210 protein-coding genes (2 of these 210 cut by a window edge) are annotated in these 228,449 nt (G+C 61.3%); 128 read left to right on the plus strand and 82 right to left on the minus strand.

The genetic code is table 11. The features are described from left to right. The 6 genes from J2Y41_RS00260 to proC form a co-directional block, all read left to right on the plus strand. Positions 1 to 210, plus strand: the 3' end of a protein-coding gene (locus J2Y41_RS00260; RefSeq protein ID WP_224165300.1) for a helix-turn-helix transcriptional regulator. Its footprint begins 501 nt before the window's first position; only the last 210 of its 711 coding nucleotides appear in the window; the start codon falls outside the window, past its left edge; its stop codon occupies positions 208 to 210. A 113-nt stretch (positions 211 to 323) separates the two neighbouring features. Further along, positions 324 to 3,047 (plus strand): type I DNA topoisomerase, encoded by a 2,724-nt coding sequence (gene topA, locus J2Y41_RS00265; RefSeq protein ID WP_309925102.1) that lies wholly within the window; start codon positions 324 to 326, stop codon positions 3,045 to 3,047. 181 nt (positions 3,048 to 3,228) lie between these two features. Further along, entirely contained in the window at positions 3,229 to 3,663 is a 435-nt protein-coding gene (locus tag J2Y41_RS00270) for an SseB family protein (RefSeq protein WP_309925104.1), read from the plus strand. An 89-nt stretch (positions 3,664 to 3,752) separates the two neighbouring features. Next, positions 3,753 to 4,874, plus strand: coding sequence for a Ppx/GppA phosphatase family protein (locus J2Y41_RS00275; RefSeq protein ID WP_224088825.1), 1,122 nt, complete (start codon positions 3,753 to 3,755; stop codon positions 4,872 to 4,874). Between the two features lies 1 nt (position 4,875). Beyond that, positions 4,876 to 5,709 carry a sugar phosphate isomerase/epimerase gene (locus J2Y41_RS00280; protein WP_216927041.1) on the plus strand — a complete coding sequence of 278 codons (834 nt, stop codon included), beginning with the start codon at positions 4,876 to 4,878 and terminating at the stop codon, positions 5,707 to 5,709. Between the two features lie 258 nt (positions 5,710 to 5,967). Next, positions 5,968 to 6,798, plus strand: a complete 831-nt coding sequence (gene proC / locus J2Y41_RS00285) for a pyrroline-5-carboxylate reductase (RefSeq protein ID WP_224088823.1) — start codon at positions 5,968 to 5,970, stop codon at positions 6,796 to 6,798. A 7-nt stretch (positions 6,799 to 6,805) separates the two neighbouring features. Here the strand turns inward: proC and J2Y41_RS00290 are convergent, their stop codons facing one another. The 3 genes from J2Y41_RS00290 to J2Y41_RS00300 are packed head-to-tail and all read right to left on the minus strand — an operon-like array spanning position 6,806 to position 9,099. Next, positions 6,806 to 7,444, minus strand: coding sequence for a potassium channel family protein (locus tag J2Y41_RS00290; protein ID WP_377652913.1), 639 nt, complete (start codon positions 7,442 to 7,444; stop codon positions 6,806 to 6,808). 40 nt (positions 7,445 to 7,484) lie between these two features. After that, entirely contained in the window at positions 7,485 to 8,918 is a 1,434-nt protein-coding gene (locus tag J2Y41_RS00295) for a TrkH family potassium uptake protein (protein ID WP_224088821.1), read from the minus strand. A gap of 43 nt (positions 8,919 to 8,961) precedes the next feature. Next, positions 8,962 to 9,099: a hypothetical protein gene (locus tag J2Y41_RS00300; RefSeq protein ID WP_224088820.1), complete on the minus strand. Its 138-nt coding sequence runs from the start codon at positions 9,097 to 9,099 to the stop codon at positions 8,962 to 8,964. Between J2Y41_RS00300 and J2Y41_RS00305 the strand changes: the two genes are divergently transcribed. After that, complete coding sequence (locus J2Y41_RS00305; protein WP_309925115.1) at positions 9,098 to 10,246, plus strand: acetoin utilization protein AcuC; 1,149 nt, start codon at positions 9,098 to 9,100, stop codon at positions 10,244 to 10,246. The two genes, J2Y41_RS00300 and J2Y41_RS00305, sit on opposite strands and share 2 nt — an antisense overlap. A 13-nt stretch (positions 10,247 to 10,259) precedes the next feature. Here J2Y41_RS00305 and J2Y41_RS00310 read toward each other — a convergent pair whose 3' ends face one another. Beyond that, the gene (locus J2Y41_RS00310; protein WP_224088818.1) at positions 10,260 to 10,736 is read right to left on the minus strand and encodes a hypothetical protein; all 477 of its coding nucleotides are present in this window, start codon (positions 10,734 to 10,736) and stop codon (positions 10,260 to 10,262) included. Positions 10,737 to 10,892: 156 nt separating this feature from the next. Between J2Y41_RS00310 and J2Y41_RS00315 the strand changes: the two genes are divergently transcribed. Together J2Y41_RS00315 and gdhA are read left to right on the plus strand one after the other, a co-directional pair. Then, on the plus strand, positions 10,893 to 11,465 hold the full coding sequence (locus tag J2Y41_RS00315) for a metalloregulator ArsR/SmtB family transcription factor (protein WP_309925118.1): 573 nt from the start codon (positions 10,893 to 10,895) through the stop codon (positions 11,463 to 11,465). Between the two features lie 214 nt (positions 11,466 to 11,679). Next, complete coding sequence (gdhA, locus tag J2Y41_RS00320; protein WP_309925120.1) at positions 11,680 to 13,017, plus strand: NADP-specific glutamate dehydrogenase; 1,338 nt, start codon at positions 11,680 to 11,682, stop codon at positions 13,015 to 13,017. Between the two features lie 80 nt (positions 13,018 to 13,097). Here the strand turns inward: gdhA and J2Y41_RS00325 are convergent, their stop codons facing one another. Continuing rightward, positions 13,098 to 14,429, minus strand: coding sequence for an alpha-hydroxy acid oxidase (locus J2Y41_RS00325; RefSeq protein ID WP_309925122.1), 1,332 nt, complete (start codon positions 14,427 to 14,429; stop codon positions 13,098 to 13,100). Between the two features lie 91 nt (positions 14,430 to 14,520). On the opposite strand from J2Y41_RS00325, the gene J2Y41_RS00330 reads away from it, so the two are divergent. Beyond that, complete coding sequence (locus tag J2Y41_RS00330; RefSeq protein WP_309925124.1) at positions 14,521 to 15,219, plus strand: FCD domain-containing protein; 699 nt, start codon at positions 14,521 to 14,523, stop codon at positions 15,217 to 15,219. Between the two features lie 70 nt (positions 15,220 to 15,289). Here J2Y41_RS00330 and J2Y41_RS00335 read toward each other — a convergent pair whose 3' ends face one another. Continuing rightward, entirely contained in the window at positions 15,290 to 16,318 is a 1,029-nt protein-coding gene (locus J2Y41_RS00335) for a LacI family DNA-binding transcriptional regulator (protein WP_224088814.1), read from the minus strand. A 179-nt stretch (positions 16,319 to 16,497) separates the two neighbouring features. Here J2Y41_RS00335 and J2Y41_RS00340 point away from each other — a divergent pair, with 179 nt between their 5' ends. Genes J2Y41_RS00340 through J2Y41_RS00360 form a run of 5 tightly spaced genes read left to right on the plus strand, consistent with a single transcriptional unit; the run spans position 16,498 to position 22,413 of the window. Then, positions 16,498 to 17,919, plus strand: coding sequence for a Gfo/Idh/MocA family oxidoreductase (locus J2Y41_RS00340; RefSeq protein WP_309925127.1), 1,422 nt, complete (start codon positions 16,498 to 16,500; stop codon positions 17,917 to 17,919). Between the two features lie 28 nt (positions 17,920 to 17,947). Continuing rightward, complete coding sequence (locus tag J2Y41_RS00345) at positions 17,948 to 18,946, plus strand: NAD(P)-dependent oxidoreductase (protein WP_309925129.1); 999 nt, start codon at positions 17,948 to 17,950, stop codon at positions 18,944 to 18,946. Further along, on the plus strand, positions 18,943 to 19,848 hold the full coding sequence (locus J2Y41_RS00350) for a 5-dehydro-4-deoxyglucarate dehydratase (RefSeq protein WP_309925132.1): 906 nt from the start codon (positions 18,943 to 18,945) through the stop codon (positions 19,846 to 19,848). The genes J2Y41_RS00345 and J2Y41_RS00350 overlap by 4 nt, the downstream gene beginning before the upstream one ends. Next, the gene (locus J2Y41_RS00355; protein ID WP_309925133.1) at positions 19,848 to 20,981 is read left to right on the plus strand and encodes a mandelate racemase/muconate lactonizing enzyme family protein; all 1,134 of its coding nucleotides are present in this window, start codon (positions 19,848 to 19,850) and stop codon (positions 20,979 to 20,981) included. Before J2Y41_RS00350 ends, J2Y41_RS00355 begins: the two co-directional genes overlap by 1 nt. After that, a complete protein-coding gene (locus J2Y41_RS00360; protein ID WP_224165287.1) occupies positions 20,962 to 22,413 on the plus strand; it encodes an aldehyde dehydrogenase (NADP(+)) in 1,452 nt (483 codons plus the stop codon). Before J2Y41_RS00355 ends, J2Y41_RS00360 begins: the two co-directional genes overlap by 20 nt. Before the next feature lie 159 nt (positions 22,414 to 22,572). Here J2Y41_RS00360 and J2Y41_RS00365 read toward each other — a convergent pair whose 3' ends face one another. The 3 genes from J2Y41_RS00365 to J2Y41_RS00375 are packed head-to-tail and all read right to left on the minus strand — an operon-like array spanning position 22,573 to position 26,998. Continuing rightward, positions 22,573 to 23,703: a M24 family metallopeptidase gene (locus tag J2Y41_RS00365; RefSeq protein ID WP_309925135.1), complete on the minus strand. Its 1,131-nt coding sequence runs from the start codon at positions 23,701 to 23,703 to the stop codon at positions 22,573 to 22,575. Continuing rightward, positions 23,700 to 25,781 carry a DUF6807 family protein gene (locus tag J2Y41_RS00370; protein WP_309925136.1) on the minus strand — a complete coding sequence of 694 codons (2,082 nt, stop codon included), beginning with the start codon at positions 25,779 to 25,781 and terminating at the stop codon, positions 23,700 to 23,702. Before J2Y41_RS00370 ends, J2Y41_RS00365 begins: the two co-directional genes overlap by 4 nt. Next, entirely contained in the window at positions 25,778 to 26,998 is a 1,221-nt protein-coding gene (locus J2Y41_RS00375; protein ID WP_309925137.1) for an acetylxylan esterase, read from the minus strand. The genes J2Y41_RS00370 and J2Y41_RS00375 overlap by 4 nt, the downstream gene beginning before the upstream one ends. Before the next feature lie 374 nt (positions 26,999 to 27,372). On the opposite strand from J2Y41_RS00375, the gene J2Y41_RS00380 reads away from it, so the two are divergent. The 3 genes from J2Y41_RS00380 to J2Y41_RS00390 all read left to right on the plus strand — a co-directional run bounded on the left by J2Y41_RS00380 (position 27,373) and on the right by J2Y41_RS00390 (position 30,774). Further along, positions 27,373 to 28,317 carry a carbohydrate ABC transporter permease gene (locus J2Y41_RS00380; RefSeq protein WP_223934407.1) on the plus strand — a complete coding sequence of 315 codons (945 nt, stop codon included), beginning with the start codon at positions 27,373 to 27,375 and terminating at the stop codon, positions 28,315 to 28,317. Continuing rightward, a complete protein-coding gene (locus J2Y41_RS00385; protein WP_224088802.1) occupies positions 28,310 to 29,242 on the plus strand; it encodes a carbohydrate ABC transporter permease in 933 nt (310 codons plus the stop codon). The genes J2Y41_RS00380 and J2Y41_RS00385 overlap by 8 nt, the downstream gene beginning before the upstream one ends. Positions 29,243 to 29,397: 155 nt before the next feature. Continuing rightward, complete coding sequence (locus J2Y41_RS00390) at positions 29,398 to 30,774, plus strand: extracellular solute-binding protein (RefSeq protein WP_309925140.1); 1,377 nt, start codon at positions 29,398 to 29,400, stop codon at positions 30,772 to 30,774. A 235-nt stretch (positions 30,775 to 31,009) separates the two neighbouring features. Here J2Y41_RS00390 and J2Y41_RS00395 read toward each other — a convergent pair whose 3' ends face one another. Further along, complete coding sequence (locus J2Y41_RS00395; protein WP_309925143.1) at positions 31,010 to 33,064, minus strand: beta-galactosidase; 2,055 nt, start codon at positions 33,062 to 33,064, stop codon at positions 31,010 to 31,012. 197 nt (positions 33,065 to 33,261) lie between these two features. Between J2Y41_RS00395 and J2Y41_RS00400 the strand changes: the two genes are divergently transcribed. The 5 genes from J2Y41_RS00400 to J2Y41_RS00420 are packed head-to-tail and all read left to right on the plus strand — an operon-like array spanning position 33,262 to position 38,510. Next, on the plus strand, positions 33,262 to 34,548 hold the full coding sequence (locus J2Y41_RS00400) for an ABC transporter substrate-binding protein (protein ID WP_309925145.1): 1,287 nt from the start codon (positions 33,262 to 33,264) through the stop codon (positions 34,546 to 34,548). Between the two features lie 48 nt (positions 34,549 to 34,596). Next, positions 34,597 to 35,550, plus strand: coding sequence for a sugar ABC transporter permease (locus tag J2Y41_RS00405; RefSeq protein ID WP_309925147.1), 954 nt, complete (start codon positions 34,597 to 34,599; stop codon positions 35,548 to 35,550). Then, positions 35,547 to 36,464 (plus strand): carbohydrate ABC transporter permease, encoded by a 918-nt coding sequence (locus J2Y41_RS00410; RefSeq protein WP_309925148.1) that lies wholly within the window; start codon positions 35,547 to 35,549, stop codon positions 36,462 to 36,464. Before J2Y41_RS00405 ends, J2Y41_RS00410 begins: the two co-directional genes overlap by 4 nt. A gap of 25 nt (positions 36,465 to 36,489) precedes the next feature. After that, positions 36,490 to 37,134, plus strand: a complete 645-nt coding sequence (locus J2Y41_RS00415) for a Poxvirus protein I5 (protein ID WP_309925150.1) — start codon at positions 36,490 to 36,492, stop codon at positions 37,132 to 37,134. A gap of 47 nt (positions 37,135 to 37,181) precedes the next feature. Next, positions 37,182 to 38,510 (plus strand): MFS transporter, encoded by a 1,329-nt coding sequence (locus J2Y41_RS00420; protein WP_396133422.1) that lies wholly within the window; start codon positions 37,182 to 37,184, stop codon positions 38,508 to 38,510. A gap of 161 nt (positions 38,511 to 38,671) precedes the next feature. Here J2Y41_RS00420 and J2Y41_RS00425 read toward each other — a convergent pair whose 3' ends face one another. Both J2Y41_RS00425 and J2Y41_RS00430 read right to left on the minus strand, forming a co-directional pair. After that, entirely contained in the window at positions 38,672 to 40,126 is a 1,455-nt protein-coding gene (locus tag J2Y41_RS00425; RefSeq protein ID WP_309925152.1) for an NCS1 family nucleobase:cation symporter-1, read from the minus strand. Between the two features lie 244 nt (positions 40,127 to 40,370). Continuing rightward, on the minus strand, positions 40,371 to 42,398 hold the full coding sequence (locus J2Y41_RS00430; RefSeq protein WP_309925155.1) for a DUF6807 family protein: 2,028 nt from the start codon (positions 42,396 to 42,398) through the stop codon (positions 40,371 to 40,373). 334 nt (positions 42,399 to 42,732) lie between these two features. Here J2Y41_RS00430 and J2Y41_RS00435 point away from each other — a divergent pair, with 334 nt between their 5' ends. From J2Y41_RS00435 to J2Y41_RS00480, 10 genes are all read left to right on the plus strand, one after another. Next, on the plus strand, positions 42,733 to 43,446 hold the full coding sequence (locus tag J2Y41_RS00435; RefSeq protein ID WP_309925157.1) for a DUF624 domain-containing protein: 714 nt from the start codon (positions 42,733 to 42,735) through the stop codon (positions 43,444 to 43,446). Positions 43,447 to 43,635: 189 nt separating this feature from the next. After that, positions 43,636 to 45,180 carry an extracellular solute-binding protein gene (locus tag J2Y41_RS00440; protein ID WP_309925159.1) on the plus strand — a complete coding sequence of 515 codons (1,545 nt, stop codon included), beginning with the start codon at positions 43,636 to 43,638 and terminating at the stop codon, positions 45,178 to 45,180. Then, entirely contained in the window at positions 45,159 to 46,151 is a 993-nt protein-coding gene (locus J2Y41_RS00445; protein WP_224165277.1) for a sugar ABC transporter permease, read from the plus strand. Before J2Y41_RS00440 ends, J2Y41_RS00445 begins: the two co-directional genes overlap by 22 nt. Continuing rightward, on the plus strand, positions 46,151 to 47,023 hold the full coding sequence (locus tag J2Y41_RS00450) for a carbohydrate ABC transporter permease (protein WP_224088785.1): 873 nt from the start codon (positions 46,151 to 46,153) through the stop codon (positions 47,021 to 47,023). Before J2Y41_RS00445 ends, J2Y41_RS00450 begins: the two co-directional genes overlap by 1 nt. 24 nt (positions 47,024 to 47,047) lie before the next feature. Continuing rightward, positions 47,048 to 47,719: a rhamnogalacturonan acetylesterase gene (locus tag J2Y41_RS00455; protein ID WP_309925162.1), complete on the plus strand. Its 672-nt coding sequence runs from the start codon at positions 47,048 to 47,050 to the stop codon at positions 47,717 to 47,719. Continuing rightward, positions 47,716 to 48,393 (plus strand): DUF1961 family protein, encoded by a 678-nt coding sequence (locus tag J2Y41_RS00460; protein ID WP_309925164.1) that lies wholly within the window; start codon positions 47,716 to 47,718, stop codon positions 48,391 to 48,393. The genes J2Y41_RS00455 and J2Y41_RS00460 overlap by 4 nt, the downstream gene beginning before the upstream one ends. Positions 48,394 to 48,443: 50 nt before the next feature. Then, positions 48,444 to 49,466 carry an acetylxylan esterase gene (locus tag J2Y41_RS00465; protein ID WP_309925169.1) on the plus strand — a complete coding sequence of 341 codons (1,023 nt, stop codon included), beginning with the start codon at positions 48,444 to 48,446 and terminating at the stop codon, positions 49,464 to 49,466. A 219-nt stretch (positions 49,467 to 49,685) separates the two neighbouring features. After that, positions 49,686 to 50,843, plus strand: a complete 1,158-nt coding sequence (locus J2Y41_RS00470) for a 3-deoxy-7-phosphoheptulonate synthase (RefSeq protein ID WP_309925171.1) — start codon at positions 49,686 to 49,688, stop codon at positions 50,841 to 50,843. Positions 50,844 to 50,994: 151 nt separating this feature from the next. After that, positions 50,995 to 51,207, plus strand: a complete 213-nt coding sequence (locus J2Y41_RS00475; RefSeq protein ID WP_017199160.1) for a helix-turn-helix domain-containing protein — start codon at positions 50,995 to 50,997, stop codon at positions 51,205 to 51,207. A 171-nt stretch (positions 51,208 to 51,378) separates the two neighbouring features. Further along, positions 51,379 to 51,477 carry a 30S ribosomal protein bS22 gene (locus tag J2Y41_RS00480; protein WP_003792170.1) on the plus strand — a complete coding sequence of 33 codons (99 nt, stop codon included), beginning with the start codon at positions 51,379 to 51,381 and terminating at the stop codon, positions 51,475 to 51,477. A 315-nt stretch (positions 51,478 to 51,792) separates the two neighbouring features. Here the strand turns inward: J2Y41_RS00480 and J2Y41_RS00485 are convergent, their stop codons facing one another. Beyond that, positions 51,793 to 52,758 carry a DUF559 domain-containing protein gene (locus tag J2Y41_RS00485; protein WP_309925174.1) on the minus strand — a complete coding sequence of 322 codons (966 nt, stop codon included), beginning with the start codon at positions 52,756 to 52,758 and terminating at the stop codon, positions 51,793 to 51,795. A gap of 119 nt (positions 52,759 to 52,877) precedes the next feature. Beyond that, a complete protein-coding gene (locus J2Y41_RS00490) occupies positions 52,878 to 53,693 on the minus strand; it encodes an HAD family phosphatase (protein WP_224088781.1) in 816 nt (271 codons plus the stop codon). A 229-nt stretch (positions 53,694 to 53,922) separates the two neighbouring features. On the opposite strand from J2Y41_RS00490, the gene J2Y41_RS00495 reads away from it, so the two are divergent. Both J2Y41_RS00495 and J2Y41_RS00500 read left to right on the plus strand, forming a co-directional pair. After that, the gene (locus tag J2Y41_RS00495; RefSeq protein WP_224088780.1) at positions 53,923 to 54,177 is read left to right on the plus strand and encodes a glutaredoxin family protein; all 255 of its coding nucleotides are present in this window, start codon (positions 53,923 to 53,925) and stop codon (positions 54,175 to 54,177) included. Positions 54,178 to 54,260: 83 nt separating this feature from the next. After that, on the plus strand, positions 54,261 to 54,968 hold the full coding sequence (locus tag J2Y41_RS00500; protein WP_224088779.1) for a redox-sensing transcriptional repressor Rex: 708 nt from the start codon (positions 54,261 to 54,263) through the stop codon (positions 54,966 to 54,968). Between the two features lie 42 nt (positions 54,969 to 55,010). On the opposite strand, the gene J2Y41_RS00505 is transcribed toward J2Y41_RS00500, so the two are convergent. The 3 genes from J2Y41_RS00505 to J2Y41_RS00515 form a co-directional block, all read right to left on the minus strand. After that, positions 55,011 to 55,865 carry a hypothetical protein gene (locus J2Y41_RS00505; RefSeq protein ID WP_309925181.1) on the minus strand — a complete coding sequence of 285 codons (855 nt, stop codon included), beginning with the start codon at positions 55,863 to 55,865 and terminating at the stop codon, positions 55,011 to 55,013. Positions 55,866 to 56,128: 263 nt separating this feature from the next. Then, a complete protein-coding gene (locus tag J2Y41_RS00510) occupies positions 56,129 to 56,827 on the minus strand; it encodes a hypothetical protein (protein ID WP_309925184.1) in 699 nt (232 codons plus the stop codon). 205 nt (positions 56,828 to 57,032) lie between these two features. Beyond that, positions 57,033 to 57,584 (minus strand): YceI family protein, encoded by a 552-nt coding sequence (locus J2Y41_RS00515; protein ID WP_224091146.1) that lies wholly within the window; start codon positions 57,582 to 57,584, stop codon positions 57,033 to 57,035. Between the two features lie 215 nt (positions 57,585 to 57,799). Here J2Y41_RS00515 and J2Y41_RS00520 point away from each other — a divergent pair, with 215 nt between their 5' ends. Genes J2Y41_RS00520 through ccsB form a run of 5 tightly spaced genes read left to right on the plus strand, consistent with a single transcriptional unit; the run spans position 57,800 to position 62,621 of the window. Next, positions 57,800 to 58,465 carry a histidine phosphatase family protein gene (locus J2Y41_RS00520; RefSeq protein ID WP_224088776.1) on the plus strand — a complete coding sequence of 222 codons (666 nt, stop codon included), beginning with the start codon at positions 57,800 to 57,802 and terminating at the stop codon, positions 58,463 to 58,465. A 4-nt stretch (positions 58,466 to 58,469) separates the two neighbouring features. Continuing rightward, positions 58,470 to 59,075: a TlpA disulfide reductase family protein gene (locus J2Y41_RS00525; RefSeq protein WP_309925187.1), complete on the plus strand. Its 606-nt coding sequence runs from the start codon at positions 58,470 to 58,472 to the stop codon at positions 59,073 to 59,075. Between the two features lie 5 nt (positions 59,076 to 59,080). After that, positions 59,081 to 59,836, plus strand: coding sequence for a cytochrome c biogenesis protein CcdA (locus J2Y41_RS00530; RefSeq protein ID WP_309925189.1), 756 nt, complete (start codon positions 59,081 to 59,083; stop codon positions 59,834 to 59,836). Next, complete coding sequence (locus tag J2Y41_RS00535; RefSeq protein WP_309925191.1) at positions 59,836 to 61,554, plus strand: cytochrome c biogenesis protein ResB; 1,719 nt, start codon at positions 59,836 to 59,838, stop codon at positions 61,552 to 61,554. Before J2Y41_RS00530 ends, J2Y41_RS00535 begins: the two co-directional genes overlap by 1 nt. Further along, positions 61,554 to 62,621: a c-type cytochrome biogenesis protein CcsB gene (ccsB, locus tag J2Y41_RS00540; protein ID WP_309925194.1), complete on the plus strand. Its 1,068-nt coding sequence runs from the start codon at positions 61,554 to 61,556 to the stop codon at positions 62,619 to 62,621. The genes J2Y41_RS00535 and ccsB overlap by 1 nt, the downstream gene beginning before the upstream one ends. Before the next feature lie 31 nt (positions 62,622 to 62,652). On the opposite strand, the gene J2Y41_RS00545 is transcribed toward ccsB, so the two are convergent. Continuing rightward, complete coding sequence (locus J2Y41_RS00545) at positions 62,653 to 63,315, minus strand: hypothetical protein (RefSeq protein ID WP_309925196.1); 663 nt, start codon at positions 63,313 to 63,315, stop codon at positions 62,653 to 62,655. A gap of 5 nt (positions 63,316 to 63,320) precedes the next feature. After that, the gene (locus J2Y41_RS00550) at positions 63,321 to 63,764 is read right to left on the minus strand and encodes a PLD nuclease N-terminal domain-containing protein (protein ID WP_224165264.1); all 444 of its coding nucleotides are present in this window, start codon (positions 63,762 to 63,764) and stop codon (positions 63,321 to 63,323) included. An 87-nt stretch (positions 63,765 to 63,851) separates the two neighbouring features. Here J2Y41_RS00550 and J2Y41_RS00555 point away from each other — a divergent pair, with 87 nt between their 5' ends. Further along, entirely contained in the window at positions 63,852 to 64,163 is a 312-nt protein-coding gene (locus J2Y41_RS00555) for a DUF4229 domain-containing protein (protein ID WP_224091145.1), read from the plus strand. A 24-nt stretch (positions 64,164 to 64,187) separates the two neighbouring features. Here the strand turns inward: J2Y41_RS00555 and J2Y41_RS00560 are convergent, their stop codons facing one another. The 4 genes from J2Y41_RS00560 to J2Y41_RS00575 form a co-directional block, all read right to left on the minus strand. Then, positions 64,188 to 65,069 carry a 1,4-dihydroxy-2-naphthoate polyprenyltransferase gene (locus J2Y41_RS00560; RefSeq protein ID WP_224088765.1) on the minus strand — a complete coding sequence of 294 codons (882 nt, stop codon included), beginning with the start codon at positions 65,067 to 65,069 and terminating at the stop codon, positions 64,188 to 64,190. Positions 65,070 to 65,129: 60 nt separating this feature from the next. After that, complete coding sequence (locus J2Y41_RS00565; protein WP_309925199.1) at positions 65,130 to 66,269, minus strand: AMP-binding protein; 1,140 nt, start codon at positions 66,267 to 66,269, stop codon at positions 65,130 to 65,132. A 9-nt stretch (positions 66,270 to 66,278) separates the two neighbouring features. Continuing rightward, positions 66,279 to 67,229, minus strand: coding sequence for a 1,4-dihydroxy-2-naphthoyl-CoA synthase (locus J2Y41_RS00570; RefSeq protein WP_309925201.1), 951 nt, complete (start codon positions 67,227 to 67,229; stop codon positions 66,279 to 66,281). A 70-nt stretch (positions 67,230 to 67,299) separates the two neighbouring features. Then, a complete protein-coding gene (locus tag J2Y41_RS00575; protein WP_309925203.1) occupies positions 67,300 to 68,031 on the minus strand; it encodes a CPBP family intramembrane glutamic endopeptidase in 732 nt (243 codons plus the stop codon). A 51-nt stretch (positions 68,032 to 68,082) separates the two neighbouring features. On the opposite strand from J2Y41_RS00575, the gene J2Y41_RS00580 reads away from it, so the two are divergent. The 8 genes from J2Y41_RS00580 (at position 68,083) to J2Y41_RS00615 (ending at position 77,444) form a co-directional block, all read left to right on the plus strand. Then, positions 68,083 to 69,027 carry a metal ABC transporter substrate-binding protein gene (locus J2Y41_RS00580; protein WP_309925205.1) on the plus strand — a complete coding sequence of 315 codons (945 nt, stop codon included), beginning with the start codon at positions 68,083 to 68,085 and terminating at the stop codon, positions 69,025 to 69,027. Beyond that, positions 69,024 to 69,758, plus strand: coding sequence for a metal ABC transporter ATP-binding protein (locus tag J2Y41_RS00585; RefSeq protein WP_309925207.1), 735 nt, complete (start codon positions 69,024 to 69,026; stop codon positions 69,756 to 69,758). The genes J2Y41_RS00580 and J2Y41_RS00585 overlap by 4 nt, the downstream gene beginning before the upstream one ends. Positions 69,759 to 69,761: 3 nt before the next feature. After that, positions 69,762 to 70,625 (plus strand): metal ABC transporter permease, encoded by an 864-nt coding sequence (locus J2Y41_RS00590; protein WP_309925209.1) that lies wholly within the window; start codon positions 69,762 to 69,764, stop codon positions 70,623 to 70,625. Positions 70,626 to 70,770: 145 nt separating this feature from the next. Further along, entirely contained in the window at positions 70,771 to 72,420 is a 1,650-nt protein-coding gene (locus J2Y41_RS00595; protein ID WP_309925212.1) for an ABC-F family ATP-binding cassette domain-containing protein, read from the plus strand. 161 nt (positions 72,421 to 72,581) lie between these two features. Next, a complete protein-coding gene (locus J2Y41_RS00600; RefSeq protein ID WP_309925213.1) occupies positions 72,582 to 72,929 on the plus strand; it encodes a molybdopterin oxidoreductase in 348 nt (115 codons plus the stop codon). After that, positions 72,929 to 75,397, plus strand: coding sequence for a nitrite reductase large subunit NirB (gene nirB / locus J2Y41_RS00605; RefSeq protein ID WP_309925215.1), 2,469 nt, complete (start codon positions 72,929 to 72,931; stop codon positions 75,395 to 75,397). The genes J2Y41_RS00600 and nirB overlap by 1 nt, the downstream gene beginning before the upstream one ends. Beyond that, entirely contained in the window at positions 75,394 to 75,702 is a 309-nt protein-coding gene (locus J2Y41_RS00610) for a Rieske 2Fe-2S domain-containing protein (RefSeq protein ID WP_224165259.1), read from the plus strand. Before nirB ends, J2Y41_RS00610 begins: the two co-directional genes overlap by 4 nt. A gap of 278 nt (positions 75,703 to 75,980) precedes the next feature. Continuing rightward, on the plus strand, positions 75,981 to 77,444 hold the full coding sequence (locus J2Y41_RS00615) for an amino acid permease (protein ID WP_309925219.1): 1,464 nt from the start codon (positions 75,981 to 75,983) through the stop codon (positions 77,442 to 77,444). Positions 77,445 to 77,512: 68 nt separating this feature from the next. Here the strand turns inward: J2Y41_RS00615 and J2Y41_RS00620 are convergent, their stop codons facing one another. After that, positions 77,513 to 78,448, minus strand: a complete 936-nt coding sequence (locus J2Y41_RS00620) for a hypothetical protein (RefSeq protein ID WP_309925222.1) — start codon at positions 78,446 to 78,448, stop codon at positions 77,513 to 77,515. A gap of 159 nt (positions 78,449 to 78,607) precedes the next feature. Between J2Y41_RS00620 and J2Y41_RS00625 the strand changes: the two genes are divergently transcribed. The 8 genes from J2Y41_RS00625 to J2Y41_RS00660 all read left to right on the plus strand — a co-directional run bounded on the left by J2Y41_RS00625 (position 78,608) and on the right by J2Y41_RS00660 (position 84,897). Beyond that, on the plus strand, positions 78,608 to 79,066 hold the full coding sequence (locus tag J2Y41_RS00625) for an SRPBCC family protein (protein ID WP_309925224.1): 459 nt from the start codon (positions 78,608 to 78,610) through the stop codon (positions 79,064 to 79,066). After that, positions 79,066 to 79,722, plus strand: a complete 657-nt coding sequence (locus J2Y41_RS00630; RefSeq protein ID WP_309925226.1) for a pentapeptide repeat-containing protein — start codon at positions 79,066 to 79,068, stop codon at positions 79,720 to 79,722. The genes J2Y41_RS00625 and J2Y41_RS00630 overlap by 1 nt, the downstream gene beginning before the upstream one ends. Before the next feature lie 132 nt (positions 79,723 to 79,854). Beyond that, on the plus strand, positions 79,855 to 81,081 hold the full coding sequence (locus J2Y41_RS00635; RefSeq protein ID WP_309925227.1) for an acetyl-CoA C-acyltransferase: 1,227 nt from the start codon (positions 79,855 to 79,857) through the stop codon (positions 81,079 to 81,081). Beyond that, a complete protein-coding gene (locus tag J2Y41_RS00640; protein ID WP_309925229.1) occupies positions 81,082 to 81,891 on the plus strand; it encodes an enoyl-CoA hydratase/isomerase family protein in 810 nt (269 codons plus the stop codon). Then, positions 81,888 to 82,751 (plus strand): 3-hydroxyacyl-CoA dehydrogenase family protein, encoded by an 864-nt coding sequence (locus tag J2Y41_RS00645; RefSeq protein WP_309925231.1) that lies wholly within the window; start codon positions 81,888 to 81,890, stop codon positions 82,749 to 82,751. The genes J2Y41_RS00640 and J2Y41_RS00645 overlap by 4 nt, the downstream gene beginning before the upstream one ends. 27 nt (positions 82,752 to 82,778) lie before the next feature. Then, entirely contained in the window at positions 82,779 to 83,375 is a 597-nt protein-coding gene (locus tag J2Y41_RS00650) for a GNAT family protein (protein WP_309925233.1), read from the plus strand. Between the two features lie 12 nt (positions 83,376 to 83,387). Next, positions 83,388 to 83,843 carry a hypothetical protein gene (locus J2Y41_RS00655; RefSeq protein WP_309925234.1) on the plus strand — a complete coding sequence of 152 codons (456 nt, stop codon included), beginning with the start codon at positions 83,388 to 83,390 and terminating at the stop codon, positions 83,841 to 83,843. Between the two features lie 148 nt (positions 83,844 to 83,991). Then, entirely contained in the window at positions 83,992 to 84,897 is a 906-nt protein-coding gene (locus tag J2Y41_RS00660; protein ID WP_309925236.1) for an SGNH/GDSL hydrolase family protein, read from the plus strand. Positions 84,898 to 85,004: 107 nt separating this feature from the next. On the opposite strand, the gene J2Y41_RS00665 is transcribed toward J2Y41_RS00660, so the two are convergent. The 7 genes from J2Y41_RS00665 to J2Y41_RS00695 all read right to left on the minus strand — a co-directional run bounded on the left by J2Y41_RS00665 (position 85,005) and on the right by J2Y41_RS00695 (position 92,399). Next, positions 85,005 to 86,177: a Gfo/Idh/MocA family oxidoreductase gene (locus J2Y41_RS00665; protein ID WP_309925979.1), complete on the minus strand. Its 1,173-nt coding sequence runs from the start codon at positions 86,175 to 86,177 to the stop codon at positions 85,005 to 85,007. Positions 86,178 to 86,197: 20 nt separating this feature from the next. After that, the gene (locus tag J2Y41_RS00670) at positions 86,198 to 87,364 is read right to left on the minus strand and encodes a Gfo/Idh/MocA family oxidoreductase (RefSeq protein WP_309925238.1); all 1,167 of its coding nucleotides are present in this window, start codon (positions 87,362 to 87,364) and stop codon (positions 86,198 to 86,200) included. After that, positions 87,361 to 88,137 carry a ThuA domain-containing protein gene (locus J2Y41_RS00675; RefSeq protein WP_224165249.1) on the minus strand — a complete coding sequence of 259 codons (777 nt, stop codon included), beginning with the start codon at positions 88,135 to 88,137 and terminating at the stop codon, positions 87,361 to 87,363. Before J2Y41_RS00675 ends, J2Y41_RS00670 begins: the two co-directional genes overlap by 4 nt. A gap of 27 nt (positions 88,138 to 88,164) precedes the next feature. Next, complete coding sequence (locus J2Y41_RS00680; protein ID WP_309925241.1) at positions 88,165 to 89,022, minus strand: carbohydrate ABC transporter permease; 858 nt, start codon at positions 89,020 to 89,022, stop codon at positions 88,165 to 88,167. Positions 89,023 to 89,029: 7 nt separating this feature from the next. Further along, positions 89,030 to 90,031 (minus strand): sugar ABC transporter permease, encoded by a 1,002-nt coding sequence (locus J2Y41_RS00685; RefSeq protein WP_309925243.1) that lies wholly within the window; start codon positions 90,029 to 90,031, stop codon positions 89,030 to 89,032. A 10-nt stretch (positions 90,032 to 90,041) separates the two neighbouring features. After that, positions 90,042 to 91,280, minus strand: a complete 1,239-nt coding sequence (locus J2Y41_RS00690) for an extracellular solute-binding protein (protein WP_309925245.1) — start codon at positions 91,278 to 91,280, stop codon at positions 90,042 to 90,044. Between the two features lie 96 nt (positions 91,281 to 91,376). After that, positions 91,377 to 92,399 carry a LacI family DNA-binding transcriptional regulator gene (locus J2Y41_RS00695; protein ID WP_224165245.1) on the minus strand — a complete coding sequence of 341 codons (1,023 nt, stop codon included), beginning with the start codon at positions 92,397 to 92,399 and terminating at the stop codon, positions 91,377 to 91,379. Positions 92,400 to 92,674: 275 nt separating this feature from the next. Here J2Y41_RS00695 and J2Y41_RS00700 point away from each other — a divergent pair, with 275 nt between their 5' ends. Together J2Y41_RS00700 and paaZ are read left to right on the plus strand one after the other, a co-directional pair. Next, positions 92,675 to 93,379 (plus strand): tyrosine-protein phosphatase, encoded by a 705-nt coding sequence (locus J2Y41_RS00700; RefSeq protein WP_309925248.1) that lies wholly within the window; start codon positions 92,675 to 92,677, stop codon positions 93,377 to 93,379. A gap of 211 nt (positions 93,380 to 93,590) precedes the next feature. Next, positions 93,591 to 95,690, plus strand: a complete 2,100-nt coding sequence (paaZ, locus tag J2Y41_RS00705; protein ID WP_309925250.1) for a phenylacetic acid degradation bifunctional protein PaaZ — start codon at positions 93,591 to 93,593, stop codon at positions 95,688 to 95,690. Positions 95,691 to 95,771: 81 nt separating this feature from the next. Here paaZ and J2Y41_RS00710 read toward each other — a convergent pair whose 3' ends face one another. The 5 genes from J2Y41_RS00710 to J2Y41_RS00730 all read right to left on the minus strand — a co-directional run bounded on the left by J2Y41_RS00710 (position 95,772) and on the right by J2Y41_RS00730 (position 102,091). Next, positions 95,772 to 96,797, minus strand: a complete 1,026-nt coding sequence (locus tag J2Y41_RS00710; protein WP_309925252.1) for a LacI family DNA-binding transcriptional regulator — start codon at positions 96,795 to 96,797, stop codon at positions 95,772 to 95,774. After that, the gene (locus J2Y41_RS00715) at positions 96,784 to 97,755 is read right to left on the minus strand and encodes a nucleoside hydrolase (protein ID WP_309925254.1); all 972 of its coding nucleotides are present in this window, start codon (positions 97,753 to 97,755) and stop codon (positions 96,784 to 96,786) included. Before J2Y41_RS00715 ends, J2Y41_RS00710 begins: the two co-directional genes overlap by 14 nt. A 4-nt stretch (positions 97,756 to 97,759) precedes the next feature. Continuing rightward, the gene (locus tag J2Y41_RS00720) at positions 97,760 to 99,976 is read right to left on the minus strand and encodes an arylsulfatase (protein WP_309925256.1); all 2,217 of its coding nucleotides are present in this window, start codon (positions 99,974 to 99,976) and stop codon (positions 97,760 to 97,762) included. A 40-nt stretch (positions 99,977 to 100,016) separates the two neighbouring features. Further along, complete coding sequence (locus tag J2Y41_RS00725) at positions 100,017 to 101,372, minus strand: MFS transporter (RefSeq protein WP_309925258.1); 1,356 nt, start codon at positions 101,370 to 101,372, stop codon at positions 100,017 to 100,019. A gap of 311 nt (positions 101,373 to 101,683) precedes the next feature. Beyond that, the gene (locus J2Y41_RS00730) at positions 101,684 to 102,091 is read right to left on the minus strand and encodes a VOC family protein (RefSeq protein ID WP_224088722.1); all 408 of its coding nucleotides are present in this window, start codon (positions 102,089 to 102,091) and stop codon (positions 101,684 to 101,686) included. A gap of 78 nt (positions 102,092 to 102,169) precedes the next feature. Here J2Y41_RS00730 and J2Y41_RS00735 point away from each other — a divergent pair, with 78 nt between their 5' ends. Beyond that, positions 102,170 to 102,751, plus strand: a complete 582-nt coding sequence (locus J2Y41_RS00735) for a mismatch-specific DNA-glycosylase (protein WP_309925260.1) — start codon at positions 102,170 to 102,172, stop codon at positions 102,749 to 102,751. A gap of 261 nt (positions 102,752 to 103,012) precedes the next feature. Here J2Y41_RS00735 and J2Y41_RS00740 read toward each other — a convergent pair whose 3' ends face one another. Genes J2Y41_RS00740 through J2Y41_RS00750 form a run of 3 tightly spaced genes read right to left on the minus strand, consistent with a single transcriptional unit; the run spans position 103,013 to position 105,495 of the window. Beyond that, positions 103,013 to 103,615 carry a TetR/AcrR family transcriptional regulator gene (locus J2Y41_RS00740; protein WP_224088720.1) on the minus strand — a complete coding sequence of 201 codons (603 nt, stop codon included), beginning with the start codon at positions 103,613 to 103,615 and terminating at the stop codon, positions 103,013 to 103,015. 53 nt (positions 103,616 to 103,668) lie between these two features. After that, complete coding sequence (gene paaK, locus J2Y41_RS00745; protein ID WP_224088719.1) at positions 103,669 to 105,018, minus strand: phenylacetate--CoA ligase PaaK; 1,350 nt, start codon at positions 105,016 to 105,018, stop codon at positions 103,669 to 103,671. A 9-nt stretch (positions 105,019 to 105,027) separates the two neighbouring features. Further along, positions 105,028 to 105,495: a hotdog fold thioesterase gene (locus tag J2Y41_RS00750; protein ID WP_224088717.1), complete on the minus strand. Its 468-nt coding sequence runs from the start codon at positions 105,493 to 105,495 to the stop codon at positions 105,028 to 105,030. A gap of 119 nt (positions 105,496 to 105,614) precedes the next feature. Here J2Y41_RS00750 and J2Y41_RS00755 point away from each other — a divergent pair, with 119 nt between their 5' ends. Next, the gene (locus J2Y41_RS00755) at positions 105,615 to 106,178 is read left to right on the plus strand and encodes a GNAT family N-acetyltransferase (protein ID WP_224088715.1); all 564 of its coding nucleotides are present in this window, start codon (positions 105,615 to 105,617) and stop codon (positions 106,176 to 106,178) included. A gap of 105 nt (positions 106,179 to 106,283) precedes the next feature. Here the strand turns inward: J2Y41_RS00755 and J2Y41_RS00760 are convergent, their stop codons facing one another. Continuing rightward, positions 106,284 to 107,840, minus strand: a complete 1,557-nt coding sequence (locus J2Y41_RS00760; RefSeq protein WP_309925268.1) for an EAL domain-containing protein — start codon at positions 107,838 to 107,840, stop codon at positions 106,284 to 106,286. Between the two features lie 2 nt (positions 107,841 to 107,842). Beyond that, positions 107,843 to 108,895, minus strand: coding sequence for a hypothetical protein (locus tag J2Y41_RS00765; RefSeq protein WP_309925270.1), 1,053 nt, complete (start codon positions 108,893 to 108,895; stop codon positions 107,843 to 107,845). A gap of 105 nt (positions 108,896 to 109,000) precedes the next feature. Here J2Y41_RS00765 and J2Y41_RS00770 point away from each other — a divergent pair, with 105 nt between their 5' ends. Continuing rightward, on the plus strand, positions 109,001 to 109,174 hold the full coding sequence (locus J2Y41_RS00770; protein ID WP_224088709.1) for a hypothetical protein: 174 nt from the start codon (positions 109,001 to 109,003) through the stop codon (positions 109,172 to 109,174). A 224-nt stretch (positions 109,175 to 109,398) separates the two neighbouring features. On the opposite strand, the gene J2Y41_RS00775 is transcribed toward J2Y41_RS00770, so the two are convergent. Further along, positions 109,399 to 111,042: an ATP-binding protein gene (locus J2Y41_RS00775; RefSeq protein WP_224088707.1), complete on the minus strand. Its 1,644-nt coding sequence runs from the start codon at positions 111,040 to 111,042 to the stop codon at positions 109,399 to 109,401. A 239-nt stretch (positions 111,043 to 111,281) separates the two neighbouring features. Here J2Y41_RS00775 and J2Y41_RS00780 point away from each other — a divergent pair, with 239 nt between their 5' ends. Both J2Y41_RS00780 and J2Y41_RS00785 read left to right on the plus strand, forming a co-directional pair. Next, a complete protein-coding gene (locus tag J2Y41_RS00780; protein ID WP_224088706.1) occupies positions 111,282 to 111,665 on the plus strand; it encodes an STAS/SEC14 domain-containing protein in 384 nt (127 codons plus the stop codon). Positions 111,666 to 111,684: 19 nt separating this feature from the next. Further along, positions 111,685 to 112,488: a class I SAM-dependent methyltransferase gene (locus J2Y41_RS00785; protein ID WP_309925275.1), complete on the plus strand. Its 804-nt coding sequence runs from the start codon at positions 111,685 to 111,687 to the stop codon at positions 112,486 to 112,488. Positions 112,489 to 112,555: 67 nt separating this feature from the next. Here J2Y41_RS00785 and J2Y41_RS00790 read toward each other — a convergent pair whose 3' ends face one another. Then, positions 112,556 to 113,428, minus strand: a complete 873-nt coding sequence (locus J2Y41_RS00790) for a nuclear transport factor 2 family protein (protein WP_309925277.1) — start codon at positions 113,426 to 113,428, stop codon at positions 112,556 to 112,558. 51 nt (positions 113,429 to 113,479) lie between these two features. Between J2Y41_RS00790 and J2Y41_RS00795 the strand changes: the two genes are divergently transcribed. Then, positions 113,480 to 114,118, plus strand: coding sequence for a TetR/AcrR family transcriptional regulator (locus tag J2Y41_RS00795; RefSeq protein WP_224088703.1), 639 nt, complete (start codon positions 113,480 to 113,482; stop codon positions 114,116 to 114,118). Between the two features lie 10 nt (positions 114,119 to 114,128). Here the strand turns inward: J2Y41_RS00795 and J2Y41_RS00800 are convergent, their stop codons facing one another. Continuing rightward, the gene (locus J2Y41_RS00800; protein WP_309925279.1) at positions 114,129 to 116,354 is read right to left on the minus strand and encodes a S9 family peptidase; all 2,226 of its coding nucleotides are present in this window, start codon (positions 116,352 to 116,354) and stop codon (positions 114,129 to 114,131) included. 189 nt (positions 116,355 to 116,543) lie between these two features. Here J2Y41_RS00800 and J2Y41_RS00805 point away from each other — a divergent pair, with 189 nt between their 5' ends. The 7 genes from J2Y41_RS00805 (at position 116,544) to J2Y41_RS00835 (ending at position 124,640) form a co-directional block, all read left to right on the plus strand. Beyond that, on the plus strand, positions 116,544 to 116,696 hold the full coding sequence (locus tag J2Y41_RS00805; protein ID WP_309925281.1) for a hypothetical protein: 153 nt from the start codon (positions 116,544 to 116,546) through the stop codon (positions 116,694 to 116,696). A gap of 46 nt (positions 116,697 to 116,742) precedes the next feature. After that, the gene (locus J2Y41_RS00810) at positions 116,743 to 118,266 is read left to right on the plus strand and encodes an oligosaccharide flippase family protein (protein WP_309925284.1); all 1,524 of its coding nucleotides are present in this window, start codon (positions 116,743 to 116,745) and stop codon (positions 118,264 to 118,266) included. 119 nt (positions 118,267 to 118,385) lie between these two features. Then, complete coding sequence (locus J2Y41_RS00815) at positions 118,386 to 119,471, plus strand: glycosyltransferase family 4 protein (protein WP_396133423.1); 1,086 nt, start codon at positions 118,386 to 118,388, stop codon at positions 119,469 to 119,471. Continuing rightward, positions 119,472 to 120,278 carry a PIG-L family deacetylase gene (locus tag J2Y41_RS00820; RefSeq protein WP_309925288.1) on the plus strand — a complete coding sequence of 269 codons (807 nt, stop codon included), beginning with the start codon at positions 119,472 to 119,474 and terminating at the stop codon, positions 120,276 to 120,278. A 63-nt stretch (positions 120,279 to 120,341) separates the two neighbouring features. Beyond that, positions 120,342 to 121,925, plus strand: a complete 1,584-nt coding sequence (locus J2Y41_RS00825; RefSeq protein WP_309925290.1) for a glycosyltransferase family 39 protein — start codon at positions 120,342 to 120,344, stop codon at positions 121,923 to 121,925. A gap of 14 nt (positions 121,926 to 121,939) precedes the next feature. Continuing rightward, complete coding sequence (locus tag J2Y41_RS00830) at positions 121,940 to 123,247, plus strand: hypothetical protein (RefSeq protein ID WP_309925292.1); 1,308 nt, start codon at positions 121,940 to 121,942, stop codon at positions 123,245 to 123,247. A 355-nt stretch (positions 123,248 to 123,602) separates the two neighbouring features. Beyond that, entirely contained in the window at positions 123,603 to 124,640 is a 1,038-nt protein-coding gene (locus J2Y41_RS00835; protein WP_309925294.1) for a glycosyl hydrolase family 28-related protein, read from the plus strand. A 57-nt stretch (positions 124,641 to 124,697) separates the two neighbouring features. On the opposite strand, the gene J2Y41_RS00840 is transcribed toward J2Y41_RS00835, so the two are convergent. The 3 genes from J2Y41_RS00840 to J2Y41_RS00850 form a co-directional block, all read right to left on the minus strand. Further along, on the minus strand, positions 124,698 to 125,621 hold the full coding sequence (locus J2Y41_RS00840) for a diguanylate cyclase (RefSeq protein WP_309925297.1): 924 nt from the start codon (positions 125,619 to 125,621) through the stop codon (positions 124,698 to 124,700). Beyond that, on the minus strand, positions 125,618 to 129,052 hold the full coding sequence (locus J2Y41_RS00845; protein WP_309925300.1) for a response regulator: 3,435 nt from the start codon (positions 129,050 to 129,052) through the stop codon (positions 125,618 to 125,620). The genes J2Y41_RS00840 and J2Y41_RS00845 overlap by 4 nt, the downstream gene beginning before the upstream one ends. 160 nt (positions 129,053 to 129,212) lie before the next feature. Beyond that, positions 129,213 to 130,862 carry an alkaline phosphatase D family protein gene (locus tag J2Y41_RS00850; protein ID WP_309925303.1) on the minus strand — a complete coding sequence of 550 codons (1,650 nt, stop codon included), beginning with the start codon at positions 130,860 to 130,862 and terminating at the stop codon, positions 129,213 to 129,215. A gap of 355 nt (positions 130,863 to 131,217) precedes the next feature. Here J2Y41_RS00850 and J2Y41_RS00855 point away from each other — a divergent pair, with 355 nt between their 5' ends. Further along, entirely contained in the window at positions 131,218 to 132,171 is a 954-nt protein-coding gene (locus J2Y41_RS00855; protein ID WP_309925305.1) for a LysM domain-containing protein, read from the plus strand. 13 nt (positions 132,172 to 132,184) lie between these two features. Here the strand turns inward: J2Y41_RS00855 and J2Y41_RS00860 are convergent, their stop codons facing one another. Next, positions 132,185 to 132,781 carry a low molecular weight phosphatase family protein gene (locus J2Y41_RS00860; protein WP_224165220.1) on the minus strand — a complete coding sequence of 199 codons (597 nt, stop codon included), beginning with the start codon at positions 132,779 to 132,781 and terminating at the stop codon, positions 132,185 to 132,187. Positions 132,782 to 132,980: 199 nt separating this feature from the next. Here J2Y41_RS00860 and paaA point away from each other — a divergent pair, with 199 nt between their 5' ends. The 6 genes from paaA to J2Y41_RS00890 are packed head-to-tail and all read left to right on the plus strand — an operon-like array spanning position 132,981 to position 137,878. Further along, the gene (gene paaA / locus J2Y41_RS00865; RefSeq protein ID WP_224088685.1) at positions 132,981 to 133,976 is read left to right on the plus strand and encodes a 1,2-phenylacetyl-CoA epoxidase subunit PaaA; all 996 of its coding nucleotides are present in this window, start codon (positions 132,981 to 132,983) and stop codon (positions 133,974 to 133,976) included. Continuing rightward, complete coding sequence (gene paaB, locus J2Y41_RS00870) at positions 133,976 to 134,362, plus strand: 1,2-phenylacetyl-CoA epoxidase subunit PaaB (RefSeq protein ID WP_224088683.1); 387 nt, start codon at positions 133,976 to 133,978, stop codon at positions 134,360 to 134,362. Before paaA ends, paaB begins: the two co-directional genes overlap by 1 nt. Further along, on the plus strand, positions 134,362 to 135,279 hold the full coding sequence (gene paaC / locus J2Y41_RS00875) for a 1,2-phenylacetyl-CoA epoxidase subunit PaaC (protein WP_309925311.1): 918 nt from the start codon (positions 134,362 to 134,364) through the stop codon (positions 135,277 to 135,279). The genes paaB and paaC overlap by 1 nt, the downstream gene beginning before the upstream one ends. A gap of 5 nt (positions 135,280 to 135,284) precedes the next feature. Beyond that, positions 135,285 to 135,875 carry a 1,2-phenylacetyl-CoA epoxidase subunit PaaD gene (gene paaD / locus J2Y41_RS00880; protein WP_309925314.1) on the plus strand — a complete coding sequence of 197 codons (591 nt, stop codon included), beginning with the start codon at positions 135,285 to 135,287 and terminating at the stop codon, positions 135,873 to 135,875. Positions 135,876 to 135,883: 8 nt separating this feature from the next. Then, positions 135,884 to 137,089, plus strand: a complete 1,206-nt coding sequence (gene paaE / locus J2Y41_RS00885; protein WP_309925316.1) for a 1,2-phenylacetyl-CoA epoxidase subunit PaaE — start codon at positions 135,884 to 135,886, stop codon at positions 137,087 to 137,089. A 9-nt stretch (positions 137,090 to 137,098) separates the two neighbouring features. Then, on the plus strand, positions 137,099 to 137,878 hold the full coding sequence (locus J2Y41_RS00890) for an enoyl-CoA hydratase-related protein (protein ID WP_309925318.1): 780 nt from the start codon (positions 137,099 to 137,101) through the stop codon (positions 137,876 to 137,878). A gap of 31 nt (positions 137,879 to 137,909) precedes the next feature. Here J2Y41_RS00890 and J2Y41_RS00895 read toward each other — a convergent pair whose 3' ends face one another. Genes J2Y41_RS00895 through J2Y41_RS00920 form a run of 6 tightly spaced genes read right to left on the minus strand, consistent with a single transcriptional unit; the run spans position 137,910 to position 146,645 of the window. Continuing rightward, entirely contained in the window at positions 137,910 to 140,261 is a 2,352-nt protein-coding gene (locus tag J2Y41_RS00895; RefSeq protein WP_309925321.1) for a transketolase-like TK C-terminal-containing protein, read from the minus strand. A gap of 57 nt (positions 140,262 to 140,318) precedes the next feature. Further along, positions 140,319 to 141,599 carry an amidohydrolase family protein gene (locus J2Y41_RS00900; protein WP_224088673.1) on the minus strand — a complete coding sequence of 427 codons (1,281 nt, stop codon included), beginning with the start codon at positions 141,597 to 141,599 and terminating at the stop codon, positions 140,319 to 140,321. 1 nt (position 141,600) lies between these two features. Beyond that, positions 141,601 to 142,695, minus strand: a complete 1,095-nt coding sequence (locus J2Y41_RS00905) for a threonine aldolase family protein (protein ID WP_309925325.1) — start codon at positions 142,693 to 142,695, stop codon at positions 141,601 to 141,603. Beyond that, complete coding sequence (locus J2Y41_RS00910; protein ID WP_309925329.1) at positions 142,692 to 143,795, minus strand: ABC transporter ATP-binding protein; 1,104 nt, start codon at positions 143,793 to 143,795, stop codon at positions 142,692 to 142,694. The genes J2Y41_RS00905 and J2Y41_RS00910 overlap by 4 nt, the downstream gene beginning before the upstream one ends. Next, positions 143,788 to 145,542 carry an iron ABC transporter permease gene (locus tag J2Y41_RS00915; RefSeq protein ID WP_309925331.1) on the minus strand — a complete coding sequence of 585 codons (1,755 nt, stop codon included), beginning with the start codon at positions 145,540 to 145,542 and terminating at the stop codon, positions 143,788 to 143,790. The genes J2Y41_RS00910 and J2Y41_RS00915 overlap by 8 nt, the downstream gene beginning before the upstream one ends. Continuing rightward, on the minus strand, positions 145,539 to 146,645 hold the full coding sequence (locus J2Y41_RS00920; protein ID WP_309925333.1) for an extracellular solute-binding protein: 1,107 nt from the start codon (positions 146,643 to 146,645) through the stop codon (positions 145,539 to 145,541). Before J2Y41_RS00920 ends, J2Y41_RS00915 begins: the two co-directional genes overlap by 4 nt. Positions 146,646 to 147,008: 363 nt before the next feature. Here J2Y41_RS00920 and J2Y41_RS00925 point away from each other — a divergent pair, with 363 nt between their 5' ends. From J2Y41_RS00925 to J2Y41_RS01010, 18 genes are all read left to right on the plus strand, one after another. After that, positions 147,009 to 148,199 (plus strand): helix-turn-helix domain-containing protein, encoded by a 1,191-nt coding sequence (locus J2Y41_RS00925; RefSeq protein WP_309925335.1) that lies wholly within the window; start codon positions 147,009 to 147,011, stop codon positions 148,197 to 148,199. Positions 148,200 to 148,443: 244 nt separating this feature from the next. Next, positions 148,444 to 149,799, plus strand: a complete 1,356-nt coding sequence (locus J2Y41_RS00930) for an MFS transporter (protein WP_309925338.1) — start codon at positions 148,444 to 148,446, stop codon at positions 149,797 to 149,799. Between the two features lie 37 nt (positions 149,800 to 149,836). Further along, positions 149,837 to 150,691: a TauD/TfdA family dioxygenase gene (locus J2Y41_RS00935; protein ID WP_224165205.1), complete on the plus strand. Its 855-nt coding sequence runs from the start codon at positions 149,837 to 149,839 to the stop codon at positions 150,689 to 150,691. Positions 150,692 to 150,783: 92 nt separating this feature from the next. Next, complete coding sequence (locus J2Y41_RS00940; RefSeq protein WP_309925341.1) at positions 150,784 to 151,653, plus strand: FAD binding domain-containing protein; 870 nt, start codon at positions 150,784 to 150,786, stop codon at positions 151,651 to 151,653. 6 nt (positions 151,654 to 151,659) lie between these two features. Next, positions 151,660 to 152,193 carry a 2Fe-2S iron-sulfur cluster-binding protein gene (locus J2Y41_RS00945; RefSeq protein ID WP_309925343.1) on the plus strand — a complete coding sequence of 178 codons (534 nt, stop codon included), beginning with the start codon at positions 151,660 to 151,662 and terminating at the stop codon, positions 152,191 to 152,193. Then, entirely contained in the window at positions 152,190 to 154,529 is a 2,340-nt protein-coding gene (locus J2Y41_RS00950) for a xanthine dehydrogenase family protein molybdopterin-binding subunit (RefSeq protein WP_309925345.1), read from the plus strand. Before J2Y41_RS00945 ends, J2Y41_RS00950 begins: the two co-directional genes overlap by 4 nt. Continuing rightward, on the plus strand, positions 154,522 to 155,706 hold the full coding sequence (locus J2Y41_RS00955; RefSeq protein WP_309925347.1) for an XdhC family protein: 1,185 nt from the start codon (positions 154,522 to 154,524) through the stop codon (positions 155,704 to 155,706). Before J2Y41_RS00950 ends, J2Y41_RS00955 begins: the two co-directional genes overlap by 8 nt. A 148-nt stretch (positions 155,707 to 155,854) precedes the next feature. After that, positions 155,855 to 157,342 carry an aldehyde dehydrogenase gene (locus J2Y41_RS00960; protein WP_309925350.1) on the plus strand — a complete coding sequence of 496 codons (1,488 nt, stop codon included), beginning with the start codon at positions 155,855 to 155,857 and terminating at the stop codon, positions 157,340 to 157,342. 41 nt (positions 157,343 to 157,383) lie between these two features. Beyond that, complete coding sequence (locus tag J2Y41_RS00965) at positions 157,384 to 157,728, plus strand: RidA family protein (RefSeq protein ID WP_309925352.1); 345 nt, start codon at positions 157,384 to 157,386, stop codon at positions 157,726 to 157,728. A gap of 6 nt (positions 157,729 to 157,734) precedes the next feature. Then, entirely contained in the window at positions 157,735 to 158,736 is a 1,002-nt protein-coding gene (locus tag J2Y41_RS00970; RefSeq protein ID WP_309925353.1) for a PDR/VanB family oxidoreductase, read from the plus strand. Between the two features lie 33 nt (positions 158,737 to 158,769). Then, positions 158,770 to 159,762, plus strand: coding sequence for a VOC family protein (locus tag J2Y41_RS00975; RefSeq protein WP_309925354.1), 993 nt, complete (start codon positions 158,770 to 158,772; stop codon positions 159,760 to 159,762). Beyond that, positions 159,755 to 160,585, plus strand: a complete 831-nt coding sequence (locus J2Y41_RS00980) for an alpha/beta hydrolase (protein WP_309925355.1) — start codon at positions 159,755 to 159,757, stop codon at positions 160,583 to 160,585. Before J2Y41_RS00975 ends, J2Y41_RS00980 begins: the two co-directional genes overlap by 8 nt. Next, positions 160,582 to 161,325, plus strand: a complete 744-nt coding sequence (locus J2Y41_RS00985) for a 3-oxoacyl-ACP reductase family protein (RefSeq protein WP_224165195.1) — start codon at positions 160,582 to 160,584, stop codon at positions 161,323 to 161,325. Before J2Y41_RS00980 ends, J2Y41_RS00985 begins: the two co-directional genes overlap by 4 nt. Before the next feature lie 73 nt (positions 161,326 to 161,398). Then, the gene (locus J2Y41_RS00990; protein ID WP_309925356.1) at positions 161,399 to 162,187 is read left to right on the plus strand and encodes an SDR family oxidoreductase; all 789 of its coding nucleotides are present in this window, start codon (positions 161,399 to 161,401) and stop codon (positions 162,185 to 162,187) included. Between the two features lie 33 nt (positions 162,188 to 162,220). Next, the gene (locus J2Y41_RS00995; RefSeq protein WP_309925357.1) at positions 162,221 to 163,891 is read left to right on the plus strand and encodes a thiamine pyrophosphate-binding protein; all 1,671 of its coding nucleotides are present in this window, start codon (positions 162,221 to 162,223) and stop codon (positions 163,889 to 163,891) included. Positions 163,892 to 163,907: 16 nt separating this feature from the next. Further along, positions 163,908 to 164,552 carry an alpha/beta hydrolase gene (locus J2Y41_RS01000; protein ID WP_309925358.1) on the plus strand — a complete coding sequence of 215 codons (645 nt, stop codon included), beginning with the start codon at positions 163,908 to 163,910 and terminating at the stop codon, positions 164,550 to 164,552. Further along, positions 164,545 to 164,763, plus strand: coding sequence for a recombinase-like helix-turn-helix domain-containing protein (locus J2Y41_RS01005; protein ID WP_309925359.1), 219 nt, complete (start codon positions 164,545 to 164,547; stop codon positions 164,761 to 164,763). The genes J2Y41_RS01000 and J2Y41_RS01005 overlap by 8 nt, the downstream gene beginning before the upstream one ends. Positions 164,764 to 164,766: 3 nt before the next feature. Beyond that, complete coding sequence (locus tag J2Y41_RS01010; RefSeq protein ID WP_309925360.1) at positions 164,767 to 165,867, plus strand: Rieske 2Fe-2S domain-containing protein; 1,101 nt, start codon at positions 164,767 to 164,769, stop codon at positions 165,865 to 165,867. A 185-nt stretch (positions 165,868 to 166,052) separates the two neighbouring features. Here J2Y41_RS01010 and J2Y41_RS01015 read toward each other — a convergent pair whose 3' ends face one another. Beyond that, the gene (locus J2Y41_RS01015) at positions 166,053 to 166,571 is read right to left on the minus strand and encodes a cupin domain-containing protein (protein WP_224088646.1); all 519 of its coding nucleotides are present in this window, start codon (positions 166,569 to 166,571) and stop codon (positions 166,053 to 166,055) included. Positions 166,572 to 166,770: 199 nt separating this feature from the next. Here J2Y41_RS01015 and J2Y41_RS01020 point away from each other — a divergent pair, with 199 nt between their 5' ends. The 3 genes from J2Y41_RS01020 (at position 166,771) to J2Y41_RS01030 (ending at position 169,703) form a co-directional block, all read left to right on the plus strand. Then, positions 166,771 to 167,328 carry a MarR family winged helix-turn-helix transcriptional regulator gene (locus J2Y41_RS01020; protein WP_224088645.1) on the plus strand — a complete coding sequence of 186 codons (558 nt, stop codon included), beginning with the start codon at positions 166,771 to 166,773 and terminating at the stop codon, positions 167,326 to 167,328. Positions 167,329 to 167,377: 49 nt separating this feature from the next. Further along, on the plus strand, positions 167,378 to 168,175 hold the full coding sequence (locus J2Y41_RS01025) for an aspartate dehydrogenase domain-containing protein (RefSeq protein WP_224088643.1): 798 nt from the start codon (positions 167,378 to 167,380) through the stop codon (positions 168,173 to 168,175). Positions 168,176 to 168,239: 64 nt separating this feature from the next. Then, positions 168,240 to 169,703, plus strand: coding sequence for a protein adenylyltransferase SelO family protein (locus J2Y41_RS01030; RefSeq protein WP_309925363.1), 1,464 nt, complete (start codon positions 168,240 to 168,242; stop codon positions 169,701 to 169,703). 105 nt (positions 169,704 to 169,808) lie between these two features. On the opposite strand, the gene J2Y41_RS01035 is transcribed toward J2Y41_RS01030, so the two are convergent. After that, on the minus strand, positions 169,809 to 170,117 hold the full coding sequence (locus J2Y41_RS01035; protein WP_224088639.1) for a hypothetical protein: 309 nt from the start codon (positions 170,115 to 170,117) through the stop codon (positions 169,809 to 169,811). A gap of 150 nt (positions 170,118 to 170,267) precedes the next feature. Beyond that, on the minus strand, positions 170,268 to 170,825 hold the full coding sequence (locus J2Y41_RS01040) for an NAD(P)H-dependent oxidoreductase (protein WP_309925364.1): 558 nt from the start codon (positions 170,823 to 170,825) through the stop codon (positions 170,268 to 170,270). Between the two features lie 388 nt (positions 170,826 to 171,213). Between J2Y41_RS01040 and J2Y41_RS01045 the strand changes: the two genes are divergently transcribed. The 4 genes from J2Y41_RS01045 (at position 171,214) to J2Y41_RS01060 (ending at position 174,804) form a co-directional block, all read left to right on the plus strand. Further along, positions 171,214 to 171,687, plus strand: coding sequence for an SRPBCC family protein (locus J2Y41_RS01045; protein ID WP_309925365.1), 474 nt, complete (start codon positions 171,214 to 171,216; stop codon positions 171,685 to 171,687). A 36-nt stretch (positions 171,688 to 171,723) separates the two neighbouring features. Then, positions 171,724 to 172,611: a hypothetical protein gene (locus J2Y41_RS01050; protein WP_309925366.1), complete on the plus strand. Its 888-nt coding sequence runs from the start codon at positions 171,724 to 171,726 to the stop codon at positions 172,609 to 172,611. 98 nt (positions 172,612 to 172,709) lie between these two features. Next, positions 172,710 to 173,756: a LacI family DNA-binding transcriptional regulator gene (locus J2Y41_RS01055; RefSeq protein ID WP_309925367.1), complete on the plus strand. Its 1,047-nt coding sequence runs from the start codon at positions 172,710 to 172,712 to the stop codon at positions 173,754 to 173,756. Between the two features lie 49 nt (positions 173,757 to 173,805). Beyond that, on the plus strand, positions 173,806 to 174,804 hold the full coding sequence (locus J2Y41_RS01060) for an aldo/keto reductase family protein (protein WP_309925369.1): 999 nt from the start codon (positions 173,806 to 173,808) through the stop codon (positions 174,802 to 174,804). On the opposite strand, the gene J2Y41_RS01065 is transcribed toward J2Y41_RS01060, so the two are convergent. From J2Y41_RS01065 to J2Y41_RS01100, 8 genes are all read right to left on the minus strand, one after another. After that, positions 174,801 to 175,112 carry a hypothetical protein gene (locus J2Y41_RS01065; RefSeq protein WP_309925370.1) on the minus strand — a complete coding sequence of 104 codons (312 nt, stop codon included), beginning with the start codon at positions 175,110 to 175,112 and terminating at the stop codon, positions 174,801 to 174,803. The genes J2Y41_RS01060 and J2Y41_RS01065 overlap by 4 nt on opposite strands. A 50-nt stretch (positions 175,113 to 175,162) precedes the next feature. Then, entirely contained in the window at positions 175,163 to 176,149 is a 987-nt protein-coding gene (locus tag J2Y41_RS01070) for an ornithine cyclodeaminase family protein (RefSeq protein ID WP_309925372.1), read from the minus strand. Next, positions 176,146 to 176,886: a GntR family transcriptional regulator gene (locus tag J2Y41_RS01075; RefSeq protein WP_309925375.1), complete on the minus strand. Its 741-nt coding sequence runs from the start codon at positions 176,884 to 176,886 to the stop codon at positions 176,146 to 176,148. The genes J2Y41_RS01070 and J2Y41_RS01075 overlap by 4 nt, the downstream gene beginning before the upstream one ends. A gap of 57 nt (positions 176,887 to 176,943) precedes the next feature. Further along, on the minus strand, positions 176,944 to 177,720 hold the full coding sequence (locus tag J2Y41_RS01080; protein WP_309925981.1) for an amino acid ABC transporter ATP-binding protein: 777 nt from the start codon (positions 177,718 to 177,720) through the stop codon (positions 176,944 to 176,946). Next, positions 177,720 to 178,697 carry an amino acid ABC transporter permease gene (locus J2Y41_RS01085; RefSeq protein ID WP_309925377.1) on the minus strand — a complete coding sequence of 326 codons (978 nt, stop codon included), beginning with the start codon at positions 178,695 to 178,697 and terminating at the stop codon, positions 177,720 to 177,722. The genes J2Y41_RS01080 and J2Y41_RS01085 overlap by 1 nt, the downstream gene beginning before the upstream one ends. After that, complete coding sequence (locus J2Y41_RS01090) at positions 178,694 to 179,617, minus strand: ABC transporter substrate-binding protein (RefSeq protein WP_309925379.1); 924 nt, start codon at positions 179,615 to 179,617, stop codon at positions 178,694 to 178,696. Before J2Y41_RS01090 ends, J2Y41_RS01085 begins: the two co-directional genes overlap by 4 nt. Before the next feature lie 116 nt (positions 179,618 to 179,733). Then, positions 179,734 to 181,419 carry an amidohydrolase family protein gene (locus tag J2Y41_RS01095; RefSeq protein ID WP_309925382.1) on the minus strand — a complete coding sequence of 562 codons (1,686 nt, stop codon included), beginning with the start codon at positions 181,417 to 181,419 and terminating at the stop codon, positions 179,734 to 179,736. Positions 181,420 to 181,706: 287 nt separating this feature from the next. Continuing rightward, positions 181,707 to 183,311: a HAMP domain-containing sensor histidine kinase gene (locus tag J2Y41_RS01100; protein ID WP_309925384.1), complete on the minus strand. Its 1,605-nt coding sequence runs from the start codon at positions 183,309 to 183,311 to the stop codon at positions 181,707 to 181,709. A 239-nt stretch (positions 183,312 to 183,550) separates the two neighbouring features. Between J2Y41_RS01100 and J2Y41_RS01105 the strand changes: the two genes are divergently transcribed. From J2Y41_RS01105 to J2Y41_RS01150, 10 genes are all read left to right on the plus strand, one after another. Then, positions 183,551 to 183,973, plus strand: coding sequence for a hypothetical protein (locus tag J2Y41_RS01105; protein WP_309925387.1), 423 nt, complete (start codon positions 183,551 to 183,553; stop codon positions 183,971 to 183,973). Between the two features lie 220 nt (positions 183,974 to 184,193). Beyond that, positions 184,194 to 184,439, plus strand: coding sequence for a Flp family type IVb pilin (locus J2Y41_RS01110; RefSeq protein WP_309925389.1), 246 nt, complete (start codon positions 184,194 to 184,196; stop codon positions 184,437 to 184,439). 88 nt (positions 184,440 to 184,527) lie between these two features. Beyond that, positions 184,528 to 184,902, plus strand: a complete 375-nt coding sequence (locus J2Y41_RS01115) for a TadE/TadG family type IV pilus assembly protein (RefSeq protein ID WP_309925392.1) — start codon at positions 184,528 to 184,530, stop codon at positions 184,900 to 184,902. Then, a complete protein-coding gene (locus J2Y41_RS01120; protein WP_309925395.1) occupies positions 184,890 to 185,918 on the plus strand; it encodes a Tad domain-containing protein in 1,029 nt (342 codons plus the stop codon). Before J2Y41_RS01115 ends, J2Y41_RS01120 begins: the two co-directional genes overlap by 13 nt. 31 nt (positions 185,919 to 185,949) lie before the next feature. After that, complete coding sequence (gene cpaB, locus J2Y41_RS01125) at positions 185,950 to 186,726, plus strand: Flp pilus assembly protein CpaB (RefSeq protein ID WP_309925397.1); 777 nt, start codon at positions 185,950 to 185,952, stop codon at positions 186,724 to 186,726. Then, positions 186,723 to 187,919, plus strand: coding sequence for an AAA family ATPase (locus tag J2Y41_RS01130; RefSeq protein WP_224165170.1), 1,197 nt, complete (start codon positions 186,723 to 186,725; stop codon positions 187,917 to 187,919). The genes cpaB and J2Y41_RS01130 overlap by 4 nt, the downstream gene beginning before the upstream one ends. A gap of 203 nt (positions 187,920 to 188,122) precedes the next feature. Further along, a complete protein-coding gene (locus tag J2Y41_RS01135; RefSeq protein ID WP_224167562.1) occupies positions 188,123 to 189,433 on the plus strand; it encodes a CpaF family protein in 1,311 nt (436 codons plus the stop codon). A gap of 7 nt (positions 189,434 to 189,440) precedes the next feature. Further along, the gene (locus J2Y41_RS01140) at positions 189,441 to 190,373 is read left to right on the plus strand and encodes a type II secretion system F family protein (protein ID WP_309925403.1); all 933 of its coding nucleotides are present in this window, start codon (positions 189,441 to 189,443) and stop codon (positions 190,371 to 190,373) included. An 8-nt stretch (positions 190,374 to 190,381) separates the two neighbouring features. Further along, a complete protein-coding gene (locus tag J2Y41_RS01145) occupies positions 190,382 to 191,266 on the plus strand; it encodes a type II secretion system F family protein (protein WP_224165168.1) in 885 nt (294 codons plus the stop codon). 118 nt (positions 191,267 to 191,384) lie between these two features. Beyond that, the gene (locus J2Y41_RS01150; protein ID WP_224165167.1) at positions 191,385 to 191,858 is read left to right on the plus strand and encodes an Hpt domain-containing protein; all 474 of its coding nucleotides are present in this window, start codon (positions 191,385 to 191,387) and stop codon (positions 191,856 to 191,858) included. On the opposite strand, the gene J2Y41_RS01155 is transcribed toward J2Y41_RS01150, so the two are convergent. Next, positions 191,855 to 192,628 carry a response regulator transcription factor gene (locus J2Y41_RS01155; protein WP_224165166.1) on the minus strand — a complete coding sequence of 258 codons (774 nt, stop codon included), beginning with the start codon at positions 192,626 to 192,628 and terminating at the stop codon, positions 191,855 to 191,857. The genes J2Y41_RS01150 and J2Y41_RS01155 overlap by 4 nt on opposite strands. A 213-nt stretch (positions 192,629 to 192,841) precedes the next feature. On the opposite strand from J2Y41_RS01155, the gene J2Y41_RS01160 reads away from it, so the two are divergent. Continuing rightward, on the plus strand, positions 192,842 to 194,524 hold the full coding sequence (locus tag J2Y41_RS01160) for a HAMP domain-containing sensor histidine kinase (RefSeq protein WP_309925412.1): 1,683 nt from the start codon (positions 192,842 to 192,844) through the stop codon (positions 194,522 to 194,524). Between the two features lie 6 nt (positions 194,525 to 194,530). On the opposite strand, the gene J2Y41_RS01165 is transcribed toward J2Y41_RS01160, so the two are convergent. Next, entirely contained in the window at positions 194,531 to 194,674 is a 144-nt protein-coding gene (locus tag J2Y41_RS01165; RefSeq protein WP_224088605.1) for a hypothetical protein, read from the minus strand. A 225-nt stretch (positions 194,675 to 194,899) separates the two neighbouring features. Here J2Y41_RS01165 and J2Y41_RS01170 point away from each other — a divergent pair, with 225 nt between their 5' ends. Beyond that, positions 194,900 to 195,784: a hypothetical protein gene (locus J2Y41_RS01170; protein WP_309925415.1), complete on the plus strand. Its 885-nt coding sequence runs from the start codon at positions 194,900 to 194,902 to the stop codon at positions 195,782 to 195,784. A gap of 49 nt (positions 195,785 to 195,833) precedes the next feature. On the opposite strand, the gene J2Y41_RS01175 is transcribed toward J2Y41_RS01170, so the two are convergent. The 11 genes from J2Y41_RS01175 to J2Y41_RS01225 all read right to left on the minus strand — a co-directional run bounded on the left by J2Y41_RS01175 (position 195,834) and on the right by J2Y41_RS01225 (position 211,382). Continuing rightward, complete coding sequence (locus J2Y41_RS01175) at positions 195,834 to 196,277, minus strand: SRPBCC family protein (protein WP_309925418.1); 444 nt, start codon at positions 196,275 to 196,277, stop codon at positions 195,834 to 195,836. Between the two features lie 405 nt (positions 196,278 to 196,682). Further along, the gene (locus tag J2Y41_RS01180; RefSeq protein WP_309925420.1) at positions 196,683 to 199,391 is read right to left on the minus strand and encodes a hypothetical protein; all 2,709 of its coding nucleotides are present in this window, start codon (positions 199,389 to 199,391) and stop codon (positions 196,683 to 196,685) included. A gap of 44 nt (positions 199,392 to 199,435) precedes the next feature. Next, complete coding sequence (locus tag J2Y41_RS01185) at positions 199,436 to 200,524, minus strand: hypothetical protein (RefSeq protein ID WP_309925422.1); 1,089 nt, start codon at positions 200,522 to 200,524, stop codon at positions 199,436 to 199,438. A gap of 5 nt (positions 200,525 to 200,529) precedes the next feature. After that, on the minus strand, positions 200,530 to 203,340 hold the full coding sequence (locus tag J2Y41_RS01190) for a hypothetical protein (RefSeq protein WP_309925425.1): 2,811 nt from the start codon (positions 203,338 to 203,340) through the stop codon (positions 200,530 to 200,532). Between the two features lie 5 nt (positions 203,341 to 203,345). Continuing rightward, a complete protein-coding gene (locus J2Y41_RS01195; RefSeq protein ID WP_224088595.1) occupies positions 203,346 to 204,044 on the minus strand; it encodes a SpoIIE family protein phosphatase in 699 nt (232 codons plus the stop codon). 48 nt (positions 204,045 to 204,092) lie between these two features. Beyond that, positions 204,093 to 204,629, minus strand: coding sequence for a hypothetical protein (locus J2Y41_RS01200; RefSeq protein ID WP_224088594.1), 537 nt, complete (start codon positions 204,627 to 204,629; stop codon positions 204,093 to 204,095). 458 nt (positions 204,630 to 205,087) lie between these two features. Then, positions 205,088 to 207,787: a penicillin-binding transpeptidase domain-containing protein gene (locus J2Y41_RS01205; RefSeq protein ID WP_309925434.1), complete on the minus strand. Its 2,700-nt coding sequence runs from the start codon at positions 207,785 to 207,787 to the stop codon at positions 205,088 to 205,090. Then, positions 207,784 to 208,659 carry an FHA domain-containing protein gene (locus tag J2Y41_RS01210; RefSeq protein WP_309925437.1) on the minus strand — a complete coding sequence of 292 codons (876 nt, stop codon included), beginning with the start codon at positions 208,657 to 208,659 and terminating at the stop codon, positions 207,784 to 207,786. Before J2Y41_RS01210 ends, J2Y41_RS01205 begins: the two co-directional genes overlap by 4 nt. Before the next feature lie 426 nt (positions 208,660 to 209,085). After that, entirely contained in the window at positions 209,086 to 209,529 is a 444-nt protein-coding gene (locus J2Y41_RS01215) for an SRPBCC family protein (protein WP_309925440.1), read from the minus strand. Positions 209,530 to 209,595: 66 nt separating this feature from the next. Then, entirely contained in the window at positions 209,596 to 210,384 is a 789-nt protein-coding gene (locus J2Y41_RS01220; RefSeq protein WP_309925443.1) for a phosphatase PAP2 family protein, read from the minus strand. A gap of 59 nt (positions 210,385 to 210,443) precedes the next feature. Further along, positions 210,444 to 211,382: a LysR family transcriptional regulator gene (locus tag J2Y41_RS01225; protein ID WP_223946737.1), complete on the minus strand. Its 939-nt coding sequence runs from the start codon at positions 211,380 to 211,382 to the stop codon at positions 210,444 to 210,446. Positions 211,383 to 211,622: 240 nt separating this feature from the next. Here J2Y41_RS01225 and J2Y41_RS01230 point away from each other — a divergent pair, with 240 nt between their 5' ends. The 5 genes from J2Y41_RS01230 to J2Y41_RS01250 all read left to right on the plus strand — a co-directional run bounded on the left by J2Y41_RS01230 (position 211,623) and on the right by J2Y41_RS01250 (position 216,450). Beyond that, positions 211,623 to 212,768 (plus strand): PrpF domain-containing protein, encoded by a 1,146-nt coding sequence (locus J2Y41_RS01230; protein WP_309925446.1) that lies wholly within the window; start codon positions 211,623 to 211,625, stop codon positions 212,766 to 212,768. A 42-nt stretch (positions 212,769 to 212,810) separates the two neighbouring features. Continuing rightward, on the plus strand, positions 212,811 to 214,259 hold the full coding sequence (locus J2Y41_RS01235) for an SLC13 family permease (protein WP_309925450.1): 1,449 nt from the start codon (positions 212,811 to 212,813) through the stop codon (positions 214,257 to 214,259). Between the two features lie 293 nt (positions 214,260 to 214,552). Continuing rightward, positions 214,553 to 214,879, plus strand: coding sequence for a helix-turn-helix transcriptional regulator (locus J2Y41_RS01240; RefSeq protein WP_224088588.1), 327 nt, complete (start codon positions 214,553 to 214,555; stop codon positions 214,877 to 214,879). Continuing rightward, positions 214,876 to 215,592: a cation transporter gene (locus tag J2Y41_RS01245; protein WP_309925453.1), complete on the plus strand. Its 717-nt coding sequence runs from the start codon at positions 214,876 to 214,878 to the stop codon at positions 215,590 to 215,592. Before J2Y41_RS01240 ends, J2Y41_RS01245 begins: the two co-directional genes overlap by 4 nt. Positions 215,593 to 215,616: 24 nt before the next feature. Further along, a complete protein-coding gene (locus J2Y41_RS01250) occupies positions 215,617 to 216,450 on the plus strand; it encodes an alpha/beta hydrolase (protein WP_309925455.1) in 834 nt (277 codons plus the stop codon). Here J2Y41_RS01250 and J2Y41_RS23075 read toward each other — a convergent pair. The 3 genes from J2Y41_RS23075 to J2Y41_RS01260 all read right to left on the minus strand — a co-directional run bounded on the left by J2Y41_RS23075 (position 216,410) and on the right by J2Y41_RS01260 (position 218,737). Further along, a complete protein-coding gene (locus J2Y41_RS23075; protein WP_396133432.1) occupies positions 216,410 to 216,754 on the minus strand; it encodes a VanZ family protein in 345 nt (114 codons plus the stop codon). The genes J2Y41_RS01250 and J2Y41_RS23075 overlap by 41 nt on opposite strands. Before the next feature lie 213 nt (positions 216,755 to 216,967). Further along, positions 216,968 to 217,669, minus strand: a complete 702-nt coding sequence (locus J2Y41_RS01255) for a DUF6270 domain-containing protein (protein ID WP_309925457.1) — start codon at positions 217,667 to 217,669, stop codon at positions 216,968 to 216,970. A gap of 138 nt (positions 217,670 to 217,807) precedes the next feature. Continuing rightward, a complete protein-coding gene (locus J2Y41_RS01260; RefSeq protein WP_309925460.1) occupies positions 217,808 to 218,737 on the minus strand; it encodes an LCP family protein in 930 nt (309 codons plus the stop codon). Positions 218,738 to 219,147: 410 nt separating this feature from the next. Here J2Y41_RS01260 and J2Y41_RS01265 point away from each other — a divergent pair, with 410 nt between their 5' ends. After that, positions 219,148 to 220,272: a hypothetical protein gene (locus tag J2Y41_RS01265; protein WP_309925463.1), complete on the plus strand. Its 1,125-nt coding sequence runs from the start codon at positions 219,148 to 219,150 to the stop codon at positions 220,270 to 220,272. Here the strand turns inward: J2Y41_RS01265 and J2Y41_RS01270 are convergent. Next, on the minus strand, positions 220,269 to 222,008 hold the full coding sequence (locus J2Y41_RS01270; protein ID WP_309925465.1) for a DUF4434 domain-containing protein: 1,740 nt from the start codon (positions 222,006 to 222,008) through the stop codon (positions 220,269 to 220,271). The genes J2Y41_RS01265 and J2Y41_RS01270 overlap by 4 nt on opposite strands. Positions 222,009 to 222,542: 534 nt before the next feature. Between J2Y41_RS01270 and J2Y41_RS01275 the strand changes: the two genes are divergently transcribed. The 6 genes in view from J2Y41_RS01275 to J2Y41_RS01300 are tightly spaced (at most 16 nt apart) and all read left to right on the plus strand, a layout consistent with a single transcriptional unit that may run on beyond the window. Beyond that, on the plus strand, positions 222,543 to 222,806 hold the full coding sequence (locus J2Y41_RS01275; protein WP_309925467.1) for a hypothetical protein: 264 nt from the start codon (positions 222,543 to 222,545) through the stop codon (positions 222,804 to 222,806). A 3-nt stretch (positions 222,807 to 222,809) separates the two neighbouring features. Then, complete coding sequence (locus J2Y41_RS01280; RefSeq protein ID WP_309925469.1) at positions 222,810 to 224,081, plus strand: glycosyltransferase family 4 protein; 1,272 nt, start codon at positions 222,810 to 222,812, stop codon at positions 224,079 to 224,081. Next, positions 224,078 to 225,811, plus strand: coding sequence for a glycosyltransferase family 4 protein (locus tag J2Y41_RS01285; protein ID WP_309925471.1), 1,734 nt, complete (start codon positions 224,078 to 224,080; stop codon positions 225,809 to 225,811). Before J2Y41_RS01280 ends, J2Y41_RS01285 begins: the two co-directional genes overlap by 4 nt. Before the next feature lie 16 nt (positions 225,812 to 225,827). Then, entirely contained in the window at positions 225,828 to 226,715 is an 888-nt protein-coding gene (locus tag J2Y41_RS01290; RefSeq protein ID WP_309925473.1) for an ABC transporter permease, read from the plus strand. Further along, on the plus strand, positions 226,666 to 227,592 hold the full coding sequence (locus tag J2Y41_RS01295) for an ABC transporter ATP-binding protein (RefSeq protein ID WP_309925475.1): 927 nt from the start codon (positions 226,666 to 226,668) through the stop codon (positions 227,590 to 227,592). The genes J2Y41_RS01290 and J2Y41_RS01295 overlap by 50 nt, the downstream gene beginning before the upstream one ends. Before the next feature lies 1 nt (position 227,593). After that, positions 227,594 to 228,449 carry the start of a glycosyltransferase gene (locus J2Y41_RS01300; RefSeq protein ID WP_309925477.1) on the plus strand. The gene runs 1,037 nt beyond the window's last position, so only the first 856 of its 1,893 coding nucleotides appear in the window; its start codon is at positions 227,594 to 227,596; its stop codon lies beyond the right edge, outside the window.

A 228,449-nucleotide genomic window follows, 5' to 3' on the forward strand; every position in this document is an offset into this window, starting at 1 on the left:
GGCGAAGCGGCGGACGAACCGGCGTCGGTGGTGCTGGCGAGCAATTTGCTGTACTTGACCAACCAGCAGCGCAAAGAGCTTTCCGAACGGATCAGGGAGGTCCTGCGGGAGTACGAACTGGACGACCCCACCCGGATTCCACAAGGTGCCGAGCGTGTTGCTACTCTGTGGTCAATGATCCCGGATGACCGCATGGCACCTGGGCACTAGGGGTCCGGCCAGCCCCTCGGATTTCCACGCCGGAACGCAGGATTCTGCAATCTATGGTGAACTAGGCCAATATGGGCACCAGCCCAATTACACATTTTTTCTGTAGGAGCACCGTGCCCAGCAAGGCAAAAACCGGCAAGAAACTCGTGATCGTGGAGTCTCCGGCCAAGAGCAAGACCATCGCCAAGTATCTTGGCGAGGGCTTCATCGTCGAGGCTTCCATCGGCCATATCCGGGATCTCCCGCAGCCATCGGACCTCCCTGCAGAACTGAAGAAGACCTCGCTGGGCAAGTTCGCCGTCGACATCGAAAACGACTTCAAGCCGTACTACGTCGTATCCCCGGACAAGAAGAAAAAGGTCGCCGAGCTCAAGGCCCAGCTGAAAGACGCTGACGCGCTCTATCTCGCAACCGATGGGGACCGCGAGGGCGAAGCCATCGCGTGGCACCTCCTTGAGGTCCTTAAACCCAAAGTTCCCGTGTATCGCATGACTTTTGGCGAAATCACCAAGGAAGCTATTCACCGTGCCATGGATAACCTTCGGGACGTCGATACCGCACTGGTCGATGCCCAGGAGACCCGGCGTATTCTGGACAGGCTCTATGGCTACGAAATCTCACCGGTTCTGTGGCGCAAGGTCGCCAGGGGGCTCTCTGCAGGACGTGTGCAGTCCGTGGTTACCCGCATGGTGGTTGACCGCGAACGCGAACGTATGGCTTTCCGGGCCGCTTCCTACTGGGACCTGACCGGCCAGTTCGGAGCCGACTCGGGATCCTTCAAGGCGAAGCTTGCTGCGGTGGACGGTTCCAAGGTCGCCAGTGGTCGTGACTTTAATGACAATGGCCAGCTCACATCCTCCAACGTGGTGCACCTGAACGAGGAACTTGCCACGTCCTTGGCCGCAGGCCTGCAGAACGCCGATTTCCGCGTTCGTTCTGTAGACACCAAGCCGTACACACGCCGTCCTGCCGCACCGTTCACCACCTCCACGCTGCAGCAGGAAGCCGGCCGAAAGCTCAGGTTCTCCTCGAAGAGCACCATGCAGGTCGCCCAGCGCCTGTACGAAAACGGCTACATCACTTATATGCGTACCGACTCCTCGGCTTTGAGCGATGAAGCTGTCACAGCAGCCCGGCGCCAGGCCGCGGAGCTCTACGGCCCCGAGTACGTGCCCCAAAGCCCGCGCGTCTACGCCAACAAAGCTGCAAATGCCCAGGAGGCCCACGAAGCCATCCGCCCCGCCGGTGACTCGTTCCGAACTCCCGCCCAGGTGGCCAAGCAGCTCAGCGGAGACGAATTCCGTTTGTACGAGCTCATTTGGAAGCGCACGGTAGCGTCCCAGATGGCTGATGCCAAGGGCTCCACAGCCACCATCCGGCTGGGTGCCGTAGCAGCTGACGGGCGCGACGCTGAATTCTCGGCCTCCGGTACCGTCATCACCTTTCCCGGCTTCCTCGCCGCCTATGAGGAAGGCAAGGACGAGAGCCGCGGAGATGAAGACTCCGATGAAGCGCGCCGGCTGCCCAACGTGGCCAAGGATGACTCCCTGCAGGCCTCGGACATCGTCGCAGTTGGGCACGAAACCTCACCGCCTCCCCGCTACACCGAAGCGTCGCTGACTGCTGAGCTGGAAAAGAGGGGCATCGGCCGTCCGTCGACCTATGCCTCCACGATTTCCACCATCCAGGACCGTGGTTATGTCCGCAAACAAGGTTCTGCCCTGGTCCCCAGCTGGATCGCTTTCTCGGTGATTCGCTTGCTTGAGCAGCACTTCACGGATTACGTCGACTACGAGTTCACCGCTGACATGGAAGGCGATCTGGACAAGATCGCCAACGGCCAAGCCGTGGGCGCAGCGTGGCTGAAGCACTTCTACTATGGGGAAGACGCTGATCCCGGGCTGTTGAGCATCGTGAACAACCTCGGCGAGATTGACGCCCGCGAGATCAACTCCGTGCCCATAGCCGAGGGCATCACCTTGCGTGTGGGTAAGTTCGGTCCGTACCTGGAAAGCAGCATTCCCACCGTTGATGAGAAGACCGGTGAAGTGGTGGAGTCCGCACGGGCCAACGTCCCGGAGGAACTCGCACCGGATGAGTTGACAGCCGCCAAGGCAATCGAGCTCATGGAAACTGCAGCTCCTGAGGAACGTGTCCTGGGAACCGATCCACACACGGGCCATACCGTGGTTGCCAAGAACGGCCGTTACGGCGCCTACGTCACCGAGATCATTCCCGAGATGACCGAGGAACAGCTGGCAAACCAGCCCGTTGAGTACTACAAGAACGGCAAGCCCAAGCCTCCAAAGAAGCCGGTGAAAGCCAAGCCACGCACAGGTTCGCTGTTCAAGTCCATGACCGTGGACAGCGTCACCCTGGATGAGGCCCTGCAGCTCATGAGCCTGCCCCGGGTGCTGGGCGAGGACGCTGAAGGAAATGTCATCACCGTCCAGAACGGCCGGTTCGGACCTTACCTGAAGAAGGGTACGGACTCCCGTTCAATCGGCTCCGAAGAAGAAATCTTCACCATCACCCTGGAACAGGCCTTGGAGATCTACTCCCAGCCCAAGCAGCGTGGTGCCCGGGCCGCCGTGCCGCCGCTGGCCGAGTTCGGCCCGGACCCCGTGTCGGAGAAGAACATTGTCGTGAAGGAGGGCCGATTCGGTCCATACATCACCGATGGCGTCACGAACATCACGGTTCCGCGCTCAACGTCCCTTGAGGAACTGACCCGGGAACGCGCCGTCGAACTTCTTGCCGAGAAGCGGGCCAAGGGTCCCGTCAAGCGGACGACTACGCGCAAGGCGCCAGTCAGGAAAGCCGCCGCCAAAAAGTAGCCAGCCAAAAGTAGCCCAGCCAAAAGCAGGCGCGCCAACAAGTAGCCCGGCCAACAAGCAGCCCGGCCAAAAGCAGCCGGGCCACGAGCGGCCGGCGTCAAGGTGACGCCTCAATAAGACAGGGTGCGGTCCGGGAAGCCATCGAATTGCGTCCCGGACGGCATCGTGGTCGAGTAGAACCATGACTGAACAGACGGCTTCACCGGACAACGGACCCTTGAACGACCTCGAAGCGAAGCTCGCCTTGGCTGAACAGCCGGACGCCAACCCGGTAGACGTCATCCTTGCTTTCCTGAACAACGAGGTCTACCTCATCAGTTCCGAAGCAGTGGATGGACCGGACTCTGCCGTAGAGCCATTGGTCCTTTCGAACGCTGATGGACAGCCTGTTCTCGCGGTGTTCAGCCACCCGAGCCGTGTGGATGAGCGCTTCCTGGAAGCGGCCCCGCACGTTCTGGGCACCATGGGTTCGGCGATCCTCGGCAACATCGGCGACGAACTGGGCATGGTCATCAACCCCGGAAGCGAATATGGCTTCGAAATCGATCCTGAGGGGATCGCCAACATCCGCCGCGACTTCAAACGGGCAGACGAGGCAGGGGAGCCAACGGAATAGCTGGCATCCTGGGCACGGGAGGTCTGCCTGGCAGCGAAACGTGGCCGCCAAGTTGCTTCCCCGGCTTCGAATCAGTGAATAATGGCAGAATGCGTCTTGGCGTTCTCGATATCGGTTCAAACACCGTCCACCTGCTGCTCGTGGACGCCCATCCCGGTGCCCGCCCAGTGGCTTTTGCCTCCCACAAACGGCCACTCTCCCTGGTGCAATACCTCGACGGCGATGGCAACATCAACGATGCCGGCCAGACTGAGCTGATTGAGTTCGTCCTGGAGGCGTGGGAATTCGCAGCACGCCACAAGGCCGAGGATTTGCTCGCGTTTTGTACCTCGGCAATCCGTGAGGCAACCAACGGCGCCGAGGTCCTGGCCCGGGTGAAACACGAGACCACGGTGACTCTCCAGGAGCTCACGGGCAGCGAAGAAGCGTCCATGACTTTCTTTGCCGTTCGTCGTTGGTACGGCTGGGGCGCCGGTCCGATCCTGGATCTGGACATTGGCGGAGGATCCTTCGAAATGGCCTACGGCACGGACGAACTCCCGGAATTCGCTACCTCCGTTCCGTTGGGGGCCAGCAGGCTGACGCGGGATTGGCTCCATGATGATCCCCCCAGCGCCAAGAGCGTCAAGGAGCTGAGGCGGTACATCCGCTCTACCCTCAAGCCTGTTGTCCGCAATTTCCACGAGCTTGGCCGGGCCAACCTGGTGGCGGGTACCTCCAAGACGTTCCGCTCCCTTGCGCGGATCGCTGGTGCTGCCCCCAGCGCGGCCGGTCCGTATGTGAAACGGGAACTCCACGCCGCCGATCTTGGCTTGTGGGCCCAGCGCATATCCGCCATGAAAGTTGAGGACCGGTTGTATCTCCCGGGCGTTTCAGATGCGCGCGCCCGACAATTGTTGGCCGGGGCTTTGGTGGCGGAGGCCGCGTTGGAGCTCTTTGAATTCCCTAAGATGGAAATCTGTCCGTGGGCTTTGCGGGAAGGGCTGATCCTTCGACGCCTGGACCAGTTGGTCTTCGATGATGCCGTGGATCCCGCGCCTCACGTCGGGAAGCGCAAGAAGGACAAGTCCAAGAAAAAAGCAGCCAAGGAAGGCGACAAGACGACGGACAACGACGAGCCCCAGCACACGTTTGAGGAGTTCCCTGTGCCCGTGAACAACCCTGCCCCTGCACCAATTCCGGCCCCCGTGGCAGGCGGGCTGGCTTCCTGAGATGAGCACCGACGTCGAGCCCGTTGCAAATAACCGCCACATCCCGGTGGCACTGTCCAGTGCCTCCGTCTATCCGCTGAGCGTCCATGATGCTTTCGCGGTTGCCCAGGACCTTGGTTATGAAGGTGTTGAGGTCATGGTCACCAACAACGCCGTGAGCCAGAATCCGGACGCCCTCATCCAGTTGAGCCATCGTTACCACCAGCAGATCGTCTCTATTCACGCGCCCACGCTGCTGCTCACCCAGCAGGTCTGGGGAGCCGCATGGAACAAGATCGAGAAGTCCTGCCAGATGGCCAGGGAGGTCGGCTGCGACACCGTGGTGGTCCATCCACCGTTCCGCTGGCAGTCGAATTACGCCGAGAACTTCGCCGCGGGCGTTCGGGAAATCGCTGCGATGTACCAGGTGCACATCGCAGTGGAGAACATGTACCCGTGGCGCGTCCGTGGACGGGAGGCTGTTGCCTACCTGCCGCACTGGGATCCCTTGGGACAGGATTACGACGACGTCACCTGGGACTTCTCGCATGCGGCAACTGCGGGGGCAAACAGTTTGGAAGCCATCCAGGCACTAGGCAGCAAACTCCGCCACGTTCACCTCACGGATGGTTCAGGTTCCGGGAAAGACGAGCACCTGGTGCCGGGCACGGGGACGCAGCAGTGCGCCGATGCCCTCCAACACCTTGCTTCCAACGGTTTCAGTGGCGTTGTGGTGGCGGAGATTTCAACCCGCAAGGCCAAGGTGGCTGGTGAGCGTGAAGAAATGTTGGCTGAAACGCTTCGTTTCGCGCGTCAGCACCTCAGCATCCCGCTGGTGCGGTCGCACGATAATTAGTAGCCAACTCGGTAATTGGAAGCCAACGCCATTAAAAGCGAAAGCACCGGCGGCCGAATCGGGAAATGGGGGAAAACCCGCCCCGGCCACCGGTGCTGTTGGCGGGCATCCCCATGCCCGCCTCATCACTCGCACCCTCAATGAGGTAACTACTAAGTTACGGACCAAGGTTGGGTGCTGCCTGCAATATTCTTGGGAACAAGCTGTGAATCCGGACAGCGTTCGACCCCTCCATGGGCAAACTGCCATGATGGTGCAATGAGCAACCGAATCGCATTCCTTGGCTGTGGATCCATGAACGAGGCAATTCTGGCCGGTCTCCTTGCCGCCGGGGCTGACCCATCCGATGTCGTCGCCACTGTCCGACGTGCCGAGCGCGCAGAAGAGCTTGCGCAGCGGTACGGCGTTATGGCGATCGCCGGCGAGGAAGAGCCTGACAACAACAAGCTCGCCGCCAAGGGTTCCGGCATAGTCATCCTTGGCGTCAAACCAGTTGGCATTACAGACCTTGCCCGGGAAATCAGCCCGGCACTCGCGAAGGACACCGTTGTTGTGAGCGTGGCTGCTGCGGTTTCCATCGCGCAGCTTGAGGCCGCCCTCCCGGAGGGGCAGCCGGTGATCCGCACCATGCCGAACACACCCGCAAAGCTGGGTCGCGGCGTCGTGTCCGTTTCGCCCGGAACGCACTGCACGCCGGAACAGCTGGAGAAGGTGAAGGCAGCGCTGGCAGGAGCCGGCAAGGTTGTGGAGGTGCCCGAGGAACAGGTGGACGCCTTGTCCGCCATCAGTGGATCCGGCCCCGCCTACGCGTTCTATTTGGCTGAGGCCATGGCCGCTGCGGGTGTTGAATTGGGGCTGGACGCCGAACTGTCCGTCATGCTGGCCCGCGAAACAGTGGCGGGCGCCGGTTTCATGCTGGCGGAACCAGGTGCGGACCCCACTGCACTTCGCGTTGCCGTAACCAGTCCCAACGGCACCACCGAGCGGGCTATCGCAGCATTCGACGACGGCGGGATCCCCCGGATCATCGCTGAGGGAGCCCGTGCGGCTGCCAATCGCGCAGCCGAGATCACAAAACAGCTGGGCTAACCGCGCCCTAGGGCCGTGCTGCGAAGCGCTCCAGGAGATCGACGTGTCCGGACACGATCAGCATGTCGTGTCCTGACACCTTGGTTTCCGGCCGCGCATACGTGAAGTCCTCACCGGGGGTCTTCACGCCGACGATCGTCACGCCGTATTTGGAACGCACCTTGGATTCCTCCAAGGTGAAGCCCACAGTTTCCTTGGGCGGATACATCTTGACGATCGCGTAGTCGTCGTCGAACTCGATGAAGTCCAGCATGCGCCCTGACACCAGGTGCGCGGCACGGACGCCGGCGTCAGCTTCCGGGTAGATTACGTGGTTGGCGCCGATCCGGCTGAGGATCTTGCCGTGGGATGGGGTGATCGCCTTGACCCAGAGGTGTTGGATGCCCAGGTCCACAAGGTTCACCGTGATGAGCACCGAGGACTCGATGGACGTGCCCACGCCTACCACGGCGGAGCTGAACTCCTGGGCCCCCAGCTGGCGCAAGGCATCGATGTTGGTGGCGTCCGCCTCAACCACGTGGGTGAGCACGGGCGCCCATTTCTGGACGAGCGTCCGGTCGCGTTCAATCGCCAGGACTTCCCGGCCTTGCTTGACCAATTGCTCGGCTGTGGCCGACCCGAACCGGCCAAGGCCAATGACCAGCACTGGTGCGTTGTGGGCGGGGCGGTTGGCCGCGCCTGTGGTACTAGCCAATGATTGGCCTCTCTTCCGGGTAGTGGTACAGCTGGCTGCGCTGGCGCAGGGCCAGGCCGGCAGCGAGGGTTACGGTGCCCACACGGCCTGCGAACATGAGTGCGGTCAGGACGTAAACGCCCGACGGCGGCAGCTCGGCGCTGAGGTTGGTGCTCAGTCCCACTGTGGCAAAGGCGGAGATGGTTTCAAAGAGCACCCTGTCCAGTGTTGCGCCGCTGATGGAGAGCAGCAGGAATGCCGCGACCGATACAAGTGTGGCGCCGGCAACAATCACCGAGATGGCCACCCGCATGGTGCCTTGGGGAATCGTGCGTCCGTAGACCTTCACATCGGCATCTCCACGGGCCTCGGCAACAATGGCGAGGAACATGACCGCGATAGTGGTCACCTTGATGCCACCCGCGGTGGACGCCGAGCCGCCGCCGGCAAACATGAGGGCATCCGTGAGGAGCATCGTGGTGGATTCCATGTGGTTCTGGTCAACCAGGTTGAACCCGCCTGAGCGCGTCATCACTGATGCAAAGAGGGAATGGATGAGCTTGTCGCCAAGATCCATGTGCGCGATGGTCCGCACGTTGTCCCATTCCATGAGCGCCCACAGGACCGTGCCGGCGAGCAGCAGGATGAAGGACACCTGGATGGTGAGCTTGGTGTGGAGGTTCCACTTCTTCCAGTTCAGGCCGTTCTGTTGCAGAACCATCACTACCGGGAAGCCGAGGCTGCCAAGGAACACGCCCAACATGAGTGGAACCAGGATCCAGAGGTCGGTCTCGTAGGGCACGATTCCGTCCGAGTGCGGCGTAAATCCGGCATTGTTGAAGGACGAGATCGAGTAGAAGACCCCGTGCCACACCGACTGCCAGAATGGCTCGCCGAGAAGCATGAAGCGGGGGATCAGGGCCAAGGCAAGGGCGCCTTCGATCACCACGGAGGTCACGATGACGATGCGCAGCAGCGTACCCACTTCACCAAGCCTGCCGGCGTTGTTCATGGCCTCCTGGGCGATGAGCTTGCCGCGTACACCTAGCCGCTTGCTGACCATGAGGGCCAACAGTGAAGCGAGGGTCAAAGTGCCAAGGCCGCCCACGAAGATGCCCACCAAAATAATGAGCTGGCCAAGGAAGGACCAGTGGGTGGCGGTGGAAACCACGGTCAGGCCGGTTACGCAGACACTGGAAACTGCCGTGAACATGGCCTGGTGCAGAGGAGTAGGTTCGCCCGAAGCCGAGGAGAACGGCAAGGACAACAAGCCTGTGAAGAGCAGGATCACCGAGGCGAAAGCGACCAGGGCCAGGCGGGCCGGGGACGTGTTGGCGATGTTGTCAATGAAGTCGCGCGCACGCGTGAAAATCCACAGACCTTCACGTTCCTGCTGGCCGGGTTGCCAGTTGGCCGGGCTCGCAGAGCGCGACTGGCTTTGAGACATGGGTTCTTCCTCGGTTGAACATGCTTTCCTGAGTAGTAAACCACTATTCCTGCAGCGTAACCGGGCGGTAGAGCTCCGCGGCCTCAGGTAGCCTGTTCTGGATGAACTCCAGGCTTGGAACAACTGCTTCCAGCATTACGCGATCCGCACTGCCAACGACGGTTGTGTGGGATCCGGCCATGACTGCTTACAACTTTGGTCCCAGCCATCCTATGGCCCCGCAGCGGCTGGAGTTAACTGCGAGGCTCGCGGAATCCCTTGGTCTTTTCAACCACAGCCATGTGGCGGTGGAGAAGCCGGAGCTGGCCACCGACGTCGAACTTTGCTCGGTGCACAGCGCGGAGTACGTCGCGGCGGTGCGCCGCGTTAGCCAGGATCCGTCCGTGCCCGAGGAAGACCGGGGGCTCGGAACCGAGGATGATCCCGCATTTGCCGGCATGCACGAGGCCAGCGCCCGGCTCGCCGGCGGTTCCCTGTTGGCTGCTGAGTCCATCCTCTCCGGAAAAGCCGTGCGTGCCGTGAATTTCAGTGGTGGATTGCATCATGCCGCGCGCGAGCGGGCCAGCGGCTTCTGCGTCTATAACGACGTCGCAATCGCCATCCAGCGGCTTCTGGACGGCGGTGTGCGGCGCGTGGTGAGCATCGACGTCGATGCCCACCATGGCGACGGAACGCAAAGCATTTTTTGGAATGACCCCCGCGTCATGACAATTTCCCTGCACGAATCCGGGCTTACCCTCTTTCCGGGAACGGGTTTCGCAAATGAAACCGGCGGCCCGGATGCGCAAGGCACGGTTGTCAACGTCGCGTTGCCGGCGTTCACGGGAGACGCCGCATGGCTTCGCGCCTTTCACGCGGTGGTACCGCAACTGGTTGGAGCTTTCAATCCCGAGGTGATTGTCAGCCAGCACGGCTGTGATTCGCACCGCCTGGATCCATTGACGCACCTCAACCTCAGCGTGGACGGGCAGCGGGAGGCGGCCAGCGCCGTCGCCAGCCTGGCCGCCAGGTACTGCGATAACCGGTGGGTCGCCACAGGCGGGGGCGGCTACGACGTCACGGGTGTTGTGCCGCGTGCCTGGAGCCACCTGATCGGGATGGTGACGCAGCGGCCGGTCCCGCTAAGCACTCCCGTTCCCGAGGCCTGGCGGACCTATGTCAGGGAAACTTACGGGGTTTGGGCGCCCGAGTCGATGAGCGATGACGTGGATGTCTGGTGGCGCTCCTGGGAGGTTGGATACGACCCCGCGGACGAGGTGGACAGGACTGTCATTGCCACGCGCAAGGAGATCTTTCCTTTGTACGGGCTCGATCCCTGGTTCGATTAGACGGTCTCGCCACCTACGGCCCGGTGTTCTCTGTCTGGAACACCACGCCCGCTGCACCCACGAGCCATCCCAGCAAGGACAAGGCAAATGCGCCGATGAGGTCCGTGGACGCTTGCCCTTTGAACAGCCACAGCACCAACACGAGCATGCCCATGGTCATATAGACCATAATCGCGAAGATCACACGGCCGGAGAGCCTGTTGGCCACCTCGGTGGGGCTGACAAGAGTGCTGCTCTGGCCAGCCTCGGCTTGGTCCCTCTTGACCTCGGAAATCGTGAAGCCAAGTGCGGATGCCGTCAGGGAACTCAGGGATGTGGCGAGTACGCCTGCAGCTGTTACAAGGGCACCATTGAGTTCAGGTGCAACCGCACCGCCGGTGGGCACCCAGGTTCCGACGCGCAACAGGACGGCAGCCCAAACGAACACGAAAAGTGCCAGAAATACCGCGGCGATGATGTTGAACATTTGACGCCGGAAATAGTCAGTCATGGCCTTGCACCCCGTGCTCTTGGCGGCCGGGGCCTGGCAGCCCGGACGGACCGTGAATCCGTTTTAGCATTGGCCTTGGATAGGGTCAACGATCCACCACCGTCGCGGCACGAAACAGGGATGCCATTTGGCGTATATGTCGCTAGGGTGGGAGGCATGGTGACTGACGACGTATTTGCCGTCATAGCTGAGGCAACCAGGCGCGACATCCTGGTTTCACTCCGCTCTGGGGATAAAGCTGTAGGCGAACTGGTGGAAGAACTGGCTGCAAGCCAGCCCACTATCTCCAAGCATCTGAAGGTGCTCCGCGAGGCTGACCTCGTCAGCATGCGCGCCCAGGGGCAGAAGCGCTACTACGCGCTGAACCCGAAGCCGCTGGCAGGTGTGGCTACCTGGCTGGAAACGTTCGACGTCGGACCCTCGGCTGGTGCCGCCGTCGGACCATCCGAGGAAGCAGCGCCGCAAACGGTGGCTTCCGCTGAGGCTGTGCCCGCCGGATCGAATGTGGAACCCACTGTGCCGGATCTCGTTGCAACTCGTGCCGAGGCCGTAAGCAAGGCCGTGAAAGTCCACTCAGATGGGATGCCCGTCTCGCTGGATCCGGCATCGGACGATACCGTTCCGCAGCAGATTGGCCGGACTGTTGGCCGCGCTGCCACTAAAGCGGCGGATCTGCTGGCCAACCTCCCGAATCTTCCCAACCTTCCGAAATTCGGTCGCAAGCGCTAGTTCGCTTACCCACTCAATCCAGCGTGATCTTGAACACCTTGTGAGGTTTCGTTAGCGTCAAGTTTCCTTGCGTTTGCGGGGTTTTTCTACGGTTGCGTTAACTCTTCCCGTGGGTCACATTCTCGCTGGATGGAGATCCTACGTCCAATGATGCAACGATGACGGGACTGAATCGTCTCGTCGCCAGTCGGCGCATGGATGGATAGGAAGACGCATGGATTCGAGGCTCGAAGCTGTCCGGAACACCGTATTGGCGCGGAACCCTGGCGAGAAGGAGTTCCACCAGGCGGTCACCGAGGTCTTCGAAAGCCTGGGGCCTGTTCACGATCGGCACCCCGAATTCCTTGAGGGTGCCGTGCTGGAGCGTCTGTGCGAACCCGAACGGCAGATCATCTTCCGCGTGCCGTGGACCGACGACTCAGGCCGCGTGCATGTAAACCGCGGTTTTCGCGTGGAGTTCAACTCGGCGCTTGGCCCGTACAAAGGTGGGTTGCGCTTCCACCCGTCGGTGTACCTGGGCATCGTGAAGTTCCTCGGCTTTGAGCAGATCTTCAAGAATGCCCTTACAGGCATGCCGATCGGCGGTGGCAAGGGCGGCTCCGACTTCGATCCCCGCGGACGCTCCGACGCCGAGATCATGCGGTTCTGCCAGTCGTTCATGACTGAGTTGTACCGGCATATCGGTGAATACACCGATGTCCCGGCCGGCGATATTGGGGTTGGCGGGCGCGAGATCGGCTACCTCTTTGGCCAGTACAAGCGCATCACCAACCGCTATGAATCCGGTGTCCTCACCGGCAAGGGGATTTCCTGGGGTGGCTCGTTGGTCCGGCCGGAGGCTACCGGCTACGGCACCGTGATCTTCGCCCAGGAGATGCTCAAGACCCGTGGTGCTTCCTTTGACGGCCAGCGCGTTGTGGTGTCCGGTTCGGGAAACGTGGCCATCAATGCGATTGCCAAGGCACAATCCCTCGGTGCAACCGTGGTGGCCTGTTCCGATTCCGCCGGTTACGTCGTGGATGAGGCGGGAATCGACGTCGGGCTTCTCAGCCAGATCAAGGAAGTGGAACGCGGGCGCCTCACCGAATACGCTGCGCGCCGTTCCGGAGCCAGCCACGTTGCCGGCGGTTCCGTATGGGACGTGAACGGCACGGTCGCGCTGCCATGCGCCACGCAAAACGAGCTCGACGGCGACGCTGCCGCCAAGTTGGTCAGCAACGGCCTGATTGCCGTAGCTGAAGGCGCCAACATGCCCTCCACGCGTTCGGCAGTCTCAGTGTTCCAGGAGGCGGGTGTTCTGTTCGGCCCGGGTAAAGCCGCCAATGCTGGTGGTGTTGCTACGTCCGCGCTGGAAATGCAGCAGAACGCCAGCCGTGATTCGTGGTCATTCGAGCACACGGAACAGCGGCTTACCGAGATCATGGTGGGCATCCATGACCGCTGCGCAGCAACCGCCGAAGAATATGGTTCGCCGGGGAACTATGTGGTGGGCGCCAATATCGGCGGATTCGTCAAGGTAGCCGACGCGATGCTGGCCCAGGGCCTGATCTAGCGCCTGCGCCCCCAACTGGGTCGCAATTAAGCGCGTTTAGCGGGCTCAAAACGTGCTTAACTGCGACCTAGTTGGGTGGGCTAGCTCTGCAGCAGCCGCACGTGGTCCGGGTTCAGGTCCGATACCTTGCTGACGCCCAGGAGTGCCATGGTGCGGGTCATGTCCTTCTCGAGGATCTGGATCGTGCGGTCCACGCCTTCGCGTCCACCGGCCATGAGTCCATAGAGGTATGCGCGGCCGATCAAGGCAAAGTCTGCCCCCAAGGCGAGGGCGGCCACGATGTCGGCGCCGCTCATGATACCCGTGTCCAGCATGATCGCGGCCTTGCTGTTGTCTGCCTTCAGGGCCGCCGAAACGTCAGGCAACAAATGGAACGGGATAGGCGCCCGGTCCAGTTGGCGGCCACCATGGTTGGACAGGACGATGCCGTCGGCGCCGTGGTCCACCACCATGCGGGCGTCTTCTACCGTCTGGATGCCCTTGACCACAAGCTTGCCCTTCCAGGTTTCACGCAGCCAATCAAGGTCCTCATACGTCAGCGTGGGGTCGAACATTGAGTTGATGAGGTCCGCCACCGTTCCCGTATACCGCGAGAGCGACGCGAAGGTCAGTGGCTCATGCGTCAGGAAGTTGAACCACCACGCGGGTCGGTAGGACGCATCCAGGACTGTCTTGAGTGTCAGCGCCGGCGGGATGGTCATGCCGTTACGGACATCCCTCAATCGAGCCCCGGCTACAGCAGTATCCACGGTCACCATGAGGGTATCGTTGCCTGCTTTGGCGGCGCGCTCGATCAACTCCAGGGAGCGGTCACGATCGGTCCAGAGGTACAGCTGGAACCAGTTGCGGCCGTTCGGAGCCGCCGTAGCAACGTCCTCGATCGAGGCCGTGCCCATCGTGGACAGCGTGTAGGGAATGCCGGCAGCTTCTGCGGCCTGCGAGCCGGCGTATTCGCCCTCGGACTGCATCATCCGGGTGAATCCGGTGGGCGCAATGCCGAAGGGGAGGCGCGATTCCTTCCCCAGAATGTCCGTGCGGAGGTCGATCCTGGAAACATCGCGAAGGATCCCGGGGCGGAATTCGATGTCCTGGAACGCCTGGCGCGCCCGGCGCAGCGTGATCTCGGCTTCCGCGGCGCCGTCGGTGTAGTCGAAGGGGGCCTGCGGCGTGCGGCGCTTGGCGATGTCGCGCAGGTCCCAGATGGTGCTGGCGCGCTTGAGGCGGGCGGCCTTGCTGAATTCTGGCTTCTTGAACTGCATGAGCGGCGCCAGGTCCGACACCTTGGGGATGCGCCGCTTCAGTGCCGGAGGTTGTACGACGGCGGGCGTCGGCTGGGGCGGCCGGCTGACGGTTTCGTCGCTCCCGGCATTGGCCGGGGCTGCTGTGATCTTCGGATCGAGGGTGTCGGTCATGCGGTTCTCCCTTGAAATTCTGTGGTCCTACCACTGTGGTCTAACCACACTGTAAGCCATGTGGTTGGACCACATCAACTAGTATTCCCGTATGCGTACCCACGAACTAGTCCTGCAGTGGATAGAAAAGCAGCTATCCGACGGCGACCTCGCCCTCGGCGGACGGCTCCCCGGAGAGCGGGCAATGGCCGAGCAGCTGCAGGTATCCAGGACATCTGTACGGGAGGCCGTGCGGATCCTTGAAGCAATGGGTGTTGTGCGCGCGGGCGTTGGCTCGGGCAAGGATGCGGGAACTGTAGTGATCGCCGAGCCCGGCTCTGCGCTGGGCTCCACGCTCCGCCTCCACGTGGCAACCCGCCACCTTCCCGTGGCCGACATCGTTGAGACCCGTGTGCTGCTCGAATCCTGGGCAGCTGCCCGGGCCAAAGTTGGCGCCCCTGCCCTTGATGAGGCGGCGGCGCTGCTCGAGCAAATGGACAACAGCCCGGACATCGAGGCGTTCCTGGCCCTTGATGCCCGGTTCCATGTGGCACTGGCACAGGCTGCCGGAAATACGGTGGTCAGTGCAATGATGGCGTCATTGCGGGGCGCCATTGAAAACTACGCCGGCGAGTTGACCGGGAACCTTCCCGATTGGAAGGCGACTTCCGAACGGCTCAGGGCCGAGCATCGCGCCATCCTCGCTGCCGTCAACGCGAAAGACGGCGGCCGGGCAGCAGAGCTCGTGGCGGCCCACATCGAAGGCTTCTACAAAGAGGCCGGAGTGGGCTCGCAGCCTTCCGGAGACTAGAGCAACGCGGGGTCACTTAGGGCCCATGGTGGGCTTCCGGATGGGCCCTAAGTGACCCCGCGTTGCATTTCTAGGCGGGCTTGAAGGCCGGGGCTGCAGTGCTCTTGCGGATTTCCATCCTCGGCGAGAACTCATCCTGGGCTTGGGTGGTGGATTCGCCTGCTTGCTGGATCTGCTCCCGCATCCTGCGCCACGCCAGGCTCCCAAGTTCATTGATGGGAACGGCGGCGGTGGTCAGCGGGGGAGTGGTGTACTTGGCGAACGGGATGTCGTCGAACCCCGTCACCGAGATATCTTCCGGAACCCGCATGCCACGCTCGTGCAGGCCACTGAGCAAACCCATGGCGACGAGGTCGTTGAAGGCCAGGATGCCGGTGGCGCCACTGGCGATGATGGCCTCGGTGGATTCATGTCCGGAGTCGAAGTTGGACCCGCCGTGGAGCATTTGGAGTTCAATCTCCGGGTGCTCTTTCCGGAATTTTTCCAGGCCCACCAAGCGCTGGCGGTTGGATGCGCTGTGCTCCGGGCCGGAGAGATAGGCCAGCCGCCGGTGGCCCAGGCCCACCAAGTGCTGGGCGAGTTCCTGGATACCTTGGCCGTAGTCCACGCTGAGGCTTGGAGTGTTGGTGGCCACCGTGGTGCGGTTGATGAGTACCAGCGGATGCAGGGTAGGTGCCAGCTCTTCAAGTTCGGCATCGCCCATTCGGGGTGCGCAGAGCACCACGCCATCGCAGCGGCGACGGGCTTCTCCGGCCAGGATTGCTTCCTCGCTGGTTACCTCGGATGAATCCGCGATCAGGACGCGATACCCGTCCTGGGAGGCGGCAATGCTAAGTCCGCGGAGGATGGCCTGGAACGTGGGGTTTGCCAGGTCCGGGACAACTATGCCGATGGTGTCGGTTTTGCCCAAGGCCAGGCTTCGGCCCACCGGGTTGGGTTGGTACTTCAATTCGGCTGCCGCCGCACGGACGCGCTCGGCAATGCCGGGATCAACGGCGGCGTTACCGTTCATGACGCGGGACACTGTGGCGTGCGAGACGCCTGCCTTCTCCGCGACATCGGCAATGCCAATCCGCCGATTGGTGTTCCTCCGTGCCATGTTGCCCCTTCCGGTTGGCTGTCCGCGTGCTGCCCCTGCGTTGGGGCAATGGTTGACGGAACCGCCAGAGTCTTGATACAAAGCTTATAACGCTCTGAGAAAACGCTTTCTCATGATTCTTCCCAGATCACGCCGGGCCGTCAAGCGGTTCACTCCTGCCTTTTGAAAGGGGCCTTCCCATGGTCAACGTCGACACCGCCGAGACCCAGTCGCCCGCGCCGGGCACTTCCGGGTTCTCCGCCGGAAGCACCGCCCGCCATCGGACCCGCATTGCCCTTATCGGGACCGGGGGCCGCTCCGAAATGTACATTCGCGCCATCTATGGACAGCACGCAGATGTGGCTGACCTCGTCGCCCTCTCAGACGTGAACCAGGGCCGCGTGGAGTTCTACCAGGAACTCATCAAGGAACTCGGCGGAACAGAGCCGGTGGCGTTCTTCGAGCCGGCAAAGCTGACCGGGTTCATCCAGGCCAACGGCATCGAACGCGTCATTGTAACGACGCCGGACTACACCCACGCGGACTACATCGTGGAGGCACTCGAGGCGGGTGCCGACGTCGTGGTTGAAAAGCCGCTGACGATCGATGTCGAGGGCTGCCGCCGCATCACCACTGCCGTGGCAGAAACCGGTCGGAATGTCGTAGTCACCTTCAACTACCGTTACTCGCCGCGCAACACCGCCCTTAAGGAGATCATCCAGAACGGCGTGATCGGCAAGGTCACGTCCATCGACTTCACCTGGGTGTTGGACACTGTGCACGGCGCGGACTACTTCCGCCGGTGGCACCGTGAGAAGAAGAACTCCGGTGGCCTGCTCATCCACAAGGCCTCCCACCACTTCGACCTCGTCAACTGGTGGATCAATGACGTCCCCGAGCGCGTTTTCGCCTCCGGGGGGCTCCGCTTCTATGGCGACAAGAATGCTGCCGAGCGCGGTCTGGGTGCCCGCCCGGAGCGCGGCACGGTTGATGGCCTGGCGCGTGATCCGTTCCGCCTGGACATGCGGGAGGACGAACGCTTGAAGGCCCTGTACTACGACAACGAAAAGTTCGACGGCTACCTGAGGGACCAGGACGTTTTCACGGAAGGCATCACCATCGAGGACAACCTGGCCCTCGTGGTTGATTATCAGGGCGGGCCCACGTTGAGTTACTCGCTGAACGCCCACAGCCCGTGGGAGGGCTACAGGGTCAGCGTCAACGGCACGGAGGGCCGCGCCGAGCTCGAAGTGGTTGAGCGCGCAGCGGTCCAATTCAGCACAGACAAGAAGACTGTGGTGGACCCCAGCGCCACGCCTGTTGAGGAAGAAGACGCCGTTCGACGAAACGGTGAGCGCCTGGTGGTCCAGCGTCACTGGGAGGCGGCCTACGAGGTCCCGATCGTCAACGGGGAAGGAGGCCACGGAGGCGGCGACAACCTGCTGCTCTCCGACCTCTTCAATGGACCCGGCGTAGACCCCCTGGGCCGTCCGTCGGGGTACATCGATGGCCTCCGTTCCGTCTCAGTCGGCATCGCCGGCAACCGGTCCCTGGACACCGAACTCCCCGTCCGCATCAGCGAACTTGGCCTGGGCATCGATCTCAGCCGCGGCCAGGCCTAACGGCCCAACACACACGAGGACAAACACCATGAGCAGGATTTTCGTCACCGGCGGTTCCGGCCGGCTTGGCCGCAGCGTCGTGGCCGGCCTCGCCCAGGCCGGACACGAGGTGGTCTCGGTTGACCGCGACGCCATCCCGGCGGAGCAGTTGCCGGCCGGCGCCGTGCAGTACGCGGCGGACCTTTTGGCCCCGGGAGAAGCGGAGCGGCTCCTCCGGGAAACAAACCCCGACGCCGTCATTCACCTCGCTGCTATCGCCGTACCTTTCAGCGCCCCTGAGGAAGTCATTTTCAGCACGAACACCCGGCTCGCCTACGGGGTCATCAGTGCAGCCACCGACGCGGGTATTCCGAAGATTATTACGGCAAGCAGCCCCACCGCCCTGGGCTACGGCTCACCGGCCGGGTGGCTGCCGCCGTCGTTCCCGTTGGACGAGCAGACGCCGCCCAAGCCCTGGAATGCTTACGCGTTGTCCAAGCTGATCGCCGAGCAAACAGTGCAGATGTTTGCCGCGGCGCAGGGGGACAAGATCCGGTACGCGGCGTTCCGGCCTTGCTACGTCATTTCCCCCGAGGAGTGGCAGGGCGCGCCCACGCAGCAGGGCCACACGGTTCGCGAGCGGTTGCAGGATCCCGCCCTGTCCGCGCCGGCACTGTTCAACTATGTCGATGCAAGGGACGTGGCAGACTTCCTGGACGTGCTGCTGGAGAAGATGGACGCCATCCCCAACGGGCAGGTCTTCTTCGTCGGAGCGAAGGATGCCTTGGCCACTGCTCCGCTCGCTGAGCTGTTCCCGCGTTTCCTGCCGGGCAGCAGCCCGCTTACCGAACACCTGACCGGCACCAGCCCCGCGTTCTCCATCGGGAAAGCGCGTGAGCTTCTTGGCTGGGAGCCCAAGCGCAGTTGGCGAACCGAACTTACGCCGCCCTTCGAACGCGAAGACTCAGCAGCATCAGAGCAAGCACTACTCAACGACGAGAATCACGCCGGCCTGGTCCCGGCGGGAGCAACCAAGGAGACACCATGAACTTCGACGGCGTACTGTTTTTCCCCGTCACACCCTTTGCCGAAGACGGCTCGGTGGATGTAGCCCTCCTGAAGGAGCACATCACCTCGCGCCTTCCTTACGGCCCCGGAGGTGTTTTCCCAGCGTGTGGCACGGGTGAATTCCACGCCCTCTCCCTGGATGAGATCCGCACTGTGGTGGCTGCCGCCGTCGAAGCTGTTGCCGGTGCTGTTCCGGTAGTCGCAGGCGCCGGCGGCCCGCTCGGCCACGCACTTGCTGCCGCCAAGGTTGCCGAGGAGGCAGGCGCCGATGCCCTGCTGGTTCTCCCGCCGTACCTCGTTACAGGGCCAACAGACGGCGTGGTTGCTTACGTCGAGGCCATCGCCGCTGCCAGTAGCCTGCCCGTGATCGTCTATCACCGTGGCACGGCGAAGTTCACTGCCGCGGCCATGACCCGCCTTACTGCCAATCCCAAGGTCATCGGCTTCAAAGACGGGATCGGGGACGTCGGCCTCGCGCAGGAAATCGCATCGGCCATCAACGCCAGCGGCCGAACCGACTTCGCACTTTTCAATGGGCTCCTCACGGCAGAGCTGACCCAGGGCGCTTACCGTGGCTTGGGCATCCCGCTCTACTCCTCGGCGGCCTTTGCCATGGCTCCGGAGATCGCAAAGGCCTATTACGACGCCTACATGTCAGGCGACGAGGAACGGCGCAACGCCCTGCTCGAGGGGTTCTATTCGCCCCTGGTGAGGCTTCGCGACCAGACGCCCGGCTTTGGCGTCTCGCTGATCAAGACAGGCCTTCGCCTGGCAGGGCTCCCGGTTGGCTCCGTGCGACCACCGCTGGTTGACCCCACCGAGGAACAGCTGTTGGAGCTCAAGTCGATCCTGGCCAAGGGCCATGAGTTGGCCGTCAGCTGATGACAGCGCGCATTACCGGACTCAGCACACGGTTGATCACGGTTCCGTTGCTGCGCAGCTGGGGTGCTGAAGCCCCAGAGAACCATGTGATCGTCACCGAACTGACCACTGACGACGGCGGCGTGGGCCACGGCTTCTCGTGGACACCTACTATTGGTCCCCAAGCGGTCAAAGCGCTCCTGGACCACGACATCGCCCCCTTCATCCTTGGTCTCGAGGCCAACCCGGAGATCGTCTGGGACCAGCTGTGGAAGCGGCTGCACGAAGCTGGCGGGGGAGGCCTGACCACCATCGCCATGACCGGCGTGGACCTCGCGCTGTGGGACCTTAAAGCGCGGCAGGCGGGCACGTCCGTCACCGCGCTTCTGGGCCAACGCCAGGAATCGGTGGAGGTCTATGGCTCGGGTGTGAATCTGCACTACTCCCTGGAACAGCTCGTGGAGCAGGCACAGCGCTGGGTTGCCGCTGGTCATAAGGCTGTGAAGATCAAGGTGGGAAAGCCTGAGCTACGCGAAGACGCTGAACGGGTGGCAGCCGTCCGGCAGGTCATTGGCCCAGACCGCCTGCTCATGATTGATGCCAACCAACGCTGGGACCTGGCGCACACCTTCCGTGCCTTGGATGTTTTGGGGGAGTACGGATTGGAATGGCTTGAAGAGCCAATCCGTGCTGACGATCTGTGGGCCTACCGGCGCCTGCGTAAACATTCTCCGGTGCCTATCGCGCTTGGCGAGAACGTCCACACTATCTACCGTTTCCGTGACTTCATCGAAGCCGAAGCTGTGGACATTATCCAACCCAACATTGTCCGCGTGGGCGGCATTACGCCGTTCCGCAGGATCGTTGAGTTGGCCCGTGCGAGCAGCATCAGGGTGGCGCCGCACCTTTTGCCGGAGCTCTCCGGACAATTGGCGCTCACCTTGGCTGAGGCCGTGAGCGTGGAAGAAGTGGAAGACGCTTCCTTCGAGCAACTCGGCATCCTCGCCGGGCCCTCTCCCATCCGAATCCGCAACAGCAGGCTCAGTTCCGTAGGCCGTCCAGGTCTTGGCTTCGACTTTGCCGCAACGCCGGCCGCGCGTCAGAGCTCCGCCCCTGAGAGTAAAGGAAACCACATTGAGTACAGCAACTCTTGACCTGACCGAGGTTACAGCCGCTGCCGCCGCAGCCTTCAAGGTGACCGCCGCAGCGTCCGACGCCGAGCGCGCAGCCTGGCTGACCGCCGTCGCCGACGCCCTGGACGCCAACGTGACGGAACTGGTGGCCATAGCTGACTCCGAAACCAGCCTTGGCACGGTTCGGCTCACCGGTGAGGTGGCGCGGACGAGCGGCCAACTCCGGTTGTTCGCGAGGGTGATCACGGAGGGCTCGTACTTGGAGGCCGTCATCGATCACGCGGATCCTGCCGCCACCCCGCCCAGGCCTGACCTGCGCCGCATCCTGCGTCCGATTGGACCGGTGGCCGTGTTCTCGGCGTCGAACTTCCCGTTCGCGTTCTCGGTGGCCGGTGGCGACACCGCATCGGCGCTGGCTGTCGGCTGTCCGGTGATCGTCAAAGCACATTCCGGCCATCTACGACTGTCCGAGCGGACTGCCGGGATCGTGACCGAAGCCTTGGCCAAGGCCGGGGCCCCGGAGGGCATCTTCGCCCTCGTGAGCGGACGCGAGGCCGGTACGGCATTGGTGCAGGATCCCGCCATCAAGGCGGTGGGCTTCACCGGGTCCATTCCCGGCGGCCGCGCACTGTTCGACCTCGCAACGTCCCGCCCGGAACCGATCCCCTTCTACGGCGAACTGGGCAGCCTGAACCCGGTGGTCATCACGGATGGTGCTTTGGCTGATCGTGCTAAAGAACTTGCTGCCGGCCTGGCTGGTTCGTTCACCCAGGGAGCGGGGCAGTTCTGCACCAAGCCAGGACTCGTTTTCATCCCTGCGGGCACCGACTTCGCTGCCCAGGTGGCTGAGGCGAGCAAGGACAAACCGACCGCCGCCATGCTGACCGAGCGGATCGCGGAGGCCTACCCTTACGGCTTGCGCAGCGTCGCCGAGCAGCCGGGTGTTGCGGTGGTGAGCGGCATTGTGGATCAGGACAGCCTGGCCGATGGCGCCGCTCCGGTGGTGTTCTCAACGAGCGCCGCCAACGTGCTGGAACGTCCGGATGAGCTGCTGGAGGAGTGCTTCGGCCCCACAACTCTCCTCATTGAGTACGCCAACAACGACGAACTGTCTCAGGCGCTCGCCAAGGTTCCGGGCAGCCTCACCGGCACCGTACACGCGCAGCCAGGTGAGGACATTTCAGCGCTTGTGGAGCAGCTGAGTGAGCTCGCCGGCAGGGTCCTGTTTGACGGTTGGCCCACTGGCGTTGCCGTGAACTGGTCGCAGCAGCACGGAGGACCGTACCCCGCCACCACATCGCTGTTTACCTCAGTGGGCGCTACCGCGGTTCGCCGCTTCCAGCGTCCCGTGGCTTACCAGGACGCTCCGGAAAGCATCCTGCAGCCGGCCCTGCGCGAGGCGAACCCGTTGGGCATCCCGCGCCGTGTGGACGGCGTGCTGACGCTCGGCTAACTCACCTACAGCGCACCCAACTAAGTAGCAGTTAAGCGCGTTTTGAGCCGTCAAAACGCGCTTAACTGTTACTTACTTGGGTAAGGGCAGATGAAAGAGGCGGGGTCACAATCGCGGTGACCCCGCCTCTTTCGCGTTGACTCGAGCTTGACGAAGGCGCTACCGCCGCAGGGTGATCGGACGACGGCGACCGTCCACTTCCGTCGTCGGCCAGCGGTGGTCCACGGTCAGCACGCGCAGCCCGGAGTCCGTTAGCAGCACGGTGTCTTCGATCTTCACGCCAGGTCCTGAGGGGTTCCACGTGAACGGCTGGTGGAGGACGATCCTGTCCGTAACGTCCGCGGTGACCCGCGGATCACGGCCCGCGTAACCTGCAGGACCACCTTGGTGATGCAGGGTCCATTGCTCGGGACCAAAACGGTGGCGCACATAGGCATCCTGAATCTCGGCGAAGACCTCACTGAGCTTGGCACCCGGCACGGTGGCCCGGAAGATGTCTGCTTCAACTGCCGCGATGCGGGCTTCGGCGTCGAGCTCCTGCGCGCTACCGGCGTCGAATGCTACCCAACGGGTCACGTTGGCCACCAAGCCATGACGACGTGCGCAAACCACAACCATGGCCCTGCGCCCGATCGGGGCATGCGTTGCCAGCGGGTGGCGGAAACCGCTTCTCGCCGCCCCGTTGCACAGCAGCACAAGGGGCTCGGCGCCCACTGCCACAATCCGGGCAGCCAGGTCAGAGACAAGCTCAAATTCGGTTGTCCCGGGCGTTGCTGCCGTGAGGACGTCCGTCATTGCGGTTGCTGCGTCGGCGGACAAGCGGGCGTAGCGGGCTGTTTCTGCAGGCAGGAGCTGTTGCCGCGCTGCCCGTAGTTCCCCTGCAACGGCGGCTTCCATCAGCGGGTTTCCGTCATCGGCCAGTGCGGCCGCAGATGCGTGCAACTGGCCGTGCCACGGAATACTGTGCAGGTTGACGCCCTCCGGAAGTTCCTCGGCCTCGATGCGGCCGGCTTCATTGTTGAACGTCACCAGGTGATCCCCGGCTCGATCCACCAGGAGGGCCGCGATGGGATCCCCTGCCAGGCTGATATGGACACGGCTGCCGTCCAGGTACCACGTGAGTGCCGTGTTGCTGGTGAGCAGGAGTGAGTCGCGACCCGAATGGTCCAGGATGTCCAGTATGCGGCGGCGCTTCACCACGCGGTCGGCGGCATTGCCGGGAGCCGGGGACGCGGTGCCGGATGTTGGCGCGGCGTCGGGCGTTACTGCGGATTGAGTCGGAGCGTTCATGCTGGGTCCCCCTGGGTTGAGATGAGCTGTTCAATGTCCTGAGTGGCAAGGAAGCCGTCAGCGATGAGCACCCTGACGGTGCGATGCACAGGGCGGCCGGGTTCTGCGGCCACCGGGGACTCCCAGGCCAAGGACAGCCCCACACCCGGATAGCCCGAGTGACGAACAAACCAGGGGTCCGGGGCTTGGGGGGATGCCAGGAAAACGAGCGTTGCAGGATGGCCCAGGCCCGGGTCGCCCGCAGCAACACCCCCGCCCGTTCCGGCGTCGAAAGTTCCTGACCAAGCCAGCCAGGGCGCGACGCTGCCATGGACGGCATCTTCACCACGCGCCCCAGGGGTCCAGATGGTCGCATCACTGACCCTCGGCAGGCGCCAGAAGAAGCCACCGTAACCGCCCTGCGCCCTTCCGTTGGAACCTGGGCTGCCCAGCAGCACCGGGCGTCCCGTGGCGGATTCGAGCGTGAAGTCCAGCGTCAGCTGCCAGGCGGAATTCCCGACGGCGGCCCAGCGCCACTCGCGCTGTTCGCGAAGGAGGGGTTTGCCGTTGGGGCCCACCCAGCTCAGCAGCTCGTCCCTCTGACCATCCCTGTGCTCCGCGGACTCAACGAGCACGCGGCCGTGGTCCTTGCGCCAGACGTACGCTCCGGCGTCGCGGGTGTAGGTCCGGCCACCCCAGAAATTGACGCCGTCGACATCCTGGATGGCGACCCCTGCTCCAAGGTGCCACACATGGTCCTCCGGAATGTGGTCACTTACAACCGTGCCGGCAAGGGTTCGAACGGGGTGGACGTATGGACGCGGCGAGGAGGTTGGCCGGATGCGCGAACCGTCGTGCATCGTAGCCACGGATATTCCGTTGACTTTCAGCTCTGGCTTGACTGCTGTAGCCCCCGTCTGTCCGGCCTCCGTCTTCGAAACCCACGGCGTCCCGAGTTCCGCAAACGTTGCTTGCCCAAGGGCGGCCCGGCGGATCCACGATTCCACGTCCTGCACGACGGCATGGGCGTCGTCGCCTTCGCCCAGCCACGTCACATGGTCCGGATGGATGAGCCGGGGTGCGTCCGAGGTCCGGACCGCTTCCAACACGGACATATAGGCGCCCGTTTCACTCAATGGGCTGAGCAGATCCTGTTCGGTTCGTGCTGAAAGGAGGTTTTCCAGCAAGTCCGTCCGCCCGAAAGCCTCATTCCGGATCCCGTCGGGAGTAGTGATCTCCACTTTGTCTTCGGTGTAGGAAAGCCGGATCTGCCCGAGCGTGCCGTAGATGGTCACCGATGGCGCTGACTGCACGGGCGCGCATAATGTCAGTGCGCAGGTCAGCACTGTGCCCGTTGCGGTCCGGACCCTGATCACTGAGGTGTCATCGCTTTCGGTGTCATTCGCCCGGTAAAGGTCGGTTTCAACCAAGTCGACGTCCGCAAGGGTCCTGGCACCAGCGAGTCGCAGCCCGGTGGCCACGGCGTGTGCCAAGGCGTTCGTCGCTACGCCGTCCACGACATCCGTACCATTCAGGCTTCGCTTGCCGGCCCAGCGGGAGCGCGTGAAGTACCGCTTTGTCCGAAGCCATTGGCCGGTCGCGCTGATGCCGCGGACCTCGCCGATTTCCCCCGATGCCACAAGCTTTTCAATGGCGGGAAGGGCGTGTGAACCAAGGCTCTGGAAACCGACTTGAACCATCCGCCCGGCGCTCGCCGACGCTGCGAGGACGCTTTCGTACTGAGCCATGGAAGCCACGGGAGGCTTTTCGAGGTAGAGGTTGGCGCCGGCCCTCAAAGCGGCGAGGGCGATCGGGGCGTGGGTTTGGATAGGAGTGGAAATGATGACGACGTCGGGGGCATTTCCCGCAGCCAGAAGCTCATCCAAGGAACTGTAGACGCCCACATCGGGAGGCAACTGGCCTTGGGCCGGTGGCTGTGGATCGGCAACAGCCACTAGTTCAAGCACTCCGGCGGAATTGAGCCGATGGAGATTTTCAAGGTGTCGTTCGCCGAATCCGTGAACGCCAACCAGTGCTACCCGGGGCAGTTGGTTGTGGGTGGCCGAGCTTGTGTGGGGCGCCGTTACGGGCAAAGTCATAGTGCTGTCCTAGCGGGATCAGTTGAGGGGAAACCCGGGGCTTCATTGGCCTGGAGGGTGGAGGAGAGAAAAGCTGCCGCCTCTTCCTGCATCGCGGTGGAAAAAACATGGGGCCCGGGCCAAAAGCTGCCTGTGTACCGCCCAGCCGGCATCCGCTGCGAAAGGCGGGCATCGGCGTCGCGCATTCCCGCTTCCGGAAACAGCTGGTCGGCCAGTGCGTATTGGACCAGGACAGCGCCGGCCGTTGAACGCACCACAAGATCGGGCCAATCCCCCAGCTTTGACAGGCCAGGGGAGTGGAGCAACCAGGAATGCGCATCGAGGTAGGCGGGAAGGAGGGACGCGAAGGTGGTCATCATGCAGGTGACCACGTAGCTGCGGATCAGTGGACTAAGGGCGGCGAGCACCATGGCCCGGCCGCCTCCACCTGAAAATCCGGTGCAACCAAGGCGTTCCGGATCGACTCCGGGGAGGGACGCCAGGACGCCCAACGCCGCGAGGTCGTCATGCGCGACCGTCCCGGCGATGCTGGTGCCAAGGAGCGTTGCGGCTTTTGCCACGGTTTCTTCATGATCGGCCGCTGCTGCGTTGTAAAGATCCGCCGCGGATGGTTCGACGCCGGCCTCCCGCCACAGTGCCTGCTGGCCGTTGACGGCCCGGGCCGTCCGCCAAGGCTGGTTTTCCAGGCCAAAGCCGCGGCTGCCCCACATGAAGGCGTCGTGTGCCAGGACAGCGAAACCCTGCTGGGCAAGCCACGTAGCCATGGGCCGCCCACCGTAGAGCTTTTCCCGTAACTTGGCCGGCACGGGACCGAAGCCAACCGGAGTGGTGGCTCCGGCGTCGTTCCCTTCATCTCCTGGAAGCAGGACAAGCCGTTCCGCGCCATGGGATTTGATCCCGCCATGGCAATGAAGGGCCAGTATTCCGGGTAGTGGGTCCGTGATGCCGGTTGGCCGCACGAACCAAGCCGAGGTCCTTGGCCCGAAACCAAGCTGCCAGGACAGGCCGGTGGTGATGACGCCGTCGTGCTTTGTTTCGGTGTCTACCCTGTATTCCGGAACCGGTGCAGTGGGAGGGACGCCGAGGGTGTCAACCAGCTGCTGCGCACTTGGAGAGGCTGCCGCGAAGTGCTTCCGGGCGGCGTAAGCGGGCCAATCCTCGTAGCGGCCAAGAGCACTGGGGCGGATGGGCATTCCTGCCATGTCAGCAGTGGTCATGGCAGTCGCCGTGCTTGGGGAACAATGGTGTCCTGCCTTTTTGGTGCGGATGATGTGCGAAAGCACACGCCGGGCTTCTTCGGCGTGTGTAAACCAGGTATCGGCGACTTCCTCAGAAAACGCTTTCTCAAAAATTAGCAAAAGGCTGTACATGGGTCAAGAAAGCGTTTACTTTGGTACGGAGCCGCTGATCACCAGGATGCACATCCCGGCGAGTCAAGGGGTACCGCCAGGAGAACGGCGGCGTCCCGGAAGGCAAGCATCAACCACACTCGTACTCCGTGGATGGCCACGATGACCAAAGGAGACCACATGGCCGCATATGAACACACGGGGACGCCGAAAGGCGTTCGCGGTCAGGCTGGAGGGAAGCGATGAGCGCCATTGGCGAACTCTCCACCATGACCCGCCGCAAGGGGCCCATGACCAAGGAAGAGAAGAAGGCGAACGGCCGCGACAACAAGGCCGCCTATGTTTTCCTGCTTCCGTGGCTGATCGGCCTCGTGGTCATCACCGTGGGTCCGATGCTGATGTCGTTGTACCTGTCCTTCACGGACTACAACCTTCTGCAGCCACCGCAGTGGGTGGGAATCGACAACTTCGTCCGCATGTTCGGCGATGCCCGCCTCCATAATTCCTTGCGGGTTACTTTCACCTACGTGTTGGTAGGCGTGCCGCTCCAACTGGCTGTGGCCCTGGTCATCGCCCTGGTCCTGGACAAAGGGCTTCGTGGCCTTCCGTTCTACCGTTCCATCTTCTATTTGCCGTCCCTGCTGGGCGGATCTGTGGCTGTTGCGATTCTTTGGAAGCAGATCTTCGGTACCACCGGCCTTGTGAACCAGGTCCTTGCCATGATCGGCATCCAGGGGCCTGGATGGATCTCGGATCCAAACACGGCGCTCGGCTCCATCATCCTGCTGCATGTCTGGACGTTCGGCAGCCCGATGATCATCTTCCTGGCGGGCCTGCGCCAGATCCCGAACATGTACTACGAGGCCGCCGAAGTTGACGGCGCCACCACCTTGCAGAAGTTCTGGCGGATCACGCTGCCGATGCTGAGCCCCATCATCTTCTTCAACCTGGTGCTGCAAATCATTGGTTCGTTCCAGTCGTTCACGCAGGCATTTATCGTCTCCGGCGGCAACGGCGGACCGTCCGACTCCACTATGTTCTTCACGCTGTATCTGTACCAGAAGGGCTTCGGCCAGTTCGATATGGGCTACGCCTCGGCGATGGCCTGGTTCCTTCTGGTCATCATCGGCGTCTTCACTGCCATCAACTTCATCGCTTCAAAGTATTGGGTGTTCTACGATGACTAAAATCCAGACCCTCCCGGCCGCAGCTGAGGACCAAAGCAGCAAGCCCAGTAAGAGCCCGCGCCGCCGCGAATCGCCAGGAAACCTGGCCTTCAGCCGGAACGCCCGCATCAAGGGACTCATCAAGCACGCCATCCTGATCCTCGTTGGCGGGATCATGATCTATCCATTGCTGTGGATGGTTGTTTCCTCGCTGCGGCCCAATGACCTCATTTTCCGCGAGCCGGGCCTTTGGCTGAACAACCTGGAAATGAGCAACTACACCGATGGCTGGTCTGCGCTGACGCACCCGTTCGGGCATTACATGATCAACTCTGCGATCGTCGTACTCGGCTCGATCGTCGGAAACCTGATCTCGTGCTCCATGGCCGCCTATGCCTTCGCCCGGCTTCAGTTCAGTGGCAAAAAGCTGTTCTTCGGAATCATGCTGCTGACCATCATGCTGCCATTCCACGTTGTGATCGTGCCGCAGTACATCCTGTTTTCGCAGATCGGTTGGGTGAACACGTTCTGGCCGCTGATCGTGCCGAAGCTCCTGGCCACGGACGCGTTCTTTGTGTTTCTCATGGTGCAGTTCATTCGTGGCATTCCGAAGGAACTGGATGAGGCTGCCCGCATTGACGGCGCCGGCCACCCGAGGATTTTCCTCCGCGTCATACTTCCCCTCATGGTTCCGGCCCTCGCCACCACCACGATCTTCACCTTCATCTGGACCTGGAACGACTTCTTCGGTGCGCTCATCTACCTCACGGATCCGGACATGTTCACTGTCCCCGTAGCGCTTCGCGCTTTCGTTGACTCGCAGTCCGCTACCAGCTGGGGCTCACTCTTCGCGATGTCCATCGTGTCCTTGTTCCCGGTGTTCCTTGTCTTCCTGTTCGGCCAGCGGTTCCTGATCAAGGGCATCGCAACTACCGGCATCAAGTAGGACCTTGCCGTACTCCATGGAAGTCCGGGGCTTTCGCCCCGACAAGTAATACAAGCTGGGATCTTGTCATACAAGAGTGTGACTTGTACCATAAAAACCACGCAAGAAAACGCTTTCTCAGTTCGCATCAAGATCAAAGAGGATCGGAGACAACAGTGCCGGTATTTCCAAAGGGTGAAGCAGTCGCCCCCGAAGATGCTTCCAAGGCCCGGGCATCGGAACCCAAGGGCAAGCGGTCCAGGCGGCGGCTTCGCGCCTCGGCCATTATCGCTGCCACAGCTGCTGCCGTTCTGGCGCTTAGCGCTTGCGGCGGTGGCGCAGAACAAAAGAGTGCCGACGGCAAGGTGGAGCTCCGCTTTTCCTGGTGGGGTGGCGACAAGCGTGCGCAATTGACGCAGGCAGCCATTGCAGCTTTTGAAGCCGAGAACCCCAACATCAAGGTCAAGGCCGAGTATGGCGACTGGAGCGGCTACTGGGACAAGCTGGCAACGCAAGTTGCTGCCAACGATGCTCCGGACATCATCCAGATGGACGAAAAGTACATCACCGAGTACTCCACCCGCGGCGCGCTGCTGGACCTCTCCAAGTACGACATCGACACCTCCAAGCTGGACGAAGCGGCACTGAACGCAGGCAAGGGCGCAAAGGGGCTCACGGGTATTGCGGCCGGCATCAACGCTGCCACGATCCTGGCCAATCCGGCGGTCTTCAAGGCTGCCGGCGTTGCACTCCCGGATGACAAGACCTGGACGTGGGAAGACTTCGAGCGCATCGCTGCTGAGGTCACCAGCAAGTCGCCGAAGGGAACCTACGGGGCTGCTGCATACGGTACCGACGAGGCGTCCCTGGGTGTGTGGCTGCGCCAGAATGGCAAGTCGCTGTACACGCAGGACGGCAAGCTGGGCTTCGAACCTTCGGACATCGCAGGTTACTGGGACTTCCTGAAGGATATGAGCGAGAAGAAGGCTGTTCCGTCGGCATCGGAGATAGTTGAAGCCGAAGCTGCGCCGCTGGACCAGAGCGGCCTGGCAACGGGCAAGAACGGCATGGCCTTCTGGTGGTCCAACCAGTTGCCGGCGCTCGAGAAAGCTGCGGGCGGGGAGCTGCAAATCCTCCGTTTCCCGTCCAAGACGGGCAAGGCCGCTGATACCCAGCTTTGGTACAAGGCCTCCCAGTTCTGGTCTGCATCGTCCAGGACCAAGCACCCTGAAGAGACGGCCAAGTTCATCGACTTCCTGACGAACAACGTCAAGGCCGGCGAAATTCTGCTGGCTGACCGCGGCGTTTACCCCAACTCGGACGTCCGCGAAGCAATCGCTCCCAAGCTGGCCCCGGCGGACACCAAGGTGGTCAACTTCATCAGTGACATCCAGCCCGAGCTCGGTGAAGCCCCGGCTGCGCCGCCCAAGGGTGCAGGTGCCATCCAGGAAATCATCAAGCGCTACTCCTCGGAAGTCCTGTTCAACAGGCTCTCTACCGAGGAAGCCGGCAAGAAGGCCGTGGACGAAATGAAGTCCGCGATCGGAGCCTAGCTTCCGGCGGCACCGCATCAAGAGAACCACCGCATCAAGAGAACCAACGCATCAAGAGAACCACCGCATCAAGAGAACCAACGCATCAAGAGAACCACCGCATCAAGAGAACCGCGTCCCGGGCGAATCATTCGTGATCCGTCGGGGGCGCGGTTTTTGCGCGCGCACACCCAACTGAGTCGCATTTGTGCGCGTTTTGAGGCGTCAAAACGCGCACTGCTGCTACTTGGTTGGGCTAGTCTTCCGCGATAACTGCTACAGCTCCGGCGGGGACCACGCCGGTGAAGCGCGCTCCGCTCAGCAGCTCGTCGCCGTCGGCCTTCACAGTCACTTCCTCCCGGCTGTGGTTGATGGCGAAGAGGAAACTGCTGCCATCCGCGGATCGCCGCCGTGTGAGTTCGACGCCGGCAGAAGCCTCGGCAACGGCCGTCACCCCAGCTTCCTCCAGCAGGCGGGCAGTCAGCGAATCGATGCCGTCGGCGTCGGGTAGTGTCGCAAGGTACCAAGCCGCCCCCGCCCCGGTGGGTCTGCGCGTGAGGGCGGGAACGCCGTCGAGCGGGTAGTCCGTAAAGGTAGCCAGGACCTCAGCTGGCCGGCCGTCAGATTCAGCCACGTGAACGTGCTCGCTCCACAAGGAACCAAGTGTTCCATCGCTGAGGGTGACTGTGCTGCCGGGGAAAAGCGGATGGAATTCCTCGGTTCGGATACCCAGTAATTCGCGGAAGGCGCCCGGGTAGCCACCCAGCCGAACGTGGTCCTGCTCATCCACGATGCCGCTGAAGTAGCTGATGAGGACCGTTGCGCCGCCCTCTGCTGCGGCAGCGATAGAGGCGGCCGCGGCATCTGTCACGGCGTAGAGGGTGCAGACCAGAATGAGATCGTAGCCGGAGAGGTCGGCAGAGGGGTGGACGAAGTCCGTAATGACACCACGCAGGTACAGCGAGCGGTGGAAAGCACGCATGGTTTCCAGGTACTTCAGGTCCTGGCTTGGGTGCGAGTCCAGCTCGGAGGCCCACCATGCTTCGTAGTCAAAGACGAAAGCAACGCGCGATTCCACGCGGGAACCCTTCACGGATTCCACCTTGGAGAGGGCTTCGCCGAGCTCCACCACATTGCGCCAGACCTGTGTGTCGCGACCGCCGTGCGGAACCATGGCTGAGTGGAATTTTTCAGATCCAGCCTTGCTCTGGCGCCATTGGAAGAACATGACGGCGTCGGCGCCGCGGGCCACATGGGCCAGGGAATTGCGGAGCATTTCCCCGGGCATCTTTGGCTGGTTATGGGGCTGCCAGTTGACCGCCGATGTGGAGTGTTCCATCAGGATCCACGGTTCGCCCCCGGCCACGCCGCGCGTGAGGTCAGCGCTGAAGGCAAGTTCGATTTCCCGTTCAGGATCGGCAGCCACCAGATAATGGTCGTTCGCGATCACATCCATGTCCTTGGACCAATCGAAGTAGTCCAAGGTTTTGGTGGCACTGGAAACCATGAAGTTGGTGGTGGCCGGGACGTTCGGTGTAACTTCGCGGATTACTGCCAGCAGGGCGCGGTAGTAATCGATGAACGCCCACGAGTTGAAGCGTGCAAAGTCCAGCTGCTGTCCCGGGTTGAGCGTGGTGGGTGCGGCGCCGGGCGGGATGATTTCCTCGAATGAGGCGTAGTGCTGGGACCAGAACGCGGTTCCCCATGCCTCGTTGAGGGCCTCGATGGATCCGTACCGGCGTTCCAGCCAGGCCCGGAATGCGGCAGCGTCTTCTTCGCCGTAGAACTCGCCAACATGGCAGCCGAGCTCATTGTCCACATGCCACAATGCCAGCGCAGGGTGGTTCTTGTAGCGTTCGGCGATGACCCTCGTCATGGTGGTTGCGTACTTGCGGTACACCGAGGACGACGGCGTGTAGTGACGTCGCGAGCCGCGTTCCAGCCTTGTTCCTTCCGCTGTCACGGGAAGGATTTCGGGGTGTTTCCTGGCCAGCCAGGCTGGCGGTGACGCGGTAGCCGTAGCCAATGCCACCTTGATGCCGGCTTCGTGGAGGTTGTCCAGGACATCGTCCAGCCAGCCGAAATCGTACTGGCCTTCTACCGGTTCCAGCAGGCCCCAGGAGAAGATGGCGACGCTCAGGAAATTGACCCCCGCCTCCTTCATTAGCTCGATATCTTCACGGCGGACGTCTTCGGGCCATTGCTCAGGGTTGTAGTCGCCGCCGTAGGCCAGGCCATTGATGCTGTTCCATATGGACGATGCTCCGGACGGGCTTTCGGATGGGCCTCGGGAGAGTTCAGGGGAGGACAAAGGGACTCCTTGGTCAGGTTCGGCTGTGCGGGATAACTGTGGAGCTCGGCTGCTATCAGGTTAGGCGAGGATCTTGGAAAACGCTTGCCCAGATTCCCGATTGGGGATATTGTATCGATTCAGAACGAGTGTAAGCGAGGTCACTCTCCCTGGTGGGGAACCGAAAAGGCTTGCACCAACTGAGCAAGGAGGCTCTCATGATCAACAGAAGGAATTTCCTCACCACGGTGGCCCTTGGCACTGCATCCGCGGCATTCCTGTCCGCCTGCGGCCAGTCTTCGTCGTCCAGCAAGACGGGTTCTGCCGATAACCCCGTGACCATCACGTATACCTGGTGGGGCAACGACGACCGTGCTGAGCGCACTCGCAAGGCCATCGCACTGTTCGAATCCAAGAACCCTGACATCAAGGTCAACGGCAACTTCACCGACTTCGCCGGATACTGGCAGAAGCGCGCCACTGAAGCTGCCGGTGGTGGCTTGCCGGACGTCATGCAGTGGGATTTGTCCTATCTGCGCGACTACGGCCAGCGCAACCAGCTACTGGACCTGGGCACCGTGAAGATTAACACGGACGCCTTCGACAAGTCACTACTGCCCTCGGGCCAGATCCGTGGCAAGACGTACGGTATCCCCACCAGCACCAACGCCTTCGCGGTCTACTACGACCCCGCCAAGCTCAATGCCATGGGCATCGCTGAGCCTGATGGAACGTGGAACTACAAGGAGTTCAACTCTTTCCTTGCCGAGGTGGGGCAGAAGGGCAACGGAACATTGTTCGGCGGCACCGATTACACCGGTGTTTGGTGGATGTTCAACATCTGGCTGCGCCAGAACAACATTCAGGCCTTTACGGATGAAGGCAAGCTCGGGTTCTCCAAGGATGACCTCAAGAAGTGGTGGAACACTACCGCCCAGCTTCGCGGAACCCCGGCGTTAGTGGGCGAAGACAAAACGACGCAGCTGCTGCCGAAGTCCCCGTTCGGCTCAAACGTCACTGCCACGGAAGCCACGTGGGACAACTTCATGGCAGGTTACCTCGGAGATAGCGGCGCCAAGGAACTGAAGCTGGTGCCGGTTCCCTCCGACGACCCCGACAACCTGGGACTCTTCCTCAAGCCGTCAATGCTGATGGTGGCCAGCGCCAAGACCAAATACAAGGATGCTGCTGCCCGGTTCATCGACTTCATGGTCAACGATCCCGAGGTAGGCCAGATCTTCAAGACCTCCCGTGGTGTTCCGGCATCCAAGACCCAGCGCGACGGAACCACCTTCGAAGGCACAGACAAGCTGGTTGTGGACTACGAAAAGTCCATCGAAAAGTACCTCAAGGATGCTCCGCAGCCGCCCATCGTCGGTTTCGGCACGCTTGAATCCTCTTTCAAGCGCGTCAGCTCCGAGCTCAATTACGGCAAACTCACCATCGACGCCGCTGCAGATGCGTGGTTCAAGGAAGCCGAAGACCTTATCAAGCAGAATGCCTGAGCAGACTTTTGTGTCTGATCCAGGCTTCCCAACTGACGGACTGATCCCGTGACTCATACCCCAACCCTGAGCAGGCGCTCCCAGTCGTCCGCTCCCTCGCAGCCGCGTACATCGCGGAGACGAGGGGCGGACGCCCGCGCCGGCTACACCTTCCTGCTTCCTTGGCTGCTCGGATTCATTGCCCTGACCGTGGGCCCGATGATTTCCTCGCTGTACCTTTCCTTTACCAACTACAACCTCTTCGATCCCCCCAAGTGGATAGGTCTGGACAACTACGCCACGCTCTTTCAGGACGAACGCTTTCTGCAGTCGGTGGGAGTGACCCTTAGCTACGTAGTGTTCGGTACCCCTTTGAAGCTGGCGGCGGCGTTGGCGATCGCGATGCTGCTCAACAGCAAGCGCATGGGCCAGGGCTTCTACCGCTCCGCGTTCTATGCCCCGTCCCTGATCGGCGCGTCGGTGTCCATCGCTATTGTCTGGAAGGCGATGTTCGGCGATTCCGGTCCTGTGGATGAAGGCCTGTCCTTCTTCGGGATCAACCTCGGCGGCTGGGTGGGCAATCCATCCATGACGATGCCCATGATGATCCTTTTGACGGTGTGGCAGTTCGGGGCCCCGATGGTGATTTTCCTGGCCGGGCTCAAGCAGATTCCTGCCGATCTCTACGAGGCGGCTTCGATGGACGGCGCCGGTCCGGTCCGTAAGTTCTTCAACATCACCTGGCCGATGCTTTCCCCGGTGATCTTCTTCAACCTGCTCATGGAAACCATCCACGCGTTCCAGATCTTCGCCTCGGCGTACATCATCTCCAACGGTGAAGGCGGCCCGGCAGGCTCCACCCTCTTCTACACCCTCTACCTGTACTTGCGCGGTTTCAGCGACTTCCGGATGGGCTACGCCTCGGCTATGGCCTGGCTCCTGGTGATCGTGGTCGGCATCATCACGCTGATCTTCTTCAAGACCTCCAAGTCCTGGGTCCACTACAGCGGTGATTCAAAATGACAACCATGGCAACGCCCACCCAATCCACGCCCTCCACGGCGGCCCCGGCCTACAACCCGAAGTCCGAGTCGGGCACCGCCAAGCGCATCAAAAGCATCATCTTCCACATCGTTGCGCTGGTGCTTGTGGGGGTGGTCCTCTGCCCGGCGCTCTGGATGGTGGCCTCGTCCTTCAAACCGAACTCTGAAATCGGTGGTTCCACCACCCAGCTATGGTCCAACAACTTCAGCTTCGACAACTTCGTCACGGCCATGGACGGCATCGGCGGGGTGTCCACCCTGACGTTCTTCACCAACTCCCTGATTCTGGCCGTCGGCGCCGTGGTGGGCACTGTCCTGTCAGCGTCCATCTCCGCTTACGCCTTCGCCAGGATCAATTTCCCAGGCCGTGGATTGTTCTTCGGCATGATGATTGCCACCTTGCTGCTCCCGTTCCACGTGGTGATCATCCCGCAGTACATCGTGTTCCAGCAGCTCGGCTTGGTGGACACCTACGTGCCGCTGCTGATCGGCAAGTTCCTCGCCGCGGACGCGTTCTTCGTCTTCCTCATGGTCCAGTTCATGCGCGGCCTCCCGGCCGAACTGGACGAGGCCGCCCGCATCGACGGCGCCGGACACGTCCGAATCTTCGGCTCGATCATGCTCCCGCTGATGAAACCGGCACTGATCTCCACGTCGATCTTCTCCTTCATCTGGAGCTGGAACGACTTCCTGGGCCCGCTGCTCTACCTGAACACCCCCGAAAAGTACCCGCTTCCCCTGGCGCTGCGCCTCTTCGTGGACCAGACCCAGAGCTCGGACTACGGTGCCATGATCGCCATGTCCGTTCTTGCGCTCCTGCCCGTGCTGGTCTTCTTCCTGGTCTTCCAGCGCTACATCGTAGAAGGCGTTTCAACCCAGGGCCTCAAGGGCTAGCGGACGCGGAAAGGCTGAAGAACAGATGAGCGTCATGGACACCTCAGGAAATTCCCACGCGGAGAAGCCCGGCATTCCGGTCAACCGCTTTGCCCTCTTTGCCGAGACCATCCTTGCGGGCGTCATCGTCCTTCTCCTGTCGATTCCCATGGTGACGGCGCCGGCCGCCTATGCTGCCGGCGTCGCCCACCTGGAACGGCATCTCAGCGGCAGGGACGATTCCCTCCGCAGCCTTTGGAGCAATTTCCGCCGGGCGCTGCCCGGCAGTTGGAGGACGGGAATCACGACGGCGGCAGCCGCCGTCGTGATTGTCCTGAACCTGCTGCTCGCTTGGGTTGGTCAACTGCCCGGCCGGGCAGTCATCCTTCCGGCGACGTTGATTTTGGCCGCAGCGGGCGCGGTGCTGTTCCTGCGGATCGCTGCCAATTGGAGCGGGGGCGTGAACTGGAGTGGCGATGCCGCCGAACTCCCGGGGCCGCAGCGCTGGCAGGCGGCCTACGCCGAAGCCAAGATTGATGCCGTCCGCGACTGGAGTGGATCGCTCCTCCTGCTGGCAGCAGTGTTCATGGCGGTGCTGTTTGTGTGGATGCTTCAGGCGCTCTTCGTGATCGTGCCCGGCATGCTGATTCTGGCCGCCGCCATCAGGATCAGGACCGCCAACCGCACCTAAATCTGAGAGTGCATCCGACAACCTGCTGAATCGAGCTGACAACCCCCGTGTCACCGCGTCCGTTGCCACCGCCCCGTCCCTCTGACCAGACCTCGAACTCCGCCGGCAAAGACGCCATACCCCCAAGGCCCCGCTCCACCGAATCGTGGCACTACCCACTCCGCCACCACAATTACCGGATCTTCGTGACGCTTTCGCTCGTCGGCAGCGGCGGAGTGTGGATGCAACGACTCGCCCAGGATTGGCTTGTCCTGCAGCTCACTGGAAGCCCGGCCGCGGTGGGGTTGGCCGTGGCACTTCAATTCCTGCCCATGCTGGTGGTTGGTCCTGTCAGCGGCGTGCTGGTAGACCTCTTTCCGAAGCACCGAATCCTCATGGTGTGCCAGTCTGTGGCTGCACTGCTGGCCGCTGGACTAGCTGTTTGGAATGCCATGGGCGGCACGGATGTGTGGGTTGTCTATGGCTCCTGCGTCGCTTTGGGAATTACAAGCTCCATTGATGGGCCCGCCCGGCAAGTCTTCGTCAACGAGGTAGTTGGTGATGCCGGCCTGCCGGCCGCTATCGGCCTCAACAGTGCCATAGGTCAACTAGGTGCCATGCTCGGTCCCGCCCTGGCCGGCGTCGTCATTGCCCAGGCTGGCCCGGCCGCCGCGTTTGCGACGAACGCGGGGATCGGGGTGGCCGTTTTGGTGATGATCGCCATTATCCGGCCATCCGAGCTTCATCACGCACACGACCCCGACGCTCTGCCGCGGGACAGGCGTGGACAAATCCTGGCTGGCTTCAGGTATGTGAGGGCGAGGCCCCAGCTTTTGCTCATCATGCTGTTGGCGGGGCTCCTGGGAGCGTTCGGCATGAACGGTCCGGTGGTCCTTGCAGCATTCGCTGACCGTGTGTGGCACAGCGGTCCTGCCGGATTCGGGCTCTTCAATATGGTCAGCGCCTTGGGAGCCTTGGCTGGTGCTCTTCTGGCTCCCCGGATCAAGCACTTGGGCCGCAAGGGGATCGTGGGTAGTGCCGCACTGTTCGGGTTCACGCAGTTCCTTGCCGCGCTCATGCCTACTCAGGAATTGTTCGTAGCCATGCTCGTGGTGGTTGGCTTCATGACGCTCATGTTCCTCACTAGTGCGGCCACCAGCGTCCAACTCGAAGCCGGCCCAAGCGTGCGGGGCAGGGTCTTGGCCCTCTACTTTCCACTTCTCCTGGGCGGGCATGCCTTGGGAGGCTTGCTCGCTGGCTGGCTCACGGAAGATTTCGGCGTGCGTACCGCATTGCTGGTCACCGGTGCATTGGGGATGATATCCGCTGTGGTGATCGGGTTGCTGCTGTGGATGTACTCCCGACGGCAGAAACACGGTGAACTCCCAGCGGTCTGAGAGTTGTTGCTTTCTTTTGTGCATAGTGACGCGAAGGCAGCTCCCCGCAGGCTTCATCGGACGGTACGGTAACACTACGTTTCAGTTGGGGGGAGGTCCACTCCAACCGGCTCTCTCACACTGACGCCGCCAGAAGGCCACGGCGGGCTGCTTCGCCGAGGTCAGGCTGAGAAGGCTTCTTCGTTGGCGGCAGCCTTGACCGATTCAGCCAGGGTGGTGTCGTGGCGCGAGATGAAATAGTGCACCGTACCCGCCACACCTGCCCCGATAAACCATGAGAAGGCAGCGGCAGCGGCAAACGCAGGAACCAGCGCGAGGATCACAGCCGGGACGGCGGAGACGATAAACGAGAGGAGCGCTTTCTGGTTCCAGCCGTGGGTGTACGTGTAGTATCCCTCTTCCCTGAAGAGGTCCCGCACCAGCACTCGCTGCTTGCGGAGTACGTAGTAGTCAACCATGATGATCCCGAACAACGGCCCCAGTAGAGCCCCAAGTCCACCGAGGAACAGGTTGATGACCACCGGACTGTTGAACAGGTTCCAGGGCGTAATGACAAGTGCGATCGTCGCGGCGATCAGCCCGCCGCGCCGGAAGTCTATCCGTGAGGGCCAGGCGTTCGCGAGGTCGTAGGCCGGTGACACGAAGTTTGCCACGACGTTGATACCGAGTGTTGCCACGGCGAAGGTGACAGCGCCGAGTAAGAGAGCCCAGATGTTGTCGATCCGCCCAACGATCTCAACGGGGTCGTAGATGTACTCCCCGTACACCTTGAAGGTCCCGGCGGTGACGACGACCGAAACGATGGAAAAGGCGATGAAATTGACCGGCAGCCCCCACAGATTGGCTGTGCGCACGGCCTTGCGGGAAGGCGCGAACCGGGAGAAGTCGCAGAAATTGAGCATCAAGGTGGAGAAGTACGTCACCGTCAGTGCTGTGGCGGCGAAAAACGCGTGGGCGACTCCCCATGGCGCATTGCCCCCGGGCAGGTCGAGGGAAATGTTCCACCCCGCACGGATCAGGATGTAGACCACCAGCACGCCCATCACGGCCCAGACGGCAGGTCCGGCCCAGTCCTGGAACCGCCGGATGGTCTCCATGCCGTTTCGGAGCAGAAGAAGCTGGAGCGACCACATCAGCAGGAAGGCCAGCCAACCAAGCGTGGATTCGCCCAGGAAGTTGTTCTCAGTGAGGCCCCGGAGGTCCGGCCAGATCTCCAGTGCGATGACGATGACGGCGCGGGAGGCCAGCCATGTCTGGATCCCGTACCAGGCAATCGCCACCAGTGCACGAATCAGGGCAGGCAGGTTGGCGCCGAACGTTCCAAACGAGATCCGGGCGAGCACGGGATAGGGAACTCCGGTCTTCTGGCCGGCGTATCCGGAGAAATTCATCAGCACAAAAACGATCGCAATCCCGGCAACCAGTGCAAGGAACACCTGCCAAGCACCAAGCCCAAGCGCGAAGAGGCCCGCCGCGAACGTATAGCCGCCCAGCGAATGAATGTCCGACATCCACATCGCAAACAGCGAATAGAAACCCCACGTACGGTGCTCCGCCGGTGCGAGGTCTTCGTTGTACAGACGCCGGCTGACCCCCGGCGGAATGACGTGAGACACCTGGCCCTCGCTTCCCAAACGCCTACATTGGTACCAATGTACTCAGCGATGCAGGCGGGAAATAGACCTGTTGAGGCTCAGCATCCAGGTTCGACGGGCACGAACCTCCACGTTCCCGGCGAAGCGTCAAACGTATGGTCCCGAGCCGCTTCAAAGATCTGGGCTTCCTGCTGTCCGGAACGCGTGGCGGCATGGCCTTGGATGGTCAGACTCGCGGCCCTGAGACCGGACGTGGCGCCAGGCCTCACAGATCGGCCACCAAGCGTTGGATTTCCTGGAGATCCAGCCTTCCGTCACTGATCCAGACGGAGTTGGTGCGCTTGACGGTGGATCCGGCTGTGAGCTCAACTGCCTTGTCCCAAGCGAGGGCCGAGCCGACGGCCGGGTATTCGGACAACCGGACGAACCATGGGTCCGGCGATTCCGGTGGCGCGGCAAAAACCAGGGTGGCAGGGCCGCCGTCGAACTCTCCCGTCCACGCCAGCCACGGCGCAACGGAACCATGCACGGCAGGCTCCCCGTCACTTGTTGAGGAGAAGACGCGCGGCGAGCCATTGACAGGAAGACGCCAGAAGAAGCCGCCGTAGCCGCTGCCCGGGGCACCATGCGAACCGGGGCTGCCGAGTGAAACATCGACGACGGCGAGCAGTTCCGTCCCGATGTCGAGGCGCCAAGTGCGCGAGTCAACATCGGTCCGCCGGTATGTTCGTCGCTCCTCGAGGACCAAGCTGCCGTCGGAGGCCAGCCAGTCGAGTTCAAGGGTCGTCCGGTCGCCTTCACGGGTGATCTTCGCTGCTTCAATGCGGCCGTGGTCCAAGAGGTCCACATACTTCCCAGCCGATCGGCGGTAGCTCCGGCCGCCCCAGAAGTTGCTGCCATTGACGTCTTGCAGGGCGAATCCCGCGCCGAGATGCCAAACGTGATCCGCCGGCAAATGATCGGTCACCACGGTGCCGGACACCGTGGAGACCGGGTGGAGATACGGCCGGGGCGAGAGCTCGGTTTCGAGGTCCGCTCCGCTGCGAAGGGTGGCCGCAGGGTTGTTCCCTGAGGAGAAGAGAGGCTCCGCGCCCGTAGTGGTCGGACGGGCCCAAGGGAGGCCCAATTCGCTGAAGGTGGCGTGGGCGCGGGTGGCACGATCCAGGATTTCCTCGATGCCCGGGATGACGGCGTGGGCCTGATCGCCCTGGCCAACCCAGTAGACACTGGTGTGGGGAATGAGCGCGGGAGCCTCGGCGGTGCGGATGGCCTCGAGGACACGCATGAAGGCGCCGCTGTGATCCAAGGGGCTCAGGAGCGGCGTTCCGGACGACAGGTGCTGGAGCAGGTTTTCGGTGAGGTCGTCGCGGCCGAAGGTGCGGGTCGATTCGCCGTCGCCGTTGCGTACTGTGACACGGTCCTCCGTGTAGTGGAACACGGCAGTTCCTTCCGTTCCGTGGAGGGTGACGTAAGGTTCCACGGACTCGGCGGCGCAAAGCGTCAGGGCGCAGGTGATGGGCAACCCGTCCACGGTCCGCATCCGGATCACTGAGGTGTCATCGGCTTCGATGTCGTTGGCGCGGTAGAGGTCGGTTTCCACCGAAGCGAGGTCGCTTGCGGTGCGGGCGCCGGCGATGCGCAAGGCCGTGGCAATGGCGTGGGCAAGCGGGTTCGTGGCCACACCGTCCACGACGTCCACCCCGTCCAGGCTGCGCTTTCCAGCCCATCGCGACCGCTTGTAGTAGGCGCGGTCCCGAACCCATCGGCCGGTAGCCGAGATTCCTTTGAGGGTTCCAATACCGGGGAGTTCGTCCGTGGCTTCGCCGCTGGCCAGGCGTTCAAGTGCCTTGATGGCGTGTGAACCAAGGCTTTGGAATCCGATTTGGACGCTGCGGCCGGCAGCGGTGGCGGCTTCCTGAAGTCGATGGAAATCCTGCATGGACGCGACCGGGGGTTTCTCCAGATAAAGGTCCGCGGCGGAGGCGAGCACTGCGAGTGCCAGCGGCGCATGGGTCTGGATGGGAGTTGCCACGATGATGACGTCTGGCTGGTGTCCACCGGCCAGCAGGGCATCCAGGTCGGCGTGAATGGCGGTGTTCTCCGGCAACGCGCCGGGTGCCGGAGGGTTGGGATCCGCTACAGCGACGAGGTCCACCGTTCCCAAATGGCCAAGACGCTCAAGGTTGCCCAGATGGTGTGCTCCGAAGCCGTGAACACCAACCAGGGCTATTCTCGCCGGGGCTCTCCCGGGCGTCTTGGTGCTCAGGGCTGATTCGTCGGACGGCTTGTCCATGGTTCTCCTCTGCTGGCGCTGCAACGAGGCTATGACGCCGTCGTCAAGGTAATTCGTGAAGTGTCCCAGCGGGTTCAGGCTACACCTAGCAAGCGCTTTCCCAGACCCGGCTGAGCCCAGTGTAGCGCGGATTTGGCTTGAATGTAACGATTCAAGAATTGTCTTGACTCTCGCGAGGGGATGCGTCTAGATTTTCGGGAAAGCGTTTACTGACTGTGACGCGGCCCACCCGGGCTACCCTGATCGGCTCGCATGACTCGTTGTTCTGCCACTTCGCAACAACTTTTCCTGCCAGTCGATCGGGCTTCTTCTGCAACGATGGAGAGGGGATGCCATGGCGTCTGCCGCCTTCGGCTTTAAGGCCTACACGCTCTTTGACACGCTCTTGTGGATTGCATGCCTGAATATCCTGTGGATCATTTTCACGGTACTGGGTGGCGTTGTCCTTGGGTGTGGCCCCAGCACTGTGGCAGCTCACATCCTGGTTCGCGAGAAGGTGCGCGGCGATGCCGTGCCGCTTGTGCGCCGCTTCGCCCGCGAGTACTTCAAGAACTTCGGCAAGGGGAATGCTCTTGGGTTGCCTGTGCTCATGGTGGGCGTAGCGCTCGTCCTGAACTGGGGGTATTTCTCGGCGGGCTGGGACTTTGGCTCGCAAGTAGCGTCGGCGGCGATCTTCGTCGCTGCCCTGTTTGCTGCCGGGGCGTGCTGCTACCTCTTCCCGATGTTCGCCCGCTACACCTTGCCGTTGCCCCAGTACTTCCTGATGTCCTCACGCTTTGCCATGAGGCACCTCGCCGGTACTGCCATTCTCCTTTTTGTGACTGCGGCCGCCGTGTTTGTTTGCCGTTCGGTGCCCGGATTGATTCCGTTCTTTGGGGTCGGGGCGTGGCTCTATGTCACCGGGTGGCTGTGCGATCGCTTCTTTGCTGCCAATGACCACGCCATGGCCGCGGGCGAAGCGGTCGGGACCGAGGTCCTCGTAACCCCGGCAGCGGCAACCCCGGCAACTGCCGCCCCAGCCGTCAGGCGGGAGGGCAACCTTGTCTGAGGCTCCACGCAACCGCCCTCCCGTTGATACCAGGATGCTCCTTCATCGCTCCTTGGACACCCCGGTCGCCGGCATGAATGAAACGTATCAAAACGAATCGTCACTGTGGAGTTTCAAGAGCTTTCCTGCCAACTCCGCAGATACACCCTCGATCTCAACCAACCCCGAAGAAGTGGAAAAGGAACAGCAATGACCAACAACGTCCTGTCCCGTAAGAAACCAACGCTGGCAGCCGCCGTCGTCGTCGCTGCCGCCTTTGCCCTGACCGCCTGCGGTGGCGAAGCGCCGGCGTCGGACCTCTCATCCGTGAAGATCATGGCGCCCTTCCTGGAGGCACAACCGCCGACGCCGGACGGCGCCGTGCAGAAGAAGCTTGAAGAGCTCACGGGCAAGGACATCAACATCTCGTGGGCGCCCAACGCCTCCTACGAGGACAAGATGAACATCACCTTGGCCTCCTCCGAGATCCCGAATGTCCTGGTGGTCCAGGGCAAGTCGCCGGGCTTCGTGAAGAACGCAGAAGCCGGGGCGTTCTGGGACCTCACCGAAAAACTGAAGGACTACCCGAACCTGAAGACCACGTTCCCCGAAGTCCAGCAAAACGCCAGCGTCAACGGCAAGGTTTACGGGGTTTTCCGGGCTCGTAATCCGATCCGCGCCGCCGTGATGTTCCGCCAGGACTGGCTGGACAAACTGGGTCTGAAGGCGCCGGAGACCACCGAAGAACTGTACAAAGTGGCCAAGGCATTCACCGAGCAGGATCCGGATGGCAACGGCCAGAACGACACCTACGGCATCACGATTCCCAAATGGGGCGCCCTGGGCACCAACAGCCCCTACGACATGATCGAGACCTGGTTCGGCGCCGGAAACCGCTGGACCGAGCGGGACGGCAAGCTGGTGCCGAGCTTCGAAACCGAGGAATTCCTGCAGGCTGATCGCTTCATCAAGAAGATGGTGGACGAGAAGCTCATCAACCCCGACTTCGCCACCTTCGATCCCACCAAATGGAATGAACCCTTCTTCAACGGCAAGGGCGGCATTATTGTCGACGTCGACTCCCGGGTCAGCGTACTGATCAACCTTTTCAAGCAGGCCAACCCGAGCGACTTCCAGAACAAAGTGGGCTTCGTAGGCAGCCTTAAGGGCCCGGACGGTGAACTGCACGCCCACCCGACCGACGGCTACTCCGGCTTTCTGGCCATCCCCAAGTCCAGCGTCAAAACCGAAGCCGACCTGAAGAACGTCCTGACATTCCTGGACAAACTCAACAGCAAAGAAGTTGCTGTACTTCTCAACAACGGCATCGAGGGAGTCAACTTCACGGTTGAGGACGGCCTCGCCGCCACCATCAAGCCGGAAACGCCGGAGGGCAAGGTAGTCAACACCGACATCAAGAGCTACGCGCAACTTGGAACCAACGTCACGGGGAACAACTTCTACCCGGTGAAGCAGGCGTCCGAGTACGAGCAGAAAGTCTTTGACGATCGCGTTGCAGTGATGGCAAACGACCTCAAGAGTGCCGTATACAACCCGGCCGCGGCCTTCGTTTCCCCCACGTATGTAGCCAAGGGCGCGCAACTGGACAACATTGTGGCCGATGCCCGCATCAAGTACCTGGCCGGGCAGTTGGACGAGCAGGGCTTAAAGGATGCCATCAAGCTGTGGAACACCAGCGGCGGTGACAAGGTCAAAGAAGAAATAAACAAGCTGTGGCAGGACACCAGGAAGTGACCGCCCCGGTCGTCGAAGCCAAGGCCCCGGAGCGGGCGGCCAGCGTGCCGCCCGCCCCGGCGCGGCGACGCAGCTTTGCAGTCCACTTTGCACATTACAAATGGTTGTATCTTCTCCTCCTGCCCGGCGTCCTGTACTTCGCAGTGTTCCGGTACGGTCCCATGTACGGGGTGTCCATCGCCTTCAAGGACTACGTTCCGTTCCTGGGCGTCAACGGCAGTCCATGGGTGGGATTGACGAACTTCACCGATTTCTTCGCCAACCCGGACTTTCCGCGGTTGCTGGGCAACACACTGATCCTGGCTTTCCTGAACCTGGGGATCGCCTTCCCGCTGACCATCGTCCTGGCATTGCTGCTTAACGAGGTCCGGCTTTCGGTTCTGAAGCGAACCGTCCAGACACTCGTCTACATCCCGCACTTCCTGTCCTGGACCATCGTGGCGTCCCTGAGCTTCCTGCTCTTCGCCCTGGACATCGGACCGTTGTTCCAGTTCGTCAACGGATTGTTCGGCACCAACGTGGACATCCTGTCCGATCCGAACTGGTTCCGGCCGCTGATCGTGCTCCAGGAAATCTGGAAGAACACCGGTTGGGGAACAATCATCTTCCTGGCGGCACTGGCTACCGTGGACCAGGACCAGTACGAGGCCGCAATTATCGACGGCGCCGGCAGGTTCCGGCGCGTCTGGCACATCACCTTGCCCGGCATTCGGTCCACCATCATCGTGATGCTGATCCTGGCCATAGGGCAGATGCTCAACACCGGCTTCGAGCAGATCTACCTCATGACCAACGCACTCAACCGCAGCGTGGCCGACGTCTTTGATACCTACGTGTACTTCGTAGGCATCACACAAGGCGCCTACAGCTACAGCACCGCCGTCGGGCTTTTCAAGTCTTTGGTGGGCATCGTACTGATCTTCGGCACCAACTGGCTGTCCAAGCGGTTCAACCAGAGCGGACTTTTCTAATGAAGATTCACAACACGCGCGGCGGGCGGATTTTCGATGCCGCCAACTACGTTTTCCTGTCCCTGATCGGCATCATCACCCTGTTGCCTTTCGTCTACGTCCTGGCAGGATCCTTCGCCAACGAAGCAGAGATCACCCGACGGGCGTTCTTCGTCTGGCCGGAGCAATTCACGCTGGGGGCGTATGAGTACATCTTCTCCACGCCGGCATTTACCAAAGCCCTGATCACCACCGTGCTGGTCACGCTGGTTGGGACGCTGGTGCAACTGGTCCTCACGGTCACCATGGCCTACCCGCTGGCCAAACGTGGACTTCGGGGCCGGAAACTGATCCTGTCCCTGGTGGTTTTTGCCATGGTCTTCTCAGGCGGCATGATTCCAACGTTCCTCCTGGTGAAGGACCTGGGCCTGCTCAACAGCTACTGGGCGCTCATTCTGCCCGCGGCCATCAACCCGTTCAGCCTGATCATCATCAAGAACTTCTTCCAGGAACTCCCCGCCGAGCTCGAGGAATCGGCCAAGATGGACGGCGCGACGGAGATCGGAATCCTCTGGCGGATCCTGCTGCCGCTGTCCAAGCCGGTGTTGGCCACGTTTGCGCTGTTTTACGCGGTGGGTATTTGGAACGACTTCATGTCCCCGCTTTTGTACCTCAGCGACAACAACATGTGGACGCTTCAGATGTACCTGCGCCAGGTCACCGCCGCCTCGGATCTCCTTGGCACCGGCAATGTGGATCCGTCATACATTCCGCCAGAGCAAGGCATCAAGTTTGCCGTGATCGTGGTGGCAACCCTGCCCATCCTTATCTTCTACCCGTTCCTGCAGAAGCACTTTGCCAAGGGAATGCTGATCGGTTCGGTTAAGGGCTAGCAGCTCCTTGATGAAAGGAAAATCATGAAAATCCTCCTCGCGGGCGACTCCACTGTGGCAGCCTGCCCCAGCTACGAATACCCGATGAGCGGTTGGGGAGCCCACCTCGCGCCCGAAACCTATTGGTGGGCTGCGGTGCACAACTATGCCAAGGGCGGTGCCACTACAGAGTCGTTCCGCGATGAAGGCCTCTGGTATCAGCTGCTGGGCCAGACCGTTAAGGGCGACCTCGTGCTGATCCAGTTCGGGCACAACGACCAAAAGCGCGGGCATCTCGCTGCCCGAACGGGCTATACGGAGAACCTGAAGCGGATGGTGGCCGATGTCCGTTCCAAGGGCGGCATTCCCATTCTGTGTACACCGGTGGAACGCCGGAACTTCCCGGATGGAACGCTGCAGCAGACGCTGGGTGACTATCCCGCCGTCGTGCGTGAACTTGCCATGGAGCTGGGGTTGGACGTCATCGACCTCAACCAGTGGACCTGCGCGCTGTACCAGGAACTGGGGGAGGAGGGGTCCAAGGAGCTGTTCTTCCACTTCGCTCCCGGCGAGCATGCGCACTGGGCTGGCGGCCTTGAGGACAACACGCACTTCCATGAGACGGGTGCGCGCCGGATTGCGGTGTACGTCGCGGAGCAGCTCGAAGCGCTCGGCTATGGGTTGGCCGCCACCCTCAAAGCTGGAGTGGGCGCTTGATCTACTCCAACCCCTTGCGGGGTCCTTCGGATATCGCTGGTTGGGTCGCCGAAGGGCCGGTCCAGTTCGGAGTGTACGACGACGGCGGCCCGGATTTGGGCGCCGACGGAACCAGGGCGCTGGTTCTGTCGGGCTCCCTTGACCCAGAGGAACACGGAGACCATGCCCACTGGACCCTCTGGTGCCCTGAGGAAATCCCGGACCATGTCCGGATCGGATGGGAGTTCCTTCCGCTTGAGGAACCAGGCCTGGCCATGGTGTTCTTCTCCGCGCGGGGGCACGATGGCAAGGATCTGTTCTCCGCTTCGCTGGCACCGCGGACCGGTTACTATCCGCAGTACCACTCGGGGGATATTGATGCGCTCCACATCTCCTACTTCCGCCACAAATACGCCGCGGAGCGTGCCTTCAGGACGTGCAACCTGCGCAAAAGTGCCGGCTTCGAACTTGTAGCGCAGGGAGCGGACCCCCTTCCTCCAGCTGAAGATGCAGGCGGCTTTTATCGGATGGAAGTCATCAAAGCTGGTCCCCGTGTGGCCTTTTCGATTAATGATTTGCCCCTCTTCGACTGGGTGGACACCAGCCAGGAACTCCTGGGCGGCGGCTACTTTGGAATCCGCCAAATGGCCCCTCTGCGGGCGGCTTACCGAAACCTCTTGATCACTCCCTTGTAAGTCCCCGTCCTGGTGACCGGCGACACAACCCTATGACGTAGGATGTCCTCATGCCTCTCTTTGACCTGCCCCTTGAGCAGCTCCGTAACTACACCTCCAGCGCCGTTCCGCCTACTGATTTCGACGCTTTCTGGGAGCGCACCCTCGCCGAGGCCCGGGCCTTGCCTCTGAATGCTGCGTTCGAGCCCGTGGACAACTACCTCAGCGTCATGGACACGTACGACGTCACGTACTCCGGCTTCGGGGGAGACCGCATCAAGGGCTGGCTCCACGTTCCATCGCACCTTGAACCAGGGCAGCAGCTTCCCGTCGTCGTGGAGTACATCGGCTACTCCGGCGGACGCGGACTGGTCAACCAGAACACCCGGTGGGCGCAGGCTGGATACGCCCACTTCATCATGGACACCCGCGGCCAGGGCTACGGGGGCGTATCCGGTGACACCCCGGATCCACATCCGTCGGCCGGCGGCATCAACTATGCAGGCCTGATGACCCGGGGAGCCGGCCATCAGGACGATTACTACTTCCGCCGGGTCTACGTGGACGCCTTCCGTGCGGTAGAAGCGGCGCAGAGCCATCCCGCCGTCGACCCTTCCAAAGTGGTGCTGGCCGGTATCAGCCAAGGAGGTGGCATTACGGTGGCGGCCGCCGGGCTGGTGGCCGGAAGGCTCGACGGCGTCATCGCCGCGCTGCCTGACGTCCCCTTCCTGCAGGACTTTCCCCGTGCGATCGACATCGCGCCTCGTGGGCCATACCCGGAAATTGCCGGCTTCCTGGGGCGGCACCGTGACAAGTATGAGCCAATGCTTGCCGTGCTGAATTACTTTGACGGCGTGCATCTCGGCCGGGCAGCCAGAGTGCCTGCCCTCTTCTCAGCGGCCCAGATGGACGATATTTGCCCGCCGTCAACCGTGTTTGCAAGCTTCAACAACTACGGCGCTGGAAACCCGGCTTCGGGCGGCAATGCGCCCGCCAAGGACATCGAGGTCTACCGCTTCAATAACCACGAGGGCGGCCAGGAGCACCACTGGATCAAGCAGCTCCAGTTCCTCCGCAAACTTTTGTCATCATGACGGACCCAATTTGCCCGGTTTGACGAACCGCGGTTATGGTGTGGCTATGACTAAGCGTTGGTATGCGTATTTTTCGTTGGCTCTGGAGGGGCCCGCGTCTAACTGACACGCATCCAACTTTCCTTCAGAGCCAGCAGGGCAGAGATTATTCTCTGCCCTTCGCCATATCCGGCGGGTTCTGAAAAGGGGCCCGCTCCGCATCCGGAACAGGACCCAGAAATGACCAGCATCGCTGCAGAATCCACCGAGACACTCGATAACGAGGCACTCCCCGCTGCCGGGAAAGCCTCCCAGCCCGCCACCTCCAACTTGCGGGTAGCCCGCTTCGAGCCCCTTCCGGCCCCTCAGGACCTCATCGCCGAGTTGCCGCTGGACGCCCGCTCAGCTGCCGTCGTCGACCGTGGCAGGGATGAAGTCCGGGCCATCATGGACGGCGTGGACGACCGCCTGCTGGTCATCGTCGGGCCTTGCTCCATCCACGATCCCAAGGCCGGCCTGGAATACGCGCGCCGACTGGTCAGCCAGGCGGAGAAGCACAAGGAAGACCTGCTGATCGTCATGCGGACCTACTTCGAGAAGCCCCGCACCACAGTCGGTTGGAAGGGCCTCATCAACGATCCCCACCTGGACGGCAGCCACGATATTGCCGCCGGCCTGCGGGCAGCCCGCGGCTTCCTCAAGCAGGTCACCGCGCTTGGACTGCCCACCGCCACGGAATTCCTGGAACCCATCAGCCCCCAGTACATGGCGGACCTCGTCTCCTGGGGTGCAATCGGCGCCCGCACCACGGAAAGCCAGATCCACCGCCAGCTCGCCTCCGGGCTGTCCATGCCCATCGGCTTCAAGAACGGAACCGACGGCGACCTCCAGGTGGCCATCGATGCCTGTGGCGCCTCGGCGGCTGAGCAAGCTTTCCTCGGAATCGACGACGACGGCCGGGCGGCTCTCGTGGCCACGTCCGGCAACCCGGACACCCACGTGATCCTGCGCGGCGGCCGCAAGGGCCCCAACTACTCGCAGGAAGACGTTGCCGCTGCCTCCGCCAAGCTCGCCGCCAAGGGACTGAACCCACGCCTGATCGTGGACGCCAGCCACGCCAACAGCGGCAAGAGCCACCACCGCCAGGCCGAAGTTGCCTTGGAAATCGGTGCGCAGCTTGAAACCGGTTCTTCTTCTCCTGTTGCCGGCGTGATGCTGGAGAGCTTCCTGGTGGGCGGGGCGCAGAACCTCGACGTCGCCAAGCAATTGGCTGGTGAGCAGCAACTGGTCTACGGCCAGAGCGTTACCGATGCCTGCATGGAATGGGACGTCACCGCTTCAGTGCTGGAGCAGCTCGCTGCGTCGGCTCGGAAGCGCCGGCTGGTCCCGGGGGAGTAGCCGGGGAGTAGAGTCCCACTTACCGGAAATGCTTTCACATTGGTCACTTCAGCCTCTAGAGTATCTAGCACATGGTTGTTTGATGGCTCAGCATCGGCACACCGTTCTACTGGGGGTGTCCTGTCCAGCTGAGAGCAAAGGAATATGGGAAATGTCCGCGGAGACTAACTTCTCGAATGCGCGTTTCATGACTGTGGCTGAAGTAGCCGACGTCCTGCGTGTTTCCAAAATGACTGTGTATCGCCTGGTCCACTCAGGGGAAATGCCTGCCGTCAGGTTTGGCCGCTCCTTCCGGGTGCCTGAAGAAGCCGTGGCCCAGTACCTCAAGGGTGCTGTGGTCGACGGACAATCGGAGACCGCCTGAGGGCGCCGGAGTCCGTCCCGCGGACCGTGGTCACGGGGTGCCCCTTTGAAGCGGTACTCTGTTAAGGAACGTTTTACGTCAATGTAAGAATCTGTCAGTTGTACTGTCTGCTGCTAGTCCGCGGATCCGTTCCAACAGACAGGACCTTCATCTAGTTTGTAAGGAACTTTCGTGGGTTCAGTTATTAAGAAGCGCCGCAAGCGTATGGCCAAGAAGAAGCACCGCAAGCTGCTTCGCAAGACTCGCCACCAGCGCCGCAATAAGAAGTAGAGATACTTCACCAAGCGTGAATGCCCGTTGCCTCCAAGGCGGCGGGCATTTTTGCTCTCTCACTTCCTGGCCTGTTTGGCCGGATGTTCTCTCACGTCGGGGCGCTCTTGGCAGGATGTTCGCTCACATCCTGACCTGTTTGGCGGGATGTTCTCTCACATCCTGACCTGTTTGGCGGGATGTTCTCTCACTTCCTGGCCGGTTTGGCGGGATGTTCTCTCACTTCCTGGCCGGTTTGGCGGGATGTTCTCTCACTTCCTGGCCGGTTTGGCCGGATGTTCTCTCATATCCTGACCTGTTTCGCCGAATGCTCTCTCACATCGCGTTCCTGGCAAACCCGGAGGCAACGGATGGATCCATCCATGCAGTCCGCAGGGCCCTCTTGATCTGCCGAACGGCATTGCCGAAGTTGTCCGCCTGGTCCTCTTTTCCAAAGACAAGGACAGTCCAACCGGCTGCTCTGAAGGCCTTATCCCTGCGCCGATCGCTATGCATCTGCTCCTCCTCAAGGTGATGGCCGCCGTCGTACTGGATCGCGAGGCGACGGGCCTTGAAACCCAAGTCCGCTGAAGGCGAGAAGGGGTCGTTCGCGCGCAGCATCACCTGAAGCTGAGGTTCCGGCAAATTGGCATCAAGCATGGCCATACGCAGCAAAGTCTCTGGAGCCGAGTCGGCCCCGACGCGCATAAGGTCAAGGGCTTGCCGTGCACGGACTACGCCTTGGCGGTTTTTGTGTCGTTCGACGATGCTCCCGAGCTCCTCAGCAGTAGCAAACGGTGCATCGCGCCCCTCAAACTCGGGCCGCGGAATGCGGATCAACTGATCTGCCACGCATACGAGGTCATGAAGGGGGAGACGACGCGCCAAATCCAGCCATGTTCGGGCTCGAGTGCTCATCCAAATCCCTTGGACTTGCTCAATCTCTCCCTCGAAGTGCTTTTGCGTGTGCCCGATGATGCCCTTACGCCGAACAGATGGCAGATGTCGGGGTTTGCTCAAATGCAGTTCATTGGAATCCGAAAGCCACGCTGGCAAGACAAAACCATAGAGCCTGGCGGCAGTTGTGTGGGAGATCCAAGCGCCAGGGCTGGCTGAGGAAAGGGAACGTGCGGCTGCCGGAAGGTCGAAATCCCAATCGCTTGGACGGTACAAACCACGGCTAACGGGAAGAATGTTGCTGCTGCGCCAAATGGCTGCGGGGTTGATGCCCGCTGCTTTGGCTTCGTTCAGGCTGAAAGGCCGCAAGATCGGGCCGGACGGGTTGAGTAGCGAATTCTGCATACCCGCATTGTTTCTTGGAAGCGGCAAAGCGTGCAGAAGTTATCCACAGGCAGACCAGTGCTAATGGAGGATGTGAGAGCGGAACGGTGGAAACGCGTTGGGATGTGAGAGCGGAACGGCTAGCGGGGACCACGGAACTTTGAGAACCCTCGCCACAGTCCATAAATGGCTCCGCCGACGGTTGCGGCCTTAAGTCCAAGGGTTGCTGCACGGCGTCCGGAGCGGAAGTCGTATACAGGCCAGTTGTTGTCGCGGGCATGCCGGCGCAGCTTGGAGTCGGGGTTGATCACCACGGGGTGACCCACCATAGTCAGCAGCGGGATGTCATTGGCAGAGTCGCTGTAAGCCCAGCAGTGTTCCAAGTCCAAGCCTTCTTGATCAGCTATGAGTTGGACGGCGATGGCCTTGGCCGGCCCGTGCAGGATGTCACCCACAAGCTTGCCGGTATACATTCCGTCATGGACCTCGCCCACGGTCCCCAGCGCGCCCGTCAGTCCGAGCCTTGTGGAGATGACTGTGGCAACCTCAATGGGTGTGGCCGTCACTAACCACACCCGTCGGCCTACACGAAGGTGCTGCTCCGCGAGTGCCTTGGTTCCGGGCCAGATCCGTGACTCGATCATTTCGTCATAAACTTCTTCGCCGAGGGCTTTGATGTCCTCCACGGTTATCCCGGCAGCCAAGGTCAGGGCCGAGTCGCGCACGGCATGGACGTCGTCCATATTCTCGCCACGCATGACAAATTTGAACTGCTTCCACGCGAAGCCAGCCGCCTGGGACAGGGTGAATGCCTTGCGTTCGTACATCTTGCGGGCCACGTGGAAGAGGCTCGCGCCCTTCATCAATGTGTTGTCGACGTCGAAGAAAGCGGCTTCGCCGGTGTGCTGTGGCACCTTGGCGTCGGCGACCACGGCGGCGTTCTTCTCGTCGGGCATGCCTTGAGTCTAGTCAATCGCCCGGCCCCGGCGTTGAGGGCGCACGGTGGGCGACCGCCGGGGTGGATGTGAGAGAGCGTTGGTGGTTTGGGGGTGGATGTGAGAGAGGGATGGCCGGGAAGGGGGTGGGATGTGAGAGAGGGATGGCCGGGAAGGGGGTGGATGTGAGAGAGGGATGGCCGGGGAGGGGGTGGATGTGAGAGAGCGTTGGGGCGGTTACCGTTGTGTCATGGCTATTCCCGACGTCGTCCTCCTCACCAAAGCTGACTGCCACCTGTGCACGGAGGCACGTGCCGCCGTCGAGCGCGTTACCTCGGCACTGGGCATCCAGTGGACCGAGCAGGCAATTGACGGAAAGGCAGAACTGCAGGAGCGTTACGCGGAGGAAATTCCAGTGGTGCTGGTGGATGGGGTCCAGCGCGACTTTTGGAAGATCGACGAGCAGCGCTTGACCCGTACATTGAAAAAAGTTCTCGAAGGCTGAGGACCACGGGACTCTGTTACCCGGAAGTACCGGCTTTTGTTGAGTCCGCCCAAGGGCCATAGAGTGGAACAACAAGCGACGCAATGGAGAAAACCGTGACTGCGCTGGAACCGTCCCCGGGGGCAACAAGCGGGGACAACGAACCTGCCGCCAAGCAGATCCCGCCCGCGGCTGTGGCCCGGATGACTCTCTATTTGCGCGCGCTCAACTCGCTCCTGGCGGAAGGCGTGGAACGTGTGTCATCGGACGCGTTGGCCGAGGCTTCAGGCGTCAGCTCCTCCACGCTCCGCAAGGACCTCTCCTACGTGGGCTCGTACGGGACCCGCGGGGTGGGCTACGAAGTCCAGTACCTGAGCCGTCACATTGCTGCAGCCCTTGGCCTGACGCACGACTGGAAGGTCGCAATCGTCGGCGCCGGTAACCTCGGCAAGGCGCTGGCGCGGTATGGCGGCTTCGAGTCCCGGGGATTCGACGTCGTGGCTATCTTCGACGCAGACCCCATGGTGATCGGCAACGAGGTGGGTTGGTTGCGGGTCAGCGATTCAGCGGAACTTGAACGTGTCCTGGAACGCACCCACACCAACATGGTGGTGCTGGCGTTGCCCGCCACAGTGGCCCAGGAAGTCTGTGATCGCGTCATCGCTGCCGGAATCCGGAGCATCCTGAGCTTTGCTCCGGTTCTCCTGCAGGTTCCGCCGCACGTGAACCTCCGCAAGGTGGATATGGCCACCGAGCTGCAGATCCTGGCGTACCACGCACAACGGGCGCAGACGCCGGGTCAGGCTGTCTAGCCTTTCCGGGTCCGCGCCCGCTGTGGAACGAACTGCCGTGGTTTAGCGGCCGTACGGGTTCTGGTACGGGTTGCCGAAAGGCTGCGGCTTACGGAAATACGGAGCCGACGCCGGCAGGTACAGCAGGACGATTGCGGCAACTCCCAGCAGGATCACCAAGAGCTGCAGGATGCCGTACGTAGCACCGAACTGGAACAGTCCGGCGAGGCCGAGGACGGAGATCGCCGCGAAGACGGTGCCCAGGATCCTGGCCCAGTTCTTGCCCTTGCGGACCGGGAATGCAACCAAGGCGTAGAGGCCCAGGGACACGATGGCCCCAATGATGGCGGCAACGACGATACCGCCACGCATGCCTTCCAGGGAGCCTTCCGGGAATTCGGTGCCCTGCTGTGCAGCCTGCTGGATCATCGAGTTGATGAAGGCATCCGAGCCGGTGGTGGCCAGGATCAGCGAGCTGATGGCGGACAGGATGCCCGCTGCGATGATCATCCAGAAGGAGATGTTGACCAGCGGGGGAACCGTAGCAGGCCCTGGCTGCTGGCTGGGCCAGTTGGTGTCCTGCCCGTATTGCGGGGCCTGCTGACCGTAGGGAGATGGCTGCTGGCCGTACGGCGACTGCTGGCCAAACTGGGGAGCTTGCTGACCATATTGTGGAGCCGGGGGCTGGCCATATTGGGGAGCAGCCGGGGACTGCTGACCGTACTGCGGAGCGCTGGGCTGCTGACCATATTGGGGAGTCTGCTGGCCATACTGCGGTGCCGACGGCTGACCGTACTGCGGCATGGATGGCTGGCCCGGCTGCTCAGGCTTGTTGGCGTCGCCCTTGTTATCACCGGTGTTGGGATCGCCCGGTTTGGCGTCCCCGGCGTTGGACGGCGGGTATGGAGGGTTGCTCATTGCATTCCTTTGCTTGTTCGACTGCTGGTACGGCTGCCGGGATCAGCAAAAAGACCCTGCCCCCAGCCTGGTTCTGCTTCCACCGTACCTCCGGGGTCCGGTGCTGCGGATGATCACACGCAGGAATTTCCTGCTTCAGATGAAATCATCACGATGGCGTACGCCTTCATGATGAAGGCCGTGGTGGTCGAATGGACCACCACGGCCTTGTGCACCTGTCAGGCCGGCTTGGGTGAGAGCCCGACGGCGGTACTTCAGGCAGGTTAGACGGCGCCCTTTACTGCCTTGAACCACAGCTGCGAGTTCGGCAGCCACATCAGCACAACGGCCACTGCGCTGACCAGGAAACCAAACCAGTTGCCACCCAGGCCTGCACCGGGTCCGCCGGCGTTGATGGAGCCGAAGATGGCGAGCAACAGGGAAACTGCGGCAAGGACGGTGAGGGCGAGGCGTGCCCATTCCTTGCCTTCCTTCATCTTCATGGCAAGGACTATCTGGGCGGCTGCAACAGCAAGGCTGATGATCAGGAGAACCAGGAGGAGTGCGGCAACTCCCGGCATGAAAGCGAACGCTGCGATGATGGCGAAAAGCCCAATGAGGCCAAACAGGAGGCCCAGGAGTCCCGAGATGACCCAAATGAAGTACGACACTTTGAGCTCGGTGGGCAGGCCCATGGTCTTGAAGAGGCCCGAGAAACCACCTTGGGGAAGGATGTCATTGAAGTTGCGGGGGCCGTCGGTAGGCATTTCGAAGTGGAAACCGCCCGCCTGTTGCGGCTGGCCTGGCCCGGGCTGTGAGTACTGGCCAGGCTGCGAATACTGCCCAGGTTGCGACGGCGGCTGGTAGCCCTGGGGTGGTTGGTAACCCTGCGGTGGTTGGTAACCCGCAGGAGGAACATTGCCGGGCTGCGGAGGCTGGGCGCCGGGCTGCTGAGGCTGTGGTGCTTCGTCTGGGTTACTCATGGCATCACTTTAGACCGCAGGTTGAGGGATGCATAGGAAATTCGGAGCTGCCGCGCAGTGAACTACAGGGTGTTTTCCGAATAATCGCAGGGTGACTTCCGAGTATGCAAATGAGTATGCGAAACGGCGCCCCCACAGCGGAACTGTGACGGGGCGCCGTTTACTCGGGACTGCTGTACGAGTTCCCGTGCAAGCTGCTGTGGATCTAGGCAGCTGCCGGTGCGATGAACGCGAGTTCCAGGTTGATGACAACCTTGTCGCTGACCAGGACGCCACCGGCCTCAAGCACGGCGTTCCAGGTCAGGCCGAAGTCCTTGCGGCTGATGGTGGTTTCGCCGGAGACGCCTGCACGGGTGTTGCCGAAGGGATCCACTGCGACGCCGTTGAATTCGGTTTCGATGGAAACTTCCTTGGTGACTCCCTTGATGGTGAGATCGCCCACAAGATCGAAGCCGTCGCCGTTTGCCTTGACGTGGCGGGAGACGAAGGTGATCTCCGGGTACTTCTCCACATCGAAGAAGTCTTCGCCCTTGACGTGGCCGTCGCGGTTGACGTCGCCGGAGTCAAAGCTGGCGGTCCGGATGGTTGCGTTGACCTTGGAGTCCGTCAGCGTCTCGCCGACTTCGAGGGTTGCTTCGGCATCCTTGAAGACGCCGCGGACCTTGCTGATACCTGCGTGGCGGACGGTGAAGCCGATCTCGCTGTGGGAAGCGTCGAGGGTCCAGATGCCGGTGGTGACGTTGGCGGGAAGGGTCATCATGATGTTTCTCCTGTATGTAGTGGAAGGTACCGCTTGCTTGCCCGGCGGACTGGTTGATGCATTTACTTGAAACGTCAACCGAGCTTCGTGTCTAGTATAAACATGCATATGCATCTTTTATTCCAACTCCACGGAACATTTTGAGAAAACTTTGAGTTCTACTGACGGTAGAAGATTTCGGATCGCCCCGCTTCTTTGAGAAACTGGTAAACATGCCCCAAGCAACTGTCCATCTGCTTCGCCATGGCGAGGTCCATAATCCCGATGGCGTCCTCTATGGCCGGCTGCCTGAATTCCATCTCTCCGAGCGGGGCCGGGAGATGGCCCGCATGCTGGCCGAGCACTTCACCGTCCGCGCAAACGAGGGTGCCAGGATTGTCCACTTGGTCGCCTCGCCGCTCACGCGCGCCCAGGAAACGGCAATGCCCACTGCCGAGGCACTCCATCTCGATATCCATACAGACCCCAGGATCATCGAAGCAGAGAACCACTTCGAGGGACTCCACCCCACGCGCAGCGAATTCCTGAAGCCCAAGCACTGGCTCTATTTCCGGAACCCCCTGCGCCCGTCCTGGGGCGAGCCCTACAAAGAGCAGGCCGCACGCGTCATGGCTGCCGTTGAAGATGCGCGCGTCAAGGCGATCGAACTGGGTGGCGACGGCGCGGAAGCGATCCTCGTCAGCCATCAGCTTCCCATCTGGTCCACCCGCCTGTCCGCCGAGGGCCGCCGGCTGGCGCACGACCCCCGTAAGCGTGAGTGCACCTTGACCTCCCTGACATCCCTGGTCCTGGACGAGGACGGCAGGATTGTGCGGGTCGAATACAGCGAACCTGCTGCCGTGCTCCTTCCCGGTGCAGCAAGCACTCCGGGGGCGTAGGCACATGAACAACAACGTTTCGCGTCGCGGCGTGCTCACAGCCGGTGGTGTCCTGTTGGCAGGACTTACCATGGGCCTGTCGGCCTGCGCCCAGAAGGACTCCCTCGCAGAGCAGGCCCGAAAAGGCGACAACAAGAACTACGTGGCCGGGGACGGTTCCGTCACCGAGTTCGCCAAAGCCGACCGCGCTGCACCGGTGGCGCTCAAGGGGACACTCTTCAATGGGGAGACGGTCAAGCCCGAAGATCTCAAGGGTAAAGTCACGGTCTTGAACTTCTGGTTCGCGGCCTGTGCCCCGTGTCGCGTCGAAGCTCCCCAGCTTGAAGCCCTGCACCAGGACTTCAAGGACCAAGGCGTTCAATTCTTCGGCGTTAACCTGCGTGACGAGAAAGCCACCGCAGAGGCCTTCGACAAGACCTTCAACCTCACCTACCCGAGCTTCAACGACAAAGACGGGGCCGTGCTCCTGTCTGTGTCCGGAATCGTGCCTCCGGGCGCGGTGCCCACCACATTGGTCCTGGACAAGGAGGGCAAAGTTGCCTCCCGCGTCCTCGGCGAAATTGAGAAGAGCACGTTGAAGGCCCTCATTACGTCCGCAGTGGCTGAGTAGTACCAATGAACAGTCCTTTCGCCGAGACGATCCTGAACGGATCACTGCTGCTTGCCGTGCCGGTCGCGCTGCTGGCCGGACTCGTCTCGTTCCTTTCGCCGTGCGTGCTGCCACTCGTCCCCGGCTACCTTGGCTACGTCACGGGACTGACCGGCGTCGATCTCCAAAAGCAGCGGCGCGGCCGCATGCTGGCAGGTATTGGGCTGTTTGTGCTGGGCTTTTCGGTGATCTTTGTCCTCCTGGGCGGTGCCTTTGGGCAGCTTGGGACCCTCCTGACAGGCCCGCAGAACGCCTGGATCACCCAAGTGCTGGGCATTCTGGTCATCCTCATGGGCGTCGTCTTTATGGGTGGCTTTGGTTGGCTGCAGCGCGACGCCAAAATCCATGCGAAGCCTCCGGCCGGCCTGTGGGGCGCGCCGCTCCTGGGGCTGACGTTCGGCCTGGGGTGGGCCCCATGCATCGGGCCCACATACTCCGCGGTACAGTTGCTGAGCTTGTCCGGCGGATCGTCGGCGGCAAAGGGTGCGCTCCTGGCCTTCGTTTACAGCCTTGGCCTGGGTATCCCGTTCCTCCTGATCGCCCTTGCCGTCCGGCGGGGCATGGGCGTCATGTCCTTCTTCCGGACGCACCGCCTGGCGATCCAGCGGTTTGGCGGAGGCATCCTGATTTTGCTCGGCATCCTGATGGCCACCGGTGTGTGGGGAAACTGGGTGACCGAGTTGCAGTACTGGTTCCAAACCGATGTGAAGTTGCCAATCTGATGAGCGAGTCCGTGAAAGCCAAGAAGAAGTCACCACCCGCTGAAAGCACGAACACGAAGACAGCGGAAGGAAAACTCCAGCAGGCCAAGTCCGAGGCCGCGCTGCCCTCCTTGGGTATCCTGGGCATGCTTCGGTGGGCTTGGACCCAGCTGACGAGCATGCGGACGGCGTTGTTCCTGCTGCTCCTGTTGGCCGTGGGCGCGGTGCCGGGGTCCCTGTTCCCGCAACGCCCTGCGAACCCTGCGGTTGTCACCCAGTACATCAAGGACAACCCGTCCTATGGTCAGCTGCTCGACGCCCTGCAGCTCTATGACGTGTACTCGTCGGCCTGGTTCTCGGCCATTTACATCCTGCTGTTCATCTCCCTGATCGGTTGCGTCACCCCGCGGGCCATCGCCCACTACAAGGCGATGAAGTCGCAGCCGCCGCGCACGCCCAAGCGCCTTTCGCGACTGCCGGAGTACGGCACCTTGGCGCTGCCCGCCGACGCCGGGATCCCGGCGTCGAAAGCTATCAACGATGCCGCCGGACTGCTCAAAAGGCGCGGCTACCGCGTGGAAGTCAGGGACGTCGACGGCGACCTCCCGTCCCTGGGTGCCGAGCGCGGCTTCCTGAAGGAAGTCGGCAACCTGGTCTTCCACACTTCCCTGATCGGCGTGTTGGTTTCCGTGGCTATCGGCGGCCTGTTCGGCTACAGCGGCCAGCGGATCCTGGTAGAAGGCGAGACGTTCGTCAATACTTTGGTGGGCTACGACCAATTCACGCCGGGCACCAACTTCCAGAGCAGTTGGCTCCAGCCCTACTCCATTCAGTTGGACAAGTTCGAGGCCACCTTCGATCGCGAATCGCCGAAGAAGATCGGCCAGCCGATCGACTACACCGCCGAGGTCACCACCAAGGAAAATCCGGATTCGCCGGCGAAGAAGGAAATCCTCAAAGTCAACGACCCCATCACACTGGGCGGCACCAGCCTGTACCTCACCGGAAACGGCTACGCCCCCGTAGTGACCGTCCGCGACGGCGAGGGCAACATCGCTTTCCAGGGGCCGGTCACGGCCAAGGTCCAAGGCGACAACTACTACTCATCCGTGGTCATCAAGGTGCCGGACGGCAAACCGGACCAGCTGGCGTTCCAGGGCTTCTTCCTGCCCACGGCCTTCAAGTCCGATGAGGGCATCTCCTTCAGCGCTAGTCCTGAACTCTTCAACCCACAGTTGAGCCTTGACTCCTACTACGGCGACCTCGGCCTGGACAAGGGCGTGCCCCAGAACGTGTTCGAGCTGGACGTCAGGGACCTCACACAGCTCAACGGCCGAAAACTTGAAGCCGGCGGAATCACGCTTGCCCCAGGGATGACGAAAACGCTGCCGGACGGCAAAGGCAGCATCAGCTTCGACGGCGTCAAGAAGTACATCGGCGTAGACGTCCACCACAACCCCGGGCAGCTGTACGCCTTGATCTTCGGCCTACTCGCCGTTGCCGGCCTGGTGACTTCGCTCTACGTCAACCGCCGCCGTGTCTGGGTCCGCACGGGAACCCACCAGGACGGCCGCACCATGGTGGAGTATGGCCTGCTGGCGCGAGGCGAAGACCACCGGCTCGCGGGCGAAGCAGCAGCCCTCCGCCAACTCTTTACCCGGGAATGGCAGATCTCCTCTGACTCCGGCAACCCGGCAGCAACCCCCACAGTCTCTTCCCCAACCTCGAAGGACCAGTAATGCCCGTCATCAACGAAACCCTGGGCCAGTACAGCGAGCTGTTCATGCTGCTGGCCGCCGGCACGTACACCGTGGCGTTTATCGCGTTTGCCTGGGACCTGGCCAAGAGCAGCAAGGCGCTGCGTGCAATCGACTTGAAGGCCGCCGCCAGCTCTCCTTCAGAGAAGGTGGCGGTGGCCGCTGGTCGCGCCAGCGGACGCTTGGGAGGGGCCGACGCCGGTGGGCCGGCTGGCCGTGCCGAGCGTCCGACGTCGGGCCTCACCATCGAGGGTGGCACAGCGGCCGGTGACATGAAGTACTCAGCCGAACGGCGTGTGCCTGCCCGGGTGGCTGTGGCACTTACAGTACTGGGCGTACTCATTCATGGTGCGGGCGTTGTGACCCGTGCACTGGGCGCAGGCCGGGTGCCGTGGGGCAACATGTACGAGTTCCTCACCACCGGTGCATTCGTCGCCGTGGCAGTCTTCCTGATCGTGCTCATCCGCCGTGACCTGCGGTTCCTCGGTACGTTCGTCATCGGCCTGGCCATCATCATGCTGGTGGCTGCTTCGGTATCGTTCTGGACGCCGGTGGGCCACCTGGTCCCGGCCCTGCAGAGTTACTGGCTGATCATCCACGTCTCCATCGCGGTCCTGTCCTCGGCCCTGTTTACTTTGACCTTCGCCATGTCCGCGCTGCAGTTGGTCCAGTCGTACCGGCAGAAGAACCTGGCCGCCGGCCGGGCGGACAATCTTGGCTTCATGCGGGTGGTTCCGAACGCGCTGAGCCTGGAAAACCTGTCCTACCGCATCAACGCGATCGCCTTCATCGGCTGGACGTTCACCCTCATGTTCGGTGCCATCTGGGCTGAGAAGGCCTGGGGCAGGTTCTGGGGCTGGGACCCCAAGGAAGTGTGGACGTTCGTCATTTGGGTGGTCTACGCCGGATACCTCCACGCCCGGGCTACCCGTGGTTGGACGGGAACCCGCGCAGCTTGGTTGTCGATCGTTGGCTACGCCTGCGTGATCATCAATTTCACACTCGTGAACACCGTCTTCAACGGCCTGCACTCGTACTCCGGGCTCTAAGCCGTGCTCGGGCTCTAAGCCGCGGAACGCCTTAGATTTCCGTCGCGCGCCGGCGTCCGCTTATCAGCCACGCCGTGGTGGAGGGCAGGAACAACAGGATCAGGCCTGCTGCAGCCAGGACGTACTGCACGGCAAGCAGCACAGTGGACAGGATGCCTTCGCCTCCCGGCGCGACGACGAAATCGGCCGTGATCACTGTGACCACGGCGTGCAGGAGCGCCACCGGTGCCAGCAGCCAGCGCGCCCAGCTGCGGCGCCTGAAGGCCACAGCCAGCAGGACGGCTTCCATCGCGACCACCAGCGCAAGCATGGCCAGGCTTCCCAGGAACACGACGGCGGTTGCTCCCTCGATTGCCTGGGCGTCGCCGTCGGGGAGCTTTCCCGCGATGACGTCCTGGAGACGATCCAGGTGCGAATCGCGGGCAAGGAAACTGGTGACGACTACTGCGGTTCCTGCGGCAAAGCTGGCTACCCACAACCACCTGGACAGCAGCGCCGGGCCTGGTGGCCGCACGACGGCGTCGCCGGGTGCGGTTTCGACGGGCGGGGTAGGCGAGCCGGGCGGGGTAGGCGAGCCGGGTGGGGGAGGAGACAGGGAAACGCCGGAGCTGGCCTGCGGCGTGGACGGTGGTGGCCCGCCGATGGGTGACGCGGTAGTAGAAGACTGCCGTGATCCATCAGCTTGCCGGGCCATGTTCCCTACTTCAGTTCGTCGGTGCCATGGGTATCCGGCTCGCCGCGTTTGGCATCGCCGGACTTGTACCCGGGGGCTTTATTGCCCTGGCTGCCCTCCTGGCCATCAGTACCATTGAGTTTTCGCTCTTTGGCTTCCAGCTCTGCCTTGAGCTTCTTGAGGCGCTCTTCTTCGGCGGTGTTCCGGCGGCGGGTTTCGAGGTTGCGGAGGAACTCGGGATCGTCATCCGGGGCGGTGGGGTGGCGGCGGATGGGCTGCGCCGAGGGCTTGCCGTAGGGCCTGCCGAAGATGAACCAGAGGACTGCACCCAGGAGGGGCAGGACGATCATGACCACGATCCAGGCGGGCTTGGAGATGCCGCGTGTGTATCTGCCATCGGTACGTATCACGTCCACGAGGGCGTAGACGAAGATAACAAGGACGACGACGACGCCAACAACCCGGAGCATGCACCAAGTCTAGTCGCCGGAAGGCATTCACTGGACGCCCGGCTCCGGCTGTGATCAGAGTGCAACCATCCGGGCGGCTAAACTTGGATAGTGGCTTTCCTGAAGTATTCCCTCATCCGTTTGGCGCTGTTCGTGCCGCTGTTCATCCTGTTCGCCCTTTTGCAGGTGGGCTGGATCCTGGCGGTGGTCTTCGCGGGGCTGATCGCGTTCGCCATCAGTTACCTCTTCTTCCAGAAACAGCGCGACGCCGCCACTGCGGCCATCCGGGACCGTGTTTCCGGCCGGGCCAAGCCCATCCGCACCGCTGGTGAGGTTGAGGACGCCGAGGCGGAGGATGGCCTGGTGGAGCAGAACCCGGACATTGCCGTCAACAACGACAAACGCCCGGGTTCCAAGTAGCTTTCGTTACAGAAGCTCGGAAACTCAGAAGCCCCGGCTCAGGATCAGCCCCAGCGAGAACAGCAGGCTGTAGCCGAGGTTGATCAGTCCGGTCTGCTTGAGCACGGGAATGAGGCTCTTGCGCTTCTTGCCGTTGACCATGAGCCAGGCGGGCATCAGGCAGGCGGGGATCAGCAGGAGAACGATCAACATCCACGGCTTGGTGGGTGCCAGCACAATCACCAGCAGGATGGCGACGGCCAGCATCAATACGTAGCTCTCGCGGGCATGCCTGTCTCCAAGACGCACGGCCAGGGTGCGTTTGCCTGCCGCTGTGTCGGTGGGAATATCCCGGACGTTGTTGGCCATGAGCAGGGCGCAGGCGATGAGTCCAGTACCGATCGCGCCGATGACTGCTGCCAGGCTGACCTGTCCGGCCTGGGTGTAGGTTGTGCCGAGCGTTGCTACCAGTCCGAAGAACACGAAGACGAAGACGTCGCCCAAGCCAAGGTAGCCGTAGGGGTTTTTGCCGCCCGTGTAGCCCCAGGCCGCCAGGACGCAACCGAGGCCCACCAGGATCAGCCACCAGGTCTGGGTGATGATGACCAGGATCAGCCCGCACACCATGGCCGCGCCGAACAGTCCAAAGGCCGCCCACTTTACTTGCTCGGGCTTGGCGAGCCTGGAACCAACCAGGCGCAGTGGCCCTACCCGGTCCTCGTCCGTCCCGCGGATGCCGTCCGAGTAGTCATTGGCGTAGTTGACGCCCACTTGGAGGAGGAGCGCCACGAGCGCCGCCAGGATCGCATTCGGCAGCCGGAAAGCATGGAGCTCGTACGCCGCTGCCGAACCGATCAGTACGGGCGCGATTGCCGCGGGCAGTGTGCGGAGCCGGGCTCCTTGAATCCATTGTGCAGCTGTCGCCACGTGTAGTACCTCGTGTATTTCGCGTTGATCTTTGGTCGGAGTCATGAGGGCAGAACGTGTCTATTGTCCCTGATGCACGGCGGAAAGCTGTTCGATCATGGCGAGCCGGTCCGGTTTTCCGTTGGGCAGCATCAGCAATTCCTTCCTGGCGACCACGGTCTTGGGGGCCAGAACTCCCAATGCTGCTTCGCGGCGGGCCGTGAAGCCCTTCAGCACTTCCGGCGAGGGGTCGGACATGGCCACGTAGGCTGCCACGGCCTGTCCCCATTCACGCGACGGTACACCCGCGACGAAAGCCGCAGTGACGCCGTCGAGCTCTTCCAGTTTGCTTTGGATATACCCGGCAGAGGCCTTGACGCCGCCGCTGATGATGACGTCGTCGGCGCGGCCCAGGACAGTGAGCTTGCCGTCACCGGCAATTTCGCCGAGGTCGCCCGTGACGAACCAACGCACGCCGTCTTCCTCGAGGAACGCGGCCTTTGTGGCCCGCGGGGCGTCAAGGTAGCCCGCCGCCACGGTGTCGCCGCCCAGCAGGATGCGGCCTTCCAGTTCGCCCTCGCCGATGCGGATCTCGACGCCGTCCAGCGGCTCGCCGTCGTACACGCACCCGCCGCTTGTCTCGGCTGATCCGTAGGTGGTCACCACCTTGAGGCCCTCGGCATGGGCGGCGGCAAGGAGTTCAGCCGAAGCGGGTGCGCCGCCCAGCAGGATGGCATTGAAGCGGCGCAGCACGGCAAGGGTTTCCGGTGCGGGGGAGTCCAGGAGCCGCTGCAGCTGGGTGGGGACCAGCGACGTGAAGCGGATCTTGTCCGTCAGTTCCCCCGCCGCAGCGGTGAATGCCTCGGGCGTGAAGCCGTTCGACTGGTCCATCACCCAGGGCCGCGTCCCTGCGTAGAGCGAGCGGACCAGGACCTGGACACCGGCCACATACTGCAAGGGCAGTGCCAGCAGCCATTGGCCTTCACCGCGCAATGCCATGGCCGTGGCCACAGAGGAGGCCGCCAGGGCATCCACAGTAAGGACGGTGGCCTTCGGTGTCCCGGTGGAGCCGGAGGTCCGTACCACCACCGCGGCCTCTTCCACGCCGGTCTCTACCGGAACGGCTTCCGGCCGCCCGTCCTCGTGAACCACGATTTCGACGGCGGGACCCTCACCATGCAGGGCAGCAGCCAGTGCTTTGAGTACGGGATCGATGTCCACAGGGGAGTCCTAGAAGTAGTAGGGGAAGTTGGACCAGTCGGGGTCGCGTTTCTGGAGGAAGGCTTCCTTGCCCTCCACGGCCTCGTCCGTCATGTAGGCCAGCCGTGTGGCTTCACCGGCGAAGACCTGCTGCCCGGCCAGGCCGTCATCGGCCAGGTTGAAGGCGAACTTCAGCATGCGGATGGCCTGGGGGGACTGGCGGGCGATATCCGCCGCGTACTCCAGTGCGACTTCCTCCAGCCGCGCGTGGTCCACGGCCTCGTTCACGGCTCCCATCCGCACCATGTCCTCGGCGGAGTATTCGCGGGCCAGGAAGAAGATCTCCCGCGCGGCTTTCTGCCCTATCTGGCGGGCCAGCAGCGCAGAGCCGTATCCGGCGTCGAAACTTCCCACGGTGGCGTCAGTCTGCTTGAACTTGCCGTGTTCGCGGGAGGCGATAGTGAGGTCGCTGACCACGTGGAGGGAATGTCCGCCGCCGGCTGCCCACCCATTGACGACGGCGATGACCACCTTGGGCATGGTCCGCATGAGCCGCTGGACTTCCAGGATGTGGAGGCGTCCGGCGCGTGCGGGATCGATGGTTTCCTGGGTGTCTCCTTGGGCGTAGCGGTAGCCGTCCCGGCCACGGATCCGCTGGTCGCCGCCGGAACAGAACGAGTGCCCACCGTCCTTTTCCGACGGTCCGTTGCCCGTGAGCAGCACGGTGGCAACGTCAGGAGACATGCGCGCGTGGTCCATGGCCCGGTACAGCTCGTCCACAGTGCCCGGACGGAATGCGTTGCGGACCTCGGCGCGGTTGAAGGCGATACGTACAGTGGGGAGATCCTTGACCGTGCCGTCGCTGGAACGCTCAACTTGCCGGTGGTACGTCATGTCCTTGAAGTCGTCGAAGCCGGAAACGGTGCGCCAGCGTGAGGGGTCAAAGATGTCGGAAACCTTGGCAGGGAGTTGGTTGTTCACAGTCCGAGTCTAGTAATGGCCTCGGCTGATGCAGAACTCGAGCCCTGGTGCAGGTCCTGGCATGCCTCTGTTACCCGGTGGGGAGGAAGTCCGGCGGGATCGCATAAATGAGAACCACGGCCAGGAGGTTCTTGGCCGCATGGACGAAGTAGGAGAACATCAGGTTCTTTCCCGTCCACACGTAGACCGCCACCAGCACCAGGGCCATGCCGAGATAAGGCGCAAGGGCCGACAACGCCAGCCCTTCCCTGCCCACAACATGGATCGACGCGAAAACTCCCACCGAAATCGCGCAGCAGATCCAGATGTTCACGTACTGCGACAACTTGCCGATCAGCAGGTGCCGGAACAGGTACTCCTCGACGAACGGCCCCAGGACCACCAGCAGCGGCACCATGAGCCAGGCCGGCACACGCTGAAGCAGGCCTTGGATGCCCAACTGGTTTTCGGAGGTCTGCGCCGTACCGAGCGCCGCAACCAGAATTGCCGTGACGATCAGCATGACCACCACCGCAAGGGGAATCATTCCAAGGGTGAACCAGGGACGGGTGCCCAGGATCTTGATGTCGCGGCCAACAATGCGCCAGGCGGACGCCAAGGCAAAGACCCCGACGGCAGCATAGAAGACCGCGTTGACGGCATAGGAAGCCGTGGCGGGGTCGGAAAAAAGCCGGAGCATCATTCGCTCCACGGATTCGCCCGCAAAAGTGAAGTAGACCGTGAACCCCACGTAGGCGGCCACGGCGACTGCGTCCAGGGCATTGAACCGGTAAAGCCTCGCCCGCATCGAAATGGTGCCCATATGACCAGACTATCTTTGCTGGGTGGCCCCCGCTTCGCTACACTTTTCGGTATGCCTAACTTTCCGTTTCGGCGCGCCAAAGTTGTCCGCCGATTCGCCGCCTTACTGACCGCATCCGCTCTGGTGCTCGGGGTGTCCGCCTGCGGAGGGAATTCCTCTGCCGGTGGTGACGACAAGCCCGTTGTCCTGACCACGTTTACCGTTTTGGCCGACGTCGCCAAAAACGTCGCCGGTGACAAGCTCCGCGTGGAATCCATCACCAAGGCCGGGGCCGAAATCCACGGCTATGAGCCAACTCCCGGGGACATCCGCAAGGCTGCCCAGGCCGACCTCATCCTGGATAACGGCCTGAACCTTGAAGCATGGTTCTCCCAATTCGTGGAGGGACTCGATGTGCCCCACGCTGTGGTGAGCGACGGCGTGAAGGTCATGCCCATTGCAGAAGACTCCTACCAGGGCAAACCAAACCCGCACGCATGGATGTCCCCCAGCAACGTCCAGATCTACGCCAACAACATGGCCAAGGCCTTCGCCAAGCTCGACCCCGCCCATGCCGGCGAGTTTGAAGCCAATGCCAAGGCCTACAACGCCAAACTGCAGACCGTCCAGGACGAGATGGTCTCCAAGCTCTCCGTTCTGCCCGAAGCACACCGGGCGCTGGTGACGTGCGAAGGTGCGTTCTCCTACCTGGCCCGGGATGCCGGACTCAAAGAGGTCTACATCTGGGCCGTGAACGCTGAGCAGCAGGCCACGCCCCAGCAGATCGCGCGGGCAATCGAATTCGTCAAGGACAACCAGGTGCCGGCCGTGTTCTGCGAATCCACCGTCTCCGACGCCCCCATGCGGCAAGTCGTCGGTGCTACCGGCGCCAAATTCGGTGGCGTACTCTACGTGGACTCGTTATCAGAAGCAGACGGTCCTGTTCCCACGTATTTGGACCTCATCCGCCACGATGCGAAGACCATCACCACAGCCCTGACAGGAGGAGCGTCATGACCAGCCCTGCGATCGTCGTTGAGAACGTCACGGTCCACTACGGCGCGGTGCTGGCGCTGGACTCCGCATCCCTCACCCTGGACCACTCCAGAATCTGCGGTTTGGTCGGTATGAACGGCTCGGGCAAGTCCACCCTGTTCAAGACCATCATGGGCATGGTGAAGCCCGATTCCGGCCGGGTCCTCATCAACGGTCACCCGCCCATGAAGACCCGCAAGGAGGCCGGGATCGGCTACGTCCCGCAAAGCGAGGATGTGGACTGGGCCTTCCCCTTGTCCGTCCGGGACGTAGTGATGATGGGCCGCTATGGGCACCTCGGATTCACCCGCCGTCCCCGGAAAGCAGACCGGGACGCCGTCGAACAGGCCCTGGACCGCGTGGAGCTTGGCGAGTTTGCCGACCGCCAAATCGGCCAGCTGTCCGGCGGGCAGAAAAAGCGTGCCTTTGTAGCCCGGGGCATCGCACAAGGCGCCACCATGATGCTGCTGGATGAACCCTTCGCCGGAGTGGATAAGCGATCCGAAGCCACTATCACCAGGCTCCTGCGCGAACTTGCGGCTGACGGCGCCACCATCCTTATCTCCACCCACGACCTCCACGCGCTCCCTCAGCTCTGCGACGAAGCAGTGCTCCTGATGCGTAAGGTGCTGATGCATGGCAGCCCCGACGTGGTGCTGCAACCTGAAAATCTAGCAATGGCATTTGGCCTTGACGTCATGAACAGGGGCTAAGCCGTGGAATTCCTGCTTGAACCTTTGAGTTACGACTTCATGGTCCGCGCCCTCGCCACCACGGCAATTGCTGCGGTGGTTTGTGCGGTCCTTAGCTGCTGGCTCGTTCTGATCGGCTGGTCCCTCATGGGCGACGCCGTATCGCACGCGGTGCTTCCCGGCGTCGTGCTCGCCTACATTGTGGGTGCGCCGTTCGCGCTTGGTGCGTTGGTGTTCGCGCTGATCGCCGTGACGTTGATCGGGGTGGTGCGGAACACCAGCCGCGTGAAGGAAGATGCGGCAATCGGCATCGTGTTCACGTCGCTCTTCGCGCTGGGCCTGGTGCTGATCTCCGTGACACCCAGCCAGACTGACCTGAACCACATCATCTTCGGCAACCTTCTGGGCGTCAGCGTCCCTGACCTCATCCAGGTTGTGGTCCTTGGCGTGGTGGCCTTCGCGATCCTGATCCTCAAGCGCCGGGACCTCACGCTGTACGCGTTCGACCCCACGCATGCCCACGCCATCGGACTGTCGCCCCGGCGGCTTGGAGCGCTGCTGCTCGGCCTGCTGGCGCTGACATCGGTGGTGGCTTTGCAAACCGTGGGCGTGGTGCTGGTGGTAGCCATGCTGATCATTCCCGGTGCCACCGCCTACCTGCTGACGGACCGGTTCTCCCGGATGCTGGTGATCGCCCCCGTCATCTCGGTAGCGTGCTCCATGACCGGCATCTACCTGAGCTACTACCTGGACACGGCATCAGGGGCCATGGTGGTGGTCACCCAGGGTGCGGTGTTCGCCGTCGTCTATCTGTTCAGTCCGCGGCAAGGACTGATTGGTACGCGCCTGGCAAAGGCCCGGCGGAGGCGCGCGGTCGCGGCGGCCTGAACTTGACGTGCCCCGATTCGCCGGGCAGTCTGGAGCGATGAAGTCTTGAGAGCAGCCCGTCCATCCGGCTGCATCCCCAGTAGACCACTGAGGCAGTACCCCAAGGGTTTCCTGCCATTCACTGCGGACTTTGCGAGGACATCTCTTGACTGACCACCTTCACCTTTCCGGCGTTTCCCACGGCTACGGGGACCGCGAACTTTTCCACGGCGTTGAACTCACCATCGATCACGGCGAGCACGTTGCCATTGTCGGGGAAAACGGGGCGGGGAAATCCACCCTTCTCCGCCTGCTGGCCGGCGTGGAAACGCCCGACGACGGCACGGCCGGGTTGGCAGGGAACGCCGGCTACCGCGTGGGCTACCTCGCCCAGACGCACGGGCTTCCTGCCTCGATTACTGTCGGCGACGCGATCGACGAGTCCCTTAAGGCACTCCGTTCACTTGAGGCCCGCATTACCGAACTGGAACAGGACCTGGCGGACGCGGACCCCGAAACCCTGGAACTCTACGGAAGCCTGCAGACCCAGTACCAACTCCGCGAGGGGTACGCTGCCGAGTCCCGGGTGGAAGCAGCGCTGGACAGGCTGGGGCTGGGAGGCCTGGAGCGGCGTCGAACGCTTGGGTCTTTGTCCGGCGGCGAGCAGGAGCGCGTTGCCCTCGCCTGCCTGCTGGCAGATCCTGCCGAAGCCCTGCTCCTGGACGAGCCCACCAACCACCTGGACGCCAACGGCACAGCCTGGCTGGAGTCGAGGTTGGCTGCGCACCGAGGCACCGTGGTGGTGGTTTCGCACGACCGCGTCCTGTTGCGGAAGGTAGCCAGCACGGTCATCGAAGTCGACGCCGAGCGCCGTTCCGTCAATAGGTACGGCAACGGCTACGAAGGTTACCTGCGGGAGAAAGCCGCCCAGCGTGCCCGTTGGGTGCAGCAGTACGAGGAATGGCTCGACGCCATGGCCGCCGAACGGTTCCAGGCCGCCACGGTTTCCGGCGGCATGGGCTACGGCCGGGTGCGCGACAACGACAAATTTGCGACCGGCTTCAAAAAAGGCACCTGGCAACGCGCAGCCACCAGCAAGGTTCGCAACGCCCAGGAACGCCTGCGGCGGCTCGAAGAGAACCCCATTGACCGGCCACCCGTGCCGCTCAAGCTCGCCGCGCAACTTGACGTTCAGCTGGAGGAAGCTGCTGGACCGGCCATCGAAGCACGCGGCATTAGCGTGCCCGGTCGCCTCAAACCGACTGATCTGCGCGTCGAAACCGGGGAGAAGGTCCTCATCACCGGGCCAAACGGCGCAGGAAAATCAACGCTGGTCTCCGTGCTCGCCGGGACGCTTGAGCCGGCCAACGGAACCTTGGCCGTTCAGGGCACGGTGGGGCATCTGCAGCAGGAACTCGACGTGCCCCCGCGTCCCGGGCTCCGGCTCCTTCCGGCGTTTGCCGCAGGACTGGGCGGAAACATCGACGAACATGCCGAGGCCCTGCTTCGCCTGGGCTTGTTCCGGCCTGCGGAGTTCCACGTTCCCGTGGGCAGCCTCTCGGCCGGACAGCAACGCAGGCTCGCCCTGGCCAGGCTGCTCCTGGGCAGCTACGAAACCATGATCGTGGACGAACCCACCAACCACCTTGCGCCGGTGCTCGTGGAACAGTTGGAAGCTGCGCTCGCAGCCTTCGCCGGGACACTGGTCATCGTGAGCCACGACCGCGCGCTGGGGGAGTGGTTCGATCGGTGTGCGGCGGCCGGTTCAGTGGGTAGCTGGGTCCGGTATGGGATGCAGGATGGCGAGTTGCTCTAGTTCGTCGTGGCCGACCTGGCCGCCGTGACCGACGCTGCCGCCGGGGTGAGTTGTTCGCAAAGGGATCGTTACGCCCTGTCCTGCATATGGAAACACGGCATCGAGCGTCCTGAAACAACGGCGGAGCACCATGGAAGGAAGCCGGCCGAAAGGATCTTTCCGTGATTTCCAAGAACCTCTTCCTTCAAGGCATATTCCCGTTTGACGGCATCGGTATGGAAAAGCCGGTTCCCCTCCACAGCGAGCTCGCGCACTTTGTCCCGGACGGCGTCGTGAACCAGACGCTCTACTTCCGCGGTGGCAACTCCAGCTCTGAACTCATTGCGGTTGTCCTTATGCGCGACGGCGTGCCGATGCGGTATTTCCCCATCGGGGCCAAAGGCGATGTGCACGTCCCGTTGCGGGTTGTGGAAGATATCGAGGGCGGCTCGATGATCGAGTTGTACATCGCCGCGCCGGCCGGCGTCCGCGGTTCCGTGGTGGTGGACCTGGGCATGGTGGAGCACTGATGACCAGGCAGCTGGTGGTCATCGGCAACGGCATGGCCGGTGCACGTGCGGTGGAGGAGATCCTGGCCCGCGGCGGCGGGGACGCGTTCGACATCACCATTTTCGGCGACGAACCGTACGGAAACTACAACCGCATCATGCTCAGCCACGTGCTGTCCGGCGAGGAAAGCGATGCCGACATTTTCCTCAACGCCCTGCCGTGGTACCAGGAAAACAACATCACCTTGCACGCAGGGGTCCGGGTGGAGCGCATAGATAAGTACAGCAAACACGTCTTTGCGGCCGATGGCAGGGTGGTTCCCTACGATGTCCTGATCATCGCCACCGGAAGCCACTCGTTCCTTCCTCCGATGGATGGCCTCTACACGCCCAGCGGATCGGTGCGCCACGGGGTTTTCACGTTCCGGACCATGGACGATACCCGCAAGATGGTCCAGTTCGCCCAGCACGAGCATCACCGCAAGGCTGTGGTGATTGGCGGGGGATTGCTGGGGCTTGAGGCTGCCCGGGGACTGCAGGCGTACGGCCTTGACGTGGCGGTGGTCCACTCCGGTGGCCACCTCATGAACGCGCAATTAGGGCCCGACGGCGGCGCAATACTGCGGCGAAGCGTCCAGGCGCTGGGCATCGAGGTCCATACAGGAAGCCGGACCACTGCGGTGCTGGGCAAGGACCGGATCACCGGCGTGCGGCTGCGTGATGACACTGAGCTGGACTGCGACATGGTGGTTGTGACTGCCGGCATCCGGCCCAACGTGGATGTCGCGGTGGTGAGTGGTTTGGCCGTGGAACGGGCCATCGTGGTGGATGACCACCTGCGCGTCATGGACGAAGAGGACATCTATGCCGTGGGGGAGTGCGTCCAACACCGGGGCGAGGTTTATGGGCTTGTAGCGCCCTTGTGGGAGCAGGCCGCTGTTCTTGCGGACCAGATCACCGGTGTGGATCGTTCCTCGGTCTATCTGGGTTCCAGGACCGCCACCAAACTGAAGGTTGCCGGCGTCGACGTCGCTTCCATGGGCCTGGCGGGCCCGGAACGGGACACGGATGAGCACATTGTTTTTTCGGAACCGAGCCGGGGCGTGTTCAAGTCGATCGTGATCCGGGACAACAAGATGGTGGGCGCTACCCTTCTTGGTGACAGCCGCAAGGTTGCTTACTTGACCCAGGCTTTTGACCAGGGCCTGCCGCTGCCGGAGGAACGCCTTTCGCTGATGTTCGATCTCGGCTCGCCGGGTGAAGAGGACGGCGTTTCCGAGCTGGCGGATTCGGCACAGGTCTGCAACTGCAATGGGGTTTCCAAAGGAACGCTTGTTGCCGCGGTGCAGGGTGGTTGCCGTTCGGTACCGGCAGCCATGGACGCTACCCGGGCCGGCAAGGGGTGTGGTTCCTGCAAGCTGCTTGTTTCGCAGGTGGTGGAGTGGGCGGCCGACGGTGCCGTAGAAGATGACCCGGCTGCGAGCTACTACGTTCCCGGTATTCCCCTGGACAAGGCCGCGTTGATGTCCCGGATCCGGGAGCTTGGTCTGCGCTCGGTTTCCCAGGTGTTTGCTGCGCTGGCTCCCGGAAGCGCTGAAGATGCCAAATCCAAGATGGGCCTTGCCTCGCTCCTGAAGATGATGCTGGCAGAGCAATACATCGACGAGCGCGACGCCCGCTTCATCAACGACCGCGTGCATGCGAACATCCAGCGTGACGGCACGTTCTCCGTGGTTCCGCAGATGAAGGGAGGCGTGACGTCCGTGCAACAGCTCCGCACGATTGCCGACGTCGCGGAGAAGCACAACATTCCCATGATCAAGCTGACCGGTGGGCAAAGGATCGACCTTCTGGGCGTTCCCAAGGAAGACCTTCCGCAGGTTTGGGCCGATCTGGACATGCCCTCCGGCTACGCCTACGGCAAGAGTTTCCGCACCGTGAAGACCTGCGTGGGGAAGGATTATTGCCGCTTTGGCACGGGTGATTCCACAGGGTTGGGCATCTCGCTGGAATCCCGCTTCCAGGGAATTGAGTCGCCGGCAAAACTGAAACTCGCAGTCTCCGGGTGTCCGCGGAACTGTGCGGAGTCCTTGGTCAAGGACGTAGGCGTCGTTGCGGTGGAAGGAGGCCGCTGGGAAATCTATGTTGGGGGAGCGGCCGGCGCCCACATCCGCAAGGGCGATCTGCTGGTCACGGTGGATACTCCGGAGGAAGTCACACTGCTGGCGGGTCGGTTCATGCAGTACTACCGGGAGAACGCGAACTGGCTGGAACGGACGTATGCGTTTGTTCCCCGGGTGGGGATCGACCGCATCCGCAGCGTCATCCTGGACGACTCCGAGGGCATCGCCGCCCGCCTGGATGAGGCGATGCAGGAGTCAGTGGACAACTACGTGGATCCGTGGAGTGAGCGCGATGATCCACTCACGCCCGGCCAATTCCGGACCTCGCTGCCGCTCACAGTCCTGCCGCAGGTGCCGGTCCGATGAAGATTCCACACGTCATAGGGCCGGTGGACCAAATTCCGTTCGGCGAAGGCCGGGCGTTCGGGATCGACGGCGAACAGGTTGCGGTCTTCCGGCTACGGGACGGCACCTTGCGGGCTGTGTCGGCAGTGTGCCCACATAAGGGCGGCCCCCTTGCCGACGGAACCATCGACCAGCGCGTGGTGATGTGCCCGCTCCACCAGCACTCGTTTGAGCTGGAAACCGGGTGTTCCACCACGGGAGCCAAGCCCCTGCGGACGTACGAAGTCTTCGCAGATGAGAGCCGGAATATCGTGCTGATCTCCTAAAGCAACGCGGGGTCACATACGGCCCATTCCAGGGGGAAACATGGGCCGTAAGTGACCCCGCGTTGCTGTGTCCAGGACGCGTGTTGTTGCCTGCGTCACGGGCATTCCCATTAATCCCGTAAGATAGACGGGTTGCGCGAACCTTCGGCGTTCTGCGTTCTTTGTCACACTTCGACGTCCTCCAACGGGGAAAGCTCGAATTTTGTGTGGCCAAGACGCCCATGTTCCGGCATAGGCGTAAACACCTACAGCAATACCCCAACCCACAAGGAACAGCTGTGCCGCAAAGTACCCCCACAGAACTCCAGAACCCCACGGCCCCATCCACCGCCGTCGGCTCCACCCTCAGCGCCGAGGGTTACCAGAAGACCCTGAGCCGGCGCCACGTCACCATGATCGCCATGGGCGGCGCAATCGGCGTCGGCCTGTTCATGGGCGCCGGTGGCCGCCTGGCCTCCACCGGCCCGGCCCTGATTTTCTCCTACGCCATTGCCGGCGTCATCGCTTACCTGCTGATGCGTGCCCTTGGCGAACTCATCATGTACCGCCAGACGTCCGGCTCGTTCGTGAGCTACGCCGGTGAGATGTTCGGCAAGAAGGGCGCCTTCCTTTCCGGTTGGATGTACTTCATCAACTGGGCCATGACAGGCATTGCCGAGCTCATCGCAATCGGGCTGTACTTCCAGTTCTTCTTCCCCAACGTTCCCGTTGAACTGTCCGCCATTGCAGCGCTGGTGCTGCTGGTGGCCGTGAACCTGTTCAGCGTCAAGGCCTTCGGCGAGTTCGAATTCTGGGCCTCGTGCCTCAAGGTCGCAGCCATCCTGATCTTCCTGGCCGTTGGCACCTTCATGGTTGTCACCAACGCCCAGGTGGGCAACGGCCATGCCTCGGTGGGCAACCTGTTCCACGAAGACGGTGGCATGTTCCCCAAGGGCGGCCTGGTCATGATCCTGGTCCTCAACGCTGTGATCTTCGCCTACAACGCAATCGAACTCGTTGGTATTACCGCTGGTGAGATGGAGAACCCGGAACGCGAAGTTCCCAAGGCGATCCGCGCCGTCGTGATCCGCATTATTGTCTTCTACGTCGGTTCCGTGATGCTGCTTGCGATGCTGCTGCCGTCGGACCAGTACAAGGCCGGCACCTCGCCGTTCGTCACCGTGTTCGGCCAGATGGGCCTCGGCTGGATGGGCGACGTCATGAACATGATCGTCATCACCGCCGCGCTGTCCTCCTGCAACTCGGGCCTGTACTCGATCGGCCGCATCTTCCGGACCATGGCCAACAACGGCCACGCGCCGCAGTGGCTCACCAAGATGTCCTCCCGCCACGTGCCGTACGCGGCCATCCTGGCGATCGGCGGTGTGTACCTGGTGGGTATCCTGCTCAACATCTGGCTGGGTGGCTCCCATGCGTTCGACCTCGCGCTGAACACGGCCTCCATCGGTGTGATCTTCACCTGGGGTTCCATCTTCGCGAGCCAGATTGCCCTGCGGAAGAAGCGCGGCAACGTCTCCAGCCTGCCGATGCCCGGTTCGCCGTGGACCAGCTGGCTGGGCCTGGTTGCGCTGCTGGCCATCACCGTACTGATCGGCTTCGACACCATGACCGATAAGGCAACCGGCGAGGTCTTCCTCCTGGGTCTGTGGACCTTGGCGACCATCCCGTTCTTCGCCCTCGTCCTGTGGCTTGGCTGGCAGAAGGTCAAGAACAACGAGCCCAAGAGCGAACTGTTCAGCTAGCTTCCCCTTTCCCCAACTGACTGGCATTAGTGGTTGTTTCCAGGGCTGAGAACAACCACTACTGCCAGTCAGTTGGGTGACCAGCCCCGACTGATGAGCGCGCTCCTGACCTTGGCTATCGCCGAGCCCGCCTCGTTGGCCATGTGCCGTTTGGAGATCCGCACCAGGATCCAACCTGCGCGGCTGAAATCTTCTTCACGCTCAATGTCCCTGACAATTTGGGCTGGATCAGAATGTCCCTCGCCCTCGTACTCGACAGCAACGCGATGCTCGCGATAGCCAAGATCCGGTTGACGTACGACGCCGAAACCCAGTTCAGTGGGCACATTGACTTCTGGTTCGGGCAGCCCAGTCCGCACAAGTGCCAGCCGAAGCCGCGTTTCGGGAGCAGAGTCCGACCCCACCCGTGCTTGTTCCAGAGCCAAACGGGCTTTACGGATTCCAGGTGTTCCTTTGTGCCGATCCAGCATGTCCTCCAGTTCTTCCATCGTGCAGAATGGTTCGCTTCGCCCTTCGAACTCGGGCCGCGGCAAACGCAGCAGATGATCCGCAACGACGGTAATCTCGTCTATCGTCATCTTTCGCGAACAGTCGAGCCAGGTGCGGGCCCTGCTGGTGATGAGCAAACCGTTGAGATTGGCGATTTCATCGTCAAAGAACTGGCCCACGTGCCCTGTTACCCCCTTTCTACGCGGAATAGCCATACTGTCCGGACGCGAGATGTGGATGGCGGGTTTATTGGTGCCTGGCAGGAAGCCAGGAAATTCCCACAGGACAAACGCGGTGGCATGCGAGGCGGCCGAGAAGGGCGTTATCACCGTAAATGGGCGGACCATCTCCTGCAGGTTGGCGGTTCCGCCCGTGTCCGGGTTTCGGATCCCCCTGCTTGGCGAGTCCAGCGTGGGGTGGCGCCAACGCTGACGGGAGATACCGGCGTCGAACGCTTCTTGCCATGTGAATGCGGCGGATGCCAGGGGAACGGGAAGCCGGGTCGGGAGACGCATTTCCCTATGCTGGCAAAACATCGGGGAGCGTGGAGCGTTATCCACAGGCTCCTTGCCGATTCGCCCAACTTACTGGCAGTAGTGGTTGTTCTGGGGGCTCACAACAACCACTAGTGCGAGTCAGTTGGGACTGTCAGTGCCCGGGTCTAGGCTCGATGTATGGATCACACCACCACCCTGACGCAGCACATCAACGCCACCCCGGAGAAAGTTTGGGCGGTCCTCTCGGACATTCCCGCCTCGGCCGGCACCCTTTCGGGCATCAACGCAATCCAGATGCTCAGTGAGGGTCCTTATGGGGAGGGCACCCGCTGGAAGGAAACACGGACCATGATGGGCAGGCAGGAAACCGTGGAGATGTGGGTGTCCCAGGCTGACCCACCCCGCAGCACCACAGTCAAAGCACTCCAGAGCGGCGCCGACTACACCACCCGCTTCAATCTGGCGGAGCGCGACGGCGGAACTGACCTTACGCTGACATTCGGCGCCGAGGTCCTCAAACCCACGCTCGGGAGCAAGGTCGCCATGGCCTTGTTCGGGAAGATCGGCATGAGCATTACGCGAAAGGCCCTCAGCAAGGACCTTGCCGAGATCGCTGCGAAGGCGGAATCCCTCTAATGGCGGCTGCAAAAGTGGCAGCCCCCAAGATCTCCCCGGTGCGCCTGGAAGAACTGCGCGACGACGACGCCCCGGACTTCCAGCGTGGCGAACGGTATGACGGCATCAGGTTTACCCGGGTGTCTGCCGATGGGGAGGAACTGAGCGGTGCCGACTTCATTGAGTGTGAGTTCACAGGAGTCTCGTTCAACGAGGCCCAGTTGCGTGGCGCCACGTTCCGGGAATGCATCCTTGCGGAGCCGTATGCGCCAGTCTTCACTGCGGCGCGGTCTTCGTGGCAGGACGTGGAGATCAGCAATCCGAGGTGGGGATCAGCCGAGCTGTACGAAGGCACGTGGCGTTCGGTACTGATCGAGGGCGGCAAGCTGGACTACGTGAACCTGCGCGGCTCCAAGTTGATGGATGTCCAGATTTCAGATTGCATCATCAACGAGCTCGATCTGGGCGGCTGCACGGGAACACGGCTATCGCTGAAGAATTGCACCATCGGCACCCTGGATGTGACCGGCGCCAAGCTCAAGGACGTGGACCTGCGGAGTTCGGAGTTCCGGGGTATCAACGGGTTGGCCGGGCTTGCCGGAGTTGTTATTGACGATTACCAGTTGAGTCTCATGGCCCCGTTGCTGGCAGGCCATTTGGGCATCCGGGTGGTCTGAGGCGATGCCGTGCCGGGTTGGGGAAGTGGCTTCATCTGTTGACCCGGACGGCAGGCCGTGTAATCTTTATAGAACGAACGGTCGGTATATTATTCCCGGGCCGGTCCCTTTCACTTCGCGAAGGATGTTCTCATGGTCGAGGCTTTTCTTGTTGGCGGCGCACGGACGCCGGTTGGTCGTTACGGCGGGGCATTGTCCTCCGTCCGTCCTGACGACCTCGCCGCGCTAGTGGTCCGTGAGGCAGTGGCGCGTGCCGGCGTCGATCCTGACTCCATTGATGAGGTAATCCTCGGCAACGCCAACGGCGCTGGCGAGGAAAACCGCAACGTGGCCCGCATGGCAACCCTCCTTGCCGGGCTTCCCCTCCACATTCCGGGCGTCACCGTGAACCGTCTCTGTGCCTCGGGCCTGAGCGCCATCATCATGGCGAGCCAAATGATCAAGTCCGGCGCTGCGGATATCGTGGTTGCCGGCGGCGTCGAATCCATGAGTCGTGCCCCCTGGGTGCAGGAGAAGCCCACCACGGCATTCGCCAAGCCGGGCCAGATCTTCGATACGTCCATCGGTTGGCGCTTCGTCAACCCGCTCTTCACCAAGGGCGAGCTCTCCCGTGACGGCAAGATGACCTACTCCATGCCTGAAACGGCCGAGGAAGTGGGCCGTGTGGACAACATCTCCCGCGAGGACGCAGACGCTTTCGCTGTCCGCTCGCACGAACTCGCTTTGGCGGCCATTGCAGGCGGCCGGTTCAAGGAAGAGATCGTTCCGGTCACCGTCAAGACCCGCAAGTCCGAGACCGTGGTGGACACTGATGAGGGTCCCCGCGAAGGCACCACCATGGATGTCCTGGCGGGACTTCGGCCAGTAGTCCCCGGTGGCTCCGTAGTCACTGCGGGCAACTCATCCAGCCTCAACGACGGCGCCTCTGCGATCATCGTCGCCTCCGAGGCAGCCATCAAGAAATTCGGCCTGACGCCCCGCGCCCGTATCATCGATGGCGCTTCGGCGGGCTGCGAGCCGGAAATCATGGGCATCGGTCCTGTCCCGGCAACGCAGAAGGTCCTTGCCCGCACCGGCCTCACCGTGGACCAGCTCGGCGCAGTGGAACTCAACGAAGCTTTTGCCACCCAGTCCCTTGCCAGCATGCGGCGCCTGGGGCTGGACCCGGAAATCGTCAATAACGACGGCGGTGCCATCAGTTTGGGGCACCCGCTGGGTTCCAGCGGCTCACGTCTGGCCATTACCCTTCTGGGCCGCATGGAGCGGGAGCTTGCCAGCAACAATGGACCGAAGCTTGGCCTTGCCACGATGTGCATCGGCGTGGGCCAGGGCACGGCAATGCTGCTGGAAGGCGTGTAAATGGCACTGAACCAGGAAGACTTCAGCACCCTTCTTCTCGAGGAACGTGACGACAGGCTGACTGTCCTTCTCAACCGTCCCGAAGTACGCAATGCGATAGACCAGACCATGGTGGACGAGCTTCACCTCGTCTGTGCCGAACTGGAGCGCAACCCCAAGGTCCTGATCATCGCGGGCACGGACGGCGTCTTCGCCTCGGGCGCGGACATTGGACAACTCCGGGAACGCCGGCGGGATGACGCACTGCGGGGGATCAACTCAACCATCTTCATGCGCATCGCCAAGCTGCCCATGCCCGTCATCGCAGCATTGGACGGCTATTGCCTGGGCGGTGGTGCGGAGCTTGCCTATGCGGCAGATTTCCGCATCGGAACCCCAAGTGTGCGGATAGGCAACCCCGAAACAGGACTGGGAATCCTTGCCGCAGCCGGCGCCAGTTGGCGGCTCAAGGAGCTCGTGGGCGAGCCGAAAGCCAAGGAAATCCTCCTCGCCGGCGCCGTGTTGAGGGCCGAGGAAGCCCTGCGTATCAGTTTGATCACTGAGATTCACGAGGCCCCTGAGCTCATGGAGGCCGCGCACAATCTGGCTGACAGGATCGGCCGCCAGGATCCCCTTGCGGTCCGCATTACCAAGTCGGTGTTCCATGCTCCTGCGGAAGCGCACCCGCTGATCGACACCCTTGCCCAGGGGATTCTCTTCGAATCCCAGGCCAAATTCGACAGGATGCAGGCTTTCCTGGACAAGAAGGACAGAAGCAACTCTGCCAACTCCGCCAACTCCGCTGCCAACGACGACAGGATTCAGAAATGACAGCAGTACCCGCGATTCCCCACGTTGTTGGAGTCCTTGGCGGTGGCCGGATGGGTGCGGGAATCGCGCATGCGTTCCTGACCAAGGGGGCCACCGTGATCGTCGTGGAGAGGGATCATGAGGCAGCCGCCGGGGCCCAGGGTCGGGTAGCAGACGCAGTGGCCAAGTCCGCCGCCCGTGGCACCCTGGGCGAAACCCCTGAAGAAGCGTTGGCCAGGTTCAGCACGTCGACAGACTACGAATCCTTCATCCACTGCGGCCTGGTGGTAGAAGCCGTGCCCGAGGATTACGATCTCAAAGTCGCCGCGTTGAAAGCTGTGGAGGACCGCCTTTCCGCAGATGCATTCCTTGCTTCAAACACGTCGTCTTTGTCCGTGACGGACTTGGCGAATGAACTCCGCAGGCCAGCCAACTTCATCGGGCTGCACTTCTTTAACCCGGTGCCCGCCTCCACCCTCATCGAAGTGGTGTTGGCCAAAGAGACCTCGCCCGAACTCGCCCGAGCGGCGAAGAACTGGACCGAGGCACTCGGCAAGACCGCCGTCGTCGTTAATGACGCGCCCGGCTTTGCGTCCTCAAGGCTGGGCGTCGCTATTGCCTTGGAGGCTATGCGCATGGTTGAGGAGGGTGTGGCATCAGCGGAGGACATCGACGCCGCGATGGTCCTGGGGTACAAACACCCCACCGGGCCGCTCAAGACCACCGACATCGTGGGTCTTGATGTTCGTCTGGGCATCGCGGAGTACCTGCATTCCACGTTGGGTGACCGCTTTGCTCCGCCGCAGATCCTGCGGGACAAAGTTGCCCGTGGGGAGCTTGGCCGCAAAACAGGCAAGGGCTTCTTCGACTGGAACGACTGACCATCGCGTAACCGTTAGGCTAGCCGGGTGACCTCGATTGAACCCATCACCTTGACCGGCAAATTCGTGACCCTGGAACCCTTGCGGCCAGATCACCACGACGACCTCGTGGAGGCGGCCAAGGACGGCGAACTCTGGAAGCTCTGGTACACCTCCGTACCCACGCCGGACGGTATGGCTGCGGAGATTGAGCGGAGGCTGGGCCTGCAAACCCAAGGTTCCATGGTGCCCTTCGCCACCAGGCTCAACAGCACCGGCAAGGTCATCGGAATGACGACGTACATGAACATCGATGCCGCCACTCCGCGCGTCGAGATCGGCTCCACCTGGAACGCAGCGTCCGTCCACGGAACAGGCACCAACCCCGACTCCAAGCTGCTGCTTCTTCAGCATGCCTTTGAAACCCTGGGCTGCCCCGCCGTCGAATTCCGGACGCACTGGCTCAACCACCAATCCCGCGACGCGATCGCCCGCCTCGGCGCCAAGCAGGACGGTGTGTTGCGGAACCACTCGCGCACCAAGGACGGAGTGCTTCGCGACACCGTGGTGTTCTCCATCCTGGAACACGAATGGCCCGCGGTGCGGAACGGCTTGGAGTTCAGGCTGGCCAGGTACAGCGCGTAGTTGGCCAGCGATATGACGCTCTTACCGGCAGATCAGGACATGCCCCGCAAGCCACGGTTCAGTCTTCGCGCGGCTGTTATTGCAATCGTTCTTGGAATTCTATGGCTGCTCCTCTTCCATAACGCACCGCCGCGCGAGGGCACGGTGGCCGGGCACGGAATCGTGGTTGACCAAAAGATCAGTACAAAAGGCCTCTGCGAGCCTATAGCCGACGTCGTGATCGATGGCGCCACGTACCGCACTCCTCCAGGAACCAGCGCCGAGCCCTGCGCCTACGGGATCGGCGAGGCCATCGATGTCACCTACCACCCTGATGACATCACCGGAACGCTTGAGATTCCTTTGGAAGGACCATCCAAGAAGGCTGTAGCGCTTTTGCCCTTGATAGGGGTCGCGCTGCCTATCGGCGGCACAATCTCGCTGGTTGGAAACATCCTTTACCGCCGGAAATTGAAAGCCCAAAAATAGCTTGTCGATGGGTCTGTACCGCATTGCCTGCCGGGCGTAATCTGGCCAACACATTGCCCCGTACGCGGCCGACGGGTGGGCGAGCCGCGAAGTGATCCCTTTTGACGGACCACCGGAGCCCCAAAGAGCAGCATGAAGGGGAAACACCATGGCAACTCATCGAGCACGACGCCGGCACTTGGCTTTTGCAGGCGGATTGGCCGCCCTTGCACTCACGTTGGGATTCACGGCCAGTCCGGCGACCGCCGCACCGCCGCCACCCATCACGTATGTGGCACTCGGCGATTCGTACACGGCAGGGACGGGCGCGGGGGACTTGAGCAGGCCGCCATTGGTTGCTTGTTGGCAGAGTAGTCCGGGCTATGTCGATGATGTCGCCGCGACAGGGCGGGTCGCTTTAGTGGCCAATTTGGCCTGTCACGGAGCTGTGCTGTTCCCGGCCGGACCCTTTTATGACGGAGTGACGCCGTCCGTATTTGAACAGATCACCAGCAGTGTAGGGCAATCCGCGCTCCACAATGCCGGGTTGGTGAGCATTACCGCTGGTGCCGTAGATGCCGGCAGTTTGCTCGCTTTGCAGAACTGCTCTACGCAGGATACACAGCTTTGTGAGGGCACCGTAAGCGGGATCATCGCCAATCTTCCCGTGATCGAGTCCGGACTTGAGATCATCTATCAAAACATCCGAGCCTCGGCTCCGGAGGCGACCCTCACTGTCATGGGCTATCCGCGGCTTTTTGATCCCGCCAATGGTCTCCCGGTGATCCCACCGGCGAACCAAGTCCAAGTGAATCTGGCCGTCGATGCCCTCAACGCGACAATTGCCAAGGCGGTGGCTGACAGCCAGACCAACGCCAAGTTCATCGATGTCACCAAGAAGTTCCTCGGGCATGCAGCGAATTCTGCAGATCCATGGCTTGTGATGATCCTGGCGCCCGTACCCCCGTTTGATCGGCTGCCCGACGCTAACTTCCATCCGAACGAGGCAGGACATCTGGCCTACGCCGCAGCCCTGCTGTCCGCCATCAAACCCGCTCAGCTCGCCAAACGCTAAACCACTAACACGTTGCGAACCCGCTGTTTCGTTGTTGCCCAACAACGAAACAGCGGGTTCTCAGCGTTCAGGCAGGCAGCGTTCAGGCAGGCAGGAAGCCCGCACGCTCAAACCTTGTGCCAACGGCTCCCAGCCCCGGCGCTGGCCTCAACCGCTGCCAGCACTTTCTGTACCTGCAAGGCATCAGAGAACGACGGCGAGGGCTGCTCGTCAGCGCCGATGGCATTCACGAGGTCCACCACCTGATGCGTGAATCCGTGCTCGTAGCCCAGGCCATGGCCTGTGGGCCACCAGTTTCCGACGTAGGGGTGGGATGGTTCCGTCACGATGATCCGCCGGAAACCGGCGTCCTCCTCGGAGGCATCGTAGAAGGACAGCGAGTTCATGTCCTCGAAGTCGAAAGCCAACGAGCCGAGCGTGCCATTGAGTTCCAGCCGCATGGCGTTCTTCCGTCCCAGGGCGAACCGCGTCGCCTCGAACACGCCGATCGGGCCGGCGTCGGATGTCTTACCGCCCCCGGATGTCTTTGCCTGGAAACGGGCGGTGAAGATCGTTGCGTCGTCCACAGTTACTGGCCCGCGCGGACCGTCGGTACCGCCATGCCCACCGAGCCCTACGAGGTCCCCGCCGATCGGCCGTTCCTTCACGAACGTCTCCATGAGGGCCGAAACCCCGGTGATGCTGGACCCGGTGATCCACTGCGCGGCGTCAATGCTGTGCGCACCGATATCGCCAAGGGAACCGGAGCCGGACTTGGACTTGTCCAGCCGCCAGGTTAGCGGCGCATCCGCGTCACTGAGCCAGTCCTGCAGGTATTGCGCCCGGACGTGGCGGATATCGCCCAGCCGGCCGTCGTCCACCATCCGCTTTGCCAACGCCAACGCGGGAGTGCGGCGGTAGCTGAAGCCGCACATGGACAGCACGCCGCGCTCTGCTGCCGCCTGGGCGACGGCTGTCATTTTCTCCGCCTCTTCCACTGAATTGGCCAGTGGCTTTTCGCAGAGCACGTGCTTGCCCGCTTCCAAGGCGGCGATGGCGATCTCGGCGTGCGTGTTTCCGGGGGAGCAGATATCGATCAGGTCAATATCATCGCGCTCAATCAGGCGACGCCAATCGGTCTCTACGGAATCCCAACCGAACTTGTCCGCGGCTGCCTGAACACCGGCAGCATTCCTGCCAGCCAGCGCCGTCAGCTCGGGCGCAAGTGGGAGATCGAAGAAGCGGGGCGCGGTTCGCCACGCATGCGAGTGGGCCGCGCCCATGAAGGAGTAGCCCACCATGCCCACCCGCAGCTTCCGCGTCACAGCCGAACGCCTTCCCCCGCAAGCGCACTGCCTCCGGCAAGAGCACTGTCTCCGGCAAGCGCACTGCGAACCGATGTCCAGGACTTCAAGACCTCCAACACAGCGGGGTCCCGTTCGGCAAGGAGGGCCTGTTGGTACGAGTTCTCAAGCAGCGCATCCACGGAAACCCGGGCCCCGGACGAGGCACTCAGAATGGCCGCCTCCACCATGGCCAGGCTCATGATGTTCTGGTGCACCTGGCCCATTGGAGTGCTTCCAGTGCGGACTGCAGATACGAAGTCGCGCAGCGAGCCAGTGATTTCCTGGCCCGGATCGGAAGCACCGGGCCCCGGAGGAACAGGCGTCGAGGAAACAGGTTCGTTGTCCCCGTCCCACAAGACCGTGCCGTGCTCGCCGCTGATCCGCCATGAGGCGTTCCACGAGGTTTCCTGACCCGGGCTGCACCAGCTTCCGTTGAACACGAAGCGCTCCCCGCCGGTCATTTCGAAGACGGCCGTCGCCCCGGCATCACCGCGGTACCAACTCCAGGAGGGGTTGTACTCCTCGCAGAAAACGGAAACGGGATCGGCGTCGAGCAGGAACCGGGCCATGTCGAACTGGTGGATGGCCATGTCCAGCAACAGTGGGTGGTCCATGGCATCGCGGAAGCCGCCAAAATGTGGCGCCTTGAAGAATTCGGCAGAAACAATGCCAACAGGGCCGAGAGACCCGGACAGCCGCTTGGCTTCAAACAGCTGCCGGTTGTAGCGCCGGGACTGGCTGACCATGAACAGCTGGCCGTGAAGCTCAGCAGCTGCTGCCAACGACAGCCCTTGGGCCACCGTCGAGGCCACGGGCTTTTCGCCAAGGACCGGCAGGCCCACAGCGAGTGCCTCGGTCGTGACCGGATGATGCGCGACTGGAACGGTGACGTTGATGACCGCTTGGGCTCCGACGTCGGACGCCAGCGCCGCCGTGCCGGCACCTACCGGAAGGGTGGGACGGCCCAGCGATGCTGCAGCCTCGGCAGCGGTCGCAAGGTCCAGATCCACGATGCCCACGAGCTCCACCAAGGGTGACGCCTCGACGGTTCGAAGCCAGGCGCGGCCCATGCCTCCGGCACCGACCACGACGACGCGAAGGGGAGTGCCGTCGTCGGGGATTGTGGCGAAAGGCGTGCTCACGCGTTGGCTCCTTGGTAGCTCTTGCCGTTGAAGAAGTCGTTGGTTTCATACCTGAGCAGCTCCGGGACGGCGCGCTCGGGACGGTCGGTGACGGCCCATTCCACGGCGTTGGCGATGACGCGGCGGATGTCTTTGTGGTGATAGACGGGGTAGTCCTGGTCGCCGGGGCTGAAGAAGAAGATCTTGCCGTGGCCGCGCCGGAACGTACAGCCGGAACGGAAGACTTCGCCTCCGCTGAAGGAGCTGATGAACACCAGCTCCTCGGGCGTAGGGATATCGAAGAATTCGCCGTACATTTCCTGCTCAGGGATGACGATGGGGTGAGGAACGCCTTTCGCGATGGGGTGGGTCGGGTCCACCGTCCACACGAGCTCGCGATCATGTTCCGAGCGCCAGCGCAGGGTGCAGGTGGTGCCCATGAGCTTGGTGAAGATCTTTGACCAGTGCCCGGAATGGAGCACAATCAGGCCCATGCCCGCCAGGACGTGCCGGTGGACGCGTTCCACGATCTCGTCGTCAACGTCTGCATGGGACATGTGGCCCCACCAGGTGAGGACGTCGGTATTGGCGAGGACTTCCTCTGTGAGGCCGTGCTCGGGTTCGTCCAGGGTGGCGGTCCGGACCTCGACGGCGGAACCCAGGTTCTCCTCGATGCCCGCCTTGACTGCGCCGTGCATTCCCTCGGGATAGAGGCGTGCCACGAGTTCGTCCCGCTTCTCGTGCCGGTTTTCGCTCCAGACGGTGACGCGGATGGGCTTGCTTGTTTCAGGCATGGTTCTTTCCTTCTGATGAGTGACGGTCTACTTGACCGCGCCGCCGGTGGTGCCTGCGGCGATGTATTTTTGGGCCGCGACCAACAGGACGATGGCCGGAATGGAGGCGAGTACCGCCGTCGCCATCACTGAACTCCAGTCGTTCACGTAGGCGCCGATGTACTGGAAGATGCCCAGGGTGACTGGACGGACCGCCTCCGTGGTGGTGAGGGTCAATGCGAAGAGGAAATCGCTCCAGGCGAACAGGAACGTAAAGAGTCCTGCGGTGATCAGCGAGTTCCGGCTCAGCGGAATCACGATCGACCAGAACGCCCGGACGTGCCCCGCCCCATCCACCCGCGCGGCCTCGATCACGGATGCCGGCATGCCGTTCATGAACGCCCGGATGATGAGGATGGCGAACGGGATTCCGTGTGCCGAGTCCGCGAGGATCAGGCCCGGAATGGAGTTGAGCAGCCCGAGGTCGTTGTATGCCGTGTACAGGGCGTTGGCCACTACGATGCCCGGGATCATCTGGCTGATCAGGATGGCGAAGAGGACAACGCCTGCGCCGCGCACCTTGAAGTAGGCCAGTGCGTAGGCTGCCGGGGCTGCGATTGCCAGGCTCAATGCCACGCTGCCCAGGGAGATGACCAGGCTCGTGCCGAGGTTCCCGGCTTGCTCATTGATGGCTGTGGCATAGCCGGTGAAGTCGGGCTTCAAGGGCAACCACGAGGTTTCCAAGGTAGTGCCGTTGGGCTGCAGGGAAGCGTTGACCATCCAGTAGACCGGAAACAGCATGATGGCCAGGAAGAGGATAGCAAGTGCCGTGTAGCCCCAGTTCTTGCGTCCTGTTGCTTTTGATCTGCCAAGCCGGAGCGTGGGTGCTTTCAGTACGGTTGTCATGGTTTCCTCACTCATCCACAGCGCGTCGGCTTGCCCGCAGGTACAGGACCGCGAAGACCAGGGAAATGATGACCAGCACGTTGCCCAGGGCCGCGCCTTCGCCGAATTTGAATTCGTGGAAGGAGAGATCGTAGGACTGGGTGGCGATGGTCTGGGTCGAGTTCGCCGGGCCACCGTTGGTCAGGCCCAGGATGATGTCCAGCACCTTGAGGGTGTAGACGACGCCGAGAACCAGCACCACGCTCACTACCGGCCGGAGCATTGGCCACGTGATATGCCGGAACGCCTTCCAACCCGTGGCGCCATCGAGTGACCCGGCCTCATACAGCTCATCCGGGATCTCCTGCAGGCCGCCGTAGAGGATGGTCAGGTTGAACGGGATGCCAATCCAGATGTTCACCCCCACCACAGCGATCAAAGCCAACGAGGTACTGGTCAGCCACGGAACGCCGGTATCGACGATGCCCAGATCGCCCAGGAAACGGTTGAGTGCTCCGCTGTCCTTGTCCAGGATCCAACGCCACACGGCACTGGAGACGATCAAGGGAAGGAGCCACGGCAGCAGGAGCAGCGACCGCAGGATGCCGTTGAGCGGGAACTTACGTTGGAAAAAGATCGCCAACGCCAGCCCGATCACGAACTGCCCCAGGATGGAACCTATCGTGAACAGTGCGGTGTTCAGCAGCGAGGTGGAAAACAACGACGACGACAAGACAGTTACGTAGTTGGCCAACCCTACCCATGGGGCTTCCCCGGTGAAGAAGGTGGCTGTGGTGTATTCCTGGAAACTCATGACGACGTTCTTGACCACCGGGTAGCCAAAGAACAGCGCCATGTAGACCACGGCAGGGACCAGGAAGAGCCACTGGAAGATGCGCTCGCGGCGTTGGCGGGTCCGGCGTCGTGGTTTCTGCGCTTCTATAGACGAGCCTGCCGGGCGGCCGTCCTTTGCCTTGGCCTTTCCGGTGGAACGTGCCGCTGTTTGCGACAAATCTGTTGTCAATGACATGGCTCGCCGCTTACTGGCCTTGCGCTTGCTTGAGGGCATCAGCCGGGGAGGCGTTACCGGTCAGGGCTGTTTGGATTGCGGTGTAGATCTTGGTTGCCTGGGCGGGCCATTCTGTACCGAGCTCGCCGGTGCGGGCCCGGGCCGTCTTGATCAGCTCCGTGAACGTAGCAAGCTTCGGGTTTTCGGTGGCGAACTTATCCGCCAGCGTGGTCTTGGAAGGAATGGTGTTGCGGACCTTGGCCATGGCCATCTGGTTCTCGTCGCTGTTCAGGCAGGCAACCACTTCCGCAGCCTTGGCCTGGCGTGCCTTGTTGCCGGTCTGGGGGACCGTCCACACCTCGCCACCCAGCGGGGCAACGGACGTCTGGCCGGCTTCACGGACGGGGATCTTGACCACGCCGTACTGCAGAGTGGGCTGCTTATCCAGGGCCGGAATCTGCCATGGGCCGTTGACCATCATGGCTGCTTTGCCGGCCATGAACTGGTCCTTGACATCGGCCTGGGTCCAGTTGAGGGCGGAGGAAGAGACGGAGCCGCTCTTGACCAGGTCGGTCCAGAGCTGCAGTGCTTGCTCGGTTTCCTTGGTGTCGATCTTCTTCTCGTCGCCGCCGTTGGACCACATGACCGGGAGGAACTGCCAAGTGCCTTCATACGTGGGGTTGGCATTGAACGCGAGCCCGTACTGGTCGCCTGCAGTGAGCTTCGCGGCTGCTGCCTTCAGCTCATCCCAGGTGGTGGGCGGGGTGACGCCAGCCTTGGAAAGGATGTCCTTGTTGTAGAACAGGGCAATGGTGTTCACGGTGGGAGCCAGCCCGTACACCTTGTCCTTGTAGGTGCCTGCACTCAGGACACCCTCGGCGAAGTTGTCAGTGCTGATCTTGAAGTCTGCCAAGGGAGCCAAGGCGCCGGTGGCGGCAATCTGCTGGAGATCCGGATTATCCAGCATGAGCACGTCCGGAAGCGTCTTGGAGGAGGACTGCTGGAGCACCTTTGAGATCAGGGACTTGCCCGGAACGGTCTCCCGCTTGATGGTGACACCTGCCTGAGTGCCGCACTTGGTAAGGGCGTCACCGATGAAGGACTTGTCGGGCTCGTTGTTGTAGTAGTCCATCACGGAAATTTCGGTGACGGCCTCCGACGACGAAGCTGCAGTGGAGGTCCCGCAGGCTGAGAGGGCCAAGGGGAGGCCGACCAATGCAGCGACGGCGAGGGCAAGAGGACGACGGGTTGTCCTTTGTGCTGACTTCATTGTCTGTTCCTTTTTCTGGGGGTTGAGTTATCGATGCGTATCGACGATGCGTATCGATGAATTCGGAAACTGTAGTACAGGGTGCTTTGAGAGGGTTTAGCTGCCGTGGGGTGGACGCAGCGTGCTGGCACGGTGCGTAATGACCGTGGGTACCAATTCCAGGGATTCGGTTGGTCCCTGGTTTTCGGTTTCGAGGAGATCGCAAATAATCTTCACCGCACGGCGGGATACTTCGGCCGGGCGGAGGTCAATGGTGGAAAGGGGGACGGGCTGAAGCTCAGCCAAGGTGGGGGAAGCGCTGCCGATGACTGAGACATCCGTGCCAGGAGTCAGGCCGCGGCTGGTCAGGACGCGTCGAAGAACGTCCTGAACGGTGCCGTCCGGAGCGATAAACGCAGGTACTCCGGTGGTCTCCGCCAAGGCTTTGTCCACGGATTCTGCGATCGCTTCGCGATCAGTTCCGCCAGGGAGGTGAAGCACTTTGACGCCCAGGCTTTGGGCGGCTTTGTCGGTGCCGGACATGAACCTCTCAACGTAGTTCACGTGGCGGTCGACTACTTCCGGCTGCCAGTCAAGGACGGAGATGACTTCATGGCCTGCCGCAGCGAGGTCCTGGACGCACTGTTCTCCGGCCATTTCAAAGTCGGCATCAATGCAAACCAAACCGGAGGGATCATGCGGGATGCCGATCAGCACCACGGGAACGTGGAGGCTGCGGACCACCGGGAGACGTTCGTCGTCGCCTTCCACCTGCATCAGGATCAGGCCGTCGCAGATCTGCTGGCCCACCACACGCTGCAGCCCAGGTGCGCCCTCATCCTCAGTGACCAGCAGGATGTCGTGGTCATAGAGGCGGGCGGTGTTGGCGATCACGGAGACGAACTCCATGATCGATGCCATGTGCAACTCGGGGATGAAAGGGATAACGAGGCCGATTACGCGCGTCCTGCGGCTGGCAAGTGCGCGGGCTCCTGCATTTGGCTGGTAGGTCAGCTGCTGGATGGCGTCCTCCACCTTTTTCCGCGTTTTCTCGGAGATGGGCCGCTTGCCGCTAAGAACATAGGAAACCGTGCTCTGTGCAACGCCGGCGGCCTGGGCAACGTCCTTGCTGGTGGGCATGTCCCGGCCTCCTTTGCGCTCTCTGCTGAACGGTCTGCGTGTGGTTCTGTGGTTCTGTGCTGCTGGTCTGCGTGCTTTGTTGTTCGTGTCGTCGATACGTATCGTCGATGCGCATCGAGATCGAGTATGACATGAGTCACTCGTCCCGCGCAATACCCCCATTCCGTCCCTCTCACACATCCACCGCCCTTTCACCGGATGTTCTCTCATTTCCTCACGCCTTTCGGCGGATGTTCTCTCACATCGCCGCGGACGAATGTGCTTAGCTGGCTCCTATGGACGGGACAGCACCGCAGTTAGGCGTCCACTGGGATGGCGCCGTGAACGCCTGGCGGATCGCGGGGGACGTGTACAGGATGGGTCGCCACGAGTGGGTTACCGAAGCTGGATGGCGCCAAATGTACGACGACGGCATCCGCACTGTCATCGATTTGCGAGCCTCGGGCGAGCGGCGGCAACGCGACACCGATCCCGAGGTGCCGTACGACGTGAAGGCTCGAATCGACGTCGTACATTGCCCCACGGAGGACCCGGACCATAGCGATTTTGGCGAGCTCTTCGGCCCGTACCTGAAGGACCCGGCGCAGTACGGCGAGTATGTGGGGCTGTTTGCCGGGAAGATTGCGGCCGTCTTCAAAGCCATCGCGGCCGCGCCTGGCAAGGTCGTGATTCACTGCTCGGCGGGCAGAGATCGCAGCGGGGTGATCGCACTCATGCTGCAACGTTTGGCCGGTATTGGTGATGCTGAAATCCTACGCGGCTATGAACTTGCGGCGCGGGGGATCAATGAGCGGCACCGAACCCACGGGGCACCGCATGCGCACGATCCCTACCTTTCAGACGAGGAGTTTGAGGTCTGGTTGGAGCAGAAGCGGGCTGGCGTGAGGGCCTTCTTGGGTTCGCTGGAAGTCGAATCGTTCCTGAGGGGGAATGGGGTCACCGATGCAGAACTGGCGGCGATCCGCGTCAAGCTGCAGTGATGTGAGAGAACGATGGCCCGAATCGTGCGGTATTTGAGAGAACGATGGCCCGAATCGGGCGGTATGTGAGAGAACGATGAAATTCCTGCTGTACTCCTCCGGGCATTCATGTACCCTGTATATATTACCGAACGGCCGGTCAGTAATGTTTGCGCTCCCGCAGACCCAATGACCGAGCCGATTTCACGTGCCTTGGAAGGACCCGTCGACGATGACCACTACCGCAGTCGCCCCGGAAACCACAGCCGTTGCAACCGTCCCCAGCTATGTCCAGGATTCCTGGTGGACTCCCGCTCCCGACGCAAAAACCGTCCCGGTCCGTGATGCCAGCACCGGAGAAGTCCTGGCCAACGTCAGCACCGACGGACTGGACTTTGCCGCCGTCGTACATCACGGCCGCACCACCGGCCAGGCCGAACTTGGAAAGCTGACCTTCCACCAGCGTGCGCTCAAGCTCAAAGAACTTGCCATGTACCTCAACGGCCGGCGCGAAGAGCTCTACGAGTCCTCGTCCCAGTCCGGCGCCACCAAGATCGACAACATGATCGACATTGACGGCGGCATCGGCGTTCTCTTCACTTTTGGGTCCAAGGGTCGCCGCGAACTGCCCAACTCGCAGGTTGTGGTGGATGGGCCGATGGAGGTGCTGTCCAAGGACGGTTCATTCGCCGGTGAGCACATTTACACCCGTATTCCTGGTGTCGCGGTGCAGATCAACGCCTTCAATTTCCCGGTCTGGGGCATGCTGGAGAAGTTCGCGCCCGCCTTCCTGGCCGGTGTTCCCACCATCGTCAAGCCGGCCACGCCCACGGGCTACGTTGCAGCCGCTGCCGTCAAGGCGATCGTCGAGTCCGGCATCCTGCCCGCGGGATCCCTTCAGCTGATTTCCGGCTCCGCCCGGACCATCCTGGACGAACTGGATTACCGCGACCTCGTCTCCTTTACGGGCTCGGCGTCCACGGCCAACTCGCTGAAATCGCACCGCAACGTGGTCCAGGGTGGTGTCCGCTTCACCTCCGAGACGGATTCGCTCAACGCCGCCATCCTCGGCCCCGACGCCGTTCCAGGCACTCCGGAATTCGACGCATTTGTCCGGGCTGTCGTCACCGAAATGACCGTCAAAGCCGGCCAGAAGTGCACCGCCATCCGCCGCGTGATCGTTCCGAAGGAGCTGATTTCCGACGTCTCCGCCGCCATTGGTGCACGCATCAACGAGCGTGTCGTCGTTGGCGACCCCCGCGCCGAGGGCGTCACCATGGGCGCACTGGCTTCGCTGGAGCAGCTCGCCGACGTCCGCGCGGCCGTTCAGTCAATGCTCGACGCCGGTGGTGAGCTTGCGTACGGAACGCTCGATTCGCCGTCGGTCACCTCCGTCGGCGGCAAGGTGGGGTTCGTGGAAGACGGCGCGTTCATGTCTCCTGTGCTCCTCAGCTGGGCCGACGCGGAAGCCGAAGAAGTCCACTCACTTGAAGCGTTTGGCCCAGTATCCTCGGTAATCGGATACTCGGATCTTGCCGACGCCATCCGCCTCGCAGCCCGCGGTTCGGGCTCACTGGTTGCTTCCGTGTGCACCAACGATCCTTCCGTGGCGCAGGAGCTGGTGCTCGGTATCGCTGCCCACCACGGCCGCGTCCACATGCTCAACCGTGAAGACGCGCGCTCGTCCACCGGTCACGGTTCCCCGGTCCCGCACCTGGTTCACGGCGGTCCCGGCCGCGCAGGTGGCGGCGAGGAATTGGGCGGTATCCGCTCGGTATTGCACCACATGCAGCGCACCGCCATCCAGGGCTCGCCGAACATGCTCACCGCCGTCACCGGCCAGTGGCACACGGGCGCTGACCGCAACTTCACCGTGGAAACCGAAGGCGAGCACCCTTTCCGGAAGCACCTCTCGACGCTGAGGATCGGCGACGCCGTTCGCTCCGATCTGCGCCAGGTGACCCTCGAGGACATCACGGCCTTCGCCAACTCGACGGGCGATACGTTCTACGCGCACACGAACCAGGAAGCAGCCGAGGCCAATCCCTTCTTCCCCGGAATTGTTGCCCACGGGTACCTGCTCCTGAGCTGGGCTGCCGGGCTGTTCGTTGAGCCCGCGCCGGGTCCTGTGCTGGCCAATTACGGCTTGGAGAACCTGCGCTTCATCACGCCGGTTGCAGCTGGCGACTCCATCCGGGTCACGTTGACCGCCAAGAAGATCACGCCGCGCGAGACCGACGAATACGGCGAGGTTGCCTGGGATGCCGTGCTGACCAACCAGAACGACGAGATCGTAGCCACGTACGACGTCCTGACCCTCGTGGAGAAGTGACCCCACCTTAAAAGCAACGCGGGGTCACTTAGGGCCCATGTTGACAGCCAACATGGGCCCTAAGTGACCCCGCGTTGCAGTTTAACCGGCGCTTGATTCCCGGAGAGTCAACCCGGGCGCGAAGTCGTGTTCTTTCGGGGGCAGGCCTTGAATTGCATCGATCAAGGCGTCAGCCATGGCAGCGCCCTGAAGGTTCAGCTTGGTGCCGACCGTCGTGAGCCTTGGCCGCAATTGCTCGGCCAACTGGACTTCCTCGCACGCAACAAGGCCGATTCGCCCGGGCGTGGCCAATCCAGCGTCGGCCAATGCGGACATTGCCCCCAAAGCCACGGAAACACTGGACGCCACGATGCCTTCCGGGTTGTCGGGGCCGGAAAGTAAGCGCTGCGTGGCGCCGCGGGCCGCGTCGGTGCTGTACTCGGTGCGGACAATGAAGTCCTCTGCATCTTCATGCCCCGCCTCGGTGCAGGCACGGAGAAAGCCAAGGGTCAGGAACGGCGACAGCACGGACGATTCGCTCCCGCCGAGCAGCGCCACGGGCCAACGCCCTTGGTCCAGCAAATGCTTGGTGGCTTGGTAGGCAACGGATTCGTAATCCGTGGTCAGAACCAGCGCACCCGTCCCGGCAAGCTGCGGAGTGCCAAGCAGAACCTTCGTACCACGGTCCTCGGCCTCCTCAATGGCGGCACGTACAGAGGCCGTATCGATGTCGTCACCTGTTGCCAAAATGACACCGTCAACACCCTGCAAAGGCAGGGATTCCAGGAGCCGCTCAAGGCGTGTGATGCTGTGGTCAAGGTCGCAGAGAAGGACGCTGTAACCGCGTCCTTCTGCGGCATGGGCAACGGCCTTTGCCAGCTGGCTGTGGAAGGGCTGGGCGATATCGCCCACCAGCAGTGCGATGGTGTTGGAACGTCCACTGCGCAGGCTGCGGGCCGCGCTGTTCAGCACATAGTTGAGCTGGGCGACGGCGTCCATCACCTTGGTGCGCGTCTCCTCCGCAACAGTCGATGGGGCGGTAAAAACACGCGAAACTGTGGCGCGGGAGACGCCGGCCGCCCGCGCCACATCGAGCATGGTTGCTGGTGCCGCGCTACTTACCGTCATGGGATCTGATGGTATCGAGAAACAGCGCCGCATAGCGACGTCCGTCGACACCGAGGGCGACGTCGATGCTGTCGCGGCTTAGGTAGCCGTGTGGCAGCGTGGTCTCGGATGCCTTTGTCCGGCGATCGACGACGGTCTGCCCCCGGGTCAAGAGGTTTGAGAGGCTGACTTCAACCCGATGGCGATGGGTCACAAGGCCTTCGGGATCGATCACGGCACAGACGGCCCCGGCGTCACCAATGCCTGCCGAACCGGGCGACGTCAGCCGGAAGTCATCCGCATTAACCTTCGCCAGATGAGTCAGAAGATGACCGCTGAGCCGGCATCCGGCGTCGTCGGATTCCCTCAGCAGCTCAGTGTCGGGTGCCTCGATCGCCACGGAATAGAACACGTCCAGTCCGTACATGGTGATTGGCAAGCCACTGCTGATGACGATCTGGGCTGCCTCGGGATCGTGCCACACGTTGAACTCGGCCACGGGCGACGCGTTGCCCACTGACGCCGATCCACCCATGAAAACGATCTTCCCGATGTTCGCCGCAACTTCCGGGTAGGTCCGCAGCAGCAGGGCAATGTTCGTCATCGGGGCGAGGGGCACCAAAGTGACAGGCTCAGGACTGGAGAGGATCTCGCGCCGCAAAAGTTCGACGGCGTGAATCGCCTCAGGCTTTCTGGCTGACGGTTCCCAGCCAAGATCGGCCATCCCGTCCCCGCCATGGACGTGGCCGGCGTCGCGGGGTTCTTCGAGCAGGGGCCTGGCAGCCCCCGCAGCCACCGGTACACCCGTGGCGCCGACAGCATCCAGGACCGTCAACGTGTTTCGAACTACTCCTTCCAAACTGGTGTTTCCAGCAACGCACGTGACGGCGCGCAGGTTCCAGTCAGGGTGGCGGGCAGCAAACATGAGGGCGAGAGCGTCGTCCACCCCTGTGTCCACATCAAGAATCAGTTGTCCCATGGTTCTACTCCGTGGATTCAATGAGCTCGGCGAGATCCTCGAGGTCCGGGGTGTCCCTGAACCGCAACACTACGCGATCCATCGCTGCCTCAGGGAAGGCAAACGGTGCCTCGTACTCCGCGGAAACTGTACTGACCGGGTCCGAGCCGATGTCCATGCCCCAGAACGACAGGTGGCTGGACGTGCCGCTGATTGTCGCTGCAGCAACCACCTGATCCCCATGGAGCAGTTCTGCCAGCGCTGCCCTGTCGTCCAGGGGAGTCAGGCGCAGGCCCACTGCCTGCGGTCCGCCGGACAAGGCAGTGTCAGACTTCAGCACATCGCGGGCGCCCAAGGCATGGTGTTCGAAGATCAGGACATCGTTGCGAACGTAGAGCACGTAGCCGCCTTGTTGGTTGCCGCTGGAAATTAGGACCCCTTCCATTCCCGGGTTGAATTCCCGGAGGTGGATGTGGAACTGAAGGGCGCGGTCGCTTCCCGTGATGGCGCTGGCCAACGGGACGTGGCTCTGGCCCGCCCTGAAAACGATCTCCTTGCGATTGACCAGGCCGGCCGGACCCCGGGCAGTGAGCAGCTCTACCAGGGTTCGGTCGTCCAGGGGGAACGCACCTATTTGCTCCGCCTGCTCCCACCAGAGTTTTTGTAGGGTCCGAAGCTTTTCCGGCTCGGCCCCGGCGAGGTCGTGCGCTTCGGCGAAATCTTCCCGGGTGTTGTACAGGCGCCAATCGTCCTGCTCGTAGTCCTGTCCGTGAAGATGTGCCGTCACGGCTTTCCACTCATCATGGCGAATGGCACGGTGGCCCAGCATCTCCCAGAATTGCGTTTCGCGGGGCTCCTTCACGGCTGCATCGACGAACGTCGCAACTGCCGACCCGCCGTCGAACGTTGTATCAGTCTCTATGTTGGCTGCATCCAGGAGGGTGGGCGTGATGTCGATGGCGTGCAGGAACTGGTTCCTGACCTCTCCCGCTTTGGAGATCCCCGCCGGCCAGGAAACGACCAGCGGCGAACGTACGCCGCCAAGGTCAACGAACTGCTTGTAACGGCGGAACGGCGTGTTGCCCGCCATGGCCCAACCCTCCGGATAGTGGGCGCCACCCAGGGGGCCGCCGAGCTGAGGCAGCAAGCTGACCTGCTCGACGGCGGGCCTGCGGACGCCCGAATACGGCGCGTTGCAATCGACATCGCCCGTGGGGCCGCCCTCGCGGGATGCACCATTGTCCGACATGACCAGGACGATGGTGTTCTCGTAAAGGTCCATCGCCCTCAACGCTTGAACAACACGGCCAATTTGGGCATCCGCGTGCTCAAGGAAACCGGCGAAGGCAGCTTGCAGGTGGGTGAAGACATCCTGTTCGGTACTGCTCAACTCCTCCCACGCGCGGACGTCTGCCAGCCGTTCCGTGAGTGCCGTGCCGTCCGGCACGACGCCTAGTTCCACCTGCCGCTTCAGCCTGTCGCTGCGGGTTTTGTCCCAGCCCTTGGTGAAGACATCGATGTACTTTTCGATGTACTCCCTCGGCGCTTGGAAGGGGGCATGGGTGGCCCCCAAAGCCAACTGGAGGAAGAACGGAGCGTGCGGACGGTACGTGGTGTGGTCCTTGAGGAAACGGATTGACTGTTGGGCCAGGTCCTCGCTGAGGTGGTAGCCCTCCCGGGCGGGTGGTTCAATGCTGTGGTTGTCGGCCACCAGCTCGGGGGAGTACTGGTCCGTGCAGCCATCCAGGAAACCGTAGAAGCGGTCGAAGCCACGGTTCAGCGGCCAGTTGTGGAACGGCCCGGCCGGCGTGAGTTCGTTCAGTGGCGCAAGGTGCCACTTACCGGCCAGATAGGTTCCGTAGCCGTTCCTGCGCAGTATCTCCGGGAGCATGGGCACGTCCGGACGGACGCAGCCGCGCGAGTTGGGGAAGCCAGTGTCTGCATCGGCCAGGAACCGCATGCCCACAGAGTGGTGGTTGCGGCCCGTGAGCAGGCTCGCCCTGGTTGGGGAGCACAGGGGGGTGACGTGGAAGTTGGTGTACCTGAGCCCTTCTTCGGCGAGTCCATCGATGGCAGGCGTGTTGATTTCGGAGCCAAAGCAGCCGAAGTCCGACCATCCGGTGTCATCAAGTATGACCATGAGAATGTTGGGTTGTGAGCCGTTGGCTGCTTGCTGCTCGGGCCACCAAGCCTCGGATTCGGCAACTGTGGTGCCGATGCGGCCGGGAAATTCCTGCTGCATTGCTGCGGTTCCGTTCTGTTTCGGGACGTGTTTGTTTGCTTTAGAGCTGGGAAGCAGCCACGGACGCGGGCGATGCCTGGGAAGCATGGACCACCTGGGTCTTGCGGGACGTCAGGTATAGCGCGCAGCCGAGGGCGACAAGCGCAACCAGCATGAGATATCCGGAGATGCTCCACGTGGCGCCGCCGGCGTTGTTTTGGAGGGCCTGGGCGATCAGCGGGCCGAATCCGCCTCCGATTACCGTGGCCACCTGGAACCCAATGGACATTCCGGTGTATCGGACCTTCGGGTCCAGGACTGCTGCGAAGAGCGTGGCCTGCTGGCTGAACAGCATTCCCACGATGAGTCCATTCGCGGACATCACAACGAACAATGCCAGGACGCTCTTGGTCTCCATGAGCCAGAACATGGGAAAGGCCCACAGCGCCAACGCCACGGTGGCGGTAACCAGAACCCGTCGTGGGCCGAAGCGGTCAGAGATGATGCCGGAAACGGGCGTGATGATGAGGTTGGTGATGGAAGAGGCAATGTTGGCCATCAAGGCTACCGTGGGGCTGATGCCCAGCGTGGTTGTAGCGAAGCCGATGATGAAGACGCCCTGCATGAAGCCCAGCGTGGTGTCGCTGACATGCACGCCAATCATCGCTAGTATCTGCTTCGGGTAGCGGCGCAGCGCAACGACCAGGGGCAGCTTTTCCTTGGCCGCAGGCGTGGCCACGGTCTTCTCGAAGTCCGGCGTTTCTGTGATTTTCAGACGCAGGATCAATCCAAAGATCACCAGGACTGTGCTCAGCAGGAACGGGATACGCCATCCCCAAGCGAGCAGCTCTGCCCGGGACAGTGTGCCCGTGAGAATTGCTACGACGCCGCTGGAGAGAATAACGCCGATGGGAGCGCCGGCCTGGACCAGGCTGCCGAAGAAGCCGCGCTTGGCTTCCGGTGCATGCTCGACGGCGAGCAGTGCAGCGCCGCCCCATTCGCCGCCGAGGCCTATGCCCTGGAGGAAACGAAGTGAAACCAGCATGATCGGTGCCCAGACCCCAACTTGTGAGTAGGTCGGTAACAGGCCGATGCCCACGGTGACGAATCCCGTTAGGAAGAACGTGAAGAGCAGCATCTTCTTACGACCAACGCGATCACCGAGGTGCCCGATGACGATGCCGCCAAGGGGCCTCGCAACGAATCCGACGGCGAACGTACTCAGTGAGAGGACGGCAGCCAGGCCGGGGTCGCCGCTGGGGAAGAAGACAGCCCCGAAAACGAGTGCAGCCATGGGGCCGTAGACGAAAAAGTCGTAGTACTCCAGCACCGAACCGATGGTGCTGGCACTGGCGGCAGTCCACGGTGAAGTCTTCGTGGGGGCCTTTGACGCATGGGTTGTATGTGGGGGGTTCATGTTAATCCTCGTCGCTTAACTGTAGCCATGGGATCGATCTCATCCTCTTCCCCAATGGACACCTTGTTTGTGATGAGATCGATCCCATCACGTTAGGTGATGTCCGTCACGCGTGTCAAGGGGTGTGCGCCGTGAGGTTCAAAACCGGTCCTCTCTCACATCCCACTGCTTTTTCCCGGTTCCACGCTCACATCCCGCGCGTTTCTTTCGGTTCCTCTCTCACATCCCGACCTGTTTTAGCGGTTGTTCCTTCAGATAACGACGAAGCGCGCCCCCCCATGCAGGGGGACGCGCTTTGTCTTGAGGGCTGATTAAAGCTGGTATTCGGCTTGTTGGCCGAGCGTCTCATGGATGCACAGAACGTTGTTCTCGGTATCCATGAACCAAGCGCACTTCTCTGCGTCGGTGGTGCAAATATGGTTATCGGTCTTGAGCTCAGGCTCGTCGTAATCCTGGAATTTGACGCCTTGGGCTTCCATCTCCGCAACAGTCCGCTCGATGTCCTCGACCTCAAAGCTCATGGCGGTATGACCGGAGTGCTTACCGTCCGTGACCGGCAACAACTGCAGCATAGGGCCGCCGTCGTTGCCAAATAGATCATTTCCGTCCCATGTCCTGCCGCGATGCGGAAGACCGAGCTTTTCCGCGTAGAACTTTCGTGCGCGGCTCAGGTCATCGACGGGCAGGACAGTTGTGGCTGTGTTAAGGGCTAGATGCATTTGGCCACCTCCTACGCTGAAAATTTTACGCTTGAGGCCCCCGGAAGGATCTTACGAATCATGTCCTAAGGTTGAACGATGGGACTTGGCCGGGCTGCGCTTGATGCGTTCCGAGGCCTAACCCTGCCCGATTTGGTCTCGGACCAGACGAGGCTCCTGTTCGTCGGCATCAATCCTGGCCTGCGTGCTGCTGCAGTGCAGGCGCACTTCGGTGGCGGCAGCAATCGCTTCTATCCAGCGTTATTTCGGGCCGGCATCGTCGATCGTCGGATCGATGCCTCTGCAGGGTTCCGCCCCGGGGACCTCAATCATCTGCTGGAACGTGGCGTTGGGATTACGTCCATAGTTGCGGAAGCTTCGGCGCGAGCGGATGAACTCACCCCGGAGCAACTCCTTGCCGGAGCCAAAGCACTATCTGCGCGCGTCGAACTTATGGCGCCGGCAATGGTTGCAGTACTGGGAATCGGTGCCTATCGGACCGCTTTCGCCCGGCCTAGGGCCACGTGGGGACGACAGCCGGATTCCCTTGGGCGTTCCCCGGTTTGGGTACTCCCAAACCCGAGCGGCTTGAACAGGCACGCGAGTCTTGCTGATCTCGCCGCTGCCTACCGTGAAGTCGCCGTCGCGGCTGGCATCGAACCGTTTCCTGGCCCGGAATAGCTACCTTGGTCGGACCAACCGGTGGCCTTCACAGTCCGTCAATGAGCCCGTCGATAATGTTGCTGAACCTCTCGGCTGGCCCACCTGTTTTGACCAAGACGCTTAGTCCGATAACGGACGCAACGAGTTGGCTGGCGACAGCGTCGGGGACCTGGCCACGGCACGGCGACAAAGGGTGAGAGAGGAAGCGTAAAAAACCCGCGGGATGTGAGAGAGGAACCGTAAAAAACCCGCGGGATGTGAGAGAGGAACCGGTGAGGGTCAGGCGGCGGCGTGGAGGCCGTCGAAGGCCATGGTGATGACGTCGTCGGCCAGCTTCTCGGGGGACAACGAGCCGCCCGGCTTGTACCATTCCACGATCGAGTTGATGGTGCCGAACAGGAGCCGCGTGACCGTCCGGGGGTCAATGTCCTGGCGCAGCGAGCCGTCTTCACGGGCAGCGGCTATCAGGGCAGCGACCTTGTGGTCGAAGGCACGCCGGCGTTCCAGGGCATCGCGCTCAATCTCGGTGTTTCCGCGCAGCCGCAGCAGCAGGGTGACGAACGGCAGCCTGTCTACCAGCACTGCAATGGTCTGCCGGAGCACGAACTCAAGCCGGGCATCGGCCGGCCCGGAGGTGGCTGAAGGCTCATCCAGGATGGCCTCCAAGCCGCCCAGGGCGTGGTCCAGGGCGAGCTTTAGCAGATCGCCCTTGGACGGCACGTGGTGGTAGATGGCTGACTTGGAGATCCCGAGGTTCTCAGCCAGGATGCCCATGGACGTTGCGTCGTATCCGTGGCGGTTGAAGACGTCGACGGCGATGCGGAGCACCGACTGCTGGTCGTAACCGGGCCGTCCGCGCTTGGTGGTTGTCTCAGTAGGCATGGTGGCATTTTCTCACGATCTCTAGACGGGCTGCCGGTCAGCGACGCCGCATGTCAGCCCTTTGGCCGCAGGTCGTAGATCCGGCGGAGCTTGCCGTTGGAACGCTCAAGGGAACCGGGCTCTACAACTTCAACCACGCAAGAAGACCCGACATGAATCTTGATCTGCTCGCGCAAGGTGCGGGCCGCCGTCGTGCTTGACTCTGCGGGGACGTTTTCGCGCCGCTCGATTTTCACGGTCAGCGAATCCATTCGCTTGCCTTCGGGGCGGGTGATTTCGAGCTGGAAGTGCGGGCTGAGCTCGGGGATGCGGAGGGCGATTTCCTCGATCTGGGAGGGGAAGAGGTTCACGCCGCGCAGGATGATCATGTCGTCGCTGCGGCCGGTGATGCGGCCCATCCGGCGGTGTGCGGGGCGGGCGGTGCCGGGGAGCAGGCGGGTGAGGTCCTTGGTGCGGTAGCGGATGATCGGCAGCGCTTCCTTGGTGAGGGACGTGAAGACCAGCTCGCCGGGTTCGCCGTCGCCCAGGACCGTGGAGTGATCGAAGGGATCGATGATTTCGGGGCGGAAGTGGTCTTCCCAGATGTGGCAGCCGTCCTGCGTTTCAACAGCTTCGCCAGCCACGCCCGGGCCCATGACTTCAGAGAGTCCGTAGATGTCCGAGGCCTTGATGTTCATGGTGGTTTCGAGCTCGTGGCGCATTTCTTCGGTCCACGGCTCGGCGCCGAGCACCGCGTACTTCAGCGACGTGGAGGTGGGGTCGATGCCCTGGTGTGCCATGGCGTCGGCGATGGTCAGCAGGTACGTGGGGGTTGCCAGGATGGCGTCCGGCTTGAAGTCCTGGATGAGCTGGATCTGGCGTTCGGTCTGGCCGCCGGACATCGGAATGACCGTGCAACCGAGCGCTTCAGCGCCAGCATGTGCGCCGAGCCCGCCGGTGAAGAGGCCGTAGCCGTAGGCGTTGTGGACCTTCATACCGGGTCGGACGCCGGAGGCGCGCAGGGAACGGGCCACCAGGGTTGCCCAGTTGGCGAGGTCGTTCTTGGTGTAGCCCACCACTGTAGGGCGCCCGGTGGTGCCGGAGCTCGCGTGGATTCGGGCAACCTCATTCTGGGGCACCGCGAACATGCCAAACGGGTACTCCAGCCGGAGGTCTTCCTTGGTGGTGTAAGGGAACTTGCCGAGGTCGCTCAATTCGCGGAGGTCGGTCGGGTGCACGCCGGCTTCGTCGAACTTGCGCTTGTACAGCGGCACGCGATCGTAGGCGTAGGCCACCGTGTGCTGCAGGCGGCTGAGCTGGAGTGCTTCAAGCTCGTCGCGGGACATCGTTTCTTCGCGGTCCAGGATGGGGGCGGTTGCCGTGGAGGCGGGCGATGTGGGCGCGGCGACGGTGTTCTGGGTCATCTGGAGTTCCTACTTCTTGGAGATGGTGCGGCTGCGGCCCCGGAACTCTGCAATGAGTTCTCCGGGATCTGGATCGGGGGTGGCGCCCGCGGCGCCGGGTGAAGCCGCGTAGATCTGGATGTCGTAGAGGCCGCTGCGGCCGGTACTCGCGCGACGGTTTGCGACGGCGGTAATCACCTGGCCTTCGAACGCCGGCTTGATGAAGTTGATGTCGACGCCGGACGCCACCGTGATGTTGGCAGCTTGCTTCGGCGTGGGGTTGGCCGGGTTGCAGGCCAGTGCGAAGGCTGTGTCCGCGAAGGCGAAGATCATTCCGCCATGGGCCATTCCGAATCCGTTGAGCATTTCCTGGCGGAGGTGCATGCGGATGGTGGCATGGCCGTCGTCGATCTTGAGGACCTCAATGCCCATCCATTCAGACGCGTAGTCGTTCGTCAGGATGTGGTGCGTTGCACCGGAGAGGGTTGTTTCAACCATGCGTCATTGCCTCCAGCTTTATTTACCGAATGTTCATTAGGTAATCCCAGATCGGCCCAACTGTCAAGACTGGACAAGCTCAGGGCCGGGATTTGGACGCGCCTAGTAGCCTCGAAGACATGCCCGAAATTGAGCTTCCGATCATGACCGAACGACTCATTCTGCGGCGTTTCGAGGCCGAGGACCTTGAGCGGTTCCACGCCTATCAGTCGCTGCCCGAAACCGCCCGGTACCTGCTCCGAAACGAACTGACCAAGACGCAATCCATGGAAGTCCTGGGCCGCTACGCGAATGCGCAGTTCAGGCATGAAGGCGATTGGGCCTGCCTCGCCATCGAGCTCCAGGACCGTCCGGGACTCATGGGCGAGATCGTCCTGAAATGGCTGGAGGGAACAGGCCAGGCTGAGCTTGGCTGGATCCTCCACCCCGAGGGCAGGGGGCAGGGAATCGCGACGGAGGCGGCGGAGGCTGTCATGAAGCTGGCGTTCGGCCAGTTGAACTTCCACCGCATAGACGCGAAACTCGATGCCCTGAACACCGGCTCCGCCGGTATCTGCAAACGCCTGGGGATGCGGCTTGAGGCCACCCTCGTGGACAACTGGCACTACAAAGGCCAGTGGGCCACCGAGAACATTTATGCGATCCTCGACTCCGAATGGCGGGCGCGCCAAGAGGGGGCTTGACGGCGTCAAAGCCCCAACGCGTCAGCCGCCGCCCACCAGCCAGCCAACCGCCAGCCAAGCGAAAAGGGCGCCGCACCCTAAAGCCGGCCCACCGCCGTCGTGCGTTTAATCCTGGATCGGCCAGGTCTTGTGGTGCTTAAGCTGTTCGGTGAGTTGTGCCTCCGGCAAAGGCCGGCTGAAGTAGTAGCCCTGCCCGCTGGTGCACCCAATGCTGAGCAGGAAGTCTGCCTGCTCTGCGGTTTCGATTCCCTCCCACACAGCACCGAGGCCGCACGCACGAATGAGTTGCAGGACTGCCGCGAGGAGGGCGGGCTGCGCGGGGTCGCTACCGAGTGCCGAGAGGAGCGTTCGGTCCACCTTGACGGCGTGCACGGGCAGGCGGCGGAGGTAGTCAATGGAGGAGTAGCCGGTGCCGAAGTCGTCGATCTCCATCTCGACGCCCAGCCGCCGGAGGCTGTTCAGCGTGTATCGGTCGAGGTCGTTGCCTTGAATGACAGCGCTTTCGGTCAGCTCCAGAACCAGTAGCGATGGGTCCAGCCCGGCCGAGGTCAACGCTTCGCGTACGTCCTCCACGAACTCCAGCCGCTGGAGGTCTGCGGCGGACACGTTGATGCGCATGTTGAAGTCGTGGCGTCCCGTCAGGGGGTCGCTGCGCCATCGCTGCAACTGCTCGACGGCGGTGCGCAGCACCCAGCCGCCCAGATCGGAAATCATCCCTGTTTCCTCGGCGATGGGGATGAATTTGTCCGGCATGATCATGCCGCGGGTTGGGTGGTTCCAACGGACCAGGGCCTCGACGCCTTCAATTCCGCGGGTGTCCAAGCGGATGATGGGCTGGTAGTAGAGCACCAGCTGCGAACCGGCGATCGCTTCCTTGAGCTCACCCACGAGTTGGTTGCGCAGTTGCCGGGCAAGGAGCATGTCCGAGTCAAAAACCTTCAACTTGCCGCGCCCATCCGCCTTGGATTCATACATGGCGATGTCTGCTTCCATCATCAGCTCCTCGGCGGTCTTGCCGGGATCTGCCATACGAAGGCCCATGCTGGCGCCACACCGTACATACTGGCCTTCGATCTCCATCGGACCGTCCATGGCGGCCAGGATCCGGTTGCCGATCGAAGCCGCCTTCGCTGCGGTAACGTCCTGCAGCAGGATCGCGAATTCGTCGCCGCCCATGCGGGCAACCATGTCCTCCTCGCGGACGGCGGAGCTGATGCGGGCTGCCACCGATACCAGCACCTTGTCTCCGATGGTGTGGCCCAGGGAGTCATTGACGCCCTTGAAGCCGTTCATGTCCATCAGCAGAATGGCCGGCCGCTGATTGCCATTGGGTTCCCTGCCCTGGGATTCTGCCAGCGCGGCGGAGAAAGCGGAGCGGTTGTGAAGGCCCGTGAGGGGATCGGTCATCGCCATGTGCTGCATTTCGCGGTGGGCCTCGTGCAGCTGCCGGGTGCGGTCCGCTACCCGCTGCTCCAGCTCTTCATAGACAATCTGGAGGTCCTCGGCCAGGAGGTTGGTACCCATGATCACGGCGTCGATCTCGTCGCGGGCATCGGAGATTTCAATCCTGGTGTGCAGGTCTCCCGCAGCAAGCCTGACGATGCCATCAAGCAGCAATCCCAGACGTGGATCTGATGCGGCATTCGAGTTTTCCTCGGACATGGTTACTCCCCGTGCGGTTCGCCTCGCCGCTCAACCATATCCCGGAGGTATTCGCGAACGGCCGAACTTCGATCAGGCAGCGCTGCCTGATCGAAAAGGCTCGCGGTTTCGCTAAAAGTTGCCACGGCTTCTTCCCGGCGGCCCAGGGCAAGCAAAGTCCTGGCCAGGAGGAAGTGCGACTCCGCGGAGGTTTGGGTGGCGAGGATCGAAGACCGGGCACACAAAGGCTCAAGGATGGTGAGGGCTTCCTGCATGTCACCGTTGAGGTAGTTCCAGTGGGCGCGGACCAGGGACATTTCCAAATGGTCCCGCTCGGAACCGCCCACGATGTCTGTAGCGAGCTCCGCCCGCTCGATGCAGCGGAGGGTGGCGGCATCACTCAGCCGGGCCTGAAGCCGCATTTCGGCTGAGGCGCGGTTGAAGCGGGCCCACAAGTCCACGTCCTTGGATGGTGACAGCCGTTCGGAAGCAAGATCGTGGTACCGGCTTCCATCTTCAACCCGGTTTGCCAGGAAAGCGACGTTGCCGATCACCCAATAGCCCTTGCCCGCGGTGTCTTCGTCGATGTCTTCGGTCAGCAGGGATTCCAGCTCCAAGCACTCACGCCAGGCATCGTCCAGCAGGCGGCTTTCGGCAAGGGAGGCAATGAGTGCGCGCTGTGCCAGGATCTGTACATAGACCAGGTCCGCGTCCCGGGCAGCCAGCTTGGCGGCGTCCGCGGCCATGGCAGCGGCCTCGGCCAGACGTCCCAGGCCCTGCAGGGCAACGGCGACCATGGTCCCGGCTTTGGCTCCAAGCTCAGGCGAGGACGCTGTGAGCTGGTGCTCGTTCAGTTCCAGTGCCAATGCCAGGTATTCATCGATCCTGCCTTGGTCCCGGAGGCATTCCGCCTGCAGGTAGCGCATGTTCCACCAGGACACTTCATCCCCGGCATCAGCGGCAAGATGTGCAGCTTCGCCGGCCAAACGAAAGGCCTCATCAAAGTGACGTTCTTTCCATTTGGCGCGCGCATTGAGTCCGGCTACAAGGTGGGGCGTTAATTGTGGACTCTGCATGTGCCCATTATCCATGTCCATGGTGAAGAAAAGCTCGTATAGTTTGCCACGTGACCTTTTTCAAGTCACACCGGTAATTCGCATCAGTATGAAAGGGCACAGCGGATGAAGAAATTTGCGGCAACACTGCTCATGGCAGCAGTTCTGGCAGTAACGGGGCTGGCTGCTCCGGCTAACGCCGAGCCTTCGCAGGACAGTAACAGCACGGCAATCGGCTGGTGGCCGAACAGCACAACCACCAAAACGAATACCACCACCATAGGTTGGTGGCCGAACTAAATTGGGGGAGCGCCTCTCAAGGCCAGATGACTCAAACTGATGCCCCGGGCTTTTGCTCGGGGCATCGGTTTTGTTGCGGAGTGTGTCGCGGATTAGTGACTTTGCGGTCAGGTTTCAGGCCAGCCGTTGACGGAGCTGTCAAGGCGAGGCACAAGACGCCATGAGGGCGTCAAGTGAGAAGGAAGGCGAAGTCAACTGGCAATTTGGGGATGTCAACCCGGCCCTTAGGGACCACCAACCGGCAACTCGACGGAAACCGTAGTCCCTGAGCCCAGCGTAGAGTCGAAGACCATCCGCCCCATATGGCGGCTGATGATGTCCTGGGCGATCGCAAGCCCGAGGCCGCTTCCGGGAACGGCGGCTGCCGTGGCGTTTGAGGCCCGGTAGAACCGCGTGAAGATGTGGGGAAGATCGTGTTCGGGGATCCCCAGGCCTGTGTCCGCCACCTTCACCAGTGCTGCACGGCCACCGTCTGCCGATGCAAACATTGAACTCGTGATGCCCACCCGTCCACCTGCCGGGGTGAACTTGATGGCATTGGCCACGATGTTGGTGAAGACCTGTTCCAGCTTGGCTTCATCGGCGGTAACCTCCACGTCCTCGGTTCCCTCGGTGAAGGACACAGCCACCTGCCGGGACTCTGCCAGCGGCCGCAAGGTGGCCACCACCACCTGGAGGAGCTTGGCAATATCCACCGGTTTGAGGTCCAGGTTGCTTCCGTCCTGCATGGATACGGTCAACATGTCCTCGATGAGCCGGCGGAGCCTGTCGGAGTTCCTGGCGATCACGTCCAGCATCTTGCTGATGCCCTCAGGAACAGGGCCGCCCGAACCGTCCCTGATCATGTCCAGGTAGGCCGTGATCGAGGTTAGGGGAGTCCGGAGTTCATGGTTCACCGTTGCCAGGAAGTCCGTCTTGGCCTTGTCCAACTGCCTGAGCTGGTGCAGTACGCGTTGCTGGGCGCTGATCAGGTGGCCCTGAATGAGTCCGTGCGCCACATTGCCGGCGACGTGCTGCATCAATGCGATCTCAGGCCGGGTCCAATCGTGCTGTTCCCCCACCGTTGTGAGAAGGATGATGCCCAACGCTGACCCACCTTCGCCCACAGGCAGCAACACCGATGACACGGGGTTGAGCTCGCACGACCACTCTTTCAGCGCCTGGGTGATCCTGGATTCCGGCTGGGTGCGGTGGTCTGTAACCGCCAGAACGTCAGCTTCGGCCCATAGCCTGTTGGCTGTCTCGACGATCAGGTTCTCGCTGTCGCCCAATCTGGCTGGCAGCATGGGCGTGCCCGGCCGGTTCCATTGGGAGCGAATGGAGGGGACACGTTCGTCCCGGAAGGTTGCAAACCAAACATGGTCCATTCCAAGGGCTTCGCCAAAACCCCGGACCACGTGCTCGGCAATCAGCTGGGGGTCGTTGGTTTGCCGGATGGCGGACGAGACGTTTCGTAGGCTTTCGCGTAAGGCTTCAATTTCTCCCCGGGACCGCGCACGCTCCCTGGCCCTGCCAATCAGGGTTTCGGCACGGTAGACAAGTTCATCGGCACGCACGGGGTTCATCACATAGTCCACAACGCCCCAGGCCTGGGCTTCTTCAAGGTCTACGGATTCGCCGGCGTTCAGGAGCAGCAGCACGGGAACGCCCGGATTCCGAAGACCATGCGCCAGGGAGTTCTCCACAACCACCACGGACGGACTTTCGGTTTCCAGCCGCGACGCCATGGAAGCGGTGTCTGCGGCGGCGAAAACTTCGAACCCAGCGGCTTTGAGCGCAGCCTTTGTTAAGGCCAAACGATCAGTGTCTGAATCCGCCACGACGGCGGAGCGGGAAGAGTGCTGCACATCGGCCCCGTTCTTACCCACTGAGCCCCCTCCGTTACAACGTTCGTTCACCGTAATTCCAGATTTGGCAACACACTATCAGCGCCACCGCGGGCTTCGGACCTGCAGGGCCATTTGATCCTCAATTACGTCGCCCTTCAGGGCATTGCGTCGGGGGAGGAGAGCCTTTACATTCGGAGCCGGATTAGACAGCCTAGAGGATGAGAGCCCGGGGGAGGCCTTGTCCTCCTGCTGTCCGCGAGGAAACGACAAGGAGACCAGTGAACCAACCAGCAGCACCGCAAGACCACCAAGAGGTGGCGTTCGAGTTGGAACTGGAAGAGTCCGGAATCCTGCGGCTGACGTGGCCACGCGGCTCCAGGATCCAGCAGGCGGATGCCCAGCGGGCGATGGACCGGGTCAACGAACTCTGTGGTGAAGCGCGCCACCCGATGATCGTGGACATGGCCACCACTGCGGACGTCACAAGGGGCGCCCGCTCCGTCTTCGCCAAGCCCTGCCAGGCCTCACGGATCGCCCTCTGGGGTTCGTCCCCCGTGGACAGGGTCATTGCCAACTTCTTCATTGGCATCATGAAACCGCCGTGCCCCACAAGGTTCTTCACCTCCGAAACAGAAGCCCTGCAATGGCTGAAAGAGCATTAGCGCCACTTATATTTGGAGCATGCTGTCCACGCTTCGGAAATATTTGCTGGTTCCCCGCCTGATCCGGCTTTCCTCGGCCGCGCCCAAGGACCCGCTCACGGCATGGGACCGCTACTGGGGAAACGTCCGATCCACCGGGGCTTCCGGCGATGTGTTGTGGGATTCCGGCAGCTCTCATGAACTTGAGGGTTACGTGCCCAAATTCGCCCGCATGGATCAGTCCCTCCCGGTGGTGGACGTGGGGTGCGGCAACGGCAGCTTCACGCGCTTGCTGGCCCAGCATTTCCCGCACGCGCTTGGGCTCGATTACTCCGCTAACGCCGTGAACCGCGCACGGCAAGAGGCGGGGGACATCACGACGGCGTCATTCGCCGTGTGCGATATGACGGCACCTGACGCTGCGCGGACTGTCGTGACGGCCCTTGAAGCTGCGGGCTGGACAGGCGATGCCAACGTGTTCATCCGAGGTGTATTGCACGTCCTGGACTCCAAAGGAAGGGCCGCCCTGGCCGCAAACCTGTTGCCCGTCGTCGGATCCCGCGGCAGCGTGTTCCTGGCCGAAACCAACTTCCCCGGCACCCCCGTTGATTACGTCAGCCACCTTGGCGCCACCCGCCACTCTATTCCTGCCCCGTTGGAGTGGGCCATCAAGGGCTTGCCGATGCCTGGCCGCTTCGGCGCCGCCCAGCGGGCCAAGGCGTTCCCGGCGGCGGACTGGAACCTCCTTGAGGAGGGCGCGACCAGTATCGAGACCCGGCCGCTGAGCAACCCCTCGGACCCTGACCTCATTCCGGGATACTTCGCCCTGCTCCGCGCACGCTAGCGCCGCGCCGGCTAACGCCCGCGCCGGCTAACGCCCGCGCTGCTCACCACGAGGAGTGGCACAGGATTCACTGGGGCCGTTGAATCGGAATAAGGTCCGAGTGCCGGTGAACAATCCGCCAGGCGTCGTCCTCGCGACGGTAGACCTGCGTCGTTCGCATGGTGTAGTCGTCCGGTGCGCCATCAACAATGGCCTGGCTGTGTTCCAACCCAACCGTGTAGGCGAGGCTGCCGCTGGCACCGGCCGCGACAACCTCGAACTCGAACCCGGTGGCGCCGTCGAACCGGTGGGCTTCCCGGCGAAACTTGGGTTCCAGATCAGTCCAGCCCGCTCCGGAAATGTGGGCACCGAACAGTGTGATGGGGTCAGTGTGGGACCACAAAGAGATGCGCGGTGCCACATCGCCTTTGTGCAGGGCCACCGTCATATCGCGCTGCTTGGGAAGGATCTCGGCCAGGAAGGCCTCGGTCTCCCTTCCCATAGCCTGTCTCTCGCCGGTCATGGGGCCCGTCCGGCCAGCGGGCAACGGAACGCTGGCCTCTCCCGCCGGGAAATCAGCGTGACGATGCACGATCCGCCAGGCACCGTTTTCACGGCGGTAGACGTGGGTCACCCGCAAGCTGTATTTCCTCGGAGTGCCCTCAACGGTGGTGGTGGTGTGCTCGTAGCCGACAGTGTAGGCAAGGTCCCCGCTGACGCCGGCCGCGATGATCTCAAGATCGAACGAATCCGAATGCGAGAACCACGAGGCGACGTTCTGGAACATGGGCTCAAGCTCTGCCCGGCCGCTGCCGCTGAGGCTCGCGCCGAAGAGCGTCAGCGGCTCGTTCTCCGACCACAGCGCGAGGCGCGGTCCGGCGTCGCCGTCGTGGATTGCACCGTCCGCGGCCAGCTGTTTCGGAACCATCTCGGCGAGGAAATTATCGGTCTCGGTAGACATGGCCAACTCCATTACAGTGTGACTGTTTTGAATACTGTTAGAATGCATCCAATGGGCGCAAAAATCAAGAGGCCGTACGACTCCACCCGCCGCCAGCAGCAGGCTGCAGAGACACGGCGAAGCATCATCACGGCTGCCAACGAGCTGTTTATCTCGCAGGGATACGGGCAGACCACGGTCAAGCAGGTGGCTGAGCGGGCGGGCGTCGCCGTCGAAACCGTATACGCGGCGTTTGGCACGAAAGCTGCGCTGCTCCGGCACGTTTGGTACGTCGATTTCCGCGGCGACGAGGCAGACGTGACCCTGTACGACAGGGCGGAGATGCAGGCCATCCTGGCCGAACCGGACCTGCCCACCAGGATCCGACGCCACGCCGTATTCGTCACAGCGAGCAATCGGAGGATTGCCCCACTCCTTGAGGCCCTCACGGGAGCAGCAGCGAGCGAGCCCGACGCCGTCGCCATGCTCGGCGAATGGGCCGACCGCCGCTTGGATGTGGCGACGCGCTACGCACACGCTGCGGCTGCCACCGGTCAGCTCGGCGTCACCGAGGAGGAATGCCGCGACGTGTTGTTTGCGACCATGGACGGCACGCTCTGGACCCGGTTCGTAGAGCAGCGCGGCTGGAGCGATGAACGGTTCTCGGACTGGCTTGGCGCGATGTGGATCAGTATGCTCGTCCGGGAGTAGCTACGCGCCGCTACTTGAGCCCCGCTCCAGGAAGAAGTTCCGTGGCGCCCAGCGAGTCGGCAACGAACGCGTAGTCCCAAGCCCGCTCCCGCCACTGAACGTACCGGCCGGACGCTCCGCCGTGGCCGCCGTCCATCTCGATCTTCATGACGATCGGCTCCGAGCCAGTGGATACCGAGCGCAGCGCCTGCACCCATTTGGCCGGTTCCACGTACAGCACGCGGGTGTCATTGAAGGACGTCACGGCGGCGATCTTGGGGTAGGGCACGCTCCGCACGTTCTCATACGGAGTGTAGGACTTCATGTACGCGTAGGCTTCGGGATCGGTGATCGGGTTGCCCCATTCCTCCCATTCCAAAGCCGACAGGGGGAGCTCGGGGTCCAGGATGCTGGTCAGCGGGTCCACGAACGGCACCTGCGCCACTACTGCAGCGTACTTTTCCGGAGCCATATTGGCGATGGCACCCATGAGCAGGCCGCCAGCGGAACCACCCATGGCCGCAATCCGGGAAGGATCCACCCAGCCGGAAGCAGCAAGCCAGTCGGTGGCAGCGATGAAGTCCGTGAAGGTGTTCTTCTTGGTGAGCTTCTTTCCATCCTCGTACCAGTGACGGCCCAACTCCCCGCCACCGCGTATGTGGGCAATAACCATGACGATCCCGCGGTCCAGCAGCGACAATCGCGCAACGCCAAAGCCCGGGTCCATGCTCATCTCGTACGAGCCATAGCCGTAAACCAAACCAGCGGCCGTGCCGTCCTGCTGTACCGAAGCGTGACGCAGCACTGACAGCGGAATCCGGGTGCCGTCGTCGGCGGTTGCCCACTCACGCGTGGCCACGTAATCCTGCCTGGAGTAGCCGCCCAGTACCGGGCTTTCCTTACGCAGCAGCAGCTGGCCTGAGGGCAGCTCCGACGTGGGCAGAACAAAGTCGTAGACGCGGGACGGTGTGAAGTAGGAGGTGTAGCCCATGCGAATCACAGGGGCCTCGTAGTCGGAACTGGAAACGCCGGCACTGTAGAGCTCTTCGTCGAAGGCCGGCTCCACTGGCGCGGCCTGCTGCGGCGTGCCCAGGCCTGTGAGCGGCAGCACCTGGACACGCTCGATGGTGTCCTTCCGGACGGACAGCACCAGGTGCGTGGAGGTGACGCCTGCACCGTTGACGCGGACGTCGTCGGAATGCCCGACGACGGTCCGCCACTGCTGCTCTGCCAGCGGCTTGGTGAGTTCGGACGGGTCAACCAGGCTCACCATCGAATTGATGGCGTCCTTGTTGTGGGTCAGGAGAAGGGTTTCCTGGCCATCCAGGAGGAAGGGCTCGGCCTCGTAAAGAACGTGCTCCGCACGCGGAATGACCGTGCTGAGCCCGGCGTCGTAATCGTCAAAGCGGAGCAGCCGGGTCTCGCTGAACTCGGAGCAACCGATGCTGAGCACAAGGTGCCGCCGATCGGAGGCGAGATCGAAGCCCAGCCACATGGCGACGTCGTCCTCCTGGTAAAGAACCTCATCCTCGGCAACCGGCGTGCCTAATACGTGGGCCTTGACCTGGTAGGGGCGCCAGGAATCGTCCACCACGGTGTAAAAGATGCGGGTGCCGTCAGGGGAGAAGGCCACGCCATAGAAGATGTTCTCGATGACGTCCGGCAGGAGTTCGCCCGTCCGGAGGTCCTTGATCCGCAACGTGAAGCGTTCATCGCCGGAATTGTCCACGGCGTATGCGTAAAGGTTGCCGTCGATTGTCACGGCAGCGCCACCGATGCTGAAGAACGGCTGGCCCTCGGCTTCCACGTTTCCGTCAAGGAGCACCTGCTCGCCCGGGATCTCCACGCCCGGCTCAACGGATGGCGGAGTCCAGTCGGCCACGGGGTCACCCGTATTCCGGGCAACTACGCGGCAATGGATGCTGTATTCCTTGCCCTCCACCGAACGGCTGTAATACCACCAGCCATCCTTCCGGCTGGGCACGGACAGGTCAGTCTCCTGCGTGCGGCCCTTGATCTCCTGGAAGATTGCTTCGCGGAGCGGTTCCTGATGGGCGGTCACAGCCTCCTGATAGGCGTTCTCCGCTTTCAGGTGCTCCACTACCTCTGCGGATTCCTTGTCCCGGAGCCACTCGTAGTTGTCCACGAAGACGTCGCCGTGGTGTTCGCGGCGGCTGGGGACGCGTTTGGCAACAGGAGGCCGGGGTGCTGAACCGTTGACAGGGGCAGCGGCAGGCGCGGAGGAAGTGTGGCTCATATGGCAACTCTATAGATGGCCTCTGACACGGAACCACTGATTTCGCTCAGAGCGCCCGCACATGCTCATTAAGGCCCGGACGGGAACAACTTGAACCTTCACGTCAGACTCGCGTCATGACTTGGGGTGTCTTCGCACTGCTTAGGAGGCGAGCACCGCTTGGTGCCGTTCCGATTCTTGGAGGGTCAGATGGGTTTGCTTCATGTGCAACGCCGAACCACGGGTTTTGCCTTCGATGTTGAGCTCCTTCTCTGCCTTCAACACGAGGGGGCACTGATTGTTGAGCTGCCCGTGGGCTGGACTGACGGAGAAGAGCCCCCCTTCCGCGACGATGGCCAGTAGCGGTAGCTAATCAGTGGATTTATCCGAACATGCCATAACCACCGCAGTGAGTTTGCGGCCCAGAGCTGGAAGCCGGGAAAGGACGCCGAACCGCGACCCCAACATAGCTCAAAACAGTGGCTTCCTGGCTGTGTCGGCGGGGCTGGTGGGTGTGGTGAGCTACGCCTGCACCTTGCTCATGGCCAACATGCTGGGGACAGCGGATTACACACAATTCGCCGCCGCCGCGATGATCCTGGGCGTGGTGGGGATCGTGGCCAATGCAATGGTTCCGCTTCCTCTGTCCCACGTGGTCGCCGTGCATCCGGAAGGGTCCGAAGAGCGGCGGAACGGCGTGGCCTTCTCGGTCTTCGTGTCCTGTCTGGCGGGAGTTGCCGCGGCGGCCATCACCGGCGGCGTGACTCTCGCGCTTGCCACCCCGGACCTGGCAGCAGCGGTGGCTCTGGCAGCCTTTGTCATTTTTGTCGTGAATGCGCCCGCCGGGTGGCTCCAAGGCGAACTCCGCTTCAATTGGTACGCAATGTCCACCATCGGCGAGGTTGTCTTGCGGTTGATCTTCAGCCTGCTGGTGATCCTTATGGCGTGGGGTGCCGGGGGAGCGGTCCTCGGTTTTGTCGCGGGGTGCCTGGCACCTCTGGTGGTGCCGTGGTCGTTCTATCGGGATCTCCGTTGGCGTCCGGGGGTGCTGCTTCAGAAGTGGCGGTGGGCCGAAACGAGCGATATTGCATCGGTCCTGTGCGTCGTGTCCGTGCTGGTGGGGACCGACGTCGTACTGGTCGGCTTCCTCGACAACGGCTCGGTAGAAGCAGCAGGCTTCCAAGCGCTCGCCACCATTGCAAAGGGGCCCGTTTACGTGGCCGCCGGGACAGCGCTGGTGGCATTTCCCTTGCTTCGCACCCCTGGAGTCAAGGTCAGCGAGGTGCTGGGCGCTTCCTTCGCCTCGTTCGGGCAGCTTGTGGTGGTGGCCTTCGCCATCATCGCCACGGCACCGCCCCTGATGTCCGGCCTCATAGTTCCGCCGAAGTATCACGGCTCCCTTGGACTCCTGCCATGGCTGGCGGCTTCCGGTCTCGGTTATGCCGTCCTGATGGTGCTCGCCACCATCCTCCTGGCCATGCGTGCCTACCGCCGCTGCCAAATCGGCCTCGCTTGCGCGTGTCTTCTGGTTATCGGCGGGCTGTGGATCGGCTGGCAGGTGAACGCCGTCCCGGGAATGGCCGTGGGATCTGCCGTCGGTGCGGTGACCGCTGGCCTCGTCCTGACACTATTGGCGCGTCCGGTGCTGGCGGCTACCAACCAGGGAAAGGGGACGGGCAGGTTCGCCATCCTGGCGTTCGCCCTGATCGTGGTCCTTGCCGGAGCCGCCCACCTGCAGCCCCTGCTCTGGTTGCTTCTCGCCGGCATCAGCGGAGTCACCGTTCTTGCCCACCAGCGCGGCATGCTGCCGCACAGGAACGACTTCAGGACCTCCCGACGTCGGCAGGCTGGCAGACGCAGCAAATCTACCGGCCGCCGGTCGAATAGGGCACTTCACCGACGTGCTTCTCCAAGAGGACGCCACTACTCCTGATTCAGCGGAGTTGTAAGGGGCAGGGAGCCCTCCAGAAATGTAGAGATGGGAAGACAGCTTTGAAAGTTTTACATTTGGGCTTTGAAGATCCACGAATGCCCGGGGCAGGCGGGGGATCAGTGAGGACGCACGAAATCAATCGCCGTCTGGCGACAAAGGGCTTCCACGTCACAGTGCTGACCACCCGCTATCCGGGCTGGCAGGAACGCATCGAAGACGGCGTGCATTATGTGCCCATCGGCTTCGGAACGGGCAGTAACCGCCTGGCCAGGCTAGTGGCCTATATTGCGCGGCTACCGTTTGAGGTATGGAAGCGCCGGTCAGCTACCGAGCTGGTGGTGGAGGATTTTTTCGCTCCGTTTTCGACCATGGCCGCACCGCTCTGGACCAAGCGCCCCACCATCGGTGTTGTCCAATGGCTGCACGCCAGGGACAAAGCACGGCAGTACAAGCTGCCCTTGCACTGGATAGAGCGACTGGGCGTGTTGACGCACCGCAGGCTGATTTCGGTTTCGCAGGGCATCAGTGATCGGTTAAAGGAACTGAACCCGGACCTGCATGTGGACGTCATCGGCAACGGCGTAGATCCCGGAGCCTGGAACAACCAACCCCGGCTGGGGAAGGATGTCCTCTTCATCGGACGACTGGAGTACGGGCACAAGGGCTTGGATCTCCTCCTGGAAGCCTGGGCCCATGCCTGCGAAAGGGTAGAAGGCAAGCTGCTGATCGCCGGTACAGGTCCGGACGAGGAACGGTTGCGCACGTCCGTCCGGGACAAGGGTCTATCCGGGCGCGTGCAGATGCTCGGGTGGTTGTCCGGGGAAAGCAAGTTCCAGGTTCTCAGCAATGCACGGCTGCTGGTAGTGCCCTCGCGGCACGAAACCTTCGGGCTGGTGGCCATTGACGCGCTCGCGGCAGGCACTCCCGTTATTGCCTTCGACATTCCTTGCCTGAAAGAGATCATCCCGCCGGGTACGGGGTGGGTGGTAGAGGCTTTCGATGTTCTGGCACTGGCTGATGAAATTGCCTCCCGTTACTCCCAAACGGGGCTGGAGCACGTGGCTGAGCAGGGGCGGAAGTTTGCCGCCGGTTACAACTGGGATGCACTCGCCGACAAGCAGGCGGAGGCCTATCGCACCGCTCTCACTGAACTGAAGAACCCTCAAACCCGGCGGCCACAAGCCGACCACGCCGAAAGGGCCTGAATGCCGCTCCGATCACGAGTCGAACACTCCATGGCGGGCGACGCCCCCTGGCTGTTCCTGTCACCGCATCTGGATGATGCAGTCCTGTCATGCGGCTCGCTTATTGAAGCCCAGGCCAAAGGGCGGCAGATCATCGTGGCCACGCTGTTCACTGAGGCCATGCCATCACCCCACACGCGGGCAGCCCGATCCTTCATGCGCCAATGCACCGTTCCGGACGCTGGGGAATTGTTCCAGGCCAGGCAGTCGGAGGATCGTGCCGTGCTGCAGGACATGGGTGTTCAATCCATCCACCTTGGCGAAGTGGACGCCCTGTTTCGAAAGCGGCGAAAGCCCCCATTGCTGGGGAGCAGCCAGTGGGAGTGGCTGCTCCCGGAGCTCACTCACCGCTACCCCACCTATCGGTTCGACATCGCGATGGGAAGGATCGCCAAGGGTGATCGGGCCCTCATCCGCCGGCTTCGCTCCGACGTCGCCGGACTCATGGCACAAACCAAAGCTCAGCTGTTGTTTTGCCCGGCAGGGGTGGGTAAGCATGTGGACCACCTGATCACCCGGGAGGTAGGCAAAGGACACCAGGACAACGTGGTGATGTACTCAGACTTTCCCTATGATCTGGCTGCCGGTCCGGACGAAACGCACATGTCCAAATTGGGCTTTGTGCCGTGGACCTGGGACACCGGACTCGATGCAAAAGCCGGGCGGATCAGGCAGTATCCCACGCAGGCAGATGCCCTGTTCCCCAGCGGAGTAATCCCACTGAAACCGGAAACGTACTTTGTGCCTGGGCACCTCGATGCCGATTAGCCATCTGGTTCACACACACATTTCTTCTGGTTCAGTACTTTTTCGCTTCACATAAGGGTCATTATGAATTCGCTTTACCAACTCCACGTCACTGCCTCGGGTGGGCGGGCGAGGAGGTCTGCACATGCCTCCCAGCGGGCATTGCGGGGACACTTGTGGGTTGCAGCCCTTGTAGGCTTGCTGGCCACGGTCTTCCGGGTGTTCGGTGTTCAACGGGCCAATGACGTTTTCATTGACGAAGTAACCTACGCGGACGTTGCAAGGCAGATAGCGGATGGCCACATGCCATCAATCCTTGGCACCCCGTTTTTCCTGCATCCTCCGGGTTCTTACGCCCTCAACGCACTGGTCATCCGCGTGCTGGGACTCCAAGGCAACTCCACGGACTTGGCGTTGCAGTTGCGTTGGGTTAATAGTGTTCTCGGAGCAGTTGCGGTTGTTGTCTGTTTCCTGCTGGTTCGCCGTCTTGTGGGTGTTGGACCTGCTGCCGTGGCTGGCGTCATTCTGGCCAGCGACCCGTTTGTCCTTCGCATGGATGGGCGGTTGATGATGGAGACTCCAGCTGGCCTGGCGGTATTGTCGGGGTGGCTATTGGTCCTGTTGCTGCTCGACCGTAAGTCGGGGCGAACCCGCCTGTGGCTTGAAATCAGCGCCGGATTGGTTTTCGGACTGGCCATCGTCATGAAAGACATGACTGCAGTGTTCACAGTGGTTCCGTTGCTTGCCGCGGTGGTCTGGCGTAGAACCGTGCCCCTCCAAACAGCCTTGCGAATCCTCGCCTGCTCCACAGTTCCCTATCTGGTTTATCTGGGTTTGATCGCTGCCAGCGGGCTGATTCCGCAGTTCGTTGAACAAAAATCGGTGGGCGTCCTGAGGATGATGGGCGTCGTTCAGATGACAGGCTTCAATTCAGTCCACAGCGTGAGCCTTGCAGACCGGCTCATTGACCTGGCCGGACGCTTCGGCACCAGCTATCTGCTTCTGGGCCTTTCCGTGGTGGCTGGGGCAGTGAGTGCTAGGTCTCCGCTGGTGGAACGGCGGGCTATTGGCTTGTTCTCGCTTTTTACCGGCTTGGTGGGTATCTACTCCGTCTTCTTCGGGGCGGCAGAGGAACAGTTTGGCTACTGTGTGGTGCTGTCTGCCCTGGTTTCGGTGCCCGTAGCCGCTGTGATGGTGGTGAAATGGCGCCCCCGCCTGCGGGCGCCCGTTGTGGCTGCCGCAGCAATCATGACCATACTCAGCCTCTTTCTGGGTGTTCAGGCAAGATCAGTCGTCGATGACGGGCTTGTCCGTGCCCGGGACTGGATGAACGCCGAGCTGCCCTTGTCCTCCAAAGTGGGTTTGACGTCAGTAACTGCTGAGTTCGCGCTCATGCCGCATGAGGGGTGGGAGGTCCTGCCATCCTTGCAGTCCCTGCATGACCGCGAGGCGCAGTATGTCCTCACACAGGGGAGGCAACTGAGTGAGGGGTACGGCTTCGCCGCACCTGAGTTCCTGGACTGGCTTCAGGACAACGCCCAAGCGGTTTTCACTTTCAGGGGACCAACGTCCGGTGACACCGTGGTGTGGCAATTGGACCGCGCAAAATTGGACGCCGCTGTGGCGGGAGGGCTGAGCTTCCCTCCCGTGACCGGCGGCTACCCGTGAGAAGCCTGCTTCGTGTGGTCTTGCTGTTGATGATGACAACACCTGTGATCGTCGGTTGCAGTGTGCAGACCCAGCCGGCGGCAGAGCTCCTGTCTTTTGGGGTTCTGGGTGCCACGTGCACTCCTGAACGCCTCGCAGAACTTCGCGAGGCCGGCGTATCCGTAGTGGAATTGCCCTTGGCCTGGGATCGGTACCAACCGGGAGCCGGAGGGGTGGACCATCACTACGTGGCGGAGGTTCGTGAACGACTGAACCGCTGCCATGAGGCTGGCATGGCTGTGGTTCTGTCCCCTGGTCTGCATTACGCGCCTGATTGGGTAAGAGGTCTGCCCGGAGGTGTGCTGCGGAGAAGTGCAGGAGGAACGCCAAAGGACCAGGGTTCCGAGCTCATATTCGGTGCCGATGTGCGGGATGCGGCGCAAAAGTACTTGGCTCGTGTTGCGTCGGACTTGGGGTTTGAGGGCGTAGCAGCAATACGAGTCGGGACGAATGCCAGCGGGGAGCTAGGGTACCCAGGGCCCGGTGACGGTGGAAATGAACGCGAGTACTGGGCATTTGGTGACGCCCCCCAGTACGGCATCGGTTTAGCTGAAGGCGTTGCGCCTTCTCCCATGCCGGGGTGGATTCCGGGCTCCAGCTCATGGCACGGGCGGTCCGTAACTGATGAGCAGGTCCAACGGTGGTGGGACTGGTATGCCGGATCTGCGGTGGACGCAGCCGTATGGCAGATACGCGAGCTACGGAAACTTGGGTATCAAGGGCGTTTGCATGTTCCCGTAGCGGGTCGGGGAGTCTTGCCGAATGACAAAGCAACAGCCATAAAAGGACGCTTGGATGGCCGGGCCGATCCGGATGGCGCCCAAGAACGCGGTCTGGACTACGCTGTTCAATTCGCTGCGCTCGCGGCTTTAGCGGGGGTGGATGTGGACTTCACGGGCTTGGATGACATATCGGCCGTGAGTGCAGCCGCTGCCGTTCCGCGGCAAGATCAGTGCCTCCCCACTGACGACGAGAGCATGCTGATGGAAGATGTCTCACAATGGTCCTCCCACAGGTACATCAGCGCCATGGCTCGGCGAGCCGGGCTGGGACTGGTCGGTGAAAACCCCGGTCCTCCGGATGCACCTTTCACCGGCGGCTCACCGCAATCGCACAGCCTAGCCGAACAATTGCGCACCGCTCCGGGGTACGCAGTGCAATGTGGGATGACGATGTTCCTGTTCGGCTTCGAAGAGAACCTCTTTGATGAGCAAGGCAGCGGTGTCACAACTGAGGACTACAAAGAAGTCATCCAGCGGTTGCAGCCTCCGGCTCAGCAGTGACGCCCCGAAACGGTCGGAGCTATAGGGGCGCGGCACCAAAGAAGATCCAAAGTTCACGTCACGTCCGCCGAGGTTCGCTCACTCAACGAATGGACAGCCTCGTCGCATCCAGGCCAAAAAACAGAGGAGATTGACACCCGTGCCTAAATTCAAACGCACTATTAACTTCGGCTGGCCCTCTCGGGACGTCACACGTCACGCATTGGCCGCGGCCGGGTATGCAACAGACGGTGAGCGCCGGAAAGGACGCGTTGCCCGCAGCACGCCCGCTATTAGCAGTGCTGTGTTTGTTCTTTGTGTCCTCGCGTCAACCGCTGTCCCAGCAGCAGCTGCTCCCCTTCAAGGTGCCGCAGCCTTGACGGTCACATCGTCGTCGTGTTCGTTAAGCGGTGCCACGGGTAGCAGTTCGACCAGCACTTATGGCGTCACTGCCACTCCGAACGATGCCCTCGACGATACTGCAAGTATCCAAGGCAGAATTAACGCGGCCGGAATTGCTGGCGGGGGAGTGGTAAAAATTCCTGCGGGCACGTTCATTATCAATGGCAAGTTGCGGATGGAGAGCAATGTAAAGCTTGAAGGTGTGGGCCCTGAAACGATCCTGAAAGCTGGTCCTTCGTTCACTGGTAACTACGGCCCCGCTGGCGGATATCCCATCGTGACGACAGCAGGTGCAGACAACACAACCCTCTCGAACTTCACGGCAGACCAGTCGGGTGACTCATTGAACGGGAATGTGTCTGGCCGCCTGAATGAGTACGTGATTGACGTCCGCAATTCAATGAATTCACTTGTCCAAAGCGTTCATACAAGGAACCCTTTTACGTACTCAATCGCATTTGTTGGTGGTCAGAAGTGGTGTGTTAAGGACAGCAGTACACAGTCGGCAACCGACGGAAAGTACGTCGAACTGGATGGCATTCATGCGATGAACACGAGCAACGGGGACATTGTTGGAAACGTAGTGGACCAGCGCAAGGGCACTGACGGAGACGACGGCATCGCCGTTCACACCTACGGCGATGAGGACGTTCATGACATCAGGATTGCCAATAACAACGTGCGTGGAGGCCGTCACGGCGCCGGGATTGACCTTGCTGGAGGATCCGGGGCCGTTTACAACATTGACATCACTGGCAACACCGTCTGGGGCTCACCTCGGGGTTTGCACGACGCCTACTACGACGGTACGAAGCAAATCCACCACATCCAGATCGTAGGGAATACCTTCAAAAACAACGACATCAAGTCCACCGGCGGGGCGGTGGACTTCGAGCGCCCGGTGACTTACGTGACGATGACAGACAACACGGCATGCAATTCAGGTGATTACCGCCTTCCGGCCGGCACCGGGAACGTAAATGCCCGCAACATTCAAAGCGCGGTGTGCTGACGCGCGGATGAAGCCGGGCAACTGCTGTGCATCACCCCCCAACACTGAAGTTGCTGGTCACTCTAAGCGGAGGGCATTGGCCAGGGACACCCGGTTCCTGCCCGCGGCCTTGGCTGCGTACAGGGCCATGTCGGCTTCCCGCAGCAACTGCTCGGTCCCCGCGCGGTGCCCATCAGCGAACGCCGACACTCCAGCGCTGATGGTGAGTATCCCATCGGGGTCGCCGGAGTGCTCGATCTGCAGCGCATGCACGGCCGCCCGGACCCGCTCCATCACAACTTCAGCCCCAGCCGCCGTCTGCTCCCGGAGGACCAAAAGGAACTCCTCGCCCCCAAACCTGTATACGCCGTCGGACTGGCGGACCTCGCCGGCGAGGGTCGAGGCGATGGCCACCAGGGCGGCGTCTCCTGCCTGGTGGCCGTAAATATCGTTGTAGCGCTTGAAGTTGTCCACATCCACCATCGCCAGACAGTAATCCCGCGAGTAGCGGTCGCTTCTGCTGTGCAGTTGGCCAAGGTCTTCCGTCAGCTTGAGTCTGTTGTGCAGCTTGGTCAGGGGGTCTGTGCGGGCCTGTTTGGTCAGCGCCGAACGATACTTGGCGAGGTCTGCGTGCAGCGAGGTGATCCGTTGCGCGGCCAGGAGGCGGATGTGCAGGTTGAACGGGTCAAGCGGTTTGGTGACGTAATCGTCCGCGCCGGCCTCCATGCCTGCCAGGACATCTTTTCGCGAACCGTGGGACGTCACCAGGATGACGTACGTGTAGGTGTCCTCCTCATGCGCGCGGATCGCCCTACAAAGATCCAGGCCGTTCAGCCCCGGCATCATCAGGTCCGTCACCACAGCTGCCGGGGCGTGTTCCTGGTAAAGCTCCCAGGCCGAGTCGCCGTCCACTGCCACGATGCAATCATGACCGGATTGCTCGACGGCGGCTTTGGTGATCATTCGGGAGATCTGGTCGTCGTCGGCGATCAATACTTTCATGGGGCTCCCAGTAGTGTGCGCTCAAGTGCCCCATCCACTCGAGCGAGTTCCGATTTTAGTTCTTCGAGTACATGCGTTCCGTGCGCTTCAAAACCCGGGACTGCCTCACGTCCAAGTCGTTCCAAGTCCTTGGCCAGGATTGCGGCACCCGTAGCGCCGATGTTGCCGGCCGCACCCGCGAGTTTGTGGGCGGCGGCCTCCACAGCGTCGGCCTGCTGGCCCTCCAGGCCTGAACGAATTGCCTCCTGTGCACGCTGGGCTTCTTCGCGGAAAGCCCGGATGGCGTCAGGCAGCAGGCCCAAACCGTCCGCCGGTCCAAGTTCGCGGAGGATCTGCAGCCGGTCCTCATCGAGGACGGTGACGTCAGGGTCGGCAACGTCAGCGAGGACAGCGGCCTCCGCGTCTGAACCATTTGAGACAACAACGTTCGACGGCGGTGCTGCCGCCCGCTGCTCCTGCGGCACCCACTTGGCCAGGATGTCGCGGAGCTTGTCCAGGTCAACCGGCTTGCTGATGTAATCGTCCATGCCAGCCGCGAAACACCGCTCGCGGTCCTCGTTCAGCGCCCCGGCCGTCATGGCAATGATGGGAATCCTCACGGTTTTGGAGTCACGGGAGCGAATGGTCTTTGTGGCCTCAAAACCGTCCATCACCGGCATGTGGCAGTCCATGAGAATGGCAGCGTAGTTTCCGGTGAGCGTCGCAGCAACGGCTTGAGCGCCGTCGTCGACGATGTCCACTTGGTAGCCGAGCCTGTTCGCCATCCCGCGGGCCACCAGCTGGTTGACCTCGTTGTCTTCGGCCACCAGAAGCTTGCCCAACCGGAGTTCCGGGTTCTCGGATGGCGACTCGGGCTGCGTTGCATAGGGGAGCGGGGCGCCTGCATTGCCGATTGTTCTCGTTGCCACGAGCCGTAGCAGCCGGTTGTAGAACTCGGAGCTCCGGACGGGCTTTGTGAGGTACTCGCGGATACCTGCGGAGGTGAGATCGGCCTTGTCCACTTGCATGGTGGAGGTCAGGAGAATGATCCCCGGGCCGCCCGAGCCGTTGCTCTCTTCCTTGATCTGGCGGGCCAATTCCAGGCCATCGGTATCGGGCATGCACATGTCCACCACGGCGATGTCATAGGGGTGGTGGTCCGAAACGGCCAAACGGTATTCGTCCATGGCAGTGCGCGCATCTGCGACTGCCACCGGCTGCATTCCCCAGCTTGCGAGCTGCGTTTCCAACACCAAACGGTTGGTGGCGTTGTCGTCCACCACGAGGACTTTTCGTCCCGCGAGCGAGGCAGGCAGGATTCCGGTGTCCGTAGCCGGAGGGCCGACAGGCAGGTCCAGGACAAACCAGAATTTGCTGCCCACACCCATTTCACTGTCAAGCCCTATTTCGCCGCCCATGACTTCGGTCAGCCGCCGGGAGATGGCAAGACCGAGGCCCGTGCCGCCGTAACGGCGGGTGGTGGAAGCGTCTGCCTGCGCGAAGGATTCGAACAGTCGGTGGTGGTCCTCAGTGCTGATGCCGATTCCGGTGTCACGGACTTCAAACCGCAGGGAGGCTTTGTTTGAATCCTGGCTCACTACTGAAACCTGGATCTCCACCTCGCCGGCTGGAGTGAACTTGACCGCGTTGGATGACAGGTTCAGCAGGATCTGGCGGATCCGCCCTGAGTCGCCCATGAGCCGTTCAGGCACGTTGGGGTGACAGTAGGAGATCAGCTCAAGTTCCTTGCTTTGGGCCTGCTCGGCAACCAGCCCTGCAACTTCTTCCACCAGTGCGCGGGGATCGAATGCCGTGATGTCCAGGTCCACTTTCCCGGCTTCCAGCTTGGAGAAGTCCAGGATGTCGTTGATCAGCGTGAGGAGGACCTCGCCGGCGCCCTTGACCCCTTGGGCGTATTGCCGTTGGACTTCGTTCAGGCGCGTGTCCAGCATCAGGGACGTTAGACCGATTACAGCATTGAGGGGGGTCCGGATCTCGTGGCTCATGGTGGCCAGGAACTCCGACTTGAGCCTGCTCGATTCCAAGGCTGCTTCCCGGGCGGCCATCAGTTCGGATTCCGCAGCTTTGCGTTCCGTGATGTCCCGGGAAATTGTGGCCACGCCCCAGATGCCCGATTCATTGCGGACGGGGGAGAGTGTCACGGAGACCGGAATGGTGGTCCCGTCCCCGCGTTTGCGTAGGGTTTCAAAGTTCTGGACGTTACCACTTTCGGCGGTTGTTCGGAGGGCCTCGTGTTCATCGTGCTGCAATTCCTCCGGGACAAAGAAATCGCTGTTCCGGCCGATGGCCTCCGCCGCCGTATAACCAAAAATCCGCTCCGCCCCCGGATTCCAACTGAGGATCTCTCCCTCACGTGTCTTGCCGATGATGGCGTCGCCGGAGGAGTTTACGATTGCCCCCAAGCCCTCCAGTTCGGCCGTGCGGGCCGCCACTTTGGACTCAAGGTCCCGCGTCAGCGTCACATTCTCGACGACGATCAGCACCTGCCGCACGATGACGAAGGCCAGGACAGTCAGGCCCGTGATCAGCAGGATCGGGTCTGCCAGGTTGATGGCCCGGCTGCGGTTGAAAAGGACTGCGCCGAAAACGGGAATGTATGGCAGAAGTTCCAAGGCGGCAGCATAGGTGCGTCCGTCTTTTTTGCTGCTGCTGGTCTCTGGAGCCAGTGGGCTGAGCCCAACCAGCAGGAAAGCTGCTACCCAGCCCAGTGCCAGGGGTGACCCCGTTACGCCTGTGACGCCTTCGGTGGTGAGCCGCACGTAGGTCAGGTCGGTCAAAGCGAGCACCAGGAAGCCCAGGCCAAGGCACAACCAAGGAAGGCGCCGGCCCCGGGCGGCCCGCATGGTCAGCACGATGAGCAGGGAGACCATCACCACGTCCACGAACGGGTAAGCCAACGTGGTCAGGAAGGCCAGTGGGTCAACGTTGCCTGCGGCGATCACTGGCCCCAGGACCGCACCCCAGGCGATGAAAAGAACGGCACTGGCCACCGTTCCGACGTCCAGGACCGTGCGGACAACTGACATGCGGACGCTGCCGCCTTTGGAAAGCATGACAAGCCCGACGGCGACCGGCAGCGCGTAGCCGATGAATCCGGCGTCGGAAGCTGATGGGAAGGGGTAGGCGTGGTCCAGCACTATGCCGTTGAAGGTCCAAAGTGCTTGGCCGCAGGACCAAAGAGCCAACCCTGCAACAACGAACCATCGGGCCTTTGTGTTGCCGTGGCCCCGCACAGCGGCACTGGTGTGGGTCATCAGCGCAGTCAGTGCGGCGGTAAGTATCGCCAGGTCGCCGGCCAGTTGGGCTGTGGGTGTCCCGATCCCGCTGCCGAGCCCGGCGGCCAAGAGGACCGCGCACATTCCGACTGCTACAAGGAAAAGCGGCATACCCTGCCTCGCCCACGAGCGCACCGGAAGAACCTCGTGCTTCACTCCTGCCACTGTACCCCTGCCTTCGAAAGTGGCCCCACCAAAGGCGAACAACGCATCTTGCCTTTGCGCTGAGGGAAGCATACGCCGGGAAACCCCCATCTAGGTAGCAGCTGAGCGCGTTTTGACGGCTCTAAACGCGCTCTAATGCGACGCAGTTGGGTCAGCGCTCCGGGGTGAGGGTCTTCGAGAACAGCACAGCTCCGTTGGCGTTGCGAAGGCTCGCGGTGAACGTGCCGTCCGCGGCGAGGTCCACGTGCCCGAAATATTGGTTCTCGCCATCCCGCGGGGATTCGCCCGGGAAGCGACCAGCCTTGCTGAACACCACTTCGGGTCCGAACGTTCCGTCCATGGCATTCGGACCAAACGAGCCAGCGTTGATGGGACCGGCCACGAACTCCCAGAAGGGATCGAAATCGGTGAACGAGGCCCGTTCGGGGGAGTAGTGATGGGCGGCGCAATAGTGCACGTCCGCCGTCAGCCACACAGTGTTCTTGACACCGTCCCGCTTGAAAGCACTCAGCACGCCGGCGATCTCCAGTTCACGCCCGAGAGGAGCCCCGTTGTCCCGGTTGGAGAGGCTCTCCTGGTTCACGGCCCCGTCCGGCACGATGATGCCCAACGGGAGGTCCGCGGCGATCACCTTCCATGTCGCCTTGGATTGGCGTACTTCCTTGATGAGCCAGTCCACCTGCTCCTGGCCCAGGATGTTGGTGGCATAGGGTTCTTTGCCGTCGGTGTTGGGGGACTTGAACGTCCTCATGTCCAGGCAGAAGACATCCAACTGGGGGCCGCGCGAAATCTTCCGGTAGATGCGGGCAGGTTGGTACTGGCCGGCGTCGAACGTTCCCGGGCGCCAAAGCGCCGCGGAGTCCGCGATCGGCATATTCTCCTGCCATGCTTGCCGGCCGCGGGCTGCGAGGACATTCACGTTGCGTTCGGTGTAGCGGGCGTCGTCCAGGATCTGGCCCGGGTACCAGTTGTTGTGTGTCTCGTGGTCGTCCCACTGGGCGATCACCGGAACCTCCGCGAACATGGCGCGCATATTCGCGTCCAGCGAGTTGTAACGGTGCCGGCCCCGGTATTCGGCGAGTGTCTCGGCGACCTTGGAGACTTCCTCGGTGACGAGGTTCCGCCACACCTGGCCGTCCTTCTCCGTGACAGTGGCAGCGATGGGGCCGTCGGCGTAGATGGTGTCCCCGGAGTGGATGAAGAAATCCGGCCGCGTTGCGTGCATTGCCTTGTACCCACGCATGCCGCCGATCTCCTCGTTGATGCCCCAGCCCTGCCCGGCCGTGTCGCCGGTCCACACGAAGGACTGCGGGTACGACGACGGCCTGCCGCCTGGGTGGGCTTCTTCAGGCCCGCCGTTCCCGGATGAGTCAGGCGCAGTAGTGAACGTCCCCTTGACTGCCTCGCCGAGGCCGTTCTCGTCCTCGAAGTTAAGTTCAAGGGCGAAGCGGGTCCCGGCAGGAAGTCCTTTGACGTGGATCTTGGCGGTGAAGTCGCTGGCTTCGGTAGCGAGAGGGCCTTGGATGGTGCGGCTGAATCCGTAGCGCCCCCGGAGGATTTCGCCGGCGCTGTCCACTGCCTGCAGCCGGGCGCTCAAACGGCCCGGACCCGAAGCACGTGACCAGAGGACAGCGGAGTCGGTGGTGACATCCCCGGTGGCAATTCCCGTGGGGAGTGTGAGGCGTTTGCGGAGCAGGGGGATGGCTGCGGGGGCGGGCGCGGCCGTACCGGTTGCGAGGCCGGCCAAAGCCAGGCCGGTTAAGGACGTTTTTACGAGGGTGCGGCGTGAGAGATGAGTCATGGTTCCACTGTTCCGGGCAGCAGTGAACAGAGCATGAGCCTGAGGTGAAGGAAACGGAACGAGTACCGGTGCCCGCCTAAACAAGTGGCCCATCCCGGAAAATTGCGTACTACCTGGTGCAATTTCCGGCAATCAATGAAAAAGACGAGTATCTGCTACTCGTGCGGTGCCAATGGCCAATTCCTAGCATTAAGTTCCCTAGGGTTTCTGAAATTCTGTTCCGCCGGCTCAGCGGTGGTTCGCTCCCTCGCACGTGACGAGTGGCGCTCCCCATAACACTTCTGCGCTATCGCATACGCCCCTCCCCTGGGACTTCTGCGTGCTCAGACCAAAGCCACGGATTCTGGGACATCTAATGAACATTTACAATGACGAGCTACAAACTACTCTGTCAAAGAACGCGCCCGGCGGCACCTTGCTGCATGGGTCGCGCAAAAATAAAGTCCTGTTGATCGCAATTGCCATCATCGTTGTTATAGGGCTAATTCCATTGATTTTTGGGGTGCTTTCTCAGGCAAGCAACCCCGCGGCTGATGTGGGCCAGAATGTTTCCACTGAACAACTGGCCACCCCCCAGGCCTCTGAGTCCAGCCCCGCCACGCCCGCTGCGAGTGAAGCAGCAGCTGCACCTGCAACCGAAGCCAAGGCGCCGGCTGCAGAACCTGCACCGGCCGTGGCCGCGGCGCCGGCTGCAGAACCTGCACCGGCCGAGCCTGCGCCGCCGGCGGTGGATACCAACCTCTATACGGTTGTCGCCGGAGATACCGTGGGCTCCATAGCTGCCCGGTACGGGGTGAACATGAACGAGATGCTGGCTGCCAATGGCTTGAGCGGCTACTCCGTCATCGTGCCCGGCCAGGTCCTGAAACTTACTGGACCAGCTGTTCCACTCATCGAGCCGGCGCCGGCCCCCGCCGCAGCCCCAGCCCAGGCCGCCCCTGCGCAGGCCGCTCCGGCGCAAGCTGCTGCTCCAGTAGCTGCAGGGTGGACGATCTACGTGGCTGGATCCGGAGGCCAGAGCATGGTGGACGCATGCATAGGGCCGATCCATTTCACTCCCACGGACGCCTACGCATTGTTCATTACCGAGCACGACTTCTGTGGAGGTTGGGCACGCTTCTCCGGTATCGGTGTGGGACAGACGGTTAACATCCCGGGCTACGGCACGTACACAGTGACCGGAAGAGGCCAGGTGCCCAACCCCGGAACCACCAACAATGTGGCGGCTGTCTTCGGCGGCTTCCCCGCGGTTGTCCTGCAGACCTGCATCCCCGGCACGAGCCAGATGTTGGTGATCGGACTTAACTAGTAAGGACAGCCAATCAGGCCGGCGCCGTAAGGCGCGCAAAGCGGAGGATGCCCAAGATGGCCGGGGCCAGCTCATCCTCCATCTGGTGGTAGACCTCTTCCGCTCGGCGGTAGGGGTCTACCACGTCGTTGTCGGCAGGATCGGCCGGCAGTGCCAGATGCCGGACGGAAGCGGCACGGGCGGGAAGAGCCCGCCAGAATTCCACGATGTCGCCCTCGGGAACAACATCGCCACGCGTCTCCAGGACGGCGAGCATCCTCGCAAATTCACGGATGGTGAACGTTCGCTTCAACAAGGAGGCATCCAGTTGAAGGACTTCGCCCCGGTGCCTGGACGTCATGGCCAGCACAAGGTCGGTTTCCCGGAGGATCTTCTGGTTCAGTTGCCTGGCCGCGAAGTTGTCGGGGCTGCCACGGAAGGTGCTGATCATCTTGGCCGACAGGGGTTGAATCGGCTCTCCCACCATGGCGCGCGTTCCGGCGCTGCGAACCTCGAATGATCCCGGGCTTGCGTGGTTGAGGCCCGCCTGCAGCAGCCGTTCCGCCACCGGGGAACGGCAGATGTTCCCTGTGCAGACGGTGAGGATCCTGAAGGGCTGGGGCGATTCCACGTGAGGCTCTTTTCTTGCGGGGGCTTGGGACGGCTCGGGTCCCATCCCAAGTTAACACGGGCAGCAAAGCGCGCCTTGTCACAACGCCCGGCTGCACCCGTGCGTTGTAATCAGCCCTTGGTGTCCCACTGAACGCTTGACTGAAAACGCCCCCTCCGCATATTCTGAACGAACGGTCGGTAATTTATTAGGAGCAACCATGGCATCGCAGAATCTGCAATCAGTGCCCGCTGAGCTGTCCCCGGAAGAGCAGGAGCGGGAGGCAGCCGGCAAGGCGTACTTTGATCGCATCATTTCGGAAGACTCGCGCATCGAACCGCGCGACTGGATGCCGGAGGCTTACCGCAAGACTTTGCTGCGCCAGATCTCGCAGCACGCGCACTCGGAAATCATCGGCATGCAGCCGGAAGCCAACTGGATCACCCGCGCTCCCAGCCTGAAGCGCAAGTCCATCCTCATGGCCAAGGTCCAGGACGAGGCGGGCCATGGCCTGTACCTCTACTCGGCAGCTGAAACCCTGGGCCAGACCCGGGACAAGATGATGGAAGACCTCATTGCCGGCAAGGCCCGGTACTCGTCGATCTTCAACTACCCGGCGATTTCCTGGGCGGACATGGGAGCCATCGGCTGGCTTGTGGATGGCGCAGCGATCTGCAACCAGGTTCCCTTGTGCCGTGCCTCCTACGGTCCTTACGGCCGCGCAATGGTGCGCATCTGCAAGGAAGAGTCCTTCCACCAGCGCCAGGGTTTCGAGATCCTGCTGGAACTGTCCAACGGCACGCCTGAGCAGAAGCAGATGGCCCAGGAAGCTGTGAACCGCTGGTACGCGCCGTCGTTGATGATGTTTGGCCCGCCGGATGATGACTCACCCAACTCCAAGCAGTCCATGGCCTGGAACATCAAGCGGTTCAGCAACGATGAACTGCGCAGCCGGTTCGTGGGAATGATGGTGGAGCAGGTCAAGGTCCTCGGCCTGACCCTGCCTGACAAGGACATCCGTTTCAACGAAGAAACCAAGAAGTGGGAGCACGGACCCCTGGACTGGAATGAGTTCAAGGAAGTCCTGGCGGGCCGCGGCCCCTGCAACTCGCAGCGCATCGAGCGCCGCCGCGAGGCACACGAAAACGGTGCCTGGGTTCGCGAAGCCGCCGTTGCCTACGCCCGCAAGCAAGCACAGAAAGAGAACGCAGCATAATGGCTCCTCACGGTAACCCGGAAGAACCGGCAAGCTCGGCCAGCGAGATCAAGCGCGAGGCCCCCAAGGTTGCGGCGACTACGCCGGCGGAACAGCAGCACCACGAGACCCCGTGGTCCCTCTGGGAGGTCTTCGTGCGCTCCAGCCGAGGCCTGTCCCACGTGCACGCCGGTTCCCTCCACGCCCCTGATGCCGCCATGGCACTGAGGAATGCACGCGATCTTTACACGCGCCGCAACGAAGGCGTATCCATCTGGGTTGTCCCGGCCGAGGCGATCTCCTCCAGCGATCCCGATTCCAAGGGCGCCTTCTTCGAATCGCCCCAGGGCAAGGACTACCGCCACGCAACGTATTACACCAAGAGCGAAGGCGTGAAGCACCTGTGATGACTGACAAAGACACTGACTTCGCCATTGAAGGCCACGGCGACATCTCCGTGGGTGTTCACGGAGCGGGAGCTTCCGGTGACGGTTCAGCCAGCGCCACCCGCATCACCCCGGGCAATGCCCTCCGCCCGGAAGACATTGCCCTTGAAGTACGGCGTGGACAGGTCAAGCCCAACGATGACGTAGCCGAGTTTGCCCTGCGCATTGGCGACGACGGCCTCATCCTCGCTCAGCGCCTTGGCCACTGGATTTCCCGCGCACCCGAGCTTGAGGAAGACATTGCACTCGGAAACATCGCGCTGGACCAGTTGGGCCACGCGCGCTCCTTCCTGACCTACGCTGGTGCGGCCTGGGACAAGTCCGAGGACGATCTTGCCTACTTCCGCCGCGAGCACGAGTTCCGTTCCGCGCACCTGTTCGAGCAGCCCAATGGGGACTTCGCGGTGACCATTGCCCGCCAGTTCATCGTGAGCTACTACCAGTACGAGCTCTACACGGCCCTCACCGCATCCAAGGACGCCACCATCGCGGCCATCTCCGCCAAAGCCGTGAAGGAAGTGGATTACCACCGCGACCACAGCGCCCAATGGGTACTTCGCCTGGCTGGCGGCACGGATGAGTCCCGCGCGCGCATCATCCAGGGCTTCAAGCTCGTGTGGCCATACGTGGACGAACTCTTCGAAGACGATGAGCTCACCACCCGCCTGGCCGAGGCTGGCGTGACAGTGCAGCCCTCAAGCCTCCGCGCCGAATTCGATCGCCTCACTGGCCAGATCATGGCCGAAGCCGAACTGGACATCCCTGCCGTTCCGCAAGCACTGGGAGGCGGCCGTCGCGGCAAGCACTCCGAATTCCTGGGTTACATTCTCGCTGAGATGCAGGTCCTGGCCCGCGAGCACCCCGGTGCGAGCTGGTGACCATCATGGCAACCCTTGCTCGTTCAAAAACACGCACCCAAGAGCAGCGGGCCTGGGACATTGCGTCCACGGTCTGCGACCCGGAGATCCCGGTCCTCACCATCGAGGACCTGGGCATTCTCCGCGGAGTACACGTCGTCGAGGTCCCGGACGCCCAGCAGCCCACGGACAAGCAGCAGCCCACGGACAAAGCGGACGACGGCGGCACCTCACGTACCGCCGTCGAGGTCACCATCACGCCCACGTACTCGGGCTGCCCGGCCATGGATGCGATCGGTGACGACCTGCGGAGGGCCTTCGAGAAGGAGGGCTACGCGAGCGTGCACATCAACCTGGTGCTCTCCCCGGCCTGGACCACGGACTGGATGACCGAGTCCGGCAAGGTCAAGCTGCAGGAATACGGGATCGCGCCTCCCACGGGAAGGGCTGCCGCAGGCGGCCACTCCGGTCCCGTTCGTTTGAACCTGGCTGTGAAATGCCCGCAGTGTTCTTCGCTGAACACCAAGGAGCTCACCCGCTTTGGTTCCACGTCCTGCAAGGCGTTGTTCGTTTGCCAGGACTGCAAGGAACCGTTCGACTACTTCAAAGTCCTCTAAGGAATTCCATGACCACCGAAACCCAGACGGCCAGCCGCCGTCGTGCGTCTTTCCACACCCTGACCGTCTCGGAAGTCCGGCGCCTTACGGACGACGCCATCGAGGTGACATTCGCTGTTCCCGCCGAGCTGGCCGGCCAGTATGACTACCTCCCCGGCCAGTACGTCGCGCTACGCACCACGCTGCCGGATGAGCAAGGTGAGCCGCACGAGGTCCGCCGCAGCTACTCAATCTGCGCAGAGCCGCGCAGCTTTTCCGATGGCAGCAGCGAGATCCGGGTGGCCGTGAAGAAGGACCTTGGCGGTGTTTTCTCCACGTGGGCCAATGCCGAGCTGAAGGCCGGCGACAGCCTTGACGTCATGAGCCCGCAGGGCGCGTTCATTTCGCGGCACGGCAAGGACGGCTCGTCGGTCCAGCACAACGTCATGAATTCCATGAACCACCCGGAAGAGCTGGCGGGGGAGCCCGGGAACTTCGTTGCGATCGCTGCGGGTTCAGGCATCACCCCCGTGATGGCGATCGCCCGGACGCTGCTGGCCGCCAATCCGGAGACCACGTTTGACCTGATCTATGCCAACAAGGCTGCCATGGACGTCATGTTCCTTGAGGAGCTGGCGGACCTGAAGGACAAGTACCCCTCGCGCCTGGCGTTGCACCACGTTTTGTCCCGGGAGCAGCGGATCGCCCCGCTGATGACCGGCCGCATCGATTCGGAGAAGCTGCAGGCCCTGCTGAGCAGTGCCATCCATGCCGAGGATGTGGACGAGTGGTTCCTCTGCGGGCCTTTCGAGCTGGTCCAGCTGTGCCGCGACACCCTCGCTGCCCGCGGCGTGAAGCCCGAGCACGTGCGTTTCGAGCTGTTCACCACCGGCCGTCCGGACCGCCCTGAGGGCAACGCGGGCCGTCCCGTTGTGGAGGACGAGTCGAAGGAAACCTACAAGATCACGTTCAAGCTGGATGGTTTGACCGGCGAGGTCGCCAGTCCCACCCACGCCCGTGAGTCCATCCTCAATGCTGCACTGCGTGTCCGCCCCGATGTTCCGTTCGCCTGTGCAGGCGGGGTCTGCGGCACCTGCCGCGCCAAGCTTGTGACCGGTACGGTGTCCATGGATGAGAATTACGCCCTGGAACAGGACGAGCTGGACAAGGGCTACGTCCTCACCTGCCAGTCCCACCCCACCAGCGAAGAAGTTACCGTCGACTTCGACGTCTAAGGAGTCCCCATGATCGAGCTCTCCATTGCCAACGGCATTGCCGAAATTGTCCTCAATGCCCCCGAAAAGCTGAACTCGCTCAACGAGGACGCGCTCGCCGAACTGGATAAGGCGTACGACCACGCTGCTGCCGCCGCCTCGCGCGGTGAGGTGCGGGCCCTGCTGCTTCGCGGTGAGGGACGTGCCTTTTGTGCCGGCCGCGACATCGCAGGTGTCACCCCCGAAACCGACGATGCGCAGGCGTATCTGGGCGGGCTGGTGGAACCGCTGTTGAAGAAGATGGCCGCGTTCCCGGCACCCACTTTTGCTGCCGCACATGGAGCTTGCCTAGGTGTTGGTTTAGGTCTCTTGCTGGCCACTGACGTGGTGTACGTGGCGGAGAATGCCAAGTTCGGTTCGCCCTTTGCCAAGCTCGGCGCCACCTTGGATTCCGGCGGCCACTGGTACTTTACCGAGCGTCTGGGCATGCACCGGACACTGGACCTGATCTATACGGCCGACCTCATCAGCGGAGCCGAGGCCGTGGAGCGCGGAATGTTCAGCCGGGCGATGCCGGATGACGCGTTGCTTGCCATGACCCGCGCAATCGTCGAGCGCGTAGCCACAGGTGCCACCGGTGCATTCGTTGCCTCCAAGGAACTCGTGGCCCACATCCGCGATCAGCGCATGGGACTCTGGGCGTCCATGGCCGAGGAAAACACGGAGCAGGCACGGCTGTGCAAGACCGACGACTACGCCGAAGGCTTCCGGGCGTTCCAGGAGAAGCGGGCGCCGGTTTTCAAGGGCTAACCCCGAGCCCCTGCCGCCGATCCCGCGCTTGTCATTGAACCAAATCCAGGACAGCGCGGACGATGCTGTCGGTGTCGATCCCGTGGTAGCGGTAGACGTCCTCGAGGCCGCCTGCCTGGCCGAAGGAGTCTACGCCGAGGTTACGGCTTTTGACTTGATGCACGCTGGCCAGGAAGGCGAGTGTGTGGGGGTGGCCGTCGAGTACGGTGACCATGGGGACCGCACGCCCGGAGGGCAGGATTTGATCCAGGATCCAGGACGGTGCGTCCGGATTCTGTCCATTGCGGCCCTGCAGGGCGTCGTAGAGCAGGCCAGGGCTCGTGACGCACACGACGTCCACGGGGGTGCCTTGGCCGGCGAGTCGCTCGGAGGCCGCAACCGCTTCCGGGACCATGGCGCCCATGGCGATGATCGTCGCAACCGGTGTCGCGGCCGTGCGCAGCATGTAACCACCCGCCACCACTTGGCGACGGCGGCGCTCACGGGCGGCGGGATCTTCCGGCACGGCAGCCAGCTGCTGATCGATGGGTTTTGTGGAGAGGCGCAGGTAGGCGGATGTGCCGTCGGGCCGTCCGAGTAGGGACATGGAAGCCAGCAGCGTCCACTCGACGTCGATGGCGAAGGCAGGTTCGTAGCTGGTGCAGTCGGGCTGTTCCAGGCCGATGGACGGCGTCTTGATGGACTGGTGCGCACCGCCTTCGGGTGCGAGCGTGACACCGGATGGCGTGCCGACCAGGATCGACTGGCCGCCGGCGTAGATGCCGTAGGACCACGGTTCCAAGGCCCGCTCGACGAACGGGTCATAGAGCACGCCGATCGGGAACAGCGGCTCGCCCCAGCGGCTCCAGGTTGCGCCGAGCTCGCCCAGGAGGCTGACAAGGTTGACCTCGGCAATGCCGAGTTCGATGTGCTGCCCCGTGGGTTTTTCCCGCCAGTGCATGACGGTTTCGGAGTCGTCGCTGAACCAGTCAGGGCGCTCTTCCACTGACCATACGCCCACCTTGTTCAGCCAGCCGGCGAGGTTGGTGCTGGAACTTACGTCCGGGCTGACGGTCACCAACCGGCGGGCGACGTCGGGCGCGGCACGGTTGACGTCCAACAGGGTTCGGCCCAGGGCCGCCTGTGTGGTGGCTGTGCCCGAGGGGGTTCTGCCGAAATCTGCGGGTACTGCCGGCGGGGCAACCGCAGGTACAGCGGTGCGACGAAGGGCTTCGGCTGTGGTCAGCACCAGCTGTCCCTCGGTGCTTAGGGGATCGAACCGCGTCCACGGTGTCTCCGGGTCCTCGCCCATCGTGTCTGCCAGTTGGCGGTATTGATCGACGGTGAGCAGCGACGAATGGTTCTGCGGATGGCCCTCAGTTGGCAGTCCGTTGCCCTTGATGGTGTAGGCAATGATGACGGTGGGACGGGTGTCATCGATCCGGGAGTAGGCCTCGCGCAACGCGGCGAGGTCGTGCCCGCCCAGGTTCCTGATGGCCCGGGTCAGGGTCTGGTCCTCGACGCCGGCAATAAGTTCAGCGATGGCCGCACCCCCTGCGCCCTCACCAGGGAGCCTGCGGCGCAGCTCTTCGGCGGAGCAGCGCAGCAGCCGTTGGTATTCGGGGTTGGACATGTCAACAATGCGTTTCCGGAGCGCGTCGCCTCCTGCCCTGGCCATGAGGTTTTCCAAGAGATGGCCGAACCGCACGGTGATGACCTGCCAGCCAGCGGCCTCGAAGAGGCGTTCTATCTTGCCCGCGGCAATGTTTGGCACCACCCGGTCAAGGGACTGCCTGTTCAGGTCTACGATCCAGACGATCTCGCCAAGATCCGCAACGTTCGAGTCCAGTACGGCCTCCCAGACGGCACCCTCGTCCAGTTCGGCGTCGCCGACGAGCGAGTACTGGCGTCCACGGTTCGGTGTGCCGCTCACGGTCTCGACGTACCGCCGCGAAATCGCACCCCAGATGGGGGCTGTGGCCCCGATGCCGACGGATCCCGTGGAGTAGTCAACGGGATCCGGGTCCTTCGCGCGGCTAGGGTAGCTCTGCAGCCCGCCAAACTCTCGCAGCGTTGTGAGGTATTTTTCATCCAGGCTACCCAGCAGATAGTTGATGCTGTGGAGTACCGGCGAAGCGTGCGGCTTGACCGAGACACGGTCTTCGGCGCGAAGCTGCCCGAACCACAGCGAGGTCATGATCGAGGCCATGGAGGCGCTCGAGGCCTGATGCCCGCCCACCTTGATGCCGGATGTGTTCGGTCTGACCTTGTTCGCGTGATGGATGATGGATGTCGCAAGCCACAGAATGCGGCGTTCTATCGCGGCGAGTGCGTCCAGCTGGGGATCCTCGAGGCGCGAGGCGGTCTTCGGCGCCAGGTCATCGGTGACTGGAGTCAGGTTCATTGCATGCCTTAAAGGGTGTGTGGCGGTCATGGGGGTGTGAGTATTTCTTGCGAGTACCTATTGGGCGATCAGTAGTCCGCGCTTGAGGACTCCAAGCGGCGTTGCCAGAGTGCTGATGTCCTGCATGGGGTCCGCCGCGGTGACGATGAGATCAGCCCACAGGCCGGGCCGGATGCGACCCACTTGCGCCTCGAGGCCGAGCATGTCGGCGGCCTCGCACGTCGCAGACTTCAGTGCATGCTGTGCTGCCAGTCCGGCGTCGACATAGCGTTCCAACTCGCTGGCAATGAGATCAAACGTGACGTGTGCAGGTCCTGCGTCCGTCCCAGCCACGATTGACACGCCAGAGTGCAGGAACCGGGTCACGTTGGTAAACCGCGATTCCAATCGCGCCACCGCATTGCGGTCCTGCGGGTTGGATAGCACCTGGTGACCCTCCCGCAATTGCCGGGAAACGATGTCCGCTGAGATGACGGTGGGCACAATGTGGATCCCGGCATCGGCCGCCCTGCGCAACAGATCGCGATCGGGCGCGCACTGCTCATCCGGCCCCAGCATGGAGGCGTGTTCCAACGAGTGCACGCCTGCCTCGATGCAGGCGGCCATCGAGGAACTGGCATGGGCATGGGCCGCGGTCCTCATGCCGTAGGAGCCGGCGATGACCACTGCTTCACGGAGCAGCGTGGGGTCGAACTCAAAGACCGCCGGACTGGTTCCGGGAGTAAATCCGCCGCCGCTGGCCATGAGCTTGATCCAGGTGGCGCCGGCCGCGTGCTGTTCGGCGATGATGGTCTCGACGTCGTGACGGGTGCGTACCTCTCCGCCCAGGTCGTGCCCGTGCCCGCCCACGCGGCAGATCGGCGCACCACAGTGAACCACCGTGGCGACGTCGGACGCCATGCCGAGGGCTGCCCTCATGGGGGCGAGCAGGTGCCTGGGTGTCCCGCAGTCCCGCACAGTGGTTGTCCCGGCACGAAGCGCAATCCGCGCATTCGCCACAATCTGCGCAACGATCTGTTCATCGCTGCTGCCCTGATAAGTTCCCTTCGGGTCATCACCGCCATCGAAGGCCAGGTGGACATGGGCATCCATCAGTCCGGGGGCCACGAACCTGCCCTTCAGATCCAGGACGCTGCCCATGTCCGGCTCACTGCCGGCTGGAGTAATGCGGGAGATCTGCCCAGCCTGGAGCCATACGTCGCTGAGGGAACCAGATGTGCCCGACTCGGGATCAACAACACGCGCATTGAGCAGCACGGTGACGTCGTCGCCTATCCGGGCAGCCCGGCTGACGCTGGACGGTAGGGGTCGATCCGTCACGTCAAAGGTGATGGTCATGTCAGTTGCTCCTTTTGCTTACGTGCATCGAGTAGGTTTCGTCCAGCAATTCGGTGAGCGCCTCAGCGGCGAGGCGTACGCCTCCCGTATCAACATCGAGATGGGTGACGGCACGAATCGTGGACGGGCCAAAAGCGCCCATTCTTACCCCGCTCTTCTGAAGCAAGCGGTCCACCAGCACTGCTGCGGTGACGGGGAAGTCCACCAGGTCAAAGAGGACAATATTTGTCTGGACCTTTAGCGGGTCGATCGAAATGTGGGGATGGACGGCCAGCAGCTCGGCCAGCAGACGGGCATTCGCATGGTCATCTGCCAGCCTGTCCACGTTGTTGCGGAGGGCAAAAGTACCGGCTGCCGCCACAATCCCTGATTGGCGCATGGAGCCACCCCACCGTTGCTTGAGCCGCCACGCCTCGTTGATGAAATCAGTGTCGCCGGCCAGCACCGCGCCTACTGGGGCGCCCAGCCCTTTGCTGAGGTCCAGCCAGACTGAGTCGAACGGGGCACAAAAGTCGCGGGCAGATACGCCTGTGGACACCACCGCATTGAGCAGGCGGGCACCATCCATGTGGGTTTTGATCCGATGAGCCCGTGCCACCTTCGTCACTGATGTGATGCCTTCCAGCGTCCAGCACGTACCACCTCCGAGGTTGGATGGCTGCTCAATGGAGAGCACCGCATTCCTGGCCGATGACCTGCCCTCCGGGCGAAGCGCCGCTTCAAGCCGGGCAACAGAGAACACGCCACGATCTGCCTTGATGGGCCTGTACATAGCCCCGGCCAGGGCGGGAGCGCCGGTTTCCTCATGGCACAGAGAGTGCGCACTCTCGTCAACAAGAATCGCATCCCCGGGCCTGCAGTGAAGGGCATAGGCGATCTGGTTGCACATGGTTCCTGATGGCAGGAAGACAGCCTCCTCCTTGCCCAGGAGCTCCCTTGTCAGGGCAACCAGTTCGTTGGTGGAGGGGTCTTCACCCTTTTGTTCATCCCCAACCTCGGCCTTTGCCATGGCCTGCCGCATGGCCTCTGTTGGCCGGGTAATAGTGTCGCTGAACAGGTCGATCCTGATGGGGTGGTTTGACCTGACCGGAATCATTGCGCGGCCTTTGCTGCCGTGGCAGTCCGGGGCTGGAACAACTTGTAGCCGTCCAGTGGAATGCCCACACGTACATGGGAGGCATCCGTGCGCTCGCGGGTTTCTACCACCAGGGCTTGCTCGCCGACGCCCACCCTGTAGCGGAAGTGATGTCCGTGATACGACCTCTCAAGGACGGGTCCGTTAACGGTCATTTCGTAGCCTTCGGACGACGCATCGTCAGGCAACAGCGCCAGGGCTTCCGGCCGAACGGAAACCACGACGCCGTCGGAACCAATTGAGGACGGTACGTGGATCGCTTGGTCCAACCCGTCGATCTTGATCGTCAGGATCCCCTTTGAGCGGGCGATCACTGTTCCCTCCAGCAGGTTGCTGGTGCCAACAAAATCAGCAACGAAGAGGTCCGCGGGATCGTTGTAGATCTGCTCCGGCGTACCAATTTGGCGCACTGTTCCGGCCGACATGACCGCAATCTTGTCGCTCATTGCCAGGGCTTCGTCTTGATCGTGGGTCACGAATACCGTGGTGACGCCAATCTTGCGTTGTAACTGAAGCAACCAATCGCGGGTACGTTCGCGCAACTTGGCATCAAGATTGGAAAACGGCTCGTCCAGGAGCAACAAGCGCGGAGGAAATGCCAGCGCGCGTGCCAGTGCCACTCGTTGTTGCTGGCCACCGGAGAGCTGATGCGGATAGCGGTCTGCCTGATCGGAGAGATCAACCAGCTCAAGCACTTCGTCGACGCGCCGGCGGAGTGCCTCGGACTTGAAGCGCCGGAGGCGCAGCGGATAGCCGACGTTGTCGCGGACCTTCATGTGCGGCCATACGGCATATGACTGGAAAACCACGCCGCAATCGCGGCGTTCCGGTGGCAGGAATGCGGAGGAGTCATGGTTGAACAAGGTTTGGTCGCCCACAACGATGCTGCCGCCGTCGGGCTTGAGTAGTCCTGCGATGGACCAGAGCGTTGTGGACTTGCCGCAGCCGCTTGGGCCAAGCAAGGTCAGGATCTGCCCGTCGGAAGCGGTCACCGACACGTTGTCCAGGACCGTCAGACGGCCAAACTTCTTGGTGAGATTGGAAATGACCAGATCAGGCATTGGGGCGAACTCCAAACAGAAGGCGTCCTGCGGCCAGGACAGCTGCGGTGATGACAAGTTGGATGACTCCGAGGGCGGCGACGGTGCCTCCGAGGCCATTTGCCGCAATTTGAAGCATGGCCAGTCCGAGAACCTGTGTTTCGGGGGTCACCAAGAAGACTGCGGCGTCGGCTTCGTTGAACATCGCTACAAACAGGAGGACGAACGAGATACCCATGGCTGGCCTCAGGAGTCGGATAATGATGGTTCGCATGGCTGTCCACCAATCCGCCCCGGCCGAGCGCGCGGCGCGGTCCAGGTCCGCGCCCAGCGCCGCAAGCGATGGATAGAACGCGGCGTAGCCCATGGCGAGCGCGCGGACCCCGAAGGCTATTCCAACCGCCCAAAGTGTTGCTCTGAAGGTTCCGGAGTGGTCGAGGATGGCAAACGTCCAGAAGAAGGCCATGCCTGTGATCAGGCCCGGGACGGCCCGCGGATACAGCACGATGTGCTCCAGGGACCCGCGGAACCGAAAATTGGAACGGTGGGCAACCAGTGCAATGACGGCGATGCAGGCGGTCGCGATGGCAGCGCCAAGTGTGGCAATCAGCAAACTGTTGCCGATCGCTCCGGTATAGAGCGGGTTGGTTAAGATCGCTGAGAAGTTATCCAATGTCAGCACGCTGAACGGGTTGATTGCCGGCGTCAAAAGGGCGGTCACAGAGGCGAGGACCACCCCGCTGAGCGGCACCAGGGTTGCACAGCCCAGGACAACTCCGACGACGGCGGACAGCAGCCAGCCGAGGGGGCCCAATTTAACAACGTTCGCCGGTCTGGATGACTTTCCACCGGTCGTAGTAAAGCGGGCGAGGTCGCCGGCCAGGCGGTTGCGAAGCAACAGCAGCAGAGTGACGGCGAGCAACAACATGACGGCTCCTGCGGGCAGAACTCCTCCACCGGCGTCGGGGCTTCCCGTCCACTGCCTGTACAGGTAGGTGGACATCATGTTGATGTTCTTTGACGTACCGAGGATGAGGGGGATCCCCAGCGTTTCCAACGCGAGCGCGAAGACCAGCAGCCCGGAGTTGAGTAATGCCGGGCGCAGCAACGGCAGAGTCACCGAGAGCAAGGCGCGGAGGGGACCCGCTCCAGCGCAACGGGCGGCTTCCTCGAGTGTCGAATCGCCTGAGGACAGCGTCCCCCGGGCAAAGAGGTAGACCACCGGCGAGCCAAGGACCGTACCCATGACCACCATTCCTGCAACGCTGTAGAGGTCAAAGGGAACAGTGAACGGTGTGTACTCTTCCAGCAGATGGGTGGCATACCCGTTCTTGGACCACATCGACTGCCACCCGACGATGAGCACCAGTCCAGGCAGGACCAATGGCAGGACAATCAGCGCAGAATAGATTCTCCGCAACGGGAGGTCTGTCCGGGCTACCAGCAAGGCCACCGTGGTTCCAACCACCACTGAGCCGATGGTGGCGAAGAGCGCGAACTGCAGGCTGTTGGCGACGGCTGACCACCAGAGGGGATCAGTGGCCAGTTTTCGGAAGTTGTCCAGGGTACCGCTGCCGCCGCTCTCATAGAGCGGGGTGGACCAGAGCGATGACCAGACGATCGGCACGATCGGGCCGAGGATCAGCAGGACTGCCAGGATCCAGACACCGTAGTGGATGGCTCGCTCCGGCAGCCATGCCCGCTTGAGGTTCCCTGCACCTGGCGGCGGTGACGGAGCCTTTGGGCCTGTAAGTGTGGGGCTGCTCATCGCCCGAATGCTTCTTTCCAACGGTTCTTGAAGGCCGGCGCGTCCGTGACCAGGGCCTCGTCCCACTGGGCAATGTTGATGTTCTCCGCACCCAATTGCTCCGTTACCTTCGCAAGGTTCACCGGGCAGTCCACTCCGTCCAGGTAGGGTGCGAATCCGCCGGCACACCCGGCCGTCTGGCCCGCCTTGTCAATCAGGAAGTTCACAAACACTTTGGCCGCATTGGGCGACTTGCCCCCGGTGGTCGCTCCGGCACCGCGGGGCATGAAGGGTGTTCCATCTGCGAAGAACCTGTAGTTCAGTACCTTCGCGGCCGCGCCGGTGATGAGTGGCCGGGTGGCGCCGGACTGGAAATAGGACAAGGTGTACTCGCCCTGCAGGAGTTTGTTGTACATGGGCCCTGCACTGGCTTCGACCTTGGTGTTTGGTCCGAGTTGCTCAAGTACCTTCCATCCAGCCTCTCCCGCCCTGGCTATGTATGCGTGATTAACCGTGTAGCCAAACTCCGTAGTGCCGTCATACGTAACGATCCTGTCCTTGAGCTTGGGGTCACTGGACATCTTGGCGAGCGATGCAAGGGAATCGGGTTGTTCGGATTCGGGCAGGAGGGTGGTGTTGATCAGTGCCATGACCGGGTTCAATTCCATCGCGAAGACCCCGGGGGCGAGTTTCGCGAAGTCGGGCAGCGGAGCGGCAGCAGGTGGTGTGAAGTCCTGGATGTCACCACGCTTGACCAGATCCAGGAAGTTCGCGCCCTGGAGGCTGACGATGACGTCCGCGGTCTTTCCGCCCGTGGCCTTCTCGTTGAGGTATCGCTGGAAGCTTTCGGTTCCACCCAGGCTGATGTAGCTGGCCTTGATCTCCGGATACTGGTCTTGGAAGGCGGCCAGGACCGGCTTCATGGACGCCTCATTCGCCTCGCCATAAACCAACAGCGAGCCTTCCTTGACGGCAGCCTCAAGGATTGCCGGATCCATCGCCGCGGCGGTCGGAATGTCAGTCTTGACCGCGTAGGCGTTCGGGGTGTCACTCCCGGTGCTGCAGCCTGTCAGGCTCGCGAAGCCGCAAAGGGCAGCAACTGCGACTAGTGCACGTCTTTTCATGTGAGACTCCTTTGTCACGGGACGGTGCTTGGGGGGGGTGGGGTGCTTGGGTTTGGGGTGCTTGGGTTTGGGGTGCTTGGGTTTCTCGGGGCGGTGCTCGGGGTGGGGGCCGTGCTGGGGACTGCTTCTCTGGGTCTGGCACCCACTTGGCGTCCCGTAAGTGAATATGCATCGGCCGCCGGGATGCTCGGGCCGGTGCGCGCATTGCGGGGAAACCTTCACGTTTCCCGCTAGGGTGAGTCACTGCTATCTGGCGGCAACTGGCTTATCCGTAAGTGAAGGGCAGTGTTTCGCATGTTGTTCTTAAACTTTGGCACGTGGCGGCCTATTGCGCAATAAGTGAATCTGACTAATCCTAGAAACATGACTAAGTCCTCCATCGCCCCGGAGCGCGGCACCAGGCCCCGGAACCGGCGCGCCCTGATTCTTGCTGCGGCAGGTGACCTCTTCGCGCAGAAGGGATACGCGCAAGTCAGCATGAATGATGTGGCCAAGGCCATGGCGGTTCAACCATCTGCCCTTTACCGACATTTTCCGAGCAAGGGCGAGCTGCTTCGCGAGGCAGTTGTGGCCAGCCTCCAGCCCGTTTTGGATAGCGTCACCCAAGCTCCGGACGGCGACCTGGAACAGTTGATCGCGTCGCTGGGCAGGGCGGTTTTGGAGCACCGGGAAAACGGCGTGCTGTGGGAGCGTGAATCCCGGCACCTCCCGCCTGCCACCCGCTTCGATATTGCCAGCGGCGTCAAGTTCGCGATCAGCGGCAAACTGCAGTCCGGCAGCCATGCGTTGCCCGCTTCCGAGGCTGACCTGCGGGCTTGGGCGATGTTTGCTGTGATGATCAGTGTGTCGTGGAACCCTCACCGGCTCTCACGGGTGGAGGAAGAGTTCCAGCTGGCCAGGCTCGCCCGCACAGTACTCGTCATGCCATTGCCCCCGATTGAAGCGTCGGGGAACCATCGGCGCACGCAGATTCCCATGCCGCGTAGCCGCCGTGAGGCATTGCTGGCTGCCTCAATCCGACAGTTCGCTGCGTTTGGGTTTGAAGCCGTGAGTCTTGACGACATCGCCGCCGAGATTGGAGTCACGGGTCCCAGCATTTACCGCCACTTCGACAGCAAGGCGGAAATGCTTGCCGCAGCCCTGCATCGCGCCAAAGAAGCGCGGTGGATGGACATGTGGCGCGCTCTATCTGAAGCGGCTGACGCATCCGAGGCACTGCAGCGCATCCTTTCCTCGTACATTGCTTTCTCGCTGACCAGCCCGGAATTCCTGCAACTGGCCGTGTCTGAACGTCCACACCTGCCCGAGGGGGACTCGCGGACCCTAATGGAGGCGGAGGGCGACTACATCACCGATCTCGCCTCGCTGGTGGAGGACATTTACCCGGGTGCCAATCCGGAGGTAGTCAGAACCCGGGTGAAAGCGGCGCTGCACGTGATCAGCAGCGTTGTCCGTACTCCCTCCCTGCGGGACATCCGGGGCATCCAGGAAATTCTCGAACACATGGTAAGGGGCCTCATAGCACCCACAACCGAGCAGGGTGGCTTGTCATGAAGAAGCGCTGAACCAGCCAGGGCAAAGTTCCCAGGGCCACCTCTACTCCGACGCCCTCCACTCGCAATGGTTCCCTCAAAAATGAGATCTTGCGCACAAAGCATCTCAGCAATAAGATAATGACCACTGAAGTAATCTGCATCACTTCAAAGCTCATTCTGAGACAGGTGCCCTAAGCAGCCCTGATTACCACGGTCCACGCATAGCGGGGCCGACTCTTCGCAAAATTACCTGGAGGCACAATATGAGTGCAGTGGTTGCACAACCATCGGGCGCGAGTTCTCCGAGGAAGGTCGCATTCGCGAGCCTCATCGGTACGACTATCGAGTGGTACGACTTCTTCATCTACAGCACCGCGGCGGTGCTCGTTTTCAACCAGCTCTTCTTCCCCGGCTTCGACCCCACCACCGGGACCTTGCTTGCGTTCTCTACTTTCGCGGCCGGCTTCGTCGCGCGTCCCATTGGGGCGATTGTCTTCGGTCACTTCGGGGACAGGGCAGGCCGAAAGCCGATGATGGTCCTCACCATCCTGATCATGGGCATTGCCACCGTTGCGATCGGACTGTTGCCCACATATGACGCGATAGGCGTGTTCGCCCCTATTCTGCTGGTGGTGCTGCGGCTGACCCAAGGGTTCGCGCTCGGCGGTGAATGGGGTGGTGCAGTGCTGATGGCTACCGAACATTCCCCGAAGGGTCGGCGGGGCTATTTCGGTAGCTGGCCGCAGGCAGGCGTTGCCGTGGGGCTGATCCTGGCCATGACGTTGTATATACCCCTGGAATCGATGTCCAAAGACCTGTTCATGGCCTGGGGGTGGCGGGTCCCCTTCCTGCTTAGTGCGGTACTGGTTATCACCGGCCTGGTTATTCGCATGAAGGTCGCGGAAAGTCCGGAGTTTGATCGAGTCAAGGCTGACCACGGCGTTGTGCGTCTGCCTGTAGTCGAGGTACTTCGGACACACCCCAAGCAAGTGTTCCTTGTGGCCGGCGCCAGCCTGGCACCGGGAATCTTCTTCTACCTGATCACGGTGTACAACTTTGTCTACGCGGGGAAGTCAGGTGAGCTGGATTCGACGTCGATGTTGGTCCTGGTGATCGTAACCTCTGCCATTGGCTTCGTGGTTACCCCGCTCGCCGGTGCACTCTCGGACAAATTCGGCGGACAACGGGTATACCTGTGGGGCCTTGCCCTCATCGTCATCGTTGCGTTCCCGCTGTACTTTGCCCTGGACGGCGGCACGTATGGCTTCATCGCCGTCTGCTACTTTGCCGCAACGGTAGCCGTCTACATCCCATGGGCACTGACGCCGGCATATTTCTCCACTGCCTTTGACGCAAAGGTCCGCTACAGCGGACTGTCCCTGGCCACTACTCTCGGAAATCTCTTCGGCAGCGCCATTGCACCCCTTATAGCCGGTGCCCTGTTTGCCGCGACGAATGCGTCCGTCTCCACATCGCTATACGTGTTCGTCGCCGGAACTGTATCGATCATCTGCGCTCTTTTGCTCGGAAGGGTCATCCGAAACAAGGCATCGCAGGTCCGGAGGCGCAGCGATGCGACGGGAGTTGACGAGGTCCCCACACCCACGTTTTCCGAGTGATTTGACACAAGCATTTCCAACAAAGGAAGGAACCACCATGAGCGGCAACAACCAAGAGTTCAAGACATTTACGCTGGAACGAGCAACACCCACCATTGGGGCGTATATCCATGGACTGGATCTACGGGAAAAGATCACCCCCGAATGCCGGGCGGAACTACGGGAAGCTTTCCTGGAGTACCAAGTACTGTTTCTCCGCGATCAGCAGATTACGCCGGACGATCAGATCGAATTCGCCAAGGTGTTCGGCGATCCCCAGGAAGTAAGTGCGTTCTTCCCCTCACTCCCCGAATATCCGCACATTGAGGTGCTGGAGTCGCGTGGCCGGGCTGCAGGAACCGACGTCTGGCACTCGGACTTGACCTGGCAGGCAACCCCGAATTCGGCTACTTGCCTCCATGCCCAGGAAATTCCGCCGTGTGGCGGCGACACGCTCTGGGCGAGCATGACCGCGGCGTATGACGCCCTGCCGGAGAACGTGAAAAGCGTCATTGACGGGCTTGAGGGAGTGCACGACTGGGAAAAGGAACTCACCGGCGTTGTCCGCCAGGGGCCCGACGGCGAGGCGCGCTACGAGGAAACGCGGCGGAAGTATCCACCCATGACGCACCCTGTTGTGCGTAAGCATCCGGAAACCGGCCGCAAGCTCGTCTACGTCAACGCCTTGTTCACCACCCGGCTCACGGGTATTTCCACGCAGCTGGGGGACTCGTTGAGAAACATGCTCACGGATCTGGCCAGAACCCCGGAATACCAGGTTCGTTTCCGTTGGGAGCCGAACTCCTTGGTGATCTGGGACAACCGATCCACCCAGCACTACGCGGTGGGCGACTACCACCCTCACTACAGGCTGATGCACCGGGTCACGCTGAAGGGCGACCGCCCGGCGTAGGGGTTGTTGGAGCCGTGCCGGGCGGCCCGTTGTGGGGCGCCCGGCTGGCTAATAAGGAATACAGGTTTTGTCCGGCGAAAGAAGGCTGACCAATGCGAGGCCAAAAATTAGGGGCGGGGCTGATAGCCCAGAGCCAGTCCGCCCTTCCACCATTTGTTTTGCATCGGCCTGCTTCGCTGGGAGAGGCGGTGGCTCTTACACGGCAACATCCAGAAGCTGTGATTGCGGCGGGTTGTTCGGATCTCGTGGCGCAATTCCGCGAGGGATTAGAGCCGGAGGTTCTGATTTCCATCCAACGAATCAAGGAATTGCGGGCAATATCGAATGAGGACGGGCTGCTGCGCATTGGTTCCCTGGTGAGCCACGCTGAAGGCAGCAGAAGCCCGGAAATCCTGTCATCCGTCCCGGCCCTGGCAGCAGCCTGGGGATCAATTGCCACAGTTCGAATCCGCTATCGCGGCACCCTCGGGGGAAATCTCCTTGCCCGCCGCTATCGATACGAAATGCCTGTCATTCTGTCGGCCCTGGGTGCGCAGATGCAGTTTCAAGGCGGAGATATTGCAGCCCTGCCCGTCTCATCGCTCTGGGATCCGGACCCTGGCAATGTAGGTATTCTGACCGCCGTCACCATCGATACCCCGTCCCTGCTGTGGTTCGGTTACGAGCGGTCAATGCGCCCCCTCAGCACGGTGTCCCTCACGGTCCGAAAGAACCCACAGGCCGGCCTTACCGTCACTGCCGTCTGTGGCAGTGAATACCGGCAGCCTTTTGTTCTGTCACACACTGCGGAGGCGACTGCCATCACCGAGCTTGACCCGGCCTTTGTGGGCGAGGTCCTGGCGGCTCAGCTTCCGGACGAGGCGGGCGACTACTCGGGATCCATCGACTACCGGCGACACCTTGTGGGCGTTCTCTGCCGCCGTCTTCTTGCCGAAGCAACCGGTAACCAAAGGAAAGGATAGCCAGCCATGAGCCTTGAATCACCGGAATCAAGCCAGGAAACATTCACCCACAAGGTTGAATTTGAGCTGAATGGAAGCCCGGAAAGGCATTCTGTTCCCACGAGTACTACGGTCTTGGATTTGCTGCGCAACAGCTGCGGTAAGCAAGGCGTCCGTGCTTCGTGTGAGCGAAGTGTCTGCGGTGCCTGCACTGTTTTGGTTGATGACCTTCCCGTGGCTGCGTGTTCCACGTTCGCTTTCGACATTGACGGTGCGCGTGTTGAAACGGTTGAGGGCTTGGCTGCCCAAGACGGCACTTTGAGTGCCCAGCAGCAGGCATTCAGGGAATGCGGCGGCTTCCAATGCGGCTTCTGCACATCCGGCATGCTGATGGTGACCACAGCGCTGTTGCGGCAAAATCCGCAACCGGACCGGGAAGAGATCCGGGACTGGATAAGTTCGAACACCTGCCGGTGCACGGGTTACGAGATGATCCTGGAATCCGTGGAGCGTGCCGCGGAACTGGCTGGGGCCAAGCAGCAGGATCAGGCGCCCGAATGAACGGGATCGTGATTCCTTTCACGCCGAACGATTCGCCGATCGTCGGACGCGACCGCCCACGCCTGGACAGCACCGCCAAAGTCACCGGGCGCGCCATCTACACAGTGGACATCGAGAAGCCCGGGATGCTTCACGCGAAGGTGCTGCGGAGCCCACACGCGCACGCCCGGATTCTCAGCATCGACGCTTCGGCCGCCCGCTCCCTGGCAGGAGTCACTGCCGTGGTCACCCGCGAGGAAATCCATGGCTTGCATTCCTACGGTACTTACGTCAAAGACCAGCCGATTGTTGCCACAGACGCGGTCCGCTACGTTGGCGACGTCGTTGCTGCTGTGGCTGCCGTGGATGAACGCACAGCTTTTGCGGCCTTGGATTTGATTCGGGTTGAGTATGAGCCGCTGCCGGCGGTCTTTGATTCAACAGCAGCAATGGATTTATCAGCCCCTGCAATTTTTCCCGATCAGCCTTTTGCGGCTTATCCCGAGTATGGCGATGGCGCCTCGGGCGCGGCACACACCGCCCACAACGTGAGCTACGAATTCCGCTACGAAACGGGAGACGAGAGCATCTGGGCAGATTGCGACTACATCTTCGAGGACACCTTTACCTTCTCCCGGATGAACCACATGCACCTCGAGCCCTTTGCCACCGTTGCCGAGGCAACAGCCACTGAAATCGAAGTGTGGACCTCCACTCAAAGCCCTTTTCCCATGCGCAAGGAACTGGCCAGGGTTTTTGGGCTTCCTGAAAACGACATCCGGGTCAACGTTCCGCTCCTGGGCGGCGGTTTTGGAGCTAAGAACGGCCCAAAAACGGAGGCGATCGCTATCCGGCTTTCGCAGTTGTCGGCTGGGCGGCCGGTTCGCTACTGCATGAGCACCGAAGAAGTCTTCCTGACGCTGAGCCAGCATGACGCCATCCTCACGGTTAAGTCCGGGCTTAAGGCAGATGGCGAGTTCATGGCGCGCCAGTCCCGGGTGCTGCTTAACGGTGGCGCTTACGCAGATGCCAGTCCACTGGTGGCAGAGAAAGCCGGGTACCGGATGCCCGGAGCTTACCGCTGGAAACGGATAGATTCCGTCTGCCAGGCGGTGATCACCAACACCGTCCCTGCCGGCGCCTACCGTGGTTTCGGCGCAACCCAGGCCACCTGGGCCAGTGAGCGCCAAGTTGACCTGATCGCCGAGCGGCTGGGGTTCGATCCACTGGAGCTTCGACTCAAGAACGCCAAGGAATTGGGTGAGGAGTTCGTTCCAGGAGAAACTCCCATCGATTCGGATCTTAAGCTTGGCCTGAACCTGGTGGCCGACGCTATCGGTTATCGCAACCGCCCGCGCTCAGGCAACCGTGGCATGGGAGTTGCTATCGGCATCAAAGATGGTGGTGGCGTCAACAAGCCTGCCCAAGCCAGGGTCAAGGTGACCACCAATGGCGATGTCTTTCTAAATTGTGGCTTGGTGGAGATGGGCCAGGGCGGCCATTCGGCGCTGTGCCAAATTGTGGCGGAGACGCTGGCATGCGATCCGAAGCGGGTGAAATATGCCGCAATTGACACCGACAACACCCCTTTCGACCAAGGCACCAACGCCTCATCCGGCATCGCGGTCATGGGTCATGCAGTGCTTCAGGCTGCTGAGCGGGTGAGGAGTTCCGTGTTGGACGTGGCGGCAGAACACCTGCTGCTGGACCGCCAATCGATCCGCCTGGACAACTGGCACATCGTTGGCGCTGACGGCACCACCTATGAGCTCCCGCCGTTGATTATGGACAGATTCGGCGGAACAGGATTCGAGTTCAGCGCGGACGGGTACTTTAAGGTCCGTGCTTCCAGCAGCGCACCCCTGGAAGCACCCTGCATGTTTTGGGAGATCGGTTGGGCAGCCGCGGAAGTGGACGTCGATCCGGAAACGGGCCGGGTGGAGATTTTGCAGCTGGTTGTCAGCGGAGATGCCGGCAAGGTGGTGAACAAGCTGGGTTGCCGCGGCCAGGATGAGGGCGCCGCGGTCTTCGGATTGGCCCAGGCACTCTTCGAGGAACTGCGGTACGACGACGGCGAGCTGCTTAACGGCGAGGCGCTCCTCTACCGGGTGCCGCTGGCTGAGGACATTCCCCGGCGCTTTTCCTCCATCACCCAGGAGCAGGGCCATGGGGCCGGACCTTTTGGGACCAAAGGGATGGGCGAGGGTGGCATGCTTCCCATTGCGCCGGCGATTGCCCAGGCCATCGCTGACGCCACCGGGGCACAGCTCACGTCGTTGCCTATGACACCTGAACGGGTCTACAACGGCATCCGCGCTGCACGTGCGCGTCAAGGTGGGGCTCACGGAAATGCGTGAAGTGATGGAAAAGCTGGAGGAAGCGCTGCTGACCGGTCAGCGGCTCGCCTTGGCTACGGTGGTCCGCACGGAAGGTTCCGCGCCGCGGGCCGTCGGAACGTCCATGCTCGTCACTGAAGACGGATCGCCGGTGGGCTCAGTTTCGGGTGGATGCGTAGAGGCAAGTGTGATCGAGGCGGCAGCCGATGTCCTGGCCAGCGGGGTCCCGGAGCTCCACAGTTTTGGCATTTCAGACGACGACGGTTTCGGCGTCGGTCTGATGTGCGGCGGCAGCGTTGAGATTTTCATCCAGACGTACGAACCGGCCGCCTGCCCGCATTTCGCTTCATTGCAGCGGGCTTTGGCTGCGAACCTGCCCTGCGCCATGGTCACCATCTTCGACGGCGAACCGGGCTTTGTGGGTCGATCCGAACTGGTCCCGCAAAATGCGGACATCGAAGAGCTGTTTGAAGGTACCGCCCTTGTTCCCGATGCGGTCCGCGCCGCCGGGGACGCAGTCCAGGAGGCAATCGCCTCCGGAACCACGACGTCGGTCCTTCTTCCGGCGGCCACCGGCACCGAAAAGCCGCTGTCCTTGTTGATCGATGTCTACCGTCCGGCCCGTAGGCTGCTGATCTTCGGGGCGATCGATTTCTCCGCCTCGCTGGCCCACATGGGGGCTTTCCTTGGCTTTCACGTCACAGTTTGTGATGCCCGTGCTGTGTTCGCGACGGCCGAGCGCATTCCTTCAGCCCATGAGATCGTGATCGACCAACCGGTGCGCTACCTGCAGAAAGAAATTGCCCGGGGAAGGCTGGCCACTGATGCCGCTATCTGTGTGTTGACGCATGATGCCAAATTCGATGTTCCGGTCCTTGATGTAGCCCTAAGACACGGTTTCGCGTACATCGGCGCGATGGGTTCACGCCGAACTGCCCAAGACCGCCGGGAGAGGCTGATTGGCTTGGGCCACACGGATCAGTCGATGGCACCGCTTCGCTCGCCGATCGGACTGGACCTTTCCGCTTCCACGCCCGCTGAAACGGCGGTTTCCATCATGGCGGAGATCATCGCCGCCAAGAACCAGACGTCAGGCCTGCCGCTGGCGCACACCAGCGAACCGATCCACAAAGGCGCGCTGGAGCGCGCAGGTTATCAGCTGCGCCCAGCCGGCCAGCCGCCGTCGTTCTGTTATTGAGGCTTCCCCCGGAGTCGGTTGATGCCAAATTAACTTAAGACCTAAATATCTTGACAGAAAGTATCTTACTACTGATATTCTTTTCCTATGACGTAGTTCACATGAATTCACGGCCTGGGCATAACAGACAGATGAACGGAAGCTGAAGATGAGTACAGACAGCCTTGATACGCGGGATGAAATCTATGTGGGCGGCGTCTGGACCCGAGGCGGCGGCGCGCTGATCGAATCGGTCAATCCGGCTACCTCTGAGGTTTTCGCCACCCTCCATGGGGCAACGACGACGGATGTGGACGCCGCAGTGGCTGCCGGCCTGAAAGCCGTGGAAGAGTCGGGATGGGCAAAGATGCTCCCCCACGAACGCGCTGCCGTCCTGCACCGCATCAGCTCGGCCATCGAGATCAACGCAGATCGCATTGCCGAACTGCAGACGCTGGACACAGGTAAGACACTCGTGGAAACCAAGGCGCTCGCCATGAGCGCGGCAGCAACCTTCCGGTTCACCGCGGCTGCACTGGAAACCATGGAGAATGCGCTGACGTCCCCTCGCGGGAACTACCTCAGCATGTCCACCTATGAACCGATCGGAGTCGTCGGGGCTATCACGCCTTGGAACTCGCCGATTGCCAGCGACGCACAAAAAGTGGCGCCGGCACTCGCGGCGGGGAACGCCGTCGTGGTGAAGCCGCCGGTCTGGGCTCCATGGGTTTCGCTGCTGTTGGCACGGATTTGTGAGGAGGCCGGCCTCCCGGCAGGTCTGCTCTCTGTCCTTCCAGGCCCCGGCCGCGTCGTGGGCGACGCGATCGCGCGACACCCTGATGTGGGCAAGATTTCCTTCACGGGCGGGACTTCCACGGGGCGCCAACTGGGCCATATCGCAGCCGAGAAAATCATGCCCATCACCTTGGAGCTGGGCGGAAAATCTCCCACCATTATTTTTGCCGATGCCGACCTGGACCAGGCTGTGGCCGGCGTGCTTTATGGCATCTTCTCCTCGAGCGGTCAGAGCTGCATTGCCGGCTCGCGCGTCTTCATCCAGCGATCGGTCTACGACTCCGTTGTCGAAAGACTCGTCAAAGGTGCCGAAGCCCTGCGAATCGGACCAGGTACGGATCCAAGCACCCAGGTGGGGCCACTGGTCGCCCATGCCCACCGTGACGCCGTGGCCGGCATGGTTGAAGACGCGAGGCTGGCCGGCGCCCGAATCCTCTGCGGCGGCACTGCCCCCAATGACTGCAGGTTGCAGGCCGGTGCGTTCTACGAGCCCACCATCATTGCCGGCGTGAGCAACTCGGACGTCATTTGCCAGGAGGAAATTTTCGGGCCGGTGGCAGTCGTCCTGCCGTTTGATGATGAAGCCGATCTCGTCCTTCAAGCCAACGACAGTGTTTTTGGCCTGGCGTGCGGCATCTGGACCGCTGACTACCGCCTGGCCTGGAGAACAGCCCGGGCCGTTTCGGCGGGCACGGTCTGGGTCAACACCTACAAGCAGTTCAGTATCGCCACCCCGTTCAGCGGGCTTAAGGAAAGCGGTCTGGGCACCGAAAAGGGCCGGGACGGCATTCGATCCTATATGCACCAGAAGAGCATCTACATCGACCTCTCGGGTGCCTCCATTCCATGGGCCGCCAACTAGCTGGACCGGCTACCACCATCCTGCGTTCGAAAGGTACGTCAATGAATGCTCACCCCTACAGCCCCGCCTTTGTAGCCGGGGGATTCGGCTTTGTCTCCGGCGCTTTGTCGGTGGATGAACGTGGTATTGCCGTGCCCGGACGCTCCGAAGCGCTGGTCGCGGCAGCCGAGAGACTCTCCGAACGACTCGGATCCGTCGGTATGTCCTTGGCGGATGTCGTAAAAACCACCTACTTCGTCACCGACGTGACGCTGCGGGATGAAGCCAACAAGCACTACGAGCTGCTGTTCGAGTCGCCCCGCCCGGCACGTTCGTTTGTGGAGGTGGCCTCCCTGCCTTATGGAGCCACGGTGGAAATCGAAGCAATCGCGCACCGGAGGAAATGAAGACCAATGAGTGTGGAAATTCAGAATCGCAGGGTGGTGACTCCTGCTGGCGCGGAGCCGAAGGTGCTGACGCTCAGGGTGCAGCAGAAAACCTGGGAAGCCGACGGCGTCATCCGGATTACGTTTGTTGATCCCGCCGGGGCGGAGCTTCCGCAGTGGCTTCCAGGTGCCCACCTGAGCCTGCACCTGCCCAATGGGCTCACCCGCGAATACTCCTTGTGTTCGGACCCGGAAGACTCCACCAGTTGGACGGTTGCTGTGCTCCGAACCCCCGATTCCCGCGGTGGCAGCAGACTGATCCATGATGAGCTGCCGGTGGGAACGCTCATTAAGGTTGAGGGTCCGCGCAACAACTTCGAGCTTGAACATGCCGGGCGATATGCATTGGTAGCAGGCGGTATTGGCATCACCCCCATCATTTCCATGGTTCGGCGGTTGGAATCGGTCGGAGCTGACTGGTCACTGCTATATACCGGCCGGTCACGTTCCACCATGGCCTTCCTGTCAGAGATTTCAGGCCTGCCCCGGCATCGGATCAGTATTCACGCTGCCGACGAAGACAACGGCAACTACGCGGATCTTTCACAGGCAGTCGGTTCGCTCCCGCCTGAAGCCCTGGTGTATGCCTGCGGCCCTGAATCATTGATGCAGGCTGTCGCAGGAGCCATGGCAGACGACTCGAAATTGAGGATTGAGCGGTTCAAGGCACCGGACATCGTGCCCGGACCGGAACTCGACGCGACAAGTTTCGACGTCATCTGCCAAAGCACTGGCCAGCGGATTGCCGTGGGGCCCGATGTTTCAGTTCTGGAGGCACTGAACGACGCCGGCATCAACGTTCCCAGTTCATGTGCGGAAGGCATTTGCGGAACCTGTGAAACCGGAGTCATCGAGGGGGACGTTGAGCACCGTGATTTCCTCCTCTCACCGGCCGAGCGCGCAGAGAACAAATCAATGTTTGTTTGCGTCTCACGTTGCCGGTCCCGGGAACTGATTTTGGATCTCTAGTACGAACATCACTCGACTGAAGGTTGATTTCCCATGAACTATTTCTCAGCAGAGCCTGTCTGCAATCTGCGGTCGCTGCGTTCCGTGTCCCTGAAAGTGCCCGATACCCGGCCAGCGAAGGACTTCTACCATGAAGTCTGGGGCCTCTCCACTGTGGAGGAGGACACCGACAAATTTTGGCTCCGCGGAACGGGTTCCGAACATCACATCCTGAGGCTGGAAAAGGGCGAGCAGAACGCCCTGGGCGGGGTCTCCTTCGCCCTGTCCACGCCGCAGGACGTTGACCGTGCAGCCACTAAGCTCACCGCCCTGGGGATTCCCCTGTTCCGTGAGCCCGGTCCTTTGGATGATGCTGCCGGCGGCTACGGTCTTCAGCTGGTTGACCCTGAAGGCAGGCTGGTGGAACTTTCCGCTAATGTCCACGCCGTAGTCAGCCAGGAGCCGGCTGGTCGGCGGGCCCTGCCACGCAAGATCGCCCATGTGGTGCTCAATACCGTGGATATTGATCGTGCCACGGCTTTCTATACGCAGGTGCTGGGGATGCGGATTTCAGACTGGTCCGAGCACCAGATGGCCTTCCTGCGGTGCAACAGCGAGCACCATGCCATCGCGTTCAACCAGGCTCCCTGGACCTCGGTCAATCATGTGGCTTACGAGATGCAGAGCATTGATCACTTCATGCGCGGCATCGGCAACCTGAAGCGACACAACATCGCGCCTCAGTGGGGGCCGGGCCGGCACGGTCCCGGCGACAATACCTTTTCGTATTTCACGGACCCCTCTGGCCTGGTTTGCGAATACACCTCCGAAGTTGCCCAGGTGGATGAGGACAGTTGGCTGTGCCGCACGTGGGAGCGGACGCCGGAACTCTCCGACCAATGGGGAACCGCAGGTCCGCCCACTTCAGCGGTCCGAAGCGCCATGGCCGGCGTTCCGGACAGCGGGTACAGGTCGCTTGTAGTCCCTGGACGCGAGGATTACTTCTCAACGGTGGAAGCTCCTGCCGCAGAAAAAGCCCATGCGTAGCAGCTCCTTGCCGGCAGCCGCCGAAACGGCGCCGATGGACACCGTTGCCGAACGCCGGAAATTTGTCCACGGGGTCTCCCTTGTTATCCGCGGGGAAGGGATCCCGGTCTTCCTCATGCACGGCATCGGGGGAGCCGCGTCCTCCTGTGGGGCCCTGGCCCAGTTGCTGAGCGCTCATGGATACCAGACGTTTTGCTGGGATGCTCCCGGCTACGGCGAATCGGCAGCGCCACCGAAAGGCTTGGATCATCCTGATTTGGTTCTGGACATCCTGGCCACCTTGAATCTGGGCCCCGCCCACCTGATTGGCACGTCATGGGGTGGCGTTATTGCCACCCGGATAGCGGCCCAAGCTCCGGAGGCAGTGCGGTCCATTGTGCTGGCGGACAGCACCCGGGGTTCGGGAATTACACGAACAGCCGCGGAGCGCATGCTTGCCCGCGTCCCGGAACTGGCCGCCGTCGGTCCTGAAATTCTTGCGGCCCGACGATCGGCAAAGCTGGTCTCCCCATCCGCCCCGGCATGGGTGGCCGAAGCTGTTCGGGCGGACATGGCTGCCGTCCGCATGTCCGGCTTTGCGTCGGCCGCCGCCATGATGGCGCAGTGCGACACCACGGACCTGCTGCCCCGGCTGCGGATCCCGGCGCTGGTCTTGGTAGGCCAGGACGATGTGATCACTGGCGTGGCGGAATCCAAGGTCCTGGCAGAGAACATCCCCGGTGCTGCACTGCGCATCATTGCCGGTGCAGGGCACGCCGCAGTGCAGGAAAAACCGGAGGAGATGTCCGCTGCCATCCTCGCTTTCTGGGAGGGCATCCAATGACGCGCCTCGTGGTAGTTACCGGCTCCGGGCGTGGGCTCGGGTTCGACATTGCCGAACGATTGGCAAGCAGTGGAGACCGAATAGTCATTGCCGAGAAGAACACAGACCTCGCCGAGCAGGCGGCCGCCACACTTCGCGGACGGGGCTTTGACGCGACGGCGGTCATCACCGACATCGCTGACAAATCCTCGGTGGCGGACCTGGCCGCTGCAGTCCAGCAGCTGGGCGGTGCGGATGCACTGGTCAACAATGCGGCATTGGCCGACGGCGTAGGTGGGGACACCTTTTGGGAACTGGACGAAGATTTCTTCCAAAGGGTGATGACCGTCAACGCCTACGGGACCTGGCTGGTCAGCAAACACCTTTACCCGCAGCTGGCACAAAGCCAGGCAGGCTCCATTGTTAACATCGCATCGGACGCAGCGCTTTACGGCTCCCCACGGCTGGTCCACTACGTCGGATCAAAGGGGGCTGTCCTGGCGATGACCCGGACAATGGCCCGCGACGCGGGACCAGCCGGAGTCCGCGTCAATGCCGTCGCACCAGGGCTGACCCGGGTGGAAGCCACCGAGTCAGTGCCGGCCTCGCGCTACCGGCTCTACGAAGAGAACCGCGTCCTGCCCAGGGACCAAGAGCCCAAGGACGTGTCCGGCGTCGTCCAGTTCCTGCTGTCCGAAGCCGCAGGCTTCATCACCGGCCAGACCATCGTGGTGGACGGCGGCTTCGTGATGGGCCATTGAAGTCATTGGCCACTGAAGTCCTGCATTACTGAACCGCCCGCAGCGGAAAACCACTAACAAGGAGTCCCACAACATGGACCTGCAACTGAAGGACCGCACGGTGGTTGTCACCGGGGCGAGCTCCGGCGTCGGCCTTGCCACTGCCCGCTATTTGCTGAGCGAAGGTGCGCAGGTTGCTGCCTGTGCGCGCGATGCAGGCCGCTTGGCCGCAGCATTCGAGGAGTTTTCGTGGGCGGACAAGGACTCGATCTACCTTGCTTCGTGCGATGTCACCGACCAAGATGCCACGAACAGGTTTATCGCGGGCACTTTGGATCGGTTTGGTGCCGTTGATGGACTGGTCTGTAACGCTGGCCGATCCTTGATGGCAACGCTCCAGGAAACCACGGACCAGCAGCTGCGTGATGAGTTCAGTCTGAAGATTTTCGGCGTTTTGAACATGGTACGTTCCGCCAGATCTGCCTTGAATGCATCACCGCACGGCTCGGTGGTCAACGTCAATGCGATCCTCGCCCGGCAGCCCGAGTTACGCCTGGCTGCCACCTCTGCTGCCCGCGCCGCACTGCTTAACCTCACGCATTCCCTTGCCGAAGATCTGGCCGCAGAGGGAACGCGGGTGAATTCGGTCCTGCTCGGTCTGGTGGACACCGGGCAGTGGCGGCGTCGCTTCGAGGAAGCCGGCTCTGAACTCGACTACGAGGCGTGGAGTGCCCAAATCGCCGGTAACCGCGGCATCAAGCTGGGCCGTTTCGGCACGGCTGAGGAGGTGGCTTTCCATATTGTCTCCCTGCTTTCGCCCCTCAGCGGATACACCACAGGAGCAACGATCGACGTCGGCGGTGGCGTTGGGCGCTATGTCTAGCCAGCGGAACCTCATCAGGAAAGAGATCCAAATATGTCAGTGACACAAGAATCAACGGTCCCAAGGGGGCCAACGGGCGGTGACGTCCTGGTCCGTGTGATGCGCCGTCATGGCATCGATACGGCTTTCGGCGTGATCAGCATCCACAATCTTCCCCTCGTCGAGGCCGTGGACAGGGAGCTGAACTTTGTTGCCGTCCGCCACGAGGCCGCTGCAGTCAACGCTGCTGACGCTTATGCCCGTGCCTCGGGCAAAATCGGCATTGCCCTCACCAGCACCGGCACAGGAGCCGGCAACGCCGCAGGTTCCATGGTGGAGGCGCTCACCGCCGGAAGCCGTGTGCTGCACATTACCGGCCAGATCGACAGCGAATTCATGGGCAGCAACCGTGGCGTGATCCATGAGGTCCCACGCCAATTGCAGATGCTCCACGCGGTCTCCGGCTATGCCCGCACCATTTTTAACGGCAAGGATGCCGAGGCGGATTTGGAGGAGGCAATCGCACACCTGCTCTCCTCTCCTCACACACCGGCCAGCATCGAGTGGCCTACTGATCTGCAGTACCTTGCCCACCCGGAGGATCAGCGCCCGGTTGATGCCCAGGTGAAGCCTTTACCCGATTACGACGCCGATGCTGTCGCCGAAGCCGTTCGGCTCCTGGCCGGTGCCAAGCGACCACTGATCTGGGCCGGGGGAGGAGCGGCCGGCGCGGAAAAGGAACTTGCAGCTCTGCTGCACCGTCTCGGCGCGGGATTGCTAACCAGCAACTCCGGCCGGGGCGTGGTTCCGGAAGACAACCATCTTGTCATCGGGAACTTCGCCACCACTCCCGCCGCAGTCCGGCTGATCGAACAATCTGATCTGCTGTTGAGTGTTGGCACGCACTTCCGTTCCAACGAGACGAAGCACTATTCACTCAAACTGCCCGGCACCCACATCCAGCTGGATCTCAACCCTGAAGCCGTGGGCCGGGTGTATCCGGCCACGGTGGGTCTGGTGGGCGACTCCCGCGCAATACTGGAGGCGATGGTCACCCAGCTGGGTAGCCATTCCGTGGATCCCGGCTGGTCGCAACAGGTGAACGACGTCCGCCTTGAGGTACGGGCCGAGCTGACTGAGTACATCGGTGGCTATGCGGAAATCTGCCACAGCCTCAGGGAACGCCTGGACCGTAAATCCGTTATTGCACGTGATGTGACCATACCCTCCAGCCAGTGGGGCAACCGCCTGCTGGAAATGTACTCCCGCGAGACCAATATCTTTCCGCTAGGAGGCGGAATCGGCCAAGGTTTGGCCATGGGCATTGGAGCAGCCTGCGCCCGCCCGGATGTTCCCACGGTAGTTATTGCCGGCGACGGCGGCCTTGCCGTTCATCTGGGTGAACTCGCCTCCCTTGCCGGTTCAGGGGTCTGGTGCGTGGTGTTGGTCTTCAACGACGGCGGCTATGGGGTGCTGCGCAATATGCAGAAAGCCAACGGCTTCGCGGAGGCAGGAGTCAACCTGCACACACCGGACTTTGCTTTGCTCGCGCAGTCACTGAACCTGCCATTCTGGCAGGTGCGCGGCCCGGGGTCCTTTGACGCGGCCTTGGTCGAAGCGCTCGCGGTGCGGGGGCCAGCGGTAATCGAGATCGACGTCACCGCCTTGGACCCCGTCCCGGGCGCATTCGTGCCGCCGGTGCACATACCAACCCCACATCAGTAGAGGAGAAGGGGAGCACATGAAATCAAGTACGGAAGTAGATCCGCGCCCCGGCCATGCGCCAAGCGACACGATGGAACCCCACGATGTCATGCCACAGCATGACGTTATGTGCTTGCACGGTCGGGGGGGAGCAGGCGAATGGTTTGCCCATCAGCTTGACGCTTTGGGCGCCCGTGCCTGGGAACCCCGAATCGGCTTTAGCTTGGACGTTACGGGACCGCCTGGACAGATGGATGAGTGGGTTGAAGCCGCCTCGTCCGCGCTTCACGAGTCAACGGAAGGTCCTGCGCACATTCTGGCCACCGGAACAGCCGCATATGGGGCCATAACCCTAGCCGCGCTGCACCCGGAACAGGTCAAGAGCCTCATCCTCGGTGACCCGCTGGTGGACATGTCTGTCGACGGATTTGTGGCCACGCTCCGGCGGGTGCGGGCGCCGTTGTTGGTCATCGCCGCCGCGCCTGACATCGATACCGATATCTCCGTACCGCAAAGCATCGCCGGCGGCATCAGTAACGGGGTTTTCGTCATCATCGACAACACCGCCGTTCCAGCACATCAAAGCCGATCCCACTCATTTAACGAGTGGAGCAGGTCATTCATGAATATCGCTGAAGGTCTGCACACTGTCACCGAAACACAGGAGGAACACAGTGCCTGAACAATATCTTGAAGCCAACCAGTCCCGCTTGGGTCCGCCCAATCCTTATGAACTGAAGCTGGCCGGGGCCCTGTCCGAGATTTTTGCCAGTGGCAGCCATGAACTGCCGGCAATCGTCGCGGGCCTGAACAATCTGGGCCTCAACGCCCCGGACGGTGAACCCTGGGATGAAACCCGATTCCGTTCCGAAATGCGACGACTGGGAGATTAGGACATGACAACTGCAACTGCAACTGCCACCGCAGCAGCCGGAGCCAGGGCCGGCAGGGCCAAGATCAAAACTGTTGTCGGCACGCGCCGCCAACTCGACGCCGCAGAGCTGGCTGCAACGGGATTGAGGGATCGCTGGTATCCCATTTACCCGTCGCGATTCGTGGGTCCAGGCGACATGGTTAAAGTCCGGCGGCTGGGCGTGGATTGGCTGCTGTTCCGTGACGCCAGGGGGCAAATCCGGATGCTGGAGGATCGCTGTCCCCACCGCAGCGCCCCTTTGTCCGTCGGCCAACACTTGGGGGACCGGGTGGCTTGCAAGTATCACGGCGTTCAGGTGGACGGACACGGCACGGTGGTTTCGGTCCCAGGCATGCCGGGCTGCGCGCTTGAGGGCAAAACAGTGACGGCGTCGTTGGCTGTGGAGGAAGGCGCTGACATGATCTTTGCCTTCATGCCCTTGACCGAGGACTCGGAGGTGACGGAGTTCAAGCTGCCCGACCGCCTGGACAACCCCGAGGTTTCCTGGTTCTCCAACTACGCGGAATGGAATAGTCCGTGGCGTTTCTACATGGACAACGTGTTGGACCCAATGCACGGTGCGTTCCTCCACCGTGACTCGCATTCGATGTTTGGCGGTGATACGAGTGCCCGCTTCCGCATCCGCGAGACCGATCGGGGATTCTTCTTCGAGAAGACTGACCAGCGAGGCAAGAACTTTGACTGGGTGGAGTACTGCCGTGAATCCATGGATTACGTGGACCTGGAGATCCCGTACGCCGATTCGGCAGGCCCCGGGGGTTCTTTCGGGATCGTAGGGATGTCCACTCCCATCGATGCCCAGACCTCCGCCGTCTTCCATTGGCGTACCCGGACCGTTTCCGATTGGGAACGGGACGTCTGGCGATTCATGTATAAGACAACCCTTGAAGCAAAGCACTGGGTGGTCTTGGAGCAGGACCGGGAACTGTTGGAGGCGCTGGCTGCGGATGCCGATAAGGACGAGCACTTGTACCAGCACGATCTTGGGGTAGCCAGGATCCGTCGGGTCCATGATGCCGATGCCCAGAAGCAGGCGGCCATTCTCTCAGAGGGACTCGCCTAGCCCGTCCTTCAGGTTGGTGATTCCACCGGCCATTGGATGGATACAGCAAAGAGCCTGCAGCTCGAAAATCTTCGAGCTGCAGGCTCTTTCTGGTTGCCTTGATGGAGTTCTTCCCATCCCAAGCAATCCAGCAAAACAGAACCCGGGTACCGGCCGCGTTGGCCGGTACCCGGGTTCGTGAAGATCTAGCGGGTCACGCCATACATCTCCGAGGTAGGGGGATAGAAGGGGATCTCCGGCTTCTTGGCGCCGATGATCACGCAGATAATCGCGTCTTCATCGCTGACGGTGCGCAAGCTCCGGGGAACGCCTGCCGGCACCCGGATCAGATCGCGGTAGCCCAGCACGCGGCTTGCCTTTTTGTTGCCGTCTTCGACGTCGTGAACGCTGAACTCCACCTGTCCTTCGAGGACAAAGAACACCTCTTCGACGTCCGGGTGCGTGTGCTCGGGACCTACACATCCGGCGGGCAGCACCATGTTGGAAAAGGTGAAGTGTTCCGCCTGCAGGATGTTGTTGTCGTCAGAGTGGTCTCCGGTTGCTCCGGAACCGATGTAGCGGACCTGTCCGCGTCGGAATTTCTCACCCATTTTGGTCTGGAATTTCAGGGTATTGAAGTCAACAACCCGGCTCTCACGCGAGGCGATAGCCGAATCAATCAGCTCCTCAAGTTCCGGTAACTTGCTGTCGATAACGTCGCTCATGATGGACCTCTCTCGGATGGTTATTGCCAGATTTCGCAAGAGCCAGACGCGGAGTGAATCTCCCTCGACTCTAACTATCTCAAGACTAAGATATAATGGATCACACTGCAAGATGTCGGTGGAAAGTGTGCGAAAATTGCCGCACGTATTGGGAAGCTCAGTGTTAAGATACTTAGACCGGACGAAGGAGAGACTGCCCATGACCACCGAATCGCGGAACACTGACATGGACGCCGTGGACGCCATTATTGAGGACTGGCACCGCGAGCGCCCCGATCTTGATCCCAGGACCATCGGCGTCTTTGGCCGCCTGCAGAGCCTGGTGGCACGGCAGCGGGCTGTTCAGGATGTGAACTATGAGGAGTACGGGCTCACGTTGGCATCCTTTGATGTTTTGGCGAACCTGCGCCGATCCGGCCCGCCGCATCGGAAGACGGCCGGTGAACTGGCAAGTTCATCCATGCTGACCACAGGTGGCATCACCTTCCGGCTGGACCGCATGGAGGAACAAAACCTCATTGAGCGGGTTCGGTCGAAGGAGGATCGTCGCGTTGTCTACGCCCAGATGACGGACCACGGCAAAAAGCTCATTGACGAGGTCATTTCAAAGCATCTGGAAACGCAGCGCAATATGCTCGCCGGCCTGACCGCCAAGGAGATCGACCAATTGGCGCTGCTACTGAAAAAAGCTGAAGCCTCCATCGTCGCCTATGACCCGAAGGCTTCCTCCGCGGACGAACTCACCCTGAACGTCTAGACGATCACGGCGCCGGTTCGTCCATCCACTCCATCAAGCAAGGAATCGAATGAAGCCAGGAGCCCGCAGGATCGGAATAATCGGACATGGAGCCATTGGGGCCCGTGTTGCTGCTGACATTGCCGCTGGAAAAGTCAAAGGGGCCACCCTTGAAGGAATCATTTCCCGCAGCGCCATAGACAACGCGCCGGCTCCCCGGCTTGAGATTGACGAAGCGTTGGAGCGCTGTGACCTGCTGGTTGAATGCGCAGGGCAGGAGGTCTTGATAGACCATGGCGAGGCGGTGCTTTCTGCGGGCGTAGACCTGCTCGCTACCTCATTGGGGGCGCTTGCGGACCCACACCTCTCAGCGAGGTTGTCGGCTGCAGGGCCCGGCAGGCTTTTCTTGACCCCGGGCTCCATTGGTGGCCTGGACCTGTTGGCGTCGGGCGCCCGCGCAACAGGCTATGACGCCGTCAGGATAACCACAACCAAGCTCCCGGGTTCCCTGATTCAGCCGTGGATGGACGAGGTGGAGGCCGATCGCATTCGGAACACGTCCGGTCCCATCGAGATCTTTTCCGGTCCCGCAGCCCAGGCCACGCAATTGTTCCCCAAGTCGCTTAACGTGGCAGCCGCCGTCGCCCTTGCAGTAGATGACTGGGACGCTGTGGCTGTGTCGGTGAGGGCCGACCCGGCGGCCGAGCTGACGACGCACTTGATCGAGGCTTCCGGAGGCAGCGGGAATTACCGTTTTGAAATCTGCAACAAAGTATCGCCGCAAAACCCGCGAACCAGCGGCGTTGTGCCGTTCGCTGTGCTCCGGTCCCTGGAACTGATCATCGGCGCGCGCGGTGGAATGATTTAGGCCCTGAACCGCTCGCCGAAGCTTGCGCTACGGTGGTCCCTTCCCGCATCGCTATCCTTGAATGATGAGCGAACTTGCGCATTCCACCATCGCCCTTGAGGGCCATTTCGCCCGGGACTTCCCGGAGATGGCTATTCCGTGGCGGGCGGAAGAAGCGCCTGATCCGCAGCTTTTGGCACTCAACGAGCCCCTCGCCGTCGAGCTCGGTCTTGATCCTGGTTTCCTTCGCAGCCCGGAGGGCCTACGGCTGCTGATAGGTAATGCCCTCCCGGAAGAGGCAACCCCGGTGGCCCAGGCGTACTCAGGCCACCAGTTCGGTTGGTACTCGCCCCGTTTGGGGGATGGCCGGGCCCTTTTGCTGGGGGAGATCGCTGGCACTGACGGGAAGCTCCGCGACGTCCACCTTAAGGGCTCGGGGCGGACGCCCTTTGCCCGCAACGGTGACGGCCAGGCGGTGGTGGGTCCCATGCTTCGCGAATACATCGTGAGCGAGGCGATGCATGCTTTGAACATTCCCACCACGAGGTCCCTGGCGGTAGTCGCGACGGGCCGTCCGGTTCAGCGTGAGACCCTCCTGCCGGGCGCAGTTCTGACCCGTGTTGCCAGCAGTCACCTGCGAGTGGGCAGTTTCCAATACGCCAGGGCAACCAACGATATGGATCTGCTGCGCCGCCTTGCCGACCACGCGATCGAACGCCACCACCCGTCGGCGGCGGGGGAAGCCAACCGCTATCTCGGGCTCCTCAAAGGCGTGATTGCGGTCCAAGCGAAACTGGTGGCCCAGTGGATGCTCGTCGGCTTCGTGCATGGTGTCATGAATACCGACAACATGACCGTGTCCGGCGAAACCATCGATTACGGTCCGTGCGCCTTCATGGAAGGCTTCGATCCGGGAGCGGTCTACAGCTCCATCGATGAAACCGGACGCTATGCCTATCGCAACCAGCCGCTGGTTGCCGAGTGGAACCTCGCCCGTTTCGCCGAATCACTCGCTCCCCTTATTCATGAGGATGACGAGCAGGCGGTGGCCCTTGCCGTCGAGGCACTTAACGGATTCCGCCAGCAGTACAGTGCTACCTGGTTCGACGGCATGAAGGCCAAGCTTGGGCTACCTCAGGGAATTGACGACGGCGTTGCCTCACCTTTGGTGGATGACCTGCTTGAGTTGGTTCAAGAGTCACGTGCGGATTACACCTCGTTTTTCCGCAGCCTTGGCAAGGCCGCCCGCGGGGACGTTGAACCTTCCCGGGGCATGATCCTTGACCTGGCGGCGTTCGATGCCTGGCTGGAACGCTGGCGGGCTGTGTCTCCGGATGCCGATGCCATGGACCGCATCAACCCGGTCTACATCCCCCGCAACCACTTGGTCGAAGAAGCCCTTTCGGCCGCCACGGAAGGGGATACCGGGCCAGTTGAACGCTTGCTTGAGGCAGTTGAGGCCCCATTCAGCGAACGCCCGGGCCTGGAATATTACGCCGCGCCCGCTCCCGACAGCTTCGGGCCATACCGGACGTTCTGCGGCACTTAGTTCGGTGCACGATATTTGAATTTCAAAGGGTTTCAGGGGCACGCCGTTTCCGCATACCGGGCTTGCGGCACGACCCCTCCCAGCAGGGGTCGCATTCTTCCTCTGTTATTGACCTACCTGCCCGCACGTGCCGTTGAGCTTGAAGTCAGACCAAGCTGGGCTCGTCTCGGTGAATCCGTTCGTCGTGGCTGACAGGGATGCAAGATCACTGTTGGTGGAGTGATGGCCATATCCTGGGGTCACGCCCGGAACCTCAGCAACGTCTCCCAGTGGATGGTTCTCAAAAGCGGTTTGGCTGGCACAATCAAACGATTCGACTATGGGGTGGATCGTTGCTGACGCAGCCGGCGCGAGTCCTAAAGTTCCCGCGAACGCAATGCCAATAATTGCGAGTGATTTAGTCGTCAGGCTCATAGTATTCTCCTCCGAAGACAGGAGCGTCGGGCGGCGCCCCGAGCACCATTAAGCTCCCGCCCAAGACGCAAGGCAAGACAGCGAAGGTTCCCACCCGGGTCTGGGGGAGCTACAGGCCGCAGCTGGTACTGCTCCTCCTAAGCGGACGTGCTAGCTCCGGATGGTTTTTAGGGCCGTCGACCACGCAAGGACTTGCTCAATGAGGACATCCAGGTCTTCTTCCGCCGTTGCACTCGGGGTGAACGTCGTGAAAGCTTCAAAGTCCGTAGCGAAGGGCAGTGCCACTTGTGCCCGGACGTCGGCCATTTGGAGTTCGCCGGATATCAGACGAAGGTTTTCAACCGCGCGCACCCCACCGGCACTTCCGTAGGAGACAAAGCCAGCGGCCTTATTGTTCCATTCGGCGTAGATGAAATCGAGTGCGTTCTTCAATGCCCCGGGAACGGAGTGGTTGTATTCGGCCGTGACAAAGATGTAGCCATCGAATTCCGCTACTGCGCGTGCCCACGTCTTGGTGTGCTCGTGTTGATAATTCCCCATGGATGGAGGCATTGGCTCATCCAACAACGGCAGCTTGTAATCGGCCAAATCAAGCAGTTTGTACTCGGCGCCGCCTTTGGCCACCGCCCGTTCAATCACCCAATCGGCCACCTGCATGCTTCGCCGCCCGGGACGGGTGCTGCCCACAACAACCGCGATCTTAACCATTTCGATCACATCCTTCAAAAGGAACTTTGAATGGATTTATAAAGTTCTCAACATCGGGACAGGCCTCTTTCATCCCTCGGAACTGCCTCCTCGCTGCGGGCCTCATCGGATCCTTGCCCCACAACATATCGAGGTCTAGCCTAAAAGCGGGAGCATGGTCCAGAGGTGGGCAGCAGCCTCCCTTTCTTGAGGAAACAGTCGATGTCGATCATCTCTGATCCCTACCTCCCGGGCGGTTTTCCATCGCCGGGACGAAGTCGATCGGACTATCCTCAGGCGCTCCACTTTCCGGAGATCACAACCATTCTGAACCGACGCGTACTCCAGCGCGCCTCGGAGGCCTACCGCTGTCCGATGTTTGCGGGCAGCTCCAACAATAGGAGGAAAAATGGAAACCGTCGAAGAAACCATCGATGTCGCCGTCCCGGTACGCACGGCCTACAACCAGTGGACCCAGTTTGAGTCCTTTCCCCAATTCATGTCCGGTGTAGAGTCCGTGACTCAACTGACTGACACCACCAACCATTGGGTCACCAAAATCGCTGGCGTTGAGCGCGAATTCGATACCGAAATCGTCGATCAGGAGCCAGATGACCGAATCGCCTGGCGCAGTACCGACGGGAACTCCCATGCCGGCGTCGTGCGGTTCACCCGGATGGATGATAACCACACCAAAGTCAACGTCCATTTCGAGTGGGCACCGGAAACCTTTACCGAGAAGGCAGGTGCGGCCTTGAAGATCGACGAGATGCAGGTTAAAGCCGATCTGCGGAAATTTAAGGACTTTATTGAGTCCCGGGGAACAGAAACAGGTGCTTGGCGCGGTGAGGTGGAGGACAGCGGTCCGGGCGGACAGCTTTAGAAAACCCGCTTCGAACGGCTCGGAAAGCAGTATCTCATGCGAAGAGTTCCAGCGCTTGGAGTATTGGCAGTTGCGGCAGTGGCTTTGGCGGGGTGCAGTGGGGGTGGGGGCAGTGCAGCAAGTCCTTCATCTACCACCACGTCGTCAGCGCCAACCTCGGCCTCGGCGCCGGCCCAGGAGAAGGTCTACAGCGAGGATGAATTGCGAGAGCTCATCTCCGGCATGAGGGATGGAGATGGCAACGAACTCAAGCTCTATTCCAAGGAGCAGGTAGACCAAGGTGGCAAGATCGCCGATCTGCTTTTGAATACGGCCAGTGTGGATCCCGAGGATTGCAAGGACATCGCCACGGCTGGGCTGGTAGACAAGGTTGAACACGGAGATGTTGCCGTGGCCCTGTCTGACAGTGATCAGCCCAGGTCCCTGTCCGCGCAATCCGGCAGCGAAGGTCCTGACGCGGAAAAGGTTCTCAAGGACATCAGCGGAAACATGGACAAGTGCGCAAAGTTCACTGTGAAAGCTGTTGGCCAGACTTATGAAGTCTCCAGTGAGGAATTGGACGCCAAGACGAAGGCAAAGGAAACGTTCGGAACAATCAGCACCCGTTCCGACGAAAGCCAGAAGAAGCTGATGCAGGTTTCCGCGGCCGACGGGAGGTTGCTGGTGGTGGCCACTAAGAGTGGGCCAAGCCTGGGCGATCCTGACCAGAAGGAACTCGAAGACCTGATCAACAAGGTGCTTGCGAAAGCCGAGGGCGGTAGCGAAACTCCCGGTGAAATGATGAGCAGTTCTTCCGGAAGCATGACCAGCTCGCCCAGCAGCATGAGCAGCTCGCCGTCGTCCAAATCGTTGACACCGACACCAACCATGAGCACCTCGGAGGGCAGCGTTACTTCCTCATCGTCGCCAAGCACATCTCCTTAGACCGTTCAGGGTGGGCCCAATTGACTCAGGGCCCATCCCCGTTTGATCTTCTCCGCAAGCGCTTGCGTTAATCCGGCGTTGCCGCTACCGTCATTCCCATGTCGTCAACAGTGGATGCGGTTGCGGAACGTGCGAAGGTCTCGGTATCAACGGTTTCGCGTGCCTTGCGGGATATGCCGGGTGTTTCGCAAGAGACGCGCAAGCGCGTGCAAAGTATCGCGAGGGAATTAGGTTATGTTCCCTCGCTTGCTGGTTCCCGTTTGGCGACTGGCCGGACGGGAGCCATCGCGATTGTCACCCCCAACCTCTCCAAATGGTTCTTTGGGCAGGTGCTGGCTTCGGCGGGGCGGGTGCTTCGCCAGGCAGGCTTTGATGTCCTGTTGTACGAACTTGCCGATACTGCCGCGCGGGAGCGTTTCTTCGCGGGGTCAAGCCTTGCCGGGCGAGCTGATGGCGTGTTGATCTTTGCGTTGCAGCCAACTTCGGCGGAACTGGCCACCCTTGAAGCCCAGAACTTGCCGCTCGCGTTTTTGGGCTCGGGAACTCCTGGCAGGTCTGGTGTTCGGGTGGACGACCACGCGGCGGGGCGGGCAGCAGCCCGGCACCTCATCAATTTGGGGCACGAGCGCATCGCCTTCATCGGAATTCGCGAGGCTGCAGACAGCACGTTGGGTGGCGTCCCGCCGGCAAACCGTTTGAAGGGCTACCGCGAGGCCCTGGCCGAGGCCGGGCTGGAGTCCGGCCAGGACCTTGAGGTCCACGAGGAAAATTCAACGGCCGGCGGATCGAGGGCGATGGCCCGTTTGTTGTGTGCGGAAGTAGCCCCTACCGCAGTCTTCGTAGCGTCCGACGAAATGGCTTTCGGCGTGCTGCACACTCTCAAGGCGACAGGAATCGATGTTCCGGGCCAGATGTCGGTCATTGGCTTCGATAACCATGAACTCTCCGGGATTCTCGACCTGACCACCATGGACCACTCGGTCGCCCTGCAGGGGTCCGAAGCCGCGCGTCGGTTGCTGGCTTTGATAGGGCACGACGCCGGTGCGGAGCCGGATTTGGTGCTGTCCGCCCAACTGATTGTTCGCGGCACTACAGCGCCGCCATTTCCCTTGCGGGGCAGGCGCACTGTCACATCACCTGACTAAGAGTCACACCCCACAGCCAACAGTCACACCTTTGAAAGGGACTTAACCCATGGAATATCGCAAGCTCGGCGCCTCCGGCATGTACGTCAGCGAACTGGCCTACGGCAACTGGGTCACCCATGGCGAACAGATCGACCAGGAGGCGGCAACATCCTGCGTACGGCAAGCACTGGATCTTGGGATCACCACGTTCGATACTGCCGATGCCTATGCGGGAACCCGTGCAGAATCGGCCTTGGGCGAAGCCCTCAAAGGGGTCCGGCGTGAAGGCTTGGAGATTTTCACCAAGGTCTATTTTCCAACCGGTGAGGGGAAGAACGATCGTGGGCTCTCGCGCAAACACATGATGGAGTCAATAGACGGCTCGTTGCGCAGGCTCGGTACGGATTACGTTGACCTTTACCAAGCCCACCGCTACGACTACGAAACGCCGCTTGAGGAGACGATGCAGGCATTCGCGGACATCGTCCGGGCCGGCAAAGCACTCTACATCGGAGTTTCCGAATGGACTCCGGACGAAATCCGGGCCGGTGCCGCACTCGCCAAAGACCTTGGTATCGGGCTCGTATCGAACCAACCCCAGTACTCAATGCTGTGGCGGGTCATCGAGGAAGAAGTCGTACCCACCAGCGAGGAGCTCGGCCTGGGACAGATCTGCTGGTCCCCGTTGGCACAGGGCGTCCTTACAGGCAAGTACATTCCAGGCAAGGGGGCGCCCACCGATTCGCGCTTCACCACGGAGGACGGGGCTCTGAAAGACGAGCACAAGTTCATGCGCCCGGAGGTGCTGGAGAAGGTCCAGGAATTGCAGCCCATTGCCAAGGAAGCAGGACTGTCCATGGCCGCCCTCGCCGTGGCCTGGGTTTTGCAGAACAGCAACGTCTCGGCAGCGATCGTTGGGGCCTCCAAGCCCGAGCAATTGGTGGACAATGCCACGGCGTCCGGGGTTAAGCTCACCACGGAAATCCTCGCCAAAATTGATGAAGTGCTGGAGCCGGTGATCGAGAGGGACCCTGGAAAAGTCGAGTCATTCCTGACCCGGCCCTAAGCTACATGCTTCAGCTTTTCCTGAATCGCCGTTCGGAGCGATTCCAGCTGCGGCAGGCCTCGGGGGCCGTCGATGGTTGGATAGATCCGGCAGCTCAGCGCGGGGGCTCCGAGGACCGGAAAGAGGTCCTGTCCGTCGATCCGGAATGTGGGGGAGCCGTGGAAACCGAGCGAGGCTGCTTCCTCCTCGGAGTCCACCACTAAGTGCACCATGCCGGAAACCCCGGCCAGCCTCAGTGCCCGCTCGAAGAGTTGCTGAGCGGCCGCAGCATGGGGGCATTCAGGAATTGTCAGCAGCTCCGCGCCCATACTTGATTATCCAACACACCGTCCCTGAGGGGTTGACGTGTGCGCTTTCATCACCGGGACATATCGATGCTGGTTCCCAATCCATGAAGGACCGCAGCGTCGTACAGCAGCCGGCCGATGGCCAGGTCAAGCATGCCGATTCCCACCGAATTGAAGAGCGTAATATCGTCCTCGCTTTGGCGGCCCATCACGTCGCCGGCGATGACCCCGCCGAGTTCACCCTCGACGTCGTCTATCGTTATGACTCCTTCGGCCACAGCCATCATGAGGTCGCCCGACTTCTCAATGGCAGTTGGCATGCTGTCCACGAACACTCGTGACCTTCGCATCCCCTCCGAATCGATTTCCCGATGAGTGGGGCGAGGCCGGGCGCCGACAGCATTGACATGCAGTCCGGGACGGAACCACTCGCCACGAACCAAAGGCTCCTCGGACGGCGTCAGGGTACAGAGCACGTCGGCTTCCTCCACAACGTGCTGGACACTGGACGCCCTCACGAATTCGATCTGGTGGTGCGCGGTCCTGGCCTTGAACGCCGCGAGTGTAGACGCGCTTCGGGACCACATCACTACCTTCCGGATGGGAAGAACCGCCATCAACGCTTCAACGTGGGCGATGGCCAAGGCTCCTGCACCAACCAGCCCCAGAGTTGAACTGTCAGGGCGGGCAAGGAACCGGCTGGCAACGGCGCTCGCGGCTGCGGTTCGAATTCGGGTGGGCACCCGCCCGTCCAGAAGGGCGAGTGTTTCACCTGTCCGCCGATCGGCCAACAGGATACTGGAGCGCTGGGTAGGCAGCCCTTCATGGTGGTTCGCGGGGATATCGGAAAGAAGCTTCACTGCCGCCAGCCCTTGGCTTTCTGCCATCCCGGCCATGAGTAGGTAGCGCGCCTCCGACGACGGCAGGTGCAGAGATAGCGGACCGGGCTGAAGGGCAGTGCCGCGGGCGATGTCACCAAAACCGCGCTCGACGGCGGTAATGGTTTCGGTCATGCTGGCGAGGGACTCGAGTGTGGATGCTGTGAGAACAAGTGTCATGGGTGCCTCTGTGTCCGGGGGTGGAAGGAGCCAGGGGGTCTGGCATTTTGCGCACGGCGGGAGGGGAGCCTTCCTTCGAGCTGGGCAATGGCAGGGGCCCTGCTGTGCTCAATGTGGGCGACGGCCAAGGCCGAGGCCAGTTCTGCTTGCCCCATGCATATCGCTTGGCACAATGCCCGATGTTCCTGGCACAGCACCGCGGCGTCCTGTTCCACCACATTTCCGAAAAGCCAGCGCATGCGGTTGGCGACCGGCCTTATGACGGAGGTCAGCAGCTCGTTGCCCGTCAGCCGGAAGATTTCGTCGTGAATGGCGATATTTGTCCGTGCCCTCAGATCGGCATCCTGGCTGTCGATGAGCGATTCTGCATGTGCCATGACCGTGAGCAGCTGATCGGGAGCGGCACCATCGGCTACCTGCCTGGCGGCAATGCTTGCTGCTGAGACTTCAATGCTGAGCCTGATATCGAATACTTCATTGACGTCCTGAATGGTCATTTGTCGAACAACGGCACCGTGCCGTGGCCCTGTGGTGGTGTAGCCGTCGGCCTCGAGTTGCAGCAGGGCTTCCCGGACCGGCACACGGGAAACGTTGAGCTCAGAGGATAGCTCCCGCTCCCTGAGCCACGTCCCGGGCGTCAGGTCCCCGCTGATAATCCGGTCTCTGATGTGTAAATAAGCCAAGGCTGTGCGTGATGCTGAAACTGGAACATCGTCCAGGGCTTCACGGTCTGTCATAGGGTCGTGTTCCTGTTCTGGTGTCGTGGGGTCCGGCGATCGCCGGACCCCACGCTTTCACTTGACGTGGCGAAGGAAATTGGCTGTTCGATCGTTGGATGGATGGTCGAGTACCTGTGCTGCCGGTCCTGATTCGACAATCCGGCCTTCATCCATGAACACGACTCTGTCCGCGACTTCCCGGGCGAATCCGATTTCGTGGGTCACGATGATCATCGTCATCCCTTCCTCAGCCACCCGCTTCATGACCGCCAGTACGTCGCCCACCAATTCCGGGTCCAGGGCGCTGGTTGGTTCGTCGAACAACATCAGTTGGGGTTTCATGGCCAGCGCGCGGGCGATTGCTACGCGTTGCTGCTGCCCGCCGGAAAGTTGCGCTGGATAGGAGTCTCGTTTCAAGGACAAGCCAACCTTGTCCAGCGCATCCAGCCCTTGTTTGATTGCCTCTGCTTTGGGGAGGCCGAGGACTTTCCGGGGGCCATACGTGACGTTTTGCAGGGCCGTCATGTGATTGAAAAGATTGAAATGCTGAAAGACCGTCCCAATCCTCCGACGCATCAGTGCAGCTTCTTGTTCGGTGTGTTCGTACAGCTGTCCCTTGTGGGTCTTGAATCCCACGCGGTCGCCATCAACGTTGATGGTGCCGGACTCGATTGCCTCAAGTCCGTTGATGCACCTGAGCAGCGTGCTCTTGCCAGAGCCTGACGGACCGAGGACGCAGACAATTTCGCCTGGCTCCACCGTCATGTCCACTCCGCGAAGAATGTGGTTACGTCCCAGCCATTTGTTGACATCCCGGGCTTCCATCAAGGGTTCCTGCATTTGAACTGCCATCATGGCTGTCCTGCCTTCCGGATAAGTGCCGATTGCTGTTCCGGCACGGCAGCACGGCCTATGAAGAGTTGCCGAAATGAGAGGCCGGAGGATGCTCCCTCCGGATTGAACTTCCGCTCCAGGAAGTACTGGCCCACGCTGGCGAGGCTTACCAGGATCAGGTACCAAACTGTGGCGACGATGAGCAGGGGAACTATCTTGAAGTTTTGTCCATAGATCAACTGGGTTTGGGTGAGCAGGTCGCTGCCACCGATCGCTGAGACCAACGAGCTTGCCTTCAGCAGTCCGATGAATTGATTTCCCGTGGGCGGAATGATGACCCTGATGGTTTGGGGCAGGACGATCCGGCGAAGGGCTTGGCCCCGGGTAAGGCCGATGCTCAGCCCCGCCTCAGTTTGGCCTTTATTGACCGAGATGATGCCGCCTCGAATAATCTCCGCCATATATCCGGATTCGGCCAGAGACAGGGCACAAAGGCCCGCGGTGAATCCTGAGATCAATTCATTCGTGTCCCTCCCCAGGATGGTGGGGTAAAGCACGGCGAGATTGAACCAGATGAGGATCTGCACCAGCAGGGGTACGCCCCTGAAGAACCAGACGTACAGTTTGCCTACGGCTGACGCCACGCGGTTTCTGCTTTGGCACATGAGGGCGACGCCGAAGGCCAGAACCACCGAGATCAGCATGCTGAAAACCGCGAGTTCCAGCGTGACTGCTATGCCCTTGAGTATGGCTGGATGGAACATGAACTGGCCCACGCTGGCCCAATCGAGCCTTTCATTGCCGGCCTGCGTCCAACAGAATGCGCCGATGGTTGCCAGGATCAGGGCTGCGGAGGCCCATTGTCCGTATGGTTTTCGCCTTCTTGCCTTTTCTCCGGATACTCCCTGGGGCTGGTCCGAACCGCGTCGGGGAGTTGTTAGTGGGGAACCGGTCGCCAAATGCACTTTTGTCAGCGCTTCATTATTAGTGGTCATTTGGCGAGGTTGATTCCGGGCTTTGGCAGATCGATGACAGCAACATCCCATTTCTTCAGGATCTCGTCATACGTGCCGTCAGCATGGATGGCCTCGGTTGCCTTGAGGAAGGCGTCGCGCAATTGAGGGGTCTGCTTGTTGAAGATCATGCCCAGGAAGACCTTTTGCTCGAAATTCACCGGCACGGACTCCAGCTTTCCAGCGGTCTCCCTCTGTACTACGGATACGGCCATGTCGGGCCAGAACATGGCGTCCACCCGCCCTGAGGTTAGCGCCAGGTTCTTATCGCTTCCGGTAGGAAAGGTCACCAGTTCCGGGGCAGGCTTGCCTTCGGCGGTGCAGGCCTCGGCCATCAGTTTGACCAGGCGTTCGTCGTCGTTGCCCTTGACCCCGCCGATCTTGATTCCGCAGCCGCCGTTGACTTCGCTGGTGATCTTCTTTGGGTTGCCCTTGGCCACCATGAAGACGGTTCCTGCCACTTGGTAGTCTACGAAATCAACTTTTTCCTGGCGGCCGGGCCGGTCCGTCATGCCAGCAATGGAGGCGTCAAACTTGCCGTTCTGCACGCCCACCAGAAGCTGGTCGAAAGGGACCTTCTGGTAGGTGACTTTAAGGCCCAGCTTGGCTGCCATCGCATCCATCAGGTCAATGTTGAATCCCTTGACGCCGTCTTCGCCGATCGGAGTGTAGTTGGCGGGTTCAAAGTCGGGCTGTGTTCCGACGGTGATGGAACCCTTTGCTTTGATGTCTGCGGGGAGCAGATCACTCAAGGTGGCATTACCGCTTGCTGCCGGTTCCACCTTCGTAGCCGGCTGTGCGGCGCCACCACAGGCGGCGGTGCTTGCGACTATGCCGACGAGAACTGTCGTTACAGCGACCTTCTTCCAGTATTCAGATACCTGGGGAGCAAAGTTCTTCATTGATCTATCTCCTAATAATTTGAAGGGAACTACTTGGTCTTGAAGGGAACTACAGGGTCAAAAGTGGGCAGCACGGAATATCCCGGGTGTGAACCGCGGGATGTGCGGGGGAGGGGTTAGCGGAGGGAAGCGGCGGGTATGAGGTCGCTGCGGGGCTCGTCGACAAAGACTCCGTCGGCTGCCATCTGGTCCCAGATTCTCTGGACGACCTTGCCGGCTTTGTGGACCAAGGCGGCCTCGTCAACGATAGTCAGGGCGCCGTCGCGGACCTGCCACTGTCCGTCTGTCATGACATTCCTGACAGAGAGGCCATTGGCGTACATGAGGTGGTTCAGGGGTTCGCGCGGCACGGTTCCGACGCCGACGAACATGCCACTGACGTCGATGCTCGTGAGGTCTGCCTTCGCTCCCACGGCGATGCGGCCCAGATCTTCACGGCCAAGTCCCCTCGCTCCGCCCAGCGTGGCTGCCTCGACGGCGGTCCAGATTGATGGGCGGACCATGGGCACAGGAGTGGAATCACCCAGGAAATCGGCGCGGATGCGACCGTAGATGACCGCCATTTTCAGGTTCTCGATGTAGTCGTTGGAGTGGGTGTCCAAACCGATGCCGGAATTGACGCCCGCCCCCAGCACTTCCGGCCACGGCCATTGCGCCGGCGTTACTCCCGCTCCCGTACCGGAAGGGCAGTTGGCAAACGTGAAGCTGGAGTTCGCCAAAAGGGGGAGGTCACGCTCAAAGTCGATACCCAGCAGATGGGCCCCGAAGACGCGAACGGAACCATCGAAGATGCCCATGCTGTGCAGCCACGGTATTTCATCCTGGCCCCACAGCCTGTTCATGGCTACCTTGTCTGGCTGAGGCGCGCGGCCATATCCAGCCTGAAGGTGAATGTGCAGGCCGTGCAGCTCTTGTGCTGCCGACTTCATTGCCGCAAAAGTTTCCGGTGTGTGCACAGCGTTGGTTGCCGGCGCCATCATGGGAAGGATACGACCATCGTCAACGCCGTTGATGCTGCGGGCGTAGTCCAGGTTTTCCTGGATTTCGGCCAGGGTTTCCGGCACCGAATCGAACAACGCTTGATCGTCCGTACCCCGCTTCCATATGGGCAGGATCCGCTTCATTCCCGGGACAGCGCCTGAAGGGTAGCCCCGGATGCCAAACTCGCGGGCAACCCGGACGTATGACTGCATTGAGCGCAGGCCCTTGGACATTTCCACTTGGGTAGTACACCCACCGCGAAGAATTTCAGCCAGGTTCAACGCGGTCATAGTGTCCAGATCTTCGTCCGGAAGGTCTTCAAGGAGCACCATGGCTTTGAGGAATTGGCGCCCCTGCCGCAGCGGCGCCCCTTTGCTCATGGGAGTCAGGTTGCCTTCAACGTAGCCACGGGTGGCTGCGCCTCCGGCTACATGGCTGTGCATGGAGATCAGTCCCGGAAGGAGCAATTGTCCCGGCATATCCACGCGCTCGTCGGTGCTGCCCGTGCGGGGCCTGACTGCCTCAATTCGACCGTTCTTGACCACAACCTCGTGATCGGCCAGGAGAACCATCTCGTCATTGATATGCGCCAGGAGCCAACTCGGGGCCAGAACCAGTGGACGGCTTTGGTCACGGAAGCCGTCAGCTCCGAATCCCCGCATCTTCGCCAGCGCAGACCCGCGCTGCACTTTGTCCTCCAACAGCCCTGTTTGAGCCAGCTGGTTCCTGACTGTGCGGGTCTCGCCCTCGAGCCCCGCATCGCTTCCGCAGTTGGCACAGCCAGCTCCGGCCTGGTTCGAAACGACTTCTACTTCTGCCATTCGTCTTCCCTCATCGTCGAGGCATCCAGTCAAGTGGATGCCGAATAGCGCCGACGGTATACCAAACTTGAAAGAAGCGTCAATAGGGCTGGGGAATGTTCACTTATTTCTGCGATCATCACCCCATCACTGGTGACCTTGGCATACCAACCAGCCTCTTGCGCTCATGTGAGGCTTGGGCTATCGTGGCTAGATAGTGAAATTATGACGATCGTCACGATATCGATGAAGGAGATTGCCGCGGTCTGGCGGGCAGGCTCGATCTGCACCTGATATTGGATCTGCACCTAGCGAGGAACAGTGACCGTCACAGTCGTGCCGGAACCCGGCCGGCTGTTCAACCCGATGGTTCCACCGTGGGCTTCAACAATGGCTTTGCTGAGTGGTAAACCCAGGCCTGCCCCCGGTATTGCTGATTCCATTCCCTGATCGGCCCGGAAGAACTTGGTGAAGGCTTCGTCTTGTTCTTGTTCGGTCATGCCGATTCCGTGATCGCGGACGGATAGCTCTACCTCGCCGTTTTTTCCCCGGAGGCCAATGACCACTTGTGTGCCTTCGGGAGAGAACTTGATCGCGTTGGACAGCAACTGGTCAATGGCCTTGGAGAATTGACCGGGGTCCACATCTGCAGCGACGTCTCCATGGATTTGCAGAGCAATGGTGATGCCCCTTGCGGCGGCGGCCGGCCTGGCGTTCTTGACCGACTCCTGGAGCAGCTCGGAGACGTTGGTCGGCCGGCGACGCAGTTCGAGGTCTTCGGAGGCGACAAGGAGCAAATCATTGACGAGGGTCAGTAGGCGTTCCGCGTTCCGTTCGATGATGCCCATGAACGCAGGATTCGGCTGGTTGGCGAATATTTCCAGGTAACCAAGGATGGACGTTAGCGGAGTCCGAAGTTCGTGGGAGATAGTGGCGACGAACTTGTCACGCGCTGTTTGCGCCTTCACCAGGGCTGTGACGTCCGTGAAAGCAATGATCGAACCCTTCAATTGGCCCGATTCGTCGAGCAGCGGCCGTGCGGCGGCCGAAAAGGTCCGCTGCTTCTCCCCATCGCCCACCCGGACGAGCCTGTTGGTGAAACTGGCGCCTCGGACGGCAAGATCGGCGGGACTGTTCCGCTCTTCGGCGGACGGCCCAGCCATAACCGTGAAGGGGTTTACGGAGTCCGTCGACTCGTGAACCCATGAACGATCGGCCCGAAGGCGGCGGTTCGTAAGAATGTCGGCACCGTTTGTGTCCATGGCCCAGACACCGACGTTGACCGTTTCAAGGACTGTGTCCAGGAGCTGCGCGTGATCTTTGGTTGCGCCGTGGAGTCGCACCAGTTCTCGATCCTTACGGTCCAGACGCTCGCCATGTTTGATCAGCCCGCGGGCAACAGCATGCCCGGTGATGGCCAAACCCGCCATGATGACCGGGAAGACAATCATGCGGACCAACTCTGGCCGTTCAACTTCGTGCCCCAATAAGAACGGTGAAGCAACGGTGGCGCAAAGCGGTGCCAGGATGGCGAAGGCAACGCGCACCTTGCTGACGCTGACAGACAGCCAGATCACAGGAAAAGCCATGACAAGCCCCACCACGCTGAGCACCGGACCGCCGACCTCGCGGAGTAGGCCCAGAACGAGACAATCCACTACCGGGATGAAAACGAAACTCCAACTGGGAAGACGGTTCCATGGAAGAACGAGGCATGCAGTCAGGATCATGACGTGCAGGAGCAGGACGACGACGAAGACAGGGTCGAAGAGGCTGCTGGCGTTGAACAGGATTGCTAGGAAAACAATCAATGTGGCCATGACCATCAAGGGCAATTGGCACAACACAACCGCCCTGCGCCTACCGATTCTGTTGAAATAGTCCTCCAGCGGCAAGAAAACGCTATCCCCCATAGCCAAGCACCTTCCATCCCCCCGGATCTGAAAACCAAGCCCTGCTGCCCAGCATAGTGATTCACAGATCAGCAAAGACAACGCGCGGTACGAAAGCACAGGAATTTCTGGAAAGTCCTGCCACTCCAAGACCAAGTACCCGGCAAGCAAGCAAGTAGTGGGGCCGGCTGGAAACGAGTACTCACTACTCGTGACGGGGCCCTTCTGCAGCCGATTCAATTGAGCACAGAGGATCTGAAATGACGTTTGTTGGAGGGGTTACGTTGAGTACAGGAATGGAATCGGCAGCAGTGTTCGCGGGGTCGCTGCCCGGGCTTCTCCTTATGTCCGTGGGACAAATAATGGTAGTGGTGTGCCTGTGCTTCGATATGGTGCGTGCGATGTCCATACCCAGTTCACGCCCCCGGTACGTGGCGAATACGATTTTCAGGACCTTGGCGGTTCCTTCCATCATGGTCATGGGGATCAGCGCGCTCGCTGAAGCGGTCACCTGGTCATGGCTTCAGGTGGCCATGTGCATGGCCGTGCTGGTGATGATCATCTTCCGCTGGCACTCCGACAAGGATGAAGACAACTGGTGGAAGGGCAAGGGCAAGAAATTGGCCCGGTGGGCGCGTAAGCAGCTCTCGCCACCACCCGTGGTTGCCCCTGCAATGGGCTGACAAACCTCAACGATAAGGCCGTGCCAATGGTGGCGCGGCCTTATTTTGTGGGGGCAAAGCGAGGGAATTCCTAGGTTTAGCGCAGGAAATACGCAGGTTCCAGAGGCTTTCCACAGGAAGTCCCAAGGACTCCGATATGGGCCTCTCTCCGTTGCTACGTTGGTTGGGAGCTGGTATCGGGCCAGCCCACATCTCCCCAACTCGCTCAGGAGTTTTCAAAATGTTTGCTACCTTCCGCACCATCGCATCCCGTGCCCGTCGTGAAGAGAACGGCGCTACCGCCGTCGAATACGGCATCATGGTTGCGCTCATCGCCGTTGTCATCATCGTTGCTGTGACCCTGCTCGGCGGGAACCTCGTCGAGACCTTCAATAGCTCAGCCTGTGCCGTCAAGGGCGGCACGTGGACAGCCACCACCACTGCCACCTCTACAGTCCCGTCCGTTCCTGGCAGCTGCTCGAAGTAGTCCGGCTCACAGCGGGTACCCGGGTGGGTGGGTCGGTGGCCCCACCCACCCGCTCCTCTTTCCACTTTCGATGAGAAGGCAGATCCACATGCAGAGGACATCAGAACGGGGTGCAGTAGCGGTTGAGTTCGCACTGCTTGCACCCATCCTGATCCTCCTGGTCCTGGGGATCATGGAATTCGGACGGGCCTACAACGCGCAGGTCTCGCTCACGAACGCTGCCCGCGAGGGCGTGCGCGTGATGTCCATCGCGAATGATCAGTCGGCAGCCAGGACCGCGGCGAAAAATGCCGCTGTAACCCTGAATCCCAAGCTGGCAGATGCGAACTTCACCTTCAGTGCCACCAGCTGCACGTCCGGCGCGCAGATGTCCGTAACCGTCAAATACACACTCAGCACCCTCACGGGAATCGCAGGACCGTTCCCGATGCAAGGAGTAGGGGTGATGGTATGTGGCGGCTAAAGGGCAATGACGACGGCGAACGCGGAGCCGTTGCGGTCCTCATAGCTCTGATTCTGGTTGCGTTACTTGGCTTTGCCGCCCTGGCTGTGGACGCTGGAATGCTCTACTCGGAAAAGGCGCAGGCGCAGAACGGATCCGATGCAGCGGCCCTGGCCGTGGCGGAGAAATGCGCCGCCAATCTCAGCGACCCGAATTGCTCCGCTACGTCCCAGATCGCCAAGGACATGGCCAATAAGAATGCCATAGACGGCCTTGGAAACATCAACTCGGTAAACCTTGATCTGACTAACCGGAAGGTAACCGTGTCCGCCGGCTCCCAGCAAGCGGGCGGCGCTCCAAATGCCGTTTCACTGGTCTTCGGCCGTGTCCTGGGCATGAATACGGCGGACGTTGTGACGTCGTCGTCTGTTCAGTGGGGCAGTCCTCGCGCTGGAACAACTCCCTTTCCCCTGGCGTTTTCGATCTGCCAGGTGCAAGGGTACGTTGGCGGTGTCCAGCAGCTTTTGCAGGCTCACGGCACCGGCGCCAATCCCAGCTGCAACTACGGGCCTTCAGGCGCGGCAGTACAGGGCGGGTTCGGCTGGACTGTCCAGGATCCTGGCGTGTGCGGTGGCACCATTGACCTGGCGCTCAGCGAAGGTGGCAGCGCCCCCGGGAACAGCGTGCCGCCAAATTGTTCCTCAACCCTGAACAAGTGGGCAGCCAGCATCAACGCCGGAAAAGACGTCATTGTGCTGCTTCCGGTTTTCAATTCCGTTACGGGCACAGGCAGCGGAGCCATTTACCACTTGGTCTCGTTTGCCGCTTTCAAGGTGACTGGATGGAAGTTCAGCGGCGGCAGCAGCCTCCCGGACACTTTCCACAACGAGAGTCCATATGTTTCTTCCTCGCTGTCCTGTACCGGAAATTGCCGGGGGATCGTGGGGAGATTCGTCAAGTACGTATCGCTGGCTGATGGCTATTCCTTGGGACCTGTGGATGCCAATGGTGTCACCGTAGTGCGCCTGACCAGCTAGCCTTTCCAATTATTAAGCACAGGAGTGTTAAGTGAAATCACGCTTATTGGCAGGATCGGCAGCAGCGCTGCTGGCGGTCATAGGGGTGATCCTCGTGTTCGCTTATGCGCAGGGCGCTGATCAACGGGCTGTCCAGAATCTTGCTCCCGTTGATGTCTTGATGGTCAAGGCTCCGATTCCCGCAGGCACGCCGGTAGAGGCCATGAAGGCATCCCTTGCCGCCCAGCAGCTTCCGCAATCATCTGTCCCCGCATCAGCACTGAAGACGTTGGGCGATTCGGCGGGCAAGGTGGCCGCTGTGGACCTGGTACCGGGCGAACCATTGGTGGCCGAGCGTCTTGTAGCTCCGGAGGCATTGAAGGCTCCGGGAAACGTTGCGGTGCCTCCAGGAATGCAGGAAGTTTCGTTCCAGCTGGACCCCGTGCGAGTCGTAGGGGGACGGATAGTTCCTGGTGACCACATCGGGATTTTCATTTCCATGGAGAGCGGTGGAATTGAGTCCAAGCCGGATAAGGAAACCACCCAGTTGTCCATTCACAAGGTGCTTGTGACCGCAGTGCAGCGTGCCCCCGAGCCAGCAGCCACAGCCCAGCCCAGCCCTGCCCCGAGTTCCGGGACCCAAGCACCTGATCCCAAGGACAGCACCCTGCCCACTGGTTCCCTGCTCCTTACCGTGGCAGTGGGCGACTCGGATGCAGCCAAGATCGTTTTCGCCGCCGAGTTCGCCAAGATCTGGCTGAGCAAGGAGCCTGTGGACGCCCAGGAGAGCGGACCCAGAATCATCCAACGGAGCGAGGTGTACAAGTGAGTCGCTTTGTCCTGATAACGCCCAGTGCTGAATTTGATCAGCGGCTACGTCAAGCCGTTGCCGGCGGCCTCCCCGGAAGCGTGCAGACCTTCTTCACCAGCGTCCTGCCCGTTGACCCGGCCGAGCTCTTCGGCGCCCTGGACCAGGGACAACTCGAGGTGCTGATCCTGGGACCGGACGTGCCGGTTGAGGAAGCGATGCGCCTGGCTACAGTCCTTAACGTTCAGGTGCCGGAGCTCAGCGTACTTCTCGTCGCTGAGCCGCAGCCGGACTTTATCCTCCAAGCGATGCGGTCCGGCATCCGCGACATCATGAGTCCGTCCGCAGACATGGCCGAGATCAGGGTCACCCTGGAGCGTGCTTGCCAGTCCTTCGCCACCCGTCAGCGAACTTCGGAACCTAAGCCGGCAGGAGCACCTAAGGGACTGGTGATCGGCGTCTTTTCTCCCAAGGGAGGCGTGGGAAAGACGACCATCGCCACGAACATTGCCGTGGGGTTGGGCAAGATAGCGCCGATGAGCGTAGTGATCGTGGATCTCGATTTGCAGTTCGGTGATGTCGCCTCAGGGCTCTACCTCAATCCGGAACATACGGTTACTGACGCGGTCACGCCGTCGGCCAGCCAGGATTCTTTGGTGCTCAAGGCATTTCTCACGGTCCATCCCGCGAGCATTTATGCTCTGTGCGCGCCCAAAAATCCTGTTGAAGCAGATGAAATTACTCCCGAACAGGTGGGCCGGCTGCTGGAGCAACTTGCCGAAGAATTTCAGTACGTGGTGGTTGATACAGCCCCGGGCTTGCCTGAAATCGGCCTCGCGGCGTTGGAGCAGTGCACCGACGCCGTGTGGGTGTCAGCCATGGATGTGCCAAGCGTTCGGGGCCTGCGCTCCGGGTTGGACATCCTTCGCAAGCTGAATCTGCTCCCGGAAACCCGCCACGTGGTACTCAACATGGCCGATTCCAAGTCCGGGCTGTCCGTCCAGGACGTTGAATCGACCGTTGGTGCCCCCGTAGATATCAGCATTCCCCGATCAAAGGCAGTGGCGCTCTCCACCAACCGTGGTATTCCGGTGCTGCAAGAGGGGGCGAAGGACCCAGCAATCAAGGGCCTGAACCATCTCGTTCAACGGTTCAACCCCGCATGGCGGGCCACGGCCCAGCGAAAACTGCACAGAAGGGTGGTAGTCCAGTGAAGCTGTCCGAACGCCTGCGTGACGCCGAGGAAGAATCCGCGGCTCCAGCCACTGCGCTTGGACAAGGATCCAAGCCACTCTCGACGCCGAACCCCACCTTTGCGCAGGCCGCCCAGCAGGCCAAACCGAACCTTCAAACGAAGGCCACGGTCGCGTCGAAACCCCACCTCTCAGTGAAATTGGCTGATCATCCTGACGCGCCGATGCCAAAGGCCCAGCAGCCGGTGGACGCCTTCGCTGCCCTGAAGCGACGCGCCGCAACGGCATTGTTTGAGCGTCTGGGTGCGAGGTTCAACGATTCAACGTTGAGTGAGCAGGAGTTACGGACGGCTGCCCGGGAAGAGCTGACCAGGATCATCGACGCCGAGCAGGTGCCGCTCTCTCCTGAGGAGCGCAGCCGGCTTGTGGCGGATGTGGCCGATGATGTCCTGGGCTACGGGCCACTGCAGCGCCTGCTGGATGACCCGGAAGTTACGGAGATCATGGTCAACAGAATGGACCAGATTTACGTCGAACGGCGCGGCAGGCTGATCCTCACTGATTCGGGATTTAGCTCCGAAGACCATCTGAGAAGAGTCATCGAACGCATCGTCTCCAAGGTGGGACGCCGAATCGATGAGTCGTCACCGCTGGTCGATGCCCGGTTGGAGGACGGCTCACGCGTCAACGCTGTGATCCCGCCGCTTGCTGTTGGCGGTTCGTCCCTGACAATCCGAAAATTCAGCAAAGTGCCCTTGACCATCAGGAATTTGATCGACTTTGGCACACTCACCCCTGAAATCGCCGAACTCCTGAATGCCTGCGTCAAAGCGAAATTGAACATTATTGTTTCCGGCGGTACCGGAACCGGCAAAACCACGTTGTTGAATGTCCTGTCTTCATTCATTCCTGAGGACAACCGAATTGTGACCATTGAGGACGCAGTGGAGCTGCAGATCCAGCAGCAGCACGTGGTCAGGCTTGAGAGCCGGCCCCCGAACACTGAGGGCAAGGGCGAAGTCACTATCCGCGAACTGCTCCGGAACTCGCTCCGTATGCGCCCGGACAGGATCGTGGTGGGCGAGGTGCGCGGGGGAGAGTCGCTGGACATGCTGCAAGCCATGAACACCGGGCACGATGGGTCACTCTCTACGGTGCACTCGAATTCTCCCCGTGATGCCGTGGCCAGACTTGAAACGCTGGTTCTTATGGCTGGGATGGACCTCCCGTTGCGGGCGATCCGTGAGCAGCTTGCGTCCGCGGTGAACCTCATCATCCAAATTTCGCGTCTCCGCGATGGCACGCGACGAATCACGCACGTGACTGAGGTCCAAGGGATGGAGGGCGATATCGTCACGCTTCAGGACGCTTTTGTTTTCGACTATTCGGCCGGCGTCGACGCTCACGGTAGGTTCCTCGGCAAACCAGTTTCCACCGGCATCCGTCCGCGGTTCATCGATCGCTTCACGGACTTGGGCATTCATGTTTCTCCCGAGCTTTTTGCGGCTCCACTGACATCGACGCCGAGGACGTGAGCGCGCCATGATTCTTTTCGTCGGGCTGGCCCTCATGCTGTCAGCCATCGTGCTGTTCGGGGTAGCTGTTATTTTGCCAAAGACCCCCGATGTTCCGCTGGACCGGCGGAGGCCCTACCAGCTGCTTCCCGGTTCGCATCTGACGCGGTTCACCGGGTCAACAACGGACGCACTTCATCGTGTGCTGACGCAGCGCAAAGTTCGGCTTTTCAACCGCGAACAACTCGATGACGCGGGTGTGCGAATGAGCCAAGCGGACTTCGTCGTCCTGGTGATCGCCGGCGCGGTGGTGGGAGCCTTGATCGGGCTGATTGTCGGCGGCATTCTCTTCGCGATTCTCCTCAGCATTTTGGCACCCTTCGTGGCTCGGCTGGTTCTGAAGTTCAGGGCCGGCAAAAGGCGTGACAAGTTCGATGATCAGCTTGGCGACACACTTCAGCTTCTTTCCGGCGGCCTAAGGGCTGGCCACAGCATCCTGCGCGCCATCGACGCCGCTGCCACGGAATCAGTCAGCCCCACATCCGAAGAAATGCGCAGGGTCATCACGGAGACAAGTCTGGGACGGGACTTGCAAGCGTCCCTGAACGATACGGCGGAGAGAATGCGGAACGAGGATTTCGTCTGGATAGCCCAAGCAATCCAGATCAACCGTGAGGTGGGTGGGAACCTCGCAGATGTGCTGGACCAGGTGAACGACACCATTCGCGAACGCAGTGAAATCAAAGGGCACATTAAATCCCTGGCCGCAGAAGGAAAGTTTTCGGCCTACATTTTGATGGCCCTCCCGGTGGGAATCGTGTTCATGCTCATGATCGTCAACCCCGGCTATATGAACGTGATGTTCACCAATCCGCTGGGCTGGGTGATGATCGGAGGTTCCGTCATCTTGATGACCATCGGTGGTCTGTGGATGCGCAAGATCATCGACTTGAAATTTTGAGGTGAACCTTGCACCCTTTCCTGCTTTTATCCTTGTTGCTCGTTCCGTTGCCGAGCGCCTATTTCGCGTGGTCCCTCCTTTCAACTGACCGGAGGACCCCGCGGGCAGTCCGTGAGCTCCTGTCGCGGGGTCAAATCGCGATTGAAGTGGAGCAGCAGAGCAGGAGCGGGGCATTGGAGCGCCTGGGCTACAGGCTTACCCCCGGAAGTTATGTCCAGAAATTGGACAGGCTACTGGCCTTGGCTGGCCGTCCCACGTCACTCCCTCTGGGACGTGTCCTTGCCGCCAAGCCAGCACTTGGCCTTCTCGGCGCGATTTTTGGTGTGTTTATCACTACCACCAGCCAGAGTGGACTCATCAAGCTTGTGGGGATCTTTGTGGTCCTGCTGGGATATTTCATTCCGGACCTGATGCTTTACAGCAAAGGTCAGGAGCGGCAAAAGAAAATCCAGTTGGAACTCGCCAACACCATGGACCAAATGCTCATCTCCGTGGAAGCCGGCCTCGGCTTCGAAGGAGCCATGGCCCGCGCCGGAGAAAACGGCAAGGGACCGCTGGCGGAAGAACTTGTCAGGACACTCCAGGACATGCAGGTTGGCAGGAGCCGCCGTGAGTCCTATCTCGCGTTGGCCCAGCGGACCAATATTCCTGAGCTTCGAAGCTTCGTGCAGGCGGTTATCCAGGCCGACACGTATGGGATTGCCATTAGCCGCGTGTTGAGGGTTCAGGCGAAGGTCATGAGGGTTAAGCGCCGGCAACGCGCCGAGGAGAAAGCCATGAAGCTTCCGGTAACAATTCTCTTTCCCCTGCTATTCTTCATCTTTCCAGTCCTGTTTATTGCCATCCTGGGACCAGCAGTGATCAATACCATAACAACCCTCAGTGCTGGCTGAGCAGGAATAACGAATTTGTGTAATAAAAGGAAACTCAAGAAATCAGGGGGAGCTAAGGATTTGCTCAAGATCAGCACAAGATCGGTTTAAATCTGAGTTCAGGAAGTAGCATCGAGTTATGTTCAGTTCAGATTTCAGTGAGGTCGACGAGCGTGGGGACTCCGACCGTACCGGACAGACGAAAGGCTCCACATGGATGCCCAACGCGTCCGGACGGCCGATACTGGACCTCGCGGAATTCCAACTCTTGGAAGATCAGGTGGGCGATCCGCGCATTGCGCGCATATTTGCAAGCGACTTCGCGAGGCTCTGGCCAACACGTTACGGAAACCTCGCGGCCGCCGTCGAACGTGGTGACGAAGCGGCGGCAATGGACACAATACTTAGCCTGAGAACATCTTCAGCGATGGTGGGGGGCATTCGCCTTTCGGTTCTCGCAGCCATTCTTGAAGGACACCTTCTGAACGGTGAATTACGCAATGCCCAGACTCTCCTTGATGAGATTGCCGAGTGTGGTCAGCGCACTGTCAAGGAGCTCAAGGAAAGCTACGTACTGAGGAAAGAAAGCCCGGAGCCGGATCCCATCTCTTAATCGGGCCTTTTCGGGGCAAGTCGATAGCCGACTCCCCGGATCGTCTGTAGAAACCGGGGAGACTGTGAGTCTTCGTGCAGCTTTCGGCGAAGATTTCCAATGTGGGTTTCAACAGCCCGTTCGTCGGCCTCGCTGATATATGCATCGTCGTCGTAATAGTCGCCACGGGCAGCCCGAACCAAGTCAGCCCTTGTCCGAACTTCGTCCGGGTTGCGGAGCAAATCAAGCAGCAGGTCGAATTCGCTCCTGGTCAAAGTCAGGGGAGAACCATCAAGGGCCACTGCCCGGGATTTGTAATTCAACGACAATCCATTGTGTTCAAGGACCGGATCGTTACGTCCATTCGAACGGACCAAGCCGGATTCGTTGGCCTCCTCGGGTAAGGACAACCCAACGCCCACGCGGGGCCGCCGCATCATCGCTGTGACCCTTGCCCTTAGCTCGCGTGGCAGGAATGGTTTCTTTACATAGTCGTCGGCACCCGTCAGGAAAGCGGTGAGAGTATCCGGTTCGTCGCGGCGTGCAGTGAGCATGACAACATACGCATCACTGAATTGCCGGATCCGCCGCAAAACCTCATGGCCATCCATGTCTGGAAGTCCGACGTCCAGTGTCACCGCCACGGCTTGATGATGTCGGACAACCTCGACGCCTTCGCGTCCAGTCGCGGCGGAATGGACTACAAATCCCGCCTCTCTCAGGATGGCGCCCACCAAATTCCGGACGTCCTCATCATCCTCAATGACTACAGCAACCCCAGGCTCGCTCATTGATTCCCTCGAGTCGGCGCACATCCCCGCAAGCCCAGCGCAAAGCGGGAAGTGTCACCCAATACGTACGATACAAGCATTCAAGTTTTATAGCACCTAATATGTGCAATATGCGCCGTCACAACGTTCCGGTTTTACGCTCCGCCCCCTGCTCTTCCCGGAATCGGCGCGAAACGATATTTGGTCCGTGTCCCCCAAACGAAGGATTCTGCCTTGACTGAGCAGCCTTTGCTTCGCACAGCCGCCCGCATCTTTAGAAAACTGACGCCCAGAGCCCGGGTAGCCGTCTGTGAATTGCCTTTGACTCTGGTAGTCGGAGGATTGTTCGTCTCTGCCCCAGCCCTTTGGCCAAGCCTCATGCAGAACGGGTTGTTTGTCACCGGAATCCTCATGCATGGGATCCTTTTCGTGAGTTGCTTCCTGGTTCCATGGGAGCGTCTGGCGCCGGGCGCCAGCCTGGTCATTCCGGTCCTGGATCTGGTTGCCCTCGCATTTACGCGAAGTGGTGCCTATGGCTCGCTGCCAGGCCTCGTGGTTCTGGCACTTTTTCCCGTGATCTGGTTGTCCGCCTCAGGTCTGAGAACCAGGTCCAGCCTCATCATTAGTTTTCTGGGTCCCCTCGTCATTGCCCTCCCGCCATTCATTTCGCACCTGCCTAAGCCGCCGTCCTCCGACATGTTCTCGGTTACCGTCCTGCCCCTGGTGATGTTGGCGGTGGCAATTACCATCCGGCTCTCGGGCTCGAATGCGCGGATTCAGCAACAGCGTGTCAGGCAGCGTGACCAAGCGCTGAGGCAATTGCTCGCGGCCAGCAGGGATCGCGAAATGCTGCTTGCGACGATCCTGGACACCATCGACGTCGGAATTGTCGCCGTCGATTCCAAGGGCGAGACGCTTTTGACGAACAACCAACAAAAAGAATTCCAGCGCGTGGCGACTCCATCCCGGTCCGGAGCGGCGCCCACACGCGAGGAGCTATTGATCTTTGGCCAGGATCGGCTGACACCGCTTCCACCCGAAAAGAGCCCCACCCAAAGGGCAGTCCAGGGAGAAACGTATTCGGATTACCTTGTGTGGTTCGGTACGGGAGCAGAACAGCGGGCCATTTCCACCGCCGCGCGCAGCATGAAATACGGCGTTGATGAAGGGTTCGGGGGAGCCGTGATCGTGTTTCGCGACGTGACCGACGTCGTCCAGGCCCTCGCGGCCAAGGATGAATTGGTTGCCAACGTTTCCCACGAATTCGGATCGCCACTCACGTCCATCCTGGGCAACCTGGACTTGGTGCTCCGCGGAGATGAAGAGCTCTCGGACAGGGCGCGGACCCGTTTGGAAGTCGCCGAACGCAACGCCGAGCGGCTCCGTGCCCTGGTGGATGATCTGCTGATGTCAGCCGCCGCAGTGGAGAGCATCCACCTACGGCGTACCGACGTGGCCGGCCTGGTTGAAAACAGCTTGGTGTCAGCCCATGCGCAGGCTGATTTTGCCAATGTGGGCCTCGTGGCCGACGTACCTTCACCCCTCTGGGCAGATGCAGATCCACTGAGGTTGGGTCAGGCCCTGGATAACCTCGTGTCCAACGCCATCAAGTACTCCCCGGGTGGCGGACGCGTCACCGTGAGGGCTGCCCGGAACGACGGGTGGATCCAGCTGGAAGTTCAAGATACCGGCATGGGGATGACCACGGAGGAGACCTCGAAGATTTTCACGCGCTTCTTCCGGACTGGTGCCGCCCGCCAGGCCGCCATTCCGGGCGTTGGCCTGGGATTGTCCATCACCAAGTCCATCGTGGAACGGCATGGCGGCAGTATCACCTGCACCAGCAAACCCGGGAGAGGCAGCACCTTTACGGTTTCGCTTCCAGCCACGCCATCCGAGGAGAATATGAAGGCCTAAGCCCGTTCAGTGCATAAAGCCGCTACCGTCCCAGTCGCGGTCGTACTTACCGCACCGCGTGCAGCGCCTGTAACGGCCGCTGCCATCTTCTGCCGACTCCACGTGCCAGGCGTGGCCCAGGTTCAGCTTGCACAAGAGCATCTTGAGCATGGCGCTCTCCATTCCTAAACACGGGCGAACCAGCGAACCGTGATTGCTTCGTGCCCCCTCAGTTTAGGCAGTGCGCCCATTCGGCCGGTAGGGCATTGGGGTTCAGGCATGCAGGTTCCATGTTCTGGAAAGCCCTGATGTCCGGACTCGATGTCGTAGTCTGATGCGTAGTTGGGCCAGCTGCTGACGAACGGGCCATGCCGGTTACTTCCATTGGGGGAATTGATGACAAATGACACGGATGGTGCGGCTTACGGTCAGTCGGAAGTGCCGGCGGTGCCGCTGCAACGGCCGCAGCCCTTCGCGCCGCCGGGAGTGCCTGCGGGCTCGCCTCCGTATGGGTCGTCGCAGCCTTTTGGAGCACCCGCTGCTGCTCCGGCGCCACACCATTACCAGCAGCCGCCCTCCCTGCAGCCGCCCTTCCAGCAGGCTCCATTCCAGCAGTCGCCTTTTCCGTACCAGCCCTACTACCGGCAGCAGCCCTTCCAACGTCCAGGCTTCGGACCCCCACCTTTCCCGCAGAACCCTCCGCGGGAAAATTGGTCCAGCGGTTCCAAGAAGCGCATCGGTCCCTCCTTTTGGATCGTGTGCACATTGCTTGCCCTACTTGCCGTGGCCAATGCTGTTACAGGGAATGGCGAATCGATCCTGATCTTCATCGGCCTGGCAGCGTTGCTCACCGGTCTGTATTCGCTCATTTTCAAGCGGCCCTCTTGGGCTGCGCTACCCGGCAAACAGGCTGCGATAGTGGTTGCCGTCGCGGGAGCCGCCTCGCTTTTCCTCGGCGTGGTTGCTGCCGGGACTGAAGCGGCTCGTGATTCGGCAGTCGCCGCTGCTCAGCGAGCTCCGAGCACCACACAAGACAGGCCCGGAGACGGGACCATCCAAGACGGAATCATCCAAGACGGAACATGGATTGTTGGGCAGGACATCGCCCCGGGCACGTATCGAACCACGAAAGAAGTCACGGGCGCCTGCTCCTGGCAAATCACGCGCCCGGGCAGCACTGATAGCTCTGAAGGAGCTGTCACCAGCGGATTTCCCATGCTGAAACTGGTCCGCGGCCAGAGGCTGATAACGGAAGGCTGCGGAGGCTGGACGAAGCAATAGGCTCCGCCCAGCAATTGCCCTGTCCGCGGACTGCCCGACGCCAGTGCTGCTATCCGTCCGCCTCGAGCCGCTGCTTAAGCCGCCTGTGGCTCGCTGGGGCACCCCGCGCCGCGAGCTGACGTACGGCGGGTACGGGGGCCTTGCCGAAGCCGTGCCCCTCGAAATCGAGCTCAAATGTCATCCGGGACCTTGCGCCGTCGTCGAGCGGTTCGACGTCGATGCTCGCGTGAGGGCGGATCGGGCCCGCAACCCCGTGTGCGGCGAACCGATGGGGCGGCTCCACCTCCGTGATCTCCTGGGTCATTGTTCGCTCGTTGGGTCCGATCCGGCGGGTGGTGGTGAACCGCGACCCGACTTCACGGCCGTCCGGGCCCTCGAAATGCACCTCCAGGACGTCAGCCTGCCACTCCGGGAAACGCAGCACGTCGCTCGCATACGCAAAAACCTCATCAGGTGGTCGGTCGATTTCTATGGTGTGCGTGAGTGCTGACATGGCTCCTCCTTCTCCTCCATCGTCTCTCGATCCGACCGAAAACGACGTGGCGAGTGCGGATCCCTGCTGGCGCAGCGCGAGGCGATCGCAGCCGATTCAGGCTTTGCATTCGGACGGGTTTTGCCGGACATGCTCCGGGTAGATAATGCTGTGACTGTGAAGATCATGGGTTAGCCCCCCGTGCCACCCAGTCCGCGTTCGTTGAACGCCACACCGCCGCGGCCACGAGCGTGAGCCCGACGATCTCGAGCGCGCCACCGGCCACAGCGAACCACTCGTTGCCGACGATGATGTTGATGACGTGGCCGATGGTCCAGCAGATGATGAGCGCGCCCGCCCACCGCCCTCGCGGCCAAGGATGCTGCCGCTCACTTCGCTTTCGGGCCCTTCCGCTGATTCGTCTTATTAGCTCGGTGCTGGGTTTACCGAACACGTCAGGATTGGAGTTCCCCATACACCGTAGCCGCTTGTGTCCGTGCGGGTGTCGGTTATCTTGACGCGCTGGACTCCGTCCAGGGGAATGGTTTGCCGTTCTGCTGATTGTGTCGGACCACTTGTTACGGATAAGAAGATTTTGTCGTCAAGATAGATGTTGAACGTGATGGGCTTACTCGATGTAAGTGTTTGAGAGGCTTGACCGAACGAAATCGTGAGCCTCGTACATAAGCCGCGAATTTCATAGGTCCGGTAGTTTTCCTTCTCGCCATTACCCGTAGAGAGGTAGCTTTCAGCAAAATCAGTGTCACCAATGCTGTGCCGGCCAGGTCCCACTACGAGTCCGGCATCAACGGCTCTCACATCGCGGAGGGGGATCGTCTGCAGCGCGGAAACGCCGGTACCACCATTTGGTGGAGCGGGGAGAATTGCAGATTCCGTAACTGTGTTCCCGGGACGGGAAGTTGCTGTAGAGCGTCCTGTGTTTGGGTTCCCGGTCACGGTGGGTGTGGCAAGCTGGCGGGTCTGCTGTCCGTCGCCGGGTAATTCGTCGGGGACCGTAGGATCCGGATCCACTGAAATGTTATGCAACCACAGAGCGAAAACTCCAATGACAACCAGCGCAGGGATGCCCAAATACAGGCTCTTCTTGACTCTGCCTGCCCGAGGGCCATGCAGTCCGGAATTTCGTGTCAGGGTTGGCTTGGTTAAGGGAGCGAACCTTGTTGGGATCGAATTTCTTGCGCGACGAAAGAGGGCAATGCCGTGGCTTGCGCCGCTCCACTTCCGCCGGACGGCTGCCTGGACACGTAAGGTGGCCAACAACAGGAAGATTCCAGCGACTGCGACGGCAAGGGGGCCCGGCCACCATACGGGCATAGCGATTCCAATGAGAGCGCCAGTCCCCAGGCCTATGAGGCCTGTGCCCAGAGCGGGCACCCATTTAGGGATAGGCATCCTCCCCGGGGAAGAGAATGCTATGCCGTCTTCATCTTGAATTCTTGAGGAGTAATTGGAAAGGATCGAGACAGCGAAAAAGCGCGAAAGTTGAGGTGAGCGGGCTAGGTCGAGTAGCCAACCACGTTCCAGGTCACAGGCTTCAGTTAAGTGGGACAATGTCGCCTCGGCTTGCTGAATTGGCAAACGGCTGAGAACTTGTCCCCAGTCAGATGCTGCGGGGCGATGAAGCATTTCTGACCTAAGAATTTCTACGACACGTTCTGGATATTTGTCATAGAGGCCCCTTATTTCATCGGCATAAGCCCGCGCATACTGAGGGTCATCGAAAGTTCTGGTCACAGCACGGCGGCGCACGATGTTCCACTGCCCAGTAGATCGGATGAGAGGCCGGCATTCCGCTGCCCTCTCTAGATCGACCCCGTCCAGCTCGTTGAGACGCCGGTCCAGGATGAACGCGTAATCGGTGATCATGGAGTCCTCCAGCGTTCCCTGATCGATGCGCGGTTTGAGCGTCCTTGTCCATACGGCATCGTACATTTCTGCAAGGGAGCCGCCTGCGGCCAAAAAAGACTGACCCGCTACGGTGTTGGAGACAGGACTATTTTCGCCGCTTGGGACATTTGCCAACGAGCCGAGCAGGTGTTCCCGGAAGTCTCTACGTTGGTCTGTGCTTAATCTTCCCTCCCTCATAGCGATTGCGATTTGCGGGGCGATGGGACGATTTTCTGCGATGGTCTCAACAACCCTTTCCATGGTTCGGGGTTGTTGTAACCATGGGGAAGAGGAAGCTGACTGCAAAATAGTCAAAACTTCAATATCGTCGAGGTCTTCAGGTCGCCGCGCCAGAAGAGATTCTGTTCTGAGATAGTTCACTAATTGTGTGATTGTCTCGACCGTGTCTGGAAACCGGTCACCCGAGGCGGTTTGCGCGTGCAGAAGTGCCCGTCCTAACTTGCCAAAACGGGTCGTGCGCATCTTGTCGGTGGCATCTAAAGACCACATCACCTGATCACGATGAAGCGACCTGCAATCACTGAACGCGCGCGATACAAAGACGACGGCGCTGTCGCAGGATTCGGGCCGGGCATCGAAGGTGGAGAAACTTACATCTCTGAGCATGCCGGAGGGGATCAAATTCAGGGCTAGTGACAGGATTCGGGCGACCGGGAGGTCGTAGTCTGCTTCAATGACCGCTCGCCGCCCCGTTTCAATGTATTCAAGCAGGCAGCCTGCCACGCCTGTAACATAGTCCGCCAGTCTTTCGTCATCGGATTTCAGTGCCAGCCGGGGAGGGAATACCGGTAGTTCCAGGTCGATGCGTGGCAAATCCGTTTGCGGACGGGCCTCTATGGGCCAATCGCGTGCGATCGACGCGGACTGCGAAATTGTGAGTGCGGATGCGGGGTCAAGGCTGTTAGTGGGGTCGCACAAGGCATGAACCATGTAGCGTCCGTTCCGCCCATTTGCATCGAGTCCCAAGTACCTCTTCACAAGAAGGATCGTTCCGAGCTGGACGTCGACTCGGTAGACAACAGCCTCGGGAGCTGGAATGCCGCGCAAAATCTCCGAGCTTGACCCTTGCGACAAGTAAGCCACTTGGCCGCCCAGTCCTCCTTGCAGATGTTCGGGGCGTACGGGCCATCCCGGCGATTGGCCGACAACTCCGAACCCTGGTCCTGTGAGGGTGTGTACAGCCCATGTATAGATCAGTTGCTCCATATGGATCACTGAAGGCCGCGTACCAAGGGCCCAAGGTTGGCGTGTCATGGCTTCGCCTCGATGAACCCAAGTTCCCATAGGGCGATGATCAGCGGGTCAAGGCAGCGGTTCGGTGCTCCAGCGATGGATGCGGATGCAGTGCCGGAGTCATCATCATCGCTTCCGGTGCCGCTGACGGCAACACAGCGGCCTTTTCCGTTGAAGCTTTGTACCTTGTGCAACAGCGTTTCCCCGCCCTTGTCGATGATGTAGGGGACCAGCTCATCTGTTTCAGCATTGAGGTCCGAAATTACCCCCCGTACTCCACGGTCGTATTTGCGTGGCTTCAGCACATCCACAGGGAATCCAGTAGTCTCACCGAGCTGGTCCGCCTTGGAGAGCACGAAGATTGGCACTACGAGTTTTTGGCGTCTGCGCATCTGTCGGGGACTGCCCTTGGCCACATCGACGGCGACCTGGATTTTCTCGCGCGTCAGTAGTTTGCTCTGCGTGGCCCGCCGACCGCGCTTCCTAGCCTCGGCTGGTAGCTTATCGAGCGTCGCTGGAGGAGCAAAGAATAAGAGGACATCCGTGATGTGGGCAAAATGATATTGGTTTTGGGCCTCCTCTTCGGTTTTTCCCTCTTCGCCCGATGTGTCGTAAAGGAGCACGTTTACCTTTCGACCGTTGACCTCGAGTTCAAGGACAAGGGGCTTCCGAAGAGGTTGACCGGAAAGAATGGGGTGAGTCGGCTCGTTCTTGTTTAGGTACTCATCCTTATAGGTTTGACGCCAACCGGGCGCAAGTTCGCCCGTAATCCCGAGGGGTTTGAGCGTATTTTCAAGCTCCAGTTGGTTGATCAAAGCTTTGACGAAGGCTGTTTTCCCGGCGCCGGACTCGCCCCATAACGCGATGACAAGCATATCCCGGTTGTGGGAATCGGGCGGAAGAAGATGCCCTTCGGGGCAATGAAGTTTCCAGCCGTTCTCGCGCCACAGCTTATATTCCCGTTGCTCCGCCGAATAGCTTTGGAACATCTTCCTGCGTGGAGGAGCGTGTCCTACGGTTTTTGTGTATGGGTTTGACCAGATGCATTCCTCTGCGGTGAGGTCGGGCTTGAGGCATTCCGTGCACACATATCGGTTACTTGCCATCGTTCCTACTTTGAAGGGGTGGGGGTCGAGGTTGGGTCTGGCGTGGAAGTGTCTTGGGGCGCTAGGCGGACTCCGTCCAGAAGTGTCTTGAGTGCTCGCCAGCCGGAATCGCCGGGATCTGGTTCTGTGTCCATTACGACGACGATCCGGAGCTGCCCTTTGGGGCCATCAACCAGCTTCGAATAGAACGTGTATGAAGGAATCGCCGGGTCATCCGGGTTGACCGGGAGCGAGGTCCAGCCCTCATACTCAGCGTCCGGTGTACCCCAGGTGTACTGCTGCTGGGGTGGCTCGAGGCTCACAGTTACCCCTTTTTTGGAGTTTGGCAGTTCGAGCCGAGCGGTGGCCAAGGCCCCTCGAGTTCCCAGAGGTGGAGCAGTGTATTCCTTCGCGGGCTGGAGGGCTTCGCTGAAGGGAACAACAAATCTCTCCAGGGTGAGTCCCGCAGCTTCCAGCTGTTTGGGGTTGGACCGGAAGTACACGTTGTCGAGGGAAGAATCATCACCGAACTTCAATCCTCCTAACAACGTAGCGATTCTCATGTCTATCTCCGCTTGATCCGCAACTTTGCAGCCTCGCTGCACCACGTACACACTTGCCCGTGTTGTTCCGTAGCGGCCCACGTTGTCAGGTTTTCCGTTCTTAACGGCATACGCGACGTATCTGTCAACGGAGCTCACATTGCCGTTCGCAACGGTTTCCTCGGCGGAGTAATGCCAGTAATGATTTCCTTCGTACAGGGCTCGACGCTGCTTGTTGTCATCTGTTTTCCGGCTCAAGGTGACGGTTTTGATCGTGTTGTCGTCCTTGTCCAAGAGTGGGATGCCTGGCTGCTCTGCTGGAGGTGGCGGAGTCGGCAATTGCGAACTGACCAATACGTATGAAGTAACGCATCCGTACTTTCCGTCCCGAAGGGCAACTCTCACAGTCGCCGCCGGATCGTCCAGTGAACTGACGAAGGGTGTGCCTAGCTTGAGGCTCTTCCAGGCTGCGTCCGAGGACGCGGATTGCGTAACCACGGTCCAGCCACTTGTGGAGGGGAGGCAGACTCTGCGGGACACTGTGCCAAAATCCACAGGGCTGGGGCATGACACGCTTGTTCCGAGGGCTGTGGTGGTATTTTCGCTTTGAATCTTGGTTGTGAGCGCTCCACCAATCAGGCCAGCCGCCGCCAGTCCGAGGACCGCAAACGTTGCGATGCGCATCGGTCCGCGCTTGCGCCGGTAGAAAATGAGGGCGCCCACTGCACACACGGCGACAGTTATGGAGGCAACAAATCCCCATTGCCAGAGCTGCCATTGGTCAAGGGCCCAAGGGAGGTCGGTATTCGAATAGAACCACTCCTCTACTACCTGGATCGTGAGGCGGGGGCCGATCAGTACAAGCGCGATAAAAACACCGCCACCTAATCCTGCGCTTGCGGCAAAGCGTGGGCTTGGGACCCTTCCACCTCCTCTTTTGTAGATCATCAAGCACACGGGGAGCACCATGGCCGCAATGATTGTTTGCGGGATCGACCACCAGCTACTAAACCAGTCTGTTTGATCGCTGTGCCCAATTCCCCAAATGATCCAAATGATTGAAAACACCGTCGCAGGTATAAGTAGTGCCGGGAGGAAGGTCCACGCACTTATGCCACGCACCACGAGTTTCCAGGCCGCCCAGCGGTCATAGCGCCAGAGAGCAGACTTTGCACGCTTCCTGGGCTGGGGGTTTTCCGGGATGTGCCATGCGGAAAGATCCTGCCGCGCCTCGCTCTGTACGACGATACTTTCCGGGAGATCCTTCGGATTCGCGCGGTCTTGAAGCCGTTTCCCTTGCCGGGACCTGATGCGTTCCAAGGCGCTGTGAAAGGACACGGAATCTATGGCCTGCTGACGTTTTGACCGATCATCCAGGAGGAGGCCCCTGAGAACCAGGGAGAGGTCCGGATCCAGCGAATTAAGGACCAGGGTGTCAGGCCGGATCTGGTAACCGTTGTCTACCAACCAGTCTTTTGGGTGGTTATCGAAGTAGCCGGCCCGCAAATGTCCCTTTAGCCAGACCGTCTGGCCGTCCGTGAGCAGAATGTGGCAGGTCGCTGCGATACTGAAGAGGTCGTCTATGAGGCCTTCATGCCGGCGGTCAACGAGAACCTGCCGGGATGTTGTAGCTCCCATTCCGGTGCTGGTCCCCGCCGTGATTGGTCCATTTGCGAGATAGGCGTGGTCGAAATCGCCGAGTATGACATGATCCGGAACATCCGTCGAAATGTGCTTTAGGGGTAGCAGAATGTTGCCCGGGTGGACATCCCTCGCGTGAACTCCGTGGCGGCTAAGCTCGGTGACGGCATCATAGGAGCACAGGAGAACTACTTCAATGAAGTCCTGAAGTGTGCGTCCGCTCAATGTGTGCGCGAAGGACATGCTGTCTGGACCCGCCTGCTCAAAGACCGCCTTCCATGTCTCGTCGTCCCTGGTATCCCATCCGTAGCACCTGAGCAGCCAGCGACCGTGGCCCCGGGCTTGCACCGGCGTGATGATGTCGTATGCACCCTTCTCGCGTGCCCGCCTTACTCCGTTGGCGTGCCGTTCATCCTCGGCTTCTTTTCCGCGCCTTCCCGTGGGGTTAAGGCCGAACTCTTTGACCACAACCGACTGGGGTGCCCCTGGGGGTCTGTTTTGGGGCGGATACCACGAAGCGAGGTAGGGCGGGCGCGAATGACTTTTGTTCACCCTGTTCTCGGGTGTGGCGCTGTATCTCACTTCGTACTTGCCTACGATCGCCTGAGCCAAGGGCGACTGGTTGGGGAGCTGATCCGTTGCCGGCAGGTTCATCGGGCTTATCCTTTCGTGAGTCGGACAGACGCCACTACGCAGGTCGCGTTGTCCTTGAGTGAGTGGGATGCTGCCCGGCGGAGAATCTCGTAGCCGATGGAGGCGGGGCGTTCATCGCTGTGAACGATTTCGATGAGATCGCGGTCCACGAGATTCGTGTGCACGCCATCGCTCATGAGGATTACTATGTCTCCGTCCTCCGCCTGAAAGTGCACGAGTTCCGGGGCAAAGGAATGCATCGGAGCAATGTATCTGTTGAGCTGGTACGGGTTGGGAAGGCCTTTGCTGCCGGAAGGAGCAGCTGCGGATACGTTGTGCAAGGGGTTTACGTACATCAGGCGTTCGCCACGGATGAGGACACTCATGCTGTCTCCTGCATTGGTGAGCCAAAGTTCACCGTCGGGGGCCAGCACCGCAGCCGACACAGTACTGCCGTCCTCATGGCCGTGTCGGAGCAGCTGGTGCCCTAATGCGTCCGGGGCGCGACGAAGCGCATCCTCCAGTTCTCCTGCTCGAACACTGGCCGGAAGTTGGCCGTAGTACTCTGCGACCTCGGCGGCGACCATACCCGGTCCCGCACCGCCACCCATTCCGTCCGCAACCACCGCAGAGTACGGGCCGAATGCGAAAGCATCGTTCTGCTCCGCACGCGGTCCCGTGAGCTGCGTACCTTCCGCGACGAACTCGAAGGCCCCATCAGCCATCGTGTACTCCTCCATGGGACAGACGGCCGTGTTTCAGGGCGTTCCCGTTCATCGTTGCCGTCTCCTAAGCCGGTCTTCCACCATTGGGAAGCATTCGGCTATCGCCATCATGATCTCCGGTGTAACTACGCTGTGTCCGATGAGCGTCTTGGTAGCGCGGTCGTACCACTGCGTGGGGACGATACCTAGGTCAGGCATGGGGAATACCTCATGGACGGTGTAGTTCCCTAGGCCCATGGCCTTGGTGAGCTCGTGCGAGAACGCGGGAGGCTTCCAGTATTGGGTGGATTGAGCCATGGGTCCCCGGAGTTCAGACATCACAGCTTGGAGCCATTTACCTCGTGCTCTGGCCTCTAGCCGTAGGTGCGGGTAGGCCTCAAAGAGGCGGGGGCGTTGGCACAAGATGGTGATGGCTGCGATGGCCTGTGCCCACTCGCCCCATTCTTTTGGATTAGGGCCGAACAGTTTGACCTTGATGTTCGCCACTGCCTCTTGGCGCCTCTGCCACAGTGGGAGTGGATCGGTGGTGGGGGCCAAAGCGTGCACGCTCGGCGTATCCCCAGTGGACGTGATGTATGCGTCCATGACGTCTTCCCACTGGTTTGGAGAGCTTTCCAGCTGAAGCCTTACCTGCTGGTTAGCCTGGATTCGTACTGGGGGAGTAAGGGGCTTAACCGCTGCACCGCCGATAACGAGCCTCCATCCGGGCTGCGAAGCCTGGCATGAAACGAAAAGCTCCCACGGGGATCCCTCACCGGGTTGGGTTGCCTCGAATACCATGGCTTTGTTCGGCATCAAGTCTCCGAAGCCCGAAGCCGCAGGCACTTCCACCCGAATTGAAACGTCGCTTTGGTCCGGGGCAACACCGTGCTTTGTTGCCCGTCCTATGATAAGTTCCCTGACTCTTCCACCCAGCTGCAGGACGCCGTTCGTCATCTCGGTTGGGAGCGTCTGATAGTCCGACGCCAGTGAAAGGTTGCCGTTACGGGACCAGGGTGGGTCATGTTTCGACAGTAAAACTACATCGACCTGAAAAACCATTGTTATACCTCCCCATTGGTCACAGCTGGGCAACGTGGTTGTGTCGGCGGCATTTGTTGAAGGGACCGTAGCACGCTTCCTGCTACGGTTATGGCTTTTTCGTTAATTGAAGGGTCGGCGCCATGAATGTGCACGGTGATGACAAATCGCGAGTCCAAAATTGCGCTTACCCACCCTTCGATCGACTGCCCTGAAACACCGCTCTCCGCAGTGCCTGTCTTTGCTGCGATGTCCGTGCCGGCGGCGAGTGAGGCTTTCAGTGCGGAGGCCGTACCGCTGCTTGCCGCATCCCGCATTCCGTCCATAACCTCACCTGCCACCCACGCAGGGAGCGGCTGGTGGCCCGCCTTTGCCTCCGTGAGAGGCCGCCAGCCACTGGTATCGCAGTAACCAGTGATAATTCGGGGCGGAGGAATTGTTTGGCTTCCCGACGCTGTTGAAGCGGATTTGGCGATACTCATGGTCATGGCCGCGATGTTCAGTACGTTGCCCGTTACGCTTTCCTGTCCTATGCCAGTGCGAATTAATTGATCTTTGCTGATCGATTCGCCAAGCCCGGTCGAAAGCGGTGCAGTATTGCCGCCGTCGTAGTTCAGTTCGTTATCAGCGCCAAAGTAGTTGGCCGCGATCTCCGCAAGCCGTTGCTGACCCAGTTCACCTGCGAGGTACCCCGCGGTGGTGTTGCAGGACCGGGACAACATGGTTCTGATAGTGGAGTCCGGGCAGGCCGCGCCACCGTGGTTTTTCAGTATCCCGTTGCTCATCGGTAGCTCGCTTAGGGAAACCCCTGAGGGATCAACGTGTTCAATGAGAGCAGCGGCGGCAGTCACGATTTTGAAAACTGACCCCACGGCGTAGGCCTGCCGACGGGATGGCGACTCGGCAGTTGCCGCTGATTCGCCGCTGTTAGGCTCCGGTTGGTTGCTGGCGAACAAGGCGAGGACTGACCCGTCGTGGGAGTCGACGATCGCAACCTCGCCGGTGGAGCTCCCCAATGCAGTTTGGGCAGTCCTTTGCAATCCCGAGTCCAGGGATGTGACCACATCTGCCGGTCGGCATTGCGCGGGCCTCAGCAGCTCGGAGAGGAATTCCCACCACAGCTTCCGGGCACCGCAGACCAGGTCATAACCTGCCGTGCTTTCCAGGCCATAAGCGTAGCCATTCTTAAAGTGCGCGCCAACCTCCGAATAAGTGGCTCCCGCCGGATACACCCTGAGCCCGTCTTTGTTATCGGTCGCTATGATCTTGCCGTCGGCCGTAAGAATGTTGCCACGTGCGAGAACCATTAGATCCGGTGGGGTCAACGTGACAGGCATCAAGGATGTCGAAACGGACAGCACGATGAAGAGGAAGGCTGACCAGCGCGCTGGAAGCACAATGTTCATGTGGCGTCGCCTTTGACCCTGTAGGAGGTCCGGGCTTGCTGCGGAGACTATTACACCTGCCACGATCATCGTCGGTATGAACGCTGATCCCGTAATGGCAAGCGCCGGGGTGCTGATTCCTGTCAGTGGGATGGCGCCAAGCGTGCCGAAGAGGGCAAGTGTGCACTGAACCAAGAGACCGAAACCCAGCCCCGAGGCCAGCAATTGCTGGACGCCTCGGGTTGTATCCACGCTGGCCAGCAGCCGGCTAAGGGTGACTATCAGTATGGACCCGACGACGGCCAGGACGGCAAGCCCATAATCTGCTGCAACGGCCGCGGGTACGTAATCGCTGCCAACTTCGGGTACCCAGGGGATCAAACCCGACGAGCCTGTTCCCGCGCCGAAGAGTCCTCCGAATTTCATGGCCCGAAGCGCTGCATCCAATTGACCCTCTGGGTGAAGTACATCCTCCATGCGCTGGGCCGCGCGTTCCAGGACTCCGGCCGCGGCCAGTCCGAGAGCTGCGAGGACAACTCCGAAGCCAGCTAGTGCAGCGAGACGGCGCGTTCGTGGGCGTTCGAAACGGTTGGCACTGGAAGCGATGACAATCCACGCCAAGGCTGCCAGCGTGACGCCGGCGGGTCCTTGATCGACCACAAAGAGAAATGCGAGGTAAGGCAGTCCTACGGCAGAAGCCACTGCCAGGCGGCGCCACCACAGAGTCCCGGATTGTCCGGCCCGGCGCGCCTCCAGCAGATCAAGGAGCACCAGGCCCATCCCGATGATGAAGGAGATCCTGGTGAATTCGCCTATTTGCAGGCTAACGCCCAGTCCTGGCACGTTGACTTGACCGTTGTCGATGTTTCCCAAGCCCGCGGGGGCCAGACGAGCCAGCAGGCTAGCCACAACGAGGCCTATGCCCAGTCTGTATAGCCTCGAAAGGGGCCAGAACCGGTTGGAAAGACGCTTGCCCATTGCTGCCGTGGCCATGAAGGCTGCCGCGCCTGCGACCAGGAGCATCATGACTTTGACCGGATCAACACCGAGCCGGACCTGTATCGCAGACCCAAGGGCGGCAATGGACCAGAGGATTCCGATCTGGGTGCGGGCCGATCCAGCTGCAAGGCAGCTTAGAGTCGACGACAGGCTGACCCCAACGACCACGAACAGCCAAAGGGGGTGTGAACCTGCCACTGTCGCCGCCGAAATCGCCAAACAAAGGAGTCCCCAGAAAATCGAAGGACCAACGCGAACCCGATTCGTCACCGTACTCAGTGCCCGCACCTTGGCACGCAGATCCGGGTACCCTCGAAGTGTACTTTCAAGCCGGGTCATGAACGGTCCTGGTCAAGAACGTCGAGTACGCGCACCTGGATGGCGAGGTCGCCGGTTAGCGCGAGCGAATCGCCGACAGCAACGAAGGTTGGCTTTCCCTTGTCCAATCGCTGCCAGTTGCCGTTGACCCCGTGCCAGGTGCCCCATGTCGACTTGTCTGCCACGTAAATGCCCTTCTCAGCGAAGGTCATATCCATGTGGATACGGGATACGCGTGAGGACTCAGCAGGCACTTTCAGTTCGCACTCCAGGCCGCGTCCAACTTTGATTCCAACGGGAGCTGTCCGGGCCGGAACGTCAACGCTGCTGATGACAGCGTCGTCAACACTTAGATGCACCGAGTATCGAGGTGCCACCCCTTCCGTCGGAGGGATGAAAGCGGCAGGTTCTGTTGAAGGAATAGCTTCTTGGGCCGAAAACTGGCGGACCTCCTTGGGACTGTGCTCTATGAGGCTGGGTCCGCTTTGTGGAGTCGGTGTTATGTTGCCTACGGCGTCATCACTAGCCTCGAAAACCGGGACGGCATTGGGATCCCGCGTGGCGAAGACTGCCATGGGCCCGCGGTGGAGGTGAAATGACAGTTGGGGGCAACCCGTCCACACCCCGCCTGACCGGCGGCCGTATGCGCTGCCTTGCTCGTTCGCTTCCTTAATCACAACGGAAGCAAAGTGGGCTAACTGCTGACGGAGCTGGAAGTACTGCTCGCCTTCGCAGCGGATGTGAACCTGGTCTGCGCAGGTAAGAGGCGCACCTTCATAAAAGCTCTCACCAATCGTGCCCATCAAAGCACTCACGGTTCGGCTCTTGAGATCAGAAGGAGAAGCTGAAAGACCCAGCCACTCCGCCACCCTGGCCGCAAGAGCCAGGCTCATTTTTGTACCTTTGGCGGGACGCCGGTGGCGGCGCCGCAGAAAAAACGTGCCGACCAGAATAACGATGATCAGCATGATCCAAGGCGTTGGATTCGCAACTTCCATGACCTTTGTCCTTTCCGCGGGGAGGAACTGATATAGATCATGGTGCTCCTGTCTTTAACGACGTCGAAATCGAAATTTCGACGGTCGCCGCATATCAGGTGCCGGTTATCACGGGCCCTACAAAAGGCAAAGGTGGAAGGCTACAGCCGTGATTCGGCCGTCGCCGCTGCTCCGCGAGTTCCGAGCACCACACAAGACGGGAACGGAGACGGGACTATCCAAGACGGAATCATCCAAGACGGAACATGGATTGTTGGGAAGGATATCGCCCCGGCACTTATCCAACCACGAAAGAAGTCACGGGCGCCTGCTCCTGGCAAATCACGCGTCCGCCTCGAGCCGCTCTTTAAGCCGCCTGTGGCTCGCTGGGGCACCCCGCGCCGCGAGCTGACGGACGGCGGGCACGAGGGCCTTGCCGAAGCCGTGCCCCTCGAAATCGAGCCCAAATGTCACCCGTGACCTTGCGCCGTCGTCGAGCGGTTCGACATCAATGCTCGCGTGAGGGCGGATCGGGCCCGCAACGCCGTGTGCGGCGAAGCGATGGGGCGGCTCCACCTCCGTGATCTCCTGGGTCATTGTGCGCTCGTTGGGTCCGATCCGGCGGGTGGTGGTGAACCGCGACCCGACCTCACTGCGGTCCGGGCCCTCGAAATGCACCTCCCGGACGTCAGCCTGCCACTCCGGGAAACGCAGCGGGTCGCTCGCATACGTAAAAACCGCATCAGGTGGTCGGTCGATTTCTATGGTGTGCGTGAGTGCTGACATGGCTCCTCCTTCTCCTCCATCGTCTCTCAGCTCACGCGAATCCGACCCGGTAAATAAACGCTGATATCAGCCGCGCTTTTTCGCAGCCATCTCTTCCGGCCCGGGTAGCGCCTTGGTGGTGCGCCACGTGTCCAGGGCAATGACCGCGGCCAGAATGATGAGTGACAAAGAGACGGAAGCGACGACATCCGTCAGCCAGTGGTAGCCGAGGTAAAGCCTGCTGATGGCTTGGGTAACAATTCCTGCGACGGCGGCGCTGAAGCCGGCAATGACCGCACCTATCCTGCGGCGGCGGGAAAACACGAGGAATGCCCCCACAAGAAGGAAGTCGGAGGCGCCGAGTACGTGGCCCGACGGAAAAGAGTAGGTGCTGTCAGCGCCGAGCACCATGAGATCCATGGGCGGTCGTGGCCGCTCGACCAAACGCGTAATGACTTGGGCGAGGAGCACGCCGGTTAGCATTGCCCCGGCAAGCAAGAGAGGTCGCCAGAGCTTTCGCGCCCTGATTATCCAGATCCCCGTCACGGCGGCCACGATGATGGGCATCACTATGGGGCCAAAAATGGTGGCGAGGACAGCCATGACCGTTGTCGCCGCCGGTGAGCGTTGGCTCACGAACCACGAGCTGACCGTGGCATCCACCGTGGCCAGATCTATTTTTTGCTTTACTTCGGCGAGGATGAGGAAGAAGGATCCGGCGCCGACCAGCGCGAGGACAACCGCGATGATATAGAGGACCTTCTGACTCCGCGGTGCAACGAATCGTTCCGGGATGGTGAGCTTATCGTGAAGCACTCCGGAGGTATCTCCAGGGTCTCCGGGGGCGTTCGACGGCGGTCTGTCCGGTGAGGGCATAACAAAGGATATCCGTTGCAGCGGGCAATGGATGGTCTCGCTGGGATCCAGTCTCGCTCTTAGAGGTAATCCCCAACGTGGTCCCGTGCGATTTCCAACAGCGTTGTGTGGAACGCAACCTCGGCCGGGGCGTAGACCTTGTCCTGGCGTTGGGCGAGGAGCACCCGACGCAGTGGGGCGGCAGCGCCGAGGCTCAGCACCCGGACGTCCGGGTGCTGGAGTGCGACGGCGGTTTTGGGCACCATGGCCACGCCCATTCCCACGCTGACCATGGCCTGCGCTTCCTGATAGTCGTTTGCCAGGAATCCGATGGTCGGCTCGAAGCCGGCTTCGTTGGCCGAGCGCCGGAGCACTTCCACCACAGGATGGGCATCCGCACGAACGATCCAGGACTCCTTTTTCAGATCCTCCATCTTTACTTCGTCGAGGTCGGCGAGGTGGTGTCCTTTGGCCACGAGGATGACCGTGCTTTCCTGGAAGACTTCGGTTGTCCGGATGGCGTCGTCGTGGAAGCGATTCCAAGGGTAGTCCCAGAGCAAACAAAGGCCGGTCTCCCCGGATTCGAGGTCTGACACCAGTTCCTCAAAGCGTGCGCTTCGGACTGAGAGGCTGATGGCCGGGTATCGCTTCTTGAACGCCCGGATCACCAGCGGCAAGAACGATCCTGCCAGGGTGGGAAACGTGCCCACTGTCAGGGAACCTCGTCGAAGGCCGGCGATCTGGTCGAGGTCGTTCCGGGCGGCGCGCATCTGCCCCACCATCTTGCGGGCGTGCCCGGCGAGCACCTGGCCCGCTTCTGTTGGCACCACGCCACGGGAACGGCGGGTAAGAAGCGGTTGGCCTACTTCCTGTTCGAGCTTCCGTAATTGTTGGGAAACCGCGGACGGCGTGTACAGCATGAGATCGGCCGCAGCAGTGATGGATCCCTGCTCCACCACTTCAACCAGCAGAGCCAACCGCCGAATGTCGAATAATTCCTGGCCGTGATCATTAAGCATCAGTTAACTCTCCTCTGATTTTGGTTCATTCTATGCAATGCGCCGCGATTTCCCCTAGCTGTAGCCAGCAAAAGAGCGAAAACCCAGAAGGCAGACAGCCTTCCAACGTTCCCGTTACAATGAATGAAGCATCCCTACATGCCCCATCAAATATCCAACATTGTCTTCATTTGTGATCCGGATCATTCTTCTAATAGGCCCCTGAAACCCAGAGCGGCATGAGGAGATGGACGGATTGCCATGAAGATTGAAGCGGAATGGATGCGTGGAGGCACCAGCAAGTGCTGGGTCTTCGAAGGTGAACACCTGGACGAAACCCATAAGAACCTGGACTCTTTGCTGCCCCGGCTTTTCGGAAGCCCGGACCACCGCCAGATTGACGGCGTCGGAGGATCAACCTCCACCACCAGCAAGGCCATGATTCTGCGCCGTCCCGCCGACCCGGCTATCGACGTCGAGTTCACCTTCGCCCAGGTCGGTATCGAGGAAGCGGCTGTGGACTGGGGGAGTAACTGCGGAAACTGCTCCGCGGTTGTTGGACTTTACGCGATCGAGAAGGGCTGGGTCACTCCCAGCGGCGACAACACCCGGATCGTCACGCGCAACACCAACACTGGCCAAATCATCATCCAGCGCGTTGCCACCCCGGCGGGCGCTTTGCCGATCGTCCCGGATGCGGAGATGCCCGGCGTCGTATTTCCCGGCTACCGGGTGGGTCTGGGCTTCAAGGATCCCGCCGGAAAGACGACCGGGAAGTTGCTGCCCACCGGTGAACCAACGGACACGATAAGTGCCGGCGGCACGCGCTGGACAGTTTCGATGGTCGACGCCGGAGCTCCAGTTGTGATCGTCAAGGCTGAGGAGTTGGGCCTTGACACCGCCCGCTTCGAAAGTTGGCAGGCGGGCGTGAAGCTGCAGCTGGACACCCTGGACCAGATCCGGCGGCAGGCCGCCGTCCGCATGGGCCTGGCCCCAACAGTTAAGGACGCTGCCCGCGCTATCCCCAAGCTTGCAATCGTCGGAGCCCCCGGCGCGGGGGACAACGGCATAGCGGACACCGGCATAGGGGACGCCGGCGATGTCAACGTCATGATGCTCTCCATGGGCAAGCCCCACCCTGCCCTGGCCATTACCGGAAGCATCGCCCTGACGCTTGCAGCAAGCACCCCAGGAACTGTCCTCAACAGCATCACGGGCAGCGAACCGCGTTCCATCCTGCGGCTTCGGACTCCTGCGGGCGTGATCGAGACCTGGAGCGAAGAGCGCGACGGGTCCCTGTTGGTCGGGGTGGACCGTACGGCACGCACCATCGCCACCACCACCCTGCATCTCCCGGAACTCCTCGGCAGCGCCGTCGAGCCTTCCTTCGTATCAGCCGCCCATTGACATTGGCTGCCCAGACAGCCCACTCAACGAGGAGTAAAGATCATGACTAAGACCGATTACCAAGCCGCCCCCACATCAGTGGATGATGTCCAGGAGGCTGGTTCCAAACGTCCCAACCGCAGCCGCCGTATCCTGCTGATAACAGCAGCCGTGATTGCTGTCCTGGGTCTGGCCGCTCTGATGTTCGGGGGCGCCATTTTCAACCCGGCGGCCACCTCGGGAACGGAGCCGACCTTGACCGCTACGCAGATCATTCCCTTGGTGATCCTCGTGGTCATGTTCGTTGTCGCTACCAAGTGGCCCCTGAACATCGGTGTGATGGGGCTGGTGGCCTCGTTCGGCGTCGGGTATTTCATGCTGGGCATGACCGATAAGGAAATCCTGGCTGACTTCCCGGCCAGCATCGTCCTGACGATCATCGGCGTCACGTACTTCTTCAGCATGGCAAACCGCAATGGAACCATCGACATCATCGTGCAGAATTGCGTGCGCCTCGTCAGGGGCAAGACGATGCTGCTGCCGTGGGTTTTCTTCCTCATTGCTGCCGCGCTGACCTCGCTTGGCACGTTCTCGCCTGCCGCCGTCGCACTTCTTGCACCTGCTGCAATGGGGTTCGCCTACGAGTCGCGTATCCACCCTGTCCTCATGGGTGCCTTCGTCATCAACGGTGCACATGCAGGTGGTTTCTCGCCACTCTCGGTTGCCGGCGTCCTGGTCCACAACATCGCCCACGATAACGGCTTCCCTATTTCCCAGGGCGGACTCTTTGCGGCGAGCTTCGCCATCAACCTGCTTCTCTCGGCGCTCTCCCTGGCTTTGTTCGCGGTCCTGGGCAAACTGAAGGATGGCACAGGGGTCCAGAACCTGGACCTGGAAACTCCCCGCACCACGCGGCCTCATGGCCAGCAGATCCTGACGCTCGTGCTGATCGCTGTCATGCTCGTCTGCACTTTGGGCTTCCGGATGCCCATTGGCTTTGTTGCTCTTTCCGCCGGCCTGCTGCTGGCGCTGGTCAACATCAAGGAACACCGGACGTTCATCGGCGGCGTTTCCTGGTCCACTGTCCTGCTGGTGGCCGGCATGATCACCTACGTCTCCCTGCTGCAGCACGTGGGCGTTATCGACACCCTCGCAGAGATGGCGCTGGCTCTGGGCGCACCGCTGCTGATCGCCTTGGTTCTCTGCTACGTGATCGGCGTCGGCTCGGCATTTGCCTCGTCCACCGCACTGCTGACCGCGTTCATCCCGCTCGCCGGACCGCTGCTGGCCTCCAGCACGTTGAGTGCGTCAGGAACGGTCGCTGCTCTTGCAATCGCGGCAACTGTGGTGGATGTTTCGCCCTTCTCTACCGACGGCGCACTGATCGTTGCCAACGCCCAGGAATCAGACCGTCAGCGCGTCTACAAGCAGCTGATGATCTACGCAGGTGGAGTGGTCCTGGTGGCGCCCGCCATGGCTTGGGCCCTCCTGGTTCCGACAGGCATCCTCTAAACCGCAATCTTTAACATGACTGCCGGCAATTCCAAGCTGGCACGCGGAGAGACCCATCCTGCATACCAACGCAACAGGTAACCCGAAAGACGGGCGCAGGGCTGGATCATCTCAACGCACCAGAGGCGGGGCCACCTATCAGGTGGCTCCGCCTCTGTCGTGTAGGCAAAGCTTACGACGGCGGTGCTGCCGCCGCCGCGCGCGGAGGACCCGCTCTTCGTGGAGCCCAACAGTGCTCAATGCACGCTCAGTACACAATTGCATGAATACATCAGTCGCTGTACTTTAACCATATGGAAACCCTCACCCACGCTCCAGTGCTGGCCCGCTTTGGCTATGCAATCTCGGACGCCACCAGGGCACGCGTACTCCTGGCCTTGGCTGACGCGCCGGCTTTCCCGTCGGAACTTGCAGATTCCCTGGGCGTTTCCCGCCAGAGCATGTCCAACCACCTGACCTGCTTGCGTGGTTGCGGCCTGGTGGTCGGGGTTCCCGACGGGCGCAGGACCCGCTATGAACTGGCCGACGCACGCCTGGGCCACGCCATCAAGGACCTGATCGGTGTGGTCTTGGCTGTGGACCCCAACTGCTGTGCTCCTGATGGGACATGTGTGGCATGAGTACCGCCGTGCGGGAAGCAGCAGAACGCAGAACCGTCCTGACGCGTCGGATCAGATTCCTCGCTGCCGCCACCATCACCTACAACGTGATCGAGGCGGCAGTGGCACTATGGGCCGGCGGTGCAGCGGATTCCTCGGCTTTGATTGGTTTTGGGCTGGATTCGGTGATCGAGGTGGCCTCCGCGGTGGCATTGTCCTGGCAGTTCTCCGCCAAGGACCCGGAACGCCGCGAGCACTTAACCCTGCGGATTATCGCGATTTCCTTCTTCGCCCTGGCCGCCTTCGTCACGTTCGATGCCATCAGATCCCTCACCGGCGGGGGAGAGGCCCAGCATTCGACCCCAGGCATCGTCATAGCCGCCCTCAGTCTGGCGATCATGCCCGTTTTGTCCTGGGCCCAGCGCCGAGCCGGTCGTGAGCTCGGCTCCAAGACGGCAGTAGCTGACTCCAAGCAGACATTGTTGTGTACTTATCTCTCTGCTGTGCTGCTCATTGGCCTGGTCCTGAACAGCACGCTGGGTTGGTGGTGGGCTGATGCCGGCGCAGCCTTGGTGATTGCCGCCGTCGCCGTCCGCGAAGGAATCAACGCGTGGCGTGGCGACGTGTGTTGCGCTGTGCCCGCCGCGGCCGTTAGTAATGAATCCGCCGAAGGCTCCAGCTGCTGCGCGGAATGCCGGACCCCGACGGATTCAGCCAAGATAGTCGTGGAATAACCCGCCCGGGCGTACGCTGGCCGCATGGAGTCCGAGGTCAGGACCGTCGCTTTGCGGACCGGGATCAACGTGCCCTGTTTTGTGCAGGGTCACCTCGCTGAAGGGAACGACGACGGCGGCGCGCCCTTGGTCCTGCTGCATGCGTGGGGTGAGTCGTGGCGGAGTTTTGAGCGGCTGATTGCCTCGCTTCCGCCCCTTACTCTGGTGGTGCCGGACCTACGCGGCCATGGTGGTGCTGACAAGCCTGAAGACGGGTACTCACTGATAGCCGTTGTAGAAGATGTTCTCGCCATGTTGGATGCCCTGGGTATAAGGAGGGCTCATGTGTTGGGTTCATCCAGTGGCGGATACGTCGCGCAGCAACTCGCTGCGACCCATCCTGAACTCGTGCAGTCACTGATTCTGGTGGGATCGCCGTTGAGCCTGCAAGGGAAACCATTGTTTGCGAACGAGGTGGATGCGCTCACTGATCCGATTTCGGAGGACTGGGTCCGGGAATCTCTGTCCTGGTACCGGTTGCTGCACCCTGTCCCCGCTGCCTACATCGAGGACAGGGTGCAGGACGGGTTGGCCATGCCGGCAGCCGTTTGGAAGGCTTCCTTGCGTGGCTACTACGACGCTGTCCCGCCAACCGAAGCCGGAACCATCTCAGCCCCGACGCTCATCCTGTGGGGCGCACATGACCACATGGTCCCGCGGCACCATGAAGAGACCCTAGTCCGCCGCATCCCCGGAGCTCAGCTGAAGATCTACGAGAAGACAGGCCACCTGGTGTTGTGGGAGTGCCCGGAACGGGTTGCTGAGGATGTGGAGGGCTTTATCGGCGATGTAAAAGGGCAACCAACCCGACTCCGATAGTTGTTCCAACTGTGTTAGCGATGACGTCGGCCACGCTGGGAAAACGGTTGGTGAGTAACAGCCACTGCCCACATTCCAGGACCACTGAGGCAAGGAAACCTGTGCCGGAGAATTGCCACCAGCGTCCGCCTCGGAATGACATGACAGCCAAAATGCCTAACGGCACAAAAAGGAGTACATTGCCTGTGGCCTCAACGAGGTTGTAGTCAAACCAGGAAGGTACACCGAGGCGCCAAAGGTAGTCCAAAAAGGCATCCAGCGCGCCCCTGACTGGCTCGTCTACAGGTGAGGGCCAGAAGCCCACAACAACCAGACCCCCGGCATACGTGGCCAAGCCGAGTCGCCAGGGGAGCGGGTTGTGGGGCTGAGGTTTCAGGAACTTCGTGTCAGAACCAACCTATCCGGTGGTTAGTTTCCTTTTTCAAGGGCGTGTGCTGTGACGTAGGCGTTCAGTTGGTCCTTGGAGAGCTGGACTCGTCGGTCACCGGTCAAAGATTAGGAAGGAACTGGCCATTTGTCATGCGCCGGTCAAGCGTTCTAGTTCGGCGAGAAAGTGGTCATTTGCAGCTTGAGTGTAGTGGTACGGCTGCCGGCCCCATTTGTGATCCGTGGCGGCCATGGGAGCTCCACCTGGGTAGTCAATGAAGCGAACTCCGGGTGCCTTTTCTATTTCCTTGTAAAGGTCGTAGAGCAGCCTGTTATTCCTATCGAACCAACGTGAACGGGGGAAGGGTACTCCGTCCGTGTCTACGGTTGCCCAGTAAACACGATTAACGATGATCTTGAACGGATCGACGGTCCTAGTGAGTGCCTGAATGCCTTGAATCCGACGTGCAAGACCAGTATCGCTCCATGGTTCATGGACGTCTGCAGGAACCACAGGGTAGCCAGTCGCTTTAAGCTCCGCCGACTCGGTGATTGTCGTTCCTCCGAGCTCAATCGTGTTCATGCGTTCGTCAATGAAGTCGACGACAAGAACGTCGTAGTCCGTGGAGGTTAGGGACTCCACGAGTGACTTATTGATGTCGGACTCAACCATCCGTTTTTGGAACCGGCTCGCCAATGCCCCCACGTCTGGCAACGGAGTTCCCGGTGTGGGCGGGTGGCGGAAGGCGCTCGCGATCGACGACCTAGCGAAGTAACCTTCAAGCCTGAAATCGCTAGGTTTCTCAAATGGATCACGGGATACGCAGCTCCCGTAGATGAAGACAGAGGGCACTGACCAAGCTTACAGGAGCGGAAGGCTTCGCATGAGCGACGCAGGGATTTCCGTTCCTCTATAACGCCCTTTGGATGTTGTCCTAAAGCCGAGGCGGCCGTAGCCGTATCCCGTTCTACAGGGAAGTATTAATATACGCTAATTGCCTTTTTCGAGGGCGTGCGAGGTGATATAAGCACCTAATTGGTCCTTGGAGAGGGCGGTTCCGATCTCTGAGATGGCGCTCGTATCCGCCACGACGATGGACTGACCATCCATGGAAGTTCCAGTGCCCAGTGTAGGCAAGGTGAACATCACGGTGTCGTTCGCCCTAATGTCCTTGAGGCCGAGAGCGAGGCCGCCGATAGCGGCGGCATCGAAGCTCTTATCGACACTGACGAAAGGTGAGACGGCGCTGACCATACTGTTGACGGTCGCAGGGTTCGTGAGGGTTTCGCGTGCAATCGTCTTGCTGATGATCGCCTTCATGTAGGTCTGTTGGTTTCGCACACGCTGGTAGTCGCCATCGCTGAAAGATTTGCGTTCGCGGACAAAGGCAAGAGCTTCATCGCCGTTCAGCGTTTGCTTGCCTGCAGCGTAGTAGTGGCCCTTCATGGGGCCAGAGGCAGGTGCAAAGGGAATCTTCACGTCGACTTCAACCCCTCCAAGGGCATCCGTCAGACCCTTGAAACCCTCAAAATCCACCATCGCCACGTGATCGATTCGCTGCTGGAACAATGACTCAACAGTCTGGACCATCAGCGGAACACCGCCCAGAGCTAGCGCCCCGTTGATCTTGGACTCGCCCTTTCCTGGGATATTCACCCACAGGTCACGCATTAGGGATACTGCGTAAACGTTCTTTCGGTCGGCGGGGATGTGGACGAGCATCAGCGTGTCGGCACGCTGGTTGGTCGCCGCAGCAGTGTCCACGTCCAATTCGTCGGACCCGCGGGTATCACTGCCCATCACAAGGATGTTCATTGGAGCTGCGGCCCCGTTAGCGGGCTGGGTCTTCTGGGGTCGCGTGGCCTCGTCAGGGAAGGCGGACTCAATCTTGGTAGTAGCGGAATTGAAGGTCTGGGCCAAGTTGTAGAGGTAGGCGCCTCCAATTAGGCCCGCTATTAGTACTACAGCGGCAAAGCCAATTAGCACATTTCTTGCAGTCCTTTTGGGGCTCTTTTGACGTCGAGGGCGGGACTCGGTCTCGGCAGTTTCAGTATCAGTCGGGAGCGTCATGGGTTCCTTGGTGTCGGCGTCAGCAGAGATGATTCTATCAAGTAGCAAAGACTGGCGGCCCTTGCCAGACCATGCGCCGCATGCCAACGGTGATTTCAAGACGAGTTAGTCCCCGTGCGGTGTGGTCCTTAGAGTGATCGCCAAATGCGCAAATGGAGGGCGCGAATCCTGCGCCCAGTGGTGGGTGGTACTCAATGACGGTGGGAAGCAATTCTTCCGGGTTCCGGCGTCACGATTCGGTCAATTTGCCCACTGTGCCCTTGAACGAAAAATCGGCATGTAGGGATCGCATACTCCAAGTTGGCGGACCGTTGACAACGGATAGGATCGCCAGGCTGAGCGAGACCATCGACACCAAATTCGTGGTGTTCATAAGGGCCTTGCATCAGCTAGCCCCAAATTACATGACCACGATGCTCGAGTACCTCCGCGTCCGCACGGCCTATCTCGCTGAGCCGGTCATGTACACGGGCGGCATTCCAAACAATGTAGCCGCCACCAAGATCGACGACGCCTATCGCTGGGCCAGGGACACCGACATATTCGGCGTTGCCTCAACACCTATAGGCTCAAGGGATGCCTTAGAAGCAATTGGCGACGTGGATCGTTCAGCCCTTTACCTCAGTTATCGTCTCTACTGGTCCATCGGAACCGTAAAGCAGCTCGCTATGGGCTTCACCGTCGCATCTGACACGAAAGTCGCCATTGGTCGGCGAGTAGCGCACGACGTCACGCGGCTGGTTCCACTGATCTCAGCCGCATCGAAGGAAGTCCGTCTTTACTTGGTGCGGTATATTGCGTTGTTCCTTCGCGGCATGCGGGCTGGCAAGGTGACACAGGTTGCCTTGGCTAATCTCCGGGACGTGATCCGGTCGTATCGTCTCGTCGAGCTGCTCCGATTCGTTGAATCTCTTCATAACTTTCCCGGGATTCGGGCCATCAACTTCACGGATCTCATACGCCGTCAGTTATCTCAAGGCGGTTACCGATGCCGACCTGAAGGACACCTTTATGGTGTGTTTTCAGGACCGCTACCTTGCCGCAGGTTCGTACATGATGCTTACACGCCTGCCCAGACTGAGGGAAGTTCCGTACATGCCCGGGACGATTTCATCTATTCGCGTGACCAGAATGTCTTGAACATGGCAGAGCTGGAAGGCCAGTTGGACCCAGCGTCCTCTGGACACGACCGGGCCGCGTGGTGTCACAGGCTGGATCAAATGACGTGGAAGAACAGGTTCTTCGTCCAACCCGCACACTTACCCGGCAATTGCCGCCTGGATGGAACATCACGCTGTCGGTCTGGCGAGGTCTTTGAACGGCAATGCCTGGCCACGCATGCGGCAAAGGCCTTGTCCAGGCTAACGCGCCAGGTCTGGCGCTAGCCTTTGGCGCCCCGGGAAGCCTGCGCTGTGTAGACGCGTTGTGAATAGAAAGTATCGTTCTCCGCGCCCCATCGGTTGGTGACATTGACGGTATAGTAGCGGCCCGCAGCCAGAGTTGTTTTACCCACGTTCACGAGGATCATTTCCAATTTTGGGTTCATGCCGCTCTGGACTCCGTACGCAGTATTTGTGCTTGTGGGCTTCACGGTTTTCGCGAGGCGTTGTCCGCCTTTGGCGGTCCACTTCACTTGGGCGTTGCCACCAGAAAGATTGAAGCCTGTAATCCGCACTTGGCCGGTGGCTGCGTCAAAGGTGGCATCGGTAATAATCGGTGTTGCAATTCCGGACTCCATCTGGGCCTTCAGTGGAACACCGGTACCAACACACGTGTAATACGAATCCCACATAAAGGAAATGACCTTCTGCGCGTTGGAAAGCTGTTGGAGTTGCCGGTCGATCCTGGCTTTGGAGCTTTGCCCACGGAGACTGTCACCGCAAGGATTCGATGCCGTGGCCGGAGCCATGCCCTCCAAGTTCGCCCACAGGACAGCGCCCGTTCCGGAAATGCCCGCCGCAGCTGCCAGGAAATACTCCCGAACGGGTGCCACGTACTTGCTTCCCCACGAACCCTTACCCACAATGCTCTCCGCATAGCGGTCAACCGCCGAGTTCGCCTCGTTCGACTGAAACGCACCGCCTTTACCTGTACCCATGCCGTCTTGGATGGCGATGTTCAGAACCAGTCCGCTGGCTGTCTGGGCAATTCTTCGGATCCCGTTTCGGGCTTGGTTCAGGCTGATACTGAACGCGCTGACCCGCGCGTCAAGGTAGGGACTAACGATTGCGCCGCGAGTAGGGAAGATTCGATGGATGGCTTGGTTCTGCATGCGGTACAGATCCAGGATGGGATCGAAAGTGTGGCCATCGGTCAGAGGCATTTCTATGTGGTGATAGAAGCCAGCCAGACCGGTCACGTTATATACAGTCGCTTGATACTGCAGCAATCGCTCGGTGAAGAGGGCAAGCGTCCCTTGGTAGGAAACGTCGGGGAGATACGCCTTATCCGTTCTCTTCACCGGAGCAGGCAGGCCGGCATAGAACTTCATGCCCAGTTTCGTAGCCGCCACAGCCATTGAAGTTGCTGGATCTGTGCCACCGGCAGCGCCACCGCCTGCCACCACGACGTCGTACTTGCCGTTCCCCGACGTGCAGCCGCTGCCCTGGGCAGGGAGGACCAGCACAACGAATGCCTTGCCTAGGCTGGTAATCCTGCGGTCATTGGGGCATTTCACGGCTTGGTTGCCCCAGATGCTACCGTCGGAGTACGTGAAATAGCGGTTGACCTCCAGAGTTCCTGCAGCAGCCTTGGCGCAGTTCACTCCGTCAATGAGGCAATCCTTGGGAAGCGTCGCCAAGGTAGCTGGCACGAGGGACGTGCCAAAAGTGATGACAGTGTCAGCGCCTGCTGCCTTAATTTCGGTGAGCTTCTGTAGGTTCCGGGAACTGCTCGGAGTGGCGTAGACGAAATACCCGCCAATTGGGTAGCTTGCCGGTTTCGGCGCTTGAACAGCCGGAGTTTTCTTCGCGGCCTCTGTGGGCGGTGTCTCCTGGGCCGGCCGTTCCGCCTCGATGCTGTCGTTGGGCGCAACTAAAGAAGTTCCTGCAACTCCGGCTATGAGAACAAGTGCCGCGAGGAGGGCTTTGATGCATGGACGGCTTCCGCGAATGAGCGTCATGAATTCCTTGAGGTCGGCATCAGCAGACGATCCTACGGAATGAAATGACTGTTATCCATACGCTAGACTAAATCGGGCTGCCCTTCTGCTGTTGGTGGCCGGGCTGCAACGGACGCTCATGGCGTTCTGTACGACATATAAACGGGGGGAAAGTTGGGCACCGGAATCAGACGTGTTCAGGCCGCACTTGTGCTCATGATGCTGGCTATTCTCGGGTTTTTTGGAACCCAGACGGCAATGGCCACCACGGTAACCAACCCCGGGCCTGACGCGGAACAGCCAGCGGACCCATCCCCGAAGCCCGAGCCGACATTCCCGGTCGTCATCCCGCCTGTTCTAGAGCCGTCCACGCCTCCCCCCACTCTGGAACCTATTCCAACGGGACCTGCTCAGCCAGCCGAAGAGCCAGCTCCGGCCCCCGTGGCGCCGCCCGTCGTCGAGCCTGTCGTCCCGCCGGCAGAAGTGCCCGCCCCACCTGCTACGGTTCCGCTGCCCGTTCCCGCTCTACCGAGTGATGTTGCCATTGAAAATTTCGTGGTGGAGCCTGAGGCTCCCGTGGAAGAGACCCCTACGGCCATCGCCGAGCCCACGCCCACACCGACTCCCACCAAAACTGCCGCCCCGCCCGTTGTCAGCGCAGACATCACCGGCCCCTTGAAGGTGGCTCTCGCCCCCGTCGCGGAGAACAATCCCCTTGTCCAAGGCCTGACGGTCTTGGTGTTGCTGCTGCTGGGCCTTGCGTACTTCCGTGCCCTGCGCTCAAAGGGGATCCGCGGACCCCGCCTCAACGGCAAGTAGTCCATGGATACTTCCCTCCCCAGGGACGCGGCTGCCGTAAATCCTGCATTGCCGTTGCGTCTAATGCTGCTCACTCACTCATATTGGCCCGAGCACAGCCCGCCGCAGCGCCGTTGGCTGTCCCTGACCCGCGAATTCCGGAGGGCAGGCTGGGACGTCGACGTAGTCGCTCCCGTGGCGCACTATCCCAACGGCAAGCGGGATCTGCCCCGGCGAAAGGCCGGATTCGCTTTTGCCCACCAAGAAGGCCCGCATGGCGAAACCATTAGGCGCGTGCCGTACCTTCGGCATCTTGGCACCTCGCCACTGGCACGTTTCGTTGATCAACTCTTCTCCGCTGTGATGTCCGTTCCGATAGGTTTGGGCGGCAAGAAACCCGATGCGATTCTCGCCACCGCTCCGAGCCTCCCGACGCTGGCTACTGGATACGTACTTTCCCGGCTTCGCAGGGTGCCTTTCATCGTCGAGATGCGGGATGCCTGGCCGGACCTGGCCCGGGACGCCCGGATCGTGCAAGGCAGCGTCAAAAGCCTGGTGGAGCGGGTGGTCGAGTTTGTCCAGCAGCGGGCGGACCTGGTTGTCACGGTCACAGACGGCTTTGCCGAGACGCTGCGGGACCGCGGCATCAAGAACGTCGTCACCGTGAGCAACGGCCTTGATTTGAACTCGATGCCTTTCCTTGAGCCCCCGGCCTTGGAACGCGACGTCTTTCATGCCGTCTACCTCGGAAATCACGGCAAGAGCCAGCGCCTGGACATTCTCATCAGGGCGAGTGCGCTGCTGGGCGAGGGATTCCATCTGACATTTGTGGGTCACGGTACCAGCCGTCCGCAACTGGTGAAATTGGCCCGCGAGCTCAACGCGCCCGTGACCTTCTTCCCTTCATTGCAGGGTCAAGCGGTCATGGACAAATACCGTGAAGCCGATACGTGCATCGTGTCCCTCCGCGATGACTGGAAGTCTTTCGAGACAACTGTCCCGTCCAAGACCTACGAGGTTTTGGCTATCGGCAGGCACGTCACAGCCGTGGTGCGGGGTGAAGCGGAACGCATCATCATTGAAGCCGGGGGAGGCGACGTCGTCGCGGCGAACGCAGAAGCAGTGGCGCAGCTGTGGCGGGATCTCTCCGAGGACCGAAGCCGGCTCGCCTCAGGCACCAGCGGACGCGACTGGGTGCGGGACAACGCTGATTACGCCCAGCTGGCCTTGCGATACATGGACTCGATAACCTCCTTGGTCAATCCGGAGTCAGCCGATGCCCGGGGGACTGCGTGATCCAACTCCTAAAGAACATTGCCCTGACCGCGGGAACCGTGTCAGAGCACCTCACTGAGTCGCCCGTTGTCTTGTTCCTCCAGGTTCTTCGCCGGCTGCCATCCAGGATTGTCAGGCCGCTGGCTCGTTTCGTCGCCAGGCTTGCGCCCAATTCCGCCCGTCCCCTCTTCCTGCTGGCCACCCACGCGGCGGGGGACACCGCCGGTCTTACGCGTCGGTTTGAACATGCCGTCCGTGCCGGTCTTGATGGCGACCGCGCCCGCAAGGCCGCAGAAGTAGCCATCGCCGCCGGGCAGCCAGCATGGGCGGACGTCTTCCTGCCCCTCGCCGCAGGGGCGACCCGGACTCCGGCGACCCTCGCCAGACGCAAGTGGTACGACGGCGACATGAGCGGCGCCGTCGTCGTCCTCGCTGGCGAGCGGGGCGGCATGGCAAAACAGCGGCAGCGGCTTGAGTCCGAAGTACGCGTCTTCCAGGGGTGGCGTCCAACGCTGACGGCATCCGCAGTGAAACCGCAATCCCGTAGGGTCCTGCACCTTCTGACGAACTCAGTGCCGCATACCGGCAGCGGCTACGCCCGGCGCAGCCACTCTATTCTGACCGCCCAGCAGGACGCCGGTTGGGAAGCCATGGCCGTAACCCGCCTGGGTTACCCCGTGCAGATCGGCGCGTTGACAGCGCGGCACCATGACGTCGTTGACGGCGTGCGCTACGAACGCCTCCTGCCGGCGCGCATGAAGCCGTCCATGCATGGTCGCTTACAGCAGCAGGCCGAAGGCATTTTGACCCTTGCCCGTGACTTCAGGCCCGCGGTCCTCCATACCACCACCCACTTCGTAAATGGCCTTGTAGCCCGGGAAGTCGCAAACGCCCTGGATGTCCCGTGGGCCTACGAAGTCCGGGGCCAGTTGGCCGATACCTGGGCTTCAACCCGGGGCGAAGCCGCACGGAACAGCGAACGGTACCGATTCTTCACGGAACGCGAATCCGAGGTCATGCTCAGTGCGGACTTGGTAGTAACCCTGGGCGAGTCCATGAAGCGGAACATCGTGGCCATGGGCGTTCCGGATAGCAAAATCCTGATATGCCCCAACGCAGTGGGCGGCGCTTACCTGTCTGAACCTCTCGATCACGGCGACGCGCGGTTGGCTCTGGGGCTGGACCCGAACGGGCTTTACATCGGGACGGTAAGCAGCCTTGTTGACTACGAGGGCCTCGACGATTTGGTCACCGCATTTGCGCTGCTTGCACCGCGGCTGTCAGAGTTGAGACTGGTCTTGGTCGGAGACGGCACGGCAGCCCCTGCGCTCCATGACCAAGTCCGGCGTTTGGGACTTTCGGAGCGGACCATTTTCACAGGTCGCGTCCTCCCGGAGCAGGCACGCCTGTACCACCTGGCGCTTGATGTTTTCGTTGTGCCCCGCAAGGATCTTGCGGTCACAAGGGCCGTGACGCCGCTCAAGCCTGTTGAGGCGCTGGCGGCCGCACGGCCGGTTGTGGCCAGCAACCTTGAAGCGCTGCGCGAGATAGTGCACGACGGTGTAAACGGCAGAGTGACGCACGCTGAGGATCCGGAGGGGCTGGCTGAGGTGTTGTTCGAATTGCTTGAGGATGAAGCTTTGCGCCAGCGGCTGGGCGCCGCGGGCAGGGAGTACGTGTTGGCCACAAGGACGTGGGAGGCCAACGCCCAAGCGTATGGCCGGGCTTACGAGTCTTTGATGAGCAAATAATGAGGAGAGCCAGCTAGTGTCCGCAAAAAAGGCAAAGCTACCGCCGCCTGCGGCCATCCAACCGATGTCCGTAGACATGCGGAAGCTGTCGCGCGTCGGTTCCAGGCCAAACTTCCTGGATTATCTGGTTAGGCTGTGGGACTACCGGCAGTTCATTTTCTACGATGCTCGAGCGCGAGTTCAGACCGGCACCCGCAAAGACCGCCTTGGCAGCGCCTGGCTCCTGCTGAACCCCGTCTTCAACGGGCTTACGTACTACGTGATCTTCGGTCTGCTGCTGAATACTAGCGGCGGCATCGAGAACTTCATTGGGTATCTGGTTGTCGGCATCTTTATGTTTCAGTTCAGTGCTGGCGCAATCACAGAAGGTGCTCGGTCCATACGCAACGGGAAATCCGTAGTTCAGGCCTTCAACTTTCCCCGCGCCGCCCTTCCGCTCGGGGCCAACATCAGGGAACTTCTTTCAGCCGTCCCACTAGTTCTGGGGATGCTGCTGCTGGTTGTGCTGTTGCCGCCAGCAGAGAAAATCAGTTGGCTGTGGTCTCTCATCATTCCGGCCATCGTGCTCCAGTTTATTTTCAACCTTGGCGTTGGCATGATCCTGGCCAGGGTGATTTCCATTGTTCACGATGTAACGCACCTATTGCCGTTCGCGATCCGCGCCTGGATGTACGGCTCGGCAGTCTTCTACTCATATGAGCGATTCGTTCATGAGCCTGCCTTGCTTGCCGTCATGAAGTTCAATCCGCTGTACAACGTCATTGAGATAGTCCGAGATTGCGTGCTGTACGACCGGGTCCCCGCCTGGGAATCATGGGCAACTCTTGCCGTTGTGTCGCTTTCAGCCCTACTGATTGGGTTCATTTTCTTCTGGAGGGGCGAAGAGACTTATGGTCGCGATTGATCAGGCTGTGTTTCTGGACGGACCACCATGCGTAGTGGTCGACAGGGTCAAGATGACCTACAAGGTTCCTTCTTCGGTGGGGTCGACGTCCTCCCGCAAGGGCATCCGGGGTAGTCTTCGGAAGGTTTTTCGCCGGGATAACCTCGTCACGGTCAGTGCGCTGAAAGAAATCTCATTGGTTGTGGAGCGCGGCGAGTCCGTGGGCATCATCGGCCGCAACGGCTCGGGCAAGAGCACCATGATGAAGTTGATCAGCGGACAAGTGGCGCCGACAGAGGGGGCGGTATACGCCTCCAGCACGCCGGTACTCCTAGGTGTTCACGCCGCACTGGTACCCGACTTGTCCGGGGATCAAAACGTCGTCCTCGGGTGTCTTGCAATGGGAATGGATATCAAGGAGATCGATGAACGCTTCGACAGCATCGTTGAAGTGTCGGGCTTGGAATCGGCGATCTACCTGCCCATGAAGTCGTACTCCTCGGGTATGGCTTCACGGCTTCGGTTCGCCATTGCCGCTGCAGTGAATCCCGAGATACTCCTTGTCGACGAAGCCTTGAATACGGGAGACGCGCAGTTCAGCAATCGAAGCAAGGCACGTATGGATGAGCTAAGGGCCCAGGCGGGCTGCGTCTTCATCGTGAGCCATAGCCTGGACACTATCCGGAACATGTGCAGCCGCGTGATTTGGCTGGACAAAGGCGAACTGATCATGGATGGCGAAACCGAGGAAACCACACAGCTTTACCATGAGTTTTCCTCGCATCTCTCGAAGGGAAACAACATTACCGCTGGCAAGATCAAGGATCAGGCCAGAGCGAATCTCGTTGCAACCCAGGTCTTGGAGCGAGCCAGTGGTCGCCGAATGGAAGGTCGCTGAGATGGCCATCATCAGTGACGCCCGCAAGGCCGCGTGGCATTTGCGTGAAGGCGGTTTGGAACAGTTCAACGAATGGCTCCGGCGGAGAAGGATCGATAAACGGATCAGCTCCGGCGGTGCGATAGGCCAACTGCACTCAGAAGAAGTTGCACCGCCGACGTTCGGCCCTCATCGGATTCCAGACCGCGAGCCGCGGCGTGCAGATCTCACAGTCGGCGTGATTCTCGACGACTTTTCGTCTGCGGCGTTCTCGTTTGAGTGGAACCTGCTGCATCTCCGCAAGGATCAATGGCTGCAGCAGCTCGCCCATACACAAATCGACTTTTTGTTCGTTGAATCTGCGTGGAATGGCAACCAGGGTTCTTGGAAATATCAGCTCACAGGCACGTCCGGTCCTAAGCCCGAGTTCTTAGAGCTCATGAAATGGTGCCGCCAGCGATCGATTCCGACCGTCTTCTGGAACAAAGAAGACCCGCCCCACTACGAAGACTTCCTCGATGCTGCGCGGCAGTTCGACGTGGTCTTCACCAGTGATTCGGACCGGATCCCGTTCTACAAGGAAGACTTGGGGCATGATCGGGTTGCGGCGCTGCCATTTGCCGCCCAGCCAGCCATTCATAACCCGATCCGCGTAGGAGAGGGGCGGCATTCGCGCGGAGTTGCCTTCGCGGGGATGTATTTCGCTCACAAATACCCGGAGCGCCGGCAGCAGATGGATTTGCTGCTCAATGCCGCAAGGGATGCCGCCGCCATGTCCGGGCCGTCGCTCGAGATCTTCTCCCGTCAGTTGGGCGGAGACTCGAACTACCAGTTCCCCGTGCCGTTCAATGAGAACGTGGTCGGAAGCTTGGACTACG

This window comes from Arthrobacter sp. 1088 (assembly GCF_031455315.1).
In the GTDB taxonomy this organism is placed as follows: domain Bacteria; phylum Actinomycetota; class Actinomycetes; order Actinomycetales; family Micrococcaceae; genus Arthrobacter.

Bases quoted from the DNA above. Each gene is read 5' to 3' on its own strand.
- J2Y41_RS00920 (WP_309925333.1), bottom strand. From the start codon at position 146,645: ATGAAAAGACGTGCACTAGTCGCAGTTGCTGCCCTTTGCGGCTTCGCG.
- J2Y41_RS00900 (WP_224088673.1), bottom strand. From the start codon at position 141,599: ATGACCATCACCTTTGACGTGACGGATCGACCCCTACCGTCCAGCGTC.
- J2Y41_RS00910 (WP_309925329.1), bottom strand. From the start codon at position 143,795: ATGCCTGATCTGGTCATTTCCAATCTCACCAAGAAGTTTGGCCGTCTG.
- J2Y41_RS01195 (WP_224088595.1), bottom strand. From the start codon at position 204,044: ATGGCTGATGGGGCCTTCGAGTTCGTCGCGGAAGGTACGCAGCTCACG.
- gdhA (WP_309925120.1), top strand. From the start codon at position 11,680: ATGGATTCGAGGCTCGAAGCTGTCCGGAACACCGTATTGGCGCGGAAC.
- J2Y41_RS00765 (WP_309925270.1), bottom strand. From the start codon at position 108,895: ATGCAGAGTCCACAATTAACGCCCCACCTTGTAGCCGGACTCAATGCG.
- J2Y41_RS00850 (WP_309925303.1), bottom strand. From the start codon at position 130,862: ATGACTCATCTCTCACGCCGCACCCTCGTAAAAACGTCCTTAACCGGC.
- J2Y41_RS00455 (WP_309925162.1), top strand. From the start codon at position 47,048: ATGAAAATCCTCCTCGCGGGCGACTCCACTGTGGCAGCCTGCCCCAGC.
- J2Y41_RS01065 (WP_309925370.1), bottom strand. From the start codon at position 175,112: ATGGGCGCGGAGCTGCTGACAATTCCTGAATGCCCCCATGCTGCGGCC.
- J2Y41_RS00330 (WP_309925124.1), top strand. From the start codon at position 14,521: ATGCGTACCCACGAACTAGTCCTGCAGTGGATAGAAAAGCAGCTATCC.
- J2Y41_RS00750 (WP_224088717.1), bottom strand. From the start codon at position 105,495: ATGGTTGAAACAACCCTCTCCGGTGCAACGCACCACATCCTGACGAAC.
- paaC (WP_309925311.1), top strand. From the start codon at position 134,362: ATGACTGACAAAGACACTGACTTCGCCATTGAAGGCCACGGCGACATC.
- J2Y41_RS00500 (WP_224088779.1), top strand. From the start codon at position 54,261: ATGGAGAAAACCGTGACTGCGCTGGAACCGTCCCCGGGGGCAACAAGC.
- J2Y41_RS00545 (WP_309925196.1), bottom strand. From the start codon at position 63,315: ATGGCCCGGCAAGCTGATGGATCACGGCAGTCTTCTACTACCGCGTCA.
- J2Y41_RS00655 (WP_309925234.1), top strand. From the start codon at position 83,388: ATGACGCTCTTACCGGCAGATCAGGACATGCCCCGCAAGCCACGGTTC.
- J2Y41_RS00580 (WP_309925205.1), top strand. From the start codon at position 68,083: ATGCCTAACTTTCCGTTTCGGCGCGCCAAAGTTGTCCGCCGATTCGCC.
- J2Y41_RS00950 (WP_309925345.1), top strand. From the start codon at position 152,190: ATGAACGGGATCGTGATTCCTTTCACGCCGAACGATTCGCCGATCGTC.
- paaK (WP_224088719.1), bottom strand. From the start codon at position 105,018: ATGACCCAGAACACCGTCGCCGCGCCCACATCGCCCGCCTCCACGGCA.
- J2Y41_RS00380 (WP_223934407.1), top strand. From the start codon at position 27,373: ATGAGCGCCATTGGCGAACTCTCCACCATGACCCGCCGCAAGGGGCCC.
- J2Y41_RS01105 (WP_309925387.1), top strand. From the start codon at position 183,551: ATGACGTTTGTTGGAGGGGTTACGTTGAGTACAGGAATGGAATCGGCA.
- J2Y41_RS01015 (WP_224088646.1), bottom strand. From the start codon at position 166,571: ATGAGCGACGTTATCGACAGCAAGTTACCGGAACTTGAGGAGCTGATT.
- J2Y41_RS00465 (WP_309925169.1), top strand. From the start codon at position 48,444: ATGCCTCTCTTTGACCTGCCCCTTGAGCAGCTCCGTAACTACACCTCC.
- J2Y41_RS01080 (WP_309925981.1), bottom strand. From the start codon at position 177,720: ATGGCAGTTCAAATGCAGGAACCCTTGATGGAAGCCCGGGATGTCAAC.
- J2Y41_RS01165 (WP_224088605.1), bottom strand. From the start codon at position 194,674: ATGCTCAAGATGCTCTTGTGCAAGCTGAACCTGGGCCACGCCTGGCAC.
- J2Y41_RS01060 (WP_309925369.1), top strand. From the start codon at position 173,806: ATGGAATATCGCAAGCTCGGCGCCTCCGGCATGTACGTCAGCGAACTG.
- J2Y41_RS00495 (WP_224088780.1), top strand. From the start codon at position 53,923: ATGGCTATTCCCGACGTCGTCCTCCTCACCAAAGCTGACTGCCACCTG.
- J2Y41_RS00525 (WP_309925187.1), top strand. From the start codon at position 58,470: ATGAACAACAACGTTTCGCGTCGCGGCGTGCTCACAGCCGGTGGTGTC.
- J2Y41_RS01010 (WP_309925360.1), top strand. From the start codon at position 164,767: ATGACAACTGCAACTGCAACTGCCACCGCAGCAGCCGGAGCCAGGGCC.
- J2Y41_RS00610 (WP_224165259.1), top strand. From the start codon at position 75,394: ATGAAGATTCCACACGTCATAGGGCCGGTGGACCAAATTCCGTTCGGC.
- J2Y41_RS00945 (WP_309925343.1), top strand. From the start codon at position 151,660: ATGAGCCTTGAATCACCGGAATCAAGCCAGGAAACATTCACCCACAAG.
- J2Y41_RS00315 (WP_309925118.1), top strand. From the start codon at position 10,893: ATGGTGACTGACGACGTATTTGCCGTCATAGCTGAGGCAACCAGGCGC.
- J2Y41_RS00690 (WP_309925245.1), bottom strand. From the start codon at position 91,280: ATGAAGTCAGCACAAAGGACAACCCGTCGTCCTCTTGCCCTCGCCGTC.
- J2Y41_RS01175 (WP_309925418.1), bottom strand. From the start codon at position 196,277: ATGTCAGCACTCACGCACACCATAGAAATCGACCGACCACCTGATGAG.
- J2Y41_RS00675 (WP_224165249.1), bottom strand. From the start codon at position 88,137: ATGCCTGAAACAAGCAAGCCCATCCGCGTCACCGTCTGGAGCGAAAAC.
- J2Y41_RS01215 (WP_309925440.1), bottom strand. From the start codon at position 209,529: ATGTCAGCACTCACGCACACCATAGAAATCGACCGACCACCTGATGCG.
- J2Y41_RS01030 (WP_309925363.1), top strand. From the start codon at position 168,240: ATGAGCGAACTTGCGCATTCCACCATCGCCCTTGAGGGCCATTTCGCC.
- J2Y41_RS00630 (WP_309925226.1), top strand. From the start codon at position 79,066: ATGGCGGCTGCAAAAGTGGCAGCCCCCAAGATCTCCCCGGTGCGCCTG.
- J2Y41_RS01085 (WP_309925377.1), bottom strand. From the start codon at position 178,697: ATGACCACTAATAATGAAGCGCTGACAAAAGTGCATTTGGCGACCGGT.
- J2Y41_RS01135 (WP_224167562.1), top strand. From the start codon at position 188,123: ATGCCAAAGGCCCAGCAGCCGGTGGACGCCTTCGCTGCCCTGAAGCGA.
- J2Y41_RS00280 (WP_216927041.1), top strand. From the start codon at position 4,876: ATGAGCACCGACGTCGAGCCCGTTGCAAATAACCGCCACATCCCGGTG.
- J2Y41_RS00715 (WP_309925254.1), bottom strand. From the start codon at position 97,755: ATGGGACAACTGATTCTTGATGTGGACACAGGGGTGGACGACGCTCTC.
- J2Y41_RS01180 (WP_309925420.1), bottom strand. From the start codon at position 199,391: ATGGAGCAACTGATCTATACATGGGCTGTACACACCCTCACAGGACCA.
- J2Y41_RS00350 (WP_309925132.1), top strand. From the start codon at position 18,943: ATGAACTTCGACGGCGTACTGTTTTTCCCCGTCACACCCTTTGCCGAA.
- J2Y41_RS00275 (WP_224088825.1), top strand. From the start codon at position 3,753: ATGCGTCTTGGCGTTCTCGATATCGGTTCAAACACCGTCCACCTGCTG.
- paaE (WP_309925316.1), top strand. From the start codon at position 135,884: ATGACCACCGAAACCCAGACGGCCAGCCGCCGTCGTGCGTCTTTCCAC.
- J2Y41_RS01055 (WP_309925367.1), top strand. From the start codon at position 172,710: ATGTCGTCAACAGTGGATGCGGTTGCGGAACGTGCGAAGGTCTCGGTA.
- J2Y41_RS00695 (WP_224165245.1), bottom strand. From the start codon at position 92,399: ATGCCCACCAGCAAGGACGTTGCCCAGGCCGCCGGCGTTGCACAGAGC.
- J2Y41_RS00980 (WP_309925355.1), top strand. From the start codon at position 159,755: ATGCGTAGCAGCTCCTTGCCGGCAGCCGCCGAAACGGCGCCGATGGAC.
- J2Y41_RS00310 (WP_224088818.1), bottom strand. From the start codon at position 10,736: ATGACTGACTATTTCCGGCGTCAAATGTTCAACATCATCGCCGCGGTA.
- J2Y41_RS01050 (WP_309925366.1), top strand. From the start codon at position 171,724: ATGCGAAGAGTTCCAGCGCTTGGAGTATTGGCAGTTGCGGCAGTGGCT.
- J2Y41_RS00940 (WP_309925341.1), top strand. From the start codon at position 150,784: ATGCGAGGCCAAAAATTAGGGGCGGGGCTGATAGCCCAGAGCCAGTCC.
- J2Y41_RS00985 (WP_224165195.1), top strand. From the start codon at position 160,582: ATGACGCGCCTCGTGGTAGTTACCGGCTCCGGGCGTGGGCTCGGGTTC.
- J2Y41_RS00660 (WP_309925236.1), top strand. From the start codon at position 83,992: ATGGCAACTCATCGAGCACGACGCCGGCACTTGGCTTTTGCAGGCGGA.
- J2Y41_RS00625 (WP_309925224.1), top strand. From the start codon at position 78,608: ATGGATCACACCACCACCCTGACGCAGCACATCAACGCCACCCCGGAG.
- J2Y41_RS00620 (WP_309925222.1), bottom strand. From the start codon at position 78,448: ATGCGTCTCCCGACCCGGCTTCCCGTTCCCCTGGCATCCGCCGCATTC.
- J2Y41_RS00520 (WP_224088776.1), top strand. From the start codon at position 57,800: ATGCCCCAAGCAACTGTCCATCTGCTTCGCCATGGCGAGGTCCATAAT.
- J2Y41_RS00685 (WP_309925243.1), bottom strand. From the start codon at position 90,031: ATGTCATTGACAACAGATTTGTCGCAAACAGCGGCACGTTCCACCGGA.
- J2Y41_RS01100 (WP_309925384.1), bottom strand. From the start codon at position 183,311: ATGGGGGATAGCGTTTTCTTGCCGCTGGAGGACTATTTCAACAGAATC.
- J2Y41_RS01205 (WP_309925434.1), bottom strand. From the start codon at position 207,787: ATGACCCGGCTTGAAAGTACACTTCGAGGGTACCCGGATCTGCGTGCC.
- J2Y41_RS00930 (WP_309925338.1), top strand. From the start codon at position 148,444: ATGAGTGCAGTGGTTGCACAACCATCGGGCGCGAGTTCTCCGAGGAAG.
- J2Y41_RS00415 (WP_309925150.1), top strand. From the start codon at position 36,490: ATGAGCGTCATGGACACCTCAGGAAATTCCCACGCGGAGAAGCCCGGC.
- proC (WP_224088823.1), top strand. From the start codon at position 5,968: ATGAGCAACCGAATCGCATTCCTTGGCTGTGGATCCATGAACGAGGCA.
- J2Y41_RS01210 (WP_309925437.1), bottom strand. From the start codon at position 208,659: ATGAGCCTGGCTCTTGCGGCCAGGGTGGCGGAGTGGCTGGGTCTTTCA.
- J2Y41_RS01200 (WP_224088594.1), bottom strand. From the start codon at position 204,629: ATGGACGCATACATCACGTCCACTGGGGATACGCCGAGCGTGCACGCT.
- J2Y41_RS00575 (WP_309925203.1), bottom strand. From the start codon at position 68,031: ATGGGCACCATTTCGATGCGGGCGAGGCTTTACCGGTTCAATGCCCTG.
- J2Y41_RS00965 (WP_309925352.1), top strand. From the start codon at position 157,384: ATGAATGCTCACCCCTACAGCCCCGCCTTTGTAGCCGGGGGATTCGGC.
- J2Y41_RS01240 (WP_224088588.1), top strand. From the start codon at position 214,553: ATGGAAACCCTCACCCACGCTCCAGTGCTGGCCCGCTTTGGCTATGCA.
- J2Y41_RS00720 (WP_309925256.1), bottom strand. From the start codon at position 99,976: ATGCAGCAGGAATTTCCCGGCCGCATCGGCACCACAGTTGCCGAATCC.
- J2Y41_RS01040 (WP_309925364.1), bottom strand. From the start codon at position 170,825: ATGGTTAAGATCGCGGTTGTTGTGGGCAGCACCCGTCCCGGGCGGCGA.
- J2Y41_RS00490 (WP_224088781.1), bottom strand. From the start codon at position 53,693: ATGCCCGACGAGAAGAACGCCGCCGTGGTCGCCGACGCCAAGGTGCCA.
- J2Y41_RS00840 (WP_309925297.1), bottom strand. From the start codon at position 125,621: ATGAAAGTATTGATCGCCGACGACGACCAGATCTCCCGAATGATCACC.
- J2Y41_RS00515 (WP_224091146.1), bottom strand. From the start codon at position 57,584: ATGACCCTTCCCGCCAACGTCACCACCGGCATCTGGACCCTCGACGCT.
- J2Y41_RS01270 (WP_309925465.1), bottom strand. From the start codon at position 222,008: ATGACGCTCATTCGCGGAAGCCGTCCATGCATCAAAGCCCTCCTCGCG.
- J2Y41_RS01220 (WP_309925443.1), bottom strand. From the start codon at position 210,384: ATGCCCTCACCGGACAGACCGCCGTCGAACGCCCCCGGAGACCCTGGA.
- J2Y41_RS00435 (WP_309925157.1), top strand. From the start codon at position 42,733: ATGGCGTCTGCCGCCTTCGGCTTTAAGGCCTACACGCTCTTTGACACG.
- J2Y41_RS00335 (WP_224088814.1), bottom strand. From the start codon at position 16,318: ATGGCACGGAGGAACACCAATCGGCGGATTGGCATTGCCGATGTCGCG.
- J2Y41_RS00970 (WP_309925353.1), top strand. From the start codon at position 157,735: ATGAGTGTGGAAATTCAGAATCGCAGGGTGGTGACTCCTGCTGGCGCG.
- J2Y41_RS00760 (WP_309925268.1), bottom strand. From the start codon at position 107,840: ATGTCCGAGGAAAACTCGAATGCCGCATCAGATCCACGTCTGGGATTG.
- J2Y41_RS00805 (WP_309925281.1), top strand. From the start codon at position 116,544: ATGGGTTTGCTTCATGTGCAACGCCGAACCACGGGTTTTGCCTTCGAT.
- J2Y41_RS00325 (WP_309925122.1), bottom strand. From the start codon at position 14,429: ATGACCGACACCCTCGATCCGAAGATCACAGCAGCCCCGGCCAATGCC.
- J2Y41_RS01035 (WP_224088639.1), bottom strand. From the start codon at position 170,117: ATGAGCCTGACGACTAAATCACTCGCAATTATTGGCATTGCGTTCGCG.
- J2Y41_RS01280 (WP_309925469.1), top strand. From the start codon at position 222,810: ATGGATACTTCCCTCCCCAGGGACGCGGCTGCCGTAAATCCTGCATTG.
- J2Y41_RS00635 (WP_309925227.1), top strand. From the start codon at position 79,855: ATGGTCGAGGCTTTTCTTGTTGGCGGCGCACGGACGCCGGTTGGTCGT.
- J2Y41_RS00795 (WP_224088703.1), top strand. From the start codon at position 113,480: ATGGGCGCAAAAATCAAGAGGCCGTACGACTCCACCCGCCGCCAGCAG.
- J2Y41_RS00925 (WP_309925335.1), top strand. From the start codon at position 147,009: ATGACTAAGTCCTCCATCGCCCCGGAGCGCGGCACCAGGCCCCGGAAC.
- J2Y41_RS01115 (WP_309925392.1), top strand. From the start codon at position 184,528: ATGCAGAGGACATCAGAACGGGGTGCAGTAGCGGTTGAGTTCGCACTG.
- J2Y41_RS01150 (WP_224165167.1), top strand. From the start codon at position 191,385: ATGTTCAGTTCAGATTTCAGTGAGGTCGACGAGCGTGGGGACTCCGAC.
- J2Y41_RS00785 (WP_309925275.1), top strand. From the start codon at position 111,685: ATGCTGTCCACGCTTCGGAAATATTTGCTGGTTCCCCGCCTGATCCGG.
- J2Y41_RS00385 (WP_224088802.1), top strand. From the start codon at position 28,310: ATGACTAAAATCCAGACCCTCCCGGCCGCAGCTGAGGACCAAAGCAGC.
- paaD (WP_309925314.1), top strand. From the start codon at position 135,285: ATGGCAACCCTTGCTCGTTCAAAAACACGCACCCAAGAGCAGCGGGCC.
- J2Y41_RS01000 (WP_309925358.1), top strand. From the start codon at position 163,908: ATGAAATCAAGTACGGAAGTAGATCCGCGCCCCGGCCATGCGCCAAGC.
- J2Y41_RS00895 (WP_309925321.1), bottom strand. From the start codon at position 140,261: ATGAACCTGACTCCAGTCACCGATGACCTGGCGCCGAAGACCGCCTCG.
- J2Y41_RS00535 (WP_309925191.1), top strand. From the start codon at position 59,836: ATGAGCGAGTCCGTGAAAGCCAAGAAGAAGTCACCACCCGCTGAAAGC.
- J2Y41_RS00345 (WP_309925129.1), top strand. From the start codon at position 17,948: ATGAGCAGGATTTTCGTCACCGGCGGTTCCGGCCGGCTTGGCCGCAGC.
- J2Y41_RS00990 (WP_309925356.1), top strand. From the start codon at position 161,399: ATGGACCTGCAACTGAAGGACCGCACGGTGGTTGTCACCGGGGCGAGC.
- J2Y41_RS01045 (WP_309925365.1), top strand. From the start codon at position 171,214: ATGGAAACCGTCGAAGAAACCATCGATGTCGCCGTCCCGGTACGCACG.
- J2Y41_RS01190 (WP_309925425.1), bottom strand. From the start codon at position 203,340: ATGAACCTGCCGGCAACGGATCAGCTCCCCAACCAGTCGCCCTTGGCT.
- J2Y41_RS00430 (WP_309925155.1), bottom strand. From the start codon at position 42,398: ATGGACAAGCCGTCCGACGAATCAGCCCTGAGCACCAAGACGCCCGGG.
- J2Y41_RS00735 (WP_309925260.1), top strand. From the start codon at position 102,170: ATGGGACTTGGCCGGGCTGCGCTTGATGCGTTCCGAGGCCTAACCCTG.
- J2Y41_RS00365 (WP_309925135.1), bottom strand. From the start codon at position 23,703: ATGAACGCTCCGACTCAATCCGCAGTAACGCCCGACGCCGCGCCAACA.
- J2Y41_RS00975 (WP_309925354.1), top strand. From the start codon at position 158,770: ATGAACTATTTCTCAGCAGAGCCTGTCTGCAATCTGCGGTCGCTGCGT.
- J2Y41_RS00730 (WP_224088722.1), bottom strand. From the start codon at position 102,091: ATGCATCTAGCCCTTAACACAGCCACAACTGTCCTGCCCGTCGATGAC.
- J2Y41_RS01235 (WP_309925450.1), top strand. From the start codon at position 212,811: ATGACTAAGACCGATTACCAAGCCGCCCCCACATCAGTGGATGATGTC.
- J2Y41_RS01230 (WP_309925446.1), top strand. From the start codon at position 211,623: ATGAAGATTGAAGCGGAATGGATGCGTGGAGGCACCAGCAAGTGCTGG.
- J2Y41_RS00355 (WP_309925133.1), top strand. From the start codon at position 19,848: ATGACAGCGCGCATTACCGGACTCAGCACACGGTTGATCACGGTTCCG.
- J2Y41_RS00995 (WP_309925357.1), top strand. From the start codon at position 162,221: ATGTCAGTGACACAAGAATCAACGGTCCCAAGGGGGCCAACGGGCGGT.
- J2Y41_RS00755 (WP_224088715.1), top strand. From the start codon at position 105,615: ATGCCCGAAATTGAGCTTCCGATCATGACCGAACGACTCATTCTGCGG.
- J2Y41_RS00645 (WP_309925231.1), top strand. From the start codon at position 81,888: ATGACAGCAGTACCCGCGATTCCCCACGTTGTTGGAGTCCTTGGCGGT.
- J2Y41_RS00905 (WP_309925325.1), bottom strand. From the start codon at position 142,695: ATGATTCCGGTCAGGTCAAACCACCCCATCAGGATCGACCTGTTCAGC.
- J2Y41_RS01185 (WP_309925422.1), bottom strand. From the start codon at position 200,524: ATGGCAAGTAACCGATATGTGTGCACGGAATGCCTCAAGCCCGACCTC.
- J2Y41_RS00485 (WP_309925174.1), bottom strand. From the start codon at position 52,758: ATGCAGAATTCGCTACTCAACCCGTCCGGCCCGATCTTGCGGCCTTTC.
- J2Y41_RS00680 (WP_309925241.1), bottom strand. From the start codon at position 89,022: ATGACAACCGTACTGAAAGCACCCACGCTCCGGCTTGGCAGATCAAAA.
- J2Y41_RS00400 (WP_309925145.1), top strand. From the start codon at position 33,262: ATGATCAACAGAAGGAATTTCCTCACCACGGTGGCCCTTGGCACTGCA.
- J2Y41_RS00270 (WP_309925104.1), top strand. From the start codon at position 3,229: ATGACTGAACAGACGGCTTCACCGGACAACGGACCCTTGAACGACCTC.
- J2Y41_RS01090 (WP_309925379.1), bottom strand. From the start codon at position 179,617: ATGAAGAACTTTGCTCCCCAGGTATCTGAATACTGGAAGAAGGTCGCT.
- J2Y41_RS00710 (WP_309925252.1), bottom strand. From the start codon at position 96,797: ATGACGGTAAGTAGCGCGGCACCAGCAACCATGCTCGATGTGGCGCGG.
- J2Y41_RS00440 (WP_309925159.1), top strand. From the start codon at position 43,636: ATGACCAACAACGTCCTGTCCCGTAAGAAACCAACGCTGGCAGCCGCC.
- J2Y41_RS01140 (WP_309925403.1), top strand. From the start codon at position 189,441: ATGATTCTTTTCGTCGGGCTGGCCCTCATGCTGTCAGCCATCGTGCTG.
- J2Y41_RS00340 (WP_309925127.1), top strand. From the start codon at position 16,498: ATGGTCAACGTCGACACCGCCGAGACCCAGTCGCCCGCGCCGGGCACT.
- J2Y41_RS01225 (WP_223946737.1), bottom strand. From the start codon at position 211,382: ATGCTTAATGATCACGGCCAGGAATTATTCGACATTCGGCGGTTGGCT.
- J2Y41_RS01095 (WP_309925382.1), bottom strand. From the start codon at position 181,419: ATGGCAGAAGTAGAAGTCGTTTCGAACCAGGCCGGAGCTGGCTGTGCC.
- J2Y41_RS01250 (WP_309925455.1), top strand. From the start codon at position 215,617: ATGGAGTCCGAGGTCAGGACCGTCGCTTTGCGGACCGGGATCAACGTG.
- J2Y41_RS01155 (WP_224165166.1), bottom strand. From the start codon at position 192,628: ATGAGCGAGCCTGGGGTTGCTGTAGTCATTGAGGATGATGAGGACGTC.
- J2Y41_RS00475 (WP_017199160.1), top strand. From the start codon at position 50,995: ATGTCCGCGGAGACTAACTTCTCGAATGCGCGTTTCATGACTGTGGCT.
- J2Y41_RS01245 (WP_309925453.1), top strand. From the start codon at position 214,876: ATGAGTACCGCCGTGCGGGAAGCAGCAGAACGCAGAACCGTCCTGACG.
- J2Y41_RS00450 (WP_224088785.1), top strand. From the start codon at position 46,151: ATGAAGATTCACAACACGCGCGGCGGGCGGATTTTCGATGCCGCCAAC.
- J2Y41_RS00510 (WP_309925184.1), bottom strand. From the start codon at position 56,827: ATGAGTAACCCAGACGAAGCACCACAGCCTCAGCAGCCCGGCGCCCAG.
- J2Y41_RS00530 (WP_309925189.1), top strand. From the start codon at position 59,081: ATGAACAGTCCTTTCGCCGAGACGATCCTGAACGGATCACTGCTGCTT.
- J2Y41_RS00700 (WP_309925248.1), top strand. From the start codon at position 92,675: ATGGACGGGACAGCACCGCAGTTAGGCGTCCACTGGGATGGCGCCGTG.
- J2Y41_RS00790 (WP_309925277.1), bottom strand. From the start codon at position 113,428: ATGTCTACCGAGACCGATAATTTCCTCGCCGAGATGGTTCCGAAACAG.
- J2Y41_RS00955 (WP_309925347.1), top strand. From the start codon at position 154,522: ATGCGTGAAGTGATGGAAAAGCTGGAGGAAGCGCTGCTGACCGGTCAG.
- J2Y41_RS00825 (WP_309925290.1), top strand. From the start codon at position 120,342: ATGAATTCGCTTTACCAACTCCACGTCACTGCCTCGGGTGGGCGGGCG.
- J2Y41_RS00725 (WP_309925258.1), bottom strand. From the start codon at position 101,372: ATGAACCCCCCACATACAACCCATGCGTCAAAGGCCCCCACGAAGACT.
- J2Y41_RS01020 (WP_224088645.1), top strand. From the start codon at position 166,771: ATGACCACCGAATCGCGGAACACTGACATGGACGCCGTGGACGCCATT.
- paaB (WP_224088683.1), top strand. From the start codon at position 133,976: ATGGCTCCTCACGGTAACCCGGAAGAACCGGCAAGCTCGGCCAGCGAG.
- J2Y41_RS00370 (WP_309925136.1), bottom strand. From the start codon at position 25,781: ATGACTTTGCCCGTAACGGCGCCCCACACAAGCTCGGCCACCCACAAC.
- J2Y41_RS01110 (WP_309925389.1), top strand. From the start codon at position 184,194: ATGTTTGCTACCTTCCGCACCATCGCATCCCGTGCCCGTCGTGAAGAG.
- J2Y41_RS00375 (WP_309925137.1), bottom strand. From the start codon at position 26,998: ATGACCACTGCTGACATGGCAGGAATGCCCATCCGCCCCAGTGCTCTT.
- ccsB (WP_309925194.1), top strand. From the start codon at position 61,554: ATGCCCGTCATCAACGAAACCCTGGGCCAGTACAGCGAGCTGTTCATG.
- J2Y41_RS00295 (WP_224088821.1), bottom strand. From the start codon at position 8,918: ATGTCTCAAAGCCAGTCGCGCTCTGCGAGCCCGGCCAACTGGCAACCC.
- J2Y41_RS00915 (WP_309925331.1), bottom strand. From the start codon at position 145,542: ATGAGCAGCCCCACACTTACAGGCCCAAAGGCTCCGTCACCGCCGCCA.
- paaA (WP_224088685.1), top strand. From the start codon at position 132,981: ATGGCATCGCAGAATCTGCAATCAGTGCCCGCTGAGCTGTCCCCGGAA.
- J2Y41_RS00800 (WP_309925279.1), bottom strand. From the start codon at position 116,354: ATGAGCCACACTTCCTCCGCGCCTGCCGCTGCCCCTGTCAACGGTTCA.
- J2Y41_RS00890 (WP_309925318.1), top strand. From the start codon at position 137,099: ATGATCGAGCTCTCCATTGCCAACGGCATTGCCGAAATTGTCCTCAAT.
- J2Y41_RS01025 (WP_224088643.1), top strand. From the start codon at position 167,378: ATGAAGCCAGGAGCCCGCAGGATCGGAATAATCGGACATGGAGCCATT.
- J2Y41_RS00550 (WP_224165264.1), bottom strand. From the start codon at position 63,764: ATGCTCCGGGTTGTTGGCGTCGTCGTCGTCCTTGTTATCTTCGTCTAC.
- J2Y41_RS00855 (WP_309925305.1), top strand. From the start codon at position 131,218: ATGAACATTTACAATGACGAGCTACAAACTACTCTGTCAAAGAACGCG.
- J2Y41_RS00305 (WP_309925115.1), top strand. From the start codon at position 9,098: ATGACTGCTTACAACTTTGGTCCCAGCCATCCTATGGCCCCGCAGCGG.
- J2Y41_RS00300 (WP_224088820.1), bottom strand. From the start codon at position 9,099: ATGGCCGGATCCCACACAACCGTCGTTGGCAGTGCGGATCGCGTAATG.
- J2Y41_RS00470 (WP_309925171.1), top strand. From the start codon at position 49,686: ATGACCAGCATCGCTGCAGAATCCACCGAGACACTCGATAACGAGGCA.
- J2Y41_RS00410 (WP_309925148.1), top strand. From the start codon at position 35,547: ATGACAACCATGGCAACGCCCACCCAATCCACGCCCTCCACGGCGGCC.
- J2Y41_RS00505 (WP_309925181.1), bottom strand. From the start codon at position 55,865: ATGAGCAACCCTCCATACCCGCCGTCCAACGCCGGGGACGCCAAACCG.
- J2Y41_RS00935 (WP_224165205.1), top strand. From the start codon at position 149,837: ATGAGCGGCAACAACCAAGAGTTCAAGACATTTACGCTGGAACGAGCA.
- J2Y41_RS01170 (WP_309925415.1), top strand. From the start codon at position 194,900: ATGACAAATGACACGGATGGTGCGGCTTACGGTCAGTCGGAAGTGCCG.
- J2Y41_RS00585 (WP_309925207.1), top strand. From the start codon at position 69,024: ATGACCAGCCCTGCGATCGTCGTTGAGAACGTCACGGTCCACTACGGC.
- J2Y41_RS01070 (WP_309925372.1), bottom strand. From the start codon at position 176,149: ATGACACTTGTTCTCACAGCATCCACACTCGAGTCCCTCGCCAGCATG.
- J2Y41_RS00770 (WP_224088709.1), top strand. From the start codon at position 109,001: ATGAAGAAATTTGCGGCAACACTGCTCATGGCAGCAGTTCTGGCAGTA.
- J2Y41_RS00740 (WP_224088720.1), bottom strand. From the start codon at position 103,615: ATGCCTACTGAGACAACCACCAAGCGCGGACGGCCCGGTTACGACCAG.
- J2Y41_RS01075 (WP_309925375.1), bottom strand. From the start codon at position 176,886: ATGACAGACCGTGAAGCCCTGGACGATGTTCCAGTTTCAGCATCACGC.
- J2Y41_RS00820 (WP_309925288.1), top strand. From the start codon at position 119,472: ATGCCGCTCCGATCACGAGTCGAACACTCCATGGCGGGCGACGCCCCC.
- J2Y41_RS00665 (WP_309925979.1), bottom strand. From the start codon at position 86,177: ATGGTGGGCTACTCCTTCATGGGCGCGGCCCACTCGCATGCGTGGCGA.
- J2Y41_RS00960 (WP_309925350.1), top strand. From the start codon at position 155,855: ATGAGTACAGACAGCCTTGATACGCGGGATGAAATCTATGTGGGCGGC.
- nirB (WP_309925215.1), top strand. From the start codon at position 72,929: ATGACCAGGCAGCTGGTGGTCATCGGCAACGGCATGGCCGGTGCACGT.
- J2Y41_RS01120 (WP_309925395.1), top strand. From the start codon at position 184,890: ATGTGGCGGCTAAAGGGCAATGACGACGGCGAACGCGGAGCCGTTGCG.
- paaZ (WP_309925250.1), top strand. From the start codon at position 93,591: ATGACCACTACCGCAGTCGCCCCGGAAACCACAGCCGTTGCAACCGTC.
- J2Y41_RS00640 (WP_309925229.1), top strand. From the start codon at position 81,082: ATGGCACTGAACCAGGAAGACTTCAGCACCCTTCTTCTCGAGGAACGT.